This window comes from Agrobacterium sp. D14, assembly GCF_001526505.1.
GTDB classification, from domain to species: Bacteria; Pseudomonadota; Alphaproteobacteria; order Rhizobiales; family Rhizobiaceae; genus Agrobacterium; species Agrobacterium leguminum.
Window position 1 is genome coordinate 115344 of the sequence record NZ_ASXX01000052.1, and the last position, 217283, is coordinate 332626.

The following is a 217283-nucleotide window of genomic DNA, read 5'->3' on the forward strand; positions in this document are numbered from 1 at the left end:
ACCGGTCCCTTGATCCCCTCGCCCTTGGCATTGACCAGCGGGCCATTGTGCTTGACCAGCCCTTCGAGCGTCTCCCAGGTCAGGTTGATGCCGTCATATTCGGCATAACGGCGCTCCAGCTTGGTGACGATGCGCAGCGACTGGGCGTTATGATCGAAGCCGCCATAGGGCAGCAGCACCGCATCCAGCGCATCCTCGCCCGTATGGCCGAAGGGCGTGTGACCGAAATCATGCACCAGCGCCACGCCTTCGGCCAGATCCTCATCGAGCTTCAGCGCGCGGGCGAGCGCCCGGGCGATCTGCGCCACCTCGATGGTGTGGGTGAGACGCGTACGATAATGGTCGCCGTCAGGGCTGATGAACACCTGCGTCTTGTGCTTCAGGCGGCGAAAGGCCGTCGTGTGGACGATGCGGTCGCGGTCGCGCTGAAACTCCGAGCGCGTCAGGCTTCCGGTTTCGGGAAAAAGACGCCCGCGCGTGGTCCATGGATCCGAGGCGAAAACCGCCCTCTCGCCGCTTCCGAAACCCAATGCGCGCTGGTCTATGATCATGCATCCACCTGTTGTCTTCTCCAGCCGGGACTTCCTTTTGGTCTCGGCCATTGACCTTTTCATTCACCCTTCATACCTATCGCAGAGGTCGGCGCAAAGCATCATCGCCGCGTTGACCGTCTTCACACAGGCTATAGACCGGTAATTTGACCGGTTTATAATGGTGACAACGAGATTATTGCTCTCCGGTTCTTGACCCCGGCAGGAGAAACGACATGGAAAACAGCGACATTACCCTTTCTGAAGCTGCGGCGAAGCGAATCGCCCAGATCGTCGCGGCCGAAGCCGGCAAACAGGCGCTGCGCGTCTCGGTGGAAGGCGGCGGCTGCTCGGGCTTCTCCTACAAGTTCGATCTGGCCGAAGACAAAGCCGATGACGACATCGTGATTGCCCGCGGCGACGCCAAGGTGCTGATCGACAGCCTCTCGGTCGTCTATATGGCCGGCTCCGAAATCGACTTCGTCGACAATCTGCTCGGCCAGTCCTTCCAGATCAAGAACCCGAATGCGGTGGCAAGCTGCGGCTGTGGCACCAGCTTTTCTATTTGAGTGGGAAATACCGGCGTGCAATCCGCACGCCAGTCACCAAGCTTTGAAGTAACTCGCATCTCTCTTCTCTCCTCATTCCTGTGCTTGTCACAGGAATCCAGTCGACGCGCGTCTGCGCGGCGGGAAGAGTCCTTTCAGCCCAAAGACTTGGGCTGGCTGGATTCCTGTGACAAGCACAGGAATGAGGGAGGAAAAACGCAGCGACCCTGCCCGTCCGGCGTCTTTCCACCACATCCGCACCATCAATTTCCAAAAACGGTGGCAATCGCTTTTGCATCGGGTAAAAGTACCCTCGCAAAAGGGAAACTCCGATGAAGATTGCCACCTGGAACATCAACGGCGTCAAGGCGCGTATCGAAAACCTCTGCCAGTGGCTGAAGGATTCATCGCCCGATATCGTCTGCCTTCAGGAAATCAAATCGGTCGACGAGGGTTTTCCCCGGCTGGAGCTGGAGGCGCTCGGCTATCATGTCGAGACCCATGGCCAGAAGGGCTTCAACGGTGTCGCCCTGCTCTCGAAGGTCAAGCCCGACGAGGTCAATCGCGGCCTGCCGGGTGACGATGCCGATGAACAGGCGCGTTTCATCGAAGGCGTGTTTTCCGTCGATGGCGGCGCGATCCGCGTCTGCTCGCTTTACCTGCCGAACGGCAATCCGCCTGACGATCCAGTGAAATATCCCTACAAGCTTGCCTGGATGGAACGGCTGCGGCATTTTGCCGAAGATCGCCTCGCGCTCGAGGAGCCGCTGATCCTTGCGGGCGACTATAACGTCATTCCCGAACCCTTCGATTGCCACGACCCCCGTGTCTGGGAGGGCGACGCCCTGTTCCTGCCGAAAACACGCGCAGCCTTCCGCAGGCTGGAGAATCTGGGTTTCACCGATGCCGCGCGTGCGACGACGGATGAAGCAGGACTTTATTCCTTCTGGGATTATCAGGCCGGGGCATGGCCGAAAAACAATGGCATCCGCATCGATCATCTGATGCTGTCGGCCGAAGCTGCCGACAGGCTGCAATCCGTCAGCATCGAAAAACGTGTACGGGCCTGGGAAAAACCGTCCGACCATGTGCCGGTCTGCGGTTATTTCGATTTCAGTCCGATCAGCTGACCGGCTTCGATCAGACGGAAGAAGCCGCCTCGATCGCCATTCTCAATCCGGCCCATTCTTAATCCGGATCGTTGAACTGCATGTTCTGCGCCATGGCGATGGCGGCGCGGCGATCGTTCTCACCGGCGAGCGAAAAAGCCTGTTCCTGCAGGTTCTGTATCCAGGTGCAGTCCGCCGCCGTGCACTTGTCGAGCGCCGCCGTCATGAAGGCCAGCCCCTGCGTCGTCTGGCCTTCCTGGAAGATCAGGTTGCCGAAAATCGACATGGCGCCGGCATGGCCGTGCTTGCGGGCCTGGTTGAGCCACTTCTTGGCCTGCTGCACATCGGCGCGGCCGCCCTCGCCAGCGAGAATCATCTCCGCCAGACGGAACTGCGCCTCGGCGACGCCAAAGGTGGAAGCAACCTGGAAATAAAGCTGGCGGGCCTGCGACAGGTCCATCTTCACCGGGCTGCCGGGAATGCCGTGACGGTAATAATCGGCAAGGGAAAGCAGCGCATTGACGAAAAAGCCGGTATCGTCCGAACCCGGCTCCACGCCCTGACTGGCGATTTCGCTGTAGATCTTGAAAGCTTCGAAGTCGTTCTTGGCGACGCCATCGCCATAGGCATACATATTGGCAAGCGCCCAGCGCGAGCCGGTATGGCCCTTTTCAGCCGCGTAGCGATAGGCCTCTACGGCTTCGCCCTTGTTGCCGTTCTTGTAGGCCTTGAAGCCGAACTTGAACAGGTCGAAGGGGCCGGATTCCTTGGTCACGCCCGCATTGATGTCAAAAGCCGCAGCAGGCATTGCGAGCGACGCAAGCAACATGCCCATGAGGAGCGGCTTTAAAACGTTGGCTTCACATTTCAGCATTTCAGCGAACTTCTCTTAACTCTTCCCGGCATATAGCCAATACTTGCGGAATACTGCAAAGCCGAACCCCGCCGGGTCGCGATTTTTCGAACACACTGCGTCTTTCCGGCAGCACTTTCCAGCGCACCACCGGTGGTCTTTTGCGGCAAATGCCCTAATTTTCCAGTGAGACAGATATAGGCATAATTTCCGGCAATATAACGGCATTTCACCGTCCACCGGTCAGCGCCAAACAAGAAAGCCGGATGAAATTCCCGTATTACTTGCTTAAACCCTGAATCCAAACCCGTTTTCACTTTCCGGCCTTGCGCACCACCACATCAAACGCCTGCATGTTCTTCCATTCCCGCGTCCCTAAACATAAGCCAAGCACCCTGTTTGTGGCGGGAAATGGACAGATATGCTCACATTCCAACGCGACCACACGCTTGCAGAAAAGTGTTGCCAAATCGTCACAAAACTTTCGGGCTAAAAAATTTTATCGAGCAGGAATCATAGTCGCGCATGAAAAAAGGCCCGGTTGGTAAACCGGACCTTTATTTTAGCATCTACGGAAGGATGATGTCAGAACTTGACCTTCACGCCGGTCGAGATCGCCGCCACGACGTCGCTGCCGAAGCTATAGCCAGCCTCGTCGCCGCAGGTCGCGGTGCCGACGTTGCTGCAGCGGCCGCCGCTGATCGAGGATTCACCCGAGGTCAGCAGGCCGACAGCGCCGGCGATCTTGAACTCGACGTTCGGCGTGGGCGAATAAACGAGCTGGGTGCCGACCATCCAGGTATCGGTCTGCGTGCCGATAACCGTCGATGTGCCACGATCCCAAGTCAGGCTGACAGCGCCGCTCCACTGGTCGTTGAACTTGTGGCCGATACCGCCGGTAACCGTCCAGCCGTCACGATAATAAAGATCGAGCGTGGTGAGCGAGGTGACGCCCGCAATACAGGACGGGACACCGACCTGGCAGAAAGGCACGACCTGAATCTGGCTCCAGTCCGTCCACTTGACCGAACCGAAAGCGAGCCAGTTCGGCGCAATACCGGACTGCACCTTGAGTTCCAGGCTGTCAGGCATGGAAACCGAGCCGTAAACCGGGGTAACCTTGCCGCCGTAAGCGATGAGAGCCGGGCTGCCGGCTGCCGGAAGGCTTCTGAGGTCGACCGTACCGTTCAGATCGTGATCGACCGCGCTGTTATAAACGAGGCTCGTGCGGAAAGCGATTTCCGGTATCTCATAGGCGATACCTGCGCGCCATCCCCAGCCGTCGCCTTCCATATCGAGCTTGCCGACACCGGAATAAATGGAAGGATAAGCCGGACCAAGCGCCGTCGGGGAAATCACCTGGCGGTATTTATAACCGCTGACTTCCTGATAGAAGCCGCCGCCGATGATCGAGAAATCGCCCTTGCCGAGATCGAACTTCACGCGGCAGGTGGTGGCGTAGTTATGCGATTTGACCTTGGTTTCGATATTGTAGCTCGACCCCTGCCAGATGCCGGGGTTCAAATCCGCGCCCCAGGGCTGCGAATAGTCGAACATGCAGTCGCCGAAATCGCCGATGGCCGCCTTGGCGCCAACACGCGTCGACCAGTAGTTTTCAGAATCGTCGGCGGTGGTCGACCAGGAACCGGGCAGCGGACCGCCGCTCTTCAGTGGATTGTCGCGCGCATTCTCTACCTTGCGCTGCGGCGCGACGAAAGTGGCGGAACTGTCGAGAACGTAATCGGACGGATCGAACAGCAGATCGATATTATAGCCGCCGCGCTCAAGGCCACTCGCCAGTGAGGGCGTTACCGCCGCGATGCTGACTGCGAAACATACCGCGCCGCGAAAAATTGCAGTTTTTGCCATCTCTCTCCCCAATCAAGGCAATGTGATCATCAAAAGAGTGAAGCGCTTCGCAGCAAATGACAATCTGCCGCACTCTGGCACAGTTCTGCGACACTTCTCCATTTTTTACGTAAGAATTTCATGTCGATCCCCTTGCATAATCATTTTAGGTTATTTTTCTAATCCAATTGAAGCAATCAGACATAAAATGAAACAAATTCCCACTTGAGACAGGAATTGTCGCCAAATAACCACACTCACGAGTTTCCCGAGGAAACGCGCTTATCAGGCCGTTTTTGTTGGATTTTTCGGCTGTTTCAGAGGTTTTTGGCCGGGCATGGCGTGAAATAATCGCTCTTTCGGGCGCACATGATTCGCCATTGCAGTGCAGCAATCAATCGAGACGGATTGTTACGCAGAAACAAAAAACGCCCCGTTTCGAACGGGGCGTTTTTCTTTCCATAAAAGAGCCGGAGGCAGCTATTACCCCGCTTCGCTGACCCGCGTGAGCGCCGTTCTCAGGCTTGCAAGCTGCACTTCCAGCTCCGCCTTGCGCTCGCGCTCGGCGGCGACCACTTCCGGATCGGCATTGGCCAGGAATTTTTCGTTCGACAGCTTCTTGTCGATGCGTTCCATTTCCGCATCCACCTTGCCGATCGCCTTTTCGAGACGGGCTTCCTCGGCGGCCAGATCGATGAGCTTGCCGAGCGGCAGGCAGACCGTGGCCTCACCGACGACGATCTGCGCGGAGCCCTTCGGGGCGACATCGGCGGCGCGGATTTCATCCGCACGCGCCAGGCGCCGGATGGCGGCGGCGTGGCGGTCGAGCCGCGCTTCGGTGGAGGTATTGGCGCCGACAACCACCAGCGAAGCGGTGGCGCCGGGCGGCACGTTCATCTCGGCGCGCGCGGAGCGAATGCCGGAGACGAGATCGATCAGCCAGTTGATTTCGGCCGCCGCGGCATCGTCGCGGAATTCCGGCACCGGCCAGTCGGTCAGGCAAAGCAGATTATCCCGCTCCTCGCCCTCGCCCGCCGTATGCGCCCACAGCTCTTCCGTCATGAAGGGCATGAAGGGATGCAGGAGCTTGTAGATCTCGTCCAGAACATAGGCCGCGCAGGCCTGCGATTCCCGCTTGGCCTTTTCGTCTTCGCCGCTGAAGACGGGCTTCAGCAATTCCAGATACCAGTCGCAGAACTGGTTCCAGACGAAACGGTAAAGAATGCCGGAGGCATCGTTGAAACGGAAGTTCTCGAGCGCCGCCGTCACGTCGCGCGCCGTATTGGCAAGCTCGGTCAGGATCCAGCGGTTGATGGTCAGCGACGCGGTTTCGGCCAGGAAATGCGGATCGCGCTTCACGCCGTTCATCTCGGCAAAACGGGTCGCATTCCAGAGCTTGGTGCCGAAGTTGCGATAACCGGCGATACGCGCCGGATCGAGCTTCACGTCGCGACCCTGCGCCGCCATGATGGCGAGCGTGAAACGCAGCGCATCCGCACCATATTCGTCGATCAGTTCCAGCGGATCGATGACGTTGCCCTTGGACTTCGACATCTTCTGGCCGTTCTTGTCGCGAACCAGCGCGTGGATATAGACCGTGCTGAAAGGCTCGACCGGGTTGCCCGCATCGTCCTTCATGAAATGCAGGCCCATCTGCATCATCCGCACCACCCAGAACGGGATGATGTCGAAACCGGTGACCAGCACGTTGGTCGGATAATAGCGCGCCAGTTCCGGTGTCTGCTCGGGCCAGCCAAGCGTGGAGAACGGCCACAGCGCCGACGAGAACCAGGTGTCGAGCACGTCTTCGTCGCGGGTCAGGATTTCGCCCGGCTTGAAGTTCTCAAGCTTCTCCTCGACCCAGGCCTTCCACGGACCCTCATGGGCGATGTAATGCTGGATGGCCGCCTGAAGCGCCTCTTCTTCGGTCTTCTCGACGAAGACCTGTCCGTCCGGGCCATACCATGCGGGGATCTGGTGACCCCACCACAATTGCCGCGAAATGCACCAGGGCTGGATGTTTTCCATCCACTGGAAGTAGGTGTTTTCCCAGTTCTTCGGCACGAAATTGGTGCGGCCTTCGCGAACCGAGGCAATCGCCGGCTGGGCGAGCGTCTTGTTGTCCACCCACCACTGGTCGGTCAGGCGCGGTTCGATCGGCACGCCGCCACGGTCGCCGTGCGGCACCACATGCTTGTGCGGCTCGATCTTGTCGAGCAGGCCGGCTTCCTCGAAGATTTCGACGATAACCTTGCGGGCGAAGAAGCGATCCTGTCCTTCCAGACGATCCCATGCGCCATGCAGCGCCGCCGGATGGCTGAGACCTTCGAGGAAATCCTCATTTTCCTTGATGGAGATCGTGCCGTCGATATTCATGATGTTGATGGCGCGCAGGCCGCAGCGCTTGCCGACTTCGAAATCGTTGAAGTCATGCGCAGGCGTGATCTTAACCGCGCCCGTGCCGGCCGTCGGATCGGCATAGTCATCGGCGACGATCGGAATCTTGCGGCCGACGATCGGCAGGATGACATGCTTGCCGATGATGCCCTTGTAGCGTTCATCCTTCGGGTTCACCGCAACGCCGGTATCGCCGAGCATGGTTTCGGGCCGCGTCGTGGCGACGACGATATAATCGCGCGTTTCGAACTCGGTGGGCTTACCCTCCTCGTCGAAAGCGACCGGATATTGATAGGTGACACCCTTTTCCAGCGGATAACGGAAGTGCCAAAGGTTGCCCTTCACCTCGATCTGTTCGACTTCCATGTCGGAAATCGCAGTCTGCAGCTTCGGGTCCCAGTTGACGAGGCGCTTGTCCTTGTAAATCAGGTTCTGCTTGTAGAGGGTGACGAAGACCTCGAGAACGGCCTCGGAAAGCCCCTCATCCATGGTGAAGCGCTCACGCGACCAGTCGCAGGAGGCGCCGAGACGTTTCAGCTGGTTGAAGATCAGGCCGCCGGATTCGGCCTTCCATTCCCAGACCTTCTCCACGAAGGCCTCGCGGCCCATCTCGCGACGGCCCGGAAGCTGCTGCTCCATCAGCTTGCGCTCGACGACCATCTGCGTGGCGATGCCGGCATGGTCCATGCCCGGCTGCCACAGCACGTCCTTGCCGCGCATGCGCTCGAAGCGGACCAGAATATCCTGCAGCGTGTTGTTGAGCGCGTGGCCCATATGCAGGGAGCCGGTCACATTCGGCGGCGGGATGACGATGGTGAAGGTTTCCGCGCCCGGCTTGGCGTTGGCGCCGGCACGAAAAGCGTTAGCCTCGTCCCAGGCTTTGGCGATCTTCGGTTCGACGGATGCGGAATCGTAGGTCTTTTCGAGCATTTCCTGACCTGAATTTTAGAGTTCTTGTGTGGATTTTTTTAAATAAGGATGGACGGGAGAGAGTCAACAGAAACCCGCCCACGAGCCAACCATTGAGCGGACCCACGGGTGACTATGACCCCATAACACCTTCATCTTCAACAAAAAAGCCGCCCCGATGCCGGAGCGGCCCCTGTTTCGTCGCATCCGCCGCAATCGCATATGCGGCCGGAGCGGAACTTAGCGGCGCGAACCGCGCGCCACGCGCTCGATTTCCTCGCGCACCAGACGCTCCACGAGCGTCGGCAGATTGTCTTCCAGCCAGTCCTGCAGCATCGGGCGCAGCATTTCGGCGGCCATATCCTCGATCGAGCGCCGCTCGACGCCGTCGAAAACCTGCGCCAGCTCGCTGAACGAACGGGCGATCTGCGCACCGGCAGCGGCGGAAAGAAGATTGAGTGACAGACCGCCCTCGACACCCGCCTCGTCTTTTGCCTGTGGCTCGGCCAGATCGAATGCCGGTTTCTCAACGACAGGTTCCAGCACCGCTATGTCGAAACGCTCCGCTGTCAGCGGCGTTTCGAGGGCGCCGCGCAGCGAAAGCTGGTCGAAGCGGTTTTCGGCCGAAGACGCGCTTTCAATGGCGGCAGCGGCGGCGCGATCCTCAGCGGCAAAAGACACCGGCTGCTCGCTCACGCTCGCGGCGGCCGCAGCCGCCATCAGCGGCCGAACATCCGTCGGGCGCTGCGGTGCGGCGCGTTCGGAAGACGGTACGGACAAAGGCTGCGATACGGTCGGCGCAGCAGCCGACGGCGCGGTCTCGGCCGCACCACGCTGGGCCTGCGCGGCGAAAGCCTGCGGCCCCATGGCGGCGTTACGGTCTGCGGCGGCACGCACACGGGCGGCAACATCGGCAAGGGACATGGTCTTCTCGGCGGAGCTTTCCTGCCCTTCAACCATTGCCTTTTCGGCAACCGGCGAAAAATCCTGCGCAGGCCGTGCGCCGAAAGCCTGGTTTGCGGCGGGGGGAACGCGCGCCGGCGGGCTGATGGGCTCCGCCACGAAGGCCGCTTCGCTCGCAGCTTCGTCTTCATCGTCATAGACCGGCGGCAACTGCCCGGAAAACGCACCGGCAGGTCCGGTCTCGTTGCTTTCGATGATCCGGCGGATAGACGCCAGAATCTCTTCCATGGACGGTTCACGCGCTACGCTTGGCTGAGCCATATCAATCCCCGGTTTCCACTCTGCGAACGCCCTTGCCGCATCCCTCGGACACCGGATGAGCGCTCCTTGACCTGTTCAATTTTCACATCGCGTTTTCGACAACCGAAATCGATCGTCACACCGATGCTCTGAAACATGGCCGGCCAAGCGCTTGAGCATTTCGCCGTCCCTGTCGCAGGATCATGCGGGGCAGAAATACGCACACCCCGAATCACCCTTAGTTTAGGTCAGCATAGCGAGGAACTAAATCACTGATTCGACAAGTTTCGTGATGATGCACAGCTTTGTGAAAACGGCCCGAAAGGATGCGCTCCGCCGGCAAACCGAACATAAAAACGCCGGGGCGGAAACTCCACCCCGGCGTCAAAAAAGAAGATGATCGTTTGCCGATCAGAAAACGAATTCGGCCGCCTTGGCAAAACCCGGCAGCGGCTTGACCGAAGCATTGAAGAAAGTGGCAGCCGATGTGCTGTTGCCATCGCGGCGATAGACGGTGGCCTTCGCGGCGCCGCCATATCCGACGACGACAACCAGACGGCCGCCGTCACGCAGCTGGTCGCTCAGTGCCGCCGGCACTTCCTCCACCGAGCCGTTGATGAAAACGAGGTCATAGGGTGCTTCGCCCGCATAGCCCTTTTCGAGATCGCCGGTCACGACCGCGACATTGTCATATCCGAGCGAAGCGAGCGTCTCGGTCGCCTGTGCGGCCAGCGCCTCATCGCTTTCAAGCGAAACCACCGAACCGGCAAGCTGCGAAAGGATGGCGGCCGCATAACCTGCGCCGCCGCCCACTTCCAGCACCACGTCCTCCTTCGACACGGCCGAAAGCTGCAGCAGCTTCGCCAGCGGCGAGGTCTTCATGACATAACGGGCCGGACGGCCATCGCGGGCGGGACAGATCTGCAGGTCCTCGTCCACATAGGCGATCTGCCGCACGCCCGCCGGCACGAATGCCTCGCGCGGCACGCTCAAAAACGCCTTCAGCACGGAATGCGACGTCACGTCGGTCGTGCGCAACTGGCTGTCGACCATATTGGCGCGTGCGGTTTCGAAATCCATCATATCGTATCGCCTCAATTTCACGGATGCCGGTCGGGAAGCCTCGGCTCCAAAAGCTCAAAACGGCAGGGGCTCACCCTCGCCTTTGGATAATCTCATAATTGCCCAAGCGCACGCTTTCAAGCGTGGTGAGTGGGATGTAGGGGAAAAAGCGATACGCCTCTGAAATAAGGATGCAATTTTGGAGACATTGCAAACGACGCGACATGTTTTTACCTGAGAGGTCATCGTCAGATGAAAAACAGCAGTTTAGTTCGCAAAGTAAGAGCCACCCGTAATGAGGCCAGTTGCCAGATCAATCTCAAACGGAAGCCATCGATCATCCAATGGATCATAAGCTTTGCCAAACAACGTATCGTTTTCAATGGAAACATACTCGATTCCATCCCAAGAAACGCGTTCGCTCCGCCAAAATACTCCGGTTCTATTATACGCTACGACCTCGAGATCGTCACAGACAACCATAATTTCCAAGGGGGCGAAGTATCCCATCCAGACAACATATCTGGAGATTTCTTCAATCAATTCTTTGGTTACGGCATTGATTTTATAGGCGCGCCCATCTGCAAGAACAAAAACCGCTCCTGCTCCCAACTCAGCGTAAACACCGGTTGCGACAGATGACGTTCGATACCCGGGATCGAAATTGCCGACCCAGCTATTGCCGTCTGACGTTGTAAATTCGAAAACAACGCCTTCCCGAAAACTGCCAGGTTTTGGGAAGCTGATTGCCATCTCACCATAGGCAGGCAAACCGCAGAGTCGTTTGAAAGTAACCATACAAACTTACTCAACCGTTTATTTGGAACGAGCTTAGAATAAAGCACAGAAAGGCGTGTAGTATTACACACGATTCTGAGTATCAGGTTGGGAAAATAAATTTTGGAGGCCTCGCCCGGAATTGAACCGGGGTACAAGGATTTGCAGTCCTCTGCGTCACCACTCCGCCACGAGGCCTCACACGCTCATCAATCAAGCGATGGCGGGCATTTAGAACGAATCCATTATGGGCGCAAGAGGGTTCGTTCCGAATGTGGTATTTTTTCGGATCGGACCGGCATACCGCTAAGGCCAGCCTCCTAAGCGCTTAAGATTCCGAAGCTTTTTCTATCTGCCTTATATTTCAGAAGAAACAAAGCCCGCATCCGGCGCGTTTGCGCCGTTGCGGGCAAGACTGCGTTTCCTGTGCCGGCCGGTCAGATCCGCCCAAGCAGAACCAGGATCAGGACGATCACCAGAACCAGTCCGAGACCGCCTGACGGGCCATAGCCATAATTGTGGTAACCCCAGCTTGGCAGTGCGCCGATCAGGAAAAGAATGAGCAGGATGACGAGGATGGTGCCGAGCATGTGTAACCCTCCACTATTGGCATATGTCCTGCCTGTTTGAATGATGAAACGCGCAAAAAGTTCCCTTTCCTGCATAGCCGGCAGCATAATGGTGGAAAGGCATCCTCTTCCGTTTCAACGGGTTACACCGGGAATTCGGAAATGCGGCCTTGCCTGCTCCGTCTCGGGAAATAATTCTCTGGCTAATTATATCGCCGCAAAAAGCCCTGAAGGGCTGCGGCGGGCCGGCCTTCACCGGGATCGACCAAAGCAGCGATTTATTCGAGGTAATTTCTCGGCCTATGTCTATCGGCAGTTGTCCGTCATATTAGCGCCAGTCCCCCGTACCCTGAAACTGGCGGGAGACGGAGAGATCTGGCATCACTGGCAGTGCGCCAGATCTCTCCCGCCCCTCCCCACGCTCCTCGAATTCTCCTTTGCAGGCACACGGATATTTTACCGACTGTGTTCTCGTTCCCCTTGCCTTGCCGGTTTCACTCCGGCTAGACCCCGGATCGGGAGGGAGAAACGAGAATCATATGTCCGGTTTTGCGAACCTCATCCCGCTTTTCATCTTCGGCCTCCTCGTCTACTTTTTCTTTCGCTGGGTCGCGCGCGACATTCAGAATCCGAAGAGCAAATAGTCGGGGAAATCGTCTCCGGCCCCCTGCCCGCCGGGAACCGCCGCGCCTTGACATCGTTTTCCCAGACGCACTTCGGAGGACAGGATGAAAACGCTCGTATCGCCGGCCGCTATCGCGCTTACACTGGCGCTTGCCGGATGCACCACGGCCGGACCGGCCGCCTATGTCGGCCCCGCACCCTATGTCGAACCCATCCCCGGCAGCATCATCTACAGGGGCCAGCCGCGCACCAAACTGACGAAATCGCCGATCGGCAGCACCTTTACCCATGAATTCCGCATCGACGCCAGCACGCGGGCGGTGGAAACCTACCGCATCGCGCCGGACCGCTCGCTGGAACTCATCGACCGCCGCATCATCCGCGAATGGCTGTTCGGGCGCGACGACTGACCGCACCGTAACCGCGAGAACCGGGCCGGGAACGGGATTGCGCATCCCGGCCGCTTGGTTTAGAGCCGGGCGCAACAACCACTATGGATAGGCGATGAATACGCGCTGGCAAAAACCCGTCCTGATCGCGTTCGAAACGCCGGGCGACTATACGAGCATCGACACCACGCAGGCGGCCTCCTGGGCGCTGATCGAGGATTGGCCGATTGAAGACGGCGATGCGCTGGACAAGGCGCTGCTGATCTGCGCCGCCGTCGATGCCGGCAGGAAAAAGCCCGAGGATGCGCGCAAGGCCTTCATCGCAGCAGCAATCGAAGCCGGCCTCGATATCAAGGCCTGACGGCGGAACACCTGCGGGCCGTCGACTAAAAAATGCCGCCTGCGGCGTCAGCTTTTCAGAATAAGACGTTGGATGGATCGCAACAGATGGAAGCTTCCGGAAACATGAAAAAAGCCCTGTTCATTTTTCTCCTCTCCTGCCTGGCGATCGGCCTTCTCGGCCACCTCGTGGTGGCCTTCGTCGTCACCGGCTGAAGCGCGAAAATCCCCTCCGCCGGAAGACGGCGCGAGTGGACATTAGAATTTCCTGAATTTCATTCTTTCGTTATGGAACCGCGATAAACTCTGGCCGTTCTCTTTTCATCCAACAGGAGGAGGATTGGAATGCGTGACGGATTGAACGGTTTTCTCGAAATCTCGATGCTCGGCTTCGTGGTCGCAAGCTGCCTTTTCATGGTCAACCTACCGATCTGACCCACGGGAAAAATTCTTCTTCGACAGGACCGGCGACGTGACGTTCCGGTATTAAAAAATGCGGCCTTGTGGGCCGCATTTCTTTTCAACACACCACCCAATCAGGCGGAAAGCTTGGCGGCGAGTTTGGCGACATGCGCGCCCTGGAAACGGGCGGCTTCCAGTTCGATTGCGGAAGGCTGGCGCGAGCCGTCGCCATCGGTGATGGTGGAGGCGCCATAGGGCGAGCCGCCCTTGATTTCATCGACGCCCATCTGGCCCTGGAAAGCATAGGGCAGACCGACGACCGCCATGCCATGGTGCAGGAAGGTGGGGATGAAACCGAGGATGGTCGATTCCTGACCGCCATGCTGCGTGGCGGAAGAGGTGAAGGCCGAACCGACCTTGCCGACCAGCTTGCCGCCGAACCACAGGCCGCCCGTCTGGTCCCAGAAATTGCGCATCTGCGAGGCGACAGTGCCAAAACGCGTGCCAGCACCGACGATGATCGCGTCATATTCGGCAAGCTCGTCCACCGTTGCGATCGGCGCTGCCTGATCGAGCTTGAAATGCGAGGACTTGGCGACTTCTTCCGGCACCAGCTCGGGAACGCGCTTCACGACGACATCGGCGCCCGTCGATTTTGCGCCTTCGGCGACAGCGTAAGCCATCGTTTCGATATGACCGTAAGAAGAATAATAGAGTACAAGAACTTTCGTCATTCTCTTCGTTTCCTTTGTTGTAACTGTTTCCGGCGTACCGGCGATAAGCTTCTTCAAAAATTCAATGATCATCGGCGTTGACCCGTCAAATGTATGTGAAGAAAACCTAGCCGAGAGGCCCTTATCCCGCCAGCCGGGGATTGGCATACGCACTGTTCACCATGAGTGAACGGAAAACCGGAACGTCAACCATTTACAAAAAGACATTTTTTCAAAACCGCTTTGCATTCCCCGGGAGCGGGGCTAACGTCGGGTGAAACAGATGACGAGTGCAACCATGCCCAATCCCTCCTCCGCCCAATCCGTCGTGACCGCCGCCATGCTTGCCATTGGCGACGAACTGCTTTCGGGCCGCACCAAGGACAAGAATATCGGCCACCTCGCGGATGTCCTCACCATGTCCGGCATCGACCTGAAGGAAGTGCGCATCGTCGCCGACGAGGAGGAAGCGATCGTGGAAGCGCTGAACGCGCTGCGCGGCCGCTATGACTATGTCTTCACGTCAGGCGGCATCGGCCCGACCCATGACGACATCACCGCGGATGCGGTCTCTGCGGCGTTCGGCCTGCCCTGCGAGCACGATGCCGAGGCGCTGCGCCTGCTGGGTGACATGTATCGCGTCCGCGAGATGGAGTTCACCGAGGCGCGCAAGCGCATGGCGCGTATGCCGAGAGGAGCCGCCCACATCGCCAATCCCGTTTCCGTCGCCCCCGGCTTCGTCATCGGCAATGTTTACGTCATGGCCGGCGTGCCGCAGGTGTTTCAGGCCATGCTGGACAATGTCATGCCGACGCTGCGCACCGGCGCGAAAGTCATGTCGCAGGCGGTGCGGTCGCCCTATGGCGAAGGCGATATCGGCACGCCGCTGACGGCCATCCAGAAAGCCCATCCCGAAACCAGCATCGGCTCCTATCCCAAATATGACGGGCAGCGCTTTTCGACGGAGATCGTCGTGCGCGCCCGCGACGCCGGCGTCCTGAAGGCGGCGGCAGACGCGGTTGCCGCCATGATCGAGACTATCGGCCATGAAAAAAGACTGGCAGCCAGCAAGGGCGATGCAACCGCCTAAGGCAGAAAAGGCTTGAGACAGAAGAGGCTTGAGACGAGGAAGCTTTGACCAAAATCAAGGTGGCGGCCTGTAAAGGCGGCCACTCTCCCCCTGAGCATTTCCAGGAAAAGCGGAACAGCTTTTCCGTCCGGACAATGCATAAAACAGAGACTTGGATCGTTCTGGCGATTCGAAGAAAAGCCAGAACGATCTGAAAACGACATGTCACCGAGGAGAGAGAAATGGGTTACAAGACGATATTGGCAGTGGTCGACAATGTTTCGAACACGCAGAAGCTCGGCGAATTCGTGGTAAGCCTTGCCGATCAGTTTTCCTCGCATGTGATCGGCCTCATATGGAAACGCTGGCCGCCGTTCCCCTCGTCGCGCCGATGGAAATTCCCGATCCCGCCACCGTGCAGGCGCTGCAGGACGTGGCGCATAAGGAAACCACCGACGTCGGGACTATTTTCGAGCGTACGCTGTCCGCCAACGGCATCTCGCATGAATGGCGCAGCTTCGTCACATCGGTGGGTTACGCCTCCGCATCCGCCATCGACAGCGCCCGTTGCGCCGATCTCATCGTCGCCCGCCAGAGCAACTCCTCCGCACTTTCCGACAGCCGTTCGGATATTGACGGTTTCCTCTATGAAAGCGGCCGCCCCGTTCTCCTCGTGCCGCATGTGCTGACCGTTGCGAAACCGATCAAGCGCGTCCTGATCGCCTGGAACGGCTCGCGCGAGGCGACCCGCGCCACCTTCGACGCCCTGCCCTTCCTCAAGGCAGCCGATAGCGTCGAGATTTTCTCCGTCGATCAGGCCGAGAGCGAAACGCAGTCTTCCGGCCTCGCCGGTGCGGAACTGGCCGCCACGCTCGCCCGACACGGCGTCAACGTTACCGTGACCTCGCAGGAAAAGATCGCCGGCGTCTCGCCGCAGGCCGCCATCGAAAACCGGCTGTCCGATAACAGCATCGACCTTCTTGTCATGGGCGCTTACGGCCATTCCCGCTGGTGGGAACTGCTGTTCGGCGGTGTCACCCGCACCCTGCTCGATTCCATGACGGCGCTGACGCTGCTGTCGCGTTAAAAATGGATGCGGCGCAAACAGCGCGCCGCAAGCCCCGCCATCTCGGTTAAAATGAGCGTTTGCCCCTTGTTTCTTCTCCCCGCCGGGGAGAAGTCCGCGGCAGCGGGATGAGGGGGCAAGGGCAGTGAGTTACGGCAGCGTTGCCCCCTCATCCGACCCTTCGGGCCACCTTCTCCCCGGCGGGGAGAAGAAACAAGCGGCAATCTCCAGCTCTGTCCTTTAAGCGGAAAGCTTGCCTTTTTGCCGGTCTTGCGGCTATTAGCCAAAGCCATCGACAATTTTGACCAGATGGTAGACGACATGTCCCTTCCCGATAAAGCCTTTCCCGTATCCTGGGACCAGTTCCACCGCGATGCCCGCGCGCTTGCCTGGCGTCTTGCCGGCCTCGACAAAGAGTTCCGCGCGATCGTCTGTATCACCCGCGGCGGCCTCGTGCCGGCGGCGATCATTTCCCGCGAACTGAATATCCGCCTGATCGACACGGTCTGCATCGCCACCCGCCATGATTACGTCAATCAGGGCGAAACGGTTCTGCTGAAGGGTGTCGCCCCGGAACTTTCGGCGGATGGCGGCGAAGGCGTGCTGGTGCTGGACGACCTGACCGATACCGGCAAGACGGCGCTCGAAGTGCGCGAAATGCTGCCCAAGGCGCATTTCGCCTGTGTTTACGCCAAGCCGAAGGGCGTGCCGACCATCGACACCTTCGTCACCGAAGTCAGCCAGGACACCTGGATTTATTTCCCCTGGGACATGGGCTTCACCTATCAGGAGCCGATTGCCAAGGGATCGCGAGGCTGACCAGCCCCGCAGAGAAAAATCACGCTTTGAAACCGCCCCATCGGGGCGGTTTTTTTGTCGGAAAACGCCTTTATGGCGACAGCTAAAAAACACGGAAAAACCGCAGTGTCGCCTTTATGCCGCACCCCGGAAATGCGGGGTTTTGCCTTTCCCTTGCGGAAACCAGCCTCGCGCAAGCTTCAAACTTTCCCGCCAAGTCACTGATTTTTCTAAGAGCTTTTCCTATCCCCGTTTTCCACAGGCACTCCACACAATATCTTGTGGTTAAAAATGGGTTTCAATCTATGGCTTGACGAATCTGTGCCGCGAGAGGAAAGTGACAATTATGTTGCGGCGGCAACGGACCGGAAAGTAACGAGGCCGGTTCCTCTCCATCTTCAGCGCGCATGTCCAAAGCGGCGTCCCGGCCATGAGGGGGCGGTTCGCCGCAGGCTTTTGCGCGCCTTTGGGAACCGCCAAAAACATGACGCGGGGACTGGCGGCAGGAAGCTGTTGATACTATATTTAGTATTCCATGACATGCTTGCAGCCGAATAAGCCACGAGATACAGGGATGACATCCAAGGATGAACATCCCTTTCAGATCGGCAACAACCGGCTGCGCGAAGGCATCGCACGGCTGGACCGGATTTTTGCGCCCTTCACCGGGCGCCCAATGGACGAGGACAGAAACCATGCGCATTGAACGCCGCTTCACGAAGCCCGGCCAATCGCCTTATGCGGAGATCGACTTCCGCAAGGCCGTCAGTGAAATCAAGAACCCGGATGGATCGATCGTGTTCCGTCTGGCGGACATCGACGTTCCCGCGCAGTTCAGCCAGGTTGCCACCGACGTTCTGGCGCAGAAATATTTCCGCAAGGCCGGCGTGCCGAAGTTCCTGAAAAAGGTTGAGGAAAACGACGTTCCTTCATTCCTGTGGCGCTCGGTGCCCGATGAAAAGGCGCTGAAGGATGTGCCCGAAGCCGAGCGTTTCGGCTCCGAGACCGATGCGCGTCAGGTTTTCGACCGTCTGGCCGGCACCTGGGCCTATTGGGGCTGGAAGGGCAAATATTTCTCGTCCGAAGAAGATGCCCTCGCTTTCCGCGACGAGCTTGCCTATATGCTCGCCACCCAGCGCGTTGCGCCGAATTCCCCGCAATGGTTCAACACCGGCCTGCATTGGGCCTATGGCATCGATGGCCCCGGCCAGGGCCACTTCTATGTCGATCCCTTTACCGGCAAGCTGACCAAGTCCAAGTCCGCTTACGAACACCCGCAGCCGCATGCCTGCTTCATCCAGTCCGTTGAGGACGACCTCGTCAATGAAGGCGGCATCATGGATCTGTGGGTGCGTGAAGCGCGCCTGTTCAAATACGGTTCCGGCACCGGCTCCAACTTCTCCTATCTGCGCGGCGAAGGCGAAAAGCTTTCCGGCGGCGGCCGCTCCTCCGGCCTGATGAGCTTCCTCAAGATCGGCGACCGTGCAGCCGGCGCCATCAAGTCCGGCGGCACCACCCGCCGTGCGGCGAAGATGGTCGTTGTCGATGCCGACCATCCGGATATCGAAGCCTATATCGACTGGAAGGTGAACGAGGAGCAGAAGGTTGCCGCTCTCGTGACCGGCTCCAAGATCGTCGCCAAGCACCTGAAGGCGATCATGAAGGCCTGCGTCAATTGCGAGGCTGACAATGGAGACTGCTTCGACCCGGCCAAAAACCCTGCCCTGAAGCGCGAAATTCGCGCCGCCAAGAAGGACATGGTGCCGGAAAACTACGTCAAGCGCGTCATCCAGTTCGCCGAACAGGGTTACAAGGACATCCAGTTCAAGACCTATGACACGGATTGGGATTCGGAAGCCTATCTGACGGTTTCGGGCCAGAACTCCAACAACTCCGTCTCGCTGAAGGACGACTTCCTGCGCGCTGTCGAAAATGACGGCGACTGGAACCTCACCGCCCGCAAGGACGGCAAGGTCATGAAGACGCTGAAGGCCCGCGACCTCTGGGAAAAGATTTCCCACGCCGCCTGGGCATCGGCCGATCCGGGCCTGCACTTCAACACCACCATGAACGACTGGCACACTTCGCCGGCCGCCGGCCCCATCCGCGCCTCCAACCCGTGCTCGGAATACATGTTCCTCGACGACACGGCCTGCAACCTCGCCTCGCTGAACCTTCTGCAGTTCAAGGATCAGGCGACGAAGCGCATCGATATCGCCGATTACGAACATGCCGTTCGCCTGTGGACGGTCGTGCTCGAAGTGTCGGTCATGATGGCGCAGTTCCCGTCGCGCCAGATCGCCGAACTTTCCTATGAATACCGCACGCTCGGCCTCGGTTACGCCAATATCGGCGGCCTCCTGATGTCCTCGGGCATTCCCTATGACAGCGCCGAAGGCCGCGCGATTGCCGGTGCGCTCACCGCCATCATGACCGGTGTGTCCTACGCCACCTCGGCCGAAATGGCCGGCGAGCTTGGCCCCTTCCCGGGCTTTGCGCCGAACCGCGACAACATGCTGCGCGTCATCCGCAACCACCGCCGCGCCGCTCACGGCCAGTCGGAAGGTTATGAAGGCCTGTCGGTCAACCCGGTTGCGCTCATCCATGGCGATTGCCCGGATCAGGACCTGATCGCCCATGCCGTCGCCGCCTGGGACAAGGCGCTGACGCTCGGCGAACAGCACGGCTACCGCAACGCCCAGACGACGGTTATCGCGCCGACCGGCACGATCGGCCTCGTGATGGATTGCGACACGACCGGCATCGAGCCCGACTTCGCGCTGGTGAAGTTCAAGAAGCTCGCCGGCGGCGGTTACTTCAAGATCATCAACCGCGCCGTTCCGGATGCGCTGCGTTCGCTTAGGTATTCCGAAAGCCAGATCGCCGAGATCGAAGCCTACGCCGTCGGCCATGGCAATCTCAACCAGGCGCCCGGCATCAACCCTTCCACGCTGAAGGCCAAGGGCTTCACCGATGAGAAGATCGAGGCCGTCAATGGCGCGCTGAAGAGCGCCTTCGACATCAAGTTCGTCTTCAACCAGTGGACGCTCGGCGCCGATTTCCTCAAGGAAACGCTGAAAGTTTCCGACGAGCAGCTCTCCGACATGAGCTTCAACCTGCTCGAGCACCTCGGCTTCGGCAAGAAGGACATCGAAGCGGCAAACGTTCACGTCTGCGGCGCGATGACGCTGGAAGGCGCACCGTTCCTGAAGGCCGAGCATCTGCCGGTCTTCGATTGCGCCAACCCCTGCGGCAAGATCGGCAAGCGTTATCTCTCGGTCGAATCGCATATCCGCATGATGGCGGCGGCACAGCCCTTCATCTCCGGTGCGATCTCCAAGACGATCAACATGCCGAACGATGCGACCGTCGAGGATTGCGGCAGCGCCTACATGCTCTCCTGGAAGCTGGCGCTGAAGGCGAACGCCCTTTACCGCGATGGTTCCAAGCTTTCCCAGCCGCTCAACGCTTCGCTGGTGGAAGATGAGGACGAAGAAGACCTGATCGAAGAGCTGATCCAGCAGCCGGCTGCACAGCAGGCCGTGACGATCACCGAAAAGATCGTCGAACGCGTCATCGAGCGCGTCTCGCGCGAGCGTGAAAAGCTGCCGAACCGCCGTCAGGGTTACACCCAGAAGGCAACCGTCGGCGGTCATAAGGTCTATCTGCGCACCGGCGAATTCGGCGATGGCCGCATCGGCGAAATCTTCATCGACATGCACAAGGAAGGTGCGGCCTTCCGTGCGATGATGAACAACTTCGCCATCGCCATTTCGCTCGGCCTGCAATATGGCGTGCCGCTGGAAGAATATGTGGAGGCCTTCACCTTCACCAAGTTCGAACCGGCCGGCATGGTGCAGGGCAACGACGCGATCAAGAACGCCACGTCGATCCTCGACTACGTGTTCCGCGAACTCGCCGTCTCCTATCTCGGCCGCCACGATCTCGCCCATGTCGATACGTCGGATTTCTCCAACACGGCGCTCGGCAAGGGTATCCAGGAAGGCAAGACCAACCTCGTTTCCACCGGCTGGACCCGCGGTTACAAGCCGACGCTGGTTTCCAGCAATGGCGGCGAACGGTCGTCTTCCGAGCCGAAGGGCTCGGCAACGGCAGCCCCCGCCCGCGCTTCGGCCAACGTGACCTCCTTTGCCGGCTCCGCCGCCCGCAAGCTGGAACCGACCGTCTCCGTCGCAACCTCCGAAATCGTCTCCTTCAAGCGGGACTATGAAGAGCGCGCCAGGGAACTGGCCGAAGAAATCGCCGAGGAAGTGATCGACGACGTCGCCCAGGAATCCCAGCAGACGGCAACCGCCCTCTTCTCCGACAAGGCCGCCGCAGATGCTGCATCGGCCAAGACGGAAGCCAAGAAGGTGGAAAACGAACGCCGCATGCGCTCGATTGCACAGGGCTACACGGGCAATATGTGCTCGGAATGCCAGAACTTCACGATGGTGCGGAACGGCACTTGTGAGAAGTGCGATACTTGTGGGGCTACGAGCGGGTGCAGCTGATAAATACAGGGATAAGTGGTAACGCCACTTTTAAATTCCTAAAGTTGATATGAACATATCCCCGCAGCGATTGGTTCGCTGCGGGGATTTTTGTTAAGGAACCAAAATGCGTTGTTCGCACTGCTTAGTAAATTTTCATGACAATTGGCTTCCTGGAACTTTCTACAGGCGTAACCAACCAACAGGTTGGACATACCATACCGCTGCATGTCCAGCATGCGAACGACTAACTATCGTAATTGAAAATGATGACGGCGAGCAGCGAATTGTAGAACCGATTTCCACGTCAAGAGGACCAATTTCTAATTTTGTTCCTTCTGAAATATCAATAGACTACACAGAAGCATGTAACGTTCTACCGATTAGCCCCAAGGCTTCAGCGGCGCTAGCGCGCCGTTGCTTACAGAACATTCTAAATACATTTGGATACAAAGCAAAAGATCTGGCGAAACAGGTAGATGCCTTAATTAACGAGACAGATCCCAAAAAAGCGTTGCCAATAGGCTTGCATGAAACAATAGATGCTATCCGCAATTTTGGAAACTTTTCTGCTCATCCGATAGATGAAAAAACGACGCTGCAAGTAATCGATGTCGAGGCGGAAGAGGCCGAATGGTGCCTTGAAATATTAGAAGAATTGTTCGAACATTTTTACGAACGCCCAGCAATTGCAGCTCAGAAAAAGGCCGCGCTAGATGCAAAGCTAGCAGCAGCAGGAAAGCCACCATCGAAATAACTACCAAGACATACAACACGCCGAGAGTGCGAATAATATGGCGACAATGGCTGGTAAAATCGATCAAACCGACTGGGTCCGTCTTCGCGCGATGACTGATGAAGAGGCGGAAACCAATGCGCTGACCGATCCAGACAATCCGCCGCTTTCCGCCAAGCAGCTCGCCTCGGCCCCCAGAATGCCACGCATCAAAATCATCCGCCGGGCGCTAAAGCTGACGCAGGAGGAGTTTTCCGTCCGTTATCATATTCCGCTCGGCACCCTGCGCGATTGGGAACAGGGTCGCAGCGAGCCGGATCAACCGGCCCGCGCTTATCTAAAGGTTATCGCCGTCGATCCGGAGGGAACGGCGGCCGCGCTTCGTAAAGGCGCGGCGTGACCCACCTCACCCCATAAAATCCACCAGCAACTTCACATTCAATCCCGCAATCACCACCGCGATCAGCCAGGCAAAGGCCGAGAGCCAGAGCGGTGAGCGCAGCTCGCCCATCTTGGCCTTATCGGCGGTGAACATCACGAGCGGGAAGACGGCGAAGGAGAGTTGCAGGCTGAGCACCACCTGCGTCAGGATCAGCAGTTCCGCCGTGCCGCTATCGCCGTAGAAGATGGTCACGCCGGCGGCGGGGACAATGGCGATGGCGCGGGTGATGAGACGGCGCAGCCAGGGGGCGAGCCGCATCTTGAGGAAACCTTCCATCACGATCTGGCCGGCAAGCGTTGCCGTGACGGTGGAATTGATGCCGCAGCAGAGGAGCGCCACGCCGAACAGCGTCGGCGCAATGGCAAGGCCGAGCAGCGGTGCCAGCAGATTATGGGCTTCGCCGAGTTCGGCAACGGTCGTCTGCCCCGCCTTGTTGAAGGTCGCCGCCGCCAGAATGAGGATCGAGGCGTTGATGAGGAGCGCGAACATCAGCGCGATGGTGGAATCGAGCGTGGCGAATTTCAGCGCCTCGCGTTTTTCGGCAATCGTCTCACCGATTTCGCGGGTCTGCACGATGCCCGAATGCAGATAGAGATTATGCGGCATGACGGTGGCGCCGAGAATGCCGAGCGCCAGATAGAGCATGTCCGGATTGGTGACGATCTCCGTCGTCGGCGCGAAACCGAGGATCACCTGCCCCCAGTCGGGATCGGCGAGCGCCACCTGAATGGCGAAACACACGGCGATGACGCCAAGCAGCGTGATGACCAGCGCCTCCACCCAGCGGAAGCCGAGCTTCTGCAGATAAAGGATCAGGAATACGTCGAGCGCGGTGATGAGAACGCCGAGTTCCAGCGGAATGCCGAAAATGAGGTTGAGGCCGATGGCCGTACCGATCACCTCGGCGATATCGGTGGCGATGATGGCGATTTCGGCCAGCAGCCACAGCACCATGGCCACCGGTTTCGGATAGGCATCGCGACAGGCCTGGGCGAGATCGCGGCCGGAGGCGATCGCAAGACGGGCGCAGAGCGATTGCAGCACGATCGCCATGATGTTCGAGACCAGCGCGACGGTGAGCAGCGTGTAGCCGAATCTGGAGCCGCCGGCGAGCGACGTCGCCCAGTTTCCGGGATCCATGTAACCGACCGCAACGAGATAGCCGGGGCCGAAAAAGGCCATCGCCCGGCGAAACGTGCCGGCATTCGGTTTGACCCGGATCGAGCTGTGAACGTCGGACAACGAGAGATCGTCGCCGTTCCGTCGCCATCCAAAGACTGGCTTGTCCATTTTCTGCGCTTTCAAATGGGAGATTGAATTGGTGCAATTGCAAATCATTCGCATAAGCGGCAACGGCTGGCAAGGGGAGTTTTGCGGTCGGATATCGGCGCACGATGCCGCAGGCGCGTGCCCGGTTCGGGCGCGAACCGACACACCATCACGCGCTTATGGCTGGCCCTCCTCTCCTTCCCGCCGCGCGCCGGCTGGATTCCGTCTAAGGCAGGGATGATGGCGGTCGGGGGAAAAGGGCGGCGGCGAACCGGAGGCCTCACGGCCTTGTCATCGCCCTGCCCCGTCGATTTCGGAACGGTCGCGTACCCGCCTGCGTTGATCTTTCAGGAAGCAACCTATTACGGGAAAGTTCATGCGACAGGGCCACAAATTCAGCCTGGTGAACCATCCGAGCCGATGGCCGAAATATATAATGGCGCACAGAAAGCCGCGCGACTGGCTGATGACGATCAGCGGCATCGTGCTGCTGTTCATCGTCGCCGCCGCGGTCGCCATGGGTTATCTCGTCACCAGCCATCCCGGCAAGCCGGAGCCCAACCCCGGTATCGTGGAGGAACAGGCGGCGGAAAACAGCGGATGAGCGATGGCGCAGAAAGCGCCGCTCATCAGCTCAGGCCCGCAAGGTGCCCGCTGAACTGCGCCTCGTGCAGCCGGCTGTAATGGCCCTTGGCGGCCAGCAACTCGGCATGGGCGCCGGTTTCGGCAATGCCGGTCTGGTCCACCACCACGATGCGCGAGGCATCGCGGATCGTCGCCAGCCGGTGGGCGATGACGAGCGTGGTGCGGCCTTTGGCAAGCTCGGTCAGCGATTGCTGGATGGCGCGTTCGGTTTCCGTGTCGAGCGCCGAGGTCGCCTCATCGAGAATGAGGATCGGCGGGTTCTTGAGGAACATGCGGGCAATGGCGAGACGCTGTTTCTGGCCGCCGGAAAGCTTGACGCCGCGCTCGCCAATGACGGTGTCGAGCCCGAGCGGCATGGCCTCGATGACACCATCGAGACGGGCGCGCCGCGCCGCATCCATGATGTCCGCGTCCGAAGCGCCGAGCCGGCCATATTCGATATTCTCACGGATCGTGCCGCCGAACAGGAAAACATCCTGCTGTACGATACCGATCTGGTTGCGCAGCGAAGCAAGCTTCATCTTGCGGATATCGATGCCGTCAATGGTGATCGCGCCGCTAGTGACATCGTAAAAACGCGGCAAAAGCGAGCAGAGCGTCGTCTTGCCCGCCCCCGAAGGACCGACAAAGGCCACCGTCTCACCGGCGCTGATCTTCAGGTCGATATTGGTAAGAACCGTCTTGCCCTCGGCATAACCGAAACCGACATGGCGATATTCAATATTGCCGCGCAGCAACGGCGCTTCCACCGCATCCGGCGCATCGACGATATCGGGCGCGGTGTCCAGCAATTCGGTGAAACGGCGGAAACCGGCAATGCCCTTGGGATAGGTCTCGATGACCGAATTGATCTTTTCCACTGGCCGGAAAAACACGCCCACCAGCAGCAGGAAGCCGACGAAGCCGCCTTCCGTCAGGCTGCCCGTCAGCACGAACCAGGCGCCGCAGATCATCACGATCATCTGCGTCAGGCGCATGCTCATATAGCTGAGCGAGGTGCTGGCAGCCATGATCTTGTAGGCGTCGAGCTTGGTGCGGCGGTATTTCTGATTGTCCTTCTCGAACAGCGCGCGCTCGTGATCCTCATTGGCGAAGGCCTGCACGACCCGCATGCCGCCGACATTTTCCTCGATACGGGCGTTGAAATCCCCCACCCGGCCGTAAAGCGCACGAAAATTCTGCGTCATGCGGCCGCCGTAACGGCTGGTCACCCAGGCGGTAACGGGCACGACGGCGGCGGTGATGAGCGCGAGCGGCACATTGACCGAAAGCATCAAGAGGAACGCGCCGATGAAGGTCATGATGGCGATGAACAGGTCTTCGGGGCCGTGGTGGGCCACCTCGCCGATCTCTTCCAGATCCTTGGTCAGCCGCCCGACCAGATGGCCGGTCTTCTGGTTGTCGAAATAACGGAAGGAGAGCTTCTGCAGATGGTCGAAGGCCAGACGCCGCATGTCGGTCTCGATATTGATGCCGAGCATATGTCCCCAATAGGTGACTGTCGCCATCAGCCCGGTATTCAGCACATAGATGACCAGCAGCCCGACCGACGCCGCAAGGATGATGGCCCATTCACCGCCCGGCAGCAGCACATCCACAAAGGCCTTCACCGCCATCGGAAAACCGAGTTCGAGCACGCCCGACAACACCGCGCAGGAAAAATCGAGAATGAACAGACCGCGATAGGGACGGTAATAGGCGAAGAAACGGCGGAGCATGGCATGACCTGGAGATCGGGCGCGGCAACCTTACGCCGCAAGAAAAACGGAGTTCAATTGTCATATTTCGATGCGCGCGCCAAGACCGATGTTCTATTTTTACCAAAATCGTTCAATAGGTTCAGCAATAAACACACAACGGTAATGTGATCCGATTATATTGCACTTATATGTATCGGTGTGACAGAGTGAATGCACCCTTCGGGGAGAATGCGAGAAAGAGCCTGCCGTGAGTAACATTGACAGCCGTAAGCCCAGTGGCGAACCGAGATGGCTTGGTCCCGCCAGCCCGACGCGGATCGCCCTGATCCCGCCCATCTCGGCTGCGCGCTGGCTTCTCGTTCTCGTCGCCCTTGCCGGCATTTATTTCTTCCACGGCTTTCTCGTCCCCGTTCTCGCCGCTCTCGTCATCGGTTTCGCCAGCTGGCCGGTTTATACCCGGCTTCTGCGGCAGGTGGGCGGCAACACCACGCTCGGCGCCACCATCGCCATCATCCTCATCCTCGCCTTCCTCGTGGTGCCGATCTTCATCGCCGCCTCCTATACGGCAAGCGAAATCCGCGAATGGTTCGGCTGGGCGGTGCATGTCAACAAGACGGGCGCCCCCGTGCCGGACTGGATCGCCGCCCTTCCCGCCGTCGGCCCCTGGCTCGGCGAACAATGGGTGAAATATATCGGCACGCCGGGCGCCATCGGCGAGCTCATCCAGCTCGTCAGCGGCGCCAATATCGGCAATATCTACCGGGCGATCCTTGCCGCCGGCAACGGCGCGTTCCACCTTGTGCTGACCCTGCTGTTCATGCTGATCGCGCTGTTCTTCGTCTACCGCAACGGCGCGGGCTTCACCCGGCAGGTCGATCTGGTCGGCGAACGCATCCTGCCGACACGGTGGGAACGCATTTCCCGCGTCGTGCCCGCCACCATCAGCTCCACCGTCACAGGCATGACGCTGATCGCCATCGGCGAAGGCATCATCCTCGGCATCGCCTACTGGATCGCCGGCGTGCCCTCGCCCGTCACGCTCGGCGTACTCACCGGCGTCATGGCGCTCATTCCGGGCGGTGCGCCGCTCTCGTTTACCCTGGTGTCGATCTATCTGGTCGCCAGCGGCTCGCCCGCCCACGGGCTGGCGCTGTTCGTCTGGGGTTCGGTGGAACTCTTCATCGTCGACAAGACCATCCGTCCGAAACTCGTCGGCGGGCCGATCAAACTGCCCTTCCTGCCCACCTTTTTCGGCCTCGTCGGCGGCGTCAAGACCATGGGCTTCCTCGGCCTCTTCATCGGCCCGGTGCTGATGGCGCTCCTGGTCGCAATCTGGCGCGAATGGGTGCGTGAAGTGGAAATCTCCGCCGCCGCCAGTGCCGAGGCTCCGCCCCCGCCGCCCACGCAGGAAGACGCCATCGATGAGGTTGCCGCGCTCGAAGACAATAGCGAGGAAACGACCGCGTTTCGGAAAGCGGCGTTTTGATCGGTGAAGCCTGCAGGCAGACGCCTCGACGCTGGTGCCTATAGTCCTCAAACCGCGCATCCGTCATGCTCGGGCCTGTCCCGAGCATCTGCTACCGATTGATTCTACGATACGTGATTAGATCCTCGGCACGGGGCCGAGGATGGATGTGCAGGATACGGCAAACTCGCGCGGTAGGCTTAAAGCACCTTCTCCATGAACAGGCTGAGCGGATCCGGCTTATAAGGCGCAAAGGCCTCGATCTCCACAAACCCCGCCTTGCGGTAAAGACCGATCGCCTCCGGCTGGCTGATGCCGGTTTCGAGACGGATGACGGAAAGGCCAAGCTCGGCGCCGCGCGCGACAAGCGTATCCATGATCAGCTTGCCAATCCGCAATCCCCGCGCCTCGGGATCGACGAACATGCGCTTGACCTCCGCCGTGCCGTCACCCGCCTCCACCAGCGCGCCGCAGCCGACGACGCGGCCGTCATGCCGGGCCACGAAAAACGAGACATTGTCCTGCTCGAGCGCGCCGATATCGACCAGATGATTGCTCTCGGCGGGGTAAAGCGAGGCCATATAGGCGTTGGAAAGGTCGATGAGGCGCAGAACCGCATCCTGCCGGGGTGTTTCAAGCTTGATTTCGGTGGCCAATGCGATGCCTGCCTTCTCTATAAAATGCGTATTTCGTCGTAATGTCACTGCAATCGGGATAGATGAGTTTCTAGAGCATAAATCCCGACAGAGGCAACACACACCATGAAAACAGCCCTCGTTCTCATGACCTTCCTTGGTTGCGACGACAGCGCCACCGATTGCCATTACCTCGCCACCTCGCAGCAGCGCTGGACGAGCATCGAACTGTGCGACGCCGTGTCGGAAAAGGAGCTGGAGCGATACGCCAACGCACCTTACCCAGTAGTGGTAGCCGTGTGCCAGACACCGGGCGAACAGCCCCCGCAGACGGCCGGCACGCAACCTCCCGCCACGGCACCGGCCACTGCGCCGCAGGCAACGGCGGCTGTTACGCCGAAGGAAGAGGAAAGCCTCACCAAACAGGCGATCAGCCGCGTCAGCCGTATCCTGCCTTCAACCGAAGGCATAAAGCATCTTTTGGGGACACCGGTGAGGATGGTTGAAAACAGCTATTCGTGGATCGCCAAGCGGTTCGATAAGTGAGGCAATTGGGAAAAAGCCGCAGCGGCTTTCTTTGCCGATGCGAGGTGGAGATTTCCTCTGACAGCAAAGCCCCCACTTCCCTCATTCCTGTGCTTGTCACAGGAATGAGGGTGAGAGGATGCACCCGCGGAAACCCGGACGTTACGCCGCCTCGACCGTCAGCGCTTCCGCATAATACCGCGCCTTCTGCCGCTCTTCGGCGATGGCGAGCTTGCGCACGGCATGCAGCAGTTCGTACAGCGTTTCGGAACCGTTGACGTCACGGAAATGGGCCAGCAGTTCCGCCGAGACGGAGGCCGCCACATCAGAGAGCTGCGAGCGGGCGGCACGGCGCCACATCAGCGTCGCCTCGATGAAGACGTCGACAACATCGCCGAAAAGACCGACCGACTGGAACAGCGCCTTCAAGGCATGCGGCCGCCCCGTCGCCAGAATGGCCCGCACCTTGCGGTCATCGAGACCGGAGAGATTGACCATGGCCGCCGTGAAGAATTCCAGCCGGCCCGAACATACGGCATGGATGAGCAGCGCCGGCGTCAGTTCCAGCCGCTGGCGCAGATGCTCCACCAGCGCCGGCAGCTCCGGCGAGGAAACGCTGGCGGCGATAAGGATGGTGGCGGAATCTTCCGCCTCGCGGAAAAGACTGTCGGCGCGGTTGCGCGCGATCATTGCGTGAACCAGCGCGGAGCCCGCGAGAGCTTCGCTGATGCGGCCCATCAACAGGTGACGCGCATCGGCGGGCAGCGCCTCGCGGCGAAGCAGGAGGTCGCGAATATCGGCATCCGAACCATGGCGCTCGGCGATGCGCCTGAGCGAAAACGGCGTGATGAAGGCATCGTCGTTTTCGAGCAGGATGATGGTTTCCGGCAGGTCGCCGACTTCGGCAAGCGCCGCGCAGACACCGCGCGGCAGGCCCGGCCTTGCGGCGATGAGGGATCGCGTCAGGCTTTCGCCGCGCCCGACGAGGTCGACCAGATCGGCTTCGCCGAGAACCGGCGAGCGGGCAATGACGGTGCAGGCGATTTCCGGCTGGTCTTCGGCGAGTGAAACGAGAATGGCGCGCGGAGCGTCATGGGCATCCGCCAGCGCTTCGGCAAGCGCCAGTCGCACACGCGGCGAAGGATCGTCGAGCAGATAGGTCATCGCCATATAGGCGGCATCGCGGTTCTCGCGCGCCATGTCGGACTGAAGATAGGCACGGCCGAGAGCATTGGCGGCTTTCGCCCGCTCGGTCGATCCAGCCTTTTCAGACCAGCGAAGAAATGCCTGTACGATCACCTGAGCCTCGAAAACATTCGCAACAATGGATGGCGGCATCATCGCCGCCACCATGTATAAAACTCTAGGCGCAAATGGTTTACGTTTGGTTCACCATAAAAATTAACCGCCGCCGAAGAAGGACTATATTTATGGCGCAGTAGAGGGGCGCTGCAGCTGGAATACATCGCTGCCGCCATCGCAGTAATCCATATAGCCCATGCGCGCCACGGGTCGCGACAGCTCCATATCGATGCGCCCGTCGCGAATGATCGTTTCATCGATATGGATCGCCATGACCTGTCCGATCACCATCCACGAATCCGCCGGCTGGCCGTCAACGTCCTTAAGCTGCTGTATCTGGGTCACGCGGCACTCCAGAACCGCCAGCGCCTCGCCCACGAAAGGCGCATCCACCACCCGCCCGTCGACGGCAGTGAGACCGGCAAGGGCGAACTCATCGACATCATAACCGACGGGTGCAGAAGACGCATTCATCCGGTCCACCAGATGGCGGCTGACGAGATTGGCGGTGAAGACGCCGGTTTCCTCGACATTGCGCAGGCTGTCCTTCCTGCCGCTGGAGGAGAACATCACAAGCTTTGGCCGGTCCGAAATCGCATTGAAGAAGGAATAGGGCGAGAGGTTGAGGGAACCGTCCCTGCCCTTCGAGCCGATCCAGCCGATCGGACGCGGTGCGACGATGGCCTTGAACGGATCATGCGGCAGGCCATGCTGGTTGGTGTCCGTGGTGTAGAACATCAAACGTCCCCGACCCAGGTGACGACGTCGGCAAGCTCCGGCCGCGGCCGCTCCACCGGCGGGAATGTCGTCGAGCCGATATGAATGAACCCGGCCACCTTCTCTTCCGCGCCGACCTCGATTTCCGCGAGGAATGCGGAATCGAAAGCAAACCATTCGGTCAGCCAGTTCGCCGCAAAACCGCTGGCATTGGCGGCGAAGATGAGGTTGAGGCACACAGCACCGGCGGACATGACCTGTTCCCATTCCGGAATCTTGAAATGCGGCTTTGCGGTGCTGATGACGGCGATAACGACGGGCGCGCGGGTGAAGCGGGTGCGTTCCGCTTCCTGCTGCTGCAGGTCCAGTTCCGGGTTCTTTTCAAGCGCGATCCTCAGCGCCGTCTCACCGAGACGCACGCGCTCCTCGCCGCGATAGACGACGAAACGCCAGGGGGCGAGCTTGCCATGGTCAGGCACGCGCACGGCAAGGCGCAGGATGTCCTCGATTTGCCCCTTCGAAGGCCCCGGCTCGGCAAGTTGCAGGGCGGGCGTGGAACGGCGAACCTTGAGATAATCGAGGAGCTTGATATCATTTGTCATGATCAAAAATCTTCCATTCTGCTGTCATCGCAAAAACATGGGCCTTGAAATAGCCACGGCATTGGTTTTGAAGTGATCCGGGAAAATCAAGAAGTCAATCGGTATCGAAAATGTCGGCAATCAAAATCGCGGCACGTCTGACCATTGCATGTGCCGTGCTTGGCCTTTTATCGCAAGCCGCTTTTTCGCAGGATGCCTTCAAAGACTTCAAGCAGCTCGGCGGCACGCCGAAAATGCCGAAGCTGAACGCTTTCACCGCCCCTTCCGCACCCAACGCCCCGGAAAGCACCGCCCGCGATATCAGCATGGAAGCCAAGCTGACCAGCGAAGGCGAAGCGGTGAAGGAAGGTCTGTCCTGGCGCGTCTTCAGCCCCATTCCCGGCGCGGACGGCAAGTTGCCGATGCTGGCAAGTTCGGAAGGCGGCTCGGCGGAATTCCATCTGGTGCCGGGCGAATATTTCGTCAACGTCGCCTTCGGCCGTGCGGGCGTCACCAAGAAACTCAATGTCCCGACTTCCGGCAATGTGCAGAAACAGGTGCTGATTCTCGATGCCGGCGGCTTCGTGCTGAATGCGGTTGCGGGCTCTGACAAGCAGATTTCCGGCAACCAGCTCAAATTTTCCGTCTATTCGTCAGACGCCCGCCCCGATGGCGAGCGCGGCCTCGTCATGGCCGATATCAAGCCCAACACCATCGTGCGGCTGAATGCCGGCACCTATCACGTGGTTTCCGAATATGGCAACGTCAACGCGGTGGTGCGCGCCGACATCCAGGTGGAAGCCGGCAAGCTGACGGAAGCGACGCTCCAGCATCAGGCCGCTCAGATCACCCTCAAGCTCGTCTCCGAAGAAGGCGGCGAAGCCATTGCCGATACGGCCTGGTCGGTGCTGAACGGCGGCGGCGACGTGGTGAACGAAAGCGTCAGCGCCTTTTCGACCATGGTTCTGGCGGAAGGCGAATATACCGCCATCGCCCGCAACAAGGACAAGGTCTACCAGCGCAACTTCAAAGTGACCTCCGGCCGGGATTCGGACGTGGAAGTGCTGATGAAGGATCAGGCGCCGGAAGATATGACCGGGGATTTCGAGTAGGTTCGATTGAACTAATCGCGAGGCCAGCGGTAAGACCCAAAAACCTCTCATCCGTCATGCCGGACTTGATCCGGCATCCAGCCACGGCGCGTCTGCGCCGTGAGGGACGAGTCTTTCGCGATCAAGGACTTGATCGCACTGGACCCCGGATCTAGTCCGGGGTGACGGAGTGCGGATGCCCCGCCTTCTGCCGCCACATCTTTCACAAACAAAACGGCCCCCGAAGGGGCCGTTGTCATTTCTCACGCAACCTGCTTCTTCGCCGCAAGCTTGCGCTTCACATCCGGCGGTGTCGCCTCGTCCACAAGGCTCGTAATAGCATCTTCCAGCGACATCGGCGTCTGGTTCTGCGAACCGAGACGGCGGATGTTGACGGTGCGCTCTTCCGCTTCCTTGCGGCCGCAGACGATGATGACCGGAACCTTGGTCACCGAATGCTCACGGATCTTGTAGTTGATCTTCTCGTTGCGGAAGTCGGTCTCGACCGCCATGCCCGCCTCGCGCAGCGCTTCGGCAACCTCACGGCCGTAATCATCCGCATCCGAGGTGATCGTCGCGACCACGACCTGAAGCGGCGCGAACCACAGCGGCATATGGCCTGCGAAGTTCTCGATGAGAATGCCGAGGAAGCGCTCCATGGAACCGCAGATGGCGCGATGGATCATCACCGGCTGCGTCTTTTCGGAGTTCTGATCGATATAGAAGGCGCCGAAACGTTCCGGCAGATTGAAGTCCACCTGCGTCGTGCCGCATTGCCATTCACGGCCGATGGCATCCTTCAGCGTATATTCGAACTTCGGCCCGTAGAACGCGCCCTCGCCCGGCAGGATGCCGGTCTTGATGCGGCCGCCGGACTGTTCCTCGATGGTCTTCAGAACATCCATCATCACGCTTTCGGCGCGATCCCAGAGATCGTCGGAACCGACGCGCTTTTCCGGGCGCGTGGAGAGCTTGACGACGACTTCGCTGAAACCGAAATCCTCATAGACGGAGAGGATCAGGTCGTTGATACGCAGGCACTCCGCCGCCATCTGCTCTTCCGTGCAGAAGACATGCGCATCGTCCTGCGTGAAGCCGCGAACGCGCATCAGGCCGTGCAGAGCGCCCGAAGCCTCATAACGATGCACGGTGCCGAATTCCGCAAGGCGGACGGGCATTTCGCGGTAAGACTTCAAGCCATGCTTGAAGATCTGTACGTGACCCGGGCAGTTCATCGGCTTCAGGGCGAAGACGCGCTGATCGGCTTCCTCGTCATCGGGATGGGTGAAGGCATGGGCGGATTTCACCGCGAACATGTTTTCCTGATACCAGCCCCAGTGACCGGAGGTTTCCCACAGCGACTTGTCCAGCACCTGCGGCGCGTTGACTTCCTGATAGGTGTTGGCGAGCCGCCGGCGCATATAGGCCGTCAGCGTCTGGAACATGCGCCAGCCCTTGCCGTGCCAGAACACGACGCCCGGGCCTTCTTCCTGGAAATGGAACAGGTCCATTTCGCGGCCGAGACGGCGGTGGTCGCGCTTTTCGGCTTCGGCCAGCACGTGGAGATAATTGTCCAGCTCTTCCTGCGTCGCCCAGGCGGTGCCGTAGATGCGCGACAGCATCGCATTGTTGCTGTCACCGCGCCAATAGGCCCCGGCCACCTTCATCAGCTTGAAGGCCGTGCCGATCTGCCCCGTGGAAGCCATATGCGGCCCACGGCAGAGATCGAACCAGTCGCCCTGATAATAGATCTTCAGGTCCTGACCTTCCGGAATGGCGTCGACCAGCTCGACCTTGTAGTTCTCGCCCTTGGCGGCGAAAACTTGCCTGGCCTTTTCGCGCGACCAGATTTCGCGGGTAAACGGCTTGTTGCGCAGAATGATTTCCTTCATGCGCTTTTCGATCTTCGGCAGATCTTCCGGCGTGAAGGGTTCGTTCTTGGCGAAGTCGTAATAGAAGCCGTTTTCGATGACAGGGCCGATCGTCACCTGCGTGCCGGGCCAAAGCTCCTGCACGGCTTCAGCCATGACGTGGGCGGCATCGTGGCGGATGAGTTCCAGCGCACGCCCGTCTTCACGCGTGACGATCTCTATTTTGCCATCGGTGATGGTCTCGGACAAATCGCGCACGGTACCGTCAAGCGCAATGGCGACAGCCTTCTTGGCAAGCGATTTGGAAATGGATTCGGCGACGTCGCGGCCGGTCGTACCGGCGGGGTAGCTGCGCACGGATCCATCGGGAAATGTAAGGGAAACAGCTTCAGACATTGTCTAATCTCCTGTCCAGTCCCGCCAACGAATGCGGGTGGTGTTGGAATAATGATTTGCCCGCGACAAGCGGACAGGCAGGCTGATAAAGGCTTTTGCCATTGCAGTCAAAGGCGAAGGATCGCTCAGCGAAGCATTTGCGCGAGACCATTGACCGTATTGGCGTTGCGGGTCGTGCCGATACCGAGCCTTTTGGTGGTCAGCACGGACAGCAGCCTGCTCTCGCTCGGCTTGCCGCAAAAATCGATCCATAGATCGCCGCCGGCAAGCGCGATCTTTTCCCTCCCTCGGTATTTCTCCAGCAATTCGAGGACGCCGTTGTCCAGCGGCGCGCGCATCACCCGAACGCAGACATCCGGCGGATTGCCCTGAGCAAAGGGATTGTCCGCCGCCAGTTTCAGCCAGTCGCTCCCCGAACGAACGAGAATATCGACATGTTTGCCGAAGCGGTCTTCGAAGGCGCGCTCCAGCCTGTCCTCAATCTCACGAACAGGTGCCGCCCCGGCGCGAAAAACCAGATTTCCAGTCGCGACCAGCGTTCTGCATTCGGCAAATCCCAGCTCTTCCGCCATTGCCCGCAGATCGGCCATGATGAGCCGCTTGCCCGCGCCGAGCACGATGCTGTGCAGCAGCGCCACATAGTCATTCATCGATGCAGGCTCCAGTAACGCCACGGCATCCACCAGCGCCTGCGGCCATCGAGCACTTCCGGCACCGGGTCCAGCCCGCTGGTGCCGCCCGGCCCGCAGCGCGCGACGCGAAACAGGGTCATCCACCCGCCGGCCCAGAGCCCGTGTCGGGCAATGGCTTCATAGCCATATTCGGAACAGGTGGGGATATGGCGGCAGGAATTCCCGATGAAGCCGGATAGCGTCAGCTGATAAAACCGGATGAAACCGACGCCCAGAAGCCGCCCCGGCGTTTTGGCAAAGCTGCCCGTCCAGTTGCGGGATCGGCCCGCTTTTTCCGCCGTCTGCTGGTGCCGGCAGCCCGGTTCGCCGCACATCGCCTAACCCGCGGCGTTGAGAGCCGGCCGCCCTTCGATCTGGTCGAGCGCATCGACCACCGCTTCGAAGGTCAGCATGGTGGAAGCGTGGCGCGCTTTGAAATCGCGGACAGGCTGAAGCACCCGCATATCCTCGAAACGGCCCGTCGGCCCCTTACCGTCCTGTTTCAGCATGGCGAGCATGTCTTCCCGCGCCTGCCGGATTTCGCCGCTGGAAGCCCCGATGATGTGGTGCGCCATGATGGAAGCGGAGGCCTGGCCGAGCGCGCAGGCGCGAACCTCATGCGAAAACGCCGTCACGATGCCGCCTTCGACCTTCAGATAGACCTTGAGCTTAGAGCCGCACAGCCTGGAGTGTTTCTCGGCGCTTGCGTCGGCATCCTCAAGAACGCCGATGAGCGGAATATTCCCGGCAAAGTCCAGAATGCGATTATTGTAGATATCGTCCATCGTCGGTGCCCGGCGCGCTCAAGATTGCCCAAAAACAGGACAGGTCAAATTTTTCAAACACAGCGTTTGTCGCAGTGAAGCTTTCCTGCCCTTCATTCTCATTATATGCTAACGAGCTTTCTGGACATCAAGCCGTGATGAAATTAACGGCTCCGATACCGAAATAACAGCATCGGTCTTGCCAAAATGCTGTAAAACAACCAGATAGCAGCAACTGCGAACAAGAGTTCGCGATGAAAAACGAATTCAGGTGCGGCCTTTACCCGCATCGGGAGAGACGGAATGGATGCGATCGTGAAGAATTTCCCCGGCGCTGGCGCAAAACCCGACGTGGCAGAAGCTCGCCCAAGCCAGGCCGAAGCGGAAGAAGCAGTGCGCGTTCTTCTGCGCTGGGCAGGAGAAAATCCCGCCCGCGAAGGACTTCTGGATACGCCGAAGCGCGTCGCCAAGGCCTATCGCGAGCTTTTTGCCGGTTATGAGCTGAACGTTCAGGACGTGCTCGGCACGACCTTCGAGGAAGTCGGCGGTTATGACGATGTGGTGCTGGTGCGCGACATCCCCTTCTTCTCCCATTGCGAACACCATATGGTGCCGATCGTCGGCAAGGCGCATGTCGCCTATCTTCCGGCGGGCCGCGTGCTCGGCCTGTCGAAGATCGCCCGCGTCGTCGAAATCTTCGGCCGCCGCCTGCAGACGCAGGAAAACATGACCGCGCAGATCGCGAGATCCATCGAGGAAACCCTGAAACCGCGCGGCGTGGCCGTCATGATCGACGCCGAACATATGTGCATGTCCATGCGCGGCGTAAACAAGCAGGGGTCGACGACGCTGACCACCAGCTTTACCGGTGTGTTCAAGAACGATCCGGCCGAACAGGTGCGCTTCATGACCATGGTGCGGAACCGCTAAGCGCCGGACCGAAGGCCGTAACGCGGTTTTCGGAAAATCCGATGCGCAAGAAAATTCAGAGTGGCGGAAGCAGATCCGTTTATCCGCCGCTCCCATCGTTCCGCCAGTTGATTTTCCGGGGTTACCATGTCCATTCCCTTTCCATCCGCCCCTGCGGATAAGGAAGTGCTCGAAAACGCAGGTCTTTTTTCGCCGAAATTCGATGCTCACGGCCTCGTCACCGCCGTTGTCACCGATTCGCGTGACGGCGAGTTGCTGATGGTCGCCCATATGAATGCGGAAGCCCTGTCGCTGACGCTGGAGACCGGCATCGCCCACTATTACAGCCGTTCGCGCGACAAGATCTGGAAGAAGGGCGAAACGTCGGGCAATCTGCAGACGGTGAAGGAATTCCGCACCGATTGCGATCAGGACGCCGTGTGGCTGAAGGTCTCCGTCGCCGGCCATGACGCCACCTGCCACACCGGTCGCCGCTCCTGTTTTTATCGCACGGTCGAACTCTCCGACGGCCAGGCGGTGACGAAGATCACCGACGATACCCGCCATTTCGATCCGGCGACCACCTATTCCGCAACTTGAACGGCCACCTTCCATCGGCCGCACCAATTTGCTACCAATATAGCGGGTTCCGGGGATAGGACGGAGCCTGAAGGAACTGGCAGGGAGTGCGGTCATGTTGGGATGGGGAAATCGTCACAATCAACTTTCGGCTGGCAATCCCGAAGCCTTCGGCAACGAACCGCCGGTCACCCAGATCGTCGATACGCGCAGGATAGCGCTCGCCCTTGGCGGCGGGGCTGCACGCGGCTGGGCCCATATCGGCGTCCTGCGGGCGCTGGATGAGGCCGGGGTGAAGATCGGCATGATCGCCGGCACCTCTATCGGCGCGCTGGTCGGCGGTTGTTATCTCGCCGGCAAGCTCGATGAGCTGGAAGAATTCGCCCGCTCGCTGACGATGCGCCGCATTGCCGGCCTGCTCGATCTCACCATCGGCGGCGGCGGGCTCTTCGGCGGCATGCGGCTGACCAAGCGCATGCAGGAACATCTGGAAGGCCTGCGCGTCGAAAACCTCGACCATCCCTTCATCGCCGTCGCGACGGAACTGCGCACCGGCCACGAGGTCTGGATTCACCAGGGCGATCTCGTCACCGCGCTGCGCTCTTCCTACGCGCTGCCGGGCATTTTCGAACCCGTGCAGTGCAACGGCCGCACCCTGATAGACGGTGCGCTCGTCAACCCCGTGCCGGTTTCGGTCTGCCGGGCCTATGAGCAAGCGCTGGTCGTCGCGGTCAATCTGAATTACGACCTCTTCGGCCGCTCCGCCGTGGTCAAGCACGCCGCCTCGCCATCGCATGGGGGCGTCGCACCGGCGGTGGAAAGCCCGCCGCGTCCCGGCCTGCCGGGCGTCATGGTGCAGGCTTTCAACATCATTCAGGACAGGATTTCACGCTCGCGCCTGGCGGGCGACCCGCCCGACCTCATGCTTCACCCCCGCATCAACGATATCGGCCTCTCGGAATTCCATCGCGCCAGCGAAGCCATCGACCGGGGATATGAGGAAACGCGCTCCCGCATTCCGGAGCTCGAGCGCATGCAGCAGGCTTTCCGGCGCTAGCGCCCTGCTTTAAGCACGAAACGAATAGATGAAACGCCCAGCCGTGGTGAGACCATGTATTGGTATATCTCAGTCCTGCCCCCGACCGACGAAAACACACTGTGCGACACGAATCGATTGGTCGGGTTTCTGGAAGAACAACCTGAACTCAAACGGACTAACGATGTCAGCTTTGCGTCGGCGGAGGGTCAGCCCTGGATCGACATCACCATTGTGAAAGGAACGGCCGATGGCAACTGGTCAAGCAGCGGCAAATTCATTTCACAGTTCAATCGGGTTGAAATTGTCTGCGCCGATTGTCCTCAGCGAGACTTCTACGTGGACATATCCACGAAAATAGCCGACTTTCTTCAATGGCGATACGTGACGGAAGGCGATATATGAGTCCCGGCCCGAGACTGAAGCTTTTCCAGCTGTCTTACGCCGGGACGCAAGATCATCCGGCAATATAGGCCTTGATGTGCTCCGCTTCGGCTTCGATCTCGCCAATCCGCGCCTTCACCACGTCACCGATGGAGATGATGCCGGCAAGGCGGCCGTTCTCTTCAACCGGCACATGCCTGAAGCGTCCGCCCGTCATGATTTCCATCAGCTCATCGGTGGTGGAATTGTGATGACAGCGGATGACATTCTTGGTCATGGCCACCGACACGGATTGCTGGAGGGAAGCGGCACCCTGGCCCGCCACGGCCTTTACCAGATCGCGCTCCGTGAAGATGCCGAGAACGACGCCATCGGCGTCGGTCACGACGACGGAACCGATCTTATGCGCGTGCAGCGTTCCCGCCGCCTCGCCGATGCTGACCTCCGGACCGACAGTCACGACGTCCCGGCCCTTGCGGTCGAGAAGATCCTTTACGAATGTTGGCATGCCTTCCTCCTCTTTTCAGCGATACGCAGCGCCGCAGTCTCCCCCGGCGGTTGCAAATCATGGGATATGGTGCGCTGAGGTCCGCATGAATGCAATCCCGGATGGGACGCGCGAAAGCAAATTTGCGCCACGGCCGACAAGGAGCGTGATCGGCTCAGGCCAGTCGTCGATCGAAAAGCCCGAAGAACAGGAAGCCGAGCAGAAAGCCGAAGACATGGGCATCCCAGGCGATTTCACCACCGACATTGCCGAACAGCGGCACGCCGACCGCAATCAGCACATTGCCGAACAGCCACATCAGCGTGAAGATCAGCACGGTGCGGTTGGAAAGCGCCCCAAGAATGCTCTGCCGCGGCATCAGATGGCCGAAGGAGGCGCTATATCCGCCACGTGCCGGGAAAGCGAAGCGGCAGGCCGCCCCCATCAGCGCCGAAACGACACCGGACGCCCCGATCAGCACCGTCACATCGCCCCAGTTCAGCGCCGCATGACCGAAGGCGGAAACGGCGGCGGAAATGCACCATAACAGCACGAAGCGCACTGTTCCGATCCGGCGCAGAACCGGCGCGCCGAAGGCCATCAGCCACAATCCGTTAAAGAGAATGTGCTCGATGCCGCCATGCAGGAAAGAATAGGTCACCGGCGTCCAGAGCCATTCCAGCCCCTGCTGGGAAAACGGCACCGCATAACGCAGCGGAATGAAGCCGAAGGTGAAGATGAACCAGCCATTGCCTTCCTCCGACAGAAGATAGGCGGGAACCACATAAGCGACGATCAGCGCGGCCAGGATGCCGACCAGCAGCGATGGCAGGTTGAAGACGGGATTGTTCGTGTCGTCTTTCGGCTCCGGCGTTTCCGAAACCGGCGGCTGTTCGCCGTCCCCGTAGGACATGATCCCATCCCTGTCTTGGTCGAATTTTGCGTTCCCCGAGCAATATAGGAAGCCCGAACGAAAAAAAAGCCGTCCCGCCCTTGAAGCGCTCGACGCCCAAACCGCTATCGGCAAGGACGCCGGGCCGCGGGCGGTCCGGCTTGCGGGCCCGCCTTAAAATAACAGGCGACGCCATCGAATTGTGCTGACGGAGCTTTCCCCGACATGGCCGCTCCGATGCCACGACTATCGCCATCGGGCAATATCAACCCTTTGTTAACCTTAACAAATCCAACTGGCACGAAAATCGCTACACCTCCAGATACAGACGTTCGGATGGACATGATGTCCCAAAAACGAACATGGAGAGATGCTATGAAGAGCATGGCCGGACTGGACATATATGCCTATTGGGATGAACTGCGCGGCAAACGATCGGCCCCGCGACGCGAGGACATCGATCCCGCAAAGCTGAAACATCACCTTGGCGATCTTTTTATCCTCACGGACAAGGGAGAGAACACCCCGTTCTTCCGCCTTGCCGGTACTCGTCTTTGCGATCTGTTCGGCCGGGAATTGCGGGATCGCCCATTTTCGGAATTGTGGCAGCCGGCAAATGCCGTCTTCCCCTGCCGTGTCGCGCGCGGCATCCTGCACCACCAGTTGCCCGTGGTCTTCGATGTCGAGGCGGAGGACAGCTATGGCGCGGCACCGCTGGCATTCGAAATGCTGCTCCTGCCGCTGCGCACCGATCCCGACGCCGCCCCAAGGCTGCTCGGAGCGCTGCTTGCGGAGCGGCCGCGACACGAATTCGCCGCGCCCATCCAGTGCCTGTCCATGCAAAGCAGCCGCCTGCTGCGCCTGGACATCGCACCGGCAGGGTATCCGCTGAACAAGGGGGCCGAGGATACACCGCGCGCCGAAAGCTGCTGACGGACCTGTTCCAACGCTCCCCGCCCCTCCGGGAGAGGTCCGGCAGCACCGGAATCTCAAAAAAATACGTCAGAACTGTAACGATATTGCCGATCAGAAAAATTGTAGAGATTAAACAATACAGTCTGTTAACTCGCGCAGGGTAGAAACTTACCGTCATCATTCATTACAATTGCGCTGCCCATGTTTTCGTCCCGCTCGGTCAACACCGCCCAAATCCTGCGTCCGGTTGAGGAAGCTCATCTCGACGACGCCGTCCGTGTGTCCTTCACCGGCCGCCTGATGTTGCCCGATCATGAAGAATATGATTGCACCGCGACCGAGATGACCGCCGAAAGGGCGCAGTTCACCTGCTCGGGCATTGCCCGCCACGGTGACCGCGTCATCGCCTATCTCCAGCATATCGGCCGGATCGAAGGCACGGTGACATCGCTCACCGCATCGGGCTTCCTCATCGCCATCAACGCGCCGGAGCGCAAGCGGGAAAAACTCGCCGCGCAGCTCGCCTGGATCGCCAAGCGTCAATTGCTCGGCCTGCCGGAAGACCGCCGCCACGACCGCCTGACGCCGCGCAATGCGAGAGCACAGCTCGTTCTGGAAGACGGTGTGCTCGTCGCCTGCCGGCTGATCGACCTTTCCCTGTCGGGTGCGGCAATCGAGATCGAAAACCGGCCGCCGCTCGGAAGCCGGGTCCAGCTCGGCAAGAACATGAGCGGCAAGATCGTGCGCCACTTCATGGAAGGCGTCGCCGTCGAATTCGACCGCGTCCAGTCGCCCGACGCACTGATCGAATTTCTCTAACTAGTTCCGCCCGGACACGGCAGGTTTTACGCCCGTAAGAATGCGTGCGGCATTTTCGGCGCGTTTTGCGCTCGCCCCAATCGCATAATTGCGAAGATTCCCGGACGGCGCCTTGGCAGTCAATGCTCCGTCTTCGGCCATATCGGGTTCATCAGCCGCTCCTGGCGTCAGAGGTGCTTATTCTCACTTCTCGCTACCGAACTTCAATTTTCATGCCCTGACGCCTACGGCACGCAGCAGACCGACCCGGATCCACCATAGTCAGTAAAAAGGATGAGCGCGGCGGAACCTGTTGCGCCCTTGGCCAGATCATCAACGGCACGAAAATCGCTCCGCAAAACTTTTTCCCAGAAAAAATGCAGTTTTTTTGAAGTTTTTTTGTCGCTTTTTCCGGCCTGTCCCAGCCTGAAACAGCCATCCCAAAACGGGAAATCCACCTCTTCGCCACGCACCACAAGCCGGCCGCGCGCGACCACGGAAATCGCAGGACGCGGAAAACCGCTGTCAATACAGCGATCTAGATGGCTACCGAAAGCCTAAAGCCAGGATGCGTAAAATTGTAATAAAATTTGCTTCAAACACGCATAAAAACTAGTTCGAATACAGTTCAAAACAACGGCTAATTTGCTGAAATTTAAGCTCAAATTGCTCTTCGCAAATTTCCGCCGGGTCAAAATATACCTGCGAATGTCTCCTCACCACGGGGAGACAAGCAATGAACAAGAACAACCGTTTCGTTTTCACTCTGATCGCATTCATCGTCAGCGCCTTCGCGCATCAGGCAAGCGCCTCGCCGGCCGCCGTCATGCGCGTCATCGGCAAGGCCAATCCGCCGATCGGCCACTATGAATTCTGCCAGACCTATCAGAGCGAATGCCAGCCGACCTCGCTGGACAACGGCCCGATGAAGCTGACCGAAGAGCGCTGGAAGACGATGCTCGACGTCAACTACACCGTCAACACCACCATCACGCCGATGACCGACATGGAAATCTATGGCGTCGAAGAACGCTGGGCCTATCCCACCACGGTCGGCGATTGCGAAGACTTCGTGCTCCTGAAGCGCAAGATGCTGATGAACAAAGGCTTCTCCGCCTCCAACCTGTTGATCACCGTGGTTCTGCAGCCGAATGGCGAAGGCCACGCCGTTCTGACCGTCCGCACCGATCGTGGCGATTTCGTTCTCGACAACATGCGCAACAAGGTCATGAACTGGTCTGAAACCGAATATACCTACCTGAAGCGCCAGGACACCGCCAATCCCGGCCGCTGGGTCAAAATTCAGGATGGCCGCGCCACCAATGCGGTCGGCGGCATCAACTGACCGCACGACCGACCCGTCTCCCCAAATGAAAAAGCCGGCTCCACAAGGATGCCGGCTTTTTCATTTTCAAATCCGTTAAGCGTCAGAGCAGCCCAAGCTCCGCCAGTTCCCGCCTGAGATCGGAAGGCATGTCCTCGCCGCCCGTGCCGCCGCCGAGATCGCGGGGCGCCTCGTCGTCCTTCAGGTAACGCCAGCCCTGAAACGGGCGCTTCGGCGCAGGTGAGGTTTCGATAACCTCCGGGCCGAGAATGAGATCGCAGCGGGAAATGCCGTCTTCGCCCTTGAAGGAGCGGATATCGAGAAGTTTCTGCCGCGCCTGCACCTGCCCCTTGATGACCCAGTAGAGCGAACCGCCCTCGAGCAATTCCTCGACACGTTTCGGGATCATCCGGGTGGTGTGGACGCTGTGCGGCTCAAGGCCTGCGGCAATTGCGGTCAGAGCACGATGCGCGACCCAGTCTCTCAAGTCCTGGATTGAATCCGCGCCGACGCAAAGTTTGATGAGATGTAGAGGCATGGTTCTATCAATGCCTTTTTGCGGCGGGCGTCAAGCATGGCAACCATGCCTGACGCCCTGCCCGCTCAGCACTCCACAACGTTCACGGCAAGGCCGCCCGTGGAAGTTTCCTTGTATTTCTCGCTCATGTCGTTGCCGGTCTGGCGCATGGTCTCGATACAGGCATCGAGCGGCACGAAATGCTGGCCGTCGCCCTTCAGCGCCAGCGAGGCCGCCGTCACCGCTTTCACCGCGCCCATGGCATTACGTTCGATGCACGGCACCTGCACAAGCCCGGCAATCGGATCGCAGGTCATGCCGAGATGATGCTCGAGCGCGATCTCGGCGGCATTTTCCACCTGTTCCGGCGATCCGCCCATGACCGCGGCAAGGCCCGCCGCCGCCATGGCGGAAGCCGAGCCCACTTCGCCCTGACAGCCCACTTCCGCGCCTGAAATCGAGGCATTGTGCTTGATGATGCCGCCGATGGCGGCCGCCGTCAGCAAAAAGTCGCGCACGTCATCGACGCTCGCATCCTCATGGAAATGCCGGAAATATCTGACGGTCGCCGGAACGACGCCTGCCGCACCGTTGGTCGGCGCGGTCACCACGCGGCCGCCGGCGGCATTTTCCTCGTTCACCGCCATGGCGTAAACGCTCAGCCAGTCATTGGCCATGACCGGGTTCAGCCGGTTGCTGCGCCATTCCGCATTCAGCTTCTCGTAAATCGAACGGGCGCGGCGGCGCACCTTCAGGCCGCCCGGCATGATGCCGTCCACTTTCAGCCCGCGCTCGATGCAGCCGTTCATCGCCTCCCAGATCTGGTCGAGACGCTCGTTCAGCTCCTCGCGGGAAACCACCGTCTCCTCGTTGGCGCGCTTCATCTGGGCGATGGTGCGGCCGGAACGGGCCGCCATATCCAGCATTTCCCGCGCGGTGGCGAAGGGATAGGGCACGCGCGGACCGTTATCGATGGTCTTGCCGCGCTGCTTGATCGCCTCCAGCTCCGTATCGGTTACGACGAAACCGCCGCCGACGGAATAATAGATGCGCTTGATGAGCAGCCTGCCCTGATTGTCGAAGGCGGAAAAGGTCATGCCGTTGGCGTGGCCGGGCAGCGGGTTCTTCTTGTCGAAGACCAGATCTTCGGCCGGGCGGAACACATAGGACGGATGGCCGGGTGGCGTCACGGCGCCGGCCTTTTCCACCGTCTCGATAATGGCGTCCATCGCATCGGGATCGACAATATCCGGCCGCTCGCCGGTGAGGCCGAGAATGACGGCACGCCCGGTACCGTGGCCGATGCCGGTAAAGGCGAGCGAGCCATGCAGGCTGACCTTCAGCTGCGCAACGGCCGCGCCTGCCGGCCGCGGCCACTCATCGCTGAGGATCAGCGCCAGAAAGCGGTTGGCTGCCGTCATCGGCCCCATCGTATGGGAGCTCGAAGGACCGATACCGATCTTGAAGACGTCAAAGACCGAAAGAAACATGAAGTTCGCCTTGAATAAGAATGGATTCCACCACCATCATATCCAAAGCCGAAACGGATCGCCACAAAAGAGCGTCAGCGGTTTGCGCAGCTGCGACATAATTGCCTTCAAACGAAAACAGCACGGTTTCCAAAGGAAAACCGCGCCGTTTCAAAACCCGTCATTCAGGAGAGATGCTTATGGGCTGCCAAAAATGTACGTCAATGCGAGAAAAGCGGCAAAGCCTGCAAGTGCGCGCAAGGTGACGCCCCAGCAGGATTTCTGAGCGGTTTCTTCCATGATTACTCCAGCTATTCACTCTCCGGGGGATCTTCAAGACCCGGCCCGTTGAGGCAAGCATTTATTAAAATCCGGCGGCGAAGGCAAATGCAAAAAGCGGCTAAATGAAGGCGTTTTTGACAGGCTGCCATTCGCCACGTGCATAGGTATGTGAAAAAACAAGGTGTTAGCGTGAGGCCCGCATAAGCGCCATTTTGGCGATCGCCGCAATTTGGACTAAAGTGTAACCGTTATTTAAAGCTTATGCACAAACACCTGTTGAAAACCTTGGCCGCCGACACGGCAAAGTCGAATTTATTCCACAGTCGCCGCGCCTTGAAAGCACAACACCTCTGCTTTATCGACGACGGATAACGACAACGGGACTCATTTCATGCAGCAGGCATCCTCTTTTCCCGATCGCGAAACGGTCGCTTCGAAACTGACTTCGCTTGCAAGCGAGGACAAGGCATGGGTGTCGTTGCTGATGGAAAACGCCTTGCAGGATGAAAACCTGCTGGCCAGCCTCAATCTATATCTCGACCGGCATGCCAGTGCCCGCTTCCTCAACAGCCTGAAACTGGAAGCCGCTGGTGAATGGCTCGGCACCAACGCCCCTGCCCGCCTGCAGATTCGCCTCGCGGAAACAGCCAAAACCAGCCAGCACCCCGCTTATCTGGCCTTCCGCAAAGGGTTGACGGCATCCGCGGGTCTCGAAAAAGCCTATCCCAAAGCGCCGATCTGATCTTCCGGCTGGAGCATGGGAGCGGGATTTCGGGCGAAAACCTGCTCTAGCTGTTAGCTTTCAGAAGGTTGTCCATTGGCAACGGGTCAAGGGTGTGTGGGGCTTTACCCCCCTCTGTCCTGCCGGACATCTCCCCCTCAAGGGGGGAGATCGGCAAGCGGCATTGTCACCGCTTCATTCGCCGACGTTGAGATGGGCGAGACCTTGCCGCAGATCGATCTCCCCCCTTGAGGGGGAGATGTCCGGCAGGACAGAGGGGGGTAAAGCCCCACACACCCTTGACCCGTTGCCAATGGACAACTTCCTGAAAGCGAACACCTAATCCGGCACCCTGTCGACAACGGCGATGATCGGCCCCATCAGGAACAGCGAGTCCCGCCTTTTCATTGCGGGAATATCGACACTGGATATGGTGCCGTCGAGATAGAGCGCATTCGGCGCGTCCAGCACATCCCTGAACAGCGTGGCGAAATCGTAAAAGCGCACTGTATTTTCCGAAATGGCGAAATGCACCATGCCATCGCGGGAAACGCCGACGCCGTTGCGTCGCTTCAGGCTGTCGCTATCGGGCAGAAAGCGCGGATGCAGCTTGCCATCGATGACGAGCATCGGCCCGGATTGCGTGGCGAAGTCCGGCTTGGGATCCGCTCCCAGATAGGCCTGCGTTTCCAGCACGCCGGCCGCGGCCCCCTTCAGATAAAACACGCCATTTGGCAGAAGATGAAAATTGCCCCAGCCGCCGCCGGTGCTGATCGGCGAGCGTTCGATGCCATTTTCGATAAAGAGCCCGACGGGGGAATAGTCCGAATGATACATGCCGCCATTCATGGCAAAGACGCTGAACATGTGCTGCCGCCACAGCGCAGACGAGAGAGCGGCGAATGAACCATATCCCTCGCCGGAGACATGATCGCGGTCGTAAATCCGGATGGTGCTTTTTGCCGGGTCGAAACTGCAGACGGTATAACGACCGCCCGCATGGTCCATGACCCTGCAGAAATCCGCCTGCCCGCCGGCCTCAGCCGAAAATGGCAACAGCAAAGGCAACAGCAGCTTCGCCAGTCTTTTCATCGATCCGTTCATGCCCGCCCCGTGATTCTCGTCGGGGCACATTCGCAGGAAAATTCGGTCAAAGAAAAGGCGTCACCCGTGTTTCAGGATGACGCCGGACCTTTAAGGGGAGATGTCGTCAGCGACGTGCGGCGCGGTCCACATTGCGGCCGGCATCCTGCGTCGCGTCGACGGCGTTCGCCGTGTCACGACCCATGCCGCGAATGGTGTTACCGCAGGAGCTCAGGGTGACAACGGTCAACAAAGCCACGAAAACGGTCGAAAGAATGCGTGTGATCATGTGAAACTACTCCCCTATGACTTGCCGTCCAAAGGCAAGTACCGATGTGATATGCGTCACAATAACGTGAGTCCCAAAAATCCGTTCCAGCGGCATTTCAAAAAATCCTGTCGATGAAAATTAACATGGTTTTGAAGTTCACGCGTGAAACTCGGCGTCTGGATCATGGCTTAGGAAAATCCCGTGGGTGATATGACTGACATCAACAATCGGCTTCTGGTGATGACGGCGGGCGGGGTGAACCCCAATGTCATGATCATGCGCTGGCGGCCCGATTTCCCGACATCCATGTTTTCATGGAGCAGCCGGAAAGCAAATCGGTCATTCTCAGGCGACGTGCACGACGGCTCGGCTGGATAGTCGCTGCGGGCCAGATGGCGACGATGATCGCCTCGCGGCTCGGCAAACGCTTCACCGTTAGCAGAAGCGATGCGATCATCGCCGAACACGGCCTTTCTCCCGATCTTCACCACAGCCTTTCCGTCACCCAATTCGCCTCGCTCAACGATGAGGAATGTCGCAAGGCCGCCAATCTGCTGAAACCGGCGGCGATCTTCACCATTTCCTGCCGCCTGCTGACGCCGACCACGCTTCAGGCCCTGCAATGCCCGGTCATCAACTTCCATGCCGGCATCAATCCTGCCTATCGCGGGCAGATGGGCGGTTACTGGGCGCTGGTGGAAAAAGACCGCGGCAATTTCGGCGCGACCGTGCATCTGGTCGACAAGGGCGTGGATACCGGCGCCACGCTCTACGAGAAGCGGCTGAAACCATCCCCTTCCGACACAATTGCCACCTATCCGCTGCTTCTGACCGCCGCTTCGGTGGATATCGCCGTCAGCGCCATCGAGGACGCCCTTTCCGGTAGCCTTGCGCCGCAGCCGCCCTCACCCGGCAAATCGGTACTGCGCTTCCCGCCGACCATCTGGACATGGCTTTGGAACGGCCTGACGAAGCGGATCTGGTGAAGCCGCGCGTCAGGGTTTAGGGCCGAGCTTCGTCGCAGATGCAAGCCTGTCTTGCCGCAACAGGCACAGACTTCGCCGCAAAATAGGTGCATGATAATAAAAAGGATCACGCACAAATTGCCCGATATTTCCGCCGCTTCCATCATTCCCGCCTCCATCGAAGCCTCGCCCGCGCAGGTGCTTGGTTCGACCGACCTTGCCGATCTCTTTCCGCAGGGTGTGCGCGTCTATCTCACCGACACTGGAGCGGCCTCGCAGGAAAGGCTCGTTGAAGCCGCAGGACATTTGCGCGACCTCGGTTACGAGCCGGTGCCGCATCTTGCAGCACGGCGCATCCCCTCCCGCGCAGCGTTTGAGGAACAGGTAAAACGGCTTGCCGGAGAAGCGGGCGTAACCGATGTTCTGGTTGTCGGCGGCGGCGTCGACCGCCCGGCCGGTCCCTTCGCATCCAGCATGGACATGCTGTCGTCAGGCATTTTCGACCGTTGCGGCATAAGGCAGATCGCCATCGCCGGCCACCCCGAAGGCAGCCCCGATTTCAACGAGGAGACGGCGATGGCCGCACTCAGGCTGAAACGCGATTTTGCCGAAAGAAGCGATGCAGTCATGCGCATCGTCACCCAGTTCGGTTTCGATCCCGCGCGTTTCATCGCCTGGGCGGAAGGACTTGCGGCGTCAGGCATCGAGCTTCCGGTGCATATCGGCGTTTCCGGCCCGGCCAAGATCACGACGCTCTTGAAATATGCCGCGCTTTGCGGCGTCGGCAATTCCATCGCCTATCTCAAGAAAAATGCGCTTTCGCTGACAACGCTTGCCAAGGGCCATTCGCCGGAAAGCATCGTCGGACCCATCGAGCGGCACTGGCAGACCAACCCGCAAGGGCCGATCCGGCAAATTCACGTCTTCCCCTTCGGCGGATTGCAGAATTCGGCCGACTGGCTGGTCAAACGCGGAAGCTGGCAAACCGGCGCAGCGGACCGTTCGGCATCGCCGGATTCGATGGCGGGCTAGAGCATTTCCAGGAAAAGTGGAACCCGGTTTTCCGTCCGGAAATGCGCCAAAACAAAGAGTTAGAGTGTTTTCGCGATTCGAAGAAAAGCGAAAAAACTCTAAAAACCGCCATTCTGGAGGCGCGACGGGCCACGGCCGCCGCGCACCTCCAAGACCTCAGGCCGCCTTGGCGACTTCGACAAAAGCGTTTCTAATGCTTTCAGCCACGGCAAGAACAGGGCGGGACGCCTTGTCACCCATGATCAGGCGGATATCGAAACAGCCGAGTTCCGGCAGGCCTTCCTTGTCGCCCAGAATGACCATGTCGTTCTGCACATAGGATCGCGGCAGCGGCGCGATGGCGAGATCGGCGGCAATCGCCGCGCGCTGCGCCATGGTATGGCCGCTGAGATAGGCGACGCGGAAATTGCGGCCGCGCTTTTCCAGCGAATGGATCGCTTCCGAGCGCCAGATGCAGCCCTCCTCCCAGATGGAGATTGGCAGCGGATCGCGCAGATAGGCGGTGCCGCATTTTGCGCCCGCCCAGACCAGACGCTCGCGCATCAGCACCTCGCCCGTATCCCGAAGGGGATGGGAGGCACAGTTGACGAGGGCGAGATCGAGCCTCTGCTCATCCATGCGCTTATAAAGATTGGAGCTGGAATCGATGGTGACGTCGATCATGATGCCGGGGAAAGCCTCAGCAAAACGCTTGAGAATGCCCGGCAGCAGACCACGCTCGCCAATATCCTCGGGTGCACCGAGCCGGACGACGCCGGAAAGCTCGGGCATGACGAAACGCGACACCGCCTCGTTGGACAGCGCGATCATGCGCCGCGCATAGGTCAAAAGCGTCTCCCCATGCGCCGTCAATGTCACCGAGCGGGCATCGCGCAGGAAAAGCGTCGTTTTCAGCTGCTCTTCAAGCTTCTTGATCTGCATGGAAACAGCAGAGGGCGTTCTGAACACCACTTCTGCGGCGGTGGAGAAATTTCCCGTTTCTGCGATGGCGACGAAGGTTCTCAATATGTCGTTATCCAGCAACGGCAGCGGTTGGCGGAAAGTCACGGTCATGGCACGCACCTTCAAATATTTTGATTTATAGATGGATATCATTTCGTTTGATTGAATGTCAACAAGCGCGCACCATCCGGGACATCGATTGACGGGGCGGATTTAGCCTCGTCGGCAAGCGCATACCGAAGTCGCAAACAGGATCGTGGTTCAGGAAAGGATCAAGACATGACCATGATACATTATCTCCCCGTGGCGAACCGTTCCTCGCACCGTCCGTCATCCAGCGGCTGGCTCCATCGCCTGTCCGACCATGTTGCCGCCCGTTACGCCGCATGGCGTCGCGAAAAAATGCTTCGCGCACTGGAAGCATTGCCGCCTGAAACATTGAAGGATATCGGATGGCCGACGACGGACAACAGCCGCATAAACGTCATCCGCAGATGACATTCAACCGGTGGCTCGCAACGTTTCCAGACGTGCGAGCCATCCCTGCCCGTCCTTCGAACGGAAGGACAAGGGCGCAAAATAGCCTGCCTGTTTTACATGCGACACACCGCCTTTTTTAAAGGCTTGTCGCAAAATTTGCATATTTCAAAAGCTATTTTTTGACAGCCCCGATTCCACGGCGTATTTTTCGTTAAAGATGTCGTAAACAGGACATCCAGAAGACCAATTCCAAGGGAGGAATTGCGTATTCGCAACGGAGCACGGGCAAATGAGCAGAAACTCCCAGAAGAAGCGCTCAATCGTCTTTTTTCTCATTCCGCAATTTACCATGCTGCCATTCGCCGCAGCGGTTGAAACGCTTCGCATCGCCAACCGAATGTTGGGCTATCAGGCCTATGAGTGGCGCCTCTCCTCGCTCGATGGCCAGAAGGTCATGTCGTCAAGCGGCATCTGTCTTGAGCCCGATACCTGTCTTGCCGATGAGCGGCGCTACGTCAGCGGCGAAAACCGCCCGGAAATGGCGATCATCTGTTCGGGCATCGATGTGGATCAACACATCAACAAATCCGTCAACGCCTGGCTGCGCGAAGCCTATAATCGCGGCATCGCCATCGGCAGCCTCTGTACCGCCGCCCATATTCTCGCACAGGCGGGCCTTTTGAACGGCAAGCGCTGCGCGATCCACTGGGAAAACCTACCCGGTTTTTCCGAAGCCTTCCCTCAGGTGGAAGTCTATGCCGATCTCTTCGAAGTCGACAGCAACATCTATACCTGCGCCGGCGGCACGGCCTCGCTCGACATGATGCTGAGCCTGATCGGCCAGGATTTCGGCGAAAACCTCGTCAACCGCGTCTGCGAACAGCAATTGACCGACCGGGTGCGCAGCCCCAACGACCGCCAGCGCCTGCCGCTACGCGCCCGCCTCGGCGTGCAGAACAGCAAGGTTCTGTCGATCATCGAATTGATGGAAGGCAATCTTGCCGAACCGTTGTCGCTGCTCGATATCGCCGACGCCGCCGATCTGTCGCGCCGGCAGGTGGAGCGTCTCTTCCGCCAGGAAATGGGCCGCTCGCCCGCCCGCTATTATCTCGAAATCCGCCTCGACCGCGCCCGCCACCTGCTGGTGCAATCGGCCATGCCGGTGGTCGAAGTCGCCGTCGCCTGCGGTTTCGTCTCCGCCTCGCATTTTTCCAAGTGTTATCGCGAAATCTACAATCGCACGCCGCAGCAGGAGCGCGCCGAACGCAAGCTGCTAATCAGTGCCTCACGGATGGCGATGGCGAGCCAGGCAGGCAAGGCCGCACATTGAGAAGGCGGCTTTAATATATTCAGGCGCAGCAGTGCGTATCTAAGGAATGCAAACCTCTCCTTCGTCATGCCGGACTTGATCCGGCATCCAGCCACGGCGCGTCTGCGCCGTGAGAAGAGTCTATTGCGATCAAGTCCTTGATCGCGCTGGCCCCCGAAGCCCGGGGTGACGAAGTGCGGATGATAAAACTGTGGTAAGATCGTAGGTTCAGCGAGCGGCCAGCAAAGACCAGGTTCACAGGCCTGCCCCAACACAATCAGACCACTTCACCCAAACGGCCGAACCGCATGGGCGAGGTCTTCCGCCGTCAAGCCGTCTCCCGCCCGGTGGCCGGCCTCACCATGCAGCCAAACACCGGCCGCGGCCGCTTCGAAGGTGGGAGCTCCCTGCGCCAGCAGCGCGCCGATGATGCCGGCCAGCACATCACCTGATCCAGCCGTCGCAAGGCTCGCGGGAGCATTGGTGTTGACCAGCGCCCGGCCATCCGGCGCGGCAATCACCGTATCCGCGCCCTTGTAGACCAGTACAGCACCACTGCGCGCCGAGGCGACCTGCGCCTTCTCGACCTTGCTCAGCATCTTGTCGGCGGCAAGATCGGGAAACAGTCGCGCAAATTCGCCCTCATGCGGCGTCAGCACGAATTTGCCCGTGCCCGACGTGACACGCGCAAACAGGTCCTCCTTGTGATCCCTGAAAGCCGTGATCGCATCGGCATCCAGCACCACCGCCCTGTCTCCAAGCAGGGACACGAATTGCCGCGCCTTTTCGAGATCGCCGAAACCCGGTCCGAGAACGAAAGTGCCATGACGCCCATCGTCCAGCCACAACCGCAGATCGTCGGCATCGTCCACCGGTGCGTTCATCACCGCCGTCAGCGTGACGGAGAGCACGTCGAGCGCTTGCCTCGGCGCGGCGATGGTGACGATCCCCGCCCCCGCCTTCAGTGCCGAAAGCGCGGTCATGCGGCTTGCGCCCGTCGCATGGGCCGGACCGGAAAAGACGGTCAGATGCCCGCGACGGAATTTATGGGTTTCCATATCGGCATGAGGCAAGGCATCCCGCCAGATCAGCGGATCATTTTCCGCCACCGATCCCGCATGGGCGTCAAGGATGCGGGACGGAATGCCGATATCGAACACCTCGAGCGTTCCACAAAGCTCCCGCCCCGGCATCAGCAGATGACCCGGCTTGCGCGCCATGAAAGTCACCGTCCGCTCGGCCCTGAACGATGCGCCGAGAGGTACGCCCCGCCTGCCGCAGAGGCCCGAGGGGAGGTCGACGGCGAGAAGCGGCACCTTCGCCCGCGTGACCGTCTCGATCACCCGAATAAGCTCCTGCGGAACATCGCGGGACAATCCGGCCCCGAACACCGCATCGATCACCACGTCGCCGGCAAGAGGCGCATAGCCGTCAAGCGGCAGCGGCGTCACGCCGCTCCGCTCGAACGCCGTCCGCGCATCGCCGCTGAGCGCGCCGACATCGCCGAGATGATGAACCGCGACGACCGCCCCACTCTGCAAAAGCGCCCGCGCCGCCACATAACCATCGCCGCCATTGTTGCCGCCGCCGCAGAGTACGACAAAACGCTGCGCCTGCGGATAGTGACGCAGCACTGAGGCGGCAACCGCCTGCCCCGCCCGCTCCATCAGGTCATAAAGAGGAATTCCGGATTGCCCGGCCGCCACATCGATGCGGGCCATGGCAACAGGATCGATCAGGAAGAGGCGCGGAAGGGATTTCATGTCCCGATCATCCCTTCAAAACGCCGGAAAGGCAATCGATACAAAAATAAGCAAATAGCCATGTCTAAATAATAGACAAATGCATAAAATATAAACAAACAGCTACTGCCCTGCTCACACCTTTCCAAATATTCAAAAAAACTAAAATAATACAAATTCACAGAAATGCTGATGGATTTTTCGGGTTTCCGCGAGAAATTGGCTGGAAAAGCGCAAAAAGCGAATGCATTTTGTGTCGGAAAGCCGGGGGATCGAAGTTTTTTCTTCAAGCCCGCTTCCGATCTGGCACAATACGTGCATTCTTGTGGCAGAGCGGGAGTTACCTGCTTTAACGGGAGAAGCGGAGAGATATTTTCTCATGAAAAAGATCGAAGCGATCATTAAGCCTTTCAAGCTCGATGAAGTGAAGGAAGCCCTTCAGGAAGTCGGACTTCAGGGAATCACGGTCACGGAAGCAAAAGGCTTTGGTCGTCAGAAGGGCCACACGGAACTCTACCGCGGAGCAGAGTACGTCGTGGACTTTTTGCCGAAAGTGAAAGTCGAAGTCGTATTGGCGGATGAGAATGCGGAAGCCGTCATCGAGGCGATCCGCAATGCGGCGCAGACAGGACGTATCGGCGACGGAAAGATTTTCGTTTCCAATGTCGAGGAAGTCATCCGCATCCGTACCGGTGAAACAGGCGTGGACGCCATATAATCAAAAACGTCCCGAGCCGGGGAGGCTTGGGTTTTCACCTCGTCATCATCACACTCAAGGAAAACGTTTAAATGACGACCGCAAACGATATCTTGAAGCAGATCAAGGATAACGACATCAAGTTCGTGGACCTGCGCTTTACCGACCCCAAGGGCAAGCTGCAGCACGTCACCATGGATGTTGTCTGTGTGGACGAAGACATGTTCGCCGATGGCGTCATGTTCGACGGCTCCTCGATCGCCGGCTGGAAGGCCATCAACGAGTCCGACATGGTGCTGATGCCCGATCCGGCCACCGCCCATATCGACCCGTTCTTCGCCCAGTCCACCCTGGTCGTCTTTTGCGACATCCTCGACCCGGTCTCTGGCGAAGCCTATAACCGCGACCCGCGCGGCACCGCCAAGAAGGCCGAAGCCTACCTCAAGGCGTCGGGTATCGGCGACACCGTTTTCGTTGGCCCGGAGCCGGAATTCTTCGTCTTCGACGACGTGAAGTACAAGGCTGATCCCTACAACACCGGCTTCAAGCTGGATTCGTCCGAACTGCCGTCCAACGACGACACGGATTACGAGACCGGCAACCTCGGCCACCGTCCGCGCGTCAAGGGCGGTTATTTCCCGGTTCCGCCGATCGACAGCCTCCAGGACATGCGCTCCGAAATGCTGACGGTTCTGGCCGAAATGGGCGTGGTCGTCGAAAAGCACCACCACGAAGTGGCTGCCGCACAGCACGAGTTGGGCGTGAAGTTCGACACGCTCGTCTCCAGCGCCGACAAGATGCAGATCTACAAGTACGTCGTGCACCAGGTCGCCAATGCCTATGGCAAGACGGCAACCTTCATGCCGAAGCCGATCTTCGGCGATAACGGCTCGGGCATGCACGTTCACCAGTCGATCTGGAAGGGCGGCAAGCCGACCTTCGCAGGTGACGAATATGCCGGCCTCTCCGAGACCTGCCTCTATTACATCGGCGGCATCATCAAGCACGCCAAGGCCATCAACGCCTTCACCAACCCCACCACCAACTCCTACAAGCGTCTAGTTCCGGGTTATGAAGCGCCGGTTCTGCTCGCCTATTCCGCGCGCAACCGCTCCGCATCGTGCCGTATTCCCTTCGGCTCCAACCCGAAGGCAAAGCGCGTCGAAGTCCGCTTCCCGGATCCGACCCAGAACCCCTATCTCGGTTTTGCGGCCATGCTGATGGCCGGCCTCGACGGCATCAAGAACAAGATCCATCCCGGCAAGCCGATGGACAAGGACCTTTACGACCTTCCTGCGAAGGAACTGAAGAAGATCCCGACCGTCTGCGGCTCGCTGCGCGAAGCGCTGGAAAGCCTCGACAAGGACCGCAAGTTCCTGACCGCCGGCGGCGTGTTCGACGACGACCAGATCGACTCGTTCATCGAGCTGAAGATGCAGGAAGTCATGCGTTTCGAAATGACCCCGCATCCGGTCGAATTCGACATGTACTACTCGGCCTGATCGGCATTCGGGACGCTCTCAGGGCGTCCCTTTCCATCGCGGCGGCTTCCCAGGAGGCCGCCGTTTTCTTTTGAAGCCCAGCCATATCGCGAACAATGTCGAACAAGCCAGCCTCTCAGCAAACCCGCCTTTCGGACTGGCTCATCTTTCTGGCTGTGCCGTTCTTTTTCTCCAGCAATGTCATTTTCGGCCGTGGCGTCGTCGGCGAAGTCTCGCCTTTCATCGCCGCCTTCATCCGCTGGATCGGCTCGACCCTCATCATCGCCCCCTTCATGATCGCCGACTGGCGCAACTGCCTTGCCTTCGTGCGGCGGAAAACGCTGCTCTGGCTCGTCCTCGGCATTCTCGGCATGGGCATCTGCGGCGGCGTGGTCTATTGGGGGCTGACCATGACGACGGCCGCCAACGGCACGCTGATCTACACCACGTCCTCGCTGTTCATCATCCTGTTCCAGCGCGTCTTCCAGGGCCGCCCGATCCGCAAGCTGGAAGTGGCGGGCATGGTCATCGCCTTTGCCGGCGTGGCGGCCATCGTGCTCAAGGGCGATATGTCCGCCCTCTGGCACCTGAATTTCAACATTGGCGATTTCGCGATCCTGACTGCGGCCATCGCCTTTGCGGTCTATTCGCTGCTGCTGCGCGATCCCGCCGCACGGCAGATGGCCTCTTTCAGCCTTTTCGGCCTGATCGCCTTTTCCGGCGCGCTCGTGCTTCTGCCGCCGGCGGCGCTGGAACTGGCGCAGGGCGGCATGTTGCCCGCCACGCCAATGGCCTGGGCCAAGATCGGCGGCATCATCCTGTTCGCCTCACTATTGGCCTTTTATTGCTTCACCCATACGGTGCGCGTCTTCGGTCCCGCCACCGCTGGCATCACGCTTTACATGATGCCGCCGGTCTCGATCCTCATGGCCACGCTGTTCCTTGGGGAAACTTTCGAGACCTATCACGCCATCGGCATCGTGCTGGTCACCGGTGGCGTCATCATCGCCACCGCGCCCATCGGCAGAAGGCGCTGAACGCGGACGGCAGACCGGCGCCAAAACCGCTAGGTCTTGATATTTCGCATTCCGATACCAACTAGTATTGGGAAAGGAAGTACATGCCATGAAACAAAGAAACGCAAAATTCACGCTTGGCGAAATCGTCCGCCACAAGGTGTTTCCGTTCCGCGGTGTGGTGATCGACGTGGACCCGGAATATGCCAATACCGAGGAATGGTGGAACGCCATCCCTGCGGAAATCAGGCCGGATCGCGACCAGCCCTTCTATCATCTTCTGGCCGAAAACGAGGAGACGGAATATGTCGCCTATGTTTCCGAACAGAACCTCGTCCACGACGAAAACGAGACGCCGCTCCGAAATCCCAATATCGGCCGCATCTTCGACAAGGCGCCGAACGGCGAATGGCGCCCGAAAATGTCGACGGCGCATTGACGCCCGTCAAATTTCTCCCCTCCCTCCCAGGGGCATAAAAAAACCGGTCTGTCGCCAGACCGGTTTTCCTGTTTTGGGAGCTTACGCTGCAATCAGGGCTTCGGCGCGCCCTTGGCAGCGTCCTGTGCGGCTTCCAGCTTCTTGCGGGCCTCTTCAGCCTTCTTCTGCATGCCTTCCTGCAGGCTGCGCTGGCTTTCGGCAAGCTGCGACTGGGTGATCGCCGGGCCGTCATAGGCGCCGGTGAAGCCGGAGAGCGCGATCTTGATGGGGTTCGGCGCGCGGCGGAAGTTTATGGAAGTGAAGACCACCTCGCTACCCTTCTTCAGGGAAGCGATCATGGCGTCCGTCAGCGGAACTTCGGCCGTGCACTTGTCGGGAAGGCAAACGGCGTAGTCGAGCTTCTGGCCCTTGCCGCCGTCGATCTGCATCATCACGCCCGGAGGAACGAGACGCGCGGTCGGAACGGAAACCTGCAGCAGCTTGCGGTTGACCTTGCCTTCAACGGTGATGAGACCGACGGCGGTGATCATCTGGCCGTTCTGGGCAAGAACCACGTTCTGCACGACGCAGACATCGTTGTCTTCCTGCTTGGAGCAGGTCTTGAACCAGCCGAGCGGCGGAGCGCCGGCGCCCTGAGCGGCGGGCGCGGCATCCTGCGCCTGCGAGATGGCCGGAGCGGACATTGCGCCGAGAGAAAGGACCAGAGCGGACAGAGCCGTCCGGGTGAATGTGTTTGCCTTGTGCATCATAAGAGTTCCGTCTCCTGAATGTCTGCCAGAACAGAACCGCAAGATCCTGTTCGCCGATGGCGGTATCCTTCTGCCCGTTCAACTGTCGTTTAAATGAGGCAAATGCGTGACCCGTCTCTTCCGGTCCCCCTGTTACATGCCGATCGCGGCGATATCCAGCACTTCTTTAACTTTTTCTTGAGCTGACCCAAGATTTCCCGCCGTTGCATGGGTCATGCAATGTCCGTGTGCTACATATCTGCCAGAATCATGACGATAAACCGGTCAGGTCCACATATCGGACTGACCGTTGAGACAGGATAGTGACATGCGCAACCTTGCGGCCCTCATCCCCGCATTGTTCCTTCTGGGATCATCCCTGCTTCCCGCCGGAACCGCCCTGGCACAGCCGCTTCACGGCATTTCCATGCATGGCACGCCCGCCCTGCCGGCAGATTTCCGCCACCTCCCTTACGTCAATCCGGACGTGAAGAAAGGCGGCCGCATCTCCTATGGCGTCGTCGGCACCTTCGACAGCCTCAATCCCTTCGTTCTCAAGGGAATGCGCACCACCGCACGCGGCGTCTGGGACCCGGAATTCGGCAATCTTCTTTACGAACCGCTGATGCTGCGCTCCAGCGACGAGCCTTTCAGCCTTTACGGCCTGCTCGCCGAAACCGCAGAGTGGGATGAGGAGCGCAGCTTCGTCCAGTTCAACCTCAACCCGAAGGCAAAATGGTCCGACGGCGAGCCGGTGACCGCGGATGACGTCATCTTCACCTTCAATCTCCTGAAGGAAAAAGGCCGCCCGCCCTTCAACACCCGTCTGGACGGCGTGGCGAAGCTGGAAAAAATCGGCGATCGCAGCGTGCGTTTCACCTTCAATGACAAGGCGAACCGCGAAACGCCGCTCATTCTCGCCTCCTCCACCCCGATCCTGCCGAAACATGCGATCGATCCGGAAAAATTCGAGCAGGCGGGCCTCGGCCCGGTCGTCGGCTCGGGTCCATACCGAATCAAAACCCTGCGGCCGGGCGAACGAATCATCTGGGAGCGGAACCCGGACTATTGGGGCAAGGATATTCCCGGCAAGGTCGGCTTCGACAATTACGACGAGATCAGCGTCACCTATTTCCTTCAGGTCACCACCATGTTCGAGGCCTTCAAGAAGGGCGATATCGACATTTATCCTGAAGGCGACGCCATCAACGGCACTTCCGATACCTCGCACTGGGGACAGGCTTACAATTTCCCGGCCGTCCATCGCGGCGATATCGTCAAGGACGTCTTCCAGCCGCGCCTGCCCACCGGCATGTTCGGCCTCGTTTTCAACACCCGCCGCGCCGTCTTCGCCGACGAAAAGGTGCGCGAGGGCCTGTCCTATGCGCTCGATTTCGAATGGATGAACAAGAACATCCTCGGCGGCTCCTTCAAGCGCACGCAGAGTTACTGGCAGAACTCCCCGCTCGGCGCCTATGGCAATGCCGCAGACGAGCGCGAGCTTGCCCTGCTTGGCGACGCGGCGAAAACCATGCCGCCGGAACTGCTGGCGGGAACCTATGCCATGCCGACCACCGATAGCACCGGCGCGGACCGCAAAGTTCTGAAAATGGCCGTCGACAAGCTGAAAGAGGCTGGCTACAGCATCAAGAACGGCAGGATGTCCGACGCCAACGGTCGTCAGCTTGCCTTCGAAATCATGACCCAGAACCCGGCGCAGGAGCGCATCGCGCTTGCCTATCAGCGTTCGCTCAACCTGATCGGCGTCGCCATGGGCATCCGCTCGGTCGATGACGGGCAATATCAGGCCCGCTCGAACAGCTTCGACTATGATATGATCATCCGCTCCCTGCCCTCCTCGCTCTCACCGGGGATGGAACAGCTCAACCGCTGGAGTTCGCTCTCGCGGGATGCGCAGGGCAGCTTCAACTATGCGGGCGCTGCAAATCCCGATATAGACCGCATGATCGAGGCCCTGCTGCAGGCGCGGTCGACGGAGGATTTTCAGGCGGCGGTGCGCGGTTACGACCGCCTTCTCGTTGCCGGCCACTATGTCATTCCGCTCTATTATATCGGCGCGCAATGGGTGGCCCGCTGGAAATATATCGACCGCCCGGATATGACGCCGATATCCGGCAATCAGAAACAGACCTGGTGGGATGCGCGGGCGCAATAAACCGCACCGCACCCATCCCCGGCAGAGAAAAGGGAAGATAAAACCATGGAACGCATCGTTGTCGACGTCGTATCGGATATGGTCTGCCCGTGGTGTTATCTCGGCAAGGCAAGGCTCGATCTCGCCATTGCTGAGGTGCAGGACGAAATCAGTGTCGACGTGAACTGGCGTCCTTACCGCCTCAACCCGGATTATCCGCCTGAAGGCGTCGACCAGAAAGCCGCTCTCGAGGAAAAGCTCGGCAAGGAACGCCTGGAACAGGCGCATGCCACGCTGGTGCAGCTCGGCAGGGAAGTCGGCCTCAATTACGATTTCGATGCGATCAAGATCGGCCCGAACACGCTCGACGCCCATCGGCTGTCGCTCTGGGCGCATTCCGAAGGCCGCGACGTTCAGGAAAAGGTCGTCACCGCCCTGTTCAAGGCCAATTTCGAGGAAGGGCGCAACATCGGCGATCACGCGGTGCTGACCGATGTGGCCGAAAAATCCGGCATGGACGCCAAGGTCGTAGCGCGGCTTCTGGCCTCGGACGCCGACAAGGATACCGTCATCGCCGAAATTGATGCCGCGCAGCAAATGGGCGTCGCCGGCGTGCCCTTCTTCATCATCGACCAGAAATACGCCATAAGCGGTGCACAAACGCCGGATGTATTGATTGCTGCACTGCGGGATATTGCAAAAATCAAGGCGGACGAGCATAGATCGATGAACTGACGGTCAAACCACCGGCGGTTTTCATCAACTCGATTTTTCGCCGGTGTTTCCGTGTCCGACCAGACCCTGAAAGGCATTCTGCTCGCCTTTGCCGCCTTCGCTGCCTACGCCTGGAGCGATGCAAGCGTTAAACTCATAGAAGGCCAGATTTCGCCGATCGAATCGGCCTTCTTCGGCGCCCTTTTCGGCTTTGCCGCCCTGCCCTTCATCCGCAAACGCAACGACCGCTGGGTGGATATCGCCAGAACGACGAACCGCCCTTTGTGGATCATCCGCTTTTTTGCCGCCGGCACCGGCGCAGTCGGCAGCGTGACCGCCTTTACCCATCTTTCCATGGCGGAAGCCTTCGCGCTGATCTTCCTGCTCCCCTCGTTCGTCACCGTCATGTCGGTGGTGTTCCTGAAGGAACAGGTTGGCATCAAGCGCTGGTCAGCCGTCATCATCGGTTTCCTCGGCGTGCTGGTCATCCTGCGGCCGGGCTTCCGCGAACTCGGCGTCGGCCACCTCGGCGCCATCATCGGTGGCTTCAGCGGTGCGCTCAGCATCGTCATCTTCCGCGCCATGGGACCGTCGGAAAAGAATGTGTCGCTTTATGGTGCCGGTGTGCTCGGCTGTCTCACCATAAGCGGCATCGCCATGCTCCCAACCTTCATCATGCCGGCCGGCGAGCAATGGCTGCTGCTGGCGGGATATGGTCTGCTCGGCGCGCTTGGCAACGTACTGGTCATGTATGCCGCCCAATATGCGCCCGCCGCCATGATCGGTCCGACCCAATATAGCCAGATGCTCTGGGCCATCCTGTTCGGTTACCTGATTTTCGGCGACCGTATCGACGGATGGATGCTGGTCGGCATCGCCCTCATCGTCGGCTCCGGCCTGCTCACGCTGATCCGCGAGAAACAGAGAAAAGTGCCGCTGCCCGCTTCGATTGCCGCCACCGACCAGAACGTGGCCGTCGGCATCACGCCGGAAAACCCCTCATAAGGTTGCCCCTCATAAGGTTGAAAGACGAGACCTGGCGGCTTGCACCATAAATATGGCGTGTTCCGCCACTGCGATGGCACGATGCGCGACCTATGTTGGCCCTATCCAAGAGCAAGAGGTGCCGACATGAACATACGAACCCAACCGACCGCCCTCGTTACCGGCGCGTCATCCGGCATGGGCAAAAGCATCGCCAAACGCCTGATCGCCGATGGCTATCTCGTCTATGTCGCCGCGCGCAGCATCGACAGGATGGCGGACCTGGAAAAGCTGGGCGCGGTTGCGCTGCGCATGGACATCTCAAGCGACGAGGACATCGTCGCCACCGTTGCCGCGATTACCGCACGATCCGGTGGCGTCGACGTGCTGGTGAACAACGCCGGCTACGGGCTCTACGGCCCGGTCGAGGAGATTTCGCTCGACGAGGCGCGCTACCAGTTCGAGGTCAACGTTTTCGGCACCGCCCGCCTGACCCAACTCCTTATGCCGGCCATGCGCGCAAGGGGCAAAGGCACCATCGTCAACATCACCTCGATGGGCGGCAAGATCTACACCGTTCTGGGTGCCTGGTATCACGCGACCAAACACGCGCTGGAAGGCTGGTCGGACAGTCTGCGGCTGGAAGCCGAGCCATTCGGCATCCGCGTCGTGGTGATCGAACCGGGCCTGATCGAGACCGGTTTCGGCGCGGCCGCAGCGCAGGGTCTCCTCGAACGCTCGGCAAACGGCCCTTATGCGAAGATGGCGCAGAGCGTTGCGGCTTCCATGGACCGAAGCTACGGTAAGGGTATGGGCACCGATCCCGAGGTCATTGCCGACGTGGTAAGTAATGCGGTCAGGTCCGCCCGCCCGAAGACACGTTATGCGGCCGGAAAATACGCCCGGCTGATGATCGGCGTGCGCAAGTGGTTCGGCGACCGGGCCTTCGACAGGCTGATCAGAAGCCAGATGTAAAAAAAGGGCCGGAGGTCGGATCATGAGCAGGGATTTAAGCGACAGGTGCCGGCTGCCTCAGGCTTTCTGGCGGGCGGCGGAGCGTATGGGGCTGCCCGCCCCGGCCCTGCTGCGGCAGGCGAAGCTTCCCGCAACGCTGCACATCGCCCCGGACGCATGGTTGACCACGGCGCAATATTTCGACCTGTGGCGGGCGGTCGAGGACCTGTCGCAGGATCCGGCCATCGGCCTCCGGATGACGGTCGAGACAGACACGGCGATGCATCCACCCGCCACCATGTCAGCCTTCTTTGCCCGCGACTATCGCGACGGGTTGCACCGGCTGGCCCGCTTCAAGCGGCTATGCACCCCGGAAGAGCTTTCGGTAACGGAAAGCGGCGGCGAAGCCCGGATCGCCGTAAGATGGTTACATACTGGCGAGGCCGAGCCGGATGCTGTGGCCGACGTCACTTTCGCCGCCCTTCTCGAACTGGGGCGGCGGGGCACCGGCAGACATGTCACCCCGGCTCGGGTGGAGATGATTCGCCGTGAACCTGTTTCCGACGTCCATCGGAGTTATTTCAACGCACCCATCCGCACCGGCTGTCCACAGAATGCCATGGTGCTGAAACGCGACGATCTCGATCTTCCCTTTGCCGGGCATAATCCCGAACTGCTGGCTATTCTGGAGCCCGCGCTTGCGGCCTCCCTTGGGGAGATCGAGGCGCAATCCTCGCTGCCGGAGCAGGTCAAGATTCTGATCAAACGCCGCATCGCAAGCGGCAAGCCGGAGATTTCCGAGGTGGCGCGCGAGCTCGGCATGAGCGAAAGAACCCTGCAGCGTCGTATCACCGAACAGGGGTCGAACTATCGAGCACTGATTGAGCAGGCGCGGCAGGAACTCGGCCGCGACCTGCTTTCAGACAAACGCAATGGAATTGAAGAGATAGCCTTCCTGCTGGGTTTCCAGGACACCGGCTCGTTCTATCGGGCGTTTCGAACCTGGGAAGGCGTGACACCAGCCCAGTGGCGAGGGAGACACTGACATTGGACAGAGCGCCGCCAGCGACCGGCCAAAGGCCGGAAGCTGCGTTTTGCTTTCCGCGTCGGTGTTGGCTTTGGGGAGGTTGTCCATTGACAGCGGACTGAGGCGCGTGGGGCTTCACCCCCCTCTGCCCTGCCGGGCATCTCCCCCTCAAGGGGGAGATCGGCAAGAGGCCCTCTTGTCGCTTCATCCTCGAGCTTCAAGATGGACGAGACATCGCCGCAGATCGATCTCCCCCTTGAGGGGGAGATGCCCGGCAGGGCAGAGGGGGTAAAGCCCCATGCGCATCGGTCCGCTATGGATCGGCAACCTCCCGAAGCGTTAGGAACGCGCCAGCTCCGCCAGCTGTGTCATGACCATCGCCGCACCCGCCAGCCGCTTTTCCGGCGTCGGCAGGTCGCGGGTCAGGAACAGGCTGTGATCCGGGCGGATTTTCGCCATCGTGCCCTGCTTGCCGATATAGGCGACCAACGCCGCCGGGTTCGGGAATTCCTTGTTGCGGAACTGCACGACCACACCCTTCGGCCCGGCATCCACCTTCTCGACATTGGCGGTGCGGCAGAGCGACTTGATGTAGACGATCTTGAGGAGGTGCTGCACCTCTTTCGGCAACGGGCCGAAACGGTCGATCATTTCCGCACCGAAACCATCGATCTCGCTTATATCCGCAAGCTCGCCGAGACGGCGGTAAAGGCCCATGCGCAGATGCAGATCGGGAACATAATCCTCCGGAATCATGACAGAGGTGCCGACCGAGATTTGCGGCGACCAGCCGCTATCCTGCACCTGCTCGTCACCCTTCACTTCGGCCACCGCCTCTTCCAGCATCTGCTGGTAAAGCTCGAAACCGACTTCCTTGATATGGCCGGACTGTTCCTCGCCGAGCAAATTGCCCGCACCGCGAATATCGAGGTCGTGGCTCGCCAGCTGGAAGCCGGCGCCCAGCGTATCGAGCGATTGCAGCACCTTCAGCCGCCGCTCCGCCATGGTCGTCAGCACCTTGTTGACCGGCAGGGTGAAGAGCGCGAAGGCGCGCACCTTGGAGCGTCCGACACGGCCGCGCAGCTGGTAAAGCTGGGCAAGGCCGAACATATCGGCGCGGTGCACGATCAGCGTATTGGCGGTCGGCACATCGAGGCCGGATTCGACAATGGTGGTCGACAGCAGCACATCATATTTGCCGTCATAAAAGGCGTTCATGATGTCTTCCAGTTCGCCCGCCGGCATCTGCCCATGCGCCACCGCCACCTTCAGTTCCGGCACATCCGATTGCAGGAACGCGTGAATGTCGGCAAGATCGGCAAGACGGGGGCAGACGTAAAAACTCTGGCCGCCGCGATAATGCTCGCGCATCAGCGTCTCGCGGATCACCAGCGGATCGAAGGGCGAAATGAAGGTGCGCACCGCCATGCGGTCCACCGGCGGCGTGGTGATGAGCGACAACTCGCGAACCCCGGTCATGGCCAGCTGCAAGGTGCGCGGAATGGGCGTTGCAGAGAGCGTCAGCACATGCACGTCGCTCTTCAGCTCCTTCAGCCGTTCCTTGTGCTTCACCCCGAAATGCTGCTCTTCGTCGATGATGAGCAGGCCGAGATTGGCGAAACTGATGCCCGCGCCGAGCAGCGCATGGGTGCCGACAACAATATCCGTCTTGCCATCAGCCACTTCCTTTTTCGTCAGCGTCAGTTCCTTGGAGCCGACAAGGCGCGAAGCCTGCTGCACCCGGATCGGCAACCCACGGAAACGTTCCGAGAAGGTGCGGAAATGCTGGCGGGAAAGCAGCGTGGTCGGCACCACCACCGCCACCTGCACGCCGTTCATGGCGGCGAGGAACGCCGCGCGGAGCGCCACTTCCGTCTTGCCGAAACCGACATCGCCGCAGATGAGCCGATCCATCGGCCGGCCGGCCCCCAGATCCTCGCGGATGGACTCAATCGCGTTCAGCTGGTCTTCCGTCTCGTCATAGGGGAAACGGGCGGCGAATTCGTCGTAAAGCCCATCCGGCGCAGTCAGCACCGGCGCATGACGCACCAGGCGCGCGGCCGCGATGCGGATAAGCTCGTCTGCCATGTCCAGCAGGCGCTTCTTGAGCTTGGCCTTGCGCATCTGCCATGCGCCGCCGCCGAGCTTGTCCAGCTGCGCTTCCGCCGCATCCGAACCGTAACGCGACAGAAGATCGATGTTTTCAACCGGCAGGAACAGCTTGGCGTCATCGGCATAATGCAGTTCCAGACAAGCGCGCGGCGCGCCCGCCGCCTCGATTGTTCGCAGGCCGACGAAACGGCCGATGCCATGTTCGGCATGGACGACCAGCGAGCCCTCATCCAGCCCCGCCACTTCCGAGATGAAATCCGCACCGCGCTTGCGGCGTTTGGAGCGGCGCACCATGCGGTCGCCGAGAATATCCTGCTCGCCGATAACGGCCAGCGTCCCGGTTTCGAAACCCGCCTCAAGGCTCAGAACCGCCGAAGCCGCCTCGCCCTTGCCGAGCTTCTCCACCTCTTTCAGCGAGGTGACCGGCTTGATCTTTTCAAGCCCGTGCTCGTTCAGCACCTGCAACAACCGGTCGAGCGAACCTTCCGACCAGCCTGTTATCAGCACCTTCCAGCCCTTGGCGCGGCGTTCGGCAATGTGCTTCACCGCCAGATCGAAAACGTTGACCCGTTCTTCGCTCTCGCCTTCGGTCGGCGGGCGTGCCCAGCGCGGACCGACATGGGCATCGAGCGTCGCGACCGGGCGGCCTTCGCTGTCCTGCTCGTTGAAGGGTGTCAGGCGTACCGCATTGACGGCAGCGAGTGCCGCATCGAAGCTCTTTCCATCGAGATAAAGCTGGCCGGGCGAAACCGGCTTGTAAGGCGCGCCCTGCGTCGAGCCCTTGGTTTCGCCGGAACTGCGGCGCGCATCGTAATAATCGAGCACCAGCTTGGAGCGTTCTTTCGCCGCCTCCCGCGCCGTGTGATCGGTGACGATGCGGAAATCCTTCAGATAATCGAAGGCGGTCTCCAGCTGCTCGTAAAACAGCGGCAGCCAGTGCTCCATGCCGGCATAACGGCGGCCTTCGGAGACGGCCTGATAAAGCGCATCGTCTCGCGTCGCCGCGCCGAACAGCGACAGGTAATTCTTGCGGAAACGGCTGATCGTATCCGGCGTCAGCGTCACTTCGCTCATCGGGTTCAAATCGAGCGAGCGCGCCTGACCGATGGTGCGCTGGCTGGCCGGATCGAAGGTGCGGATGCTTTCCAGCGTATCGCCGAAGAAATCGAGCCGCACCGGCTCTTCCGTGCCCGGCACGAAAACATCGAGAATACCGCCGCGCACGGCGAATTCACCCACTTCACGCACCGTCGCCACCCGGTCGAAACCGTTGCGCTCCAGCCGCGCGGCAATCTCCTCCATGCGGATCTGGTTGCCGGGGCGGGCCGAAAAGCCGAGGCTCTCGATAATCTCGCGCGGCGCCATCTTCTGCAGCATGGCGTTAACGGTGACCAGCACGATGGCCGGATGCGATTTCTTCGCATGGGCGATCAGACCCGAGAGCGCCGCCAGCCGGCGCGCCGAGGTATCGGCACTCGGTGACACGCGATCATAGGGCAGGCAGTCCCAGGCCGGCAGCGTCATCACCGGAATATCAGGTGCGACGAAACCGAGGATCTGTTCGAGATCGGCGACCCGCTGGCCATCCGACATCACATAGGCGACCGACGTGCCCGCCCGCGCCATATCGGCAAGCAAAAGGGCTTCCATGCCGGAAGGCACGTTTCCGATGGTCAGCGGCGTATCGGCCGACGACACCAGCTTTGCATCGAATCCGGCTATCATATTCTCACGCTTTCAGGGTGTCAGTGGTGACGAGATCGAAATCGGGACGGTAGGAGGCGATCTTCTCGAACAGCGGGGTCTGGAATTTTTCCGGTATGGCAAGGGCGCCCGTCACCATCTTGACGAGGTCGTTATCCTCTTCCGCCATGATGATCTCAAGCTCGTCGAGCTGCTCATCGGAAAGCCCGGCAATATTGTCTTCCGCGAATTGCCCGAGCACCAGATCCATCTCGCGAATGCCCCGGTGCCAGCAGCGGTAAAGAATCCGCCGGCGTCTCGGATCGAGGTCGGCACTCGTGCGCACCAGTCCAGTCATCGCATTCACCTTTCGGTTGGCTATTCAACAGGATGTTGACTGCGACCTCCTATAGAACAGGAGGCGAACGCTTGGGAACCGGTTTTTATCGAAATAATGCCACGGCGGTGAAAATCTGCCGGTGATAACCCGCCTTTGTGACCATCGAAGTCTTGCATAAGCCGCCCCCTTCCCCGATTTTGCTGACCCATGCGCCCGGCCATTCTCGATCCGCTGTTTGCCTCCGTCTCCACCCTTGCCGGTGTGGGGCCGAAGCTTGCCGATCTTCTGGCTAAGCTGCTCAGCCGGGAAAGCGCCGACGACACCCGCGTGATCGATCTCCTGTTCCACGCGCCATCCAACGTCATCGACCGCCGCAACCGCCCCGGCATTGCGCTGGCCAGCCCCGGCGCCATTGTCACCATTCAGGGACGCGTCGACCGCCACCAGCCGCCGCCGCCGGGAAACCGCAACGCGCCCTATCGCGTCTTCCTGCATGACGAGACCGGCGAACTGGCGCTGACCTTCTTCCGCGCCAAGGGCGACTGGCTGTCCAAGGCCCTGCCCGTCGATGAAGAGGTTCTCGTCAGCGGCAAGGTGGACTGGTTCAACGGCCGCGCTTCCATGGTGCATCCGGATTTCATGGTGAAGCTTTCCGAGGCGGAAAACCTGCCTTTGGTGGAAGCGGTCTATCCCATGACCGCCGGACTGTCGCCCAAGGTGCTGCGGCGGGCAATTGAAGGCGGGCTTTCAAAGCTGCCGGTCTTTCCGGAATGGATCGATGAGACGCTCAAGACCCGCCAAGGTTTCGGCGACGTCGCTTCAAGCTTCCGCGAATTGCACGACCCGCGCGACAGCGCCGATATCGAGCCGCAGGCCCCGGCGCGCAGACGGCTCGCCTATGACGAATTCCTCGCCGGGCAGCTGTCACTGGCGCTGGTGCGCCAGCGGCTGCGCAAGGTGGCGGGCCAGCCGATCCGCGCCAAGGGTGATGTCGCCGCCAAAATCCTGTCGCAGCTGCCCTTCTCGCTGACGGCGAGCCAAAGCGCTGCGGTCAAGGATATCCTGACAGATATGGCCGGCGAAGACCGCATGTTGCGGCTGCTGCAGGGCGATGTCGGTGCGGGCAAGACACTGGTGGCGCTGATGGCCATGGCAACGGCGGTGGAGGCCGGCGGACAGGCGGTGCTGATGGCCCCGACCGAAATCCTTGCCCGGCAACACTACGCCACCATATCCAAACTCGCTCAGGCAGCCGGCATTACCGTCGAAGTGCTCACAGGCCGCACCAAGGGCAAGGAGCGCCGCGAGATCGAGGAGCGCGTCGCCTCCGGCGAAGCGCAGATCGTCATCGGCACCCATGCGCTGTTTCAGGACAGCGTGAGTTACAGGAACCTCGTGCTTGCCGTGGTGGACGAACAGCACCGTTTCGGCGTGCACCAGCGCCTGCGCCTCACCGCCAAGGGCATCACGCCGCATATGCTGGTCATGACCGCCACACCCATTCCGCGCACACTGGTTCTGGCCGCCTTTGGCGACATGGATGTCTCCAAGCTCACCGAAAAACCCGCCGGCCGCAAACCCATCCAGACCGTGACGATCCCGACTGAGCGGATCGGCGACATCGTCGAGCGACTGCGCGCCGCGTTGAAGGATGGCAAGAAGGCCTACTGGATTTGCCCGCTGGTGGAGGAAACGGAAGAATCCGACCTGATGTCGGCAGAGGAGCGGCATGCGGTTCTCTCGCAGATGCTCGGCGCCAATATCGGCCTCATCCACGGCCGCATGAGCGGCCCGGAGAAGGATGCGGCCATGCTTGCCTTCAAGAACGGCGAAACCCGGCTTCTGGTGGCGACGACCGTAGTGGAAGTCGGCGTCGACGTGCCGGATGCGACGATCATGGTCATCGAACACGCCGAACGTTTCGGCCTCGCCCAGCTTCACCAGCTGCGCGGCCGTGTGGGCCGCGGCGACGAGGCCTCCACCTGCATCCTGCTCTATAAAGGCCCGCTCAGCGAAAACGGTCGCGCCCGGCTCTCCATCCTGCGCGACAGCGAGGACGGCTTCCTGATCGCCGAGGAGGATTTGAAGCTGCGCGGCGAAGGCGAACTCCTCGGCACCCGGCAATCAGGCACGCCGGGCTTCCGCATCGCCAGCCTCGAGGCCCATGCCGATCTTCTCGAAATCGCCCGCAAGGACGCAGCCTACGTCATCGAGCGCGACCCCGAACTCACAGGCCCGCGCGGCAATGCGCTGCGCACCCTGCTCTACCTGCACCGCCGCGACGAAGCGATCCGCTTCCTGCACGCTGGCTGAAAGTGAACGCCCATGAACATGATCGATCCCCGCCGCCCGCCACCCGCCTTCCGCAAGGGCTACGCGCTCTGTTCGCCGCAGAATATCCTGCAACCCGAGACATTTGCGAAGAGCGAAAAAAAGGCCATCGGCAAGGCGTTCAAAAAGCCCGGCCGCAAGAAGGCCTGGAGCCAGGCGCTGGAAGAAGGCTGGAGCGTGCGGCTGGTCTATATGCGGCTTTTCGTTCCCGTATTCCACGCCACGACCACCGGTACGGAAGTGGATGATCTGGATGACGAGGATTGATATGGTCCATTGAATGGACTAATCTAATGCTAACTTTAACACTTGAGGTTAGCCGTGCAGATATCCGTGACGGATGCAAAAAGTCAGCTTACCGAACTGGTGCGCCGCGCCGAAGCCGGTGATGAGGTCATTCTCACCCGTCATGGCCACGCAGCCGTGCGGCTGGTTCCGGTCACCGCCGTGGCGGATAAGACATCCCGCAGGGCCGCGCTTACAAAAGTGCGCGCGATTGTCGCCAACAAAGCCGATGATGGCCCGGATGCCGCGCATAGTCAGGATTTTCTCTATGACGCGCACGGCCTTCCGAAATGATCGTTATCGATACTTCGGCTCTGATGGCGATCCTGCTTAATGAACCCAAAGCGGATACCTGCGCCGCAGCTCTCGAAACGGATGAACCTCTGCTCATTTCCGCCGGTACGCTTGCGGAAACCATGATCGTGGCGCAGCGGCGCGACCGCAGCCGGGAACTAGAGATGCTGATTGAAGGTCTGAGCGCCGAAATCAGACCCGTTACCCCCAAATCGGCGCGTGGCGTTTCCGAAGCTTACCGCATCTGGGGCAAGGGCATTCATCCCGCCGGACTGAATTTCGGCGACTGCTTTGCCTACGAGTTGGCGAAAACCGAGGGCTGCCCCCTGCTTTATGTCGGCAACGACTTCTCGCAGACGGACATCCTCGGCGTTCTCTAACCGTCAAACCGGCGCGATCATCTTCGGCGGCTTGAAATCCGGGGCCACCAGACCGCCGGATATCAGCAGTTTCGCCGCATCTTCCGGCGTCATGTCCAGCATCACGATCTTGTCTTTCGGCACGAACAGCAGGAAGCCGGCCGTCGGCACCGGTGTCGGCGGCAGGAAGACGGCGACCATCTGCTGGCCCATTTCGTTGAAACGATGGGCAAGCTCGCCCTTGGCCTCGGAGGCGACGAAGACCATCGCCCAGGTGCCGGATGACGGAAACTCGATCAGGCCGACCTTCTTGAAGGAGTTCGAATGCTCCTTCAGAACGGATTCGAACAGCTGCTTGATGCTCTTGTAGATCGGCCGCACCAGCGGCATGCGGTTGAGGATGGATTCGCCGACGCCGAAAATCCATTTGCCGATGAGGTTATTGCCGAGAAAACCGATGAGGGTGATGCCGATGACAGCGATCAGCAGGCCGAAACCGGGAATAGCCACATCGAAATATTGCTCGGGATCGTAACGGGCCGGAATATAGGGCTTCACCCAGCTATCGGCCCATTGCAGGAAGCTCCACACCAGCCACATGGTGATGGTGACGGGCGCAAGGATCAGAACGCCCGTGAGGAAACTATTGCGCAGCCGGGCTGCGAATGAAATTTTGACTGGAATATCGGTCATTTACCGTTCGGAATTAAGCGTTGTCGCCATCGAAACCCGGATGAAAACCGACAATGCCGGATGGAGTTCCACCATGCAAGCGAAGAACTGTGAAATATTCGTCAGGAATCCCTTCCGCATTCACCCCATCGACATGGCGAAAACCGAAGCGGCCATAGTAGTCCGGATCGCCCGCGACGACCACGCCGGAAGCATTCAGACGCTCCAGAACGGCAAGCCCGTCCCGCACCAGCTTTGAACCGACGCCCTGCCCCTGCCGTTCCGGTGTCACGGAAAGCGGCGCGAGGCAGAACCAGCCGGTCTCGCCGCTGGTAAGCGTCACCGGCGAAAAACCGACATGGCCGATGATGCCTTCGCTATCCTCGGCAACCATTGAAACGGTGAGCGCACCCGCCCTGCGCAACCGCTCGACGATCAGATGTTCCGTCTTGTCGCTATAATCGACGTTACGGAAAGCATCTTCCGTAACGCGAGTGATCGCCTCTTCATCGCCCTGACGCTCCGGCCGGATGATCATTCCACCGTTACCGATTTCGCCAGATTGCGCGGCTGGTCCACGTCCGTGCCCATGAAGACGGCGGTGTGGTAGGCAAGCAGTTGGATCGGCAGCGAAAAGACCATCGGCGCAATAAGCTCATCGACATTGGGCAGCGTGATCGTCGCCATGGTGTCGAGCTTGGAAGCGGCGGCCCCCTTCTCATCGGTGATGAAGATGATGCGGCCGCCGCGCGCGGCGACCTCCTGCATGTTCGAAACGGTCTTTTCGAAGAAGCGATCATGCGGCGCGATGACGATGACCGGCATGTTCTCGTCGATCAGCGCGATAGGTCCATGCTTCAGCTCGCCGGCGGCATAACCCTCGGCGTGGATATAGGAGATTTCCTTGAGCTTCAGCGCGCCTTCCAGCGCCAGCGGGAAGCTGGTGCCGCGGCCGAGATAAAGCACGTCCTTGAAACGCGACAGATCGCGCGACAGCGCTTCGATCTGTGGCTGGATGCTGTTGAGAACCTTGCTCATGATGCGCGGCATCTCGGTCAGATGGCGAACCAGTTCGGTTTCCTGCTGGGGCGTGACCGTACCGCGTGCTTTTCCGGCGGCAACGGCAAGCGAAGCGAGCACGGCAAGCTGGCAGGTGAAGGCCTTGGTGGAGGCGACGCCGATTTCCGGACCGGCAAGGATCGGGAAGATCGCATCGGATTCGCGCGCCATGGTGGATTCACGCGTGTTGACCACCGCGCCGATCTTCAGCCCCTCCTGCTGGCAATAGCGCAGGGCCGCCAGCGTATCGGCGGTTTCGCCCGATTGCGAAATGAACAGCGCAGCCTGCGTGGGAACGAGCGGGATTTCGCGGTAACGGAATTCCGAGGCGACATCGATTTCCACCGGCAGACGGGCATAACGCTCGAACCAGTATTTGCCGATCAGGCCCGACAGATAGGCCGTGCCGCAGGCGGAAATGGCAAGGCCGGAAAGCTTGGCGAAATCGATGGCCGTGTCGGCCTGCTTCACGGTCTTGGAGGCGAAATCCACATAGTGGCTGAGCGCATGAGAGATGACTTCCGGCTGCTCGTAGATTTCCTTTTCCATGAAGTGGCGGTGGTTGCCCTTGTCGACCACATAGGCCGTCGCCTGCGAAATCTGCCGCTCGCGCTTCACCGGTTTGCCGGAAAAATCGATGATTTCCGCACCCTGCCGGGTCACGATGGCGCAGTCGCCATCCACCAGATAGGTGATCTCGTTGGTGAAGGGCGACAGCGCGATGGCGTCGGACCCGAGGAACATTTCGCCTCGACCGTAACCGACGGCAAGCGGCGGGCCGGAGCGCGCCGAAAGCAGCGTGCCGGGATCGTCCTTGAACATGACGACCAGCGCATAGGCGCCCGTCACGCGGTTCAGCATCTTCAACATCGCTTCACGATGGCCGAGACCCTCGCGGGTATATCTCGCCAGAAGCTGCGCCACCACTTCGGTATCGGTCTGGGTGGTGAAGCTCGCGCCCCCGGCGGTCAGCTCTTCACGCAGTTCGGCGAAGTTTTCGATGATGCCATTGTGGACGACGGCGACGCCGTCGACGAAATGCGGATGGGCATTGGTTTCGTTCGGAACGCCATGGGTCGCCCAGCGGGTGTGAGCGATGCCGACCACGCCCGGCAGCGGCTCTTCCGAAAGTCTCTTCTCCAGGTTGAAAAGCTTTCCTTCCGCCCGGCGGCGGTCCATCGCGCCATTGTCGATGGTGGCGACACCAGCCGAATCGTAACCGCGATATTCGAGACGCTTCAGCGCATCGACAAGCCGTTCAGCAACGGGCTGGGTTCCGACAATTCCGACAATTCCGCACATATATTTCTCCAGACGGCGATCTCTTCGCCGAAACTTCCAGAGTATTTTCGCATTTCCCTGAAATGCAAAAATACTCCACCTTTTTGTTCTGACGCATTTCCGGACGTAAAACCGCTGCACACTTTTACTGGAAATGCTTTAACCGTTTCCCTGAAATCGGCAATTACGCCGCCGGTCACTTTCGGTATCGTTTGGTAACGTCCGTCAGGACGACTTTTTCTTCGCTTCCTTCAGCGCCTTCGCCCGCTCGCGCACAACGGTCGCCCGGCCCGGCTTCATCTCCTGCCGCGCGCGCCCGAACGCTAGGGCATCATCAGGCACGTCATCGGTAATCACGCTGCCGGAGGCGATATAGGCCCCCTCTCCAATGGTGACAGGAGCGACCAGCGACGAGTTCGAACCAATAAAACTGTTCGCACCGATCCGCGTTTCGGCCTTGTTGTAGCCGTCGTAATTGCAGGTGATGGTGCCCGCACCGATATTGCTGCCCGCACCGATGAATGCATCGCCGATATAGGTCAGATGGTTGACCTTGGCACCCTCGCCGATCTCCGCCTTCTTGACCTCGCAGAAATTGCCCACCTTGGCGTTAGCGTGCAGGTTCGCGCCCGGACGCAGCCGCGCATAGGGACCGACGGCCGCACCTTCGGCGACATGCGCCCCTTCCAGATGCGAAAACGCATGGATGACGGCGCCCGGCTCGATGGTGACGCCGGGACCGATGACGACATTCGGCTCGATCAAAACGTCCTGACCGATCTTCGTGTCATAGGAGAGAAAGACGGTTTCCGGCGCAATCATCGAAACGCCGTCCACCATCAGTTCGTGGCGGCGGCGTTCCTGCCAGAGCTTCTCAATAAAGGCCAGTTCGGCGCGGTTGTTGCAGCCGACCAGTTCCGTTTCGGGCGCATCGATGGCGACGGCGCGGCGGCCGAGGGAACGGGCGATCTCGACCACATCGGTCAGATAATATTCGCCCTTCACATTGCTGTTGCCGATCCGGTCGAGCAGGTCCAGCGCGTTACGGCCGTTGATGGCCATCAATCCGCTATTGCACCAGGTAACCTTACGCTCCGCATCGGTCGCGTCCTTCTCCTCGCGGATAGCGACAAGTTCGCCATCCTTGACCAGAAGCCGGCCGTAACCGGTCGGGCGGTCGGTATGGAAACCGATGACGGCGACATCGGCACCGGCGGCAATCGCCTCACGCGCCCGGTCGAGCGTTGCGGAAGTGATGAGCGGGACATCGCCATAGGCAACGATGAGATCGTCGAAACCGCGCTCGATGGCTGCGCGTGCGGCAAGAACCGCATGGCCGGTGCCCTTGCGTTCCGTCTGCAGGAAAGCTTCGACCTGAAGGCCCTTCATACTTGCGGCAGCAGCGACATTGTCAGCATCGCGCCCGACCACCAGCGCCACCGTGCCGACGCCAGATCCAGCCACCGCCTCGACCACATGGCTGATCATCGGACGCCCGGCGACCGGATGCAACACCTTGGATTTCGACGATTTCATGCGCGTGCTGTCGCCCGCTGCGAGAATAACGGCTAGAGAGCTGCGCTCCATAAGACCTCCAACACCCAGTCACCGGCCGCGAGGCGGCCAGGACGGCGGCATATGTTTGACTTCACGCCGTCCGGCAAAACGAACGGGCGCATCGGTAATTTCATTCCGGAATTGCTATAACGGCGGCCCACTTAAGAAACCATGCAAATCTGCACCAAATTTCCGCACCGATTTTCATCAAACGTGATTGGAACGGGATCGCATCCCGCTCCCGCGGTGTGATTTATCGCCGGGGGTTGCGGGCAGTGAATTCCAGCACCTGCTGGCGGCCGTTTTCGATCAGCCTTTCCATCTCGCGGCGCGCTGCGGCCTCATCGCGCAGGCGAAACGCCTCCACGAGCCGCAGGTGGGAGGCGGACACGTCGGAAATCTCATTGGGATCGGTTTCCGGGTTACTCATCCGGAAAATGCCCACCAGAGCCGCCTTTATCAGCGAACCGACGGTGCGCATGAACGGATTGCCGGACATTTCGGTGATGAGGACATGGAAATTCATATCCGCAAGCGCGCGCTTTTCCTTGGAATAGGCGGTATTGCCCATCTCGTTGGCATAAGCGGCGAGCTTGGCGATATCGGCGTCCTTTGCCCTGATGGCGGCAAGCCCTGCGCCATAGGGCTCGAAAGCCTGACGGATATCGTAAAGATGCAGCAGGAATTCATCGCTGACGCCCGCCTCGAAATGCCAGAGCAGCACTTCGCTGTCGAACATGTTCCAGCTTTCGCGCTCCGTCACCCGGGTGCCGATACGCGCCTTGGGGGAAATCATGCCCTTGGCGGTCAGCGTCTTCATCGCTTCGCGCAGCACTGTGCGCGACACTTTCAGCCGCTCCATCAGCTCGGCATCGCCCGGCAGGATATCGCCCGTCTTGAAGGTGCCGGACACGATATCGAGACCGAGTTTGTGAACGACCTGTGCATGATTTGTCCGCAGCTTTCGAAAACCGATCGCCGCATCGAGCATTCCGCGCTGCAAGTGCCATGTCCTTCCGTTCGGTTGGCGATCTTAAAAATCGCGCCAGACGTGTATATCTCAAGTCAGAATATAGTGAAAAACATCAAGTCGCCTGAAAAGCAAAGGCAAACTTCGTCCACGGCGTAAAACATATGAAAATAACAAAGGCCGCACATGAATTTCATGCGCGGCCTGTTATCGGCGGGAATGGAAAGTCCCGTTATTGCGGCAGCTTGTCGTCCACGCCGGCGACGTAGAAGTTGAGGCCGAGCAGAACGCCGTCCTCGGCCTTTTCACCCGCCTTCAGCCATTCCGAACCGTCCTGCTTCTTCACCGGGCCGGTGAAGGGGTGCAACTCGCCCGACTTGATCTTGGCTTCGGTATCCTCGGCCATCTTCTTCACGTCGTCAGGCATGTTGGTGTAGGGCGCCATGGTCAGGATGCCGTCCTTCAGGCCGTCCCAGACGGATTCGGACTTCCAGGTGCCATCGAGAAGAGCCTGCGTGCGCTTGATGTAATAAGCGCCCCAGGTGTCCTTGATGGCGGTAAGCTGCGTCTTCGGACCGGCCGCGATCATGTCGGAAGCCTGACCGAAGGCCTTGATGCCGCGTTCGGCCGCAACCTGCATCGGCGCGGTGGTGTCGGTGTGCTGGGTCAGAATGTCGACGCCCTGGTCGATCAGCGCCTTGGCGGCATCGGCTTCCTTGCCGGGGTCGAACCAGGTGTTGGCCCAGACGACCTTCACCTTGAAGTCGGGATTGACGGACTGCGCGCCGAGCACGAAGGCGTCGATGCCCATCACCACTTCCGGGATCGGGAAGGAGGCGATGTAGCCGGCGAGACCCTTCTGCGACATCTTCGCGGCGATCTGGCCCTGAATGTAGCGGCCTTCATAGAAGCGCGAATTGTAGGTCGCGACGTTTTCGGCGGTCTTGAAGCCGGTGGCGTGTTCGAACTTCACCTTGGGGAACTTCTGGGCCACCTTCACGGTCGCATCCATGAAGCCGAAGGAGGTGGTGAACACCAGTTCGCAACCCGAGCGGGCCATGCGCTCGATGGCGCGTTCGGCATCCGGACCTTCCGGAACGCTTTCGAGGAACGGCGTTTCGATCTTGTCGCCGAAATGCGCCTGCAGTTCCTGACGGCCGATATCATGCGCCTGCGTCCAGCCGCCGTCGGTCTTTGAACCGACATAGATGAAGCAGACCTTCTTGGCGTCGGCGGCTTCCGCCGAGGAAACGATGCCGCCGAGAGCCGCAACCGAAGCGGCGAGTGCGATGACCAGTTTTTTCATTTTTACCCCTGTTGGTTTGGAGACGTGAGAATGCTTCACCTGTCCGGCACGAAGGATTTGCCAAGCGACGCCGGAGTATTGATCAAGGTCGTGCGGCGATTATGCGAGATGATGACCAGCACGACAATAGTTGCGAGATAGGGCAGCGCCGAAAGCAATTGCGACGGCACCCCGATGCCGAAGGCCTGCGCGTGCAATTGGCCGATGGTGACGGCGCCGAACAGGTAACCGCCCGCCAGCACCCGCCATGGGCGCCACGAAGCGAAGACGACGAGCGCCAGCGCAATCCAGCCGCGCCCGGCCGACATGTTTTCCACCCATTGCGGCGTATAGACCAGCGACAGCTGCGCACCGGCAAGCCCCGCGCAGGCACCGCCGAACATGACGGCGAGATAACGGGTGCGGATGACATTGATGCCGAGCGCATGGGCCGAGGCGTGACTGTCGCCGATGGCGCGGATTTTCAGGCCCGTGCGGCTCTTGAACAGAAACCAGCCGATACCGGCGACAAGCGCGATGGAGAGGTAGAAGATCAAATCCTGCCGGAACAGCAACGGACCGAAGAAAGGAATGTCCGACAGCAGCGGAAAGACGATGGGCTGCAGTTTCACACCCGGCAGGCCGACGAAACTTTCACCCAGCATGCCCGAGACGCCGAGGCCGAGAATGGTGAGCGCAAGGCCCGTCGCCACCTGATTGGCAACGAGCGTCAGCGTCAGGAAACCGAAGAGCAGCGAGAAAATCGCACCCGAGGCAATGCCGGCCAGAATGCCGAGATAGGGAGACCCGGTCATATGCGCGGCCGCGAAAGCGCAGACCGCACCCATGATCATCATGCCCTCGACACCGAGATTGAGGACGCCGGAGCGCTCCGTCACCAGCTCGCCGGAAGCGGCGATGACGAGCGGCGTGGCGGCGGTGATGACGGTGAGGAGAATGGCCTGAAGCATATCCATCATGCCGCTCCTTCTTTACGATGCGCCTTGCCGGAAAAGATCACCCTGATGCGATAGAAGATCAGCGTATCGCAGGAGAGCACGAAGAACAGCATCAGCCCCTGAAACACGCGCGTCACCTTGTCCGAGACGCCGATGGAAAGCTGGGCCGCCTCGCCGCCGAGATAGGTCAGCGCCAGCACCAGCCCGGAAAGGATGATGCCGAGCGGATTGAGACGACCGAGAAAGGCGACGATGATGGCGGTAAAGCCGTAACCCGGCGAAATGCTGGGCTGGAGATGGCCGATGGAGCCGGAAGCTTCCGATATGCCCGCAAGCCCCGCCAGCGCGCCGGAAAGCAGCAGCGAAAACCACACCATGCGGCTGGAGGAAAAACCGGCGAAGCGCCCTGCCCGCGCCGATTGGCCGAGCACGGTGACCTCGAAGCCCTTCAGCATGTAGCGCATCATGAACCACAGCGCGATGGCCGCGACGATGGCGAAAACGAAACCCCAATGCGCCCGGCCCGAAGCCAGCATTTCCGGCAGAACGGCGCTGTCGTTGAAGGGCTTTGTCTGCGGGAAGTTGTAGCCGCCCGGATCGCGCCAGATGCCGCGCGTCAGCCAGTCGAGGAAAAGCTGCGCGACATAGACCAGCATCAGGCTGACGAGGATTTCGTTGGTGTTGAACTTCGTCTTCAAAAGTGCGGGAATACCCGCATAAAGCGCGCCGCCCACGGCGCCCATCACCAGCATCAAAGGCAAAAGCAGCGGCGAATGCCAGTCGGGATAAAGCACCGGCAGAATGGAGCCGGTGATCGCGCCGATGGTGAATTGCCCCTCCGCGCCGATGTTCCAGTTATTGGAGCGATAACAGATCGACAGGCCGACGCCGATCAGGATCAGCGGTGCGGCCTTGATCGCCAGCTCGTGCAGCGACCAGACTTCCAAAAGCGGCTCGACGAAAAAGGCGTAAAGCGCGTCCAGCGGGTTCTTGCCGAGCATGGCGAACATGATGGCGCCGACGAGCAGCGTCAGCGTGAGCGCCAGAAGCGGCGAAAGCAGCGTGAAAAGCCTCGAGACCCCTGCCCGTTTTTCAAGCTCAATGCGCATGCTGGGCGGCTCCCGAATGTGTGTGGATGCCGCCCATCAGCAGGCCGATCTTTTCAAGCGTCATGTCTTCCACGGATGGGTCTCTGACAGCTTGCCGTCGGAGATGACAGCGATATTGGTGGCGACTTCGAATATTTCATCGAGATCCTGGCTGATGACGATGACCGCCGAGCCCGCTTTGGCAAGGTCGACAAGCGCTTGGCGAATGCGGCTCGCAGCGCCGGCATCCACGCCCCAGGTCGGCTGATTGACCACCAGCACGGCAGGCTGGCGGTCAAGCTCGCGCCCGACGATGAATTTCTGCAGGTTGCCGCCGGACAGCGACCCGGCCAGCGGATCGGCCCCGCTTTTGCGCACATCCATGGTTTCCGAAATACGCCGCGCCGCCGCCTTAATGACTGAGCCACGCACGATGCGCAGGAAACCGCCGGTCAGAAACGCCTTGCGGTCGGAGCGCGCCCGCGCCAGCAGCAGATTGTCGGAAAGGCTCAAGCCGGGAACCGCGGCGTGGCCGTGGCGCTCTTCCGGTACGAAACCCGCGCCCATCAGCCGGCGGCCATTGATGCCGATACGGCCGACCGGCTTGCCGCGCAGATGGATTGCATCGTTATTATAGACCGGATATTCGCCCGAAAGCGCATCGAACAGCTCGCCCTGCCCGTTTCCGGCAACGCCGGCAATCGCCAGCACCTCGCCGGCGCGCACGGTCATGGAAATCGATTTCAACGCCACGGCAAAAGGCGTTCGCGGCGCGACCGAAAGCCCCATGACCTCGATCTGCGGCGCACCCAGCGCCTCGCCCGTGGCCCGCGAAACGCTTGCGACATCGCTGCCGACCATCATGCGCGCCAGCGATGCCGGCGTTTCCCTGCGCGGATCGCAGGTGCCCGTCACCTTGCCGTGGCGCAGAACGGTGGCGCGGTCGCAGATACGCTGCACCTCTTCGAGACGATGGCTGATATAAAGCACGGAGCGGCCTTCGGCCTTCAGCTTCTCCAGCGTCTCGAACAGCTTATCGGCCTCCTGCGGCGTCAGCACCGAGGTCGGCTCGTCGAGAATGATGAGGCGCGGATTCTGTAGCAAAGCGCGGACGATCTCGATGCGCTGGCGCTCGCCGACCGAAAGATCGGCCACATGCGCATTGGGATCGAGCGGCAGACCGTAGGCGCGCGACAGCGTTTCCGCTTGCCCGGCGATTTCCTTCAATGAAATTTTCGGATCGAGCGACAGGGCGATGTTTTCAGCAACGGTCAGCGCCTCGAACAGCGAGAAATGCTGGAAGACCATGCCGATGCCGAGCCGGCGGGCCTCACTGGGTGAGCCGACGGAAACCGGCTGGCCCTGCCAGATAATATCGCCCTCGGTCGGTGCGAGAACGCCGAACAGCATCTTGACGAGCGTGGATTTGCCCGCGCCGTTTTCCCCCAGAAGCGCGTGGATTTCGCCCGGCGCAATATCGAGATCGATGCCGTTGCAGGCGGCGAAATTGCCGAACAGCTTGGTCAGCTTGCGAACGGACAGGAGAGGCACGGCCTCCGGCGCCAAAGTTCCAGTCACGAGTTCCCTCTCTCACCAACCGTCATGCCTTCTTCGAGGCGTTTCAAACGGTTGCGGTAATTGTTCCCAATCCCGCACCAAAAAGTATGCAATGATACGCGATCAGAACTTATTGATAACGGTTTTGCTGCTGCGCACAACTGAAAAAGAAGCCGCTTAAATGCAATTTGCACAAGCAATAAACGGCTTTACCCTTTTCTTATTTCGCGCCGAGCGAGGGGAAAAACTGCAATATTCCACCGATGCAATAAAGATAGATGCCGCTCGCCACAAAGCCGATCACGGCCCAGGTCGGGGTTTCGAAATGCATCAGCAGCGAATAACCGCCAAGCGCGCACCAGATGAAGACCACGGCGAGATTGAGCGGCCGCAATCGCTTCACCCGCACCGGATGCAGGAAGTTGATCGGCAGGAATGTCAAAAACACCGAAACGGTAACGACGATCATCGCCGTGGTGGCGCTGGCGTCCATGACGAACAGGGTGAACACCACCATGTTCCACACCACCGGAAAGCCGGAGAAGAAATATTCGTCCGTCTTCATGCCCATATCGGCGTAATAAATGGCGCTCGACACCACGATCATGCCGGCGGCCACGAAGGACAACGGCTCGCCGATCATGCCCTTCTGATAAAGCGCAAAGGCGGGCAGCAGCACATAGGTAACATAGTCGATGATATTATCGAGCGTATCGCCGGACCAGTTGGGCAGCACTTCCTTCACCCTGACCTTGCGGGCGATGGGACCGTCGATGCCATCCACCAGAAGCGCAAGCCCCAGCCACCAGAACATGTCGACGAAACGGTGTTCGGCTGCGGCGACCACGCCGAGAAAAGCCAGGAACGAACCGGAAGCCGTGAGCATATGGACGGAAAAGGCGCGGATTTCCGCGTAGGGAACACGCTTATAGTTGAAAATTTTCATAGTCAGCGTCTGTGCCCCATTTTTTCATCCGCCTGTTCATTCCGGTATGCGGCCATTCACCACGCTTTGCAACCGGCTCAATCCGCTTATCCTAAGACTAATATCGCGGCACAACCAACGAATCTTCACAACCGGATGTTCCGGGACCGAAGTGGATTTACCCGACCAAAGCCTTTATGATGCTTTGGAAATAACAACGGATCAGGACCATGAGACACTTCGATATCGCCATCACCGGAGCGGGACTTGCGGGCCAGATCGCGGCCATCGCGCTGGCGCGGGCGGGCCGCCACGTGGCGCTCATTGCGCCTTCCAGCGACAGGAAGGACCAGCGCACCACGGCGCTGATGGACCAGTCCATCCGCTTCATGGACCGTCTCGGCCTGTGGTCGCGCATCGCGCCTTCGGCCGCACGCCTTTCCACCATGCAGATCATCGACGGCACCGACCGCCTGCTGCGTGCACCCACCGTGCAGTTCCGTTCGTCCGAAATCGGGCTGGACGCCTTTGGCTGGAACATCCCCAACGAGGCTTTGCTCGGCGTTCTGGGCGAAGCGGTCGGGCAGGAACACAATATTACCCGCCTCGACACGTCCGCCGAGACAATCGACATCGGCAACGACCGCGTGACGGTGACGCTTGCGAATGGCGAAACGCTCTCCGCCGATTTCCTTATCGGTGCGGATGGCCGCAAATCGATGGTGCGGGATGCAGCCGGCATCGGCGTCAAATCCTGGTCCTATCCGCAGACAGCCATTGTTTTGAACTTCGGCCATAGCCGGTCGCATGGCAATGTCTCGACGGAATTCCACACCCCCACCGGCCCTTTCACCCAGGTTCCCCTGCCCGGCAACCGCTCCAGCCTCGTCTGGGTCGTCACCCCGCAACAGGCGGAGGAATTGACGGCGCTGCCGCTGGAAGCGCTTAGCCTCCGGGTCGAGGAGCGCATGCAATCCATGCTGGGAGCCGTCATCGTCGAGGACAGCGTGCAGGCATGGCCGCTCTCTTCCATGACGGCGCATCGTTTCGGCAAGGGCCGCATCGCCCTGATCGGCGAGGCCGCACATGGTTTTCCGCCCATCGGCGCGCAGGGGCTGAACCTCAGCCTGCGCGACATCATCGCGCTGACGGAATTGCTGAGCGCCGTCTCCGACCGGCCGATTGCGGCCGATGCCGGCAGCAGCTTCGACCGCAGGCGGCGGGCGGATGTCTATAGCCGCACGCTGAGCGTCGATCTCCTGAACCGCTCTCTGCTTTCCGACCTCCTGCCGGTGCAGATGGCGCGCGCGGCGGGCCTGCACGTGCTTTCCGGCATCGGCACGCTTAGAAGCATGGTCATGCGCGAAGGCATCGAACCGGGCCGCGGGCTGAAGGCCCTGCCCTCGCTGCTGTTCGGCAGCTTTAAAAAGGCTGGATAAAATAAACCACGCCGGTCAGCGTGAGGACCGACAGCACCGTCGAGATCAGGATCGTTGCCGACGCCCGCTCCTGCCAGACGTGATATTGCTGGCCGATGACGAAAACATTCGTCGCGGTCGGCAGCGCGGCCAAAAGCACGGCCGAATAGATCCACACCGGCTCGAACCGCCCGAGCGACGAGAGCACGAGATAAGCGGCGAGCGGATGCAGGATCAGCTTTGCCGGCACGATATAGCTGATTTCCACCGGCACCCGTTTCATCGGCCGAAGCGCCAGCGTCACGCCCATGGCAAACAATGCGCAGGGCGCCGCCGATTGCGCCAGATAGTCCACCAGCCGCTGCACCGCTTCCGGCGGCTGCCATGACAGCGAGGCGGCGAGAAAGCCGGCGATGACGGAGACGATGAAGGGATGGGTGATGACCTTGCGCGCCACGTCCAGCGCAAGCTTTGACGGAGAGCGCTTGTCGCCGCCCGCAACCGCCATCATCGCCGGCGCGACGATGAAATGGGCGGCGTTTTCCAGACAGACGATCAGCGCCACCGGCACCGCCGCCTTTTCGCCAAGCGCCAGAAGTGCAAGCCCCGGTCCCATATAGCCGATATTGCCGTAGCTTGCCGCGAAACTCTGGATCGTGGTTTCGGCAAGGCTGTTTTTCCGCACGAACCGGCCGATCAGGAACACAGCCAAGAAAATACCATAGGTGCAGGCGAGACTGGCCGCGACGAAATCCATCCGCGCCAGTTCTTCCACCGGCGTTTTCGACACCAGCTTGAAAAACAGCGCCGGAAGCGCCGCATAGATGATGAAGGTGTTCAGCCAGCCCATCGCCTCGACCGGCTGCTTCGTGATGCGCGCCGCCCCGTAGCCGATGAATATCAGGCCGAAAAACGGTAACAGCAATCCGACGATATCCGTCACTATGTTTCCCCCGCAAGCAACTCCAGCGGGAGGCTTAGCCGATTTGCATCAGGATCGGAAAGGTCTCCTGGAACCAGATCGCCACATTGGTGATAAAACCGGACATGAAAGCGAGACCGGTCAGCACCAGCAATACGCCGAGCAGCTTTTCCACGAGGCCGAGATGGCGGCGGAAGCGGACGAGGAAACGCATGAAGGAGCCGGAAAACGCCGCCGCGATCCAGAACGGCACCGCAAGGCCAAGAGAATAGACCGCAAGCAGCGCCGCACCGTCGCCAACCGTATCGCGCGCGGCGGCGACGCCTAGAATCGCGCCCAGAACCGGGCCAATGCAGGGCGTCCAGCCGAAGGCGAAGGCAAGACCCATGACATAGGCCCCGGACAGCGTCGCCGGCTTGCCCGCCCCCTGAAACCGCGCCTCGCGCGAAAACAGGCCGATGCGGAACACGCCGAGGAAATTCAGGCCCATCAGAATGATGATGAAACCGCCGATCTTGGCGAGAATGTCGAGATTCTGGCGCAGAAGCGTGCCGATCGTCGAGGCGCCTGCCCCCAGCGCCACGAAGACCGTGGCGAAACCGAGCGTGAAGAAGAAGGCCGAAAACAGCACGGCCCTGCGAATCTCCGGCCGCGGCGCGGTATCTTCCGTCCTGAACTGCTCGACCGAAACACCCGCCATATAACAGAGATAAGGCGGCACCAGCGGCAGAACGCAGGGCGACAGAAACGAAAGAGCGCCGGCCAGAAGCGCGCTGAACAGGGAAATATCGGCAATCGACAAGAAAGAACTCCGCATTCCGCAAAGCCGCCGCGATTCTCGAGCTTCGCCGGCACTTCACGCTTCATTTTCGTGCATGTCATTGCTGCAAAAGGATTTCACCCGTCCGGCCGACATGTCTGAAGCCGGTTTTATCCCCAGCCGCCCCCTCTCTCCAATCACCTTTTCGGGGGTGCGACAAAAAAAACCGGATTGATTGTCGAAACCGCTTTTTTTGGGTTGACCGAACGGATCGCTCTACCTATGTTCCGCGCACTTCCGAAGGGCAGCCAAGCCCCGACACGGGAGAGCGTAGCTCAGCCGGTAGAGCAACTGACTTTTAATCAGTAGGTCCAGGGTTCGAATCCCTGCGCTCTCACCACCTTCAAATACAATTTTCTGATATTTCACAAAGAGTTAGCGCCGAAGGTGACCGAACTCCGGCGGGAATGGAAAAGATTCGCCCGCAGTCTCCGGGCGTAAAATAACGATATCCACCGCAAGCCCGGATTTCAGAACAGCCGCTGCGATTAGGGCCACCGGCTCATGTGCCAGCGTCCCGGCATGACCGGGCAGTCGCTTTCAATCGCTTGGAATAGTTCCTCAGGTCGAAAGTCTCAGCCCCGGAAATCATGGGATTTGATATTCCCGCAAATCCAATCAGGAGATCATTTGCGCGCGGCAGTACGCCGGCAGCGCCAGTTCCAGTCTCTTGGCTCACCCGTGTCCATATGGACCGATTCGGTGTGGCAATAGGTGCCGACGCCACCGCGTTCCGGCAGGGAACGCAGATAAGTGGCAAGCTCCCATTTGGAGACGCCCTTGATCTGGATATCGGCGGCATCGCAGGTATAGTGCTTTGAGCCCTGCCTTATGCCCTTCGGCGGACGATAGCCCGAGGTAACGATCGCCGGGCTGTTGTAGTGGCGCTCCACATCCTTGATCATCCGCACCAGTTCCGGCTTGAAACAGCCGACTTCGACACGGTCCGTCTGCAGGAAAAGCCCGTTCGGGGCGACGCGGGTGAGACCGGAGAGCGAGGCTAGCTTCATCAGGCCGGTCGGCTGGTCATCCTCCTCATCGAGATGGGCGTCGTCGAATTCGTCGGACATCATCGAACGGCCGGAAAGGGCGATGCCCATCGTCCCGTCCGAAACTCCGGGCAATGCGGCGACCTGCGTATTGCCGGCCGTGCCGCTTTCAATCATTTTAGGCAGGCGCTTTTTGGCCGCACCGGCGAAAAATGCCGCAAGCGTCACGCCCTTACCCTCGCTTTCCTGCCCCTCGCCCCCCGCCCTGGCGTCCACGGCTGGTTGCGCGGCAACGGCCGCGAGCTGTTCCGATGCCGACTGCGGCACGGGTACGGGAACCGGCTGACGATTTTCACTGTGCTGTTCCGCCGGCGCCTGTGCGGCTGGCGGGACCTGAGCCGGCGCCGCCACCGGTTGCGGCTGCGCCGCCTGCACCGGCGCCGAATAGACGCTGCTGACGGCAGGAACGATTCTCTGGGAAGAAGCGCCCGCAGCAGTGGCTATGCCCGGCGCCCCTGCGGCACCGGCAGGCGCTGCTGCTGCAGATGCGGTGGAATAAATGCTTGTCGTCCCTGCGGAGATCGCCGTTGGCTGCGTCGTCAATCCGCCGATATCGGGGGCGGCGCCATAGGCCTGCGCCGGGCCGCCCGATGCCTGCGGCTGGGCTGGCGCGGCCGCTCCGGTCGCCGATGCAACGGCCGGATCCACATAATGTCCCTGTTGCGCGCCGGCCGCGGCAGTTGAAGCGGCGGTCTGCGGCTTCTGTTGTGCGGAAATTTCCGGCTTTTTGGTCGCCGCCGCCATCTCGTCGTCGGTCACCGCCGAAACGCATCCGGAAAGCCCGAGCAGCGAAACCGCGATGACGAGACGCTGACGGACCAGGCGTCCTTTCGCGCTCTCGACAGTTGTCATGGGTGGCCTCCGTATCTTGCATTTCCAACAGCAGCACGGGAACGGGCGCGTGTGCTTCCCCAAAACGGGACTGGCCGTTTCGATTCGCGGACTATGCCTCATCCCCTCGGGACAAGGCAAGAGCACCCGAAAACGCCGCTGCTCACCGGAAAATCCCTACCAGGAACCGGTATTCTGCATAGATATCCACGGTTCGGCTGGTGCGAGGCTTTCGCCCTTCTGCAGAATTTCGAAGGAAATACCATCCGGCGAGCGCACGAAGGCCATGTGTCCGTCGCGCGGCGGCCGGTTGATGACGATGCCGTTCTGCTGAAGCCGGGCGCAGAAATCGTAGATATTGTCGACCTCGTAAGCCAGATGGCCGAAGTTGCGGCCGCCGGTATAATCCTCGGTATCCCAGTTATAGGTGAGTTCGAGACACGGCGCCTTGTTTTCCTTCGCCGCAGCAATGTCGTCGCGCGCCGCAAGAAACACCAGAGTGAATCGGCCTTTTTCGTTCTCGATTCGGCGTATTTCCTCAAGACCCAGCAGGTCGCCATAGAATTTCAGTGATTCGCCAAGATCTTTGACGCGAACCATTGTGTGCAGATACCGCATTTTCTTCCTCTCCATTACACGGGTCCGGAGCCGTTAAACGCATGATGGCAAGCCCCGGACAAGGACGGCGACATAAAAGCAGCTGCGTAAATCAAAAACTAGGGCTTGCGTGAAACCGTTACCAAGATGTTAATCTGGCGCACAGGAATCAGTTGACCGGTGTATGGCGCGTAATCGAGGGGTTGGCAGGATATGGCTGATAGGATGTCATCGAAAACGATAGTCGATGTCGAGGACCTTTCGGGCGATGCCGTGGACCTGACCGAAATTACCGGTGTCGTGAAGTGGTTCGATGTCGCCAAGGGTTTCGGCTTCATCGTCCCCGACAACGGCACACAGGATGTGCTGCTGCACGTCTCCTGCCTGCGCCGCGACGGTTACCAGACAATTCTTGAAGGAACGCGCATCGTCGCCCTCATCCAGCGGCGCGACCGCGGTTTCCAGGCGTTCCGCATCCTGTCCATGGACCAGTCGACCGCCGTTCACCCCTCGCAGCTGCCGCCGGTGCGCACCCATGTGCAGGTAACGCCTTCGAGCGGACTTGAGCGCGCCATCGTCAAGTGGTTCAACCGCACCAAGGGTTTCGGCTTCCTGACGCGCGGCGAAGGAACGGAAGATATTTTCGTGCATATGGAAACCCTGCGCCGTTTCGGCCTGACGGAGCTTCGCCCCGGCCAGGTGGTTCTGGTGCGTTACGGCGATGGCGACAAGGGCCTGATGGCGGCGGAAATCCACCCCGACAACCCGGTTTCCGTCGGGATGTCGCATTGATGTCCGCCCTGCCCCATATGGTGAAAAGCGCCGTTATGGCGCTTCTTTTTTTCACGCTGGCCGCCGCCGCCCAGGCTCAGCAACAGCAGACATTCACCTCCGAACCGCTGCAGATTGAAACCGCCGGGGGAAAGAGCCACGATTTCACTGCCGAACTGGCGCTGAACAATGCCCAGCGCGAACAGGGCCTTATGTTCCGCAAGAGCATGCCGCTTGAAAACGGCATGCTGTTCGATTTCGGTGAGCCGCGTGACGTCGCCATGTGGATGCGGAACACGCTTATTCCGCTCGACATGCTTTTCATTGGCCGTGACGGCCGCATTACCCATATTCACGAAAACGCGGTTCCGCATTCGGAAGCGATCATCAGCTCCCGCGGGCCAGTAAAATTTGTGCTTGAACTGAATGGCGGCACTGCGAAGCGCTATGGCATCAAGCCGGGCGATATGGTTCGCAGCGCGCAAATCGGCAACCGGAAATGACGTTGCCGCGTTATTGCGTCTGAATGAGCCGGACGAGGTTTCGCCCGGCTGGCGCAATATTCAGTAGACCGGCTCGATATGGCTCAGAATCCGGCAATTGGAAATGGAAGCGGCAAGGTTGATGGCGATGTCGATCGCCTCGACCGAATCGGCCGTGCCTTCCAGATAGATCACATCATTTTCGACGGTTGCGGAAATGCGCGACTTCTCGAGACCCGATTCGAAGGCCAGAGCCGACGTGATTGCCTGGCATACGCCGGCCATGCGGTCTCCGAAGAAGCTTTCCTGAATGCCTGACAAATTGAACATATGCGTTCTCCTTCTTATGGACATAACAACGCCCTGAGGGCGGTTTTGTTCATCTCCGGTTCATCTATTTGTTCATCTTCCATTCATCTTGGAAAATTGGAACCCCCTGATCGATCACATTTTAGGTGATCGGGAACCATTTCGTGAGGCGGGCATTTCGCGCATGGGAGAATGAAAGACCTTCAAGGCAGGTAAAACAGGGAGGAGAATGACATGCTGATTAACAGAACGGAGCCGTGTCACCACGCCTCGTGGATGAAGCCGGTGGCGATCCATCTGCCGCTGTGCGTCGCCGTGGAAATCTACAGCCCGCTGGTGGCGCTGGACATGCTGATGTACCGTTGGCCCGAGGAACACGGGCCGGAATATGAAGAGGCGCGCAGGAACTGCCTCGATGCCATCGCTGGCAGATGCGACATCGAGAAAGCACGGGAATCGTTTCTCATCGCAAGCAGTCATGCCCATATCCTGAACGTCCACTAAAATTCATCGACCGTCATGACGATTGGGCCCTTCTATGCGGAGGGCTTTTCTTTTGCGCGCGGCTTCTGCGACACTTCCATACACGGCGCAGCCTGCACACCGGCCGATGATGACATGTAACTGTCACGCAAACGTTATAATCGGCAGAGACGAATTCCATGGAATCGATTGGCGCGCAGACCGCCAAAAGCTTGGGAGTGGAACTGGCCAGCATGGAAACTGTCTTTGCCCTTTGCGCAATTCTGCTCCTCGGCTTCAATCTTCTCGGCATCGTTCTGGCCGGCTGGCGACTGACGAGACGGGACGCGGAAAACGATCTTGTCCGGCAAAAGCCGCCTGTCTCGCTTGTGGTGCCGCTGCGCGGCGTGGAGAACTTCACGCCCCTGACGCTGTCGCGCGCCTTCGAACTCAACTGGCCCGATTATGAGCTGCTGTTCTGCGTCGCCGATGAATTCGATCCGGTGATCGAAGAAGTTCGCAAAGCGCAAGCCGCCTTCCCCTCGGTTTCCATGCAATTGCTCATTGGCGATGACCGCATCAGCGCCAATCCGAAACTGAACAATTGCGTCAAGGGCTGGCGGGCCGCCCGGCATGAATGGGTGATTCTGGCCGATTCGAACGTGCTGATGCCGAAATCCTATATTGCGACCATGATGTCGGCCTGGCGGCAGGATAGCGGGCTCGTCTGCTCGCCGCCGCTCGGGTCAAGGCCTGCGGGTTTCTGGGCGCATGTGGAATGCGCCTTCCTCAACGGCTCGCAGGGCCGCTGGCAATATGCGGCGGAAGCCATCGGCATGGGTTTCGCACAGGGCAAGTCGATGTTGTGGAACAAGCCGTTTCTGGAAGACAATGGCGGCATTCGCGCGCTGGCTGCTGAAATCGCAGAAGACGCAGCCTCGACGAAGCTGGTGCGAAGCGCCGGCCGCAAGGTGCATCTGGTCTGCGCCCCCTTCGAACAACCTCTCGGCCAGCGCCATGCCAGCGAGATCTGGTCGCGCCAGACCCGCTGGGCGCGGTTGCGACGCGTGACCTTCCCGCAATATTTCGCGCCTGAAATCCTCACCGGCGCACTTCCCCCGCTCCTCTTCGCGCTCGCCGCCGCCGCCATGATGGATGTAAACCTCGCCGCAACCGCCTTTGCCATCCTCGCCCTCATGTATGTGCCGGAACTTGCACTTGCGGCCCTCAACCGCTGGCCGGTATCGCTCCATACGCTGCCGGCGATGATCGCCCGCGACATGATCATGCCTGTCGTCTGGGCGCGAAGCTGGATCGGCAGCGCGGTGGCATGGCGCGGCAATGTCATGACGATCGGCACGGCGGAGAGCACTCTGGCCGGTCCGTCCGCGGAATAAATCACTGCTATTTGGAATAAGTTACGCCGGAAAGCTGATGTTTTGCTTTAAAATGGTCGGAGTGGAGAGATTCGAACTCCCGACCCTCTGGTCCCAAACCAGATGCGCTACCAGACTGCGCTACACTCCGCCGAGGCGATGGCTGGGGAATACACGGTTCACCCGCAGTCCGCAACAGGGAAATTCATCTTTGTTCGGCAACGACCCCGATGAGCAAAACGTAACCTCGAAACGGCGGCGCAGGATCGGACGGCAAGGGGATAATCGTCTTGACTCTCACCTGAAGTCAGTCCATTTCAAATTCAACGTTCCTGACACGATTTGGTTATTCTATTCAGGTACGTGATGAATAATTCGGGGTGTTTCGCCCCGCTGTCCAACCGGAGCAGTTTCGACATGTCTGCGAAGATTTACCGCCCTGCAAAAACCGCCATGCAATCCGGCAAGGCGAAGATCAATGTCTGGGTTCTGGAATTCGACGCCGAGGTTCCGCGCAAGATCGATCCGATCATGGGCTACACCTCCAGTTCCGACATGAAGCAGCAGCTCAAGCTGACATTCGAGACGCAGGAACAGGCCGAAGCCTATGCCCAGCGCAAGGGCATCGAATACCGCGTCATCCAGCCGAAGGAAGCGACCCGCAAGGTGGTTTCCTACACCGACAATTTCCGTTTCAACCGCACCCAGCCCTGGACGCACTGAAACACGACGATCAAAGTTTTTGCCGGAGTATCGATTGCCCGGCATGACGGCCCCTTAGCTCAACTGGATAGAGCAACTGCCTTCTAAGCAGTAGGTCGCAGGTTCGAGTCCTGCAGGGGTCGCCATCTTTTCTGCAACGCCAGATACGTCCGGATTATCTCAAGGACTCCGAAACTCAGCGTCTGGCACCTCTGGACTCATTCGGTTTGCAATAAGCCCCTCATGAGGGGGGCCGACACCTGTCGCAAGGGTGAGGATCAGCTACGCTTCGCTAACAGATTTGGCGCGGCTGCCACAGCCAGTCCCAATGCGGCGGAGATGAAGCCGATAAAGTCGGAGATCGTTTTCAACTCACCTTCGAAACCCATCCCCTGCAGCAATAGGCTTGTTCCGTAAAATAGGGGCAAGACGAACCCAAAGACAGTTATCAGGAATAACGCAACTCTCTGGACAGCCAGCGTCGTCGGACGCGTTGGTTCCCACCGAAGCAGCAGGATGATGACGGCCAGAGCAGAAATGCTCAAGAAAACGTCGATCACCAACTGAGCGTTCACGTTTATCAGGCTGTCATTCGACCAGAAGTTTATTCCGGAGACAGATACGAGAAGAAAAAACACGATCGAAACCACGATCGCCTCTGTCTTGCTAGACATACCTGGGTCAAAGACGAGAGCTCCGCAGACGATGCCCACGGTCATGGACAACGGCAAGAGAAGCATTCGCCCCCATTCTCCCGTATTCGTGTTTTTGGTCACACCGGATACGGTTGGGGCAATTGCGTCTAAGAACCACCAGCCAACCCCAACGCCTAACAGGCTAAGCACCATAAACGCGCCGAGACTTACCAAAACTCCCACTGCGATAGCCCAAACCGCCCGCCCCATTTTGTCCCCCCGACCGTGGCGCTACTGCTATGCCGAACAATACCGTGGAATCGATCAAGATTAAATGACCGTACTGAGGCGGCTCTATTCAATGACCGAAGATAACTGGCGGCATCAATTGTCGCAAAGCGCCCAGATGCAGGAGGTGACTGCGCTTCCGGTCGTGCAGATTCGCGGTTCATGTACCCTCGAAAGACGCGCCTACCCCTGCCCCATCAATGTGAAATACCCCCACACCGCCACAAAAAACGCGATGACAGCCGCAATCGTCAAAGCCTTCCTGGCTTTCGGTCCCAGCGGTTCGCGTGGCTTTTTCGGCGGCACCGGTTTGCGGAACTTCACCACATTGTCGTTCATTCTATCTTCGTCCTGACTATCGCTGCTGAAAGCTCAGCCGCGTTTATGGCATCGATCTTCCCGGATTTATCTCTAACAGACCAGAACTATCATAAATATTACCAAGTTTTCACTTCACCCTTGGGGCAAGCTATGTCACTTCCCACAATCAGAGGAATACAACAGCGACAGATGGACGGACAAACCGGAGAGCGGCGACAACCCTCTGTAGTATTTTGAACTTTGCGGGTGACGAGAATGAATGACGCCAATACGAGTGGCAGCGATACCGAAAACAGCCAGCCCGATCTGCGCGAGATTCTGGGAACGAACAGAAACGGCCGCAAGAAAAAGTCGCGTCGCTATCTCTATGCCGCAGCAGCCATTGTGCTGATTGGCGGGGGCCTCGGTTATTATTATCAGTCACGTGCGGCAGGTGTCGCCTATAGCTACACCACCGAAACGGCGCGTCAGGGCGATCTCTCGGTCATCGTCACCTCCACCGGCTCGGTTCAGCCGACGGATCAGGTCGATATATCGAGCGAACTCTCCGGCACCGTGCGCAAGGTCAACGTCACCTATAACAGCCCGGTGAAGGCCGGGGACGTATTGGCGGAACTGGATACCAACAAGCTCGAAGCCGATGTCCAGAGCGCCCGCGCCAAGCTTGCCTCCGCCAAGGCCAATGTGCTGAAGGCGCACGCCGATCTCGGTTCGGCCAAAACCTCCATGGAGCGCCTGAAATCGCTGGTGCAGAACCGGGTCTCCAGCCAGCAGGATCTGGACGCCGCACAGTTCACCCATGATGCGGCTGCCGCGACGCTCGAAGTCAACGAGGCGACCGTGCTTTCGGCGGAAGCGGATCTGAGGCTTGCCGAAGTCAATCTCGGCAAGGCCAAGATCGTCTCGCCCATCGATGGCGTCATCCTCACCCGCAGCGTCGATCCCGGCGCCACCGTCGCCTCCTCGCTCAATGCCCCGGTGCTGTTCACCATCGCCGGCGATCTGCGCCACATGGAATTGCAGGTCTCGGTGGATGAGGCCGATGTCGGCAAGGTCGAGACCGGTCAGAAGGCCAATTTTAACGTCGACGCCTATCCCGACCGCAGCTTTCCGGCCGAGATCGAGACCGTGCGCTTCGCCTCGGAAACCGTATCCAACGTCGTGACCTACAAGGGCATATTGACGGTCGATAATGAGGAACTGCTGCTGCGCCCCGGCATGACGGCGACCGCCAATATCATCGTCGAGGAAATCAAGGATACGCTGCTGGTGCCGAATTCCGCGCTTCGTTATACGCCGCCGCGCGAATCCGCCTCCCGTGGCGGCGGGTTGATGAGCCTGTTCCGCCCGCCGCGCATGGGCCGCTCGCAGAACCGCGATGCCGGCCAGGCGGCTGCGGCCGGCAAAAGGACGGTCTGGGTGCTGCGCAACAACACGCCAGTCTCCGTCGCCATCGAAACCGGTTCCACCGACGGCCAGCATACCGTGGTAAAATCGGGCGAGTTGAAAGCCGATGACCAGGTGATTACCGACGCCACGGCCCGCAACGCCGGCTGACGGAGGACAAGCCCATGCAACAGCCGCCGCTCATCGAATTCCGCGATGTCGTCAAGCAATATGGCCGCGGCGAAGCGACCATCCGCGCGCTCGATGGCGTCAGCCTCTCCATTCATGAGAAGGAATTCGTCGCCATCATGGGGCCGTCCGGCTCCGGCAAATCCACCTCGATGAATATCATCGGCTGTCTGGATGTGCCGACATCAGGCGAATATCTGTTCCAGGGCGTGCCGACCAGCGGCTTCGACAACGAACATCTGACGCTGCTGCGCCGGCATATGCTGGGTTTCGTGTTTCAGGGCTTCAACCTTCTCTCGCGCACCTCGGCGGTGGAGAATGTCGAGCTGCCACTGATCTATCGCGGCATGAAGGCCTCGGAGCGGCGTGCGCGCGCCATGGAGGCGCTGGCGCAGGTGGGCCTGAAAGGCCGCGAGGACCACACCACGCAGGAGCTTTCCGGCGGCCAGCAGCAGCGCGTGGCCATTGCCCGCGCCATCGTCACCCGCCCCGCTTTGCTTCTGGCCGACGAGCCGACCGGCAATCTCGATACGAAAACCAGTGTCGAAATCATGGAACTGATCACCGCACTCAACCGCGACAGGGGCATAACGGTGGTCATGGTCACCCATGAAGAAGATATCGCCGCCCATGCCGGACGCCTCCTGCGTTTCGTCGACGGCCATCTCGCTTCAGACAGCGCGACGGACAAAAAGGAGACCGCCGATGTTCTTTGAAACGTCGCGTCTTGCGCTGCGCGCCATCAGCCGCAACCTCCTGCGCTCCTTCCTCACCGTGCTCGGCGTCGTCATCGGCGTCGCCGCCGTCATCGCCATGGTCACCATCGGCAACGGCACGACCGAACAGGTGAAATCGGAGCTTTCGCGGCTCGGCACCAACATGCTGTTCGTTCGCCCCGGCCAGTTCGGCCCCGGAAGGGCCAGCACCGAAGCCAAGCGCTTCGATGACCGCGATGTCGAGGCCATCCGCAACCAGATATCGGGCATCCGTGCCGTCGCACCGCAGAACCGCAGCTCCGCCGCAACCGTCATTTTCGGCGGCAAGAACCACCAGACAAGCGTTATCGGCACCACCAACGACTATCTGATCGCGCAGGACTGGACCATCGCGCTCGGCCGCGATTTCCAGCCCGCCGAAGATCGCGGCGGCCAGATCGGCTGCATCATCGGCGAAACGGTGCGGCAGGAACTGTTCGGCGCGGAAAACCCGGTGGGGCAGACGATCCGCGTCAGCAATATCTCCTGCCCCGTCATCGGTGTGCTGGGCAGAAAAGGCCAGTCAGGCCTCGGCGACGATCAGGACGACACGATCATCATGCCGCTGAAAATCCATCAGCGGCGCATCGGCGGCACCACCACCATTTCCTCGATCATGGTTTCGGCGCAGGATGGCGTTTCGACTGCCAAGGTGCAGAGCGACCTGCAGAGCCTGCTGCGCGAGCGCCGCCGCATCGGCATCGGCCGCGAGGATGATTTCACCGTCAACGACATGACGCAGATCGCCTCGGCCATGACCGGCACGACGACGCTGCTGACCGGGCTTCTCGGCGCGGTCGCGGCCGTCAGCCTTCTGGTCGGCGGTATAGGGATCATGAACATTATGCTGGTTTCGGTGACGGAACGCACCCGCGAGATCGGCATCCGCCTTGCCATCGGCGCACTGGAAAAACAGGTACTGACGCAGTTTCTGGTGGAAGCCGTCATGCTGTCGGCCTTCGGCGGCCTTGTCGGCATCCTCACCGGCCTCGGCCTTGCTTATGCCGTCGTCGGTTATCTCAACGTGCCTTTCGTCACCAGCCCGTCGATCATCTTCCTCGCCTTCGCCTTTTCGGCGGCCATCGGGGTGATTTTCGGCTACTTCCCGGCACGGCGGGCGGCGAGCCTGAGCCCGATAGAAGCCTTACGGCATGAATGAAAGCCGGCGTTCAAACCGCAACCGGCTTTGTGTGAGAAGAAACGGCAACCTCTTCCCGGGGATTGACCCGATCCGCTTCAGTCGCTCACCGGGGAGCGTGCACTATCCACCCACTCTTCGAGCGCGCGCTCTATGTCGTCCTGACAGGACGGCAGGTTTTCCTTCTCGCTGATGGCGCGTAGATACATTTCCACGGCATTCCGTTGCAAAGGGGTCAGTAAGGAAAACGTCTCCTGGCGTCCGCGCAAATAGGGTGCGAATTCGTGCCTGTAGTCGCCATCGAGATCGGCGATCATATAGGCGGGCAGATGAAATCGCATTCCTTCAGCATCAAGGAAAGCGGGGCTGCCGGAATGTCTGTTGAGATCCTTCAGCGGGATCGCGGCCCAATCATTCTTCTCATCGCCAGCACGACATGCGGCGCGGACGTCATGGCTCGCATAATCGTCAAGCGCCTGCGCCTCGGCGAGGCCGACGCCCCCACCCAGGGTAACACCCGCGAATGCGTCTCGCACCGCGGCTTTCGCATTCGCGATATTATCGGGTTGCGACCTCATCAAATCGTCTGCCTGTTCAATGATGCGCTCCCCCACTCCCGTCACCATGCACTGTCGGCCAGTCTCCACCCTCGGTCCGTTCGAGCGCGGGACTATTCAACGCGTCACCCTTGGATGCCGCAGATCCCTTTATCTCCTCCCGGTAAAACGCAAGGCAAACAATACCGGCAATCAGCGTCAGGCCAGCCACGACGCTGGCGACGATCAGCCCTATCGTCCAGATATCAATCGAGGCGCTACTGATGTCCATCCCGGTTCACTCCCCACGATCAATCCTGCCAGCGGTCCGAAACGCCTTCCAGCATGGTCGGCAGGCGGTTCCGCACCTCCCGCCAAACCTCGCAGAATATCCGATATCCTTGCTGATCTTGCGTCAGGGCGTCAATCGGATAGGCTCGCCCTCAAGTTTACCGGATGGAGTTTGGATGTTCAAATCGGTATCGGACAGCGCCGCTGCCGCAGACGGCGGTTCGCTCGCCCTCTTCGTCGAACGGATTGACGGACAGACGGAGGTGCTTGTGATCAATCGCTCCCTCGCGTCACGCGGAACGCCCGACTATAACAAGATCACTTCGAGCCTTAGGCCGCTTGCCGAGGAGGATTGCGCAATGATCGCGGCGGCTCTCGAGCCGCTGTTGATAACGACACCATCGATTCATCCGCTGGCGGATTTTATCGATACGCTGAAACAGCAATCATAATCCTTCGAAAGCTGATTTGCGCGGGGCGCAGTCTGCGGAAAAAGAATCTGAAACCTCTCATCCGTCATCCTCGGGCTTGACCCGGGGATCTACAAAGGTCTCAAGGGATTTGACGGGGATGGATCCTCGGGTCAAGCCCGAGGATGACGTCGCGTTTGTGGAAGCGCTGTGTGCATAAGAAAGGTCTGTCTCTCCATCGCAGAGATAGCGTAAACAATCAAACGCTAGCTTCAGCCTCACGCTGCTTTGCCAGCGCCGCCAGATCGGCCGGCTTCAGCTCAACCGATTCACCGCAGCCGCAGGCGGATGTCTGGTTCGGATTGTTGAAGGTGAAACCGGAGCGCATCTTGGTCACTTCGAAATCCATCTGGGTGCCGAGCAGATAAAGCACGGCGGAAGGCTGAACCCACACCTTTGCCCCTTCGAATTCAACCAGATCGTCCTTCGCATCCGGCTCGGTCACGAGATCGATGGTATATTCCATGCCCGCGCAACCGCCCTTCTTGATGCCGACGCGCACGCCCCTGGCATCCGGTCCGGAATTTTCGACGATTGCTTTAACGCGCGAGGCGGCAGCCCCGGTCATGGTCATGATCGCAAAGCCCATGGGCTTAATTCTCCTTCGACAATCGAGTTCAAGGCTCGATGCTTATGGATTTCAATTTAGTAGCGCCTGAGAGTGTCATCAAGGGATGACATCAGTCAAATCACGTCAATACCAGCCGACAGCGACCTGTGCTTCTTCCGACATGCGGTCCGGCGTCCATGGCGGGTCGAAGGTCATTTCGACCACGACACCGGAAACACCCTCGACGGCGCCAACAGCATTTTCCACCCAGCCCGGCATTTCACCGGCCACCGGGCAACCGGGCGCCGTCAGCGTCATGACGATCTTGACCATCCGGTCGTCCTCGATGTCGATCTTGTAGACGAGACCGAGTTCGAAGATATCGGCCGGAATTTCCGGGTCGTAGACGGTCTTCAGCGCCGCAATCACGTCGTCGCTGAGGCGTGCCAGCTCATCCGGCGGAATGGTCGAAACCTTTTCCTGAGCTTCGGTCGCATCCTGGGTCTTTGCAGTGGCTTCGGCAGTCATGGTCTTAAACCTCAATCCTGATCTCTTATCCCGATATCAGGCGAAAAATTTGCGCGCATATTCCAGCGCCTCAACAAGAGAGTCTACTTCGGCGCGGGTATTGTAAAGGCCGAACGATGCCCGGCATGTGGAGGTGACGCCGAAGCGTTTCAAGAGCGGCATGGCGCAATGGGTGCCCGCACGTACCGCAACGCCGCGCCGGTCGATCACCATCGAAACATCATGGGCGTGAATGCCCTCAAGCTCGAAGGAGAAGATGCCGCCCTTGTCAGGCGCATTGCCGATGATGCGCAGCGAATTGATCTCTCGCAACCGCTCCGCGGCGTAAGCCGCAAGATCGGCCTCATGCGCGGCAATCGCGGCACGGCCGAGATTGTCCATGTAATCCAGCGCATAACCGAGACCGATGGCCTGCACGATGGGCGGCGTGCCGGCTTCGAAACGGTGCGGCGGCTCGTTATAGGTCACATTGTCTTCGGTAACGTCGAGGATCATCTCGCCGCCGCCCTGAAACGGCCGCATCTCGCGCAAGCGGTCAGCCTTGCCATAAAGCACGCCGATGCCCGAGGGACCGTAAAGCTTGTGACCGGTCATCACATACCAGTCGCAATCGATATCGCGCACATCGACCGGCATGTGAACCGCGCCCTGCGAACCATCGACCAACACCGGAATGCCGCGCTCATGGGCGATGCGGCAGATTTCCTTCACCGGCACGATGGTGCCGAGAGCATTGGACATATGGGTAATGGCAACGAGCTTGGTGCGCTCCGTCAGGCTTTTTTCGAAAGCCTCGATATGAAACGCGCCGTCATCGTCCACAGGCACCCAGACGAGCTTCGCCCCCTGCCGCTCGCGAATGAAGTGCCACGGCACGATGTTGGAATGATGCTCCATGATCGAAATGACGATCTCGTCGCCCTCGCCGATCTTCGGCATGCCATAACCGTAAGCGACCGTATTGATCGCCTCGGTAGAGGATTTGGTGAAGACGATCTCGTCCACCGAACCGGCATTCAGGAAACGACGCACCTTTTCGCGCGCCGCCTCATAGGCATCGGTTGCGGCATTGGAGAGGAAATGCAGGCCGCGATGCACATTCGCATACTCATTTGCATAGGCATGCGAAACGGCGTCGATCACCACCTGCGGTTTTTGAGCGGACGCGCCGTTGTCGAGATAGACCAGCGGCTTGCCATAGACCTCGCGCGACAGGATCGGGAAATCCTTCCGCACGGCTTCGATGTCATAAGGGGCCGCCAATGCGGCGCGTTCGCTCTCAGGCATGATGTTCCAGCCAGCCGGAGATGATCGTCTCCAGCGCCTCTACCAGATTTTCTTCTTCCAGTTCCTCGACGATCTCGGCGACGAAGGCGTTGACGAGCATCGCCCGTGCCTTCGCCCGCGGCACGCCGCGCGCCATCAGGTAATAGAGATGATTGTCGCTGATATCGGCAACCGTCGCGCCATGGCCGCACTGAACGTCATCGGCGAAGATTTCCAGTTCAGGCTTTGCCGAGAACTCGCCATCGTCGGACATCAGCAGCGTATTGCACGCCATTTTCGCATCGGTCTTCTGGGCATCGGGCGCCACCCGGATCATGCCCTGGAAAATGCCCTTTGCACGGTCGAACACCACGTTGCGGAATACTTCCGTCGAGGTCGTGTTCGGCACGTTGTGACCGAGAACCATCGTCACGTCGGTATGGGTTTCGCCGCCCAGAAGGTTGACGCCGCGAACGATGAGGTCAGTGCCCTCACCTTCCACGTCCATGCGCAGTTCCTGACGCACCAGCTTGCCGCCGGCATTGACAATGAACAGGCGAATCTTGGCATCCGCGCCGATTTTCATGCGCAGCTGACCGAGATGGATATCGGCCGCACCCTGTTGCTGCAGGATGATCCAGGTCACTTCCGCGCCATCCTCGACAACGATGTCGCTGACGGAGGAAACGAAAGCCGCATCCGAAGTCACCGAAAGGTGACGCTCGATGACGGTCGCCTTGGAGCCCTTGCCGAAACGGGCCGGGAAGCGGCTGTGAACCTGGCCTGCGCCATGGACCGCCTGCAACTCGATCGGCTTCTCGATCTCGGCATCGGCCGGGATCTCGAGCACCAGGCCATCGCGCACGAAGCTGCCATTGATGCGGCCAATCGCGTCATCCTTGCTGGCTTCAGCGAGGCCGGCGGCGGCGGAACCATCGAGCAGGCTTTCGGCAAAACGCGACACGCGGACGTCTTCAATCTTGCCAATATCGGCCGTGCCATGCTGCAGATAGGCAACCAGCGAGCCGGCAACCGTTGGCGCCAGCTTCTCGATAACAGGCGCGGGTCGGTCTTCCGGAACGGCGCGCAGCAGGCTCTTCAGATCGGTATAGTGCCACGCCTCGATGCGGCGGGTCGGAAGACCGCCGGTCTTCAGATCGTCGAACAGCACGTCACGCGCGGCAACAACAGCACCGTCGCCCGGCAATTCGCTGAACTTGGCGGTGTAAGCGTCGACCAGCGCGGTTTCCGCTGGCGTCAGCCGGTTGGTAGCTTGAATGTTCATGGACATCACCTCCTGGCCTTTGACTTAGGCCGCTTCACCGATGATGTCGGCGTAACCGTTGTTTTCCAGTTCCAGCGCCAGAGCCTTGTCACCCGAGCGGATGATCTTGCCCTTGTAGAGAACGTGAACGCTGTCAGGCACGATGTAATCGAGCAGGCGCTGATAGTGGGTGATGACGACGGTGGCGCGATCCGGCGACTTCAGCGCATTGACGCCGTCAGCCACGATCTTCAGCGCGTCGATGTCGAGACCGCTATCGGTTTCGTCGAGAACGCAGAGCTTCGGCTCCAAGAGCGCCATCTGCAGGATTTCGGCGCGCTTCTTCTCACCGCCGGAGAAGCCGACGTTCAGCGGACGCTTCAGCATTTCCATGTCGATCTTCAGATCGCCGGCAGCTTCCTTGACGCGGCGGATGAAGTCCGGCGTCGTCAGCTCGGACTCGCCGCGCGCCTTGCGCTGCTCGTTCATCGCAACCTTCAGGAACTGCATGGTGGCGACGCCGGGAATTTCGACCGGGTACTGGAAGGCAAGGAAGATACCCTTGGCCGCACGCTCGGCGGCATCCAGTTCCAGAATGCTTTCGCCGTTATAGAGAATGTCACCGGAGGTGACTTCATAATCTTCGCGGCCCGACAGGATGTAGGACAGCGTCGACTTGCCGGAACCGTTCGGGCCCATGATGGCGGCGACTTCACCAGCGGCAACCTTCAGGTTGAGGCCCTTGATGATCTCGGTTTCGGTATCGGCGATCTTTGCGTGCAGGTCGATGATTTCAAGCATGGATGTATCCTAAGAATTGTGTGAGCGAAGGTGCGCGAACATCGCGCACTCAAATGCATGTTTGGGTGACGATCAGCCGACCGAGCCTTCCAGCGAAATGCCGATCAGCTTCTGCGCTTCCACGGCAAATTCCATCGGCAGCTCCTGAATGACTTCCTTGACGAAACCGTTGACGATCAGTGCGATCGCCGCTTCTTCGGGAATGCCGCGCTGCAGGCAATAGAACAGCTGGTCTTCGGAAATCTTCGACGTCGTCGCCTCGTGCTCGAAATGCGCGGAGGAGTTCTTCGCCTCGATATAGGGCACCGTATGCGCGCCGCACTTGTCGCCGATCAGGAGCGAGTCGCACTGCGTGAAGTTACGCGTGTTGGTCGCCTTGCGGTGGGCCGAAACCTGGCCGCGATAGACGTTTTCCGAGAAACCGGCGGCGATGCCCTTGGCGATGATGCGGCTCGACGTGTTCTTGCCGAGATGGATCATCTTGGTGCCGCTGTCGATCTGCTGGTGGCCGTTGGAGACCGCGATCGAATAGAACTCGCCACGGCTGTCATCACCGCGCAGAATGCAGGACGGGTATTTCCAGGTAATGGCCGAGCCGGTTTCCACCTGCGTCCACGAAATCTTCGAACGGTCGCCACGGCAATCGCCACGCTTGGTCACGAAGTTGTAGATACCGCCCTTGCCTTCCTTGTCGCCCGGATACCAGTTCTGGACGGTGGAATATTTGATTTCGGCATCATCAAGCGCCACCAGTTCGACCACGGCAGCGTGAAGCTGGTTCTCGTCGCGCTGCGGTGCGGTGCAGCCTTCCAGATAGGAGACGTAAGCACCCTCTTCGGCGATGATCAGCGTGCGCTCGAACTGGCCGGTGTTCTTCTCGTTGATGCGGAAATAGGTGGAAAGCTCCATCGGGCACCGCACACCCTTCGGCACGAAGACGAAGGAACCGTCGGTGAAGACGGCCGAGTTCAGCGTCGCGTAGAAATTGTCCGTCGTCGGAACGACCGAACCGAGATATTTCTTCACCAGTTCCGGATGCTCGCGCACGGCTTCCGAAATCGACATGAAGATGACGCCGGCTTTCGCCAGTTCCGCCTTGAAGGTGGTGACGACCGAGACGCTGTCGAACACGGCATCCACGGCGACCGGGCGCTTTTCGACGCCGGCGAGGATTTCCTGTTCCTTCAGCGGAATGCCGAGCTTCTCATAGACCTTCAAAAGCTCCGGGTCGACTTCATCCAGCGACTTCGGGCCGGGCGCGGTCTTCGGCGCGGCATAATAATAGAGATCGTTGAAATCGATCTTGGGGTAGCTGACGCGCGCCCAGGTCGGCTCTTCCATCGTCAGCCAGCGCTTGTAAGCCTCAAGACGCCATTCCAGCATCCATTCCGGCTCCTGCTTCTTGGCCGAGATGAAACGGATCACCTCTTCCGAAAGGCCCTTCGGGGCCTTGTCGACTTCGATATTGGTTTCGAAGCCGTATTTATACTGGTCCACATCGATCTGGCGGACCTGATCGATCGTTTCCTGAACCGCTGCCATGTCGTTCTCCAATCTCGCCGGAGCCAAGGTCCGGTGGCTTGTCAACGTATCAAGGCGGAAAGCCGCCTTATCCATCTTCGGGCAATGTCACCGCGCCGTTAAGCGGGCGGAGCTTATACCCATGTAAGTGCGGGATGGCGCTTTTCACACATCCCGGCAAGCGGAAAATTGCTATTCCGCAATTCTTTGCCGCATTTTAAGCGGCCTGACCGGAAAGCCTGCGCCGCCCCGCAATTTTCGTGAACGCCGCAAGCGTCCGTTCTATATCGGCCTCATCAGTCGCATGGCCAAGGGAAATCCGGAGTGCGCCAAGCTTGGGATCGCGCCCCATAGCCGTCAGCACATGGCTTTCCCCCACCTTGCCGGATGAGCAGGCCGAACCGGCCGACAGCGCAATGCCTTCGATATCGAAAGCGATCTGCCCCGTTTCCGCCTTCAGGCCCGGCAAGGTGAAAAACGTGGTATTACCGACGCGGGCAACGTCCTGCCCGTGGATGATCACGTCAGGCGCACTCACCCGCATGCCGTCTTCCAGCCGCGCCCGCAGAGCGGCAAGACGCGCCGCTTCAATCTCGAGATTCCGGGCAGCAACAGCGGCAGCGGCACCAAAACCGATGACCGACAGGGTATTTTCCGTGCCGGAACGATGCCCCTTCTCCTGCCCGCCGCCATGGATAAGCGGCTTCGGCATCATTACCTCGCCGCGCGAGACCAGCGCGCCAGCACCCTTGGGGCCACCGAGCTTGTGGGACGAGATGACCAGGAAATCGGCATCCAGAGTATTGATATCGAGAGGGACACGACCTGCCGCCTGCACGGCGTCGACGACCATCAATCCGCCCGCCGCATGCACCAGCCGCGCCGCTTCCGCCACCGGCTGGAGGATGCCGGTCTCATTGTTCACCAGCATGCAGGCAACCATCGGCAGGCCGGCGGAAGCATCATGCGAAGACAGCAGTGTCTGAAGTGCAGCAAGATCGATGACACCCGCTGACGTAACGGGAATTTCCGTAACGTCAGCCTTATCGAACCGGCCGCCTTCGCGAAAGGCGGGGTGTTCGATAGCGGAGACGTAAAGACGGCCATAGCGCACAGGAGCGCGCCCCATCTTGAATTCAGGCGTCATCACCAGATTGGCGGCTTCCGTCGCACCGCTGGTGAAGGTTACGTGGGCAGCCTGCGCGCTAACAAGTGCCGCAACCTCGCGGCGGGCGCCCTCAACGGCGGCGCGGGCGGCACGCCCTTCCCGGTGGACGGAAGACGGATTGCCGGCAAGATCGAGCGCGGAGACGAGAACATCGCGCACGGCGGGCAAAAGCGGCGCCGTGGCATTCCAGTCCATATATGTCCGCGTCAAAACCGTCATGACGATGAGGCTTCATCCAATCTTCAATGCGCCAAAACGCATTTTTCTTGAAATTACAGTTGCGCTTGCCTTATGACACCACCCGAGTGCTTTAGCACACGCAAAGTTTCGAATTATTCTAAACTGCGTTCTAGAAAAGATGACAGAGTTCGTCAAGTCTTCTCATCGGAAGAATGCGGTTGGAGAATGAAAAAACACGACCGGAGTACCAATGCCCGAAGTCATCTTTAACGGCCCTGCGGGTCGCCTCGAAGGCCGTTATCAACCCTCCAAGGAAAAGAGCGCGCCGATAGCGATCATCCTTCATCCGCACCCGCAGTTTGGCGGCACGATGAACAACCAGATCGTCTATCAGCTCTTCTATCTTTTCCAGAAGCGCGGCTTCACGACGCTCCGGTTCAATTTCCGCTCCATCGGCCGCAGCCAGGGCGAATTCGACCACGGCGCCGGCGAGCTTTCCGATGCCGCTTCCGCGCTCGACTGGGTGCAGAGCCTGCATCCCGATTCGAAAAGCTGCTGGGTCGCCGGTTACTCCTTCGGCGCCTGGATCGGCATGCAGCTTCTGATGCGCCGTCCGGAAATCGAAGGCTTCATGTCGATTGCGCCGCAGCCCAATACCTACGACTTTTCCTTCCTCGCCCCCTGCCCGTCGTCGGGCCTCATCATCAACGGCGATAGCGACAAGGTTGCACCTGAAAAGGACGTCAACGGCCTGGTGGAAAAGCTGAAGACCCAGAAGGGCATCCTCATCACCCACCGCACCGTTCCCGGCGCCAACCACTTCTTCAACGGCAAGGTGGACGACCTGATGGGCGAATGCGAGGACTATCTCGACCGTCGCCTCAATGGCGAACTGGTGCCGGAACCGGCGGCCAAGCGCATTCGGTGATTTTCGGCACCTATTGGCAGGGGTCTCGATTTTTCTACAATAATCGCCAGCAGGTGTGGCTTACCCCCCTCTGCCCTGCCGGGCATCTCCCCCTCAAGGGGGGAGATCAGCTAGACGCCTGCTCCTCGCCTAAGCTTCTGCGTTAAAGATGACCGGAAGGTCGCCGCGATTCGATCTCCCCCCTTGAGGGGGAGATGCCCGGCAGGGCAGAGGGGGGTAAACCCAGCCCGCCGTCGCCAATTACCCCCGCACCAAAACCCCACCCGTCACCGGCTCCTTCACCCCCGTCGTACCGGGATAGGTCAGCGGCAAACCCTTCAGCGATCGCACGGCCAGATAGGCCCAGGCCTCCGCCTCCATCGCCCCGCCATCGAAACCCGCCTCTTCCGCCGCGATTACCCGCGCTCCGGACTTCGCGGCAAGGTCTGCAAACTCCGCCATGATCACCGGATTGAGCCGCCCGCCGCCACAGACCACATAGGTTTTCGCCGCTTCGGGCAGATAGCTCGCCGATTTCAGAATGGCGGCCCCCGTCAGATGCGCCAGCGTCCGCGCCCCATCCGCCAGCGAGACCTCCCCCTTTTTCGGCGGCACGAAATCGCTACGGTCCAGCGACCGACGGATATTGGCTGAAAAAAACGGGCTTTCCATATAACGCGCCACCAGCGACGCAACGACGCTGCCGCCCGCCGCCGTCTTGCCGCCCTTGTCGAAGGCCTTGCCCGTATGCGCCTCGATCCACTGGTCGATCAGCATATTGCCGGGGCCGCTGTCGAAAGCGGCAAGCCGCCCCGCCTCACCTATATAGGTGAGATTGGAAATGCCGCCGATATTGACGAAGACGGCCGGTGTTTCGAACCCATCAGGCAGATTGGCGGAAAGCGCCATGTGATAGGCCGGGATCAGCGGTGCACCCTGCCCGCCATGGACCATATCGTTGGCCCGCATGTCGTAAACCACATCGATGCCGGTTTCCTCAGCCAGCAGAGGCCCATCACCGATCTGCACGGTTAGCGCCTCGTCCGGCCGGTGCAGCACCGTCTGACCGTGAAAGCCGATCACATCGATATCGCCGGGCTGGAGCCGGTGACGATGGAGGAAGGATTTCACCGCCACAGCATGGGCAAGCGTCAGCTTGCGCTCGGCCTCACCCAGATCGCCGGGACGTTCGCGCCGTTCACGAATGGCTTTGGCCGTGACCAATGCCTTCTGCCAGATGGCGCGCAGGCCCGGATCGTAGGGGAAATAACCGCTCGGCCCATGCCGCACCACGCTCTCGCCATCCGTGCGCAAAAGGGCGATATCGATGCCGTCCATCGATGTGCCGCTCATCAGCCCGATTGCCGTTTTGACCTCGCCCACCTGCCGCTCCCCTGCAATCACGAATCATCATGGAGTGAATCCCGACATTCATGGCCGAAACGGGTGCACATTTCAAAAAACAATGATAAAGCCGCGACGGTCATTGGTTTTCGATGGCCGCAAAGATCAAACCAGAAAGTAAAAGGTTATGTCCAGGTTCAAGTCCGATTTCCTCCGCACGCTCGATGAGCGCGGCTTCATTCACCAGATCTCCGATGAGGCAGGTCTCGACGAACTGTTCGCCAAGGAAACCGTGACCGCCTATATCGGCTATGACCCGACGGCTTCGAGTTTGCATGTCGGCCACCTCACCCAGATCATGATGCTGCACTGGATGCAGAAGACCGGCCACCAGCCGATCTCGCTGATGGGTGGCGGCACCGGCATGGTCGGCGATCCCTCCTTCAAGGAAGAGGCCCGCAAGCTGATGACGATCGACATGATCGAGGACAACATCACCTCGCTCAAGCATGTCTTCGCCAATTACCTCGATTACGACCGCGCCAACAATCCGGCGCTGATGATCAACAATGCCGACTGGCTGCGCGGCCTCAACTACCTCGAATTCCTGCGCGATGTCGGCCGCCATTTCTCGGTCAACCGCATGCTGTCTTTCGACAGCGTGAAAACGCGCCTCGACCGCGAGCAGTCACTGTCCTTCCTCGAATTCAACTACATGATCCTGCAGGCCTACGATTTCGTGGAGCTGAACCAGCGCACCGGCTGCCGCCTGCAGATGGGCGGTTCGGACCAGTGGGGCAACATCATCAACGGCATCGATCTCGGTCACCGCATGGGGACACCGCAGCTTTACGCGCTGACCTCGCCGCTTCTGACCACCTCTTCCGGTGCGAAAATGGGCAAGTCGGCTTCCGGCGCCGTGTGGCTGAACAAGGACCTGCTGCCGGTCTATGATTTCTGGCAATACTGGCGCAACACGGAAGATGCGGACGTGGTTCGCTTTGCGAAACTCTTCACCACGCTGCCGATGGATGAGATCGCCCGTATCGCCGCCCTTGGCGGATCGGAGATCAACGAGGCGAAGAAAATCCTCGCGACCGAAGTGACCGCGATCCTGCATGGCCGTGCCGCTGCCGAAGAAGCTGCCGAGACGGCGCGCAAGACCTTCGAGGAAGGTGCGCTCGCCGAAAACCTGCCCTCCATCGAGGTTCCGACATCCGAACTCGACGCCGGCCTCGGCGTCCTGTCGCTCATCGTCCGTGCCGGTCTCGCCGGCTCGAACGGCGAGGCCCGCCGCCACGTTCAGGGCGGTGCGGTGAAGATCAACGACATTGGCGTTTCGGATGAGCGCCAGACGGTCGGTTCCGGTGAAATCACCGGCGACGGCGTCATCAAGCTGTCGGTCGGCAAGAAGAAGCACGTTCTGGTTCGCCCGGCGTAAGACTTACAAAAACATCGTGTCGAGGACTGCGAAAGCGGTCCTCGATGCGCCGATACCTCCCACTTCCGTCATGCCGGACTAGATCCGGCATCCAGCCACGGCGCGTCTGCGCCGTGAAAGGGCTCTCGCGCGATCAAGGACTTGATCGCACTGGACCCCGGATCAGGTCCGGGGTGACGGAGTGCGGGTGCACCCGTTCTCGCCAAACAGCCGCTTGCGCCAAGCTTTGCGACGCTCCATTCACTGAAATTCGAAAATCTGCCGGAAGACGCCCGGCGCGATCAGCGACAGCGGATTGATCGTCAGCTTCGGCTGGTCCGTCTGGCCGGAGAGCTTGAAGGTGATGCCGAGCAACCCCCGGTCGCGGCCATTGCCGAGGAAGATGCCGATGAAGGGCAACTCGCCGAACAGCCGGTTCAACCCATAGGCGGGCATGAAGGTGCCGGTCATGTCCATACGGCCGCTCTGGTCCTTCAGCAGCCCCTGGAAGGTCGCGCCGATCTGCTCGCCGCGCACGACGCCGTTTTCCACCGCCACCGAACCATTGACATAAACCAGCCGGGCAAAACCGCGCTGGAATTTTTCCGAACTGACATCGATATTGCGGCGCACCGCATTGTTGAGGCTCCTGCCATCCTCACCCGTCGGCGTGGCGACGATGTCCTGCAGCTTGGCTTCGTTGACGACGGCAAAATTGCGCAGGTCGAGCGATCCGCTCCAGTCGCTGCCATTGGAGGTCGTCAGCGCAAGGTTGAGAAGGCCGCCGCGAATACGGCTGTAGATATTGGCGAAACGGGCAAGCGACCCCGCATCGCTGCTGGTCAGCGTCACGGTTCCCGTCGCCCCGCGATTGACGGTCTGCGCCACCACCGCCTGGCCGTTGCCGGTAACGCCACGGAAATCGATGGAGCGGACCTTGCCGTCCCGCACGCTGACATCGGAACTGACATTGGCAAGGATTTCGTCGTTGAACCCATAGACCTTGTCGAATTGCGTCTTGATGGCAAGGGATGGCTGCGAACGCGACGTCCCGTCGCCGCTGCCGGAAGAGCTGCGAAGCTTCGAGAGGAAAGGCCTGACATCGGCGGATTTCCCCGATGCGTTGATGATATAGCCGTTCTTCGAAGCGGCGACCGAAACGGCGTAATTATCGGAGGGCGAGAGCTGCACGCGGCTGAGATCGGCTGAAATCAGCCCGTTCTTGCTGAAGGCGATATCGCCGGCCGCGCCGAAGCCGTCGCCGTCGAGCGAGAAGTCGCTGATCGTCGTGCGCCCGTCTCCCATTTCCATGGTGAAGGTGGCGCTGGCGGGAATGCCGATACCCTTGCTCCAGCCGAGCCCTGGCAGAATGATCGACGCTTTGGTCAGATCGAGCCGGATATCCTGGCGTTTCGGGTCGGCGCCGTCGATTTCAATCGCCGTCGTGCCGCCGAGGACCGTGGAGAGTTCCGGAGCGAGCTTGGCAACCTGCGTTTCGTTCAGGCTTGCCTTCAGCGACAGCGTCGGCGCGATATCGCTGTTCTTGCGCACCGGCTCCGTCATCACGATGTCCATCGGCACGTCGTCCACGCGGCCCCTGCCCTCCAGTTTGAGCTGGCGGTCGTCCAGCGTCATGAAACCGTCGAGCGCAGTCACCTTGTGGCCCGCAAAGGGTTTGGTCAGCGACAGGTTCTTCAGATCGAGATCGGCCGTCCACACCGGCGGAGGCGGATTGTGGCTGGAAAGCAGGCCAACGGTCAGGTTGGCATGGGCCTTGACATCGCCGGTGAAATCCTCGGGCTTGAACTGCGTATCCTTGAGCGCATTGATGGGTTTGAGCGCCGCAAGTTCGGCCACGGCATCGGCCGAGCCCGAAACGTTCAGTTCGAGATTTCCAAGCAGCGGCTTGTCGTAAACAGCGGAAATGAGAAAACGGCTGTTTTCCAGCGCAAGCGACCGGTTCGACGGGAAATAGGATGTCCCCCGCTTGATATCGACGGCCATCTTGCCGCCGACGAGGTCGAAATGCGCGTCGACATCGCGCAACGGCGGAATGTCGCCGGTGGTATTGAGACGCGTATCGTCGATATCGAAACGGATCTGCATTTCGCTTTCGCCGAGCACCAGCGGGCAGCCGGGACCGCACATCCGTCCCTGCGGGATGAAGATCGCGATTGAACCATTGGTGACGGTGCCGCCGTAGAGATTGGACACCACCCAGTCGCGCGGTTTGTGCGCCATCCAAAACGGCCAGAGCTGCTTGACCGCCGTGGCCTCCATCTTCGGAATCTGCCCGCCGAAACTGATTTCCGGCGACCCCTGGCCGAAGCGGATTTTCAGCGATCCCGCCATATCTCCAAGCGGGCCTGTCACATAGAGCGAGGGAACGTCGAGCTGCTTCGTCGCCGCCGTAAAATGCCCGTCCGCCTTCAGGCTGAAAGGAACCGGGGCCTCGCCCGAAGCTTCGGACGAAGCAACGGCGTTGTCGATCCGCAGCGAAAGGCCGAAGCCGTCTTCGGTATCGCTGATTTCACCGGCGACCGGAAGAATTGTCCGCCCGAGCTCCAGCCGCGAATTGTCGATGACAAGGGTGCTTTTGGCAAAGTCATAACGCGCATGGACATTGCCAGCCGTAAAGGTCTGGGACTCGCCGCCAATCATCAGCGTTCCATTGCCGAGGCCGAGCGAAATCTCCAGCCGTGGCTCCTGCCCTTCCATGGCGCGCCGAGCGACAATATTGATACCCGTCTTGACGTTCAGGCCTTCATGGAGATTTCCGTCGGGATCGTATTTCTCAAGAAACGGGCCGATATCGAAACCGTCGATGCGGGCTTCAAAACCGTCTATCCGGCCACCCGATCCCGAAGTCTGCAGCGACACGCTGGCAATTTCACCGTTAAACAGCGTTTCTCCATCGAGCGAATATCCGCCCTGCTGATCGGGCGTCAGCGACAATTCGCGCACTTCGACGGTGCGCGGCTTGCCCAACTCTCCGGGCGGCAGGTGAACCGAAACGCTGGAAATATCGATTTCCTCGGTTCCGCTGCTCAGAAAAGCCTGAGCGAGCTTGTCGAGCTGCCCGAAGGCCTCCTGCAATTGCTGCGGCACGGCGTCGAGCTTGACGCTGGCGAGATCGAACCCGTTACCCTTGGGCAAAAGCGCCGTATCGAGCTCCATCCCGTCGGCCTCGAGGCTCTCCACCGAGACGCGGCCGGTCAGAAGCGCAAGCGGATCGAGCGCCATGCCGATTGCCCGGGCCCGGCTCATATGCTGGCCGGATTCCTTCTCGATGATATCCACGTCCTCCGCCACCAGTGCAAGGCGCAGCCCGGTGGAAAACCTGATCGCCGAAGAACCGATCCGCGCGCTGTAATGGGGGCCGAGCGCCCTTTCCAGCGCCTGCTGCGCCTGGCTGGAAAGCGTCGCATCGATCGATCCCGTTTCGACGGAAAGAATGATGCCGCCAATGGACAGGAAGGCCAGCACGAAAAGCGCTGCGAAAATCTTGATGAAGGCGCGCACCATGGAGCGCGGCGCCGGGCAATGCACGATGATGGGATCTTCGGCCTGCGCCGAAGGAAGATCGTGCAGCGCAATGATATCGCGTCTGCCGAACTTGACCTTTTCACCCCTTACTTCAGCCATACGCCCGTGTTTGCCCTTGAATAGCTTTGTTCGCCGCAACACCGAAGCGGGATGGCGAAAAGTGTAAGCGGTTTTCGTCCGGAATCCCGCTTTAATTCTTTAGCCCAGATAACGATTGAGATTTAAGATCGTTTCGACCTGAAATCTAAATAGTGATCTGGACGACGCGCGGTTTCGCTATATATCGAATGTGGCGACTTTCCCTCAACATCCCGGCGAAAGAAAGGTAGATTATGACAGACTTGACGATTGGCGGCCCGGCTCCCGATTTTACTTTGCCCCGCAACGGTGAAGGGACGGTGACATTGTCCAAACTGCAAGGCAAGGCCGTCATCCTCTATTTCTACCCGAAGGACGATACTTCCGGCTGCACCGCAGAAGCCATCGACTTCAGCGCGCTGGGCGGCGAATTCGAGGCAGCCAAGGCCGTCGTCATCGGCATTTCGCCCGACAGCGTCAAAAGCCACGACAAGTTTGCTGCAAAACATTCCCTTTCCGTCATGCTCGCCTCCGACGAGGAGAGGAAGGTTCTGGAGGCCTATGGCGTCTGGAAGGAAAAAAGCATGTATGGGAAAAAATACATGGGCGTCGAACGCACGACCGTCCTCGTTGCCCCGGATGGAAAAATCGCGGAAATCTGGAACAAGGTGAAGGTCGCGGGCCACGCCCAGGCCGTTCTCGAGGCTGTGAAGAAGCTCTGAGGGACCAACCCGTCGTGACGCCCCCGTTCAAAATCATCTCGCTGCGAGGCGGCGCGACGGATGCCATCGTGAGCGCCGATCTCGACAGAAAGACCGCACTCGCGCAAGAAACGGCGACACGCTGGTTCGAGCGCCGCCTGTCGCTGCGCTCGCCTCTCGACCCGCCGCTGCCTGAGCGGCCGGGCAGGCCCGAGAAGCCGGAACTCGTGCCGCCAACCGCCGTGGAACGCCGCTCCCTTCACAGCATCAAGGGCCGCATCGCGCTGCTGCACGCCATAGCCCATATCGAACTCAACGCCGTCGATCTCGCGCTCGATATCGTCGCCCGTTATGCCAGCGAGCCGGTGCCGCATTCCTTTTTCGACGGTTGGATGCAGGTCGCCTTCGAGGAGGCGAAACATTTCCGGCTGGTGCGGGACAGGCTGAGAAGCCTCGGCGCCGACTATGGCGATCTGCCGGCCCATGACGGGCTCTGGCAGGCCGCGCATTCCACTCGCAACGATCTCACCGCACGGCTCGCCGTCGTGCCGCTCATCCTGGAAGCGCGCGGGCTGGACGTCACCCCTTCCCTGCAGGCGAAGATGCGCGAGACCGGCGATCTTGAAAGCGCTGCCGTTCTCGATGTCATCTATAATGACGAAAAGGGCCATGTCGCCATCGGCGCGAAATGGTTCCGGTTCCTGTGCGCGCGTGAAAAGAAGGACCCGGCCGCAACCTTCAGGCAGCTGGTGCGCGCCAATTTCCGCGGCCCTTTGAAACCGCCCTTCAACGACATTGCCCGCGCCGAGGCCGGCCTGACGCCTTCCTTTTATCGCTCGCTCACATCCGTCAGCCAATAGCCGACACCGCTGAAAGGCCTCTCCGGCAAAACTTCGTTAACCTTAACGAATTATGATTTCCCTTAAGAAATCGGCCAGTCCGGAGAGAGATTGTGACTGATACGGCGGAAAACCGGGTATTCGGCAAAAAGCGTGAGCCGCACGTGCTCATTCTCGCGCGCGGCGACAGGGTGCGGCATATGACCATCCGTCCGTGGATGGCGGCGCTTGCCGGCTGCACGATCGGCCTGTTTTCGCTCGGTTATCTCGGAGCCACAGGCTATCTCATTTTGCGTGACGACCTGATCGGCGCGACCATGGCCCGCCAGACCCGCATGCAGAACGACTATGAAGACCGCATCGCAGCGCTGAGAGCCCAGGTGGACCGCGTCACTTCCCGGCAATTGCTCGATCAGCAGGTCGTTGAAAAGAAAGTGGAAAAGCTGCTGGAGCAGCAGGCGGCGCTGACCTCGCGGCACGGCCGTATGAGCGAATTGCTGGAGCGCGCCGAAAATTCCGGCATCGCCGCCCCCCCGGCCGCGCCCTCGTCTCTTTCGAACGCCATGGCGCCGGAAAAACGCGCCGACCTCTCCGGCGGCCTTTCGGCCATTGAAAAGCTGATGACGCCACGCAAGCCGCAGGCGGAAAAGCCCGCCACATCGGACAGACGCGCCGCCTATGCACCCGAAGCCGGCGAAACGCCGTCCGACCGGGCCGACCGGGTGTTTTCCAAGGTGACACTGTCGCTGAAGGATATCGAACGCCAGCAGATATCGCGCATCGCCAGGCTGACCAGCGACGCCGAGGACAAGGCTAATGCGATGCAGGACATCATCCGGCAGGCGGGCCTGAAAATCGAAGAGAACGGCAATGACGACATAGGCGGCCCCTATGCCGATCCCGAGCGCGGTGACACCGATCCTTTCAACCTGTCGCTCACCAATCTCGACAATGCGCTGAACCGGCTCGACATCGTCAAGGAAACCGCGACCAACCTGCCCTTCGGCAACCCGGCCCCCGGCCGGGCGATCACCAGCCGATTCGGCAACCGGATGGATCCGTTTCTCGGCCGCCCGGCCCTTCATACCGGCATCGATTTTCGCGCCGAAACCGGCGCCGACGTCAAATCCACCGGCGCGGGCAAGGTGACGGTGGCGGAAAATTCCGGCGGCTACGGCAATATGGTCGAGATCGATCACGGCCAGGGCGTCTCGACGCGATTCGGCCATCTCTCCGCCATTCTGGTGAAAGCCGGCGACAGGGTCGAGGCCGGCGACGTCATCGGCCGCGCCGGCAGCACCGGTCGCTCCACCGGTCCGCATGTGCATTACGAGGTGCGCCGCAACGATACGCCGGTCGATCCCATGCGGTTCCTGATCGCCGGAACGGAACTCAAAACCTATTTAAAATAGCAGCCCGATTTTAATGCTTTTTTTGCGCTTTTTACGATAAATCGCTGAAATTTGCACCAAAGGCCCAGAAGCCCCGCCCGAACCCCGCTGTTTCGCGCGCTTTTCCCGTTGTTTCCTTGACTTTCCGGCAATTTGGGCATATCCCCGCGCCAAGTCTTTGCAAGTGCCGTCGCGGCACACAGGTGTTCTTACCGAACCAGAACGGAAAAAGTTCTTCCTTTGACAACATTCTCTGATCTTGGCCTGAGCCAAAAAGTTCTTTCCGCTATTGCAGATGCCGGCTACACGACGCCGACACCCATTCAGGCTGGCGCCATTCCGCCGGCGCTGGAAAAGCGTGATATCTGCGGTATCGCACAGACCGGCACGGGCAAAACCGCGTCCTTCGTTCTGCCGATGCTCACCCTGCTCGAAAAGGGCCGTGCGCGCGCCAGAATGCCGCGCACGCTGATCCTCGAGCCGACCCGTGAGCTGGCAGCACAGGTGGCGGAGAACTTCGAGAAATACGGCAAGAATCACAAGCTGAACGTCGCCCTTCTCATCGGCGGCGTTTCCTTCGAAGACCAGGACCGCAAGCTTGAGCGCGGCGCCGATGTGCTGATCTGCACCCCCGGCCGCCTTCTCGACCATTGCGAGCGCGGCAAGCTTTTGATGACCGGCGTGGAAATCCTCGTCATCGACGAAGCCGACCGTATGCTGGATATGGGCTTCATTCCCGATATCGAGCGCATCGCCAAGATGATCCCGTTTACCCGGCAGACGCTGTTCTTCTCGGCCACCATGCCGCCGGAAATCCAGAAGCTGGCCGACCGGTTCCTGCAGAACCCCGTCCGTGTCGAGGTCGCCAAGCCCTCCTCCACGGCAAAGACCGTTGCCCAGCGCATCGTCGCCGCGCACAACAAGGACTATGAAAAGCGCGCGGTACTGCGCGATCTCGTCCGCGCCGAAGAAGCCGAACTGAAGAACGCCATCATCTTCTGCAACCGCAAGAAGGATGTGGCCGACCTGTTCCGCTCGCTCGACCGTCACGGTTTTTCCGTCGGCGCGCTGCATGGCGACATGGACCAGCGTTCGCGCACCACGATGCTGCAGAACTTCAAGGACGGCAATCTGAAGCTGCTCGTCGCCTCCGACGTTGCCGCACGCGGCCTGGACATCCCCGATGTCAGCCACGTCTTCAACTTCGATATTCCCATTCATTCGGAAGACTATGTCCACCGCATCGGCCGTACCGGTCGTGCCGGCCGCTCGGGCAAGGCCTTCACCATCGTCACCAGGAGCGACACCAAATATCTCGACGCGATCGAAAAGCTGATCGGCGAAAAGATCGAGTGGCAGAACGGTGACCTCTCCACCCTTCCCGCTCCGATGGAAAGCTTTGAAAGCAATTCCGGCCGCCGGGGCAAGGAACGGGTCGGCAGGGGCCGCGACCGCAACCGTCGCGACGCAGCGCCGGTCGAAAACATCAATCAGGGTGCACAATCCGCTGCGGATACGGACATCGCGGCTCATGGAGACGACAAGGTGAAAGCAGAACGCAAGCAGGAAAAGACCCCGCGCAATTCCGACCGCAACAGCCGCAATCCGCTGCACGCCAATGACGACAACCGCGACCGCCGCCGCCATTATCGCGACCACGACGATGGCCCGACACCGGTTGGTTTCGGCGACGACATCCCCGCTTTCATGCTGATCGTGGCCAACGCCAAGGCCTGACCCCGGGAATGGACAGCGTGACGCCGACCGCCAGGCCAGGTCTCGATTTTCCGGGTGTCGGTGTCGGCCTTGCCATCATGCGTGACGGCCGCGTGCTTTTATGCCGGCGCCTGAAGGCGCCGGAAGCCGGATACTGGAGCATTCCGGGCGGCAAGGTCGATCACCTTGAAACCTCCCTCGCCGCAGCACGCCGCGAGGCCGAAGAGGAAACCGGGCTCAAGATCGGCACCGTCGAATTCCTCTGCCATAGCGAATTCATCGATACGGAAGATCGCCACCACTGGGTTTCGCTGATCTTCGTCACCCGCGATGCGCAGGGTGAGCCGGCACTGACCGAACCCGACAAGCTTTCCGCCATCGGCTGGTTCGATCCGGATAAGCTTCCCGAACCCATCTCCGCCTTTGCCAGGGACGCTCTGGCCGCCCTGAAATAAAGCCGCACGGCGGCCGGACGAACTCGCTCGCGGGCGATAATGGCCGTCAACGGGCATTTTCAAGCAGTTATGGTGATCTGTACGTCGGAGCCGGGTTCACCCCCTCCGCGCGATATCTTTTCCATAAATTCGAAAATGAAAGAACGTCTTTGCGCAGGACTTTTCTAATTCAATTTTAAATTGCTTAAATTAGCTTCATGTAAAAAACCGCCCCAGTTTCCCGAAGCGGTTTATACGTAATGAAAAAAATAGAATATGAAATGCAATATAGTCTGGCAGTGCTTATAACCGGAACACTTTCCGAGGCCTGTTACAGCCAATTTCAGTCGTCCCCTGAAACAGTTACATCTAAGCTAATCATTTACTTTCCGTCAAGCAAATCTTCTCGCAAATGCGAAAAAAACATGGCGGAAAAGAGGTGAATGATGGGAAGGTTTATATATTTACGTTATATATCAATAAATTACAAATATGAAAATAAAATGTGCATCTTTTTGTGCTGCACTTTAAAAAGCAGAATCGCGGACCGGCTTTTTCTAAACTGTGCTTATACGCGCCACATGTAATGGATTTATGAAGTAACGCCCGCCGCGACAATGATGTGAAATACTTCCTCGCCCATCCGGCGCGGGAGCGAATTGCTCGTCGGCAAAAATAATCCTTCAATAAAAACATAGTGCGCAATTATATCGAACAGCAACAACTACAAGCTGCGACGACGACCCGCCCTCTCGAATCGGACAACTTCAGAGCAAATCCGCCGTCCCGCGGATGGCGATATGCGAATATGATGGAACATCGGCGATTTTTCCTTTGGAAAACCGGTTGTTGCCGATAAACATCAAGCCGGGACAACAGGATTTCTATCACGTCATGCTTTCACTTCGCCTGCTAACGATCATCGCCGGTTTTGCCCTTGCGGGCTCAGCAAGCGCGGCATCGATTGGCATCGTTGCGCCCCAGAGCGGCCCTTACGAACTTCTGGGGCAGCAGGTACGGCAGGGTGCGAAGGCGGCGGCGGCGAAGCTCGGGCTGGATGTCGTCGAAATCCATGAAAGCTGCGAAGATGGCAGCGGCGGCGCGATAGCCGATGGCCTCGTGGCCGCCAAGGTCAGCGCCGCAATCGGTTTCTTGTGCACCGAAACGCTTCAGGATGTTCTGCCGCCGCTGAAAGCGGCCGCCATTCCCGCCATCACGCTTTCCAGCCGCGCGCCGATCCTGATGGAAGACGCCCTGAAATATGGCTGGCCGCTCTTTCGCCTCGCCCCGTCAGACAGGGCCGAATCGGACAGGATCGCGGAGATCATACTGCGCGACTGGAAGGGACATTCCATCGGACTTGTGGATGACGGCACGATCTACAGCCGCGAACTGGTCGACCGCATCCGCTCGTCGCTCGAGGAAAACGGCCTGAAGCCAACCCTTGCCGATACGATGCGTCCCAACCAGGAACAGCAGGTGGCGCTGGTGCGCCGGCTGGCGCGCACCGGCATTTCCCATGTTTTCGTCGGCGCGGAGCGCAATGACGTCGCCATCATCGCCAGAGACGCCGGGTCGGAGAACATCCCCCTCACCGTCATGGGCGGCGATGCCATGAATGCGGCCAACAATCCGGTCCCTTTGGCCGCAAATGTGCTGGCGGTCACCCGCCCGGCCTATGATACCCTGCCATCGGCCCAGGCGGTTGCCGGCGAACTGCGCGGCGCAGGCATCGAGCCGGAAGGTTACGTCCTGCCGGCCTATGCGGCTGCGGAACTTACCGCCGCCCTTGCGGAAGCCACGCAGGCGCAGTCGAAACCCGCGCCGGAGATACTGGCGGGCGGCACCCTTTTCAAAACCGTGCTCGGCGATCTCGGCTTCAGCCCGTCGCATGACCTTTCGGACAATCCCTATCGCCTGCAGCGATGGAACGGCCAGCGCTTCGAACCGGCGGACAAGGCTGAAAGACAATAGGCGAAACCCGCGCCGCCGAAAATTCGAGGAAACGCTGCTGAAAACCGCCGGCAACCGCGCCGCCAGCCGTTTCAAACCCCGATACTTGGTGTTAAAGGCAGCTTACGCAACGCGTCGAGAGGAGTTTGCCCCATGTCCCTGCCCATCCGCATAGCCCCGTCCATTTTGGCTGCCGATTTCGCCAAGCTCGGACAGGAAGTCGCCGATGTCACGGAAGCGGGCGCGGACTGGATTCATCTCGATGTGATGGATGGCCATTTCGTCCCCAACATCTCCTTCGGGCCGGATGTCATCAAGGCGCTGCGGCCGCACAGCATGGCCTTCTTCGACTGCCATCTGATGATCGCACCCGTCGATCCCTATCTCGAAGCCTTCGCCAAGGCCGGCTGTGACAGCATCACCGTGCATGCCGAAGCCGGGCCTCACCTGCACCGCTCGCTGCAGACGATCCGCGGGCTCGGCAGAAAGGCCGGCGTAACGCTCAACCCCGCAACACCGCTTTCGGTCATCGAAAACGTGCTTAACGATGTCGATCTGGTCCTGATCATGAGCGTCAATCCCGGTTTCGGCGGGCAGAAGTTCATTCCGGCCATGCTGGACAAGATCCGCGCGGCAAAGGCCATGATCGGCGACCGGCCGATCGAACTCGAAGTGGATGGCGGCGTGACGGCAGAAACCGCAGGCGCGATCGTTGCCGCCGGTGCGAATGCGCTGGTGGCCGGCTCGGCCATCTTCAAGGGCGACGGCGTTGCCGACTACCGCAAGACGGTCGCGCAACTGCGCCACGCAGCGGAAGCCGCGCGGACATAATCGCCGCCGCCGAAGGGGGCACGGCAAGGCGTTGGGGGATCGGCATGGAAAGCGACAGGCGGGGTTTCCGTGACACGGCTTCGGCAGCGCTGTTTCCGCTGCTCGGCGCGCTTGTCTGGGCCGTCTGTTCCAGCGCCGCCGCCGCCATCGGCCTCTATGTCAGGAACCGGCTGGAAACCGACCATGCCACCGACATCATCATGCTTTTCTTCGCGGGCGGCCTTTTCGGCTGGCTGCTGGCCATGGCGGCGCTGCACTTCCTCCCTGCTTCCGCCGCCCTGCCGCTGCGTTTTGCGGCGGCCTGTCTTGCCATCGCTTTTTTCACGCTGGCAGTTGCGGCGGCGTTTTTCGCTTTCGAGTACCGTATTTTCTATGCGCAATGGCACGCGCCGGCATTCTCCCGCATCTGGTTTTTCCAGCAGCTCTTCACATCGCTCGGCGCGATTTACCAGTTCTGCATTCTCGGCCCTGGCTTATATTTCCCCTTTGCCATCGTTCCGCTCCTGCCTGCGGGCGCAATCCTCTGCCGACGTGCACAATGAGCAACAGAGGCATGTAGCTTGATAGATTGAGATTACCGGAACACTTTGCTAAACGGGCAGCAAATTCCTCCACAAAGAAAGTCATTGCCATGATCCCTCGTTACTCCCGGCCGGAAATGGTCGCCATCTGGTCGCCGGAAACAAAGTTCCGCATCTGGTTCGAGATCGAGGCATATGCCTGTGACGCACTTGCCGAACTTGGCGTTATCCCGAAGTCCGCTGCCCAGACGATCTGGGAAAAGGGCGGCAGCGCCACCTTCGACGTCGCCCGCATCGATGAGATCGAGGCCGTCACCAAGCATGACGTTATCGCCTTCCTCACTCATCTTGCCGAATTTGTCGGTCCCGACAGCCGTTTCGTGCATCAGGGCATGACCTCGTCGGACGTGCTCGATACCACGCTCAACATCCAGCTCGTGCGCGCCGCCGATCTGCTGCTCGCCGATATGGACCGGGTGCTGGCGGCGCTGAAGACCCGCGCCTTCGAACACAAGAACACGGTGCGCATCGGCCGCAGCCACGGCATCCATGCCGAGCCGACCACCATGGGCCTGACCTTCGCCCGCTTCTATGCCGAGATGCACCGCAACCGCGAGCGCCTCGTCAATGCCCGTGCGGAAATCGCCACGGGCGCGATCTCCGGCGCCGTCGGCACCTTCGCCAATATCGACCCGCGCGTTGAAGAACATGTCTGTGCCAAGCTCGGCCTCATCCCCGAGCCGGTCTCCACGCAGGTCATCCCGCGCGACCGCCACGCCATGTTCTTCGCGACGCTCGGCGTCATCGCTTCGTCGATCGAAAACGTCGCCATCGAAATCCGCCACATGCAGCGCACCGAGGTTCTGGAAGCGGAAGAGTTCTTCTCGCCGGGCCAGAAGGGCTCGTCCGCCATGCCGCACAAACGCAACCCGGTTCTGACTGAAAACCTGACCGGCCTTGCCCGTCTCGTGCGCATGTCGGTGGTTCCGGCCATGGAAAACGTTGCGCTCTGGCACGAGCGCGATATCAGCCACTCCTCCGTCGAGCGCGCCATCGGCCCCGACACCACTGTCACTCTCGATTTCGCGCTGAACCGTTTGGCCGGCGTCATCGAGAAGCTGGTGATCTATCCGGACAACATGCTGAAGAACATGAACAAGTTCCGCGGCCTCGTGCATTCGCAGCGCGTTCTCCTGGCGCTGACGCAGGCCGGCGTATCGCGTGAAGACGCCTACCGTCTGGTACAGCGCAACGCCATGAAGGTCTGGGAACAGGGCGCAGATTTCCTTGAGGAACTGCTGGGCGACGAGGAAGTGCGTGCCGCCCTTCCCGAAGAGGTGATCCGCGAAAAGTTCGACCTCGGTTACCACACCAAGCATGTCGACACGATCTTCACCCGCGTCTTCGGCAACGCCTGAGACTTGAGCTGAGTTTGAGACCTTGAAGTTAATGCCGCCGCGACCTTGATCGCGGCGGCATCACAACACAGATATGGGCGCATGAAAGTTTCAGAAGCAGATATCCTGATCGTCCCCGGTTATACCAATTCCGGCCCCGACCACTGGCAGAGCCGCTGGGAGCGCAAGCTTTCCACCGCCCGCCGCGTCGAGCAGGCCGAATGGTCCAAACCCGTGAAGGAAGACTGGGTCGCCCGGCTGGTGGAAGAGGTCAATGCCTCCACCAGACCCATCGTCCTCGTCGCCCATTCGCTTGGCGTGCCGACCGTCATCCATGCCCTGCCGGAAATCGGCAGGAAGGTGTCCGGCGCGCTGTTCGTCGCGCCGCCCGATGTCGCCAATCCCGATATCCGGCCGAAACACCTGATGACCTTCGGGCCTTACCCGCGCGACCCGCTGCCTTTCCCGGCGATCACCATCGCCAGCCGCAACGATCCTTTCGGCTCCTATGAACATGCCGATGACATCGCCGCCGCCTGGGGTTCGCTTTTGATCGACGCCGGCATGTCCGGCCATATCAACACCGAGTCGGGCCATGGTCCGTGGCCGGAAGGCGGTATGGTCTTCGCGCAGTTTTTGAGCCGGCTGAAGGCTGTCGAGCCCTGACGGCGCCGGCCGTGCGGACCGCCTCCCCTTCGATCAGCCCCGGAAGCCTAATTTCCGGGCGCGGCGGTTTCGCCAGCCTGTCACAAGAATTGAAGGGAAATATGCGAGCCGCATTGTAGAATGCACTCTTTTCCTTTATGGGACCGCTTCAAAGACCAAACGCAACGCCACCAGAATCGGCGTCAACCAAGAGACCTGCAATTATGAACCGTCGCCGCCGTATTTACGAAGGCAAGGCCAAGATCCTCTACGAGGGTCCGGAGCCAGGCACGCTTATCCAGTTCTTCAAGGACGATGCGACCGCCTTCAACAAGAAGAAGCATGAAGTCATTGACGGCAAGGGCGTGCTGAACAACCGTATCTGCGAATACGTCTTCACGCATCTGAACAAGATCGGCATTCCCACGCACTTCATCCGCCGCCTCAACATGCGCGAGCAGTTGATCAAGGAAGTGGAGATGATCCCGCTCGAAGTCGTCGTGCGCAATGTCGCTGCCGGCTCGCTGTCGAAGCGCCTCGGCATCGAGGAAGGCGTGGTTCTGCCGCGCTCCATCATCGAGTTCTATTACAAGTCGGATGAGCTCGAAGACCCGATGGTCTCCGAAGAGCACATCACGGCTTTCGGCTGGGCCAACCCCGCCGAACTCGATGACATCATGGCGCTCGCCATCCGCGTCAACGACTTCCTGTCCGGCCTGTTCCTCGGCGTCGGCATCCAGCTCGTCGATTTCAAGATCGAATGCGGCCGGCTGTTTGAAGGCGACATGATGCGCATCATCCTCGCCGACGAGATTTCGCCAGACAGCTGCCGCCTGTGGGACATCGAGACCCAGAAAAAGATGGACAAGGACCTGTTCCGCCGCGACATGGGCGGGCTTCTCGAAGCCTATTCCGAAGTGGCGCGCCGTCTCGGCATCATCAATGAAAACGAACCGATCCGCGGCACCGGTCCTGTCCTGGTAAAGTAATATCGGCCTCGTGAAGTAATATTGGCCTAACAAGGTAAAATCAGGAGAAGATCAGGTGATCAAGGCACGGGTGACTGTTACGCTGAAGAACGGCGTTCTCGATCCGCAGGGCAAGGCAATCGAAGGCGCGCTCGGCAGCCTCGGTTTCGGTGGCGTCGGCCATGTCCGTCAGGGCAAGGTCTTCGATCTGGAGCTGGAAGGCGCCGACAAGGCCAAGGCCGAGACCGACCTGAAGGCGATGTGCGAAAAGCTCCTGGCCAACACGGTCATCGAAAACTACGCTATCGCCATCCTCTGAAGCCGCAGGAGCCGCCGTCCATGAAATCCGCTGTCGTCCAACTTCCCGGCCTCAACCGCGACCGCGACATGATCGCGGCGCTGACGAAAATCTCCGGAAGCGCGCCCGTCACCATCTGGCAGACGGAAACGGATATTCCCGATGTCGACCTGATCGTCATTCCGGGCGGCTTCTCCTATGGTGACTACCTGCGTTGCGGCGCCATCGCCGCGCGCATGCCGGTCATGCAGGCCATTCGCGAAAAGGCCGAAAAGGGCGTCAAGGTTCTCGGCGTCTGCAACGGCTTCCAGATATTGGTCGAGGCGGGCATGCTGCCGGGCGCGCTGATGCGCAACGCCTCGCTGAAATTCGTCTGCCGTGAAGTGAAGCTCGAAGTCGCCAACAACGACACGGATTTCACCCGCGCTTACGACAAGGGCCAGATCCTGCGCTGCCCCGTCGCCCATCACGACGGCAACTACTTCGTCGAAGCCGACGAGCTGAAGGCGATGGAAGACAACGGTCAGGTGGTGTTCCGTTACGCCGACGGCACCAACCCCAACGGTTCGCTGAACGACATCGCCGGCGTCATCAACGCCAGGGGCAATGTCCTCGGCATGATGCCGCATCCGGAAAACCTGATCGAAGCCGCCCATGGCGGCAATGACGGTCGCGGCCTCTTCGCTTCGGCGCTCGGCGTCGTCGCAGCCTGATAGACCGGGCGGGCTTCAGGCCCGCCTTTTTTGATGCCGGCTTTCGGCGCCGTTTCGGCCTTTCTTCTGGATGACCTGATGCCCCGTCTTCTTCGACACAATGCCTACAAGGCCGCCGGACTGATCCTTGCGGCAGCGGCGCTTGCCGCCTGCCAGCCGAAACCGCAGCCTTCCTCCTCCGTCTCCCGCGCGGCCCTGCCGACCATGGAACGGATCGCGCTTGGCGCGAATGCCTGCTGGTTCAAATCGGGCGACGCGGCGTTCAAGGCCTATCGTCTGGCGCCGGAACTCAACTCCTTCTCCGGCCGTCCGCGCATCCTGCTCGTGCCGCGCAACAGCCCGGAATCGCGCCCTATGCTGGTGGTTCAGGCCGAAGGCAACCCGGCAAAGCTCGACGCTTTCGGACCCGTGATGAACGAAGCCCTTTCCGGCCGCATCGCCACCGACGTCAAGCGCTGGGCGAATGGCGGCAAGGGCTGCTGATCGACAGGCACCTGCACCCCGTGAGAACGCGGTCGGCATAAAAAAACCCGCCAGCGCCGGTTGGGATTGGCGTGGCGGGTTGCCGAATGGCTGCTTGGCGCCGGGGAAAGAAGGCGCCGCTCTCCGACAAAAAATCAAAGCGGCCGCGGCGGCCAGGAAAACAGCCGGGATTTCGCCGCCTCCTTCAAGGCTTCATCCCGCGTAACGCCGATATCGTCCAGCAGATCGTCCGAAAGTTCCCGCAGGGCGAAACGTCCCTGACGTTTCCGCTGCCATGAGGATACGCCCGCAATCAGGCGACCAATAAGCGTGCGGGCGATCTTGGCCGGAAAGGGCGCCGGTGCGACCATGTCGCCGGCATCGCGGAACACGCGTTCCCGTTCGTAGCCATCAGGATAGAGTGAATCCGCTGTCGAAAGGTATTGATCCATCTTGCGCATATTGCACCTATTGTCTCCGTGCGTTTAGCCTCATTCAATGCAGACAATAAATACAATTGACTTGGGGATAGATACAATGCATAAATTGTCACCATGACAAATTGGCTTCCCGACATTACCGAGGGCGACGGCCCGATTTACCTGCGCCTTGCCGACAGTATCGAAGGCGCGATTTCCGACGGCATCCTGCAGGCCGGCTCGAAATTGCCGCCGCAGCGCAATCTTGCTTACGATCTCGGTGTGACAATCGGCACAATCAGCCGGGCCTATGCGCTGATCCATGAGCGCGGCCTCGTCAGCGGTGAGGTCGGACGCGGCACCTATGTCAATGAGCGCAAGACCCCTGCCCCATCATTGCCCATGGAGCCGGCAACCGCCGCCTTCGGCAGCACGCGCCATGCCGTCGACACCAGCGCCGAATTCCGGTTGAACACCACTGCTGCGCCGGATGTCGGCCAGAGCGTACTGATCGCCAGACACATCGAGGCGGTGACCAGAGAGCATCCGCAGGACATTACCAATTATGCCCGCTCTTTTCCCGACAACTGGTGCATGGCGGGCGTTCGCTGGCTTTCCCAGAACGGCTGGTCGCCGAAGCCGGAAAACATCGTTTCGACGCTTGGCGCCCATGCGGCGGTGATGAGCGTGATGTCGGCGATGACGGCGCCGGGCGACCGCATCGTCTTCGAACCCGTCACCTATTCCCACATCAGCCGCAGCGCCGCCCTTGCCGGCCGACGGGTGACGCTGGTGGAGGCGGATGAGAACGGCATTGTCCCTGACGATTTCGAACGCGTCTGCGCCCAGCAGCATCCCAAGATGATCTTCCTGATGTCGGCCGGCCAGAACCCGACCTGCGCCACCCTGCCGGAAGAGCGCCGCCGCGCGATTGCCGATATCGCCCGTCGTTATGGCGTGTGGATCGTCGAAGACAATCTTTATGGCGCGATGACGCGCGATGCGATCCCGCTGATCGCCGAATTCGCGCCCGACATTACCTTCGTCGTCGGCGGCCTGTCGAAATCCGTCGCCGCCGGCGTGCGCGGCGGCTGGGTCGCCTGTCCCGCGCAATATTCCTCGCGCATCCGTATTTCCCACTCGATGATGACGGGCGGCCTGCCCTTCATGCTGGCCGAACTGAATGCGCGTCTCGTCAATAGCGGCGACGCCCACGATATCCGCAAGGATTGCATCGCCGAACTGAATGAGCGCGAGGCGATTGCCCGGCGCGTCTTTACCGGGCTGGACTTCAATTCGCTGCCCGATATCGCCTTCCTGTGGCTGAGACTGCCCGAACCATGGCTTTCCGGCACCTTCCGCAATGCGGCGATGAAGGAAGGCGTGTTGATCGACGACGAGGACGAGTTCAAGGCCGGCCGGACGGACAAGGTTTTCCACCGCGTCCGCATCAGCTTTTCCGGGCCTTCCACCCGCGAGGAGCTGACCCATGCCTTCGGCATCCTCCGCCACCTGCTGGATAACGGCTCCGCTGGCTATGAAAGCGTGGCGTGATACGGGTCGCAGCGTTGCGGGCACCGCCCGCAACGGGTGAATAACCGCATAAACCGCCAATTAGCCGGCAAAGCGGCGCATTTTCCTGTCGCGCCATGGAGCCTCTTGCGCTAAAGAACCGGAAACTTTCCTCGGCTCGAACCGCGTGAGACCTATGTCGATTCCAAACTCCATCAAGATCACCCCGGAACTCGTTGCATCCCACGGGCTGAAGCCCGACGAATACCAGCGTATCCTCGACCTGATCGGACGGGAGCCGAGCTTTACCGAGCTTGGCATCTTCTCGGCCATGTGGAACGAACACTGCTCCTACAAGTCCTCCAAAAAGTGGCTGAAGACGCTGCCGACCAAGGGTCCGCGCGTCATTCAGGGCCCCGGCGAGAACGCCGGCGTGGTCGATATCGACGATGGCGACTGCGTCGTCTTCAAGATGGAAAGCCACAACCACCCGTCCTATATCGAGCCCTATCAGGGCGCAGCAACAGGCGTCGGCGGCATTCTGCGTGACGTCTTCACCATGGGCGCTCGTCCCATCGCCGCCATGAACGCCCTGCGTTTCGGTGCGCCGGATCATCCGAAGACCCGCCATCTCGTGGCCGGCGTCGTCGCCGGTGTCGGCGGTTACGGCAATTCCTTCGGCGTGCCGACCGTTGGCGGCGAAGTGGAGTTCGATCCGCGTTATAACGGCAATATCCTCGTCAACGCCTTTGCCGCCGGACTTGCCAAGTCCAACGCGATCTTCCTTTCGGAAGCCAAGGGCGTCGGCCTGCCGGTCGTTTATCTCGGTGCGAAGACCGGCCGTGATGGCGTCGGCGGCGCGACCATGGCGTCTGCCGAATTCGACGAATCCATCGAGGAAAAGCGCCCGACCGTTCAGGTCGGCGACCCCTTCACCGAAAAGTGCCTGTTGGAAGCCTGCCTTGAGCTGATGAAGACCGGTGCGGTCATCGCCATTCAGGACATGGGTGCGGCCGGCCTCACCTGCTCGGCTGTCGAAATGGGCGCCAAGGGCGATCTCGGCATCGAGCTTGACCTGAACGCCGTACCGGTGCGCGAAGAGCGCATGACGGCTTACGAAATGATGCTGTCGGAAAGCCAGGAGCGCATGCTTATGGTTCTAGAGCCCTCCAAGGAAGAAGTCGCCAAGGCGATCTTCGTCAAGTGGGGTCTGGACTTCGCCATCGTCGGCAAGACCACCGATGATCTGCGTTTCCGCGTGCTGCACAATGGCGAGGAAGTCGCCAACCTGCCGATCAAGGAACTGGGCGATCAGGCGCCGGAATATGACCGCCCGTGGACGCCCGCCAAGGTGCCCGTGCCGCTTTCGGAAAACGACGTCCCCGCCGCCGATATCGCCGATGCGCTGGTGTCGCTGGTCGGTTCGGCCAACAATTCCTCGCGCCGCTGGGTCTACGAACAGTATGACACGCTGATCCAGGGCAATTCGCTGCAGCTTCCCGGCGGCGATGCCGGCGTGGTGCGCGTCGAAGGCCATGACAAGAAGGCGCTCGCCTTCTCTTCCGACGTGACGCCGCGTTATGTCGAGGCCGATCCCTTCGAAGGCGGCAAGCAGGCCGTGGCCGAATGCTGGCGCAACATCACCGCCACCGGCGCTCTGCCGCTGGCGGCCACCGACAACCTCAATTTCGGCAATCCGGAAAAGCCCGAGATCATGAGCCAGCTGGTCCATGCCATCAAGGGCATCGGCGAAGCCTGCCGCGTGCTGGAATTCCCGATCGTTTCCGGCAACGTCTCGCTCTATAACGAGACCAACGGTCAGGCGATCCTGCCCACCCCCACCATCGGCGGCGTTGGCCTGCTGAAGGATTGGGGCCGCATGGCGCGCATCCGTTTCGCCGCCGCTGACGAAGTGGTGCTGCTCGTCGGCGCACCTGCCGGCCTCGGCACGCATATCGCCCAGTCGGTTTACATGCGTGACATTCATGGCCGCATCGATGGCCCGGCGCCGCATGTCGATCTGGCCGCTGAAAAGAACAACGGCGATTTCGTCCGCAGCCTCATCACCGACGGTCTTGCCACCGCCGTTCACGATTGCTCCTCGGGCGGTCTGGCACTCGCAGTTGCCGAAATGGCGATTTCGTCGGGCATCGGCGCGACCATCGACGCGGTCGAAGGCCATAACCCGGTCCTCACCTTCTACGGCGAAGATCAGGGCCGTTACGTTCTGACGGTCAAAAAGGCCGATCTCGATGAGGTGCAGACAGCGGCGAAGGCGGCGGGCGTTTCCTGCCCGGTCATCGGCGTTACCGGCGGTTCCACCGTAAAGCTGGGCACGGCGCGGGCTGTCGAGATTAAAGAATTGCACTTGGCCTATGAATCGTGGTTCCCTCAATTCATGGACGGCGAAACTTTGCTCGCCGCAGAATGAATTAAGGAGAAACACCATGCCCATGAAACCCGGCGACATTGAAGACATGATTAAGGCGGGAATTCCCGGGGCAAAGGTCACGATCCGCGATCTGGCCGGTGATGGCGATCATTACGCGGCGGAAGTCGTTGCGGAAGCATTCAAGGGCAAGACCCGCGTGCAGCAGCACCAGATGGTCTATGACGCGCTGAAGGGCAATATGGGCGGCGTTCTGCATGCCCTTGCCCTGCAGACCTCGGCTCCCGAATGATTGCGCCCGTGAAAGCGGTTCCGGCAACAGACCGTCTCTGTCCCGCCTGCGGCAGAGCGTGAAACCTGCGGAATAAATCAAGGCCCGCGTGATACTCTCACGCGGGCCTTTTTCATGTCCGGCCGAATGGGTCGTCGCCGCTTACAAGGCGGGCGGCGTCTGCGAATCCAGAGCAGCGAAGGAGGCGGCAGGCAAAGGCCCCGCCGTCAGCAGGGTAAAATCGTAACCGGATCTGCGATCCGGCCCCAGCACATATTGCCGGTGCATGCGCAGGAAGTTGCGCTTGTTCTTCTTATAACGGTCCGGCGAGAGCGAATGCTTGAAACGGATCGGTACGATCTTCGGCTGCGGCGCATCCCTGTGACCGGTCAGGCCCACGGTATTGCACCGGTAGAGATGAATCGGATCGGTCAGGCACTGGATATCGAACCATGTCACCTCCGGGTGACGAGCGATCGTGCCGACGCTTTGGCGAAGCCTGTCCGCACTCGACAGGAACGCACATTGCAGCGCCGCCCCGCCCAAGGTCGCAAAGGACAGTTTCCGGCCATCCAGCGCATCCGGCTTCAGTTCCAGCACACGGCCGATCACGGCGAGCGCAAGGCTGGCGCCCATGCTGTGGGACACCACCAGAACCTCGTCCGAAGGCTGCTCCAGCGCCGTCAGAACAAGTGCTGCCCTCTCCTCGATCCAGTCACGGGCAATCGGCTCATCGCGGCCGACTGCGAGCGCGAACCGCCAGTCCGCATAAAGATGCAGGGTGTGAAACCGCTCCGCAAACGGCAGGAAAGCCTTCACGAAAAACAGCGCGGCGGCGGGAAGGCTGATCGCCAAGAGCCAGAGAGGTAAAGCGAAAATTAAGGGCGACAGGGCAATAGCCGCCGCAAGGGCACCGCCGACAAGCATCAGCAGGAACGGAAAGATGAAGAACAGCCCAAAACGCCAGGCGTGGCGGAAGTAACGCGCTGCACCGCCCTCGGCGATGATGCCGGCTCCGGCCTTGAAACCGAGCCAGATCTGCCGCCAGACGGGCGCATCGCGCAATTGCGATATCACCGCATTATGGTCGTAAACGAAAATGTCGGAGCGCGTCCGCCAGTCGCCCGCCGAGGCCTCCACCGTGAATGTTTCGCCCCCGGGCGCATTCTCCAGCGGCCCCACGGCATAATCGACATCCCATGTCTTGCCGGCCAACGCCGCCGCCCGCTGATAACGCAGATGATGGGCGGCCGCATCGAGCGGATCGAAACCGGGGAAATAAAGAACAAGTCGTGACTTGACGGCTGGCATGCATGAACCTTCGGCCGGAGCATTTCCAGTAAAAGCGCAATCGCTTTTACGTTAAGACAATGCGTAAAAACAAAGAGATAGTGCGCTTTTGCGTTTCGGAGAAAAGCAAAACCGCGCTAGAGACACCCGAAAGGATCGCTTGATACAGCGGGCGATGCACGTATAGTAAAAATCGCGACGGAAATGTGATTTATTTATCGGTGAGGGAAATTTGTCTGGCATCGTCGATCAAGTACTCAACGGCGTCGTCAAGGGCGCACTGTCTGAAATCCTCACCAAGACCGGTATCCGCAAGACCCGCCGCGCGCGCCGGACGAAAAGCACCGGCTCGCTTGCCGGCGGCATTGTCGGATCCGTCCTCGAAGCCGCACTCAACGCCGCCGTCAAACCCAAGCCAGCCAAGAAGCAGGTGAGCAAAAGGCGCACAGCCGCCGCCCGCAGCAGACAACGATATCGATGATGTATCGCCTCCCCCTGCTTCCCGCCTTTTTACTACTGGCGATTTCGGGGCCGTTACAAGGTGCCGCAGAGGTTAAGAGCAGAAAAGAGATCAAGATCGGCTTCGTCGTGGAGCTTGATGGTGCTGATCGGATATCCGGCACAGCCTTCTGCAAAACCGGCAACACCTGCCGCCTGGTAGACCAGAAAAGTCCAAAGTTAATTCTCGATATTGAAGTGAACAGTTTCTATAGCGAAATGGAGATTGACTGTGAGGACGATTGCTCGTTGCCGAGCGGCATGCGAGCCATAACGTTCGATAACACTCGCGAATTCGATATTTGGGAAGGCGAAACAGGTGTATTGATACGATCAGTCTTCAGACGGTGGGAGCGGATAGGAAAAATAGTTCTCGACTTTTCTTACCCGAAGAGAACGACGCGCTGGTAGCCGGAGTTTCGACCCGCAATCAGCGATGCCACACCCGCAGTTTTTTACGCTTTCCGGGTGGAAATCGCGCCACGACATGTTATCTAGGAACAAACAGAAAGCAGCGGCCTTGAACCGCATGTGAAAGGAATAGGCCTATGAGCGGCATTCACGACATGATCGACAGCGAAGTGAAGAGCAACGACATCGTTCTTTTCATGAAGGGCACCCCGCAATTTCCGCAGTGCGGTTTTTCCGGCCAGGTGGTACAGATCCTCGATTATCTCGGCGTCGACTACAAGGGCATCAACGTGCTTGCCGATGCAGATATCCGCCAGGGCATCAAGGACTACTCCAACTGGCCGACCATCCCGCAGCTCTACGTCAAGGGCGAATTCGTCGGCGGCTGTGACATCGTAAGAGAGATGTTCCAGTCCGGCGAACTTCAAAACCACTTCCAAGAACAGGGTATCAGCGTCCGCGGCGCGGCCTGATTTCGGCCGGTTCATCCGGCCCACCCTGATTGTCAGAAATTTATGCCAGGCGTTGCTTCATGCAACGCCTTTGCCGTTCTTTTTGGGGCAATCCTGTGACAAATCTTTCACAATCCACCGCTTCGCGCGCAGGCTCGATGGGGCGCACGGAATTCATCGCGCTTGCCGCGATGCTGATGGCGCTGAACGCGCTCGCCATCGACATCATGCTGCCCGGTCTTCAGGAAATCGGTGCCTCGCTCGGCGTCGAGAACGAAAACCACCGCCAATATGTGATTTCCGCCTATCTTCTCGGCTTCGGCATCGCCCAGCTTCTGTACGGACCGATTTCGGACCGTTTCGGACGCCGCAAGCCGATGTTCGTCGGGCTTGCCATCTACATCGTTTCAGCCATCGCCGTGGTCTTCGTACCGTCCTTCTCAGGGCTGCTGATGCTGCGCTTCATTCAGGGCATCGGTTCGGCGGCAACGCGTGTCATCACGGTCTCCATCGTGCGTGACATCTATGGTGGACGGCAGATGGCGGAAGTCATGTCGCTGATCATGATGGTCTTCATGGTCGTACCGGTCATTGCGCCCGGCACCGGCCAGATCGTGCTGTTTTTCGGTGACTGGCACCTGATCTTCGCTTTCATGGCCGCCATTGCCGCCGTGGTGACGGCCTGGATGTATTTCCGCCTGCCGGAAACCCTGCATCCGGACGATGTCCGCCCCTTGACCGTAAGCTCCATCCTCGGCGGTTTCAAGATCGTGCTCACCAACCGTATCGCGCTCTGCTATACGCTCTCCAGCACCTTCATCTTCGGGGCGCTGTTCGGCTTCATCAACTCGGTCGAACAGGTCTATAAGGGCATTTACGGGCTCGGCGCATGGTTTGCGGCGGCCTTTGCGGGCGTGGCGCTGTTCATGGCCTTCTCGTCCTTCGTCAATGCAAGGCTGGTCGGCCGGTTCGGCATGCGCAAGCTGTCACACGGCTCACTGCTCGGCTTCATCGCCATCACCTTCGTCTGGCTGCTGGTGCAGGTGCTGGGGCCGGAACCGATGCCCTTCGCCATCTTCATCGTGTTCTTTGCGCTCGCCATGTTCCAGTTCGGCTGGATCGGTTCGAACTTCAACTCGCTCGCCATGGAGCCGCTCGGCCACGTCGCCGGCACCGCATCCTCCGTCATGGGCTTCATGGGAACCGTCGGCGGCTCGCTGATCGGCGCGGCCATCGGCCAGTCTTTCGACGGAACGGCGCTGCCCATGGTGGCGGGCTTCTTCGCCGTCTCCATCGTCGGCCTCATCTTCGTGCTGATCGGTGAAAAGGGCGTGCTGTTTCAGGCGCATAACAAGCCGACCCGCTGAGGGACGATGGAAAAATGAAAGGGCGCGGAATTCTGTTCCGCGCCCTTTTTATTGATTGACGGTTCAATTCATCCAATGTCACTCCGGACTCAAACCGTAAAAATCTTCTCCCGCAGCAGTTCCCACGTCTCCTGATCCGGCGCGAGCAGCAGCCCGCCATCCAAATGGCTCGGCAGATAGGGCGAGCCGTCGAGGCGCGCCGCATAGGCGCCCGCTTCCTGCGACAGCAGCGTGCCGGCCAGATGGTCCCAGGGCATCAGCTTGTTATACATCAGGAAATGCATGTGGCCGCCGCAGAACAGGCGGTATTCATGCGCCGCGCAGCGATAGCTGGTGAAGAGCCGCACATCGGCGAGGTTCGTCAGGATCTTGCGCCGTGTCTCCACGTCGAAATAGCCGGTATTGGCGATACCGACCATCTGCGACAATTCCGGGGCCGGCACGACCGACATCTCGGTCTGCGAACCGTCGGCGCTGCAAAGCCACGCGCCGGAACCCTTTTCGGCAATCGCCCAGTCATTGCCCATCGGATCGAAGATCAGGCCGGCAACGGTCTCGCCCTTGGAGATGACGCTCATCATCACGCCGAAAAGCGGCAGGCCGGAAGCGAAATTATAGGTGCCGTCGATGGGATCGACCACCACGGCAAGATCGGCATCGGCAAGCTTGCCGAGCAGCGAGGCATCCGCCGCCACCGCCTCTTCGCCGATGAACAGTGCATCCGGCATAATGTCCTGCACACGCGCACGGATCAGCCGTTCGGCGGCCTCGTCGGCTTCGGTGACGAGGTCTATCGCCTCGGTCTTGATCCGCACATCGCCTTCGCCCAGATTGCGGAACCGCGGCAGGATTTCCACTGCCGCCGCCTCCTGAAGCGCATTGGCAAGAGAGGCGATGTCGAGTTCGAGAGCCATGGGCGATATCCTTCTATTTGAGCGCGATGTTATAAGGCGACGATTTCCCGTCGCAGCATCTTCCAACTTTCCTTGTCGGGAGCGGACAGAATGCCGCCCTCCGTTTGCCCCGGCCGATAGGGCGTATTGTCGAAACGGGCCGTGTAACCGCCCGCCTCCTGATGAATGAGCACGCCGGCGAGATGATCCCACGGCATCAGCTTTTCATGGCCGATGAAATGCAGCTTGCCGGCCGAGGCGAGCCAATATTCATGTGCCGAGCAGTTGAGCGACAGCGCCATCTTGATCTTGGCCATATTGGCGGCAATCACCGGCCGGCGATCCTGATGGCTGTGGCCCCAGGAAAAGATGCCGACCATATCGGACAATGGCGCGGGATCGGCAACCCTTAGCTTCGCCTGCGAACCGTTCCTGCGGTTGAGAAACGCGCCCTCGCCTTTCAGGGCAACGATAGTATCGCCCATCACCGGATCGTGGATGATGCCCGCCACCGTCTCGCCCCTGACGGTGACCGCAAGCAGCGTGCCGAAAGCGGGAAAACCGGAAGCGTAATTGAACGTGCCGTCGATGGGGTCGATCACGAAGGCAAGCGGCGCATCGGCAAGTGCCGGAATGACGGATTGGTCCGCCTCATAGGCCTCTTCGCCGACGATATGGGCCTTCGGAAATCGCTGAAGGAGAGCAGCGGTGATCGCCTTTTCCGCCAGAACATCGGCCTCGGTGACCAGATCGACGGCGGAGGTCTTTTCGGAGATCGCACCGGCGCTCAGGTTTCGGAAGCGGGGAAGAATTTCATTCGCGCCGGCAGCGGCAACGGTGGAAACGAGGAAGTCGATATCTTTGTCGGAAAGGGTCATCGGGCGGGGCACTTCTTCATAAGGGGGAGTTGGCCTCCCTACGCTCTTCAGGTGACGCCCCGGTGACAGAAAGCGCCGAAAAATCAAAAAGCTTGGGATCGAGCAGATGCGACGGATTGACATGGGCAAGCGCCCTCAGCATCACGTCCTTGCGGCCGGGCATACGCCGTTCGATGTCGGCCAGCATCTCCTTCATGGCATTGCGCTGAAGCCCGTCCTGCGAGCCGCAGAGGTCGCAGGGAATGATCGGGAATTCCATCGCCGCCGCAAATTTCGCCATATCCTCTTCGGCGCAATAGGCAAGCGGGCGCATGACCATCAGGTCACCCTCGTCATTCAAAAGCTTCGCCGGCATTCCGGCCAGCCGGCCGCCGTGGAAGAAGTTCATGAAGAAGGTTTCGAGAATATCCTCGCGATGATGGCCAAGCAGCAGCGCGTCACAACCCTCCTCCCGCGCAATGCGGTAGAGATTGCCGCGCCGGAGCCGCGAACAGAGCGAACAGTAAGTGCCACCGGACGGCACCTTTTCCTTCACCACGGAATAGGTGTCGCGATATTCGATGCGATGGGGCACACCGATCTTCGCCAGATACTCCGGCAACACGTGTTTGGGAAAATTCGGCTGGCCCTGATCGAGATTGCAGGCCACCAGTTCAACCGGCAAAAGGCCGCGCCACTTCAGATCGAGCAGCAGCGCCAGCAGCCCATAGCTGTCCTTGCCGCCGGAAAGGCCGACAAGCCAGCGCTTCTGGCCCTTTAACATGCCGAAATCTTCAAAGGCTTGGCGCACATTGCGCAACAGGCGCTTGCGCAGCTTGTTGAAGGAAACCGACCGCGGTGCATTGTCGAACAGGGGATGCGAGCTGCCGTTCTCTTCGGACGGATCCTGATCTGCGCCGATGTGGTCGGCCCCGGCCTGATCTACAAAGTCATCGATCTTGGTGAGAATGTTCATCATCAGCTCGCTCCGGCACGACTGCCGTTCTTAGAGTTTTTTCGCTTTTCTTCGAATCGCGAAAACACTCTAACTCTTTGTTTTTGCGCATTTCCGGACGGAAAACCGGGTTCCACTTTTCCTGGAAATGCTCTAATGCAGGCAATGCCCCCATCCGCCGGCAATATCAAGCCCCGAATACCGACCAGCCGGTTTTCGTCGCCAGCATTTCCAGCGCCTGTGACCCGAGCGCCGAGTTGCCGACCTTGTTGAGACCCGGCGACCAGACCGCAATCGACGCGTTGCCTGGCGCCACCGCCAGGATGCCGCCGCCCACACCGCTCTTGCCCGGCAGGCCGACATGATAGGCGAAATCACCCGATCCGTCATAATGGCCGCAGGTCAGCATCAGCGCATTGATGCGCCGCGCTCGCCTGTCCGACACAACCGTATGCCCCGTCAGCGGATTGCGGCCGCGATTGGCGAGAAAAAGGCCAGCGCGGGAAAGCTGAGCACAGGTCATGGACAGCGCGCACTGATGGAAATAAACGCCGAGCGTATATTCCACGGGATGGTGCAGATTGCCGAATGAGCGCATGAAATTGGCGAGCGCGAAATTGCGGAACCCCGTCGCCTGCTCGGATTTCGCCACCGTGTCATCAATGCTGATCGTATCGTCATCGGCGAGGTAACGTACGAAACGCAGAAGTTCCCCGATAGCCTCACGCGGCTGATGGCCGGCAAGCACGATATCGGTGACCACGATAGCGCCGGCATTGACGAAGGGATTGCGTGGGATGCCGTGCTCATGCTCCAGCTGGACGATGGAATTGAAGGAAGAGCCCGAAGGTTCGCGCCCTACCCGGTTCCACACCGTTTCACCCGCCTTGCCGAGCGCCAGCGTCAGCATGAAGACCTTGGAGATGCTCTGGATCGAAAATGGCGTCAGCGCATTGCCGGCCGTATAGGTGGTTCCGTCGACGGTGGTGATGGCGATGCCGAACTGGTTGGGATCGACCTTGGCAAGTTCGGGAATGTAATCCGCAACCTTCCCCTCGCCGAGCCTCGGCGCCATGCTGTCATAGATGGAATCGACGATCGCCTGAATATCCTGCATGCAAAGCCTTCCCCGCAAACAAAAAAGCCGCCCCGAAGGGCGGCTTCCTGAATACTGAAACGCGTCGATTAACGCGAGTAGAATTCGACGACCAGATGCGGTTCCATGACGACCGGGTACGGCACGTCGGAGAGAGCCGGAACGCGGGCGTAGGTCGCAACCATCTTGTTGTGGTCAACTTCGATGTAGTCCGGAACGTCGCGCTCAGCGAGCTGAACGGCTTCCAGAACGGTTACGAGCTGCTTGGACTTCTGGCGAACTTCGATAACGTCGCCCGGCTTGCAGCGGTAAGAACCGATGTTGACGCGAACGCCGTTAACCGTGACGTGGCCATGGTTGATGAACTGACGCGATGCGAAAACGGTCGGAACGAACTTGGCGCGGTAGACGATGGCGTCCAGACGCGACTCGAGCAGGCCGATGAGGTTTTCGGAGGTGTCACCCTTGCGACGGTTTGCTTCGTCGAAGGTGGCGCGGAACTGCTTTTCGCGCAGTTCGCCGTAGTAGCCCTTGAGCTTCTGCTTGGCGCGCAGCTGCGTGCCGAAGTCGCTCATCTTGCCCTTGCGGCGCTGGCCGTGCTGGCCCGGGCCGTATTCGCGGCGGTTAACCGGGGACTTCGGACGGCCCCAGATGTTTTCGCCCATGCGGCGGTCGATTTTGTACTTAGCCGATTCGCGCTTGCTCATCGTATTTCCTTCTCAAAAGGTTATGCCGGTTTGTTGCCAAACCGGTTCAAGGAAACACGCCCTCCTCTGAAGCCCGTTTCAGGGCCTCTGACAGGCTTCTCACATGCAAATGGAGAAACCACGGGACATGTCGGTGATATTGACCGCCGAACGTCAGCTATTACACTGCAAGGCAGTCAACAAAACACACCGGACATCACTGCCCGGCGTTGGGGCGGCTTCTAAACACGTTTTACAAATTTGTCAAACAACGCCTGCCGCTTTTTTTCTCGATCCTGCCCTTGAAAAGCCTGAGCGCCCACCCATCTCTCCATCGTGATCAGAACTCGGGCCCCTCTGGCGTGTTACCGGACAACACGTGATGTCGAGTTTCTTTAGGTTGGGGCCCACGTATATTCTTCACGCACGTTCCCCATCCGCAAAGCCAACCTCGTCCGGCTAAAGGTTGACTGATGGAATTTCTCCTGACGGATTTTCTCGGCACCCCCACATGGATGTGGGCTGTCTTCATTTCTCTCGTACTCGGCCTGCTCGCGCTCGATCTCGGCGTGCTGCACAAAAACTCCAAGGAAATCGGCGTTCGTGAAAGCCTGCTGATGTCGGGCTTTTATATCGCCATCGGCTTAGCCTTCGGCGGCTGGATCTGGTACCAGTCCGGCGAACAGTCGGCGATGGAATATGTCACCGGCTTCGTGGTCGAAAAAAGCCTGGCGATGGATAATATCTTCATCATCGCCATGATCTTCTCCTATTTCGCCATTCCCCGCCAATATCAGCACCGCGTGCTGCTCTGGGGCATCCTCGGCGTCATCGTCCTGCGCGGCATCATGATCGCCGGTGGCGCGGCCATCGTCGAAAACTTCCACTGGGTGCTTTATCTCTTCGCGGCCTTCCTCGTCTTCACCGGCCTCAAGATGCTGTTCTCGTCCGACCATGACGAATCGGATATCGGCAATAACCGCATCCTGAAGTTCCTGCGCAGTCACCTTCCGGTGACAAACAGGCTGCATGGCGAGAAATTCTTCGTCAAGGAAACCGATGAGACCACCGGCAAACTCAAGACCTTCGTGACGCCGCTCTTCCTGGCGCTCATCATGGTCGAAATCGCCGACCTGATCTTCGCAGTCGATTCGATCCCGGCAATCTTCGCGATCACCACCGATCCGTTTATCGTCTACACCTCGAACATCTTCGCGATCCTCGGCCTGCGCGCCCTTTACTTTGCGCTCGCCGCCCTAATCCACCGCTTCACTTATCTGAAATATGCGCTGGCTGCGGTTCTGGTCTTCGTCGGTTCGAAGATTTTCGTCGCCGACATGCTCGGCATCGCCAAGATCCCGCCCGCCGTCTCTCTCGGCGTCACCGTCGCCATCCTCGCAACCGGCATCATCGGTTCGCTGATCGCGACGCGCAAGGAAGCAAAGGCCATCGAATAAGGCCTTGATCGAGGAGGCGGAAACGCCTCCTCAGCCTCTTTCAGAATTCCGCTGACGAATGAGGTTGCCACCGCCACATAATATACACGCCGTCACCCCGGACCTGATCCGGGGTCCAGCGCGATCAAGTCCTTGATCGCAATAGACTCGTCTCACGGCGCAGACGCGCCGTGGCTGGATGCCGGATCAAGTCCGGCATGACGGGAGGTATGTCCAACAGGCAGCTTGCCAACCTCACTCCGCCGCCAGTCTGGCATCGTCCTCTGCCGCATCCGCGTCACCCGGCGCGGTCTTCGCGTCGAGATCGGGAAACGCCACGATGCGCTTGCCGGAGAAATCGGCATGCACCACCACAAGCTCCTTCTCCTCGAAATAACCGAGCAGCCGCCGCGCGCGGCGGGCGGAATGGGTGCCGTAGGCGCGGGCGATGCGGGCATCCGACGGACAAGGCTCCTCGCCGAGAGCGGCCTTGACCAGCAGCAGGAAAACGCCCTGCAGGTCGTCGGAAACCGACGTCGACAGTTCCAGCGCCTTTTCCCAGCCTTCGCTGGCCGCCATCGCCGCATCCACGCCGGAGCGGGCAATTGCCACCTGCCGGCGGAATTCCGGCAGCGTCATCGGCGTGCCGGGAATACGGCGCATGCGGGCGCGCACCAGAAAATCCTGATAAAGCACGGCATCGGTCCGATAGGCCGATTGCGGATCGTCGAGAATTTCGACGAGAACCGCAGCGATTTTCTCTTCACGCTCCTCCGGCGTCATCTCCGGCTGGCCGCTTCGCGGCTGCTCGGGTGAAGGACCGACGGCAGCAGGCGTGGAACGGGAGAGTTCGGCCAGAATATCCGTGGTCGGGCGTGGTGCTGGCGGTGTGCGGCGCACGGCAGGCCGGGTAAACTCTTCCGGATCCGGCGTGAAAATCAGGTCCTCGACATCTTGAGGCGCATCCGGCAGCGGCATCAGCTTCGGCGAGGAGGAACGCGCCGAGGTTTCCACCGGGCCGATGACGATGGGCAGCGGCCGGCGCGACAGCGCCGGGCCGAGCGCCACGAAATTGCCGCGCTGCAAATCGCGGAACATTTCCGCCTGCCGCCGGTCCATGCCGAGCAGGTCGGCCGCGCGCGCCATGTCGATATCGAGGAAGGTGCGGCCCATCAGGAAGTTGGAGGCTTCCGCCGCCACATTCTTGGCAAGCTTGGCAAGACGCTGCGTGGCGATGACGCCGGCGAGGCCGCGTTTACGGCCACGGCACATGAGATTGGTCATGGCGCCGAGCGACGCCTTGCGCGCATCCTCGGTCACCTCACCGCCGACGGAGGGCGCAAACATCTGCGCCTCATCCACCACGACAAGCACCGGATACCAGAATTCACGATCCGCATCGAACATGCCGTTGAGGAAGGCGGCGGCGGCCCGCATCTGCTGTTCGATATCGAGGCCTTCCAGCGTCAGCACACAGGAGACGCGGTGCTGGCGAATGCGGTTGGCAATGCCGGCAAGCTCCGCTTCGGTACGCTCGCCATCCACCACCACATGACCGAACTTGTCGGAAAGCGTGACGAAATCGCCTTCGGGATCGATGATGACCTGCTGCACCCATTGCGCCGATTGCTCGAGCAGCCGGCGCAGAAGATGCGACTTGCCGGAACCGGAATTGCCCTGCACCAGCAAACGCGTCGCAAGCAATTCCTCGATATCGAGCTTGGCCTGCTGCCCGCCCGATAGGGTTCCCATGTCGATGCCGACCTGCAATGTTCCATTCCTCGTGCTGCATGTCATCCGGCCGATTCCCCTGGCGGCGGCCGAACATGCTCTTTACCAAAAAATCGCCGGTTGCGTCTGCCGCATGCGGGTAATGCACAGGCAATTACGCCGCATCTATGCAGCCCCGGACGATACCCGCAAAAATGAAAGCCGCCTGCCGAACACATTCAGCATCAGTCCGATGATGACCAATGCGGCACCGACCACCTCGAAGACGGTGATGTGCTCCGCAAAAGCAAAATAGGCGCTGACGAAACCGACCACCGGCACCAGCAGCGAAAAGGGCGCCACGGTTCCGGCCGGATAACGCAGAAGCAAATAACTCCAGATGCCCGCGCCCACAATGGTAGCGCCATAGGCCATATAGACCACCACGAAAGCCGTCATTGCCGTTGCGTTGGCAAGTCCCTCGGCAATCGCACCCGGCCCTTCCACCACCAGCGAAAGCGCCGCCAGCGGCAGGACCGGCACAAGGCTCGTCCAGGCAACAAAAGAAACGGCGTTCACCTGGCCGATACGCCGGTTAACGATATTGCCGCAGGCCCAGGCAATCGCCGAACCGATGCCCATCAGAAGCGGCACGAGAGCCGCAGCCGTCATGCGCTCCACGCCGATCACCGCAAGCCCGCTGAAAGCGATGACCGCACCGACGACTTGCGAAGGCAAAGGCCGCTCGCCGAGAAACAGCACGGCAAGCGCCAGCGTGAAAAAAGCCTGAGACTGCATGACCAGCGACGCAAGCCCGGCAGGCAGACCGAGCTTGATGGCCGGATAAAGCAGGCCGAACTGAACGAAACCCATGGCCATGCCGTATACGATCATGTGCCGCCACGGCACATTCGGTTTCGGCAGAAAGAATACCAGAGGCACGGCCGCACAGAGATAACGCAGCGCCGTCAGGAACAGGGGCGGCATGTCCGCGACCCCGATCTTGATGGCAACGAAGTTGAAGCCCCACAAAAACACGGTGATCAGGGCGAGAAATATATGCGGCAATGCCATTTTGTTATGTCCGAATTTCAGGCGATCGACACCTCAGATGTTTGAGGGGCTTTACGCCGAAACCGCCCTCTTCCAGCCGAAGGCAACGAGACCGGCGCCGATCAGGAGACCGCCGCCCGTGCGGTTGACGATGCGCTGAACCTTCGGTTTGCGGATCGTATTGCGGGCAGCGCTTGCCAGAAGTCCATAAAGCGCCGCATTCAGCGTGGCAAGCACCAGGAATGTGACTTCAAAAATCAGCACCTGCGGCCAGAAGGGCAATGTCGGCACCAGAAACTGCGGCAGGAAGGCCACGAAGAACACGATGCTCTTCGGGTTCAGCGCGGTGACGATATAGGCATGCAGGAAGATTTTGAGCGGCCTTTCGCGGCCGGTCACGCCCGTCCCTTCCGCACCCTCGCCGCTGACCGGCGAACGCCACAGCTTGATGCCGAGATAGATGAGGTAAGCCGCACCGATCCATTTCAGCCCGGTGAAAAGCGCCGCCGATGTGGCAAGCAGCGCGCCGAGACCGAGCATGGAAGCCGTCATCGCGGTGAAATCACCGAGCGCCACGCCCGTCACCGTCGCCGTGCTGGCCTTGCGGCCATGGCCCAGCGCATAAGAAATCACCAGCAGGATCGTCGGTCCCGGAATGGCAAGCATGATGGCGGATGCGGCCACGAAGGCCAGCCAGTTCTCCAGCGGCATGATGAATCTCCTTTGTCCCTAGTCTCGAGCAAGCCACGGAAAACGCTCCGCATCAAGCCGGATTTTTCGCAGATCGCGCCGCGGCCGCTTGCATTTCGTGGTTTGTCAGAGGTCGTAATTCGACGACGAAGCCTCCCCGACATTTTTTTGCCGGAGAGGCCTTTGCCAATCAAAACCGGGGCGCCCAGTGAGGGACCTCCCAATCCCGCCGCCGCTTCACCCGCGACGGGTCAAGGCCGATATCGACCAGAAGGCGCTCTGGCAGATCGGCAGGATCGGTCGGCGGTGCACGCGGCACCAGTGCGGCAATGAGAACCGCTTTGAGGGTTTTCCAGACACCGAATGTGACGAACAAGCGATCGACCGCATCCGGCAGCGCATATGCTACCAATGGTTGATTTTTCTGCATGGGAAATCCATCCCGGCGCGGCAAAGCGGCCAGGTCCTTTATCGATGGAAAACGACATGCCGGAAGCGCGGACGCAGCAGCAAGGGCCACGCGGACGCACGATCACATGTCGAACGAAGTGAAAATGCCAAACGGCAAGGAAATCAGGCCATAAGCCTTATCGGAGGGAGATGCCTCGGGTCACATAACCGCCGATAATCATGCCGGAAAGGCCTGACATGCCGTTAAGGCGCATATTGATGTCATTGGTCATTCCACGCCTCCATTTATAGCGGTTACAGACAAGATGCATCTTACACAAGAAATCCGGCGCGACAAGTGGTCGCAATCTCGAATTGCAAAAGACGGATAAAACAGATGCAAAAATACAACAGGCGTTCAGGCCGCCGAAACGCTGAGACCGAAACCCTGCATCAGCCGCCGGGTGGCGAAATCCGGCTTGCCGGAGGTGAAGACCGCAAAATCGAAACCATCCGGATGCTCCGCATCCTGCGGCAGCGGCACGAGGTGGCGCGCGCGCCGCGCAATCGCCTCGGCGGGGTCGAGCCAATCCACCGGCCATGGCGCCAGCCTGCGAAACAGATTGGCCATGAAGGGGTAATGGGTGCAGGCAAGAACGACGATATCCGTGCGTTTTCCCTCGCTGTCGATGAAGCAGGGTTCGATTTCGGCAAGCACAGCCTCATCCGAAACCGGCTCGCCCCTGATCCAGCTTTCCGCCATGCGCGCCAGGTTTTCCGAGCCGACGAGGCGGACATGGCATTGGCTGGCGAAGGACTGGATGAGATCGCGCGTATAGGCGCGCTTGACGGTGCCCGGTGTCGCCAGCACGGAAACGAGGCCCGAGCGGGTGCGCTCCGCCGCCGGCTTGATGGCGGGCACAGTGCCAACGAAGGTCATATCCGGAAATCGGGCGCGAAGATCTGCGCCAGCGAGCGTGAAGGCGGTGTTGCAGGCGATGATGCAGACTTCCGGGCTATAGTCGTCCAGCAGCTTGTCGAAGAGCGAGAGAATGCGCGCCTTCAGCGCTTCCTCCTCCCAGCCGCCATAGGGAAAACCCGCATCGTCGGCCACATAGATAAAGCCGCGCTCGGGCATCAGCACGCGCGCCTCGCGCAGCACGGTCAGCCCGCCAATGCCGGAATCGAATACCAGCACCGGTTTCAGCACATCGGCCGCCGCCTCACTCGTCTTCAGCATTCTCCCCTGCTCCCTCGGCCGACGGCCCCGCTGCCCTTCCCGCCTGCTTCGGCCATTGCCGTGGAAAGCGGTCGAGCGAATTGATCACGCCACGGAAAACGCTGATTTCCTGCTCGGAAAACCCGCGTCGCGACAGCACGGCGCGCAGATTGTCGACCATTTTCGGCTTTTTTTCAGCGGGATGAAAATAACCCCGCGCATCCAGCGCTTCCTCGATATGTTCGAACAGGCCGAAAACCTGTTCCTTGGTCGAAGGACGCTGCTCGACGGACTGGAAAAGCGTCTCTCCCAGATCGTCCATGCCGGATTTCATCCATTCATAGGACACAAAAGCACGGCCTGCGCGATATTGAGCGAGGCAAAAGCGGGATTAACCGGAAATGTCACGATCTCGTCGGCCAGCGCCACTTCCTCATTGGTCAGCCCCCAGCGCTCACGGCCGAAGAGGATACCGGTCTTTTCGCCAGCCTTGAATTTTGCCCTGAGCGTATCGGCGGCGGTGACGGGCGCACGCACCGGCTTGAAACCGTAACGCTCGCGCGCGGTCGTGGCGTAGACGAAGTTCAGGTCCTTGATCGCCTCTTCCAGCGTCTCGAATACCTTCGTGGCGTCAATGACGTGATCGGCCTTGGAGGCTGCGGCGCGCGCCTTCTCGCTCGGCCAGCCGTCACGCGGATTGACCAGACGCAATTCGGCCAGGCCGAAATTGGCCATGGCCCGCGCCACCATGCCGATATTTTCACCGAGCTGCGGTTCGACGAGAATGATCGCCGGGCCTTCCGCCACAAGTTCGAGATCGCTGTTTGTGCCTGCCATCGTCTTTTGTCCGTTTTCTTGAAAGCGCCGCATCGACTTTCACGCCGATACTGTAAAGCGCGTCTCACTGGCACAGATCGGCGCTAAAATCAAAGTTGGAGCGAGGCAATGGCGACCTTCGAGTGGATGCAGGGCCGTCACCTCAAATTCGACGTCATCCTCGGGCCTGTCCCGAGGATCCGCGCACGTCTCGTAACATCAATCCGTTGCAGATGCTCGGGACAAGCCCGAGCATGACGAACGAGAGGCTTCAACGGCCACCAACAGCCACCCTGCCCTCACTCCCCCTTGATGATCGTCGCCATTTCTTCGCGCAGCGAATCCCTGCCCTCATCGCCGACCCGGTGAATATCGCTGATGACCGGGCGGCCGTCTTCCTCGACGACGTCGAAATGCACTTCGTCAACCGTCGCCTTCATCTCCGCCTCGTCCATGCAGGCCCAGAGCTTGAACTTTGCGGTCACGTCCGTCACGCCGTCCTTCACCGCGCCCGGCGTTACGGAAACATCGGCCAGCGGGCAGCCATCCTGCGAGTTCGTCACGACATCGTAACCGAAGGGATCGCCGGTCTCGCCGCTTTCGGCCTCATAAGCCGGCTTCTTGGAGGCTTCGCGATATTGCGCGACGAAATCCTTGCTGAACAGGCTGGTCAGCATGTCCTCGTCGAAAACGTATTTCCAGTTTTCCGCCTCGCCCGACCAGTTCTTGACGGTGATATCCATCACCTTCTGGACGGGATCGGCAGGCCCGGCGGCGAGCGCGCTATGCGAAAAGAGGACGGCGGCAGTCAGAAGCAGAATATTCCGCATGATGTGATCCCGGGATAGGCCCGACAGGCGGGCGAAGCGATTCGCCTGACTGTATTCCGGCATTATGGTTTGGCAATGCGCAAAGCGTTATTGCGCTGCGCCAAAAAAGCGCCCCCCATGGCTTTGCCTCAGGCGCGCGCGATGCTATAGCCGCACCGGATATTTTTCCGGATACCGGCGCCATCCGGCGCCACAGCTTCGAAGGTGAGGAATTCATGGCAAAGATCAAGGTAGCCAATCCGGTCGTCGATCTCGACGGCGACGAAATGACCCGTATCATCTGGCAGCTCATCAAGGACAAGCTGATCCTGCCATACCTCGATCTCGACATCGAATATTACGACCTCTCGGTTGAAAACCGCGACGCCACCAACGACCAGGTTACGGTCGATGCGGCGCACGCCATCAAGAAGCATGGCGTCGGCATCAAGTGCGCGACCATCACCCCGGATGAAGCCCGCGTCGAGGAATTCGGCCTGAAGCAGATGTGGAAGAGCCCGAACGGCACGATCCGCAACATTCTGGGCGGCGTCATCTTCCGCGAGCCGATCATCTGCAAGAACGTTCCGCGCCTCGTTCCCGGCTGGACCAAGCCGATCGTCGTCGGCCGTCACGCTTTCGGCGACCAGTATAAGGCAACCGATTTCAAGTTCCCCGGCAAGGGCAAGCTGACCATCAAGTTCGTCGGTGAAGACGGCCAAGTCATCGAGAAGGACGTCTTCGACGCCCCGAGCGCCGGCGTGGCGCTTGCCATGTACAACCTCGACGAATCCATCCGCGAATTCGCCCGCGCCTCCATGAATTACGGCCTGATGCGCAAGTGGCCGGTTTACCTCTCCACGAAGAACACCATCCTCAAGGCCTATGACGGCCGCTTCAAGGATATCTTCGAAGAAGTCTACCAGACCGAATTCAAGAAGCAGTTCGACGAAATCGGCATCACCTATGAGCACCGCCTGATCGACGACATGGTTGCTTCCGCGCTGAAGTGGTCCGGCGGCTACATCTGGGCCTGCAAGAACTACGACGGCGACGTGCAGTCCGACACGGTCGCACAGGGCTTCGGCTCGCTCGGCCTGATGACCTCCGTTCTCCTGTCTCCCGATGGCCGCACGGTCGAAGCCGAAGCCGCACACGGTACGGTCACGCGCCACTACCGCCAGCACCAGAAGGGTCAGGAAACCTCGACCAACTCGATCGCTTCGATCTTCGCCTGGACCCGTGGCCTCGCCCACCGCGCCAAGCTGGACGACAATGCGGAACTGGCAAAGTTCGCGGCAACGCTCGAAACCGTCTGCGTCGACACCGTCGAAAGCGGCTACATGACCAAGGATCTGGCGCTCCTCATCGGACCGGACCAGCCCTGGCTCTCCACCACCGCCTTCCTCGACAAGATCGACGAAAACCTCAAGAAGGCAATGGCGGCTTAAGCCGGCCCACTCAGCGACTTCAAAACCCGGCCTCAGCGCCGGGTTTTCTTTTTTGTTCACAGTATCTTGATTAGCCGTTGTACTAGGCGCAGACTTCGATTCCGCGTGCTGCGGCCAGTACAACAATAAGACAAAGCTTAAACAGCATCTACTTGCACATAACTTGCCCGGCACAGTCAAACGTTCATCGGAGCATCGGCGCGATCTTAGGGAACACGCGAAGGATGTTGCGAACTTTAAAAATGCGAAGCGCAGGCGCGAAATCCGCATCGGTTTTCCCATGATGCTTCAACGATTTTGCTTGGGGAGGCAAAAGCATGAGTGAATTGATCTTCTACACCAACCCCATGTCGCGCGGACGCATCGCGCGATGGATGCTTGAGGAAGTGGGCGTTCCATACCGAACGGAAATACTGGGCTTCGAGACCTCGATGAAATCGCCCGCCTACCGGCTGATAAATCCGATGGCGAAGGTGCCCGCCATCAAGCACGGCGATACCATCGTCACCGAGGCGGCGGCGATCTGCGCCTATCTCGCCGATGCCTTTCCCGGCGCGAACCTTGCGCCCACACCCAAGGCGCGCGGGCTTTATTATCGCTGGATGTTCTTTGCCGCAGGCCCGCTGGAAATGGCGGCGAGCATGAAGGCGATGGGTTTCGAAGTGCCCAAGGAGAAGCTGCGCATGGCCGGCTGCGGCAGCTATGCGGATGTGATGAATACGCTTGAGCGGGCCGTCAGCGAAAACCGCTTCATCGCCGGCGATCTCTTCACGGCGGCGGATGTCTATGTCGGCGCCCATATCGGCTGGGGCCTGCATTTCGGCACCATCGAAAAACGCCCGGCCTTTCTCGATTACATGGCCCACCTCACCGACCGCCCGGCCTACAAGCGGGCCGCCCAGCTCGACGAGGAAGCGGCGAAGGACTTGCAGGCAACCGGATAGTACGGACCAACCGTGCCGCTACCGATAAACGATAGCCCGCCCGAAAATCGAATATCCGATCGATCGTCGCGGCGGGTTATGTACCGGACTGGCCGAGCGGCTCCCCGACCTCTATCGCGTGCCCGTCCGGATCGTAAAAACGAAACACCCTCTGCCCCCAGTCCTGTCGCTCGAGAGGATGGATAAGCTCCACATGCGGCGCGATATTTCGAAAAGCCGCATCGACATCCGCATGTTCGAAATAAAGCAGCATATTCCGTCTGCCATAGGGTTCTTCGGCGCCCGACGATGTGCCCCAGACCGTCTCCGCGAGCGACCGCCCCTCATGGATTGCAAAACCACTTTCAAAGAGGACGAAGTTTCCGAAATCCTCGACAATCTTCAGGCCGAGCCTGTCACGATAAAACGCCTTCGAACGGCCGATATCGCGCACAAAAGGAATAGGATTTACAAAGCGCATCGCTTCCCTCCGTCGCGTCCTTGGCGCGCAACCATCTTGTCTTTGAAGGCGGAAACAAAAAAGCGGGGTAAAACCCCGCCCTCTTCAATTCACGCCGATCAGGCAGCCAACGCCGCCGCCACCGCTTCGATGGCATCCTGCGCCCTGGCGCCATCCGGGCCGCCGGCCTGCGCCATATCCGGTCGGCCGCCGCCGCCCTTGCCGCCAAGTGCGGCGGAAGCGGTGCGGACGATATCGACAGCGCTGAAACGGGCCGTCAGATCTTCGGTTACCGCTGCGACAGCGCTCGCCTTGCCGTCTTCGGAAACGGCGATCAGCAGCACGACGCCCGAGCCGAGATTGGCCTTGGCCTCATCGGCAAGACCCTTGAGATCCTTGGCATCGATGCCGGACATGGATTTTGCCAGGAAGTTGACGCCGGCAACCTGCTTGACGTCGCTTGCGCCGGCATCCGCCGAACCGCCGCCCATGGCAAGCTTCCGGCGGGCATCGGCAAGTTCGCGTTCCAGCTTCTTGCGCTCATCGAGCAGACCTTCGACACGCGACAGCACATCGCCCGGCTGAACCTTCAGCGAAGAAGCGAGCGCCTTAACCCGCTCATCCTGTTCGGCCAGATAGGCAAGCGCGCCTTGCCCGGTCACGGCTTCGAGACGACGCACGCCCGCACCGACGGCGCTTTCGCCGAGAATGCGGATGAGGCCGATCTGGCCGGTGGCCGCCACATGCGTGCCGCCGCAAAGCTCGACGGAATAGGGACGGTTGGCTTTTGCGCCATGCAGGCCGGTGCCCATGGAGACAACACGAACTTCGTCACCGTATTTTTCACCGAACAGCGCCATGGCGCCCTCGGCAATGGCGTCATCGACGCTCATCAGGCGGGTCACGACCGGCGAGTTCTGCAACACGATTTCGTTCGCCATTTCTTCGACGACCTTCAGCTCCTCGGCCGACATCGGCTTCGGATGCGAAACGTCGAAACGCAGGCGCTCGGGCGCAACCAGCGAACCCTTCTGGGCGACATGGGTGCCGAGCACTTCGCGCAGCGCCTCGTGCAACAGGTGGGTGGCGGAATGGTTGGCGCGCAGGCGCGAGCGGCGGTCATGATCGACCGTCAGCTGAACGGCGTCGCCAACTTTCAGACCGCCCTTGGAGACCGTGCCCAAATGCACGAAGAGGCCTTCGCCCTTCTTCTGGGTATCGGAAACGGCAAAGGCACCATTGTCACCGGAGATCACGCCGGTATCGCCCATCTGGCCGCCGGATTCGCCATAAAACGGCGTCTGGTTGACGACGACCTGCACGGTCTCACCATCCGCAGCGCTTTCCACAGCCTTGCCATCCTTGACGATTGCCTGGATGACGCCTTCGGCGGTTTCGGTGTCGTAACCGAGGAATTCGCTCGCGCCGAGCTTTTCCTTGAGCTCGAACCAGACGGTCTCGGTCGCCTTGTCGCCGGAACCGGCCCAGTGCGAGCGGGCTTCGGCCTTCTGGCGCTCCATCGCATCGGTGAAGCCGGAAATATCGACGCCGATTTCGCGGGCGCGCAGCGCATCCTGCGTCAGGTCGAGCGGGAAACCATAGGTGTCGTAGAGCTTGAAGGCGGTTTCGCCATCCAGCATGTCGCCCTTGTGCAGGGTCGAGGTCGCGTCGGACAGAAGCGAAAGGCCACGCTCCAGCGTCTTGCGGAAACGGGTTTCCTCGAGCTTCAGCGTCTCGGAAATCAGCGCCTCGGCGCGCACCAGCTCCGGATAGGCGCGGCCCATCTGCTGCACCAGCGCCGGCAAAAGCTTGTAGATCAGCGGCTCGCGCGCGCCGAGAAGCTCGGCATGGCGCATGGCGCGGCGCATGATGCGGCGCAGAACATAACCGCGACCTTCGTTCGACGGCAGGACGCCATCGGCGATCAGGAAGGCGGATGAACGCAGATGGTCGGCGATGACGCGATGGCTGGCGCGCTTTTCACCTTCGGCCGGAACGCCGGTCGCTTCCACGGAAGCGGCAATCAACGCGCGGAACAGGTCCGTATCGTAATTGTCGTGCTTGCCCTGCAGCAACGCCGAAATACGCTCAAGGCCCATGCCGGTATCGATCGACGGGCGCGGCAGGTCGATGCGCTCTTCCTTCGTCAGCTGCTCATATTGCATGAAGACGAGGTTCCAGATTTCGATGAAACGGTCGCCATCTTCTTCCGGCGAGCCGGGCGGGCCGCCCCAGATATGATCGCCATGATCGTAGAAGATTTCCGAACAGGGGCCGCAGGGGCCGGTATCGCCCATCGCCCAGAAATTGTCGCTGGTCGGAATGCGGATGATACGGTCGTCGGAGAAACCGGCGATCTTCTTCCAGAGGTTAAAGGCCTCGTCGTCGGTGTGGTAGACGGTGACCAGCAGACGGTTGCGGTCGATGCCGAATTCCTTGGTGATCAGGTTCCAGGCATGGGTGATCGCTTCTTCCTTGAAATAATCGCCGAAGGAGAAATTGCCGAGCATTTCGAAAAAGGTGTGGTGACGGGCGGTATAACCGACATTGTCGAGGTCGTTATGTTTGCCGCCCGCGCGCACGCATTTCTGCGCCGAAGCGGCCGTGGAATAGGGACGGCTTTCAAGACCGGTGAAGACGTTCTTGAACTGCACCATGCCGGCATTGGTGAACATCAGTGTCGGATCGTTGCGCGGCACCAGCGGGCTGGAGGGCACGATCTCGTGTCCGTTCTTCTTGAAGTAGTCGAGAAAGGTCGACCGAATTTCATTCACACCGCTCATGCCCACACACCGCTCACAGCTGGAGTCCATCACTTCCACCCCGAAGGATGGCTATATTGCAAAATCACTGGCTTTTATCGTCCGCACCCGGCCCTGTCCAGCCATGGAGGCGAAGCAAGACATATAGGCAAATAAAAAGGGCCACGCGAAGAAAAATCGCACGACCCTTTTTGATCTATACCAGTTCGGCAAAGTCTGCGGGCGGCAATGCCCGAGCCTTCACGGAAGGTGTCAGCCTTCGTCGGAGCCGTCGTCGCCTTCGCCAGCGTCCGGCCCGCCATTCTGCAGGAAGCGGTCGGCGATCAGGCCGGCATTCTGGCGCAGCGCCAGTTCGATCTCATTGGCCGTTTCCGGATTGTCGCGCAGGAAAATCTTGGCGTTTTCACGCCCCTGCCCCAGACGCTGGCTGTTATAGGAGAACCATGCACCGGACTTCTCGACGATACCGGCCTTCACGCCGAGATCGACAAGCTCACCGGTCTTGGAAACGCCTTCGCCATACATGATGTCGAATTCCACCTGCTTGAAGGGCGGCGCCATCTTGTTCTTGACGACCTTGACGCGCGTCTGGTTGCCGACAACCTCTTCGCGCTCCTTGACGGCACCGATGCGGCGAATGTCGAGGCGGACGGACGCATAGAACTTCAGAGCGTTACCGCCCGTCGTCGTTTCCGGCGAACCGAACATGACGCCGATCTTCATACGGATCTGGTTGATGAAGATCACCATGCACTTCGACTTGGAGATCGACGCCGTCAGCTTGCGCAGCGCCTGACTCATCAAACGCGCTTGAAGACCCGGCAGGCTGTCGCCCATCTCGCCTTCGATTTCCGCCCGCGGCGTCAGCGCCGCAACGGAGTCGACGACCAGCACGTCAACCGCGCCGGAGCGCACCAGCGTATCGGTGATTTCCAGCGCCTGCTCGCCCGTGTCGGGCTGCGAGATCAGAAGGCCCTGCAAATCCACACCGAGCTTGCGGGCATAGACCGGATCGAGCGCATGTTCGGCGTCGACGAAGGCGCAGATGCCGCCCTTCTTCTGGGCTTCGGCAATGGTCTGCAATGCCAGCGTCGTCTTGCCCGAGCTTTCCGGGCCATAAATTTCAATGATGCGCCCCTTCGGCAGACCGCCGATGCCGAGCGCGATATCCAGGCTGAGCGAACCCGTCGAAACGGTCTCCACTTCAACCACATTTTCATTGGAACCGAGCTTCATGATCGATCCCTTGCCGAACGACCGTTCGATCTGGGAGAGCGCCGCTTCCAGTGCCTTGCTTTTATCCACCGATTTATCCTCTACGAGACGCAAAGAATTTTGTGCCATCCGAACCACCTTTAGGTTATTGAAGCCGCACAGGCAATGAAGCAGTATGGAAACGGTATGTACTCTATTTGTTCTCATTTCGCAAGACTGAGCCAGCATATTGAAAACAAATAGCGATAAGTCGTTTGTTCTGCTTTCGTTTTTCCGTGCCCGGCCTATGGCCGCAAACCGGTTGCGAGGTCAGGAAGACGTCAGTTTAGGCCGAATCGTCCGGTCTTTCCATCCGCCAAAGAGGGAAACGCAAGCGTGAAGAAAATACTCGTTCTGGGCGGCGCGCATATCGACAGGCGCGGCATGATCGAGACTGAGACGGCGTCCGGCGCGAGCAACCCCGGCTCCTGGATGGAAGAGGCCGGCGGCGGCGGTTTCAACGCCGCGCGCAATCTTTCCCGCCTCGGTTTTCAGGTCCGCATCATCGCCCCACGCGGCGGCGACGTCACCGGTGAGGCGGTGGCGGAGGCCGCACGGCAGGCGGGCGTGGAAGACACGCCCTTCACCTTCCTGGACCGCCGAACGCCGAGCTACACCGCCATTCTGGAGCGTGACGGCAATCTAGTCATCGCGCTTGCCGATATGGACCTCTACAAGCTCTTCACCCCGCGCCGCCTCAAGATACGCGCCGTGCGCGAGGCGATCACGGCGAGCGATATCCTGCTCTGCGATGCCAATCTGCCGGAAGATACGCTGACGGCGCTCGGCCTCGTCGCCCGCGCCTGCGAGAAACCGCTGGCGGCCATCGCCATATCCCCCGCCAAGGCGGTGAAGCTGAAAGCGGCGCTCGGCGATATCGACATCCTCTTCATGAACGAGGCGGAAGCCCGCGCGCTCACCGGCGAGACGGCGGCCAATGTTCGCGACTGGCCCGACATCCTGCGCAAGGCCGGGCTTGCCGGCGGCGTCGTTACCCGCGGCGCAAGCGAGGTGGTGGCCTTCAGCAAGACGGAGACGGCGATCCTCCACCCGCCCCTCATCCGCGAGGTGAAGGACGTGACCGGCGCGGGCGACGCCATGGCGTCGGGTTATCTCGCCGCCATCGCCGAGGGAAAGACGATTGCGGAAGCGTTGAGGCAAGGCGCGGCGGCGGCCGCCATCACCGTGCAATCGCCCTTCGCCACCTCCCAGGACCTATCAAAAGACAGTGTCGAAGCCATGTTGGGGCTTGTTCCCCAGGCTGAAATGCTGGCATGAACCCGCTTTTAAAAACTGGAACAGATGAAATGACCCGCCCTATCTCCCCGCTCCTGCCCATCGTCTATTCTCAGGAAGTCGCCGCCGCCAAGCAGCGCGGTGCGCCGATCGTGGCGCTTGAATCGACCATCATCACCCACGGCATGCCCTATCCCGGCAATATCGAGATGGCGGAAAGCGTCGAACAGATCATCCGCGATCAGGGTGCGGTTCCGGCCACCATCGCGGTCATTCACGGCACCCTGCATATCGGCCTTGAGAAGGACCAGCTCGAGGCGCTGGCCCAGACCACCGACGCCATGAAGGTCTCGCGCGCCGATATCGCCTTTGCGATCGCCGAGCGCCGCACGGGTGCTACCACGGTGGCCGCCACCATGATCGCCGCCGCCCGCGCCGGCATCCGCGTTTTCGCCACCGGCGGCATCGGCGGCGTGCACAAGGGCGCGGAAGAGACCTTCGACATCTCCGCCGATCTGACCGAGCTTGCGAAGACCGGCGTGATCGTCGTCTGCGCCGGCGCCAAGGCCATTCTCGATATTCCAAAGACGCTCGAGGTTCTCGAAACCAATGGCGTACCGGTCGTCACTTTCGGCTCGGAAGAATTCCCGGCTTTCTGGTCGCGCTCCTCCGGCCTGCCGAGCCCGCTCTCGCTCAACAGCCCGGCGGCAATCGCCAATTTCCAGACAACCCGCGAACAGCTGGGTATCGAGGGCGGTATGCTGGTGGCCAATCCCGTGCCGGAAGAGGACGAAATTCCGCGCGAGGAGATGGAAATCTACATCAACCGCGCCATCTCCCACGCCGAGCGCGACGATATCACCGGCAAGGAAGTCACCCCCTACCTGCTCGGCGACATCTTCCGCCTGACGGATGGCCGCAGCCTGGAAACCAATATCGCGCTGGTGCGCAACAATGCGCAGCTGGCTGCGGAAATCGCGGTGGCTCTGAACTGAGGGCACACATCTCCTCTTCGGGCGGTTCCCAAAGTGAGTGCTGCGGGGTTTTGGAGGCTGGAACAAACACTTCCTCCGTCATGCTCGGGCCTGTCCCGAGCATCTGCTACGTCTCGACCGGAGGAAACGTGATTAGATCCTCGCCTCAAGGGCGAGGATGACGTCGCGTATTTGGAAAGCCTGTCCCAATGAAAAAGGCCCGGAGAGCTTGCGCTTTCCGGGCCTTTGTTTTTCATCAGAACCTAGTCACTTCTGGGCGACCGGCTTCACCAGCGGCGTCACGCGGCGGATGGTGACGCGGCGGTTCTGCTGTTCCGGGCCGAGCGTCTGGACCTTCAGATAACGCTCGCCATAGCCTTGGGTCGCGAGGTTTTCCGGCGGAATGCCGTAAACATCGGTCAGCACATTGGCGACGGAAGCGGCGCGTTCGTCGGAAAGCACGAGGTTGCTTTCATCCGAACCGACGGCATCGGTATGGCCTTCGATCAGGAAGGTTTCACCGGGGTTCTTGTCCAGCGCCTTGTTGATCGCATCCGCCACCTTGCGCAGCGAACGGGCCTGCGTCATCGGGATTTCGGCGCTGCCGGTGGCGAAGGTTATGGTATCGAGGTCGATACGGCGCACCTTGTCGCGGATACGGGCCGAATAACGCACTTCATCCAGCGAATAGACACGTTCCACCGGCTCGACGGGCGGCTGTTCCAGGAAGCGGTAATAATCGCGGTCCGGATCGCTCGAGGTGTCGATGATGTAGTCCGTCACGGGAATGCGCAGGCGCATCGGCGGCAGGTCCAGGCCCGGATCGCGATAGACGTAGTCGCGGTCGGGATCTTCCATCAGCTCCGGTGCATAGAACAGCACATATTCGCGGCCGCGATCGTCGATGCGCGAGCGCTGGATCACGTCGCCATAACGGTTGCGGATCGTCACCACCTGCGTTCCGTCACGACGCTCCACGGTTTCGCGGACACGGCCGCCGGGCAGACGCTCGTAATAGGGCTCGCCGCCATCGCGGATGAAGCGCTGGTTGTCGTCGCCGCGCACCACGACACGGTCGCCGAACTGCAGGATGATCGGCGCATCGCGGTCGCGATCACGCGGACGGCCTTCGCGCGGCTGCCATTCGCGCACGCCTTCCGGCCGCTCATATTGCGGGCGGCGGTCGACACGCTCGCCCTGCTGCGAGGTGATGGCTTCCATCTTGACGGGCGGCGACGGGGCCTTGCCTTCGGCGGCGCCGGCGCGCTGCGCTTCGGCGTCGGAGGTCGGAACCTTCACGTCACCGGCCTGTTCGCGTTCACGACGGCGCTCTTCGCGGGTCTGGCGGTTGCCGGAACGTTCCACCTCCTTGTCGCTGTCTAGAACGGCGGCGCCCTTGTCGACCGGCAGAATGACGGTATCGGCGGTCTTGGACGGGTCCTTGGCGATTGCCTTGGCCTTGTCCAGTTCCTCCTTCGTCATCGGCGGCGCTTCCGTCTGCGGAACAGCAACCTGATTGGGAACGGGTTCACCGGCCGGCGCCTGTCCGGTTGTCGTACCGCTCGGCGGCGGCGTCGGCGCGCCTGGCAGCGGGGCTGCGGGTTCGGTTCTGCCCTGACCCTCTACCGGCGGCTGTTCCGAAGGCTGACGGCCCGGTGCGGGGTTTGGCTGGGCTTCAGGTGCCGGCGGACGCGCAGGCGTCGGCGCTTCGGTCGGAACCGGTGCTTCCTTCGCGGCGGGCTCGGGGGCGGCCGGCTTTTTCTCCGGAACGGCTTTTTCGGCCGGTTCGGCTTTCTGTTCCGGGGCCTTTTCCTCTACCGGTGGCTTTTTGGCGGGTGCCGGTTCGCGGGGCTTGGCCGGCTCGCCGGCATTTTCAGGGCGTGCTGCGGGCTCCTGTTCGGCAGCAGGTTCCTTCGCGCGCTCCTTGCGGGGACGCTGCTCGCCCTCACCCGCGGGCTGCTCGGCCCGTTCCGGCTTGCGCGGACGTTCCTTCGGCTGCTCTTCGGCAGGTGCGGCTTCGGGTGCGGCCTCGCGCTGGCGTGCGGGGCGCTGTTCGCCCTCGCCCTGCGGCTCCTGTGCGCGTTCGGGTTTGCGGGGACGCTCCTGCGGCTGCTCGGCCGGCGCGGGCTCAGGGCGAGCCTCACGCTGCTGCTGCGGCTCCCGCTGGGGTTCGGGCTGCGGCTCCCGTTGCGGCTCAGGGCGCGGTTCGGCAGGCGCGGCTTCGCGCTTGGGCTCCGGTTCGCGCTGCGGCTCCGGCGCACGCTCCTGTCGTTGCGGCTCGGCCTGCGGCTGCGCCTCTTCGGCCTGCTTGCGACGCTTGCGCAGTTCCTCTTCCGGGTTCGGTTCTTCCGGCTGCGCCTGCGCCAAAATCACCCGGCCGGTCGCAGCATCGCCGGGAAGCGCCTGCGACACGGGCGTCTGCGCCCGCGCAGCACCGGCAAAACCGGCCGCGGCCGGCTCGACCGCAATCGCCAGCGACATGAGGGGGAAAACCACCCCCGTCAGCAATGTGTTCTTCTTCAGCATCGGTGTTTCCTCATCTGCCATTATTGGTCGCCAGTCTTGCGACATCTTGATTCCGGCTGCGCGTGCAGGCGCTGGTCAACGCCTCGCACAGGCTTCGGTTCCCATGATGGACAAAGCCTTCTGTACCGGAAATGAACAGATCAAGGCGTTTTCGTGGAAGCTCTGCGGCACAATCGCGGTCACTAATATTGCAGTTGCATTTTTTGACCAACCGGATGAATAATCGCATCCGCGCTGAAGGCTACAGGCGGCATCATCCGCTGCGCCCTGCGCCCATGGCGTCCGCACTGAAAACAACAACAGACCGCGGATGAACGACCAAAAGAGAGGATCGAAATGCCTATTTCCACCCGTCTGCTCGCAGCCGTATCGATTGCCGCCATCTCGCTGTTTTCCGGCGCAGCCCTCGCGCAGGACAAGATCGTCATCGGCACCGAAGGCGCCTATCCGCCCTTCAACAATCTCGAAGCCGACGGCACGCTGACCGGCTTCGACATCGACATCGCCAAGGCGCTGTGCGAACAAATGAAGGCCGAGTGCACCTTCGTCACCAATGACTGGGACGGCATCATTCCCGCCCTTCAGGCCAAGAAGTTCGACGCCATCATCGCGTCCATGTCGATCACGCCCGAGCGTCTCGAGAAGGTCGACTTCTCCAAGAAATATTACAACACCCCGCCGGCCATCGCCGTGCCGAAGGATTCGCCGATCAAGTCCGTCGACGATCTGAAGGGCAAGTCGCTCGGCGCGCAGGGTTCCACCACCCACTCCAACTATGCCGAAAAGCATTTCCCGGATGCCGACGTGAAGATGTATCCGACCGCCGACGAATATAAGCTCGACATCGCCAATGGCCGTATCGACGCCGTCATCGACGATATCGTCGTTCTGTCGGAATGGCTGAAGACGGATGCGGGCGCCTGCTGCAAGATCCTGACGCCGCTTCCGGTCGATGTCGAGATCAACGGCAATGGCGCGGGCGTCGCCGTCCGCAAGGGTGACACGGCGCTTGCCGACAAGTTCACCGCCGCCATCGCCGGCATTCGCGCCAGCGGCAAGTATCAGGAGATCAACAAAAAATACTTCGATTTCGACGTTTACGGCGAGTAAGCCCGTTCGATCTGTTGAAATCTCGTGGCGGAAGGCTTGCCCTTCCGCCATTTTTGTTTGAAAACGTCACGATAACAATCACGGCGGCTTAAGACCGCAGGGGAAAATTGGCATGAGCGGAGCATTTTCCGCCATAGGTGCGTTCTGGACCTATGTCTCGACACTTCTCGATCCCTTTTGCGGGCCGGTCGGTCTCTTCTCGCTTTTCGGAAACGGCACCCTGGTCGCCTGCGGCGATGCGGGCTGGGGCGATGAAATCGCCTTCGGCGTCAAGGTCACCATCTCGCTGGCGCTCGCCACCCTGCCCGTCGGGCTGCTGATCGGCTTCCTCATCGCGCTCGCCGCACAATCGGAAGAAAAATCGCTGCGGCTGGCGACCGGTATCTACACCACCATCTTTCGCGGCCTGCCGGAACTGCTGACGCTTTTCATCGTCTATTACGGCATCCAGATGCTGCTGCAATCGGTGGCCGGTTATGTCGGCATCACCGGTCCGGTCGAGATCAACGCCTTCGTGGCGGGCATGGTGGCGCTGTCCGTGGTGTTTTCGTCCTATGCGTCCGAAGTGCTGCTCTCCGCCTTCAAGGCCATACCGAAGGGGCAATATGAAGCGGGTGCGGCACTGGGGCTTTCGCGGGGCCGCACCATGGTGCTCATCATCATTCCGCAGCTGGTCAGGATCGCCCTTCCCGGCATGACCAATCTCTGGGTCATCCTGCTCAAAGACACGTCCTACGTATCGATCATCGGCCTTGCCGATATCGTTCGCCAGACCGGCATCGCCGCCCGCGTCAGCAAGGAAGCCTTCTTCTTCTACAGCATCGCCTGCCTGCTTTACCTCATCCTCGCGCTGCTTTCCTCCATCGGCATCGGCTTCATCGATCGCTGGTCGCGCAAGTCGGAGGTGAGCCGATGAGCCATATTCAGGAACTCATTCCCCCCCGCCCCGCCCCGGCCGTCGCGGAAAAGCCGATCAATATTTCGCGCATCGTCGGCATCGCCGTCATCACGCTCTGGCTGCTGCTCGCCGCCGGGCTGATCTTCGCCATGATCGAGGGCTGGGACTGGGACAAATTCCAGCGTTACGGGCCGCGCTATATCGACGGTCTCATCACCACCATTACCCTCGTCGGCAGTTCGATCATTCTCGGCGCCATTCTTTCCGTGCCGATCGCCTTCGGCCGCATGTCGGAAAACCGCATCGTCGGCGCGCTGGCCTATGCCTATGTCTACGTCTTCCGCAGCACGCCGCTTTTGGCGCAGCTTTTCCTGATCTATTACGGCCTCGGCAGTTTCCGCCAGGGGCTGGAAACCGTCGGCCTGTGGTGGTTCTTCCGCGAGGCCTGGTATTGCGGCCTGTTGTCGCTCACCCTCAACACCGCCGCCTATCAGGCCGAAATCCTGCGCGGCGCGATCCGCAGCGTGCCGCGCGGCCAGCATGAGGGCGCCGCCTCGCTCGGCCTGTCGAAACTCGTCACTTTCCGCAAGATCATCCTGCCGCAGGCGCTCATTGTGGCGTTGCGTCCCTATGGCAACGAAATCATCCTGATGATCAAGGGTTCGGCGGTGGTCTCCATCGTCACGGTCTTCGACCTGATGGGCCAGACCCGCTACGCCTTTTCCCGCACCTTCGATTATCAGGCCTATCTCTGGGCCGCGATCTTCTACCTGACGATCGTGGAAACGCTGCGGCATGTCTGGGCATGGCTGGAAGCCCGCCTGACCCGGCATCTCAAGCGCTAGTCTCAACGTTGGCAGCACTCATCAATGAAGGCTGCCAACATTTTGAAAAATATAAATATTTTGTGACGACCCATGTCTTTGGCAAGCTTGGATTAACCATGACGTGTTCCCATATTCGATACAGCGGTAACGCTGTGATCGGCAATCATGGAAACGGGAACCGCCGTCATGAACAAGGACATGGAAATGATGCTGAGAGGCTACGGCCTCACCACCGCCCAGATATTTTATCGCCTGCCGGATCATCCGCTGGTTCTCCAGACCTATGTCTGGCAGGACTATGATCTTGCCCCGGACTTCCCTGAGATGCATGGCTTCCTCAAATTCTGGAAGGAAAAGCTCGACGGACCGCTGCATTCCGTCCGCTACGTGCACCGGCAGGTAATCTCGGCGCAGGAATGGCGCGCGCTCAAGGGGGAGTTCATCATCCACTGAGCCGTCGCACCACATAAACATTGCGCCCGTCCCCGATGCGGCTTACAGCAAACCTCAACTGAAGATGCTGACGGATAAGGCACGATGACGAAGAACCAGAAAATCGACGAAGAGGCGCTTGCCGAGGCCTATAACCGCGCGCTCGCGTTTGAAAAAGCCGGCGATGTGGACGCGGCGGTGAAGGCCTATGAAGAGGTTCTGGCCATCGATCCGGACGATCACGGCGGAGCGGCCGTTCGCATCGCCGCCATGGGCCGGGGCGAAACCCCGCCAAAAGCGCCCGACGCCTATGTCGAAACCCTGTTCGACCAGCATGCCGAAGCTTTCGAGGATATTCTTGTCGAACAGCTCGGTTACGCCGTGCCGATGATGGTGCGCCAGCGGTTGCAGACGCTGAACCTCGGCCCCTTCAAGCGCCTGCTCGATCTCGGCTGCGGCACCGGCCTCACCGGCGAGGCGCTGCGCGACATGGCCGACGATATCACCGGCATCGACATTTCCGAAAACATGGTCGAGATCGCCCATGAGAAGGACCTCTACGAGACGCTCTACGTCGCCGAAGCCGAGGATTTTCTCGAGGATAATGACGACGAGCCTTTCGACATCATCACCGCCACCGATGTGCTGCCCTATCTCGGCGCGCTGGAGCCGCTGTTTTTCGGCGCCGCCGAAAACCTCAACGCCGGCGGCCTGCTGATCTTCTCGTCGGAAACCCTGCCCGAAGAAACCCTGGCCGGACGTCCCTATATGGTCGGCCCGCACCAGCGTTTCGCCCATGCGGAAACCTATGTCCGCGAAAGATTGGCGGCGACCGGTTTCGAGGTTCTCGAGGTGACCGACATCAACGTGCGCATGCAGGACGGCAATCCGACGCCCGGCCATCTGGTGATTGCCAAGCTCAAGGGCTGATGCCCTAACATAGCGGCAATTTTCTTCTCCCCGCCGGGGAGAAGGTGGCCCGAAGGGTCGGATGAGGGGGTAAGCTCTCGGTCTATCTTTACCCTTGCCTCCTCATCCCGCTGCCGCGGACTTCTCCCCGGCGGGGAGAAGAAACAAGCGGGACATGCTCGCCCTACGTTTAAGGAACATTGCTGAATCAACCTCTCAGCAACACCCGCCAGCGGGTTGAAGAGACTCACCTTTTCCGGCCCGCTCAGCTCGCCTTCGGTCGCCAGACGATATCCGCCACGTTGAGTTTCTTCGGCACGATCTTCAGATCATAGAACTCATCCGCAAGCGCCTGCTGATAGGCGATGGCCTCATCCGGAACCAGCGAAACCCGCCCGAGATCGGCGCCCGGGCGTGTCAGCGAGACCTTGGTGACATCCTCGGGAACGCCGGTGATCGACGCCAGCGACTTTGCCGTTGCATCGATATTGGCCTGCGCTTTCGCACCCACATTCGCCAGCTCCTTGAGGATCAGCGGCACGAGATCGGGGTTGGTCTCCACGAAATCGCCGTTGGCAAGGAAATAGCTCCACGGATCGACGATGCCTTCGGCGGTCGAGAGAACCCGTGTCGTCGGCTCTTTTTCCGCCACGGCGAAATAAGGATCCCAGATCGACCAGGCATCGATGCTGCCGCTGCGGAAGGCGGCGGCCGCATCCGGCGGGGCAAGATCGACCGGCGTAATGTCGTTCAACGTCAACCCTGCCTTTCGCAACGCCTTGACGGTGACATTATGCGCGCTGGAGCCGCGCTTGAAGGCGACCTTCCTGCCTTTCAGGTCTTCCAGCGTCTTCAGCGGCGAATCCTTCTGCACAAGGATGGCCGATCCGCCGGCCGCCGCTTTGTAAGTGCCCACATAACGCAGATTACCGCCCGCAGCCTGCGCGAAAAGCGGCGGCACATCGCCGGTCGGCCCTATATCCAGCGCGCCGGCACCCAGCGCTTCGAGAAGCGGCGGCCCGGAGGAGAATTCCGACCATTTGACCTCGATACCGCGATCCTTCAGCAACGCTTCGAGCGCGCCCTGGCTTTTCGCGAGCGCTATCACGCCATTCTTCTGCCAGCCAATCCGCAATGTGGCGGTTGCGGCACTTGCCCGCCGGATATGCGGCAGAAACACCGCCCCGGTCGCACCTGCAATCAGTCCCAATGTTCCGCGTCGTGTAAGCATATGGATATCCCTCGCTATTCCATCCTTCGACAGTAAAAGCGTAGATATTCGAGAGATTTTATCAAAATCGCAGTTTGCGCGGAGACAGCGCCGGGAGAATTGAATGTGCGAATTTGCCACGATGGGCGGAATAGAATTGTCGTGCCCCGGCGGGGGCTACCGGATGGACCTTCCGGTTGGATCAGCCCTTGGCGGGCCAGATCGACGGGGAAAAACGACCCGCAAATGAAAATGCCCTCCCCGGCAATCGGAAAGGGCATTGGTCAAAAAACTGGCCGGCGGCGGATTACTCCTCGCCGGATTTCGGATTGTCCAGCAGCATATAGTCGAGCGGCAGCTCGGTCGTATATTTGATCTGCTCCATCGCGAAGGCGGAGGACACGTCGCGAATTTCGATCTTGGCGATCATGCGCTTGTAGAAGGCGTCATAGGCCGCAATATCGGGCACGACGACGCGCAGCAAATAATCGACATCGCCGCTCATACGGTAAAATTCGACGACTTCCGGAAACTCGGAAACCACCTCGGAGAAACGCTTCAGCCATTCGATGGAATGGGAGGCGGTGCGGATGGAGACGAAAACCGTGACCTTGGTGTTGACCTTGACCGGATCGAGCAGCGCCACGCGCCGGCGAATTACGCCGTCTTCCTCCATCTTCTGGATACGCCGCCAACAGGGCGTCGTGGAAAGGCCGACCTTTTTCGCCAGATCGGCAACGGCCAGCGTGGAATCCTCTTGCAGAATGCGCAAAATCTTACGGTCTAGGCGATCCAATGCGTCTACCCTCCTGAATTAATTTCCTTTCAATACACTAATTTTTGCAGAAAAACAGAAAATTGTTTCACTAAAGCCGCATTTCCACATGTTGTCGCAGAACCGGCAGCAGTTCCTCCGTGAACCATGGGTTCTTTTTCAGCCAGCCGGTATTGCGCCAGCTTGGATGCGGCAGGGGAAAAATGCCGGGGCCGGAATTGGCATGGAGAAAGCCGCGCCAGTCCTGCACCGTTTCCGTCATGGTTTTGCGCCGCCTTTCACCCAGGTGAAAGGCCTGTGCATATTGGCCGATGGCGAGGATCAGCTCCACCTGCGGCATCGCCATTATTACCCGCTCACGCCATTGCGGCGCACATTCGCGCCGGGGCGGCAGATCGCTGCCTTTGTCGTCATAACCGGGGAAACAGAAGCCCATGGGCACGATGGCGAAACGATCCGGATCGTAGAATGTCTGCCGGTCGACGTTCAGCCATTGGCGCAGCCTGTCGCCCGAGGCATCGTTGAACGGCAGCCCTGTTTCATGCACGCGAAGCCCCGGCGCCTGCCCGGCAATCAGGACGCGCGCCTTGGTCGACATGACGACCACCGGCCGGGGTTCGTGCGGCAGGCGATCGGCCATTCCCCTGAGCGGCTTGTCGCGACAGAGACGACAACGGGCGATTTCGCCGCGCAATACGTCCAGCCCGTCATCACGCACCGGTGCTAGCTCAACCATGATCCCACCCCAGAAGATGACGGACAATGGTGAGGAAACCCGCCGCCGGCGTTTCCAGATCCGCGGCACGGTGTTCCCGCCGCCACTGCGACGGTTTCTCGAATTCTCCCGCCCAGATGCCGCGTGCCTGCCTGCGCGCCGCCGCCTGCTCGCTGGAGAACTGGAAATAACCGGATGCGACGGCGAAACCCGCCGACACCATTTCCGATGAGACATCCCTGCCGCCGGCGGAACAATAAACCAGCACCCGCCCGTAACGGTCCCTGGAACTGCCGGAACAGGAGAAATCCTCAGCCCCGGCCAGCCTTTGCAGGACACGGCGTGCCTCCTCACCGCACGGCCAGCTTTCGCTGCCGCGCAGGCATGTCTGCGCAAGCTCCGGCGCATCGATGCCAAGCAGCCGGAAACGTTCCTCACCCTTCGACAGCGTATCGCCATCGATCACGAAGAAGCGGCCGCTATAGGTTTCGCTGTTGATCTGGTCGAGCTTGGCCGCGATCAGAATGCCGAGAAAAACCGTGGCGAGAAAAAGCCCGCCATCGCGAAATGCCGAAAACCGCCTGCCCTTGCCTCCATTTCGTCTCATGTAACAACAAACCCTTGTCAGAAATGGCAAACAAATCCTTTCACGGCAGCATCTTCTTAAGATTTTGCGCGTAGTCTGCAAGGGTTCATGTCACCCTGCGTTGTAACAATGAGTAAAAGCGTCAGCACGTCCACCGACAAGATCATCGTCGACCGGTCGAAAAAGCACCGCAACAAGGCGGTCTTCGACACGGTGAAGACGACGCGTGAACGCCTGCAGCAGGGGGCCGGCGCAAGCGACGCCTATGAACGCGAAATGCTGACCATGCACATCGCCGAAACCCTGCAGGGCGCGATGATCATGCCGCTTTTCATCCTGCTCGCCTCCATCATCGGCCTTTATATAACCCGCGACATCAGCCTGATCATCTGGTCGCTGATTGCGCTGAGCTTCCACGCCTTTTCTCTGCTCTTGGCCAAGCGGGCGGCAAAACAGGAAATCACGGCCGACAATCTTCAGCACTGGAAAAGTCTCTTCCTCGGCATGCAGATCCTCATCGGCTGCGCCTGGGCGATGTTTGCGCTGGCCGAACCGGTGCGCAACGACCCGACGCTCGTTCTTTTCTTCAAGGGCTCGACGCTGCTGATCGCGCTTTCGCTCACCGCCATGGCCAATTTCATGCTGCGGCGGGCGACCTTCATGACCTTTTTGCCGGTGCTGGCGGCTCTCTGCATGACCTCGGCCATTTCGCGCAATCCTTTCGATGTCGGTCTCGCGCTGATGTTCGGCATGGCCATCCTCTTCTGTCATCGCATCACCAGCCGCCTTTACCAGACCAGCATCAAGCTCCTCTCCTCGCAGACGGAAAAGGACGACCTGATCGCCGAACTCGAAGTCGCCAATTCGGTGTCCGACGAGGCGCGGCGGCGCGCGGAAGAAGCCAATCTGGCGAAATCGCGCTTTCTCGCCTCCATGTCCCACGAGCTGCGCACCCCGCTCAACGCCATTCTCGGTTTCTCCGAGGTCATGTCATCAGAGGTGCTCGGCCCGCTCAACAATCCGCTCTACAAGGAATATTCCGGCGATATCCATCGCTCCGGCCAGCATCTGCTCGACCTCATCAACGAAATCCTCGACCTGTCGCGCATCGAGGCCGGCCGCTACGACCTGAACGAAGAAGCGATCTCGATGCTGGAAATCGCCGAGGATTGCATCGGCATGATCCAGCTTCGCGCCCGCGCCAAGAACATCAAAATTTCCCAGCAGTTCGAAAACAGCCTGCCGCAGGTCTGGGCCGATGAGAAATCCATCCGCCAGGTCATCCTCAACCTGCTGTCCAACGCCGTGAAATTCACGCCGCAGGGCGGTGAAATCCTCGTGAAAGCCGGCTGGACGGCAGGCGGCGGCCAATATGTCTCGATCAGGGATAACGGCCCCGGCATTCCCGAAGATGAAATTCCCGTGGTGCTGTCCGCCTTCGGTCAGGGATCGATCGCGATCAAGAGCGCCGAACAGGGAACCGGCCTTGGCCTGCCCATCGTTCAGGCCATTCTCGCCAAGCATGACGGTCAGTTCATCCTGAAATCGAAACTGCGCGAGGGCACCGAAGGCATCGCCATCCTGCCGGCCAAACGCGTGCTGCAAAGCCTGCCGGCCGTGGAAGAAACCCACGCCATCCAGCCGCGCCGCCGGTCCTTCGCTTAGGGCATTTCCAGGAAAAGTGGCCCCCGGTTTTCCGTCCGGAAATGCCTTAAGGCTAACAACTTCAGAAGAACAGCGTCGTTACCAGCGAATACAGCACGAAAAATCCGTTCGCCATCAACAGGCAGAAGACGGCAAAGGAGCCGAGGTCCTTGGCGTGCCGCCCGACCGAGGAGATTTCCGGCGAAATACGGTCCACCAGTTCTTCGATGGCCGTATTCAACGCCTCCACCGAAAACAGCAACAGCATCAGCACCGTAAAGACGAGAAGATGGGCAAAGGGTGCGCCGACGACCAGAAGCAGGGCAAGCCCGACGCCGAAGGCGAGAACCTCATGCCGGAACGCCGCTTCCTGCCACAGTCGGCCAAGCCCCTGCACGGAATAGCGCGCCGCGGCAAAAAGATGCCGCCAGCCTTTTTCCTTGCGAAAGGCGGGTTCCGGTTGCTTCTTTTGCGGCGTCACGTCCATCTTCGGCCTCAATGGTCGGTGCGGGAGCTGATGCGGGTGTCCACACCCGCCGCTTCGAATGTCGCCATGCCGGAATGGCAGGCGGCGGCGGCCTTGACGATGCCGGCGGCAAGCGCTGCCCCCGTGCCTTCGCCCAGCCGCATGCCAAGCGCCAGAAGCGGCGTCTTGCCGAGCTTTTCGATGGCGGCCAGATGGCCCGGCTCACCCGAGACATGGCCGATCAGGCAATGGTCGAGCGCCGCAGGATTGGCAGCCTTGAGGAGAGCGGCAGCGGCCGTCGCCACATAACCGTCGATCAGCACGGGAATGCGTTGCACGCGGGCGGCAAGGATGGCGCCGGCAATCGCTGCGATCTCGCGTCCGCCGAGACGGCGCATGATCTCCAGCGGATCGGACAGATGATCCTTGTGGAACTCCACCGCTGCCTTCACCGCCGCGATCTTGCGGGCCATGACTTCGCCTTCCGAACCGGTGCCCGGACCGGTCCATTCTTCCGCCGTGCCGCCATAAAGCGCGAGATTGATCGCCGCCGCAATGGTGGTGTTGCCGATGCCCATTTCGCCGACGCAGAGAAGATCGGTGCCGCCGGCAATCGCTTCCATGCCGAAGGCCATGGTGGCGGCGCAGTCGCGCTCGGAAAGCGCGGGCTCGCAGGTGATGTCGCCGGTCGGGTAATCGAGCGCCAGATCGAAAATCTTCAGGCCAAGATCGTTTGCAACGCAGATCTGGTTGATCGCCGCGCCGCCTGCCGCGAAATTTTCCACCATCTGCTGGGTCACGGATGTCGGATAGGGCGTAACGCCGTGCCGGGTAACGCCATGATTGCCGGCGAAGATCGCCACCAGCGGACGGGTGACGGCCGGAGAACGGCCGGACCAGGCAGCCAGCCACATGGCGATTTCTTCGAGACGTCCGAGCGAACCGGCAGGTTTGGTCAGCTGCGCATTACGCTCCTTGGCCGCCACAAGCGCGTGCGTATCCGGGCCGGGAAGCTCGCGCAGCAGCGCGCGGAAATCGTCGAAGGGCAATCCGCTCATGCTCATGATATCTGTCTTTCTCGTCGTCGGGTTGGCTGTCGCATCGGCTCATGCGTCCGGAACTTGTGTTTTCCGGCAAATCGGTCTTTGTTGCGCCTCTCATAATCGCGGATGCGCCGCGGAACAACCGGAAATGCAGCGACTGCAACGGAGAGAGCATGAAGGCCGGGGATTTTATAACAGATGTCATGCATTCCCTCGCCTTTCTGAGCCGCCTGCCCGTTCCCTCGCGGTTTTTCGATGATGCCGACGGCGTGTCGATGCGCCGCACCGCCCGCGCCTTTCCCGCCGCCGGCCTGCTGATCGCCCTGCCCGCCGCTTTCCTTATTGTGGTTTTCGCAGCCTTCGACGCCTCTCCGCAGCTCACCGGCTGGCTCGTTATCGGCCTGACGGCGCTCATCACGGGGGCTCTGCACGAAGACGGCCTCGCCGACATGGCCGACGGTTTCGGCAGCGGCAAGGAGAAGACGCGCATGCTTGAGATCATGAAGGACAGCCGCATCGGCAGCTATGGCACGATTGCCATGATCCTTTCCTTTGCGCTTCGCGCCACCGCACTCGCCTCGCTCATTGAGACGCTGCCGGCAAAAACCGCCGCCGCCGCCCTGATCGCCGCGCTTGTCCTGAGCCGCACCCTGATGGTGTGGCACTGGCAATCCCTGCCCGCCGCAAAAACCTCCGGCATCGCCGCCGGCGCCGGTCAGCCGGGCTCAAGCGAGCGCAACATCGCGCTGGTGATCGGGCTACTGCTTTTCACACTCTTCACATTGCACGCCCTGCCGCTTCTGTCGATTGCCCTTGTGCTGGCGGCAGCCTTTCTGGCAGCCGTCCTTTTCGGCAGGCTCTGCGACAGCAAGATCGGCGGCCATACCGGCGACACCATCGGTGCCTGCCAGCAGATCACGGAGATCGTGATTCTCATCGCCCTTGCCCTTGCGGCGTGACAGCCTGATATAAATCATCATGGAAACACCCTGCATCCATATCTGCCGCCTCGATGAAACCAGCAGCCTCTGCATCGGCTGCGGGCGGACGCTGGATGAAATCGGTGGCTGGGCGAGGTATAGCGACGAGAAGCGCCGCGAAATCATGCGGTTGCTGCCGCAACGACTGGCAAACCTGCCCGAGACCGCCAAGGAGACCCATACCGCATGAACAGGCTGACCATCGTTCTCCTCCTGCTGGCCGTCGGCCTTGGCCTGCTTCTCATCAATCACGACGGCGGCCGAACGCTCGGCATCGATAACGATCAATTCGCCCACGTGCTTTATCTTCTGCCCATTGCCGGTCTATTATCCGCCGGCATTCTGGCGGGAAGACGCGGTAGTTTCGGCACAGTCATCCGCCAGCTCGCCGTCTGGCTCGTCATCATTCTCGGCCTCGTCTCGCTCTATCTCTATCGCTACGACCTGCAATCCTTCGGCGACCGGCTGCTGGGCGGCCTGATGCCCGGCCGCGCCGTGGTGGTGACGACGGCTGGCGGCGAACAGGAAATCGTCCTGCATAAATCGATGAGCGGCCATTTCGAAGCGAATGTCGGGGTCGAGGGCAAGACGATCCACATGCTGGTCGATACCGGTGCAAGTTCCGTGGTGCTCGCCAATGCGGATGCGACCGCAATCGGCATCGACACCGCAAATCTCCGCTATACCGTACCGGTGATGACCGCGAATGGCCGCACGGCAGCAGCCCCCGTCACCCTTTCGGAAATCAGCATTGGCCCGATCATGCGACGCAACATCCCCGCCCTCGTCGCGCAGGATGGCCAATTGGGCCAGAGCCTGCTCGGCATGAGCTTCCTGTCGACGCTCGGTTCGCTGCAGATGCAGACCGATGAATTGCGGTTACGGGACCGATAAGCTGCTCTCGGAGAAGGCGTCTTATCTTGCGATCAAACGCCCGCATCACAATATATGTGAAGTAACGAGGAAAGGGTTGGTCGACGTTGACCCGCTGAAGCAGTGGCTTATCCCGAAAAATACCGTCAATTCGGCAAATCATTGACAGGCCGCACTGACCATGAGACAAGATTACATATTCAACGCAGGAGTTCTCAACATGATCGGTCCAGATCCTATCCTACTTTGATCTAAACGTCTTTCCGCTGTGAGAAGCGAAGCGTCGAACTATGGTTTCGGCGCTTTTTGGTTTTTTGAGATGCCCGGCGAACGGATTTTTCGCTTTAGTTTGTATCCCCTGTATTTTCCTTCCATTGTCTGCAAAAGCTTCTCGCCGGTTTTCTTTGCCTCTTCCGCGTGCTCGTAGAGGCTACGAATGGCGCTCTCCCGACCCTCGAGTGAAATATTGGTGAAACTCTTACGGTATATTCCATCTATCTTGGCGCGGATTTTATCCAAAACACCATAGAAATAGACCACATCTCCAATATACTCTCTTCCAGTGGCCGATATGGAATCGATATTCTTCAGATAGAAATGGGTGTGACGTGCATCTGTAATATGCGGAACGAAATCTTTGTTTTCCTTGATGCGCTCCCTGAACGTCACATAGGAAATAGGCGCGGCAAGGAAGATCGCCATATCGGCTGTATTAAAGTCGATTTCCGCATACAGGGATCGAATAAATTTCTCTTTTTCTCGCGATTTTTTCCAGAATCCTACGCCCACCGCTACAAATTGTCCCAGTATCCACAGCGTGAAGGCTGTGGAAGCCGCCACCAACGCGGCGAGCAATTGCGGGCTTTCAGATATTTGCTGCGTCGCTGACATGCAACAATTCCCTTAAATATAAGAAAATACATATTGTAATAACGACAATATAAAAATCATAAGATTCCAATATTAACAACATAAATACGATACTTCAGATGGTGAGCGAGCCACGATTTGCGCCGCCAATATCAAATCGGTCTCGATGGAAAAACACGGTAGGAACTCGACCTAAAACGGGCGGAACTAAAATGCTCGTAGAAACGCCTTTCCGAGAGATTTCTTTCTGCCCGGCCCTCGTCCAACGAACCATTGCCCCTTGATTCCTTCCCATTTGATAATTTATGTTGGTTCCGTTCTCAGGGCGGGGTGCAATTCCCCACCGGCGGTATCGGGATTTTTCCCGGAGCCCGCGAGCGCTTCCGGTCTCCAAAGCCGGAAGGTCAGCAGATCCGGTGAGAGGCCGGAGCCGACGGTATAGTCCGGATGGAAGAGGACAAGGCATAGGACGCCCGCGCGTGAGCGGGCTTCGCATTGCATTGTTCGCCCAAGGGATATTTGGCGCTTCTCGAAGCGCGAAAATGCCGCAAAACGGCATAACCCTTGAAAGGCTTGAAAGAAAATGACCATTGCTAAAATTGAAGACGCCATCGAAGCCATTTCCCGTGGCGAGATGGTGATTGTGGTTGACGACGAAGACCGCGAAAATGAAGGCGATATCATCGCCGCCTCCGACAGCATCACCCCACAGCAGATCGCCTTCATGATGAACCATGCGCGCGGGCTGATCTGCGTCGCCATGCCGGGCGAGCGTCTCGATGCGCTCGACATTCCGCTGATGGTGTCACGCAATACCGAATCCCTCAAGACGGCCTTCACCGTCTCGGTGGACTATATTCCGGGCACCACAACAGGTATTTCCGCCGCCGACCGCGCGAAGACCGTGCGCGCGCTGGTATCGGAAGAATCGCGCCCGGAAGATTTCGCCCGCCCCGGCCACATCTTCCCGCTGCGCGCCAACCCGCAGGGCGTTCTCGGCCGCACCGGCCACACCGAAGCAGCCGTGGACCTCTGCCGCCTCGCCGGCAAATATCCCTGCGGCACCATCTGCGAAGTCGCCAATGACGACGGCACCATGGCCCGCCTGCCCCAGCTCGAAGTCTTCGCCGAACGCCACGGCCTGCTGGTCGTGACGATCAAGGACCTTGTTTCTTATCTCAAGGGCGAGGTTGTCGAGGAAGTGGCGCAGAAGCAGGTCGCTTGATCTACTGATCGTGGTGTGAATACGAAAACGCCCGGCGCAAGCCGGGCGTGATGCTTGTGAAACCGTCTGGCTTCTCCTCTTCCGTCATGCCGGTCCCCGGAACAAGCCCGAGGATGATCCGGCATCCAGCCACGGCGCGTCTGCGCCGTGAGAAGAGTCTTTTGCGATCAAAGACTTGATCGCACTGGACCCCGGATCAAGTCCGGGGTGACGGAGGGAAAAAGCCGCGTCAACCTGGCCCATAGGTCTGGCGCGCCCTATCGTCCACCTCAGCGCTACCGCGTTGAAAACCCTACCAGCAGCAGAAACCACCATCCACCAGCAAGTCCACGCCCGTCACGAAGCTCGCCGCATCTGACAGCAGGAAGATCGCCGGACCAACCATCTCATCAACGCCTGCCATGCGCTGCATCGGCGTCTGTTCTTCGAAGATCTTGGTCTGGTGCACCATTTCCGGCCGCGTATTCATCGGTGTTGCCGTGTAACCCGGCGAGATGGTGTTGACGCGAATGCCGCGCGCCACCCACTCCATCGCCATGGATTTCGACATGTGGATGACGCCGGCCTTCGAGGCGTTGTAGTGGCACTGCATCAGCCCGCGATTGACGATGATGCCGGACATGGAGGCGATGTTGACGATTGCGCCGCGTCCGTTCTTCAGCATGGCATTGGCCTCCGCCTGGCAGGAGAGGAAAACGCCCTTCAGGTTGATATCCATCATCGTCTGGAACTGGCTTTCCTCCATCTCCTCGGCCGGATTGGCATTGGCGATACCGGCGGCATTGACGGCGAGCGACAGCGCGCCAAGCTCGGCTTCAGTACGCGCAACCGCATCGGTCAACGCCTCTTTGCTGGTCACATCAGCGGCGATCTGGATCGACTTGCGCCCGGCTTTGGCGATGAAATCCGCCGTCTGCGTCAGACCGTCATCGGTGCGGCGGTCGAGCAGCGCGACATTGGCACCGGACTGGGCAAGCCCCATGGCGATCCGCTGGCCGATGCCGGAACCGGCGCCGGTGACGAGCGCCACCTGGCCGGAAAGATCGAACAGTTTCGGCGCGTTGAGCGTGATGGTGGACATCGGTATTTCCTTCTTCAGATGGTTGCCAGTTCCATGACCGAGACGTCGTTTGCTTCGTCGCGGTTGAGGATGCCGGCCTGTTTTCCCTGCGCGAGCACGAGGATGCGGTTCGAAACGCCCAGCACCTCCTCGAGATCGGAGCTGACGACGATGACGGCCACGCCGCTTTTCGCCAGATCGACAATGATATCGTAAATGCCCGCCCGCGCGCCGACATCGATGCCGCGGGTCGGCTCGTCCAGCACCACCACGCGCGGATTGCGGGCAAGCCATTTGGCAATGACCACCTTCTGCTGGTTGCCGCCGGAAAGATCCGATGCCGGCTGTTCGCTGCGGCCCTTCACCCCGAATTTGGCAATGGCCTCCCTGGTAAAGGCGCGCTTGATGCGCGGCGTGATCCAGCCGGTGCCGACGCGGTCGAGATTGGCATAGATCAGGTTTTCGCCGATCTCATGCTCCACCACCAGCCCCTGCAATTTGCGGTCTTCCGGCACCATGACGATGCCCTTGGCAATCGCATCCGCCGGGCTTTTCAACGTCAGCACCTTGCCATCCAGAAGCACCTCACCCGAACTCGTCGGATCGGCGCCAGAAATGGCCCGCACCAGTTCGGTGCGTCCCGCCCCGATCAGACCGGCGATACCAAGAATTTCACCGGCGCGGACGCCGAAGCTGATGTCGCGGAAAGCATTGTCCGCGCCGGTCAGCCCTTTCACTTCCAACACCATCTTGTCCTGCGGCTCCGGCAGCGTCGGAAACAGGCGTTCCAGCGAGCGGCCGACCATGCTTTCGACGATGGTGCGCACCGGCGTCGCGCTATCGGCGAATTCATGCACCCGCTCGCCATCGCGCAATACGACGATGCGATCGGTGATCTGTTTGATCTCTTCCATGCGGTGGGAAATATAGATGATGCCCACGCCCTCGGCGCGCAGCTTGCGCACCTGCTCGAACAGCGCCTGCGTTTCCGCGCCGCCAAGTGCCGCCGTCGGCTCGTCGAGGATCAGAAGTTTGGCGTCCAGCGCCAGCGCCTTGGCGATTTCGATCAGCTGCTGATTGGCGGTCGAAAGGCCGGCCACCTTGCGGGTTGCGGGAATGTGAAGGTTGAGGCGCGCCAATTGCTGCTGGGCTCTCCGCACCATCTCGGCACGGTCGACAACGCCGTTCTTCATCGGCCAGCGGCCAATGAACACGTTTTCGGCAATGGAAAGCTCCGGCAGAAGCTTCAATTCCTGATGGATGAGGACGATGCCCTTGTCGATCGCCTCTCGCGGCGAAGACGGCGCATAGGGCTGCCCGAGCCATGTCATCGAGCCTTCGGACGGTTCACGCGAACCGGCGATGATGCCTGACAGCGTGGATTTGCCCGCGCCGTTTTCACCCAGCAGGGCCACCACTTCGCCGGGATAAACGTCGAGATCGACGTTTTTCAGGACCTCGAGCGGACCGTAACGTTTGCTGATGCCACGGAGCGAAAGAACCGGCTCGCGCATGACGGGACCTCCCAGGACACGACCGCGGCGGAGATACGCCACAGCCTTGTGTCCAAATTGCATAGAGACAAACCAATGAGAGCCCCGCGCATCTCATCGGAGGCGCGGGGCGGATGCATCAGGGATGGTTGGCGATGAAGCCTTCGACATTTTCCTTGGTGGTCAGCGTCGCATCGGAAAGCTGCACGGCCGGAACCTTTTCACCACCGACGATCTTGACGGCCATCTCGACAGCCGTGCGGCCCATCTTCTGGGTCTGCTGTGTTGCGGTCACGTCGAAGACGCCGTTCTTCAGCGCCTCAAGCGCCGCCGTATCGCCATCGAAGCCGCCGACGACAATCTTCTGCGAGGGATTGGCGACCTTGATCGCCTGCGCCGCGCCAAGCGCCAGACCGTCGGCCTGTGCAAAGACGATGGAAACATCCGGATTGGCCTGCAGCATGTTCTGCATGATCTGGAAGCCTTCATCCTGGCTCCACATGTTGGACCACTGTTCGGCAACAATCTTCACGCCGGAATTGGCGTTTACCGATTCCATGCAGCCCTTGGTGCGGTCCACTTCCGGCGTCGTGCCCTTCTGGCCGTGGATGATGACCATCTTGCCCGAACCGCCGGCCTGCTTGATGATGTAATCGCAAACCGCCTTGGCGGAAGCGACGGAATCGGTGGCGAGGAAGGTATCGCCCGGCGCGCCATCGGCATTGCGGTCGATGTTGATGACCGGAACGCCGGCGGCCTTGGCAAGCTTCACCGGAACGGTCGCCGCAGCGGCACCGGCCGGAATATAGATCAGCGCATCGATATTCTGGGTCAGCAGATCCTGGATCTGGTTGACCTGCGTCGGACCGTCGCCCTTGGCGTCGACGGTGACGACGGCAATGCCGCGCGTCTTGGCTTCGGCTTCGACGGCCTGCTTGATCTGGTTGAAGAAGTTCGCCTGCAGATTGGCGACGGCAAGGCCGATCTTCTTGACTTCGGCGGCGTTGGCAGAGCCGAGCGACAGGGCGAGAAGGGCGGCGGATGTCAGCAGAATGCGTGAAAATTTCATGATTATTCCTCCATTTGTTGATTGTTGACCTTCGGGCAGATCGAACCTCCTCCCCTCCGGCCGTTTATTTCACGCCTCCCCAATAAGGAGGGTCGTTTATTGCGCGGACGGCTCAGCACCGACCGCAGGCAAATTCAGCTTCTGCGGCGGCGCAATGTTTCAGCGCCAACGGCCAGCACGATGACGACACCGATGATGACCTGCTGGAGAAAGGGAGAGACGTTGAGCAGGTTGAGGCCGTTGCGCAGCACGCCGATGATCAGCACGCCGATCAGCGTTCCGCCGATGCCGCCCGCACCGCCCGAAAGCGAGGTTCCGCCGATGACGACGGCCGCAATCGTATCCAGCTCGTAACCGAAGCCGCTGGAGGGCTGCACCGAGTCGAGACGCGCCGCAAGAACGATGCCGGCGAGACCGGCAAGAACCGCGCAGGCGACATAAACGCAGATCGTCACCAGCGGCACATTGATACCGGCAAGGCGCGCCACTTCCGGGTTACCGCCAACCGCATAGACCGTGCGGCCTTCCGAACGGAAGCGCAGGAACAGCCAGGAAATCAGAACGACGACAAGCATCAGAAGCACGGTCGCTGTCAGCACGCCGAAATGGCGGTCGATTGCCAGCATCATGAACCAGTCAGGGAAACCGACGATCTGCTGTCCATCGGTGATCATGTTGGCGAGACCGCGCGCCACCGACATCATGGCCAGCGTGGCGATGAAGGCCGGCACCCGAAAAGCCGTAACCAGAATACCGACCACGAGGCCGCAGGCGGCGGACGCGATCAGCGCCAGCACGATGGCCATGCCCATCGGCATGCCCGCCACATTGGCCGTCCAGCCCATGATCATCATCGACAGCGCCAGAACCGAGCCGACAGACAGATCGATGCCGCCGAGCAGGATCACGAAAGTCATGCCAACGGCCATGATGCCGAGCACGGTGATCTGGTCGAGGATGTTGAGCCCATTGCGCAGCGACAGGAAATTCTCGCTGGCGAAGGTCAGAAACACGCAGAGCAGCAGCAGGCCCAAAAGAGGTCCGGTCGCACCGCTCAACCAGGCAAGCGGGCTCCTGGTGTGCGTGACCCCCTCATTGCGTTCAATCGCGGACATGGCTCCTCCCGGTGACTGTCTTGCATTTTTTAAACCGATTAGAATAATTATTCATCATCGGTGAAACATGCATAAGCCAGTTTCGAGAAGCTTGTCAATAGGGTGTTAGTGGCGGGACGGACCCTGCGGAGGATGGGATGGCTGGCGACTTACGTTCCCACCCTCATTCCTGTGCTCGTCACAGGAATCCAGCAGACGCGCGTCTGCGCGGCGGAAAGAATCCTTTCAGCCCAAGGACTTGGGCTGGCTGGATCCCTGTGACAAGCACAGGGATGAGGACGCCGCGAATACCCTTCCCCATGAAAAATTCAGCGACACCGGAACGGAGCGGCTTGGGCCGAAACAACACAATTCACAATTCCGGCTTGACAGAAACGCCATCTCTGCAATTATATAAATAGCTGTATAAATATTCACACGCATGTTTTGAAGAGGATTCCATGCAGTCCCAGGAGCTAGAGCGCATTGCGCGCCAGATTCGCCTTCGCGACGTACAAGCCGTTTTCGAAGCGGGTGCGGGCCATGTCGGCGGCGAAATGTCCGCTATCGACATCATGACGGCCCTTTATTTCCGCGTCCTGCGCATCTGGCCGGATATCCGAAGAACCCTGCCCGAGACCGTTTCGTGCTTTCCAAGGGCCATACGGCCTGCGCGCTTTATGTGACGCTGGCCAAGCGCGGCTTCATTCCGGAAGAGGAAATCTCGACCTTTCTGCAGCCGAATTCGCGCCTCAACGGCCATCCGAACTGTAACAAGGTGCCGGGCGTCGAAACCAATACCGGCCCGCTCGGCCATGGATTGCCCGTCGCCGTCGGCATGGCCAAGGCGGCCAAGCTTTCCGGTGCGGATTACCACACCTATGTGATGACCGGTGACGGCGAGATGCAGGAAGGCTCCAACTGGGAAGCCATCATGTCCGCCGCACAGTTCGGCCTGAACAACCTGACGCTGATCGTCGATCATAACCGCTTCCAGCAGGGTGCGGCGCTTTCGGAAACCAACGATGTCGCGCCGCTTCGCCCGAAGCTGGAGGCTTTCGGCTGGGAAGTCAGCGAAATCAACGGCAACGCCATGGCGGAAGTGGTTCCGGCGCTGGAGCATCGCGGCGACCGCCCGCATTGCATCGTCGCCCACACCAACAAGGGTCATGGCATTTCCTTCATGCAGGACCGCGTCGACTGGCACCACAAGGTTCCGAGCAGGGAACAGTACGAAATTGCCGTCAAAGAACTTTCGGAGACATTGTAATGAACGCGCCCGTAACCGCCGCCAAGCTTTATGACTGCCGCGACGCCTTCGCCGAAACGCTGGAGGCGCTGGCCGCCGGCAATGACAGGGTCGTCGCCGTCTGCAACGATTCGGTCGGCTCCTCGAAGCTCGGCGGCTTCAAGTCGAAATTCCCCGAGCGCCTCGTCAATGTCGGCATTGCCGAACAGAATATGGTCGGCGTTGGCGCCGGCCTTGCCAATGGCGGCCAACTGCCCTTCGTCTGCGGCGCATCCTGCTTCCTCACCGGCCGCGCGCTGGAGCAGATCAAGGCCGACCTCGCTTACTCCAACGCCAATGTGAAGCTGATCGGCATATCCTCGGGCATGGCCTATGGCGAACTCGGCCCGACACACCATTCCATCGAGGATTTCGCCTGGACCCGCGTTCTGCCGAACCTGCCGGTCATCGCCCCCTGCGACCGCATCGAGACGGCCGCCGCCGTCAAATGGGCGGCGGACTATGCCGGCCCCTGCTTCCTGCGGCTGTCACGCGTCGGCGTGCCGGATCTGCTGCCGGAAGGCCATGTCTTCGAACTCGGCCGCGCCAATCTTTTGCGCGAGGGCTCCGATGTGACGCTGATCGCCAACGGCACGCTGACGCATCGCATCGTCAAGGCCGCCGATATTCTGGCCAGCCGTGGCGTCAGGGCGCGTGTGCTGAACATGGCGACCGTGCGCCCCATCGACGAGGCGGCTATCGTCGCAGCAGCGAAGGAAACCGGCGCGATCCTGACGGCCGAGGAACATTCGATCTTCGGCGGCCTCGGCTCCGCCATTGCCGAAGTCGTGGTCGAACAGGCCCCCGTGCCGATGAAGCGCCTCGGCGTCCCCGGCGTCTTCGCCCATACGGGTTCGGCCGAGTGGCTGCTGGATGAATTCGGCATGGCGCCTGCCGCCATTGCGGATGCGGCCGAAGCGCTGATCAAGAGAAAATAAGGTCTCCTCCCAGAGTCGTCGCGTGTCTTCGGATGCGCGGCGACACCCTTTCTGCAATATCGTCGTTTAATCGCCGCAAGGCCGAAACGAAAAACTGCCGACGAAAGACTCCCATGATGCGCGCCATTCTGTCCATCGATCAGGGCACCACCAATTCCAAGGCCATACTCGTCTCGGAAAGCGGAGAGTTGCTGGCGCGCGGCTCGTCACCCGTCGGCATCGCCTATCCGCAGCCCGGCTGGGTGGAACAGGAGCCGCAGCGCATCTGGGCCTCGGTCTGCGAAGCGATCTCCGCCTGCCTTGCCGCCGCGCCCTCTAACGTCGATGTCGCAGCAATCGCCATCTCCAACCAGCGCGAATCCGTGACCATCTGGGATGGCGAAACCGGCGAGCCGCTCGGCCCGGTGCTCAGCTGGCAGTGCCGAAGAACGGCGCAAGACTGCGCTGAGCTGATCGAGAAAGGCCATTCCGAGCGCGTCATGGCGCTGACCGGCCTGCCGATCGACCCAATGTTTCCCGGCGCAAAAATGCGCTGGCTTCTGGAGCGTGCCCCGAAGGGGCGCAGGCTCCGCATCGGCACCATCGATAGCTGGCTCATCCATTGCTTCACCGGCGGCAAGGTTCATGCCTGCGACGCCTCCAACGCCGCCCGCAGCCAGGTGCTCGATCTCAACCGGCAGGTCTGGAGCGATGAGCTTTGCGAGCTCTTCGGCATCGATATCAACGCCCTGCCCGATCTGCGCGACAGCAGCGGCGATTTTGGCGTCACATCAGGCATTCCCGGCATCAAGGATGGCACGCCGATCCTCGCCGCCATCGGCGACAGCCACGCCGCTCTCTTCGGCCATGGCGCCTTCAATCCGGGTGATGGCAAGGTAACCTTCGGCACCGGCTCCTCTGTCATGACGACCCTGCCGCATTTCATCGCGCCCGAACGCGGCATCACCACCACCGTTGCATGGCGGCTCGGCGGCAAACCCACCTTCGCCTTCGAGGGCAATATTCTCGTTTCCGCCGCCTCCCTGCCCTGGATGACGGAGATTCTCGGCCTGCCGGATGTCGCCGCCCTCGTAGAGCTGGCCGCCACCGCCGAGCCAAACGGCCCCGGCTTCGTGCCGGCCTTCGTCGGTCTCGGCGCGCCCTATTGGGATACGAATGCGCGTGCGCTTTTCTCCCAGATCAATTTCAGCACCAGCCGTGCCCAGATGGCCCGCGCTGTCACCGATTCCATCGCCTTTCAGGTCCATGACGTCTTTGCCGCCATGCGCGCGCAGTCGCCTTCCGGTTTCGGGCGGCTGTTCGTGGATGGCGGGCCGAGCCAGAACCGTTTCCTCATGCAATGCGTCGCCGATATGCTGGAACATCCCGTCATTCAGCGCGATGCGCCGGAAGCCTCCGCGCTGGGTGCTGCCTATCTCGCCGGCCTCGCCCTCGGTTTCTGGAGCGATCTTACGGCCATCGCCGCCCTTGCAAGCCAGGGCAACACCATCGCGCCCGCCAACAGCGAAAGCCGGCAGCGGCTCGGCATCTGGCGCGACGCGATTGCCCGCTCGACCTTGTCTGTAACCTCGGGTAATGGTGAATAAAAATTCACCCTGGAGGGCTTATGGGCAGGCTAAACGAACTTCGAATGATTTCCCGCGTGGCGCAGATGTATTTCAGCGAGCACAAGCGTCAGGCGGAAATCGCCCAGCATCTCAATCTCTCGCAAGCCACCGTCTCGCGCATGTTGAAACGCGCCGAGGCGGAAGGCATCGTCCGCACCAGCATCATTCCGCCGCCCGGCACCTATAGCGATCTGGAAGCGCAGCTGCGCGAACGCTTCGATCTGCCGGAAGCCATCGTTGTCGATTGCAGCGAGGATCGCGATGGCGCGATCATGGCCCGCATCGGCGAAGCGGCGGCGCATTTTCTGGAAGTGACACTGTCGCAGAACGAGATCATCGGCGTTTCCAGCTGGAGCCAGACGATCTTCAAGATGGTGGAAAACATCCACCCGCTTAAAGGCGCCAAGGCGCGCTATATCGTCCAGACGCTGGGCGGCATGGGCGACCCATCGGTACAGACGCACGCCACCCAGATCACCACGCGCCTGGCGCGGCTGACGGAGGCGGAACCGAAACTGCTGCCGGTGCCGGGCGTCGCCACATCCCGCGAGGCGAAGCTTTTGATGCTCGCCGATCCCTTCGTGCGCGAAACCATCGATCTCTTCGGGTCGATCACGCTCGCCGTCGTCGGCATCGGTGCGGTCGAGCCGTCGGAGCTTCTCGCCCGCTCCGGCAACATCTTTTCCGCCAAGGAACTCGCCGATCTCGCGCAGGCGGGTGCGGTGGGCGACATATCGCTGCGGTTCTTCGACAGGCAAGGCAAGCCGGTCAAAACGCCGCTCGACGACCGGGTCATCGGCCTGCCGCTGGAAAACCTCTCCAATGTCGACCGTGTCATTGCGCTCGCCGGCGGTTCGAAAAAGACCGAGGCGATTGCCGGCGCGCTCAGAACCGGGGTGATCGACGTGCTCGTCACCGACAAATTCACCGCCGAACGACTGGTCGGCCAGGAAACATAGCCAAAATCCCATAAAGGAGGAGACATGAGGCGCTTTGAAGGTCAATCCGTATTCGTGACCGGAGGCAACAAGGGCATCGGTTACGGCATCGCCCGCCGTTTTGCCGAGGAAGGTGCGAAAGTCGCCATCGCCTCTGTCGACAAAGACACGCAGGATGCCGCCAAAAAACTCGCGGACGAAACCGGCGCCGTCACCCATGGACTCATCCTCGACGTTCGGGATGCGGCAGCGGTGCGCGAGGCCTATGGCGCCGCCGAAGAGGCGATCGGCCCGCTTTCTATCTCCGTCCAGAATGCCGGCGTCATCACCATTTCGAAGATCGAAGAGCTGACGCAGGAACAGTGGGATTTCAACCTCGACGTCAATACCAAGGGCGCGTTCCTCTGCTGCCAGGAGGCGATCCGCCGCTTCCGCGAAAGCGGCACCAAAGGTCGCCTCGTCAACACCGCCTCCGGTCAGGCGCGGCAGGGTTTCATCTATACCCCGCATTACGCCGCCTCGAAGTTCGGCGTCGTCGGGCTGACGCAAAGCCTTGCCAAGGAACTCGCGCCGGAAGGCATTACCGTCAACGCCATTTGCCCCGGCATCATCCACACCGAAATGTGGGATTATAACGACCGCGTCTGGGGCCAGATGCTGGGTGAGTACAAGCCCGGCGAACTGATGGCCGAATGGGTGCGCAACATCCCCATGCGCCGCGCCGGAACGCCCGCCGAAGTGGCCGCACTGGTGGCGTTTCTGGCTTCCGACGACGCGGCCTATATCACCGGCCAGACGATCAATGTCGATGGTGGGTTGATCATGTCTTGAGGGGCCTTGCGCAAGCCTCGCCTCCGTCATCCTCGGCCCTGTGCCGAGGATCTATTCACGTCCAATAAAATCAAACGGTTGCAGATCCTCGGGACAAGCCCGAGGATGACGTTGCGTATGGAGAAAGCTCACTGTCTTCTGATGGCCTGCGCCGTCAGTTGCGCAGCCTATACCCTGTCTTGAACATCCAGCCGACAACACCGAGGCACAGCGCCAGAAACAGCGTGATCATCGCAAGGCTGATGGCAGGATTGACGTCGGCGATCTCATAGAAACTCCAGCGGAAACCGCTGATGAGATAAAGCACCGGGTTGAAGTGGCTGACCGTCTGCCAGAAGGGCGGCAGCATGTCGATGGAATAGAAGCTGCCGCCAAGGAAGGTCAGCGGCGGCACCACCAGCATGGGAATGAGGTTCAGTTGCTCGAAATTCGTCGCCCAGATGCCGATGATGAAGCCGAAAAGACTGAAGCTCACCGCCGTCAACACGAAGAACAGGATCATCATGAACGGATGGGCGATGGTGATATCCACGAAGAAGGAGGCCGTTATCAGGATGATCGTGCCGATCATCAGCCCCTTGGTCGCCGCCGCCCCGACATAACCGGCCAGAATTTCCGTCATCGCCACCGGAGCGGAGAGGATTTCATAGACCGTGCCGGTGAATTTCGGGAAATAGATGCCAAAAGAGCCGTTGCCGATACATTGCGTCAGAAGCGTCAGCATGATGAGGCCAGGCGTTATGAACGCGCCGTAGGAAACACCGCCAACCTCCTGAATCCGCGAACCGATCGCGGTTCCAAATACGATGAAATAAAGCGAGGTGGAAATGACCGGAGAGACCACGCTCTGCAGCAGGGTGCGACGCGTGCGCGCCATTTCGAACAGATAGATGGCCTTGATGGCTTCGAAATTCATTTCTGGCCTCCCACCAGCGAAACGAAGATATCCTCAAGCGAACTCTGCCGCGTTGAAATATCCTTGAAATGGATGTTGGCGGCGAAAAGAGCGCTCAGAACATCGGCAATGCGACCCTGTTCGCCATTGTCCTCGATTTCATAGGTGACGGTGCAGCGGTCATCGGAAAGCGTCAGACCGAAGGGCGCAAGACTGTCGGGCAATTGCTCCACGGGTTGGGCAAGCTCCAGGAAAAGCTGCTTGCGGCCGAGTTTCTTCATCAACACCGTTTTTTCTTCCACCAGCAGCAATTCGCCGCCATTGATGACACCCACACGGTCGGCGATTTCTTCCGCCTCTTCGATGTAATGCGTGGTGAGGATGATGGTGACGCCCTTGGCGCGCAGCTCGGAAACCACATTCCACATGTCGCGGCGCAACGCCACATCCACGCCGGCTGTCGGCTCGTCAAGGAACAGAACCTTCGGCTCATGCGCGAGCGCCTTGGCGATCAGCACACGCCGCTTCATGCCGCCGGAAAGTTCCCGCAGCATGTTGTCCTTCTTGTTCCAGAGCGACAGGGATTTCAGGATGCGCTCGATCAGTTCCGGGTTCTTCTTTTGCCCGTGCAGGCCGCGCGAGAAGCTGACGGTGTTCCACACCGTCTCGAACTGGTCGGTGGTCAATTCCTGCGGCACGAGGCCGATCAGGGCGCGGGTCTGGCGAAAATCCTTCACCACATCGTGCCCGCCGACAAGCACCGAGCCTTCACCGGGATTGACGAGGCCGCAGACGATGGAGATCAGCGTCGTCTTGCCAGCACCATTCGGACCGAGAAGAGCGAGGATTTCCCCCTCTTTGATATCGAGGCTGACACCTTTGAGCGCCTGAAAGCCGTTTGCGTAGGATTTTGTCAGATTCCGTATCGAAACAATGGCATTCATGGCGAATCTTTCGAAAAACCGAGTAAGATGCACGCCATATAGGCCGGGAAAGGCGCAAATGCCAGTCCGACGGGCTGAACACTGCGTTCGACGGAGAGGGAAAATCAGCCGTAAACGCTATAGAAAAACTGCGCCGCAACGAAGACCAGAAACAGTCCGAAGGCGCGCTCCAGTTGCTTCTTGCTGAGCGCATGCGCCAGCCGCGCGCCATAGGGCGCAACGACAAGCGTGATGGGAATCAGCAGCACCACGGCGATCCAGTTGATGAAGCCGGTGGAAAACGGCGGCAGGCCCGCATCGCCCCAGCCGGCCCAGATGTAACCCAGCAGCCCCGGTAGCGAAATTAGCACGCCGACGCCGGAAGACGTGGCGACCGCCTGGTGGATGGTGCGTCCGTAAAGCGTCATGAAGGTGTTGTTCATCACCCCGCCGCCCACGCCCATCAGGCCGGAAAAGAGCCCGATGCCGGTGCCCACCAGAAAACGGCCCGGGTTTTGCGGCAGGTCGGAACCGAGATGCCAGCTTGCCCGGTTGAAGATCATCCGGAAGGCAAGCGCCAGCGCGATGAAGGCGAAGATCAGCCGCAGCGCAACGCTCGAGGCATGGGCGGCAACAACGGATGCGAGGATGGTGCCGAGCGGCACGGCGACGATCCAGCCCTTCAGCAGATCGATATCGACCGCGCCCTTCTGACGATGCGTCAGGAACGAGCGGATGGAAGTGGGCACGATAATGGCGAGCGACGTGCCGAGCGAAAGATGCATGCGCACCGCCTCCGGCACATCCAGCAGCCCGAAGACCTGATAGAAGACAGGCACCAGCACCGCACCGCCGCCGATGCCGAACAGCCCCGCCAGAAGACCGGCGACCACACCCGCTGCCGCAAGCGCCGCAGCAAAGACCATCAGCTCTGAAACAGGGGGCATAAAGGCAGGCTCCCGAGGGCCGTTGTCACAAACATGTGACCCTCATAGCGTATCAGAAGAACGCGGCAAGCCATGTTGGCCGCAGGTCAGTACGGCGCGATGTCTTTTGCCGCACATCCGCGCCGGATGGACCACTCCATGGGATCGTTTCCCATTGCATGCCCTTGCAAAGACGCCGATATCCCCCCGATAAGGCTGTCTTCTTCAACCGGCCTTCGGGCCGGTCTTTTTTTGTGGGAATGTGACGGGCGGCTATCGAGCTAGCGGCAGAGAAGCATCCCCAACCTTCGTCATTCCGGCCTGACCCAAAAATCCACCGCCTATGTCATCGGCGGCAGCCCGATGACAAGCCGCACTCCGTATTCGACGTCATCCTCGGCCTTGTGCCGAGGATCTGCCGACGTATCGCCAATCGCGACGTTGCAGATGCTCGGGACAGGCCCGAGCATGACGGAGGAGACGCTTTCAAACTCAGCCGTCAACCTCCACCGGCGCGACTTAATCGCAATGCCTGTAACCTGACTTGCGGGTGCGCAGGTCGAAGTGGAAATGGTTCCAGTGATTGGGGTCGCTGCCCGGTCCGAGAACGGTGGAGAAATATTTACAGCTATCGGACCTCACCGCCTTCAGCAGCGCTTTTTCGCGGAAGGCGAAGAAGCTCTTGCTGCGTACGTCGATTTCCTTGCCGTTCTTCAGCGTGATGGTACCGATATCGATGGCGTTGCCGCGTGCATGTTCGGACCACGGATTGCTGGAGCGCGAATTCATCTTGCGGCAGGAATAACCGCCCATCGGCGTAATGCGGCCGACGCCGGAAAGATAACGGAAGCGCGAGGATGGCACGAGCTCGAACTTCACCCATTTGGCGAAGGCAAGCGTGACCTGGCAATTGAGCTTCACCGCCGGCCGGATGGCGACGCCGCTGGCGAGACCGCTGAGCTCGATCGGATAGTCGATACCGCAGGTCGGACCGTCGGCAATGCGCGCAACATCCCGGAAAGCGACGCCGAGGCGGCGAAGTTCGGAGCGGCAGGCAACTTCGGAGGATGGCATGACGCCGGGCGGCATCGAGCGGTTGCTTTGCAACCCGCCACCCGCCATCGGATCGTTCGGCATCACCATCGCCACCTCTTCCACCGGCTGGCGACGGGAGGAGGCGCCGAGCGGCGGCGGTGGGATGAGCCGCGATTGGCTGGCCCGTTGCGGCTGGCGGGCCGGAGGAACGGCCACGGGATTGTCCGTGCCGATACCATCCACCACCGGCTGCGCAGACGCGCCTTCGGCAATATCCGCGTCCTGTTCTTCGGCAAGTCCGCGGACCGGCTCCACGCCCAGCATGGAATCCATGTTCACGCCGCCTTCGCCTTCGGCGATCTGGTTGCTGGTCATCTGCTGCGCGGGCATGGTCTGCCCCTGCATTGTCTGCGCCGGCATATTGCCATGGCCGCTGGCCGCCATGCGCGCCTGATGCTGGGAATCGAGCGTTGAATACCCCTGCCCGCCCTGCGGCGATTGCAGCAGCGGATCCTGCGAGGCGTAAGGCTCCGGCATCGGCTGTGAAACGGCTGCCGGATAATCGGTGCCCTGCCCGGCCTGCTCGGCCTGATACACCGCACCCGCCGGCGCGCTGTAACCCTGCTGCCGCGAGGAGCGGATGGCGCTGACGCGTGTGGTGCCGTCCACCTCCGCCGGTGGCACGAGGCCCTCCGCCGAACACGACACCATGACCGTGGAAATCATCAGCAACGTCACAAGACGACGCGGAAGGGAAACATACGCCATACGAGAACCTGTACCTTCAGCGGCCGCTATTCGCGGCAATACAGGATAAATTTTAAAGAAATGAGGTAAACGAAACCTTATTGGTTGCGGGAAATAACGAATGATGTGTTTGGCGCAGTCCCATCCACACAAGACCGCGACAATCGCGTCCGATGACGACGCCGTCGGATAAAGTCCTGCCCATAACAAAAGGGCGCGGCCAAAGCCGCGCCCTTTAACTTTCCTGAAACACCTGAAATCAAGCAGCCCGCGAAACCTCTCGCCCGGCACCATGTCCAAGCTCGAAACGCGACAGCAGCGAGCGCAGCTGGCGGCTTTCCTCGGCGAGCGTCTGGCTTGCCGCCGTCGTTTCTTCCACCATGGCGGCGTTCTGCTGTGTCATCTGGTCCATGTGGTTGACGGAGGTGTTGATCTCCTGCAGGCCGGTCGCCTGCTCGCGCGCCGCCGTGGCGATGGAGTTGACATGGCCATCGACACGATTGACCAGCGCCACGATCTCCTCCAGCGCATCGCCCGTCGAACGCACCAGTGCGACGCCGCCGCCAACCTCTTCGGCCGAACGGTTGATGAGGGTCTTGATTTCCTTGGCCGCATTGGCGGAGCGTTGGGCCAGTTCGCGAACCTCCTGCGCCACCACGGCAAAACCACGCCCGGCTTCGCCCGCACGCGCCGCCTCAACACCGGCATTCAGCGCCAGAAGATTGGTCTGGAAGGCGATTTCGTCGATGACCGAGATGATCTGGCCGATGCGCTTCGAAGACTCCTCGATGCGGCCCATGGCGTCGACGGCATTGCGCACGATCTCGCCCGAGCGACCGGCGCTGGTTTTCGTGTCCTGCACCATCTGCCGGGCCTCGTTGGCACGCTCGGAAGCGGTGCGCACCGTGGCGGTGATCTCGTCCAGAGCAGCCGCCGTCTCCTCCAGCGCCGCTGCCTGCTGTTCGGTCCGGCGGGAAAGATTGCCGGTCGCACCGCTGATATCGGAGGCGCTGTCATTGACCACGTGGCCGGTTCTGGCAATCGCCTCGATCGCGCCGTGCAAGGCGCCGACGGCACGGTTGAAGTCCATGCGCAGCTTTTCATAATCCGCGCCGATATCCGCAAGCGAAACGGTCAGATCGCCATTGGCAAGCGCCTCAAGCGCATTGCCAAGTCGCTCCATGGCATGGGCCTGCCGCTCGGAAGCGGAGCGCAGAACCATCTCGTTACCGTGCCGCTCCTGCTCCAGTGCACGCTGCTGGTCGGCCTCGCGGGCCTGCAGCGCGCTGCGCTCATTGACGCTGTCGCGCAGTACCAACAGCGTCTTGGCAATCGCGCCGATTTCATTGCGACGGTCGGCGAACTGTATATCTGCTGCGCCGTCACCGTCGGCAATCCGCCGCATGCTCTGGCGGATGAGATCGATCGGCCGCGTCACGCTGCGCACGACGGCTGCGGCCACGCCAACGACCAGAAGACCGGCGGCGATGCAAAGACCGCCATTAAAATAGACGTCGCGCCAGAATACCGCTTCAAGATCGTCAACATAGACACCGGTGCCGACGATCCAGCCCCAGGGAGCGAAACCGGCGACATGGGAAAATTTCTCGACCGGCTCCGGCGCGCCGGGCTTCGGCCAGTAATAGTCGACAAAGCCCTTGCCGCCTGCCTTGACCGTATTCACGAACTCGACGAACAGCGCCTTGCCGTTCGGGTCCTTGTTGGCGGTAAGGTCCGTGCCGTTCATTTCGGGTTTGATCGGATGCATCACCATTTTGGGATGCATGTCGTTGATCCAGAAATAGCCGCTGCCATTGCCATAGCGCATTGCTGCAATGGTCGTCTTGGCCTGCTGTTGCGCCGCCTCCCGCGTCAGGCTTCCGCCCTGCTCCAGCCGGTAATATTGATCGAGAATGGCAACAGCGGTTTCGTTCATTGCCGCAAGCCCGGCTTTCCGTTCGCGCTCCATTTCGTGGTAGCTTTCAAACAGGCTGAATGTCAGGGCCGCGGCCAGTATTGCCAGAAACAATGCGACGAGCGCATAAAGGCGCGTAGATATTGTTACGTTTTTCATGTTCCCCCTCAACGTCGCTGATGCACTTCGACCAGCCGATGTTAAAGGCAAAAAATTTATTATTATTAAATACACATATTATACGTTGGTATTATTCTTATATGCTCATACTCCTTGGCGCCACCATGCCAGACAGGCACAGCAAGCGTGAATTTTCAAACCGGCCGGCGGCATTTAAAGACACCGTTAACCGTGCGGCCCCTATCCTCTTTGACCGAAATTACTTTACAGGGAGGGCGCGATGGCCCGGCCGAATTTTCGCTATACGCATTATGACCTGAAGGAATTGCGGGCAGGAACTACCCTTGAAATATCCCTGTCAGCCGTCAACAATGTCCGGCTGATGACAGGCGCGAATTTCCAGCGTTTCACAGAATTGCTCGATTTCAAATATCTCGGCGGCGTCGCGAAAAAATCGCCGATCCGCATTGCCATCCCAGAGACATTGCACTGGCATCTGGTGATCGATGCCGAAGGCCATAGCGGCCTGGCGGAATCCTCGGTCAAGATGCTGCCCGCGCAGCCGCAGGCGGCGCCACATCGCAAGGCATCCTGATCTTCCTTAAAAAACAGCGAGTTGTCGCGGTTTCGCGACTCTTTTTGCCAGCGGCCTGAATCTTTTTCTTAAGATCGACCGCGATATGGCTTTCGGCGCAACCGCGTAAAATCCTAGCGCGATCCACGCTCGCGACGCAGCTTCGCCCACCAGTCCAGACGCTTGCGGATTTCCCTTTCGAACCCCCGATCAGGCGGATCGTAAAAGGTCGTGCGCCCCATTTTTTCCGGGAAATAATCCTGTCCGGAAAAGGCATCCGGCTCGTCATGGTCGTAGCGGTAACCGTCGCCATAACCCTCGCCCTTCATGAGCTTGGTCGGCGCGTTCAGAATATGTTTCGGCGGCACCAGCGAGCCGTTTTCCTTGGCCGCCCGCATCGCCGATTTAAAGGCGGTATAAACGGCGTTCGATTTCGGCGCGGTGGCGAGATAGACGCAGGCCTGCGCCAGCGCCAGCTCACCCTCGGGTGAGCCGAGATAATCATAGGCATCCTTGGCAGCATTGCAGACGGTCAAGGCCTGCGGATCGGCAAGGCCGATATCCTCCACCGCCATGCGCACCAGCCGCCGGCCGATATAGAGCGGATCTTCGCCGGCATCGAACATGCGGGCGAGATAATAAAGCGCGGCATCCGGGTCCGAGCCGCGCACGGATTTATGCAGCGCGGAAATGAGATTGTAATGGCCGTCCTGGCTCTTGTCGTAGACGGGCGCACGGCGCTGCACGATGCGCGTCAGCCCTTCGGTATCGAAGGTCTCATCCTTCCTCGCCGCACGCCAGACTTCCTCGGCAAGGGTCAGCACGGCGCGGCCATCGCCATCGGCCATGCGGATCAGGCTGGCCCGCGCCTCTTCCGTCAGCGGCAGGGGCTTGCCCTCCGCCTCCTCGGCGCGCTTCAGAAGTTCGCTGAGACTGTCCTCGTCATGCGAGCCGAACGTCAGGACACGCGCGCGTGACAACAGAGCGGCATTGAGTTCGAAAGACGGATTTTCGGTGGTGGCGCCCACCAGAATAATGGTGCCGTCTTCCATCACCGGCAGGAAGCTGTCCTGCTGGGCGCGATTGAAGCGGTGAATCTCGTCCACGAAAAGCAGCGTCTGCCGGCCATTCATCCGCCGTGTGCGCGCCGCTTCGAAAACCTTCTTGAGATCGGCGACACCAGAAAAGATCGCCGATATCTGCTCGAAAGCCAGCCCCGCCTCGCCGGAAAGCAACCGGGCAACCGTGGTCTTGCCGGTGCCGGGCGGCCCCCAGAAGATCATCGATCCCAGCGAGCCGCTATCGATCATGCGGCGCAGCACGCCCTCCTCGCCCGTCAGATGCGGCTGCCCGCTCACCTCCGCCAGCGTCTTCGGACGCAGACGATCGGCAAGAGGCCGCCGGTTGGCGACCTCGACAGGCACTTGCGGGGCGAAGAGATCGTCGCTCATCGCAGGAACTGCCGGATGCGCTGCCCGTCACGCAGGATTTCCACCCGCCAGAAGCCGGGATTGTCGTCCAGCGCCTTCTCGACAGCGGCGGTGGTGCCGATATCCGCGCCGTTCAGCGACAGGATCACGTCCTTCGGCTGGAAACCGACACGATAGGCCGGCGAGCCGCGCTTCACATCGGTAATGACAACGCCCGTCACCTGCGAGGGCATGCGCAATTCATCGGCAAGCTTCGGCGAAAGATTGGCAACAGTCGCACCGGCGAAGGGATTGCGTCCTTCGATCAGCCGTTCATCGCGCGGTGCGGTTTCCGGCGCGGTATCGAGCGCGATGGTCACCTTTTTCTCTTTCCCCTTGTCCATGACGGTCAGTTCGGCGGATTTGCCGATGCCGGCGGTCGTCAGGCGATAACCCAGCGCATCCGGATGCTCCACCTCGAAGCCATTGACGGCGGTAACCACCTGTCCGGGTTCGATGCCCGCCTTTTCGGCCGGCCCACCCTTGACGACGCTGACGACCAGAGCGCCGCGGGCGCGATGCAGGCCAAGCGCCTCGGCGACATCCGATGTCACCGGATCGAAGGTCGCACCGATATAGGGCCGCTCGAAGCTTGCATCCCCACGCTCGGCGGCAGCGACGAAAACCCGGACCAGATTGGCGGGAATGGCGAAACCGATACCGTTCGAGCCGCCGCCCTTGGAGAAGATGGCCGTATTGATGCCGATCAGTTCACCCGCCATATTCATCAAGGCGCCGCCGGAATTGCCGGGATTGATGGAAGCGTCGGTCTGGATGAAGAAGCCGAAATCGCCCTGCGTCACCTGGTTGCGCGCCAGACCCGAGACGATGCCGCTCGTCACCGTCTGGCCGACACCGAAGGGATTGCCGATGGCCAGCACCAGATCACCCACTTCAATCGCATCGGAATTGCCGAGCGACAGCACCGGGAACTGCTCCTTCGCATCGATCTGCAGAATGGCGAGGTCGACGCGGTCATCCTTCAGCAGCACCTTGGAGGAAAATTCACGCCCATCCGCCAGCGCCACCTTGATGTCATCAGCACCGTCGATGACGTGATTGTTGGTCACCACGAGGCCGCCGGCGGTCACGATCACGCCGGAACCGAGCGACGACTGCTTTTCCGTGCGGTTCGGCATCTGCTGGCCGAAGAACTGTTCGAAGAAAGGATCACCGGCAAAGGGCGACAGACGCCGCTGCACGACGCGTTCGGCATAGACATTCACCACCGCGCCCGCGGTGCGCTTGACCAGCGGCGCGAAGGAAAGCTGCATTTCCGTGTGGCTCGACGGCACGGTCCTGTTATCCTGCGCCGCAGCACCCACAGGCAGGAGAATGAGCGCGGCGAGAAAGCCGGTGGACAGATACTTCAACACGCTTCGCATGTGATTCCTCATCGTCATCAGTATGATGGAGTTATAACGCCAAAGCCTGTAAAGCAAAGAGCGGCAAGATGATGGCCGTCCTTTTCCAGGCATGGATCGGCGGGCGACATTGGAACCAACAGCGCCCCTTTTCGGTTTCACCGGCACCTGACTGTCCTTAAAAAGAGACGACCATGCATCTGAAACCGATCCTCCTTGCCTGCGGCATCCTGCTTGCCCCCTCCTTCATTTCTCTGGCCAGCGCAGCGAGCTTCGATTGCGCAAAGACCGATCTGGCCGCGGATGAAAAGGCGATCTGCGACAACCGCACGCTGAACGATCAGGATGTGAAGATGGCCACCACCTTCGACATCCTCACCCAGCTGATGGCCATGGGCGCACGCGACACGCTGCGCGACGAGCAGAGCCAATGGCTGAAGAAACGCCAGGAATGCGCGGCGGATGTCGCCTGCCTTACCAGCGCTTACGAGGAACGCATGAAACGTCTCGGAGAGGCGTTCCAGAGCATCAACCGGCCGCTGTAACGCAAATCCGATATTGACAACATATTGTCAAAATGGCAATGTGTTGTCATGAAAACGGACAACGCACACATTCTTTCCGCCCTGGCGGTGGCCATCTTTCGAACCAATGGCGCGTTGATCGCCGCGGGCGACGCCCTGTCTGCACCCTTCGGCCTGTCCAGTGCACGCTGGCAGGTTCTGGGAGCGGTGGCGCTTGCCGGCCAGCCTTTGACCGTGGCGCAGATCGCACGGAACATGGGCCAGACCCGGCAGGGTGTACAACGCCTCATCGATGAGATGGAACGACAGGACATTGTCTGCTTCGAAAACAATCCGCACCACAAGCGGGCCAAGCTCATTCGCCTTACCGAAAAAGGCGAGAATGCCTATGCCGCCACCATGCAGCAATGGAATGAACTCGCCGGCCGTTTAGCCACGGATATGCAGGCGGAGCAACTGAGTAACGCCATAGACTGCCTGAACCAGCTTTTCGCCGGGCTGGATGCCGATCCGCCGCAAGGCTGAACCGATCTTCTAAAGGACTATATCGATGAGAACCCTTCATCCCGTCGCCGGCACGCTGGCGCTGGCGATCATACTCGCCTTTTGGTTATCCACCGCGCTCACCGAAATCTCCGGTTCCAGCGAAGCGATCCGTACCGTCAAACTCGCCATTCCCTGGGGGTTTCTGGTGCTTGCGCCCGCGCTTGCGGTCACGGGTTTCAGCGGCTTTCGCATGGGCGCGAAATGGAAACATCCGCTGGTCGCAGCCAAGAAGAAACGTATGCCGCTCATCGCACTGAACGGGTTGCTGATCCTTGTCCCCTGCGCGCTTGTGCTTCGGCATTTCGCCCTCTCAAACGATTACGGCGGGGTCTTCTACGCCGTTCAGGCGCTGGAGCTTTGCGCCGGGGCGCTCAATATCACCCTTCTCGCAAAAAGCTTCCGCAATGGCCTTCAGCTAAAACGCCGTCTGGCCGCCTAGTTCGGCGTTTTGCGCTTGAGGTTATACCGCCCGGATGATGGTCTCCATAAGGCCATGCAACTGGTCGCGATAACCGGTTCGGGCGGAAGGCGCGTCCTCGCGAGAGGTCATCACGACCGATAGCCGTCTGGCGGGTACGATATAGAGCATCTGCCCGCCATAACCCCAGGCGTAATAGACCGTCTCTCCTGCCATCTCCTTGATGAACCAGCAATAGCCGTAACCGTCGCCGTTAAAGACGGAATTGGTGCGCTGCCGCCACGATTGCTCGATCCAGCCCTGCGAAATCAACCGCTCGCCGCCAGGTGTCACACCACCCAGGCGATAAAGCTCTCCGAAGGCCAGCAAAGACCGCGCCGTCATCGCCATCTGGTTGCCACCGAGATAGATGCCCTGCGGATCGCGCTCCCAGCCGCCGATGGAAAATCCTTCGAGCGGACGGAGCCAGTCGCGCGCAAGCGACAGCGTCGAACGGCCGGAAGCTTTTGTCAGGATAGCTGAGAGCAGATGGGTGGAGCCGGTGGAATAAAGCATGCCGCCGCCCGGTTCCCCGGCGAAACCGGAACCCAGCGCCATCCGCACCCAGTTGCGGCTGGCAACCCAGCGGCCGTAATTGGGGCCGGACATGCGCTCCAGGCCGGATTGCATCGACAGCAGGTTGCCGACGGTGATCCGTTCCAGCCGGGGATCGGGATTTTGCGGAAAATCGCCGCGCAGAACAGTCGCGATCGGCTGGTCGGCGCCTTCGAGAATCTTGCGATCGATGGCCATGCCCACCAGCGCCGAGATGATCGATTTCGAGGCCGACTTGATATTGGTGGAGCCGTTCAAACCGGCCCCGTGATAGGCGCGGCTCGCGACCTCTTCGCCATCGATGCTGACGATGACCGCCTTGAGGCTGGAAAGCGCATCCGCCTCCCGCAGCAACGGATCGAAACGGATGCCGTTGCCGGTGCTTTGCGCGCGGGCAAGCGGGGCGAAAGGCAGGGAAGCGATAAGGGCGAGTGCGGTTCGTCTTTTCATGTCACTGAGCTAGGAAGCCATACGGCGATGAAAAGAGGAAACGCCGCCAATCACTCCAATGTGACCTTATTTCTTTCCACACCCCAATTCGATGGTCTCGCGAAATCTGTATGAAAACAGGGCGTTGGCCTGCATTCCGGAATCGAGATGCAAAGCGCTTGAATCAGGTTCTGATCTTGAGGACTATTGCCCTGCCGCAAATGCAAAGACGGGAAACGATGCCGCAACTGAAATCATCGCGCCTTCTCCTCCGGCCTTTTAAAATGACGGACTCGCCGCCACTCGCCCGGCTGACGAACGACCCGCTCATTTTGCGCAATCTGCTGCGCACGGCCTATCCTTTCGAACCCGATGATGCACGGCGTCTGATCAGGCGCATTGCTGAGCGTCGGCTACCGGTATGGGCTGTGGATGATGGCAGTCTGGTCGGTCTCATCGGGCTTTCAGGCGAATTCGGCCTTTGGCTTGATCGCCGTGTTTGGGGAAAGGGCTATGGAGAAGAAGCCGGACGCCTCGTCATCGATTATGCCTTTCAGCACCTGAACATCAGAACCCTGCATGCCAATCCCCTGTTCGACAACAGGGCGTCGCACCGTCTGATGGACAAGCTGGGCTTTGTTGCGACCGGCCGTGCAAATGCCTTTTGCCGGCAACGGGGAAAAATCGTGCCGCTTCGACCTTATCGGCTCGATAAAGAGTGATCGGCACAAAAAAGCCGCCGTCTATCAACGGCGGCTTTATCATCACGGAAATCCGGAACTTACTCCGGCAAAATCCGCACTGCGCCCTTGTCAGCGCTCGAGGCAAAGGCCGCATAGGCCTTCAGCGCCGTCGTAACATTGCGCTTGCGTGGTGCTTCCGGCTTCCAGCCAAGCTCTTCCTGCTCGGCGCGGCGCGAAGCCAGCTCCGCATCGGTGACCTTCAGGTTGATCGTACGGTTCGGAATATCAATCTCGATGAGATCGCCCTGGCGCACGAGGCCGATGGCGCCGCCCTGCGCCGCTTCCGGCGAGGCGTGACCGATGGAAAGGCCGGAGGTGCCGCCGGAGAAACGGCCGTCGGTAATCAGCGCGCAGGCTTTGCCGAGGCCCTTGGATTTCAGGTAACTGGTCGGATAGAGCATTTCCTGCATGCCCGGCCCGCCCTTCGGCCCTTCGTAACGGATGACGACGACGTCGCCCGCCTTGACCTCGTTGCCGAGAATGCCCTTCACCGCCGCATCCTGACTTTCGTAAACCACTGCCGGGCCGGTGAATTTCAGGATGGATTCATCGACGCCCGCCGTCTTCACGATGCAGCCGTCGAGTGCGATGTTGCCGTAAAGCACGGCCAGACCGCCATCCTTGGAGAAAGGCTTCTCGACCGAGCGGATGACGCCGTTTTCGCCGTCCGTATCCAGATCGTCCCAGCGCGAGGACTGGCTGAAGGCCACCTGCGTCGGCACGCCGCCGGGGGCGGCCTTGAAGAACTGGCGCACCGTCTCGCTGTTGGTGCGGGTGATGTCCCAGCGGTCGATGGCGTCGCCCAGCGTCGCCTCATGAACGGTATAGGTATCGCGATTGATGAGCCCACCGCGTTCCAGCTCGCCGAGAATGCGCATGATGCCGCCGGCGCGGTGAACGTCTTCCATGTGCACGTCCTGCTTGGCCGGCGCGACCTTGGAAAGGCAGGGAACCTTGCGGGAAAGACGGTCGATGTCTTCCATGCCGAAATCGACGCCTCCCTCATGCGCCGCCGCCAGAATATGCAGCACCGTGTTGGTGGAACCGCCCATGGCGATATCCAGCGACATGGCGTTTTCAAACGCCGCCTTGTTGGCGATGGTGCGCGGCAGGACGGTTTCGTCCTCCTGCTCGTAATAACGGCGCGCCAGATCGACGATCAGGTGACCGGCTTCGACGAACAGCCGCTTGCGATCGGAATGGGTGGCGAGCGTCGAACCGTTGCCGGGCAGCGAGAGACCCAGCGCCTCGGTCAGACAGTTCATGGAATTGGCCGTGAACATGCCGGAACAGGAACCGCAGGTCGGGCAGGCCGAACGCTCGATAACCTTCACATCCTCGTCGGAAATCTTGTCGTCTGCAGCTGCAACCATGGCGTCGACCAGATCGAGCGCAACCGTCTTGCCGTGCAGGACGACCTTGCCGGCCTCCATCGGACCGCCGGAAACGAAGACTGCGGGGATGTTGAGGCGCATCGCCGCATTCAGCATGCCGGGGGTGATCTTGTCGCAGTTGGAAATGCACACCATCGCATCGGCGCAATGGGCGTTGACCATATATTCCACCGAATCCGCGATGATCTCGCGCGACGGCAGCGAATAGAGCATGCCGTCATGGCCCATGGCGATACCGTCATCGACCGCGATGGTGTTGAATTCCTTGGCCACACCGCCGGCTGCCTCGATTTCGCGGGCAACGAGCTGGCCGAGATCCTTCAGATGCACATGGCCCGGCACGAACTGCGTGAAGGAATTGACCACCGCGATGATCGGCTTGCCGAAATCGCTGTCCTTCATGCCGGTGGCGCGCCAAAGGCCGCGCGCGCCCGCCATGTTGCGGCCGTGGGTTGTCGTTCTGGAGCGATAGGCTGGCATGGTGTTTTCCTCAATCTCTTGGGCTAAGACGCGTCTTCCGCAGCGCGGTCAAAACGGCCTCTGCCCTATTTTGCGGTTTTTCTAGCGCAAACCGCAAGCCCTGTCACTGTCACCTTGGGGCAAAACAGTACGGTTCGGTACGGTACGCTTTCTCTTCATCGTGCTATCCGGCCGCGCCTTCATCACAAATGCGCGATTTCCGCCGCCCCACCGTTGTTTTTCCGCAGAGCGCTGAAACATATCTGTGCAGCGGCCGTATTGGCTATCATAATCGATTTATCGCCGATGTACCCGGCTTTTGTGGAGGTTCCAATGCCCGCCTATCGCCCGCCCCTCATCTCGGCAAATGAAATCACGCCGAAGAATATCTACCTGTCCAGACGTGGCTTCCTCGGCACGGCGGCGGGGCTGGCGGCAATCGGACTGGCCGGACGCGAGGCTGTTGCCGCGCCGCTTTCCGCAAAACCCGGCGCCTACAAGCTGGACGAGAAGCTCACCCCGCTCGATGCTGTCACCAGCTATAATAATTTCTACGAATTCGGTGTTGGAAAATCCGACCCGAAGGAAAACTCCGGCAAGTTCAAGCCTACCCCATGGACGGTGAAGGTGGATGGCCTCGTCTCCAAACCGCAGGAATTTGGCATTGAAGAGCTGATGAAATATCCTCTCGAAGAGCGCACTTACCGCATGCGCTGCGTCGAGGGCTGGTCGATGGTCATTCCGTGGATCGGCTTCCCGCTCGCCACCCTTCTCGACAAGGTGGAGCCGCTTGGCAGCGCGAAATATGTCGCTTTCGAAACCGTGGTGCGGCCGGACGAAATGCCGGGGCAAAGCGGCCTCTTCCAGCCTCTCTCCTGGCCCTATGTCGAGGGGCTTCGCCTCGATGAAGCACGCCATCCGCTCACCATTCTCGCCGTTGGCCTTTATGGAGAGACGCTGCCGAACCAGAACGGTGCGCCGATCCGCCTCGTCGTGCCCTGGAAATACGGTTTCAAGGGCATCAAATCCATCGTCCGCATCTCGCTGGTCGAGAAACAGCCGGAAACGACGTGGAAAAATTCCAACGCCCGCGAATATGGCTTCTATTCCAACGTCAACCCGAATGTCGACCATCCGCGCTGGAGCCAGGCGACGGAACAGCGCATCGGCGAAGGCGCCTTCTTTGGCACCCAGAACCGCCCTACCCTGATGTTCAACGGTTATGACGAGGTGGCGAGCCTCTATGCCGGCATGGACCTGAAAGCGAATTATTGACCATGGCCTTCGCCCTGCCTCTTCCCTCGCTGCCGAAGCGTTACCAGCCGGCGGCCATCTGGTCGCTTTATGTGATCGGCCTCTGTCCGGGCCTCTGGTATTTCTATCTCGCCGCAACCGGCGGCCTCGGCTTCAACCCGGTCAAGGATTTCGAGCACCTGCTCGGCATCTGGGCGCTGCGCTTCCTGTGCCTCGGGCTTCTGGTGACGCCGCTGCGCGATCTCTTCAACATCAACCTCATCGCCTATCGCCGCGCGCTGGGGCTGATCGCCTTTTATTACGTGCTGGCGCATTTCACCGTCTATCTGGTGCTGGATCGCGGCCTGATCCTCGGTTCCATCGCCGGCGATATTCTGAAGCGCCCCTATATCATGCTCGGCATGGCCGGCCTTCTCATGCTCATACCGCTGGCGCTCACCTCCAACCGCTGGTCGATCCGCAAACTCGGCAGCCGCTGGAACACGCTGCACAAACTCGTCTATCTCGTGCTCATCGTCGGCGTGCTGCATTTCGTGCTGGCGCGGAAGTCGATCACGCTGGAGCCGGTGTTTTATATCAGCACGATGGTGGTATTGCTCGGCTATCGGCTGGTGCGGCCCTCGATCATGGCAAGGAAGCGGGGGAGACGCGCTGACAGGAACTCTCTGCAACGCCCATCACGATCATGAAGCCGACCGATCAAAACCTCCGAACTGCCCACCGCCCTGAAATCTCCATTTCCGGTCAAACGGCTCTCTCCGAAATATTCAACACAATGGCAACTGGCGCGGCTTTCGACCCTGCTCGAATTGGCCGCGCCTTAAACAGTGCTCATCGGCAGGCGTTGTCAGGGCTTGTTGAACGCATTGAGAACGACGACGTTAAAGAAGAAGACCTGCAAAGGCTCTGGCTCGCGCATCATGTTTCGGACCGCATTGTTCTGATGGCCACACTTGTTGACCTTATTCGTCAAATCAGCCGCTACTTGCCGGGTCGACAGCCTTAAATCCGGAAAGTGAAGCAACAAAAAAAGCCGGGCGATCTCTCGCCCGGCTTTTTAAACTCATGACGCCTGAACGGCGTCAAACCTTATGCAGCTTCGGCAGCAGCAGCTTCAGCGGCAACGCGAGCCTTGTCGGCTGCGCCCTTGGCGTCAACGTCGCGCTCGACGAATTCGATGACGGCGAGAGCGGCATTGTCGCCCTGGCGGAAGCCGGCCTTCATGATACGCAGGTAGCCGCCGTTGCGGTTTGCGTAGCGGGCTGCGATCGCGTCGAACAGCTTGCGAACGGCGTCCTGATCCTTGATCTGCGAGATCGCCTGACGACGAGCGTGCAGGTCGCCGCGCTTGCCGAGGGTGACGAGCTTCTCAACGATCGGGCGAATTTCCTTCGCCTTCGGAAGCGTGGTTACGATCTGCTCATGGGTGATGAGCGAAGCAGCCATGTTGGCAAACATTGCCTTGCGGTGGCTGGCGGTTCTATTGAGCTTGCGGCCTGAATTACCGTGGCGCATTGCTATTCTCCTTCTACGCAGGTTCCTTCTCTAAGGCCTGCCGTTTCCTGGCACATGCAGGTGACTTACCTGCTGTTTGACGGGGAAAGGCAGTCTTTAAAGGGTCTGCCTTTTTGATTGTTAGTACTGGTCTTCGTAACGCTTTGCGAGATCTTCGATGTTCTCAGGCGGCCATGCCGGCACTTCCATGCCGAGGTGCAGACCCATGGAAGCGAGAACTTCCTTGATTTCGTTCAGCGACTTGCGACCGAAGTTCGGCGTGCGAAGCATTTCGGCTTCGGTCTTCTGGATCAGGTCGCCGATATAAACGATGTTGTCGTTCTTCAGGCAGTTTGCCGAACGAACGGACAGTTCGAGCTCGTCGACCTTCTTGAGAAGCGCCGGGTTGAACGCGAGTTCGGTAACCGATTCTTCTTCTGCTTCCTTCTGCGGCTCGTCGAAGTTGACGAAGACGCCGAGCTGGTCCTGAAGAATGCGAGCGGCGAAGGCAACGGCGTCTTCGCCGGAAACCGAACCGTTGGTCTCGATCGTCATGATCAGCTTGTCATAGTCGAGAACCTGGCCTTCACGGGTGTTTTCCACCTTGTAGGACACTTTCTTGACCGGAGAATAGAGGCTGTCCACCGGAATGAGGCCAATCGGGGCATCTTCCGCGCGGTTGCGCTCAGCCGGTACGTAACCCTTGCCGTTGTTGACGGTGAATTCCATGCGGATTTCAGCGCCATCGTCCAGCGTGCAGATCACGTGGTCGGGGTTCAGGATCTCGATATCGCCAACCGTCTGGATGTCACCAGCGGTCACGGCGCCCGGACCCTGCTTGCGCACGACCATGCGCTTGGAATCATCGCCGTCCATCTTGATGGCGATTTCCTTGATGTTGAGCACGATATCCGTCACATCTTCCCGAACGCCGGGGATGGAGGAGAATTCGTGCAGGACACCGTCGATCTGCACGGCCGTCACAGCGGCGCCACGCAGAGAAGACAACAGAACGCGACGCAGCGCGTTGCCGAGGGTAAGACCAAAACCACGCTCCAGCGGCTCGGCAACCAGCGTTGCCTTGGTGCGGCTGGACGAGGTGAACTCGACCTTGTTCGGCTTGATAAGTTCCTGCCAGTTCTTCTGAATCATCTTTAAACCTTCCGTTCGCCGCCACCATCCAATCGTGACGGACCGAGCATGAAAACACCGAGAGGAACCTAATTCAGCGGTTCATCGGTGGGTTCTTGAGCGCAAGTCCGCCGATCGAAATCGACGCGCACACGCCAGATACACGAAAATTCCGCCAGACCTGAGGTAAGGCGGAATTTCCGAACCACGGTCGCGTCAGACGCGGCGCTTCTTGCGCGGACGGCAGCCGTTGTGCGGGATCGGCGTCACGTCGCGAATGGAAGTGATCATGAAACCGGCAGCCTGCAGAGCGCGAAGTGCCGATTCACGGCCGGAACCCGGACCGCAAACTTCAACTTCAAGCGACTTCATGCCGTGTTCCTGAGCCTTCTTCGCGCAATCTTCAGCAGCGATCTGGGCAGCGAACGGGGTCGACTTGCGCGAACCCTTGAAGCCCTTGGCACCAGCGGACGACCAGGCAATAGCATTGCCCTGTGCGTCGGTGATGGTGATCATCGTGTTGTTGAAGGTCGAGTTGACGTGCGCGACGCCCGACGTGATGTTCTTACGTTCGCGACGGCGAATACGTGCGGCTTCCTTGGCCATTTTATACCTTTCATTGATCTCTTCACCGCCGTAACACCAGCGGCTACACCGGCGATCGGCCCCATCGGAGCTTCACGCCAAACTCAGAAAGGCTGGCGCGGACTGCACCAGCCTCCCCTTTCCGGAGAACCGGAAAATTACTTCTTCTTACCAGCGATAGCCTTCGCCGGACCCTTGCGGGTGCGGGCGTTGGTGTGCGTGCGCTGACCGCGGACCGGAAGGCCACGACGGTGACGCAGGCCGCGGTAGCAACCGAGGTCCATCAGACGCTTGATGTTCATCGAGGTCTCACGACGCAGGTCGCCTTCGACCTGATAGTCGCGGTCGATGGCTTCGCGGATCTGAAGAACTTCAGCATCCGTCAGCTGATGAACGCGCTTCTCAGCCGGAAGACCGACCTTGTCCATGATTTCCTGCGCGAATTTCGGACCGATCCCGTGAATGTAGGTCAGCGCAATAACAACGCGCTTCGCGGTCGGGATGTTGACGCCAGCGATACGTGCCACGTCTCTTCTCCTTGGTTCCAGTTGCCATCCGGCAAGTGGTGATTCCATTCGAGCGGCCGACAAGACCGCCAGTTCAAATTGGTGTCCGTGACAAGTCAAAACGACCGAACCCGGATCTCCCTTCCCTTAGGGAAATCCGCGCCAGTCGCTTGGGATGTCGCGAGTTGGCGCGGTGTTTAACGGAATCAGCGCAAAAAAGCAACCGGCTCCGCCAAGATTCTTTTACGATCCAAAGGATCTGCCGCCATGCGCAAGCGAGATATGGGCAAGAGCGCAACAGCCTCGCCCATCCGCTCCGTCGATCAGGCGGAGGCTTTCTCGAGAACGCGCTCGATAGCCTCGGTGACGGCATCGACGTCAGCCATGCCATCCAGCGTCACGAGCTCGCCCTGTTCGCTGTAATAAGCGGACAGCGGCGCGGTCTTCTCGCGATATTCCGTCAGGCGCTTGCGGAACGCTTCCGGATTGTCATCCGAGCGAACCGTACCGCCGGCGGCAATGGTTTCAGCCACGCGGTTTTCGATTCGGCGAATCAGCGCCTCTTCGTCCACCTTGAGTTCGATGACGGCATCAAGGACCAGATTCTTCTTGCGCATGTTCTCTGCAAGCGCCTTGGCCTGCGGAACGGTGCGCGGATAGCCGTCGAGAATAAAGCCCTTGGCACAGTCCGGTGCTTCGATGCGTTCGGAAACGATCTGATTGACGATATCGTCGGAAACAAGCCCGCCGGCGTCCATGACGGCCTTGGCGCGTTTGCCGATTTCGGTGCCCGCGCTAACCGCAGCGCGAAGCATGTCACCGGTGGAAAGCTGCGGGATCCCGTACTTGTCCGTCAGCCGCTTGGCCTGGGTTCCCTTGCCCGCACCCGGCGGACCCAAAAATATCAGTCTCATCGTCCCCTCTTTCCTCCACGCAACTTCGACTTCTTGATCAGCCCTTCATACTGCTGCGCGATCAGGTGGCCCTGAATTTGCGCAACCGTATCCAGAGTTACACTGACAACGATCAAAAGCGAAGTACCACCAAGGGCTAATGGAATGCCCGTGCGTGCGATAAGTGTCTCAGGAAGGATACAGACGAAGACAAGATAAATCGCGCCGACCACGGTGATGCGGGTCAGGACATAATCGATGTACTCCGCGGTGCGCTCGCCCGGACGGATGCCCGGAATGAAGCCACCATGCTTCTTGAGATTATCTGCGGTGTCCTTCGGATTGAAGACGATCGCCGTATAGAAAAACGCGAAGAACGCGATCAGCAGGCCGTAGAGCGCCATGAACAGCGGCTGTCCGTGCTGCAGCGACGCGATGATCGAGGTTGCCCAGCCCGGCAGGTTGGTGTTTCCGGCAAAACCCGCAGCCGTTGCCGGCAGCAGCAGCAGCGACGATGCGAAGATCGCGGGAATGACTCCAGCCGTGTTGAGCTTCAGCGGCAGATGCGAGGTATCGCCCTGGAACATGCGATTGCCGACCTGTCGCTTCGGATATTGGATCAACAGGCGGCGCTGCGCGCGCTCCACGAAGACGATGAGCGCGATGACGCCGATGGCGACCACAACGACCGTCAGGATGAGCGGGGTGGAAAGCGCACCGGTACGGCCGAGTTCCAGCGTGCCGGCCAGCGCCTTGGGCAGGCCTGCGGCGATGCCCGCGAAGATGATGAGCGAAATACCGTTGCCGATACCGCGCGAGGTGATCTGCTCACCCAGCCACATCAGGAACATCGTGCCGCCGAGCAGCGTGATGACGGTGGAAATGCGGAAGAACCAGCCTGGATCGACCACGAGGCCGTTGCCGCTTTCGAGGCCGACCGCAATGCCATAGGCCTGCAGCGTGCCGAGCAGCACCGTGCCGTAGCGCGTATACTGGTTGATGATCTTGCGGCCGGCTTCGCCTTCCTTCTTCAACGCTTCGAGCGAAGGCACGACCGAGGTCATGAGCTGCACGATGATCGAAGCGGAGATGTAAGGCATGATGCCGAGCGCGAAGATCGCCATGCGCTCGACGGCGCCACCCGCAAACATGTTGAAAAGACCGAGAATACCGTTGGCCTGGCCACGGAAGGCCTGCGCATAGGCTTCGGGGTTCAGGCCCGGAAGCGGAATGTGGGTGCCGAGACGGTAGACGAGAAGTGCGGCAAGAGTAAACCAGAGACGCTTTTTCAGATCCTCCGCCTTAGCGAAGGTCGAAAAATTCAGGTTCGAAGCCAGTTGTTCCGCTGCTGAAGCCATAAATTTCTCCGAATGACCCTTGCCAGCCAGCGCAACCGGCCGATGCGGAAAGGTCTAAAAGATACTGGTCAAAACCGGGCTTCGGACAAATGCGGCTCTGAGCCGCCATCATGCCTCACCCTGTTTTTTATGTCCTATCCCCTCCCCTACGGAAGTTCAAGAACTGTGAGGCTCTCCCTGCAGCACTTTCTGCCGCAAGCGGGGCCGTGGAAGCACACCGCGAAGAGATTGCCCTGATGCTCTATAAATCGATTTAGATCGAAAGCACCATAGGCCAGGGAGCGCAAACGCCCGGAGCGACGAGCCCCGGGCGTCTGAAGTCTATATATTACTCGGCGGCTTCTGCTGCAACTGCGAGAAGCTTGATCGAACCGCCAGCCTTTTCGATCTTTTCGATTGCGGGCTTGGAAGCGCCGGCAACTTCGAAAGCGACCTTGGCCTTCAGCTCGCCGTCGGCGAGAATGCGTACGCCGTCCTTGGCGCGGCGGATAACGCCGGCAGCCTTGAGAGCAGCGGCATCGATCGTTGCGGAAGCGTCAAGCTTCTTGGCGTCGATGGCGGTCTGAATGCGGCCGAGCGATACGACAACATATTCGGAAGCGAAGATGTTGTTGAAACCGCGCTTCGGCAGACGACGGTAGATGGGCATCTGACCGCCTTCGAAACCGTTGATGGCGACGCCCGAACGAGCCTTCTGGCCCTTCACACCGCGACCACCGGTCTTGCCCTTGCCGGAACCGATACCGCGACCTACGCGGATACGGTCCTTGGAGGCGCCTTCGTTGTCTCTGATTTCATTGAGTTTCATGATAGGTTACTCCGTCTCACTTCTCGTCAACGACGCGAACGAGATGCTGGACCGCACGGATCATGCCGCGAACCGCCGGAGTGTCTTCCAGGGTGCGCTGACGATGCATCTTGTTGAGACCCAGGCCGATCAGCGTCTGGCGCTGGATTGCCGGGCGGCGAATGGGGCTGCCGATCTGTTCGACCGTAACAGTCTTCTTGGCTTCAGTAGTCTTCTTGGCCATGATCCAGCTCCTTATTCTTCAGAAGCGTTGCCGGAAGCGGCACGACGAGCCTGAAGGGTCGCATACTTCAGACCGCGCTGTGCAGCGATGTCCTTCGGATGAACCTGATGCTTCAGAGCGTCGAACGTAGCGCGAACCATGTTGTACGGGTTCGAAGAACCGGTCGACTTGGCAACAACGTCATGAACGCCGAGCGTTTCGAAAACGGCGCGCATCGGACCACCGGCGATGATACCGGTACCGGCCTTGGCCGAACGCAGCAGAACCTTGCCTGCGCCGTGACGGCCATTGACGTCGTGGTGCAGCGTGCGGCCATCGCGCAGCGGAACGAAGATCAGATCGCGTTTTGCGCTTTCGGTTGCCTTGCGGATGGCTTCCGGAACTTCACGAGCCTTGCCGTGACCGAAGCCGACGCGGCCCTTCTGGTCGCCAACGACGACGAGAGCGGCGAAGCCGAAGCGACGGCCACCCTTAACAACCTTTGCAACGCGGTTGATCGCGACCAGCTTGTCAACGAATTCGCTATCGCGCTCTTCGCGGTTCTGACGCTCTTCGCGGGAACCTCTTTTATCCTGTGCCATTGTCCTTGTCCTTTTTCTTTTGCGGGTGGAACGGCAAACGAAAAGACCAGCGGCCCCGATGAAGAGATCCGCATGGTCCGGTGAAATTCCGCCCGGATCGTTGTCCGGGCGGAAAAAAATCAGAAGTTCAGGCCGCCTTCGCGGGCAGCGTCTGCCAGGGCCTTGATGCGGCCGTGGTAGATGAACGCGCCACGGTCGAATACGACATCCTTGACGCCAGCCTTGACGCCACGCTCGGCAACCAGCTTGCCTACGACAGTTGCTGCTGCAACGTCGGCGCCGGTCTTGAGCGAGCCGCGCAGATCGGCTTCGAGCGTGGAGGCAGACGCAAGCGTCTTGCCAGCAACGTCATCGATGATCTGGGCGTAGATGTTCTTCGACGAGCGATGAACCGACAGGCGCGGGCGGCCGTTGGCAACCGCCTTGATCTGGCGGCGCACACGGCTCGCGCGACGTGCAAGTGCTTCTTTCCTGCTAGCCATTTCGCGTGATCCTTACTTCTTCTTGCCTTCTTTGCGGACAATACGCTCTTCAGCGTACTTCACGCCCTTGCCCTTGTAGGGCTCGGGACCGCGGTATTCGCGGATTTCCGCGGCTACCTGGCCAACCTGCTGCTTGTTGATGCCGGAAACGATAATTTCCGTGGGCTTCGGAACGGCAATGGTGATGCCGACCGGCGGCTCGTAAACAACGTCGTGGGAGAAGCCGAGAGCCAGCTGCAGGTTCTTGCCCTGCATGGCGGCACGGTAACCGACGCCGTTGATTTCGAGCTTGCGCTCATAGCCGTCCTTAACACCCTTGAAGATGTTCTCGATCATCGTGCGGGACATGCCCCACTTCGAACGAGCTTCCTTGGTGCCGTTAGCCGGCGTTACGGAAACGCCGTTATCTTCGAGCTTCAGCTGAATGTCGTCGTTAGCGACGAAAAACAGTTCACCCTTCGGGCCCTTAGCAGTAACCTTCTGGCCGTCGACATTGGCCGTCACACCTGCTGGAACCGGAACGGGCTTTTTACCGATACGAGACATTATTCAATCCTGTCTGTTCGTTATGGAGATCCTTGCTCGGGTCTTAGAAGACCGAGCAAAGAACCTCGCCACCAACGTTCTGTTCGCGAGCCTGGTGATCGGCCATCACGCCCTTCGGGGTCGAAAGGATGGTGATGCCGAGGCCGTTCGCGACCTGCGGAATGGACTTTACCGAGACATAAACCCGGCGGCCCGGCTTGGAAACGCGGCCGATCTCACGGATCACGGACGCGCCTTCGTAGTACTTCAGCTCGATCGTGAATTCGGACTTGCCGTTTTCGAAATCGACCTTGGAATAACCGCGAATGTAGCCTTCAGCCTGCAGCACGTCGAGAACGCGTGCGCGGAGGCTGGAAGCCGGCGTGCTTACCGAAGACTTGCGGCGAGCAGCACCATTGCGGATGCGGGTGAGCATATCACCCAAAGGATCAGTCATGGTCATGTGCCCGTCTCCTTACCAGCTCGACTTGACAATGCCCGGCACCTTGCCGGAATTGCCCAGCTCACGAAGCGCGATACGCGACATCTTGAGCTTGCGATAGAACGCGCGCGGACGGCCCGTTACTTCGCAGCGGTTGCGGATACGCGTCTTCGAGCCGTCACGCGGCAGCGAAGCGAGCTTCAGAGTGGCCTTGAACCGGTCTTCGATCGGAAGGGACTGGTTCATCACGATCGCCTTCAGTGCGGCGCGCTTGGCGGCCTGCTGGGCGACCGACTTGCGGCGGCGCTTGTTCTTTTCAACTGCGCTTGTTTTCGCCATATCGGAGTTCCTTTTCTACGCTCGTCGTTACGGTTAGTGACGGAACGGGAAGTTGAACTCTGTCAGCAGAGCCCGAGCTTCGTCGTCCGACGTCGCCGTCGTGCAAACGATGATGTCCATGCCCCACATCTGATCAACCTTATCGTAGTTGATCTCAGGGAACACAATGTGTTCCTTGATGCCCATGGCGAAGTTGCCACGGCCGTCAAAGCTCTTCGGGTTCAGGCCCCGGAAGTCGCGAACGCGCGGAAGCGCGATGTTGACCAGACGATCAAGGAATTCGTACATGCGGGCGCCACGAAGGGTAACCTTCGCACCGATCGGCATGCCTTCGCGAACCTTGAAACCTGCGATCGAGTTGCGAGCGCGGGTAACCACCGGCTTCTGACCGGCAATCGCAGCCAGGTCACCGGCAGCGATGGTGGGCTTCTTGGAGTCGGCAGTCGCCTCGCCAACACCCATGTTGATCACGATCTTTTCAAGCTTCGGGATCATCATCACGTTGGCGTAGGAGAACTTCTCCTGCATGGCGCCACGGATACGGGAAACGTATTCCGTCTTGAGACGCGGCTCGTACTTATCAGCCATCGATCACTTCTCCCGAACGCTTGGCCACGCGGACCTTCTTGCCATCCACAACCGAGAAGCCAACGCGGGTCGGCTTGCCATCCTTGTCGACGATGGCGATGTTGGAGATGTGCAAGGATGCTTCCTTGTTGATGATGCCGGCTTCCTGGGCCTGGGTCTGGCGCTGGTGACGCTTCACCATGTTGACGCCACGCACAACGGCCCGATCTTCCTTCGGCAAAACCTGGATTACTTCGCCGGTACGGCCCTTGTCCTTACCGGTCAATACGACAACCTTGTCGCCTTTACGAATCTTCTGCATCGCATTCGCTCCTTACAGTACTTCCGGAGCCAGCGAGATGATCTTCATGTGGTTCTTGGCGCGAAGTTCGCGCGGAACCGGTCCGAAGATACGGGTGCCGATGGGCTCTTTCTTGTTGTCGATAAGAACGGCTGCGTTGTTATCGAAACGGATGACGCTGCCGTCAGCGCGACGGATGTCCTTGGCGGTGCGCACGACAACCGCCTTCATCACGTCGCCCTTCTTGACGCGGCCGCGCGGAATAGCTTCCTTGATGGAAACGACAATAATGTCGCCAACAGAAGCATATTTGCGCTTCGAGCCGCCCAGCACCTTGATGCACATGACACGACGTGCGCCGGAATTATCCGCCACGTCGAGGTTTGTTTGCATCTGAATCATGTCAGGTCGCCTTCTTGTTGTTACCGGAACGGTTGGGCAAACTCTCCCGAGCGAGCCCCCTGCCCCAGCTTATGAATATCTCTTTTTTTGCGCGGAAATGTCGTGACAGGGTGGTTTCCCAAGGGACCTTCCGTGCGCATCAAAGCAAAAGACGCTCGATTCACGAGCGTCCTTGCGGTGCTTCATACAGGATTTCGCGCCAAGTACAAGAGACCTGGCGCGATTCTGATGAAATTAAGCCTGGGCGGATACAACCGTCCAGCGCTTGTCCTTGGAGATCGGTGCGCATTCCTCGATGGAAACGACATCGCCGACCTTATACTGATTGTTTTCGTCGTGTGCCTTGTACTTCTTCGAACGACGAACGGTCTTCTGAAGCAGCGGGTGAGCGAATCGGCGCTCAACCCGGACTACGACAGTCTTCTCGTTCTTGTCGGACACTACGACGCCCTGCAGAATGCGTTTCGGCATATTATTCTTCCTTAGGCCTTGGCTTCTGCCGCCTTCTGGCGGGCAATGGTTTTAACGCGGGCGATATCCTTGCGGACTTCGTTGATGCGCGAGGACTTCTCCAGCTGACCAGTTGCCTTCTGGAAGCGCAGGTTGAACTGCTCCTTCTTCAGATCGGCGAGCTTGTCCTTGAGCTGGTCGGCGCTGAGGCCGCGAACTTCATCGGCTTTCATGTGCCTTGCTCCTTACTCTGCGATGCGCTGTACGAAGCGCGTCTTGACCGAGAGCTTGGCAGCGCCGAGACGAAGCGCCTCACGGGCGATCTCCTCGGACACACCGTCGATCTCGAACATCATACACCGGGCTTGACCTTGCATGCCCAGTAATCGACCGAACCCTTGCCCTTACCCATACGAACTTCGGTCGGCTTTGCCGTTACCGGAACGTCGGGGAATACGCGGATCCACACGCGACCTGCGCGCTTCATGTAACGCGTGATCGCGCGGCGGGCCGCTTCGATCTCGCGTGCATTCACGCGGTTCGGTTCCTGCGACTTCAAGCCGAATTCACCGAATGCCAGGTCAAAGCCGCCCTTGGCGACGCCCTTGATGCGTCCCTTGAACTGCTTACGGTACTTAGTACGCTTTGGCTGCAACATTTTCTTACTTCTCCGAGCTTATCTTTCGCCAGCGTCAATCAAGCGTTTTCGCGACGACGATCGGGACGATCGCCACGCTCACGGCTTGCAGGGCCCTGTGCGTCGCCTTCGAGACCGCGACGCTCAGAAGCCATCGGATCGTGCTCAAGGATTTCGCCCTTGAAGATCCAGACCTTGATGCCGCAAATGCCGAATGCGGTTTCAGCTTCAGCCGTGCCGTAGTCGATGTCCGCACGCAGCGTGTGCAGCGGAACGCGACCTTCGCGGTACCATTCGGTACGAGCGATTTCTGCACCGCCGAGACGGCCGCCGCAGGTGATCTTGATGCCTTCGGCGCCAAGACGCATTGCGGACTGAACAGCACGCTTCATCGCACGGCGGAAAGCCACGCGGCGCTCGAGCTGCTGAGCGATCGACTGGGCAACCAGCGTCGCGTCGATTTCCGGCTTGCGCACTTCAACGATGTTGAGGTGCGTTTCGGAGTTGGTCATCTCGGAAAGCTTCTTGCGAAGCTTCTCGATGTCCGCACCCTTCTTGCCGATGATCAGACCCGGACGAGCCGAGTGGATCGTGACGCGGCACTTCTTGTGCGGACGCTCGATGACGACCTTGGCGATACCGGCCTGCTTGAGTTCCTTGATCAGGTAAGCCCGGATCTTCAGGTCTTCATGCAGCAGCTTGCCGTATTCTGCGGTGTCAGCGTACCAGCGGCTATCCCAGGTACGGTTGATGCCGAGGCGGAAGCCGATCGGATTGATTTTCTGACCCATTATGCGGCCTCCCCTTTTTCCTCGACTTCACGAACAACGATCGTGAGGTGAGCGAACGGCTTTTCGATGCGGGAAGCACGACCACGGCCACGAGCGTGGAAACGCTTCATGGTGATGGACTTGCCAACATAGGCCTCGGCGACGACGAGAGCGTCAACGTCGAGGTCGTGGTTGTTTTCCGCATTCGCAATTGCAGATTCCAGCGTCTTCTTGACGGTGCCTGCAATGCGCTTGCGGGAGAATTCGAGCTCGGCGAGAGCGCGATCAACCTTCTTGCCACGGATAAGAGCGGCAACCAGGTTCAGTTTCTGGGGGCTGACGCGGAGCGTACGGGCAACGGCCTGAGCCTCGTTGTCCTTCAGCCGGCGTTCGGTCTTAGCCTTCGCCATGATTACTTCCTCTTTGCCTTCTTGTCCGCGCCGTGACCGTAATAGGTACGGGTCGGAGAGAATTCACCGAACTTGTGTCCGACCATGTCTTCGTTGACGGAGACGGGCACATGCTTGCTGCCGTTGTAGACGCCGAAGGTCAGACCAACGAACTGCGGCAGGATCGTGGAGCGACGGCTCCAGATCTTGATTACTTCGTTACGTCCGCTCTCGCGCACCTTCTCAGCCTTGGTGAGAAGATAGCCGTCAACAAACGGACCTTTCCATACTGAACGAGCCATTAGTGACTACCTCTCTTACTTCTTACGCTGATGGCGCGAGCGCATGATGAACTTGTCGGTCGACTTGTTCGAACGGGTGCGCTTGCCCTTCGTGGGCTTGCCCCACGGAGTAACCGGGTGGCGACCACCCGACGTGCGACCTTCACCACCACCGTGCGGGTGGTCGACCGGGTTCATAACGACGCCGCGAACGTGCGGACGCTTGCCGCGCCAACGGGAACGACCGGCCTTGCCGTCGTTGATGTTGGCGTGGTCCGAGTTCGAAACAGCACCGATCGATGCGAGGCAGGAGCCGTGCACCAGACGCTGTTCGCCCGAGTTGAGACGCAGGATGGCCATGCCGGCATCGCGGCCGACGAGCTGGACATACGTACCGGCGGAGCGAGCGATCTGACCGCCCTTGCCCGGCTTCATCTCGACGTTGTGGATGATCGAACCGACCGGAATGTACTGAAGCGGCATGGTGTTGCCGGGCTTCACGTCCACAGCCTTGTCGGAGGCGATCACCTTGTCACCGGCAGCGAGACGCTGTGGCGCGAGAATGTAAGCCTGTTCGCCGTCGGTATACGTAACCAGCGCGATGAACGCGGTGCGGTTGGGGTCGTATTCCAGACGCTCAACGGTGCCTTCTACGTCGAACTTGCGACGCTTGAAGTCAACCAGACGGTAGGTCCGCTTGTGACCGCCACCCTGGAAACGGACGGTGATCCGGCCCTGGTTGTTACGGCCACCCTTGGAGCTGAGGCCCTGGGTGAGAGCCTTTACCGGCTTGCCCTTGTAGAGCGAAGCGCGGTCCACGATAACCAGCTGGCGCTGGCTCGGCGTGGTCGGATTGAAACTTTTCAATGCCATTTTCTTGTTCCCTTTTGGGTCTTTGCCCGCTTGGGCCTAACCTTTAGAGTCCGGTGGACACGTCGATGGATTGACCTTCGGCGAGCGTGACGACGGCTTTCTTGACGTCCTTCAGCTTACCGGCGAATCCACGGAAACGACGGGTCTTACCCTTGCGGATAAGCGTGTTCACAGCCGTGACTTTGACGCCGAAGAGAGCTTCCACGGCAGCCTTGATTTCAGGCTTGGAAGCATTCTTGGCGACGTTGAATACGACCTGGTTCTGTTCGGATACCAGCGTCGACTTTTCCGTGATCGAAGGAGATACGATCACATCGTAGTGGCGAAGATCCGTCATTTGAACCGCTCCTCCAGAGCCTCTACAGCAGCCTTGGAAAGCACCAGCTTGCCACGGCGCAGGATGTCGTAAACATTGATGCCCTGAACCGGCAGAACGTCCACGTTCGGGATGTTCTGAGCAGCGAGCTTGAAGTTGCCATCAAGTTCGGCGCCGCCGATAACGAGAGCGTTGGTCAGGCCAAGCGAAGCGAAGCTGCCCAGCAGAGCCTTGGTCTTTGCTTCGGACGCAACGAGCTGATCGACGATGATCAGTTCTTCAGCCTTCAGCTTTGCAGACAAAGCGTGACGCAGAGCGAGCGCGCGAACCTTCTTCGGAAGGTCGTGTGCATGGCTGCGAACGACCGGGCCGTGGGCCTTGCCGCCGCCGCGGAACTGCGGTGCGCGAGCCGAATGGTGACGAGCGCGGCCCGTACCCTTCTGCTTGTACATCTTCGCGCCGGTGCGGGAAACTTCCGACCGGTTCTTGGACTTGTGGGTTCCCTGCTGCTTCTTTGCAAGCTGCCAGCGAACCATGCGGGCCAGGATGTCCTGGCGGGGGTCGAGGCCGAAGATCTCATCCGACAGAGAAACCTTGCCGGCGTCTTTTCCCTCGAGGGTCTTGACGTTCAATTCCATGATAAGGCTCCCTTACTTCGCAGCCGACTTGACGGCGTCGCGGACGATGATCCAGGAACCCTTCGAGCCGGGAACTGCACCCTTCACGAGGATGAGGCCACGGTCTTCATCGGTCGAAACGACTTCGAGGTTCTGGGTCGTAACGCGCGTCTGGCCCATATGACCAGCCATGCGTTTGCCCTTCCAGACGCGGCCCGGATCCTGGTTGTTACCGGTCGAACCGTGTGCACGGTGCGATACGGAGTTACCGTGCGAAGCGCGGCCACCACCGAAGTTGTGACGCTTCATAGCACCGGCAAAACCTTTACCGATCGTGGTTCCAGTGACGTCGACCAGCTGGCCGGACTGAAAATGATTTGCGGTCAGTGTTGCACCGATGTCGATCAGGTTCTCGGGGGAAACCCGGAACTCGACGAGCTTGGCTTTCGGTTCGACATTGGCAGCGGCAAAATGACCGCGAAGCGCCTTCGTCGTGTTCTTGACCTTGGACTGGCCGGCACCGAGCTGAACTGCGGTATAGCCATTCTTGTCTTCCGTGCGCTGGGCAACGACTTGTACGTTATCCAGTCGCAATACTGTTACGGGGATATGTTCACCTGCGTCGTTATAGACGCGTGTCATACCCACTTTCTGTGCAATCACACCTGAACGCATTGGTTCATCCTCTTGCGAGCCTTGAAGGGAAAACCCTCTCTGGCCTTTGTTAAGGAGTGCCCTTCGACATCTCACGATGTTTCCGGTCTCCGGTTTGGAAGTCGTTGGATTACTCCACGTACCTTCCTTGTTATTTCAGCCCTCACCTTGGATGGATCGGGCCGGGTCTTAGAGCTTGATTTCCACGTCAACGCCAGCAGCGAGGTCGAGCTTCATCAGAGCATCGACAGTCTGCGGGGTGGGGTCAACGATATCGAGAAGACGCTTGTGCGTCCGCATTTCGAACTGTTCACGGCTCTTCTTATCAACGTGAGGAGAGCGGTTGACGGTAAACTTTTCGATGCGGGTGGGGAGCGGAACCGGGCCGCGAACGCTGGCGCCGGTGCGCTTTGCGGTCGACACGATTTCACGGGTAGAGGCATCGAGGATCCGGTGATCGAACGCCTTGAGGCGGATACGGATATTCTGGCCGTTCATTCGTCTTGTCCTTGTTCTTTGTTATTCGTTTCCGCACGCGGAAACACATGAACTTCTATTGATCGTGGCGCCGCAGATTTTCAAAAATCGAGAGAAATGCGCTGTCGCATCCCAATCATTTCAGTTGTCTGTATTGCTAAAACACCGCGTTTCGCAATCGCTTGCGAATCCAGCGGTGAGTGTGAGTGCGCGTTTACGCGCTTTCACCGAATTTTTCAAGCACTAAAAATGCAACGCCGCCAGGCTTTTTACCAAAAGTCCGGCGGCGGTGTTGTTCACACCGCCGCCAGTCAGAATTTCAAAGGTCGAAATTACTCGACGATCGAGGCCACGATGCCGGCGCCGACGGTACGGCCGCC

The 217283-nt window shown here is 60.0% G+C and carries 223 protein-coding genes, 4 tRNA genes, 6 pseudogenes and 1 riboswitch (1 of these 234 only partly in view); of the genes and pseudogenes, 106 read left to right on the forward strand and 127 right to left on the reverse strand.

The annotated features are described in order from the left end of the window. A protein-coding gene (locus L901_RS21730; protein WP_059760463.1) for a deoxyguanosinetriphosphate triphosphohydrolase crosses the window boundary here: on the reverse strand, positions 1 to 551 show its beginning. It extends 667 nt beyond the left edge of the window; 551 of the gene's 1218 nt are visible here — the first part of the coding sequence; it begins with the start codon at positions 549 to 551; its stop codon lies beyond the left edge, outside the window. Positions 552 to 766: 215 nt separating this feature from the next. Between L901_RS21730 and erpA the strand changes: the two genes are divergently transcribed. Further along, on the forward strand, positions 767 to 1099 hold the full coding sequence (gene erpA, locus L901_RS21735) for an iron-sulfur cluster insertion protein ErpA (RefSeq protein ID WP_020811519.1): 333 nt from the start codon (positions 767 to 769) through the stop codon (positions 1097 to 1099). A gap of 311 nt (positions 1100 to 1410) precedes the next feature. After that, positions 1411 to 2208 (forward strand): exodeoxyribonuclease III, encoded by a 798-nt coding sequence (gene xth, locus L901_RS21740; protein WP_059760207.1) that lies wholly within the window; start codon positions 1411 to 1413, stop codon positions 2206 to 2208. Between the two features lie 58 nt (positions 2209 to 2266). Here xth and exoR read toward each other — a convergent pair whose 3' ends face one another. The 8 genes from exoR to L901_RS26650 form a co-directional block, all read right to left on the reverse strand. Next, positions 2267 to 3061: an exopolysaccharide production regulator ExoR gene (gene exoR, locus L901_RS21745; protein WP_059760209.1), complete on the reverse strand. Its 795-nt coding sequence runs from the start codon at positions 3059 to 3061 to the stop codon at positions 2267 to 2269. 564 nt (positions 3062 to 3625) lie between these two features. After that, the gene (locus L901_RS21750; protein WP_059760211.1) at positions 3626 to 4909 is read right to left on the reverse strand and encodes an outer membrane protein transport protein; all 1284 of its coding nucleotides are present in this window, start codon (positions 4907 to 4909) and stop codon (positions 3626 to 3628) included. Positions 4910 to 5371: 462 nt separating this feature from the next. Next, entirely contained in the window at positions 5372 to 8215 is a 2844-nt protein-coding gene (locus L901_RS21755) for a valine--tRNA ligase (RefSeq protein WP_059760213.1), read from the reverse strand. 219 nt (positions 8216 to 8434) lie between these two features. After that, positions 8435 to 9418, reverse strand: coding sequence for a cell division protein PopZ (popZ, locus tag L901_RS21760; protein ID WP_059760215.1), 984 nt, complete (start codon positions 9416 to 9418; stop codon positions 8435 to 8437). 390 nt (positions 9419 to 9808) lie between these two features. After that, complete coding sequence (locus L901_RS21765; RefSeq protein ID WP_059760217.1) at positions 9809 to 10480, reverse strand: protein-L-isoaspartate O-methyltransferase; 672 nt, start codon at positions 10478 to 10480, stop codon at positions 9809 to 9811. A gap of 246 nt (positions 10481 to 10726) precedes the next feature. Beyond that, positions 10727 to 11257 carry a hypothetical protein gene (locus L901_RS21770; protein WP_059760219.1) on the reverse strand — a complete coding sequence of 177 codons (531 nt, stop codon included), beginning with the start codon at positions 11255 to 11257 and terminating at the stop codon, positions 10727 to 10729. 103 nt (positions 11258 to 11360) lie between these two features. Continuing rightward, a tRNA-Cys gene (locus L901_RS21775) sits at positions 11361 to 11434 on the reverse strand. A 239-nt stretch (positions 11435 to 11673) separates the two neighbouring features. Beyond that, positions 11674 to 11826: a DUF3309 family protein gene (locus L901_RS26650; RefSeq protein ID WP_003495626.1), complete on the reverse strand. Its 153-nt coding sequence runs from the start codon at positions 11824 to 11826 to the stop codon at positions 11674 to 11676. 707 nt (positions 11827 to 12533) lie between these two features. On the opposite strand from L901_RS26650, the gene L901_RS21780 reads away from it, so the two are divergent. Both L901_RS21780 and L901_RS21785 read left to right on the forward strand, forming a co-directional pair. Then, entirely contained in the window at positions 12534 to 12839 is a 306-nt protein-coding gene (locus L901_RS21780; RefSeq protein ID WP_059760221.1) for a hypothetical protein, read from the forward strand. A 94-nt stretch (positions 12840 to 12933) separates the two neighbouring features. After that, the gene (locus tag L901_RS21785) at positions 12934 to 13179 is read left to right on the forward strand and encodes a DUF982 domain-containing protein (protein WP_003523370.1); all 246 of its coding nucleotides are present in this window, start codon (positions 12934 to 12936) and stop codon (positions 13177 to 13179) included. Between the two features lie 514 nt (positions 13180 to 13693). On the opposite strand, the gene wrbA is transcribed toward L901_RS21785, so the two are convergent. Continuing rightward, positions 13694 to 14293, reverse strand: coding sequence for an NAD(P)H:quinone oxidoreductase type IV (wrbA, locus tag L901_RS21790; RefSeq protein ID WP_059760465.1), 600 nt, complete (start codon positions 14291 to 14293; stop codon positions 13694 to 13696). A 277-nt stretch (positions 14294 to 14570) separates the two neighbouring features. Here wrbA and L901_RS21795 point away from each other — a divergent pair, with 277 nt between their 5' ends. After that, positions 14571 to 15362, forward strand: a complete 792-nt coding sequence (locus L901_RS21795) for a competence/damage-inducible protein A (protein ID WP_059760467.1) — start codon at positions 14571 to 14573, stop codon at positions 15360 to 15362. Here the strand turns inward: L901_RS21795 and L901_RS27525 are convergent. Next, positions 15359 to 15682, reverse strand: coding sequence for a hypothetical protein (locus L901_RS27525; protein WP_197419717.1), 324 nt, complete (start codon positions 15680 to 15682; stop codon positions 15359 to 15361). The two genes, L901_RS21795 and L901_RS27525, sit on opposite strands and share 4 nt — an antisense overlap. Here L901_RS27525 and L901_RS21800 point away from each other — a divergent pair. Further along, a pseudogene (locus L901_RS21800) lies at positions 15584 to 16428 on the forward strand (universal stress protein). The gene L901_RS27525 and the pseudogene L901_RS21800 overlap by 99 nt on opposite strands. On the opposite strand, the gene L901_RS27235 reads toward L901_RS21800, so the two are convergent. Next, on the reverse strand, positions 16425 to 16730 hold the full coding sequence (locus L901_RS27235) for a hypothetical protein (RefSeq protein ID WP_137396232.1): 306 nt from the start codon (positions 16728 to 16730) through the stop codon (positions 16425 to 16427). The pseudogene L901_RS21800 and the gene L901_RS27235 sit on opposite strands and share 4 nt — an antisense overlap. Between L901_RS27235 and gpt the strand changes: the two genes are divergently transcribed. From gpt to L901_RS21815, 5 genes are all read left to right on the forward strand, one after another. Next, a complete protein-coding gene (gene gpt / locus L901_RS21805) occupies positions 16729 to 17226 on the forward strand; it encodes a xanthine phosphoribosyltransferase (RefSeq protein WP_035263984.1) in 498 nt (165 codons plus the stop codon). The genes L901_RS27235 and gpt overlap by 2 nt on opposite strands. Positions 17227 to 17779: 553 nt before the next feature. Next, a complete protein-coding gene (locus L901_RS27860; RefSeq protein ID WP_256364474.1) occupies positions 17780 to 17911 on the forward strand; it encodes a hypothetical protein in 132 nt (43 codons plus the stop codon). Continuing rightward, entirely contained in the window at positions 17901 to 21719 is a 3819-nt protein-coding gene (locus tag L901_RS21810; protein WP_059760223.1) for a vitamin B12-dependent ribonucleotide reductase, read from the forward strand. Before L901_RS27860 ends, L901_RS21810 begins: the two co-directional genes overlap by 11 nt. Before the next feature lie 106 nt (positions 21720 to 21825). Beyond that, positions 21826 to 22455, forward strand: coding sequence for a DUF4145 domain-containing protein (locus tag L901_RS26670; protein WP_082710775.1), 630 nt, complete (start codon positions 21826 to 21828; stop codon positions 22453 to 22455). Between the two features lie 46 nt (positions 22456 to 22501). Beyond that, on the forward strand, positions 22502 to 22834 hold the full coding sequence (locus tag L901_RS21815) for a DNA-binding transcriptional regulator (RefSeq protein ID WP_059760469.1): 333 nt from the start codon (positions 22502 to 22504) through the stop codon (positions 22832 to 22834). A gap of 6 nt (positions 22835 to 22840) precedes the next feature. On the opposite strand, the gene L901_RS21820 is transcribed toward L901_RS21815, so the two are convergent. Then, entirely contained in the window at positions 22841 to 24166 is a 1326-nt protein-coding gene (locus tag L901_RS21820; protein ID WP_059760225.1) for an Nramp family divalent metal transporter, read from the reverse strand. A 355-nt stretch (positions 24167 to 24521) separates the two neighbouring features. Between L901_RS21820 and L901_RS21825 the strand changes: the two genes are divergently transcribed. Beyond that, positions 24522 to 24749, forward strand: coding sequence for a hypothetical protein (locus L901_RS21825; protein ID WP_059760227.1), 228 nt, complete (start codon positions 24522 to 24524; stop codon positions 24747 to 24749). 25 nt (positions 24750 to 24774) lie between these two features. On the opposite strand, the gene L901_RS21830 is transcribed toward L901_RS21825, so the two are convergent. After that, entirely contained in the window at positions 24775 to 26508 is a 1734-nt protein-coding gene (locus tag L901_RS21830) for an ABC transporter ATP-binding protein (protein ID WP_059760228.1), read from the reverse strand. A 229-nt stretch (positions 26509 to 26737) separates the two neighbouring features. Here L901_RS21830 and L901_RS21835 point away from each other — a divergent pair, with 229 nt between their 5' ends. Beyond that, positions 26738 to 27976 (forward strand): AI-2E family transporter, encoded by a 1239-nt coding sequence (locus L901_RS21835; protein ID WP_020808949.1) that lies wholly within the window; start codon positions 26738 to 26740, stop codon positions 27974 to 27976. 179 nt (positions 27977 to 28155) lie between these two features. Here the strand turns inward: L901_RS21835 and L901_RS21840 are convergent, their stop codons facing one another. Beyond that, positions 28156 to 28611, reverse strand: a complete 456-nt coding sequence (locus tag L901_RS21840; RefSeq protein ID WP_059760230.1) for a GNAT family N-acetyltransferase — start codon at positions 28609 to 28611, stop codon at positions 28156 to 28158. A 105-nt stretch (positions 28612 to 28716) separates the two neighbouring features. Here L901_RS21840 and L901_RS21845 point away from each other — a divergent pair, with 105 nt between their 5' ends. Next, on the forward strand, positions 28717 to 29136 hold the full coding sequence (locus tag L901_RS21845; protein ID WP_020808947.1) for a hypothetical protein: 420 nt from the start codon (positions 28717 to 28719) through the stop codon (positions 29134 to 29136). 141 nt (positions 29137 to 29277) lie between these two features. Here the strand turns inward: L901_RS21845 and L901_RS21850 are convergent, their stop codons facing one another. The 3 genes from L901_RS21850 to L901_RS21860 all read right to left on the reverse strand — a co-directional run bounded on the left by L901_RS21850 (position 29278) and on the right by L901_RS21860 (position 31736). Further along, positions 29278 to 30468, reverse strand: a complete 1191-nt coding sequence (locus L901_RS21850) for a DUF2336 domain-containing protein (protein ID WP_059760232.1) — start codon at positions 30466 to 30468, stop codon at positions 29278 to 29280. Positions 30469 to 30543: 75 nt separating this feature from the next. Next, complete coding sequence (locus tag L901_RS21855; RefSeq protein ID WP_059760234.1) at positions 30544 to 31155, reverse strand: flavin reductase family protein; 612 nt, start codon at positions 31153 to 31155, stop codon at positions 30544 to 30546. Then, a complete protein-coding gene (locus L901_RS21860) occupies positions 31155 to 31736 on the reverse strand; it encodes a nitroreductase (protein WP_059760236.1) in 582 nt (193 codons plus the stop codon). Before L901_RS21860 ends, L901_RS21855 begins: the two co-directional genes overlap by 1 nt. 110 nt (positions 31737 to 31846) lie before the next feature. Here L901_RS21860 and L901_RS21865 point away from each other — a divergent pair, with 110 nt between their 5' ends. Further along, positions 31847 to 32827: a hypothetical protein gene (locus L901_RS21865; protein ID WP_059760238.1), complete on the forward strand. Its 981-nt coding sequence runs from the start codon at positions 31847 to 31849 to the stop codon at positions 32825 to 32827. Positions 32828 to 33069: 242 nt separating this feature from the next. Here L901_RS21865 and thrS read toward each other — a convergent pair whose 3' ends face one another. The 4 genes from thrS to L901_RS21885 all read right to left on the reverse strand — a co-directional run bounded on the left by thrS (position 33070) and on the right by L901_RS21885 (position 36529). Further along, complete coding sequence (gene thrS / locus L901_RS21870; protein WP_059760240.1) at positions 33070 to 35073, reverse strand: threonine--tRNA ligase; 2004 nt, start codon at positions 35071 to 35073, stop codon at positions 33070 to 33072. Between the two features lie 125 nt (positions 35074 to 35198). Next, positions 35199 to 35723 carry a DUF1697 domain-containing protein gene (locus L901_RS21875; protein ID WP_059760242.1) on the reverse strand — a complete coding sequence of 175 codons (525 nt, stop codon included), beginning with the start codon at positions 35721 to 35723 and terminating at the stop codon, positions 35199 to 35201. Beyond that, complete coding sequence (yidD, locus tag L901_RS21880) at positions 35720 to 36079, reverse strand: membrane protein insertion efficiency factor YidD (protein ID WP_059760244.1); 360 nt, start codon at positions 36077 to 36079, stop codon at positions 35720 to 35722. Before yidD ends, L901_RS21875 begins: the two co-directional genes overlap by 4 nt. A gap of 3 nt (positions 36080 to 36082) precedes the next feature. After that, positions 36083 to 36529 carry an iron-sulfur cluster assembly scaffold protein gene (locus L901_RS21885; protein ID WP_020808939.1) on the reverse strand — a complete coding sequence of 149 codons (447 nt, stop codon included), beginning with the start codon at positions 36527 to 36529 and terminating at the stop codon, positions 36083 to 36085. A 282-nt stretch (positions 36530 to 36811) separates the two neighbouring features. Here L901_RS21885 and folE point away from each other — a divergent pair, with 282 nt between their 5' ends. From folE to L901_RS21905, 4 genes are all read left to right on the forward strand, one after another. Beyond that, entirely contained in the window at positions 36812 to 37438 is a 627-nt protein-coding gene (gene folE, locus L901_RS21890) for a GTP cyclohydrolase I FolE (protein ID WP_003523394.1), read from the forward strand. Positions 37439 to 37564: 126 nt separating this feature from the next. Continuing rightward, the gene (hisI, locus tag L901_RS21895) at positions 37565 to 38017 is read left to right on the forward strand and encodes a phosphoribosyl-AMP cyclohydrolase (RefSeq protein ID WP_020811306.1); all 453 of its coding nucleotides are present in this window, start codon (positions 37565 to 37567) and stop codon (positions 38015 to 38017) included. A gap of 94 nt (positions 38018 to 38111) precedes the next feature. Then, positions 38112 to 39053 carry a patatin-like phospholipase family protein gene (locus L901_RS21900; protein WP_020811307.1) on the forward strand — a complete coding sequence of 314 codons (942 nt, stop codon included), beginning with the start codon at positions 38112 to 38114 and terminating at the stop codon, positions 39051 to 39053. A gap of 54 nt (positions 39054 to 39107) precedes the next feature. Beyond that, on the forward strand, positions 39108 to 39437 hold the full coding sequence (locus L901_RS21905; protein WP_059760246.1) for a hypothetical protein: 330 nt from the start codon (positions 39108 to 39110) through the stop codon (positions 39435 to 39437). A gap of 52 nt (positions 39438 to 39489) precedes the next feature. Here the strand turns inward: L901_RS21905 and L901_RS21910 are convergent, their stop codons facing one another. Together L901_RS21910 and L901_RS21915 are read right to left on the reverse strand one after the other, a co-directional pair. Next, positions 39490 to 39924, reverse strand: a complete 435-nt coding sequence (locus tag L901_RS21910) for a CBS domain-containing protein (protein WP_003523399.1) — start codon at positions 39922 to 39924, stop codon at positions 39490 to 39492. Positions 39925 to 40078: 154 nt separating this feature from the next. Continuing rightward, positions 40079 to 40816 carry a rhomboid family intramembrane serine protease gene (locus L901_RS21915; RefSeq protein ID WP_059760248.1) on the reverse strand — a complete coding sequence of 246 codons (738 nt, stop codon included), beginning with the start codon at positions 40814 to 40816 and terminating at the stop codon, positions 40079 to 40081. 354 nt (positions 40817 to 41170) lie between these two features. Here L901_RS21915 and L901_RS21920 point away from each other — a divergent pair, with 354 nt between their 5' ends. After that, entirely contained in the window at positions 41171 to 41728 is a 558-nt protein-coding gene (locus tag L901_RS21920; RefSeq protein ID WP_059760250.1) for a PAS domain-containing protein, read from the forward strand. Between the two features lie 183 nt (positions 41729 to 41911). Then, entirely contained in the window at positions 41912 to 42529 is a 618-nt protein-coding gene (locus tag L901_RS21925) for a PilZ domain-containing protein (RefSeq protein ID WP_003508056.1), read from the forward strand. Between the two features lie 224 nt (positions 42530 to 42753). On the opposite strand, the gene L901_RS21930 is transcribed toward L901_RS21925, so the two are convergent. After that, entirely contained in the window at positions 42754 to 43005 is a 252-nt protein-coding gene (locus L901_RS21930) for a hypothetical protein (RefSeq protein ID WP_059760252.1), read from the reverse strand. A gap of 239 nt (positions 43006 to 43244) precedes the next feature. Here L901_RS21930 and L901_RS21935 point away from each other — a divergent pair, with 239 nt between their 5' ends. Beyond that, positions 43245 to 43853: a transglutaminase-like cysteine peptidase gene (locus tag L901_RS21935; RefSeq protein ID WP_035260634.1), complete on the forward strand. Its 609-nt coding sequence runs from the start codon at positions 43245 to 43247 to the stop codon at positions 43851 to 43853. An 82-nt stretch (positions 43854 to 43935) separates the two neighbouring features. On the opposite strand, the gene L901_RS21940 is transcribed toward L901_RS21935, so the two are convergent. Both L901_RS21940 and L901_RS21945 read right to left on the reverse strand, forming a co-directional pair. Then, on the reverse strand, positions 43936 to 44370 hold the full coding sequence (locus tag L901_RS21940; protein ID WP_035260632.1) for a DUF1489 family protein: 435 nt from the start codon (positions 44368 to 44370) through the stop codon (positions 43936 to 43938). A gap of 65 nt (positions 44371 to 44435) precedes the next feature. Beyond that, complete coding sequence (locus L901_RS21945; protein WP_059760254.1) at positions 44436 to 45839, reverse strand: L-serine ammonia-lyase; 1404 nt, start codon at positions 45837 to 45839, stop codon at positions 44436 to 44438. On the opposite strand from L901_RS21945, the gene L901_RS27530 reads away from it, so the two are divergent. Then, the gene (locus tag L901_RS27530) at positions 45838 to 46104 is read left to right on the forward strand and encodes a hypothetical protein (RefSeq protein WP_162935857.1); all 267 of its coding nucleotides are present in this window, start codon (positions 45838 to 45840) and stop codon (positions 46102 to 46104) included. The two genes, L901_RS21945 and L901_RS27530, sit on opposite strands and share 2 nt — an antisense overlap. Positions 46105 to 46491: 387 nt before the next feature. Next, a complete protein-coding gene (locus L901_RS21950) occupies positions 46492 to 46842 on the forward strand; it encodes a hypothetical protein (RefSeq protein WP_059760256.1) in 351 nt (116 codons plus the stop codon). A 318-nt stretch (positions 46843 to 47160) separates the two neighbouring features. Here L901_RS21950 and L901_RS21955 read toward each other — a convergent pair whose 3' ends face one another. Both L901_RS21955 and L901_RS21960 read right to left on the reverse strand, forming a co-directional pair. Then, entirely contained in the window at positions 47161 to 47925 is a 765-nt protein-coding gene (locus L901_RS21955) for a phosphodiester glycosidase family protein (RefSeq protein ID WP_059760258.1), read from the reverse strand. A 106-nt stretch (positions 47926 to 48031) separates the two neighbouring features. Beyond that, positions 48032 to 48193 (reverse strand): entericidin A/B family lipoprotein, encoded by a 162-nt coding sequence (locus L901_RS21960; RefSeq protein ID WP_003495552.1) that lies wholly within the window; start codon positions 48191 to 48193, stop codon positions 48032 to 48034. Between the two features lie 192 nt (positions 48194 to 48385). On the opposite strand from L901_RS21960, the pseudogene L901_RS21965 reads away from it, so the two are divergent. Together L901_RS21965 and L901_RS21970 are read left to right on the forward strand one after the other, a co-directional pair. Next, a pseudogene (locus L901_RS21965) lies at positions 48386 to 49161 on the forward strand (formyl transferase). A 90-nt stretch (positions 49162 to 49251) separates the two neighbouring features. Further along, positions 49252 to 50172 (forward strand): methylenetetrahydrofolate reductase, encoded by a 921-nt coding sequence (locus L901_RS21970; RefSeq protein WP_059760260.1) that lies wholly within the window; start codon positions 49252 to 49254, stop codon positions 50170 to 50172. A 156-nt stretch (positions 50173 to 50328) separates the two neighbouring features. On the opposite strand, the gene L901_RS21975 is transcribed toward L901_RS21970, so the two are convergent. Further along, the gene (locus L901_RS21975; RefSeq protein ID WP_020810641.1) at positions 50329 to 51267 is read right to left on the reverse strand and encodes a LysR family transcriptional regulator; all 939 of its coding nucleotides are present in this window, start codon (positions 51265 to 51267) and stop codon (positions 50329 to 50331) included. 126 nt (positions 51268 to 51393) lie between these two features. Between L901_RS21975 and L901_RS21980 the strand changes: the two genes are divergently transcribed. Continuing rightward, positions 51394 to 51612, forward strand: a complete 219-nt coding sequence (locus L901_RS21980; RefSeq protein WP_059760262.1) for a hypothetical protein — start codon at positions 51394 to 51396, stop codon at positions 51610 to 51612. Positions 51613 to 51883: 271 nt separating this feature from the next. Next, complete coding sequence (locus L901_RS21985; RefSeq protein ID WP_020810639.1) at positions 51884 to 52924, forward strand: GlxA family transcriptional regulator; 1041 nt, start codon at positions 51884 to 51886, stop codon at positions 52922 to 52924. A gap of 266 nt (positions 52925 to 53190) precedes the next feature. Here L901_RS21985 and L901_RS21990 read toward each other — a convergent pair whose 3' ends face one another. After that, entirely contained in the window at positions 53191 to 54666 is a 1476-nt protein-coding gene (locus L901_RS21990) for an NAD(P)H-hydrate dehydratase (protein ID WP_059760264.1), read from the reverse strand. Positions 54667 to 55024: 358 nt separating this feature from the next. Between L901_RS21990 and L901_RS21995 the strand changes: the two genes are divergently transcribed. The 4 genes from L901_RS21995 (at position 55025) to hspQ (ending at position 58278) form a co-directional block, all read left to right on the forward strand. Beyond that, positions 55025 to 55363, forward strand: a complete 339-nt coding sequence (locus L901_RS21995; protein ID WP_003515720.1) for a P-II family nitrogen regulator — start codon at positions 55025 to 55027, stop codon at positions 55361 to 55363. 71 nt (positions 55364 to 55434) lie between these two features. Next, on the forward strand, positions 55435 to 56844 hold the full coding sequence (gene glnA, locus L901_RS22000) for a type I glutamate--ammonia ligase (protein WP_059760266.1): 1410 nt from the start codon (positions 55435 to 55437) through the stop codon (positions 56842 to 56844). Positions 56845 to 56939: 95 nt separating this feature from the next. Beyond that, the gene (locus L901_RS22005) at positions 56940 to 57860 is read left to right on the forward strand and encodes a DMT family transporter (RefSeq protein ID WP_059760268.1); all 921 of its coding nucleotides are present in this window, start codon (positions 56940 to 56942) and stop codon (positions 57858 to 57860) included. A gap of 88 nt (positions 57861 to 57948) precedes the next feature. Further along, positions 57949 to 58278, forward strand: a complete 330-nt coding sequence (gene hspQ / locus L901_RS22010) for a heat shock protein HspQ (protein ID WP_003523419.1) — start codon at positions 57949 to 57951, stop codon at positions 58276 to 58278. Between the two features lie 92 nt (positions 58279 to 58370). On the opposite strand, the gene L901_RS22015 is transcribed toward hspQ, so the two are convergent. Continuing rightward, complete coding sequence (locus L901_RS22015; RefSeq protein ID WP_003523420.1) at positions 58371 to 59027, reverse strand: invasion associated locus B family protein; 657 nt, start codon at positions 59025 to 59027, stop codon at positions 58371 to 58373. Between the two features lie 307 nt (positions 59028 to 59334). Here L901_RS22015 and L901_RS22020 point away from each other — a divergent pair, with 307 nt between their 5' ends. From L901_RS22020 to L901_RS22040, 5 genes are all read left to right on the forward strand, one after another. Then, positions 59335 to 61182: an extracellular solute-binding protein gene (locus L901_RS22020; protein WP_059760270.1), complete on the forward strand. Its 1848-nt coding sequence runs from the start codon at positions 59335 to 59337 to the stop codon at positions 61180 to 61182. Positions 61183 to 61227: 45 nt separating this feature from the next. Beyond that, positions 61228 to 61896: a DsbA family oxidoreductase gene (locus tag L901_RS22025; protein ID WP_059760272.1), complete on the forward strand. Its 669-nt coding sequence runs from the start codon at positions 61228 to 61230 to the stop codon at positions 61894 to 61896. 51 nt (positions 61897 to 61947) lie between these two features. Then, on the forward strand, positions 61948 to 62880 hold the full coding sequence (locus L901_RS22030) for a DMT family transporter (protein WP_059760274.1): 933 nt from the start codon (positions 61948 to 61950) through the stop codon (positions 62878 to 62880). Positions 62881 to 63006: 126 nt separating this feature from the next. After that, positions 63007 to 63834 carry an oxidoreductase gene (locus L901_RS22035; RefSeq protein WP_059760275.1) on the forward strand — a complete coding sequence of 276 codons (828 nt, stop codon included), beginning with the start codon at positions 63007 to 63009 and terminating at the stop codon, positions 63832 to 63834. A gap of 85 nt (positions 63835 to 63919) precedes the next feature. Further along, positions 63920 to 64858, forward strand: a complete 939-nt coding sequence (locus tag L901_RS22040; protein WP_059760277.1) for an AraC family transcriptional regulator — start codon at positions 63920 to 63922, stop codon at positions 64856 to 64858. 321 nt (positions 64859 to 65179) lie between these two features. On the opposite strand, the gene mfd is transcribed toward L901_RS22040, so the two are convergent. Beyond that, positions 65180 to 68677: a transcription-repair coupling factor gene (mfd, locus tag L901_RS22045; protein ID WP_059760279.1), complete on the reverse strand. Its 3498-nt coding sequence runs from the start codon at positions 68675 to 68677 to the stop codon at positions 65180 to 65182. Between the two features lie 4 nt (positions 68678 to 68681). Beyond that, complete coding sequence (locus L901_RS22050) at positions 68682 to 68993, reverse strand: succinate dehydrogenase assembly factor 2 (RefSeq protein WP_059760281.1); 312 nt, start codon at positions 68991 to 68993, stop codon at positions 68682 to 68684. 189 nt (positions 68994 to 69182) lie between these two features. Here L901_RS22050 and recG point away from each other — a divergent pair, with 189 nt between their 5' ends. Genes recG through L901_RS22070 form a run of 4 tightly spaced genes read left to right on the forward strand, consistent with a single transcriptional unit; the run spans position 69183 to position 72265 of the window. Next, entirely contained in the window at positions 69183 to 71288 is a 2106-nt protein-coding gene (gene recG / locus L901_RS22055; protein WP_059760283.1) for an ATP-dependent DNA helicase RecG, read from the forward strand. Positions 71289 to 71300: 12 nt separating this feature from the next. Further along, on the forward strand, positions 71301 to 71573 hold the full coding sequence (locus L901_RS22060; RefSeq protein ID WP_046798274.1) for a hypothetical protein: 273 nt from the start codon (positions 71301 to 71303) through the stop codon (positions 71571 to 71573). 54 nt (positions 71574 to 71627) lie between these two features. Next, positions 71628 to 71885, forward strand: a complete 258-nt coding sequence (locus L901_RS22065; protein WP_059760284.1) for a type II toxin-antitoxin system Phd/YefM family antitoxin — start codon at positions 71628 to 71630, stop codon at positions 71883 to 71885. Further along, positions 71882 to 72265 (forward strand): type II toxin-antitoxin system VapC family toxin, encoded by a 384-nt coding sequence (locus L901_RS22070; protein ID WP_059760286.1) that lies wholly within the window; start codon positions 71882 to 71884, stop codon positions 72263 to 72265. The genes L901_RS22065 and L901_RS22070 overlap by 4 nt, the downstream gene beginning before the upstream one ends. 3 nt (positions 72266 to 72268) lie before the next feature. Here the strand turns inward: L901_RS22070 and L901_RS22075 are convergent, their stop codons facing one another. The 10 genes and pseudogenes from L901_RS22075 to pcsA form a co-directional block, all read right to left on the reverse strand. Continuing rightward, positions 72269 to 72937, reverse strand: a complete 669-nt coding sequence (locus tag L901_RS22075) for a DUF502 domain-containing protein (protein WP_059760288.1) — start codon at positions 72935 to 72937, stop codon at positions 72269 to 72271. Between the two features lie 13 nt (positions 72938 to 72950). Continuing rightward, the gene (locus tag L901_RS22080) at positions 72951 to 73454 is read right to left on the reverse strand and encodes a GNAT family N-acetyltransferase (protein WP_059760290.1); all 504 of its coding nucleotides are present in this window, start codon (positions 73452 to 73454) and stop codon (positions 72951 to 72953) included. Further along, on the reverse strand, positions 73451 to 75277 hold the full coding sequence (gene glmS / locus L901_RS22085) for a glutamine--fructose-6-phosphate transaminase (isomerizing) (RefSeq protein ID WP_059760292.1): 1827 nt from the start codon (positions 75275 to 75277) through the stop codon (positions 73451 to 73453). The genes L901_RS22080 and glmS overlap by 4 nt, the downstream gene beginning before the upstream one ends. 204 nt (positions 75278 to 75481) lie before the next feature. Next, positions 75482 to 76843 (reverse strand): bifunctional UDP-N-acetylglucosamine diphosphorylase/glucosamine-1-phosphate N-acetyltransferase GlmU, encoded by a 1362-nt coding sequence (glmU, locus tag L901_RS22090; RefSeq protein ID WP_059760294.1) that lies wholly within the window; start codon positions 76841 to 76843, stop codon positions 75482 to 75484. Between the two features lie 223 nt (positions 76844 to 77066). Further along, positions 77067 to 77804: a FadR/GntR family transcriptional regulator gene (locus tag L901_RS22095; RefSeq protein ID WP_059760295.1), complete on the reverse strand. Its 738-nt coding sequence runs from the start codon at positions 77802 to 77804 to the stop codon at positions 77067 to 77069. A gap of 211 nt (positions 77805 to 78015) precedes the next feature. Next, positions 78016 to 79089, reverse strand: coding sequence for a BMP family ABC transporter substrate-binding protein (locus L901_RS22100; protein WP_059760297.1), 1074 nt, complete (start codon positions 79087 to 79089; stop codon positions 78016 to 78018). 35 nt (positions 79090 to 79124) lie between these two features. Next, positions 79125 to 80045: an ABC transporter permease gene (locus L901_RS22105; RefSeq protein ID WP_059760300.1), complete on the reverse strand. Its 921-nt coding sequence runs from the start codon at positions 80043 to 80045 to the stop codon at positions 79125 to 79127. Beyond that, positions 80045 to 81136, reverse strand: a complete 1092-nt coding sequence (locus L901_RS22110) for an ABC transporter permease (protein ID WP_059760302.1) — start codon at positions 81134 to 81136, stop codon at positions 80045 to 80047. The genes L901_RS22105 and L901_RS22110 overlap by 1 nt, the downstream gene beginning before the upstream one ends. Beyond that, positions 81126 to 82681 (reverse strand): annotated as a pseudogene (locus L901_RS22115) (ABC transporter ATP-binding protein). The gene L901_RS22110 and the pseudogene L901_RS22115 overlap by 11 nt, the downstream one beginning before the upstream one ends. Positions 82682 to 82892: 211 nt before the next feature. Next, a complete protein-coding gene (gene pcsA, locus L901_RS22120) occupies positions 82893 to 83618 on the reverse strand; it encodes a phosphatidylcholine synthase (RefSeq protein WP_035263562.1) in 726 nt (241 codons plus the stop codon). A 209-nt stretch (positions 83619 to 83827) separates the two neighbouring features. On the opposite strand from pcsA, the gene L901_RS22125 reads away from it, so the two are divergent. After that, positions 83828 to 85036 carry a UbiH/UbiF family hydroxylase gene (locus L901_RS22125; RefSeq protein WP_059760304.1) on the forward strand — a complete coding sequence of 403 codons (1209 nt, stop codon included), beginning with the start codon at positions 83828 to 83830 and terminating at the stop codon, positions 85034 to 85036. On the opposite strand, the gene L901_RS22130 is transcribed toward L901_RS22125, so the two are convergent. Both L901_RS22130 and L901_RS22135 read right to left on the reverse strand, forming a co-directional pair. Next, a complete protein-coding gene (locus tag L901_RS22130; RefSeq protein WP_059760306.1) occupies positions 85020 to 85958 on the reverse strand; it encodes an AEC family transporter in 939 nt (312 codons plus the stop codon). The two genes, L901_RS22125 and L901_RS22130, sit on opposite strands and share 17 nt — an antisense overlap. Before the next feature lie 34 nt (positions 85959 to 85992). After that, positions 85993 to 86739 carry a cytochrome c biogenesis CcdA family protein gene (locus L901_RS22135; protein WP_003523449.1) on the reverse strand — a complete coding sequence of 249 codons (747 nt, stop codon included), beginning with the start codon at positions 86737 to 86739 and terminating at the stop codon, positions 85993 to 85995. Positions 86740 to 87021: 282 nt separating this feature from the next. Here L901_RS22135 and L901_RS22140 point away from each other — a divergent pair. Next, positions 87022 to 87097: transfer RNA gene (locus tag L901_RS22140), tRNA-Lys, on the forward strand. Between the two features lie 286 nt (positions 87098 to 87383). Here L901_RS22140 and L901_RS22145 read toward each other — a convergent pair. Together L901_RS22145 and L901_RS22150 are read right to left on the reverse strand one after the other, a co-directional pair. After that, complete coding sequence (locus L901_RS22145; RefSeq protein WP_059760308.1) at positions 87384 to 88658, reverse strand: YcbK family protein; 1275 nt, start codon at positions 88656 to 88658, stop codon at positions 87384 to 87386. Between the two features lie 156 nt (positions 88659 to 88814). Then, positions 88815 to 89255, reverse strand: a complete 441-nt coding sequence (locus L901_RS22150) for a VOC family protein (RefSeq protein ID WP_059760310.1) — start codon at positions 89253 to 89255, stop codon at positions 88815 to 88817. A gap of 192 nt (positions 89256 to 89447) precedes the next feature. Here L901_RS22150 and L901_RS22155 point away from each other — a divergent pair, with 192 nt between their 5' ends. Then, the gene (locus L901_RS22155) at positions 89448 to 90026 is read left to right on the forward strand and encodes a cold-shock protein (RefSeq protein WP_059760312.1); all 579 of its coding nucleotides are present in this window, start codon (positions 89448 to 89450) and stop codon (positions 90024 to 90026) included. Further along, entirely contained in the window at positions 90026 to 90508 is a 483-nt protein-coding gene (locus L901_RS22160; protein WP_059760314.1) for a DUF192 domain-containing protein, read from the forward strand. Before L901_RS22155 ends, L901_RS22160 begins: the two co-directional genes overlap by 1 nt. A 60-nt stretch (positions 90509 to 90568) precedes the next feature. On the opposite strand, the gene L901_RS22165 is transcribed toward L901_RS22160, so the two are convergent. Next, on the reverse strand, positions 90569 to 90817 hold the full coding sequence (locus tag L901_RS22165) for a BON domain-containing protein (RefSeq protein WP_003522642.1): 249 nt from the start codon (positions 90815 to 90817) through the stop codon (positions 90569 to 90571). A 213-nt stretch (positions 90818 to 91030) separates the two neighbouring features. Between L901_RS22165 and L901_RS22170 the strand changes: the two genes are divergently transcribed. Beyond that, positions 91031 to 91300 (forward strand): DUF982 domain-containing protein, encoded by a 270-nt coding sequence (locus L901_RS22170; RefSeq protein ID WP_003522644.1) that lies wholly within the window; start codon positions 91031 to 91033, stop codon positions 91298 to 91300. A gap of 212 nt (positions 91301 to 91512) precedes the next feature. Further along, on the forward strand, positions 91513 to 92655 hold the full coding sequence (locus L901_RS22175; protein ID WP_059760471.1) for a ceramide glucosyltransferase: 1143 nt from the start codon (positions 91513 to 91515) through the stop codon (positions 92653 to 92655). Positions 92656 to 92708: 53 nt separating this feature from the next. On the opposite strand, the gene L901_RS22180 is transcribed toward L901_RS22175, so the two are convergent. Further along, a tRNA-Pro gene (locus L901_RS22180) sits at positions 92709 to 92785 on the reverse strand. Positions 92786 to 93051: 266 nt separating this feature from the next. Between L901_RS22180 and L901_RS22185 the strand changes: the two genes are divergently transcribed. After that, on the forward strand, positions 93052 to 93357 hold the full coding sequence (locus L901_RS22185; protein WP_059760316.1) for an ETC complex I subunit: 306 nt from the start codon (positions 93052 to 93054) through the stop codon (positions 93355 to 93357). A 48-nt stretch (positions 93358 to 93405) separates the two neighbouring features. After that, positions 93406 to 93482 (forward strand) — tRNA-Arg (locus tag L901_RS22190). A 132-nt stretch (positions 93483 to 93614) separates the two neighbouring features. On the opposite strand, the gene L901_RS22195 is transcribed toward L901_RS22190, so the two are convergent. Then, positions 93615 to 94076 (reverse strand): hypothetical protein, encoded by a 462-nt coding sequence (locus tag L901_RS22195; RefSeq protein ID WP_245289684.1) that lies wholly within the window; start codon positions 94074 to 94076, stop codon positions 93615 to 93617. A 256-nt stretch (positions 94077 to 94332) separates the two neighbouring features. On the opposite strand from L901_RS22195, the gene L901_RS27535 reads away from it, so the two are divergent. From L901_RS27535 to L901_RS22215, 4 genes are all read left to right on the forward strand, one after another. Continuing rightward, complete coding sequence (locus L901_RS27535; RefSeq protein ID WP_183044089.1) at positions 94333 to 94614, forward strand: hypothetical protein; 282 nt, start codon at positions 94333 to 94335, stop codon at positions 94612 to 94614. Positions 94615 to 94835: 221 nt separating this feature from the next. Continuing rightward, entirely contained in the window at positions 94836 to 96137 is a 1302-nt protein-coding gene (locus tag L901_RS22205; protein ID WP_059760322.1) for an efflux RND transporter periplasmic adaptor subunit, read from the forward strand. 14 nt (positions 96138 to 96151) lie between these two features. Next, positions 96152 to 96871 carry an ABC transporter ATP-binding protein gene (locus L901_RS22210; protein WP_059760324.1) on the forward strand — a complete coding sequence of 240 codons (720 nt, stop codon included), beginning with the start codon at positions 96152 to 96154 and terminating at the stop codon, positions 96869 to 96871. Next, entirely contained in the window at positions 96861 to 98069 is a 1209-nt protein-coding gene (locus tag L901_RS22215) for an ABC transporter permease (RefSeq protein WP_059760326.1), read from the forward strand. Before L901_RS22210 ends, L901_RS22215 begins: the two co-directional genes overlap by 11 nt. A 77-nt stretch (positions 98070 to 98146) precedes the next feature. On the opposite strand, the gene L901_RS22220 is transcribed toward L901_RS22215, so the two are convergent. Both L901_RS22220 and L901_RS22225 read right to left on the reverse strand, forming a co-directional pair. Then, positions 98147 to 98674 carry a DUF6714 family protein gene (locus L901_RS22220; protein WP_059760328.1) on the reverse strand — a complete coding sequence of 176 codons (528 nt, stop codon included), beginning with the start codon at positions 98672 to 98674 and terminating at the stop codon, positions 98147 to 98149. Then, positions 98643 to 98876, reverse strand: a complete 234-nt coding sequence (locus tag L901_RS22225; RefSeq protein WP_059760330.1) for a hypothetical protein — start codon at positions 98874 to 98876, stop codon at positions 98643 to 98645. The genes L901_RS22220 and L901_RS22225 overlap by 32 nt, the downstream gene beginning before the upstream one ends. Before the next feature lie 175 nt (positions 98877 to 99051). Here L901_RS22225 and L901_RS22230 point away from each other — a divergent pair, with 175 nt between their 5' ends. Further along, on the forward strand, positions 99052 to 99327 hold the full coding sequence (locus tag L901_RS22230; RefSeq protein WP_059760332.1) for a hypothetical protein: 276 nt from the start codon (positions 99052 to 99054) through the stop codon (positions 99325 to 99327). A gap of 217 nt (positions 99328 to 99544) precedes the next feature. Here L901_RS22230 and sufA read toward each other — a convergent pair whose 3' ends face one another. The 7 genes from sufA to L901_RS22265 all read right to left on the reverse strand — a co-directional run bounded on the left by sufA (position 99545) and on the right by L901_RS22265 (position 106662). Further along, positions 99545 to 99934: a Fe-S cluster assembly scaffold SufA gene (gene sufA, locus L901_RS22235; RefSeq protein ID WP_059760334.1), complete on the reverse strand. Its 390-nt coding sequence runs from the start codon at positions 99932 to 99934 to the stop codon at positions 99545 to 99547. A gap of 105 nt (positions 99935 to 100039) precedes the next feature. Further along, entirely contained in the window at positions 100040 to 100423 is a 384-nt protein-coding gene (locus L901_RS22240; protein WP_003522655.1) for an SUF system Fe-S cluster assembly protein, read from the reverse strand. Between the two features lie 36 nt (positions 100424 to 100459). Beyond that, entirely contained in the window at positions 100460 to 101710 is a 1251-nt protein-coding gene (locus tag L901_RS22245; protein WP_059760336.1) for a cysteine desulfurase, read from the reverse strand. Beyond that, positions 101703 to 102974: a Fe-S cluster assembly protein SufD gene (gene sufD, locus L901_RS22250; protein ID WP_059760473.1), complete on the reverse strand. Its 1272-nt coding sequence runs from the start codon at positions 102972 to 102974 to the stop codon at positions 101703 to 101705. The genes L901_RS22245 and sufD overlap by 8 nt, the downstream gene beginning before the upstream one ends. Before the next feature lie 24 nt (positions 102975 to 102998). Continuing rightward, the gene (gene sufC, locus L901_RS22255; protein ID WP_003522658.1) at positions 102999 to 103754 is read right to left on the reverse strand and encodes a Fe-S cluster assembly ATPase SufC; all 756 of its coding nucleotides are present in this window, start codon (positions 103752 to 103754) and stop codon (positions 102999 to 103001) included. Between the two features lie 72 nt (positions 103755 to 103826). Further along, entirely contained in the window at positions 103827 to 105296 is a 1470-nt protein-coding gene (gene sufB / locus L901_RS22260) for a Fe-S cluster assembly protein SufB (protein ID WP_020809911.1), read from the reverse strand. A 196-nt stretch (positions 105297 to 105492) separates the two neighbouring features. Further along, positions 105493 to 106662 (reverse strand): cysteine desulfurase family protein, encoded by a 1170-nt coding sequence (locus tag L901_RS22265; protein ID WP_059760338.1) that lies wholly within the window; start codon positions 106660 to 106662, stop codon positions 105493 to 105495. 211 nt (positions 106663 to 106873) lie between these two features. Here L901_RS22265 and L901_RS22270 point away from each other — a divergent pair, with 211 nt between their 5' ends. Further along, positions 106874 to 107551, forward strand: coding sequence for an alpha/beta hydrolase (locus L901_RS22270; RefSeq protein WP_035263309.1), 678 nt, complete (start codon positions 106874 to 106876; stop codon positions 107549 to 107551). Between the two features lie 240 nt (positions 107552 to 107791). Here the strand turns inward: L901_RS22270 and L901_RS22275 are convergent, their stop codons facing one another. After that, the gene (locus tag L901_RS22275; protein ID WP_059760341.1) at positions 107792 to 108913 is read right to left on the reverse strand and encodes an anhydro-N-acetylmuramic acid kinase; all 1122 of its coding nucleotides are present in this window, start codon (positions 108911 to 108913) and stop codon (positions 107792 to 107794) included. Between the two features lie 148 nt (positions 108914 to 109061). Between L901_RS22275 and tyrS the strand changes: the two genes are divergently transcribed. Then, positions 109062 to 110315 carry a tyrosine--tRNA ligase gene (tyrS, locus tag L901_RS22280; RefSeq protein ID WP_059760342.1) on the forward strand — a complete coding sequence of 418 codons (1254 nt, stop codon included), beginning with the start codon at positions 109062 to 109064 and terminating at the stop codon, positions 110313 to 110315. 240 nt (positions 110316 to 110555) lie between these two features. Here the strand turns inward: tyrS and L901_RS22285 are convergent, their stop codons facing one another. Beyond that, positions 110556 to 113939, reverse strand: a complete 3384-nt coding sequence (locus tag L901_RS22285; RefSeq protein ID WP_020810869.1) for a DUF3971 domain-containing protein — start codon at positions 113937 to 113939, stop codon at positions 110556 to 110558. A gap of 233 nt (positions 113940 to 114172) precedes the next feature. Here L901_RS22285 and L901_RS22290 point away from each other — a divergent pair, with 233 nt between their 5' ends. From L901_RS22290 to L901_RS22355, 14 genes are all read left to right on the forward strand, one after another. Then, positions 114173 to 114640, forward strand: coding sequence for a peroxiredoxin (locus L901_RS22290; protein ID WP_059760344.1), 468 nt, complete (start codon positions 114173 to 114175; stop codon positions 114638 to 114640). Between the two features lie 14 nt (positions 114641 to 114654). Continuing rightward, a complete protein-coding gene (locus L901_RS22295; protein ID WP_003522668.1) occupies positions 114655 to 115479 on the forward strand; it encodes a ferritin-like domain-containing protein in 825 nt (274 codons plus the stop codon). A gap of 92 nt (positions 115480 to 115571) precedes the next feature. Next, on the forward strand, positions 115572 to 116870 hold the full coding sequence (locus L901_RS22300) for a M23 family metallopeptidase (protein ID WP_059760346.1): 1299 nt from the start codon (positions 115572 to 115574) through the stop codon (positions 116868 to 116870). Between the two features lie 219 nt (positions 116871 to 117089). After that, positions 117090 to 118586: a DEAD/DEAH box helicase gene (locus tag L901_RS22305; protein ID WP_059760347.1), complete on the forward strand. Its 1497-nt coding sequence runs from the start codon at positions 117090 to 117092 to the stop codon at positions 118584 to 118586. A gap of 8 nt (positions 118587 to 118594) precedes the next feature. Next, complete coding sequence (locus L901_RS22310; RefSeq protein ID WP_059760349.1) at positions 118595 to 119020, forward strand: NUDIX domain-containing protein; 426 nt, start codon at positions 118595 to 118597, stop codon at positions 119018 to 119020. Between the two features lie 771 nt (positions 119021 to 119791). Further along, entirely contained in the window at positions 119792 to 120973 is a 1182-nt protein-coding gene (locus L901_RS22315; RefSeq protein WP_059760351.1) for an ABC transporter substrate-binding protein, read from the forward strand. Between the two features lie 132 nt (positions 120974 to 121105). Beyond that, complete coding sequence (gene rpe, locus L901_RS22320; RefSeq protein WP_059760353.1) at positions 121106 to 121783, forward strand: ribulose-phosphate 3-epimerase; 678 nt, start codon at positions 121106 to 121108, stop codon at positions 121781 to 121783. Positions 121784 to 121827: 44 nt separating this feature from the next. Next, a complete protein-coding gene (locus L901_RS22325; protein ID WP_059760355.1) occupies positions 121828 to 122325 on the forward strand; it encodes a hypothetical protein in 498 nt (165 codons plus the stop codon). Positions 122326 to 122414: 89 nt separating this feature from the next. Then, complete coding sequence (purB, locus tag L901_RS22330; RefSeq protein WP_020810926.1) at positions 122415 to 123722, forward strand: adenylosuccinate lyase; 1308 nt, start codon at positions 122415 to 122417, stop codon at positions 123720 to 123722. An 81-nt stretch (positions 123723 to 123803) separates the two neighbouring features. Next, positions 123804 to 124367, forward strand: coding sequence for an alpha/beta hydrolase (locus tag L901_RS22335; protein WP_059760357.1), 564 nt, complete (start codon positions 123804 to 123806; stop codon positions 124365 to 124367). Between the two features lie 203 nt (positions 124368 to 124570). Further along, complete coding sequence (purC, locus tag L901_RS22340) at positions 124571 to 125335, forward strand: phosphoribosylaminoimidazolesuccinocarboxamide synthase (RefSeq protein ID WP_003520440.1); 765 nt, start codon at positions 124571 to 124573, stop codon at positions 125333 to 125335. Between the two features lie 55 nt (positions 125336 to 125390). Further along, positions 125391 to 125633, forward strand: a complete 243-nt coding sequence (gene purS, locus L901_RS22345; protein WP_003507918.1) for a phosphoribosylformylglycinamidine synthase subunit PurS — start codon at positions 125391 to 125393, stop codon at positions 125631 to 125633. Positions 125634 to 125653: 20 nt separating this feature from the next. Then, positions 125654 to 126325 (forward strand): phosphoribosylformylglycinamidine synthase subunit PurQ, encoded by a 672-nt coding sequence (purQ, locus tag L901_RS22350; protein WP_003520438.1) that lies wholly within the window; start codon positions 125654 to 125656, stop codon positions 126323 to 126325. 33 nt (positions 126326 to 126358) lie between these two features. Next, the gene (locus tag L901_RS22355) at positions 126359 to 126808 is read left to right on the forward strand and encodes a hypothetical protein (protein WP_371259724.1); all 450 of its coding nucleotides are present in this window, start codon (positions 126359 to 126361) and stop codon (positions 126806 to 126808) included. 134 nt (positions 126809 to 126942) lie between these two features. Here the strand turns inward: L901_RS22355 and L901_RS22360 are convergent, their stop codons facing one another. Next, positions 126943 to 127248, reverse strand: a complete 306-nt coding sequence (locus tag L901_RS22360) for a DUF1127 domain-containing protein (protein ID WP_003520435.1) — start codon at positions 127246 to 127248, stop codon at positions 126943 to 126945. Positions 127249 to 127341: 93 nt separating this feature from the next. On the opposite strand from L901_RS22360, the gene L901_RS22365 reads away from it, so the two are divergent. From L901_RS22365 to L901_RS22375, 3 genes are all read left to right on the forward strand, one after another. After that, positions 127342 to 128760 (forward strand): PLP-dependent aminotransferase family protein, encoded by a 1419-nt coding sequence (locus tag L901_RS22365; RefSeq protein ID WP_020810370.1) that lies wholly within the window; start codon positions 127342 to 127344, stop codon positions 128758 to 128760. Positions 128761 to 128914: 154 nt separating this feature from the next. Next, positions 128915 to 131149 (forward strand): phosphoribosylformylglycinamidine synthase subunit PurL, encoded by a 2235-nt coding sequence (gene purL / locus L901_RS22370; RefSeq protein WP_059760359.1) that lies wholly within the window; start codon positions 128915 to 128917, stop codon positions 131147 to 131149. A 16-nt stretch (positions 131150 to 131165) separates the two neighbouring features. After that, a complete protein-coding gene (locus L901_RS22375) occupies positions 131166 to 131399 on the forward strand; it encodes a BolA/IbaG family iron-sulfur metabolism protein (protein WP_003507909.1) in 234 nt (77 codons plus the stop codon). A 141-nt stretch (positions 131400 to 131540) separates the two neighbouring features. Here L901_RS22375 and L901_RS22380 read toward each other — a convergent pair whose 3' ends face one another. Next, complete coding sequence (locus L901_RS22380; RefSeq protein WP_059760361.1) at positions 131541 to 132689, reverse strand: hypothetical protein; 1149 nt, start codon at positions 132687 to 132689, stop codon at positions 131541 to 131543. A 211-nt stretch (positions 132690 to 132900) separates the two neighbouring features. Here L901_RS22380 and L901_RS22385 point away from each other — a divergent pair, with 211 nt between their 5' ends. From L901_RS22385 to L901_RS22400, 4 genes are all read left to right on the forward strand, one after another. After that, positions 132901 to 133149 (forward strand): hypothetical protein, encoded by a 249-nt coding sequence (locus tag L901_RS22385; RefSeq protein WP_059760363.1) that lies wholly within the window; start codon positions 132901 to 132903, stop codon positions 133147 to 133149. After that, positions 133146 to 133577 (forward strand): hypothetical protein, encoded by a 432-nt coding sequence (locus tag L901_RS22390; RefSeq protein WP_059760365.1) that lies wholly within the window; start codon positions 133146 to 133148, stop codon positions 133575 to 133577. The genes L901_RS22385 and L901_RS22390 overlap by 4 nt, the downstream gene beginning before the upstream one ends. Positions 133578 to 133714: 137 nt before the next feature. Then, positions 133715 to 134050 (forward strand): Grx4 family monothiol glutaredoxin, encoded by a 336-nt coding sequence (gene grxD, locus L901_RS22395; protein ID WP_003520429.1) that lies wholly within the window; start codon positions 133715 to 133717, stop codon positions 134048 to 134050. 137 nt (positions 134051 to 134187) lie between these two features. Next, the gene (locus L901_RS22400) at positions 134188 to 135396 is read left to right on the forward strand and encodes a multidrug effflux MFS transporter (RefSeq protein ID WP_059760367.1); all 1209 of its coding nucleotides are present in this window, start codon (positions 134188 to 134190) and stop codon (positions 135394 to 135396) included. Positions 135397 to 135485: 89 nt separating this feature from the next. Here the strand turns inward: L901_RS22400 and L901_RS22405 are convergent, their stop codons facing one another. From L901_RS22405 to rpsD, 5 genes are all read right to left on the reverse strand, one after another. Next, entirely contained in the window at positions 135486 to 136310 is an 825-nt protein-coding gene (locus L901_RS22405; protein WP_059760369.1) for an inositol monophosphatase family protein, read from the reverse strand. Positions 136311 to 136339: 29 nt separating this feature from the next. Further along, positions 136340 to 137167, reverse strand: coding sequence for an inositol monophosphatase family protein (locus tag L901_RS22410; RefSeq protein ID WP_059760371.1), 828 nt, complete (start codon positions 137165 to 137167; stop codon positions 136340 to 136342). A gap of 16 nt (positions 137168 to 137183) precedes the next feature. Continuing rightward, positions 137184 to 138125: a tRNA 2-thiocytidine(32) synthetase TtcA gene (gene ttcA / locus L901_RS22415; protein WP_059760373.1), complete on the reverse strand. Its 942-nt coding sequence runs from the start codon at positions 138123 to 138125 to the stop codon at positions 137184 to 137186. Between the two features lie 163 nt (positions 138126 to 138288). Beyond that, on the reverse strand, positions 138289 to 139218 hold the full coding sequence (locus L901_RS22420; protein ID WP_059760375.1) for a glutaminase: 930 nt from the start codon (positions 139216 to 139218) through the stop codon (positions 138289 to 138291). 68 nt (positions 139219 to 139286) lie between these two features. Continuing rightward, positions 139287 to 139904 carry a 30S ribosomal protein S4 gene (gene rpsD / locus L901_RS22425; protein WP_003520423.1) on the reverse strand — a complete coding sequence of 206 codons (618 nt, stop codon included), beginning with the start codon at positions 139902 to 139904 and terminating at the stop codon, positions 139287 to 139289. A gap of 452 nt (positions 139905 to 140356) precedes the next feature. On the opposite strand from rpsD, the gene L901_RS22430 reads away from it, so the two are divergent. Beyond that, positions 140357 to 141340 carry a TerC family protein gene (locus L901_RS22430; protein WP_059760377.1) on the forward strand — a complete coding sequence of 328 codons (984 nt, stop codon included), beginning with the start codon at positions 140357 to 140359 and terminating at the stop codon, positions 141338 to 141340. A gap of 234 nt (positions 141341 to 141574) precedes the next feature. Here L901_RS22430 and L901_RS22435 read toward each other — a convergent pair whose 3' ends face one another. The 7 genes and pseudogenes from L901_RS22435 to L901_RS22465 all read right to left on the reverse strand — a co-directional run bounded on the left by L901_RS22435 (position 141575) and on the right by L901_RS22465 (position 148027). After that, on the reverse strand, positions 141575 to 143089 hold the full coding sequence (locus L901_RS22435) for an ATP-binding protein (RefSeq protein ID WP_059760379.1): 1515 nt from the start codon (positions 143087 to 143089) through the stop codon (positions 141575 to 141577). A gap of 126 nt (positions 143090 to 143215) precedes the next feature. Beyond that, complete coding sequence (locus tag L901_RS22440; protein ID WP_059760381.1) at positions 143216 to 144103, reverse strand: EamA family transporter; 888 nt, start codon at positions 144101 to 144103, stop codon at positions 143216 to 143218. Positions 144104 to 144154: 51 nt separating this feature from the next. Then, positions 144155 to 144793: a LysE family translocator gene (locus L901_RS22445; RefSeq protein WP_059760383.1), complete on the reverse strand. Its 639-nt coding sequence runs from the start codon at positions 144791 to 144793 to the stop codon at positions 144155 to 144157. A gap of 169 nt (positions 144794 to 144962) precedes the next feature. Next, a complete protein-coding gene (locus L901_RS22450; RefSeq protein ID WP_059760384.1) occupies positions 144963 to 145202 on the reverse strand; it encodes a hypothetical protein in 240 nt (79 codons plus the stop codon). Between the two features lie 378 nt (positions 145203 to 145580). Beyond that, positions 145581 to 146402 (reverse strand): glutamate racemase, encoded by an 822-nt coding sequence (murI, locus tag L901_RS22455; RefSeq protein WP_059760388.1) that lies wholly within the window; start codon positions 146400 to 146402, stop codon positions 145581 to 145583. Next, positions 146386 to 147218 (reverse strand): annotated as a pseudogene (locus L901_RS22460) (RNA methyltransferase). The gene murI and the pseudogene L901_RS22460 overlap by 17 nt, the downstream one beginning before the upstream one ends. 278 nt (positions 147219 to 147496) lie before the next feature. Then, positions 147497 to 148027, reverse strand: coding sequence for a hypothetical protein (locus tag L901_RS22465; protein ID WP_059760477.1), 531 nt, complete (start codon positions 148025 to 148027; stop codon positions 147497 to 147499). 215 nt (positions 148028 to 148242) lie between these two features. Here L901_RS22465 and L901_RS22470 point away from each other — a divergent pair, with 215 nt between their 5' ends. Together L901_RS22470 and L901_RS22475 are read left to right on the forward strand one after the other, a co-directional pair. Next, on the forward strand, positions 148243 to 149457 hold the full coding sequence (locus L901_RS22470; RefSeq protein ID WP_059760390.1) for an NADP-dependent isocitrate dehydrogenase: 1215 nt from the start codon (positions 148243 to 148245) through the stop codon (positions 149455 to 149457). 317 nt (positions 149458 to 149774) lie between these two features. Continuing rightward, positions 149775 to 150401, forward strand: coding sequence for a glutathione S-transferase family protein (locus L901_RS22475; protein WP_059760392.1), 627 nt, complete (start codon positions 149775 to 149777; stop codon positions 150399 to 150401). A 76-nt stretch (positions 150402 to 150477) separates the two neighbouring features. On the opposite strand, the gene L901_RS22480 is transcribed toward L901_RS22475, so the two are convergent. From L901_RS22480 to recA, 3 genes are all read right to left on the reverse strand, one after another. Further along, a complete protein-coding gene (locus L901_RS22480; RefSeq protein ID WP_059760394.1) occupies positions 150478 to 150861 on the reverse strand; it encodes a VOC family protein in 384 nt (127 codons plus the stop codon). A 98-nt stretch (positions 150862 to 150959) separates the two neighbouring features. Beyond that, positions 150960 to 153623, reverse strand: a complete 2664-nt coding sequence (gene alaS / locus L901_RS22485) for an alanine--tRNA ligase (protein WP_059760396.1) — start codon at positions 153621 to 153623, stop codon at positions 150960 to 150962. A gap of 231 nt (positions 153624 to 153854) precedes the next feature. Then, positions 153855 to 154946 (reverse strand): recombinase RecA, encoded by a 1092-nt coding sequence (gene recA, locus L901_RS22490; protein ID WP_059760399.1) that lies wholly within the window; start codon positions 154944 to 154946, stop codon positions 153855 to 153857. A gap of 246 nt (positions 154947 to 155192) precedes the next feature. Here recA and L901_RS22495 point away from each other — a divergent pair, with 246 nt between their 5' ends. Then, positions 155193 to 156134, forward strand: a complete 942-nt coding sequence (locus L901_RS22495; protein ID WP_082710782.1) for a carbohydrate kinase family protein — start codon at positions 155193 to 155195, stop codon at positions 156132 to 156134. Between the two features lie 29 nt (positions 156135 to 156163). After that, positions 156164 to 157087 carry a pseudouridine-5'-phosphate glycosidase gene (locus tag L901_RS22500; protein ID WP_003525163.1) on the forward strand — a complete coding sequence of 308 codons (924 nt, stop codon included), beginning with the start codon at positions 156164 to 156166 and terminating at the stop codon, positions 157085 to 157087. Between the two features lie 246 nt (positions 157088 to 157333). Here the strand turns inward: L901_RS22500 and L901_RS22505 are convergent, their stop codons facing one another. After that, complete coding sequence (locus L901_RS22505) at positions 157334 to 159592, reverse strand: OmpA family protein (RefSeq protein ID WP_059760401.1); 2259 nt, start codon at positions 159590 to 159592, stop codon at positions 157334 to 157336. Between L901_RS22505 and L901_RS27540 the strand changes: the two genes are divergently transcribed. The 6 genes from L901_RS27540 (at position 159576) to L901_RS22535 (ending at position 163789) form a co-directional block, all read left to right on the forward strand. Further along, on the forward strand, positions 159576 to 159815 hold the full coding sequence (locus L901_RS27540; RefSeq protein ID WP_059760403.1) for a hypothetical protein: 240 nt from the start codon (positions 159576 to 159578) through the stop codon (positions 159813 to 159815). The two genes, L901_RS22505 and L901_RS27540, sit on opposite strands and share 17 nt — an antisense overlap. 113 nt (positions 159816 to 159928) lie before the next feature. Then, positions 159929 to 160702 (forward strand): ABC transporter substrate-binding protein, encoded by a 774-nt coding sequence (locus L901_RS22515; protein WP_003525132.1) that lies wholly within the window; start codon positions 159929 to 159931, stop codon positions 160700 to 160702. A 112-nt stretch (positions 160703 to 160814) separates the two neighbouring features. Next, a complete protein-coding gene (locus L901_RS22520) occupies positions 160815 to 161618 on the forward strand; it encodes an ABC transporter permease (protein ID WP_059760406.1) in 804 nt (267 codons plus the stop codon). After that, complete coding sequence (locus L901_RS22525) at positions 161615 to 162445, forward strand: ABC transporter permease (protein WP_059760408.1); 831 nt, start codon at positions 161615 to 161617, stop codon at positions 162443 to 162445. Before L901_RS22520 ends, L901_RS22525 begins: the two co-directional genes overlap by 4 nt. A 168-nt stretch (positions 162446 to 162613) precedes the next feature. Next, positions 162614 to 162880: an usg protein gene (locus tag L901_RS22530; RefSeq protein WP_003522173.1), complete on the forward strand. Its 267-nt coding sequence runs from the start codon at positions 162614 to 162616 to the stop codon at positions 162878 to 162880. An 84-nt stretch (positions 162881 to 162964) separates the two neighbouring features. Beyond that, entirely contained in the window at positions 162965 to 163789 is an 825-nt protein-coding gene (locus L901_RS22535; protein WP_059760410.1) for a class I SAM-dependent methyltransferase, read from the forward strand. 244 nt (positions 163790 to 164033) lie between these two features. On the opposite strand, the gene L901_RS22540 is transcribed toward L901_RS22535, so the two are convergent. The 4 genes from L901_RS22540 to L901_RS22555 all read right to left on the reverse strand — a co-directional run bounded on the left by L901_RS22540 (position 164034) and on the right by L901_RS22555 (position 167075). Further along, the gene (locus L901_RS22540) at positions 164034 to 164999 is read right to left on the reverse strand and encodes an aliphatic sulfonate ABC transporter substrate-binding protein (RefSeq protein ID WP_059760411.1); all 966 of its coding nucleotides are present in this window, start codon (positions 164997 to 164999) and stop codon (positions 164034 to 164036) included. 286 nt (positions 165000 to 165285) lie between these two features. Then, positions 165286 to 165774 carry an Lrp/AsnC family transcriptional regulator gene (locus L901_RS22545; protein ID WP_003507846.1) on the reverse strand — a complete coding sequence of 163 codons (489 nt, stop codon included), beginning with the start codon at positions 165772 to 165774 and terminating at the stop codon, positions 165286 to 165288. Between the two features lie 70 nt (positions 165775 to 165844). Then, positions 165845 to 166489, reverse strand: a complete 645-nt coding sequence (locus tag L901_RS22550) for a uracil-DNA glycosylase family protein (protein WP_183044090.1) — start codon at positions 166487 to 166489, stop codon at positions 165845 to 165847. Then, positions 166482 to 167075 (reverse strand): thermonuclease family protein, encoded by a 594-nt coding sequence (locus tag L901_RS22555; RefSeq protein WP_059760414.1) that lies wholly within the window; start codon positions 167073 to 167075, stop codon positions 166482 to 166484. The genes L901_RS22550 and L901_RS22555 overlap by 8 nt, the downstream gene beginning before the upstream one ends. A 108-nt stretch (positions 167076 to 167183) precedes the next feature. On the opposite strand from L901_RS22555, the gene pdhS2 reads away from it, so the two are divergent. Continuing rightward, positions 167184 to 168719: a two-component system sensor histidine kinase PdhS2 gene (gene pdhS2 / locus L901_RS22560; RefSeq protein ID WP_035262217.1), complete on the forward strand. Its 1536-nt coding sequence runs from the start codon at positions 167184 to 167186 to the stop codon at positions 168717 to 168719. Between the two features lie 61 nt (positions 168720 to 168780). On the opposite strand, the gene L901_RS22565 is transcribed toward pdhS2, so the two are convergent. Beyond that, on the reverse strand, positions 168781 to 169185 hold the full coding sequence (locus tag L901_RS22565) for a diacylglycerol kinase (RefSeq protein WP_020012886.1): 405 nt from the start codon (positions 169183 to 169185) through the stop codon (positions 168781 to 168783). A gap of 8 nt (positions 169186 to 169193) precedes the next feature. Continuing rightward, entirely contained in the window at positions 169194 to 170228 is a 1035-nt protein-coding gene (gene cobT, locus L901_RS22570; protein ID WP_003522166.1) for a nicotinate-nucleotide--dimethylbenzimidazole phosphoribosyltransferase, read from the reverse strand. Between the two features lie 152 nt (positions 170229 to 170380). Here cobT and L901_RS22575 point away from each other — a divergent pair, with 152 nt between their 5' ends. Genes L901_RS22575 through L901_RS22585 form a run of 3 tightly spaced genes read left to right on the forward strand, consistent with a single transcriptional unit; the run spans position 170381 to position 172081 of the window. Continuing rightward, positions 170381 to 171166, forward strand: a complete 786-nt coding sequence (locus L901_RS22575; RefSeq protein WP_059760483.1) for an adenosylcobinamide-GDP ribazoletransferase — start codon at positions 170381 to 170383, stop codon at positions 171164 to 171166. A gap of 19 nt (positions 171167 to 171185) precedes the next feature. Then, positions 171186 to 171377 carry a DUF1289 domain-containing protein gene (locus L901_RS22580; protein WP_059760416.1) on the forward strand — a complete coding sequence of 64 codons (192 nt, stop codon included), beginning with the start codon at positions 171186 to 171188 and terminating at the stop codon, positions 171375 to 171377. Beyond that, on the forward strand, positions 171374 to 172081 hold the full coding sequence (locus L901_RS22585; protein ID WP_059760417.1) for a TIGR02281 family clan AA aspartic protease: 708 nt from the start codon (positions 171374 to 171376) through the stop codon (positions 172079 to 172081). The genes L901_RS22580 and L901_RS22585 overlap by 4 nt, the downstream gene beginning before the upstream one ends. Positions 172082 to 172348: 267 nt before the next feature. Here the strand turns inward: L901_RS22585 and L901_RS22590 are convergent, their stop codons facing one another. Then, a complete protein-coding gene (locus L901_RS22590) occupies positions 172349 to 172951 on the reverse strand; it encodes a hypothetical protein (RefSeq protein ID WP_125146930.1) in 603 nt (200 codons plus the stop codon). Positions 172952 to 173242: 291 nt separating this feature from the next. After that, positions 173243 to 173393: riboswitch (FMN riboswitch) on the forward strand. 120 nt (positions 173394 to 173513) lie between these two features. Between L901_RS22590 and ribB the strand changes: the two genes are divergently transcribed. Beyond that, positions 173514 to 174155: a 3,4-dihydroxy-2-butanone-4-phosphate synthase gene (ribB, locus tag L901_RS22595; protein WP_059760419.1), complete on the forward strand. Its 642-nt coding sequence runs from the start codon at positions 173514 to 173516 to the stop codon at positions 174153 to 174155. A gap of 292 nt (positions 174156 to 174447) precedes the next feature. Here ribB and L901_RS22600 read toward each other — a convergent pair whose 3' ends face one another. The 4 genes from L901_RS22600 to L901_RS22615 all read right to left on the reverse strand — a co-directional run bounded on the left by L901_RS22600 (position 174448) and on the right by L901_RS22615 (position 178892). Further along, a complete protein-coding gene (locus L901_RS22600) occupies positions 174448 to 175236 on the reverse strand; it encodes an SDR family oxidoreductase (RefSeq protein WP_059760421.1) in 789 nt (262 codons plus the stop codon). Between the two features lie 14 nt (positions 175237 to 175250). After that, a complete protein-coding gene (locus tag L901_RS22605; protein ID WP_059760422.1) occupies positions 175251 to 176729 on the reverse strand; it encodes a sugar ABC transporter ATP-binding protein in 1479 nt (492 codons plus the stop codon). Positions 176730 to 176847: 118 nt separating this feature from the next. Then, complete coding sequence (locus L901_RS22610) at positions 176848 to 177777, reverse strand: sugar ABC transporter substrate-binding protein (RefSeq protein WP_059760424.1); 930 nt, start codon at positions 177775 to 177777, stop codon at positions 176848 to 176850. Positions 177778 to 177911: 134 nt separating this feature from the next. Then, complete coding sequence (locus tag L901_RS22615; RefSeq protein ID WP_059760426.1) at positions 177912 to 178892, reverse strand: ABC transporter permease; 981 nt, start codon at positions 178890 to 178892, stop codon at positions 177912 to 177914. A 440-nt stretch (positions 178893 to 179332) separates the two neighbouring features. Here L901_RS22615 and L901_RS22620 point away from each other — a divergent pair. The 5 genes and pseudogenes from L901_RS22620 to L901_RS22640 all read left to right on the forward strand — a co-directional run bounded on the left by L901_RS22620 (position 179333) and on the right by L901_RS22640 (position 184473). Next, positions 179333 to 180141: pseudogene (locus L901_RS22620) on the forward strand (transketolase). Then, entirely contained in the window at positions 180141 to 181097 is a 957-nt protein-coding gene (locus L901_RS22625; protein WP_059760428.1) for a transketolase family protein, read from the forward strand. Before L901_RS22620 ends, L901_RS22625 begins: the two are co-directional and overlap by 1 nt. Positions 181098 to 181213: 116 nt before the next feature. Continuing rightward, on the forward strand, positions 181214 to 182683 hold the full coding sequence (locus L901_RS22630; protein ID WP_059760485.1) for an FGGY family carbohydrate kinase: 1470 nt from the start codon (positions 181214 to 181216) through the stop codon (positions 182681 to 182683). Between the two features lie 20 nt (positions 182684 to 182703). Further along, entirely contained in the window at positions 182704 to 183663 is a 960-nt protein-coding gene (locus L901_RS22635; protein ID WP_059760430.1) for a sugar-binding transcriptional regulator, read from the forward strand. A 24-nt stretch (positions 183664 to 183687) separates the two neighbouring features. Next, entirely contained in the window at positions 183688 to 184473 is a 786-nt protein-coding gene (locus tag L901_RS22640) for an SDR family oxidoreductase (protein ID WP_059760432.1), read from the forward strand. A gap of 154 nt (positions 184474 to 184627) precedes the next feature. Here L901_RS22640 and L901_RS22645 read toward each other — a convergent pair whose 3' ends face one another. From L901_RS22645 to L901_RS22665, 5 genes are all read right to left on the reverse strand, one after another. Next, positions 184628 to 185389 carry an ABC transporter permease gene (locus L901_RS22645; protein WP_003520396.1) on the reverse strand — a complete coding sequence of 254 codons (762 nt, stop codon included), beginning with the start codon at positions 185387 to 185389 and terminating at the stop codon, positions 184628 to 184630. Next, positions 185386 to 186312, reverse strand: coding sequence for an ABC transporter ATP-binding protein (locus L901_RS22650; RefSeq protein WP_059760433.1), 927 nt, complete (start codon positions 186310 to 186312; stop codon positions 185386 to 185388). The genes L901_RS22645 and L901_RS22650 overlap by 4 nt, the downstream gene beginning before the upstream one ends. A gap of 104 nt (positions 186313 to 186416) precedes the next feature. Then, positions 186417 to 187238: a sulfite exporter TauE/SafE family protein gene (locus L901_RS22655; RefSeq protein ID WP_035261319.1), complete on the reverse strand. Its 822-nt coding sequence runs from the start codon at positions 187236 to 187238 to the stop codon at positions 186417 to 186419. Positions 187239 to 187736: 498 nt separating this feature from the next. After that, entirely contained in the window at positions 187737 to 189020 is a 1284-nt protein-coding gene (locus tag L901_RS22660; protein WP_059760435.1) for an extensin family protein, read from the reverse strand. A gap of 238 nt (positions 189021 to 189258) precedes the next feature. Then, a complete protein-coding gene (locus tag L901_RS22665; protein ID WP_059760437.1) occupies positions 189259 to 191073 on the reverse strand; it encodes a methyl-accepting chemotaxis protein in 1815 nt (604 codons plus the stop codon). Between the two features lie 241 nt (positions 191074 to 191314). Here L901_RS22665 and L901_RS22670 point away from each other — a divergent pair, with 241 nt between their 5' ends. Continuing rightward, complete coding sequence (locus L901_RS22670) at positions 191315 to 191629, forward strand: DUF1883 domain-containing protein (protein ID WP_003520391.1); 315 nt, start codon at positions 191315 to 191317, stop codon at positions 191627 to 191629. A 113-nt stretch (positions 191630 to 191742) separates the two neighbouring features. Here the strand turns inward: L901_RS22670 and L901_RS22675 are convergent, their stop codons facing one another. Both L901_RS22675 and L901_RS22680 read right to left on the reverse strand, forming a co-directional pair. Continuing rightward, positions 191743 to 193059 (reverse strand): replication-associated recombination protein A, encoded by a 1317-nt coding sequence (locus L901_RS22675; RefSeq protein WP_059760440.1) that lies wholly within the window; start codon positions 193057 to 193059, stop codon positions 191743 to 191745. Beyond that, the gene (locus L901_RS22680) at positions 193056 to 194462 is read right to left on the reverse strand and encodes a DegQ family serine endoprotease (RefSeq protein ID WP_003520388.1); all 1407 of its coding nucleotides are present in this window, start codon (positions 194460 to 194462) and stop codon (positions 193056 to 193058) included. Before L901_RS22680 ends, L901_RS22675 begins: the two co-directional genes overlap by 4 nt. A 173-nt stretch (positions 194463 to 194635) precedes the next feature. Between L901_RS22680 and L901_RS22685 the strand changes: the two genes are divergently transcribed. Genes L901_RS22685 through L901_RS22695 form a run of 3 tightly spaced genes read left to right on the forward strand, consistent with a single transcriptional unit; the run spans position 194636 to position 195950 of the window. Further along, on the forward strand, positions 194636 to 194986 hold the full coding sequence (locus L901_RS22685) for a lysozyme inhibitor LprI family protein (protein WP_003520387.1): 351 nt from the start codon (positions 194636 to 194638) through the stop codon (positions 194984 to 194986). A gap of 48 nt (positions 194987 to 195034) precedes the next feature. Then, on the forward strand, positions 195035 to 195490 hold the full coding sequence (locus tag L901_RS22690) for a MarR family winged helix-turn-helix transcriptional regulator (protein WP_020809717.1): 456 nt from the start codon (positions 195035 to 195037) through the stop codon (positions 195488 to 195490). Between the two features lie 25 nt (positions 195491 to 195515). Then, positions 195516 to 195950 carry a hypothetical protein gene (locus L901_RS22695; protein WP_020809718.1) on the forward strand — a complete coding sequence of 145 codons (435 nt, stop codon included), beginning with the start codon at positions 195516 to 195518 and terminating at the stop codon, positions 195948 to 195950. 21 nt (positions 195951 to 195971) lie between these two features. Here L901_RS22695 and L901_RS22700 read toward each other — a convergent pair whose 3' ends face one another. Next, on the reverse strand, positions 195972 to 196973 hold the full coding sequence (locus L901_RS22700; protein WP_059760442.1) for a serine hydrolase: 1002 nt from the start codon (positions 196971 to 196973) through the stop codon (positions 195972 to 195974). A 158-nt stretch (positions 196974 to 197131) separates the two neighbouring features. Between L901_RS22700 and L901_RS22705 the strand changes: the two genes are divergently transcribed. Beyond that, positions 197132 to 197674, forward strand: a complete 543-nt coding sequence (locus L901_RS22705; RefSeq protein ID WP_183044092.1) for a GNAT family N-acetyltransferase — start codon at positions 197132 to 197134, stop codon at positions 197672 to 197674. 59 nt (positions 197675 to 197733) lie between these two features. Here the strand turns inward: L901_RS22705 and ilvD are convergent, their stop codons facing one another. After that, positions 197734 to 199569, reverse strand: coding sequence for a dihydroxy-acid dehydratase (ilvD, locus tag L901_RS22710; RefSeq protein ID WP_003521018.1), 1836 nt, complete (start codon positions 199567 to 199569; stop codon positions 197734 to 197736). Between the two features lie 312 nt (positions 199570 to 199881). On the opposite strand from ilvD, the gene msrP reads away from it, so the two are divergent. From msrP to L901_RS22725, 3 genes are read left to right on the forward strand one after another with little or no spacing between them, the layout of a single operon-like run. Continuing rightward, positions 199882 to 200823, forward strand: coding sequence for a protein-methionine-sulfoxide reductase catalytic subunit MsrP (gene msrP, locus L901_RS22715; protein WP_059760444.1), 942 nt, complete (start codon positions 199882 to 199884; stop codon positions 200821 to 200823). 2 nt (positions 200824 to 200825) lie between these two features. Continuing rightward, on the forward strand, positions 200826 to 201491 hold the full coding sequence (gene msrQ, locus L901_RS22720) for a protein-methionine-sulfoxide reductase heme-binding subunit MsrQ (RefSeq protein WP_059760445.1): 666 nt from the start codon (positions 200826 to 200828) through the stop codon (positions 201489 to 201491). Then, on the forward strand, positions 201488 to 201808 hold the full coding sequence (locus L901_RS22725; protein WP_059760446.1) for a hypothetical protein: 321 nt from the start codon (positions 201488 to 201490) through the stop codon (positions 201806 to 201808). The genes msrQ and L901_RS22725 overlap by 4 nt, the downstream gene beginning before the upstream one ends. Before the next feature lie 83 nt (positions 201809 to 201891). On the opposite strand, the gene rplQ is transcribed toward L901_RS22725, so the two are convergent. The 27 genes and pseudogenes from rplQ to rpsJ all read right to left on the reverse strand — a co-directional run bounded on the left by rplQ (position 201892) and on the right by rpsJ (position 216924). Continuing rightward, a complete protein-coding gene (rplQ, locus tag L901_RS22730) occupies positions 201892 to 202317 on the reverse strand; it encodes a 50S ribosomal protein L17 (RefSeq protein WP_003521014.1) in 426 nt (141 codons plus the stop codon). 120 nt (positions 202318 to 202437) lie between these two features. After that, positions 202438 to 203448: a DNA-directed RNA polymerase subunit alpha gene (locus tag L901_RS22735; protein ID WP_003495228.1), complete on the reverse strand. Its 1011-nt coding sequence runs from the start codon at positions 203446 to 203448 to the stop codon at positions 202438 to 202440. Between the two features lie 195 nt (positions 203449 to 203643). After that, positions 203644 to 204033, reverse strand: coding sequence for a 30S ribosomal protein S11 (gene rpsK, locus L901_RS22740; protein WP_003521013.1), 390 nt, complete (start codon positions 204031 to 204033; stop codon positions 203644 to 203646). 137 nt (positions 204034 to 204170) lie between these two features. Beyond that, positions 204171 to 204539, reverse strand: coding sequence for a 30S ribosomal protein S13 (gene rpsM / locus L901_RS22745; RefSeq protein WP_035263425.1), 369 nt, complete (start codon positions 204537 to 204539; stop codon positions 204171 to 204173). 302 nt (positions 204540 to 204841) lie between these two features. Next, the gene (locus L901_RS22750; protein WP_003521011.1) at positions 204842 to 205432 is read right to left on the reverse strand and encodes an adenylate kinase; all 591 of its coding nucleotides are present in this window, start codon (positions 205430 to 205432) and stop codon (positions 204842 to 204844) included. Then, entirely contained in the window at positions 205429 to 206769 is a 1341-nt protein-coding gene (gene secY, locus L901_RS22755; protein WP_003521010.1) for a preprotein translocase subunit SecY, read from the reverse strand. The genes L901_RS22750 and secY overlap by 4 nt, the downstream gene beginning before the upstream one ends. Positions 206770 to 207097: 328 nt before the next feature. Continuing rightward, a complete protein-coding gene (gene rplO / locus L901_RS22760; RefSeq protein WP_003521009.1) occupies positions 207098 to 207577 on the reverse strand; it encodes a 50S ribosomal protein L15 in 480 nt (159 codons plus the stop codon). A gap of 16 nt (positions 207578 to 207593) precedes the next feature. Beyond that, the gene (rpmD, locus tag L901_RS22765; RefSeq protein WP_020812287.1) at positions 207594 to 207800 is read right to left on the reverse strand and encodes a 50S ribosomal protein L30; all 207 of its coding nucleotides are present in this window, start codon (positions 207798 to 207800) and stop codon (positions 207594 to 207596) included. Positions 207801 to 207811: 11 nt separating this feature from the next. Then, a complete protein-coding gene (rpsE, locus tag L901_RS22770; RefSeq protein ID WP_004442585.1) occupies positions 207812 to 208381 on the reverse strand; it encodes a 30S ribosomal protein S5 in 570 nt (189 codons plus the stop codon). A gap of 119 nt (positions 208382 to 208500) precedes the next feature. Then, positions 208501 to 208863: a 50S ribosomal protein L18 gene (gene rplR, locus L901_RS22775; protein WP_003521008.1), complete on the reverse strand. Its 363-nt coding sequence runs from the start codon at positions 208861 to 208863 to the stop codon at positions 208501 to 208503. A 12-nt stretch (positions 208864 to 208875) separates the two neighbouring features. After that, positions 208876 to 209409: a 50S ribosomal protein L6 gene (gene rplF, locus L901_RS22780; RefSeq protein WP_003495204.1), complete on the reverse strand. Its 534-nt coding sequence runs from the start codon at positions 209407 to 209409 to the stop codon at positions 208876 to 208878. Between the two features lie 43 nt (positions 209410 to 209452). Next, complete coding sequence (rpsH, locus tag L901_RS22785; protein ID WP_003521007.1) at positions 209453 to 209851, reverse strand: 30S ribosomal protein S8; 399 nt, start codon at positions 209849 to 209851, stop codon at positions 209453 to 209455. A 12-nt stretch (positions 209852 to 209863) separates the two neighbouring features. Continuing rightward, positions 209864 to 210169, reverse strand: coding sequence for a 30S ribosomal protein S14 (gene rpsN, locus L901_RS22790; RefSeq protein ID WP_003507785.1), 306 nt, complete (start codon positions 210167 to 210169; stop codon positions 209864 to 209866). A 33-nt stretch (positions 210170 to 210202) separates the two neighbouring features. Continuing rightward, a complete protein-coding gene (gene rplE / locus L901_RS22795) occupies positions 210203 to 210757 on the reverse strand; it encodes a 50S ribosomal protein L5 (RefSeq protein ID WP_003495201.1) in 555 nt (184 codons plus the stop codon). Next, positions 210750 to 211058, reverse strand: coding sequence for a 50S ribosomal protein L24 (rplX, locus tag L901_RS22800; RefSeq protein ID WP_003521006.1), 309 nt, complete (start codon positions 211056 to 211058; stop codon positions 210750 to 210752). Before rplX ends, rplE begins: the two co-directional genes overlap by 8 nt. A gap of 12 nt (positions 211059 to 211070) precedes the next feature. Beyond that, a complete protein-coding gene (rplN, locus tag L901_RS22805) occupies positions 211071 to 211439 on the reverse strand; it encodes a 50S ribosomal protein L14 (RefSeq protein WP_003495199.1) in 369 nt (122 codons plus the stop codon). 234 nt (positions 211440 to 211673) lie between these two features. After that, a complete protein-coding gene (gene rpsQ / locus L901_RS22810; protein ID WP_003495195.1) occupies positions 211674 to 211910 on the reverse strand; it encodes a 30S ribosomal protein S17 in 237 nt (78 codons plus the stop codon). Positions 211911 to 211921: 11 nt separating this feature from the next. After that, positions 211922 to 212122 carry a 50S ribosomal protein L29 gene (gene rpmC, locus L901_RS22815; protein ID WP_003495193.1) on the reverse strand — a complete coding sequence of 67 codons (201 nt, stop codon included), beginning with the start codon at positions 212120 to 212122 and terminating at the stop codon, positions 211922 to 211924. A gap of 12 nt (positions 212123 to 212134) precedes the next feature. Then, positions 212135 to 212547, reverse strand: a pseudogene (gene rplP / locus L901_RS22820) (50S ribosomal protein L16). A gap of 38 nt (positions 212548 to 212585) precedes the next feature. Then, complete coding sequence (gene rpsC / locus L901_RS22825; RefSeq protein ID WP_003495188.1) at positions 212586 to 213317, reverse strand: 30S ribosomal protein S3; 732 nt, start codon at positions 213315 to 213317, stop codon at positions 212586 to 212588. Further along, complete coding sequence (gene rplV, locus L901_RS22830) at positions 213317 to 213706, reverse strand: 50S ribosomal protein L22 (RefSeq protein WP_003521005.1); 390 nt, start codon at positions 213704 to 213706, stop codon at positions 213317 to 213319. The genes rpsC and rplV overlap by 1 nt, the downstream gene beginning before the upstream one ends. Positions 213707 to 213708: 2 nt before the next feature. Then, positions 213709 to 213987, reverse strand: a complete 279-nt coding sequence (gene rpsS, locus L901_RS22835) for a 30S ribosomal protein S19 (RefSeq protein ID WP_003507772.1) — start codon at positions 213985 to 213987, stop codon at positions 213709 to 213711. A gap of 15 nt (positions 213988 to 214002) precedes the next feature. Continuing rightward, positions 214003 to 214839, reverse strand: coding sequence for a 50S ribosomal protein L2 (rplB, locus tag L901_RS22840; protein ID WP_003521004.1), 837 nt, complete (start codon positions 214837 to 214839; stop codon positions 214003 to 214005). Positions 214840 to 214882: 43 nt separating this feature from the next. After that, positions 214883 to 215176 (reverse strand): 50S ribosomal protein L23, encoded by a 294-nt coding sequence (locus L901_RS22845; RefSeq protein WP_003521003.1) that lies wholly within the window; start codon positions 215174 to 215176, stop codon positions 214883 to 214885. After that, complete coding sequence (rplD, locus tag L901_RS22850) at positions 215173 to 215793, reverse strand: 50S ribosomal protein L4 (RefSeq protein WP_003495173.1); 621 nt, start codon at positions 215791 to 215793, stop codon at positions 215173 to 215175. Before rplD ends, L901_RS22845 begins: the two co-directional genes overlap by 4 nt. A gap of 12 nt (positions 215794 to 215805) precedes the next feature. After that, positions 215806 to 216447 carry a 50S ribosomal protein L3 gene (gene rplC / locus L901_RS22855; protein WP_003507769.1) on the reverse strand — a complete coding sequence of 214 codons (642 nt, stop codon included), beginning with the start codon at positions 216445 to 216447 and terminating at the stop codon, positions 215806 to 215808. Positions 216448 to 216615: 168 nt separating this feature from the next. After that, entirely contained in the window at positions 216616 to 216924 is a 309-nt protein-coding gene (gene rpsJ, locus L901_RS22860) for a 30S ribosomal protein S10 (protein ID WP_003507767.1), read from the reverse strand. Between the last annotated feature and the right edge of the window lie 359 nt (positions 216925 to 217283).

What these genes read in the sequence shown, in the direction of transcription:
- erpA (WP_020811519.1), top strand. Translation starts at nt 767, where the DNA reads ATGGAAAACAGCGACATTACCCTTTCTGAAGCTGCGGCGAAGCGAATC.
- xth (WP_059760207.1), top strand. Translation starts at nt 1,411, where the DNA reads ATGAAGATTGCCACCTGGAACATCAACGGCGTCAAGGCGCGTATCGAA.
- exoR (WP_059760209.1), bottom strand. Translation starts at nt 3,061, where the DNA reads ATGCTGAAATGTGAAGCCAACGTTTTAAAGCCGCTCCTCATGGGCATG.
- L901_RS21750 (WP_059760211.1), bottom strand. Translation starts at nt 4,909, where the DNA reads ATGGCAAAAACTGCAATTTTTCGCGGCGCGGTATGTTTCGCAGTCAGC.
- L901_RS21755 (WP_059760213.1), bottom strand. Translation starts at nt 8,215, where the DNA reads ATGCTCGAAAAGACCTACGATTCCGCATCCGTCGAACCGAAGATCGCC.
- popZ (WP_059760215.1), bottom strand. Translation starts at nt 9,418, where the DNA reads ATGGCTCAGCCAAGCGTAGCGCGTGAACCGTCCATGGAAGAGATTCTG.
- L901_RS21765 (WP_059760217.1), bottom strand. Translation starts at nt 10,480, where the DNA reads ATGATGGATTTCGAAACCGCACGCGCCAATATGGTCGACAGCCAGTTG.
- L901_RS21770 (WP_059760219.1), bottom strand. Translation starts at nt 11,257, where the DNA reads ATGGTTACTTTCAAACGACTCTGCGGTTTGCCTGCCTATGGTGAGATG.
- L901_RS26650 (WP_003495626.1), bottom strand. Translation starts at nt 11,826, where the DNA reads ATGCTCGGCACCATCCTCGTCATCCTGCTCATTCTTTTCCTGATCGGC.
- L901_RS21780 (WP_059760221.1), top strand. Translation starts at nt 12,534, where the DNA reads ATGAAAACGCTCGTATCGCCGGCCGCTATCGCGCTTACACTGGCGCTT.
- L901_RS21785 (WP_003523370.1), top strand. Translation starts at nt 12,934, where the DNA reads ATGAATACGCGCTGGCAAAAACCCGTCCTGATCGCGTTCGAAACGCCG.
- wrbA (WP_059760465.1), bottom strand. Translation starts at nt 14,293, where the DNA reads ATGACGAAAGTTCTTGTACTCTATTATTCTTCTTACGGTCATATCGAA.
- L901_RS21795 (WP_059760467.1), top strand. Translation starts at nt 14,571, where the DNA reads ATGCCCAATCCCTCCTCCGCCCAATCCGTCGTGACCGCCGCCATGCTT.
- L901_RS27525 (WP_197419717.1), bottom strand. Translation starts at nt 15,682, where the DNA reads ATGCGAGGAAAACTGATCGGCAAGGCTTACCACGAATTCGCCGAGCTT.
- gpt (WP_035263984.1), top strand. Translation starts at nt 16,729, where the DNA reads ATGTCCCTTCCCGATAAAGCCTTTCCCGTATCCTGGGACCAGTTCCAC.
- L901_RS27235 (WP_137396232.1), bottom strand. Translation starts at nt 16,730, where the DNA reads ATGTCGTCTACCATCTGGTCAAAATTGTCGATGGCTTTGGCTAATAGC.
- L901_RS27860 (WP_256364474.1), top strand. Translation starts at nt 17,780, where the DNA reads ATGACATCCAAGGATGAACATCCCTTTCAGATCGGCAACAACCGGCTG.
- L901_RS21810 (WP_059760223.1), top strand. Translation starts at nt 17,901, where the DNA reads ATGCGCATTGAACGCCGCTTCACGAAGCCCGGCCAATCGCCTTATGCG.
- L901_RS26670 (WP_082710775.1), top strand. Translation starts at nt 21,826, where the DNA reads ATGCGTTGTTCGCACTGCTTAGTAAATTTTCATGACAATTGGCTTCCT.
- L901_RS21815 (WP_059760469.1), top strand. Translation starts at nt 22,502, where the DNA reads ATGGCTGGTAAAATCGATCAAACCGACTGGGTCCGTCTTCGCGCGATG.
- L901_RS21820 (WP_059760225.1), bottom strand. Translation starts at nt 24,166, where the DNA reads ATGGACAAGCCAGTCTTTGGATGGCGACGGAACGGCGACGATCTCTCG.
- L901_RS21825 (WP_059760227.1), top strand. Translation starts at nt 24,522, where the DNA reads ATGCGACAGGGCCACAAATTCAGCCTGGTGAACCATCCGAGCCGATGG.
- L901_RS21830 (WP_059760228.1), bottom strand. Translation starts at nt 26,508, where the DNA reads ATGCTCCGCCGTTTCTTCGCCTATTACCGTCCCTATCGCGGTCTGTTC.
- L901_RS21845 (WP_020808947.1), top strand. Translation starts at nt 28,717, where the DNA reads ATGAAAACAGCCCTCGTTCTCATGACCTTCCTTGGTTGCGACGACAGC.
- L901_RS21850 (WP_059760232.1), bottom strand. Translation starts at nt 30,468, where the DNA reads ATGGTGGCGGCGATGATGCCGCCATCCATTGTTGCGAATGTTTTCGAG.
- L901_RS21855 (WP_059760234.1), bottom strand. Translation starts at nt 31,155, where the DNA reads ATGTTCTACACCACGGACACCAACCAGCATGGCCTGCCGCATGATCCG.
- L901_RS21860 (WP_059760236.1), bottom strand. Translation starts at nt 31,736, where the DNA reads ATGACAAATGATATCAAGCTCCTCGATTATCTCAAGGTTCGCCGTTCC.
- L901_RS21865 (WP_059760238.1), top strand. Translation starts at nt 31,847, where the DNA reads ATGTCGGCAATCAAAATCGCGGCACGTCTGACCATTGCATGTGCCGTG.
- thrS (WP_059760240.1), bottom strand. Translation starts at nt 35,073, where the DNA reads ATGTCTGAAGCTGTTTCCCTTACATTTCCCGATGGATCCGTGCGCAGC.
- L901_RS21875 (WP_059760242.1), bottom strand. Translation starts at nt 35,723, where the DNA reads ATGAATGACTATGTGGCGCTGCTGCACAGCATCGTGCTCGGCGCGGGC.
- yidD (WP_059760244.1), bottom strand. Translation starts at nt 36,079, where the DNA reads ATGTGCGGCGAACCGGGCTGCCGGCACCAGCAGACGGCGGAAAAAGCG.
- L901_RS21885 (WP_020808939.1), bottom strand. Translation starts at nt 36,529, where the DNA reads ATGGACGATATCTACAATAATCGCATTCTGGACTTTGCCGGGAATATT.
- folE (WP_003523394.1), top strand. Translation starts at nt 36,812, where the DNA reads ATGGATGCGATCGTGAAGAATTTCCCCGGCGCTGGCGCAAAACCCGAC.
- hisI (WP_020811306.1), top strand. Translation starts at nt 37,565, where the DNA reads ATGTCCATTCCCTTTCCATCCGCCCCTGCGGATAAGGAAGTGCTCGAA.
- L901_RS21900 (WP_020811307.1), top strand. Translation starts at nt 38,112, where the DNA reads ATGTTGGGATGGGGAAATCGTCACAATCAACTTTCGGCTGGCAATCCC.
- L901_RS21905 (WP_059760246.1), top strand. Translation starts at nt 39,108, where the DNA reads ATGTATTGGTATATCTCAGTCCTGCCCCCGACCGACGAAAACACACTG.
- L901_RS21910 (WP_003523399.1), bottom strand. Translation starts at nt 39,924, where the DNA reads ATGCCAACATTCGTAAAGGATCTTCTCGACCGCAAGGGCCGGGACGTC.
- L901_RS21915 (WP_059760248.1), bottom strand. Translation starts at nt 40,816, where the DNA reads ATGTCCTACGGGGACGGCGAACAGCCGCCGGTTTCGGAAACGCCGGAG.
- L901_RS21920 (WP_059760250.1), top strand. Translation starts at nt 41,171, where the DNA reads ATGAAGAGCATGGCCGGACTGGACATATATGCCTATTGGGATGAACTG.
- L901_RS21925 (WP_003508056.1), top strand. Translation starts at nt 41,912, where the DNA reads ATGTTTTCGTCCCGCTCGGTCAACACCGCCCAAATCCTGCGTCCGGTT.
- L901_RS21935 (WP_035260634.1), top strand. Translation starts at nt 43,245, where the DNA reads ATGAACAAGAACAACCGTTTCGTTTTCACTCTGATCGCATTCATCGTC.
- L901_RS21940 (WP_035260632.1), bottom strand. Translation starts at nt 44,370, where the DNA reads ATGCCTCTACATCTCATCAAACTTTGCGTCGGCGCGGATTCAATCCAG.
- L901_RS27530 (WP_162935857.1), top strand. Translation starts at nt 45,838, where the DNA reads ATGAAGTTCGCCTTGAATAAGAATGGATTCCACCACCATCATATCCAA.
- L901_RS21945 (WP_059760254.1), bottom strand. Translation starts at nt 45,839, where the DNA reads ATGTTTCTTTCGGTCTTTGACGTCTTCAAGATCGGTATCGGTCCTTCG.
- L901_RS21950 (WP_059760256.1), top strand. Translation starts at nt 46,492, where the DNA reads ATGCAGCAGGCATCCTCTTTTCCCGATCGCGAAACGGTCGCTTCGAAA.
- L901_RS21955 (WP_059760258.1), bottom strand. Translation starts at nt 47,925, where the DNA reads ATGAACGGATCGATGAAAAGACTGGCGAAGCTGCTGTTGCCTTTGCTG.
- L901_RS21960 (WP_003495552.1), bottom strand. Translation starts at nt 48,193, where the DNA reads ATGATCACACGCATTCTTTCGACCGTTTTCGTGGCTTTGTTGACCGTT.
- L901_RS21970 (WP_059760260.1), top strand. Translation starts at nt 49,252, where the DNA reads ATGATAATAAAAAGGATCACGCACAAATTGCCCGATATTTCCGCCGCT.
- L901_RS21975 (WP_020810641.1), bottom strand. Translation starts at nt 51,267, where the DNA reads ATGATATCCATCTATAAATCAAAATATTTGAAGGTGCGTGCCATGACC.
- L901_RS21980 (WP_059760262.1), top strand. Translation starts at nt 51,394, where the DNA reads ATGACCATGATACATTATCTCCCCGTGGCGAACCGTTCCTCGCACCGT.
- L901_RS21985 (WP_020810639.1), top strand. Translation starts at nt 51,884, where the DNA reads ATGAGCAGAAACTCCCAGAAGAAGCGCTCAATCGTCTTTTTTCTCATT.
- L901_RS21990 (WP_059760264.1), bottom strand. Translation starts at nt 54,666, where the DNA reads ATGAAATCCCTTCCGCGCCTCTTCCTGATCGATCCTGTTGCCATGGCC.
- L901_RS21995 (WP_003515720.1), top strand. Translation starts at nt 55,025, where the DNA reads ATGAAAAAGATCGAAGCGATCATTAAGCCTTTCAAGCTCGATGAAGTG.
- glnA (WP_059760266.1), top strand. Translation starts at nt 55,435, where the DNA reads ATGACGACCGCAAACGATATCTTGAAGCAGATCAAGGATAACGACATC.
- L901_RS22005 (WP_059760268.1), top strand. Translation starts at nt 56,940, where the DNA reads ATGTCGAACAAGCCAGCCTCTCAGCAAACCCGCCTTTCGGACTGGCTC.
- hspQ (WP_003523419.1), top strand. Translation starts at nt 57,949, where the DNA reads ATGAAACAAAGAAACGCAAAATTCACGCTTGGCGAAATCGTCCGCCAC.
- L901_RS22015 (WP_003523420.1), bottom strand. Translation starts at nt 59,027, where the DNA reads ATGATGCACAAGGCAAACACATTCACCCGGACGGCTCTGTCCGCTCTG.
- L901_RS22020 (WP_059760270.1), top strand. Translation starts at nt 59,335, where the DNA reads ATGCGCAACCTTGCGGCCCTCATCCCCGCATTGTTCCTTCTGGGATCA.
- L901_RS22025 (WP_059760272.1), top strand. Translation starts at nt 61,228, where the DNA reads ATGGAACGCATCGTTGTCGACGTCGTATCGGATATGGTCTGCCCGTGG.
- L901_RS22035 (WP_059760275.1), top strand. Translation starts at nt 63,007, where the DNA reads ATGAACATACGAACCCAACCGACCGCCCTCGTTACCGGCGCGTCATCC.
- L901_RS22040 (WP_059760277.1), top strand. Translation starts at nt 63,920, where the DNA reads ATGGGGCTGCCCGCCCCGGCCCTGCTGCGGCAGGCGAAGCTTCCCGCA.
- mfd (WP_059760279.1), bottom strand. Translation starts at nt 68,677, where the DNA reads ATGATAGCCGGATTCGATGCAAAGCTGGTGTCGTCGGCCGATACGCCG.
- L901_RS22050 (WP_059760281.1), bottom strand. Translation starts at nt 68,993, where the DNA reads ATGACTGGACTGGTGCGCACGAGTGCCGACCTCGATCCGAGACGCCGG.
- recG (WP_059760283.1), top strand. Translation starts at nt 69,183, where the DNA reads ATGCGCCCGGCCATTCTCGATCCGCTGTTTGCCTCCGTCTCCACCCTT.
- L901_RS22060 (WP_046798274.1), top strand. Translation starts at nt 71,301, where the DNA reads ATGAACATGATCGATCCCCGCCGCCCGCCACCCGCCTTCCGCAAGGGC.
- L901_RS22070 (WP_059760286.1), top strand. Translation starts at nt 71,882, where the DNA reads ATGATCGTTATCGATACTTCGGCTCTGATGGCGATCCTGCTTAATGAA.
- L901_RS22075 (WP_059760288.1), bottom strand. Translation starts at nt 72,937, where the DNA reads ATGACCGATATTCCAGTCAAAATTTCATTCGCAGCCCGGCTGCGCAAT.
- L901_RS22080 (WP_059760290.1), bottom strand. Translation starts at nt 73,454, where the DNA reads ATGATCATCCGGCCGGAGCGTCAGGGCGATGAAGAGGCGATCACTCGC.
- glmS (WP_059760292.1), bottom strand. Translation starts at nt 75,277, where the DNA reads ATGTGCGGAATTGTCGGAATTGTCGGAACCCAGCCCGTTGCTGAACGG.
- glmU (WP_059760294.1), bottom strand. Translation starts at nt 76,843, where the DNA reads ATGGAGCGCAGCTCTCTAGCCGTTATTCTCGCAGCGGGCGACAGCACG.
- L901_RS22095 (WP_059760295.1), bottom strand. Translation starts at nt 77,804, where the DNA reads ATGCTCGATGCGGCGATCGGTTTTCGAAAGCTGCGGACAAATCATGCA.
- L901_RS22100 (WP_059760297.1), bottom strand. Translation starts at nt 79,089, where the DNA reads ATGAAAAAACTGGTCATCGCACTCGCCGCTTCGGTTGCGGCTCTCGGC.
- L901_RS22105 (WP_059760300.1), bottom strand. Translation starts at nt 80,045, where the DNA reads ATGGATATGCTTCAGGCCATTCTCCTCACCGTCATCACCGCCGCCACG.
- L901_RS22110 (WP_059760302.1), bottom strand. Translation starts at nt 81,136, where the DNA reads ATGCGCATTGAGCTTGAAAAACGGGCAGGGGTCTCGAGGCTTTTCACG.
- pcsA (WP_035263562.1), bottom strand. Translation starts at nt 83,618, where the DNA reads ATGAAAATTTTCAACTATAAGCGTGTTCCCTACGCGGAAATCCGCGCC.
- L901_RS22125 (WP_059760304.1), top strand. Translation starts at nt 83,828, where the DNA reads ATGAGACACTTCGATATCGCCATCACCGGAGCGGGACTTGCGGGCCAG.
- L901_RS22145 (WP_059760308.1), bottom strand. Translation starts at nt 88,658, where the DNA reads ATGACAACTGTCGAGAGCGCGAAAGGACGCCTGGTCCGTCAGCGTCTC.
- L901_RS22150 (WP_059760310.1), bottom strand. Translation starts at nt 89,255, where the DNA reads ATGCGGTATCTGCACACAATGGTTCGCGTCAAAGATCTTGGCGAATCA.
- L901_RS22155 (WP_059760312.1), top strand. Translation starts at nt 89,448, where the DNA reads ATGGCTGATAGGATGTCATCGAAAACGATAGTCGATGTCGAGGACCTT.
- L901_RS22160 (WP_059760314.1), top strand. Translation starts at nt 90,026, where the DNA reads ATGTCCGCCCTGCCCCATATGGTGAAAAGCGCCGTTATGGCGCTTCTT.
- L901_RS22165 (WP_003522642.1), bottom strand. Translation starts at nt 90,817, where the DNA reads ATGTTCAATTTGTCAGGCATTCAGGAAAGCTTCTTCGGAGACCGCATG.
- L901_RS22170 (WP_003522644.1), top strand. Translation starts at nt 91,031, where the DNA reads ATGCTGATTAACAGAACGGAGCCGTGTCACCACGCCTCGTGGATGAAG.
- L901_RS22175 (WP_059760471.1), top strand. Translation starts at nt 91,513, where the DNA reads ATGGAAACTGTCTTTGCCCTTTGCGCAATTCTGCTCCTCGGCTTCAAT.
- L901_RS22185 (WP_059760316.1), top strand. Translation starts at nt 93,052, where the DNA reads ATGTCTGCGAAGATTTACCGCCCTGCAAAAACCGCCATGCAATCCGGC.
- L901_RS22195 (WP_245289684.1), bottom strand. Translation starts at nt 94,076, where the DNA reads ATGCTTCTCTTGCCGTTGTCCATGACCGTGGGCATCGTCTGCGGAGCT.
- L901_RS27535 (WP_183044089.1), top strand. Translation starts at nt 94,333, where the DNA reads ATGACCGAAGATAACTGGCGGCATCAATTGTCGCAAAGCGCCCAGATG.
- L901_RS22205 (WP_059760322.1), top strand. Translation starts at nt 94,836, where the DNA reads ATGAATGACGCCAATACGAGTGGCAGCGATACCGAAAACAGCCAGCCC.
- L901_RS22210 (WP_059760324.1), top strand. Translation starts at nt 96,152, where the DNA reads ATGCAACAGCCGCCGCTCATCGAATTCCGCGATGTCGTCAAGCAATAT.
- L901_RS22215 (WP_059760326.1), top strand. Translation starts at nt 96,861, where the DNA reads ATGTTCTTTGAAACGTCGCGTCTTGCGCTGCGCGCCATCAGCCGCAAC.
- L901_RS22220 (WP_059760328.1), bottom strand. Translation starts at nt 98,674, where the DNA reads ATGGTGACGGGAGTGGGGGAGCGCATCATTGAACAGGCAGACGATTTG.
- L901_RS22225 (WP_059760330.1), bottom strand. Translation starts at nt 98,876, where the DNA reads ATGGACATCAGTAGCGCCTCGATTGATATCTGGACGATAGGGCTGATC.
- L901_RS22230 (WP_059760332.1), top strand. Translation starts at nt 99,052, where the DNA reads ATGTTCAAATCGGTATCGGACAGCGCCGCTGCCGCAGACGGCGGTTCG.
- sufA (WP_059760334.1), bottom strand. Translation starts at nt 99,934, where the DNA reads ATGGGCTTTGCGATCATGACCATGACCGGGGCTGCCGCCTCGCGCGTT.
- L901_RS22240 (WP_003522655.1), bottom strand. Translation starts at nt 100,423, where the DNA reads ATGACTGCCGAAGCCACTGCAAAGACCCAGGATGCGACCGAAGCTCAG.
- L901_RS22245 (WP_059760336.1), bottom strand. Translation starts at nt 101,710, where the DNA reads ATGCCTGAGAGCGAACGCGCCGCATTGGCGGCCCCTTATGACATCGAA.
- sufD (WP_059760473.1), bottom strand. Translation starts at nt 102,974, where the DNA reads ATGAACATTCAAGCTACCAACCGGCTGACGCCAGCGGAAACCGCGCTG.
- sufC (WP_003522658.1), bottom strand. Translation starts at nt 103,754, where the DNA reads ATGCTTGAAATCATCGACCTGCACGCAAAGATCGCCGATACCGAAACC.
- sufB (WP_020809911.1), bottom strand. Translation starts at nt 105,296, where the DNA reads ATGGCAGCGGTTCAGGAAACGATCGATCAGGTCCGCCAGATCGATGTG.
- L901_RS22265 (WP_059760338.1), bottom strand. Translation starts at nt 106,662, where the DNA reads ATGACGGTTTTGACGCGGACATATATGGACTGGAATGCCACGGCGCCG.
- L901_RS22270 (WP_035263309.1), top strand. Translation starts at nt 106,874, where the DNA reads ATGCCCGAAGTCATCTTTAACGGCCCTGCGGGTCGCCTCGAAGGCCGT.
- tyrS (WP_059760342.1), top strand. Translation starts at nt 109,062, where the DNA reads ATGTCCAGGTTCAAGTCCGATTTCCTCCGCACGCTCGATGAGCGCGGC.
- L901_RS22285 (WP_020810869.1), bottom strand. Translation starts at nt 113,939, where the DNA reads ATGGCTGAAGTAAGGGGTGAAAAGGTCAAGTTCGGCAGACGCGATATC.
- L901_RS22290 (WP_059760344.1), top strand. Translation starts at nt 114,173, where the DNA reads ATGACAGACTTGACGATTGGCGGCCCGGCTCCCGATTTTACTTTGCCC.
- L901_RS22310 (WP_059760349.1), top strand. Translation starts at nt 118,595, where the DNA reads ATGGACAGCGTGACGCCGACCGCCAGGCCAGGTCTCGATTTTCCGGGT.
- L901_RS22315 (WP_059760351.1), top strand. Translation starts at nt 119,792, where the DNA reads ATGGCGATATGCGAATATGATGGAACATCGGCGATTTTTCCTTTGGAA.
- rpe (WP_059760353.1), top strand. Translation starts at nt 121,106, where the DNA reads ATGTCCCTGCCCATCCGCATAGCCCCGTCCATTTTGGCTGCCGATTTC.
- L901_RS22325 (WP_059760355.1), top strand. Translation starts at nt 121,828, where the DNA reads ATGGAAAGCGACAGGCGGGGTTTCCGTGACACGGCTTCGGCAGCGCTG.
- purB (WP_020810926.1), top strand. Translation starts at nt 122,415, where the DNA reads ATGATCCCTCGTTACTCCCGGCCGGAAATGGTCGCCATCTGGTCGCCG.
- L901_RS22335 (WP_059760357.1), top strand. Translation starts at nt 123,804, where the DNA reads ATGAAAGTTTCAGAAGCAGATATCCTGATCGTCCCCGGTTATACCAAT.
- purC (WP_003520440.1), top strand. Translation starts at nt 124,571, where the DNA reads ATGAACCGTCGCCGCCGTATTTACGAAGGCAAGGCCAAGATCCTCTAC.
- purQ (WP_003520438.1), top strand. Translation starts at nt 125,654, where the DNA reads ATGAAATCCGCTGTCGTCCAACTTCCCGGCCTCAACCGCGACCGCGAC.
- L901_RS22355 (WP_371259724.1), top strand. Translation starts at nt 126,359, where the DNA reads ATGCCGGCTTTCGGCGCCGTTTCGGCCTTTCTTCTGGATGACCTGATG.
- L901_RS22360 (WP_003520435.1), bottom strand. Translation starts at nt 127,248, where the DNA reads ATGCGCAAGATGGATCAATACCTTTCGACAGCGGATTCACTCTATCCT.
- L901_RS22365 (WP_020810370.1), top strand. Translation starts at nt 127,342, where the DNA reads ATGACAAATTGGCTTCCCGACATTACCGAGGGCGACGGCCCGATTTAC.
- purL (WP_059760359.1), top strand. Translation starts at nt 128,915, where the DNA reads ATGTCGATTCCAAACTCCATCAAGATCACCCCGGAACTCGTTGCATCC.
- L901_RS22375 (WP_003507909.1), top strand. Translation starts at nt 131,166, where the DNA reads ATGCCCATGAAACCCGGCGACATTGAAGACATGATTAAGGCGGGAATT.
- L901_RS22380 (WP_059760361.1), bottom strand. Translation starts at nt 132,689, where the DNA reads ATGCCAGCCGTCAAGTCACGACTTGTTCTTTATTTCCCCGGTTTCGAT.
- L901_RS22390 (WP_059760365.1), top strand. Translation starts at nt 133,146, where the DNA reads ATGATGTATCGCCTCCCCCTGCTTCCCGCCTTTTTACTACTGGCGATT.
- grxD (WP_003520429.1), top strand. Translation starts at nt 133,715, where the DNA reads ATGAGCGGCATTCACGACATGATCGACAGCGAAGTGAAGAGCAACGAC.
- L901_RS22400 (WP_059760367.1), top strand. Translation starts at nt 134,188, where the DNA reads ATGGGGCGCACGGAATTCATCGCGCTTGCCGCGATGCTGATGGCGCTG.
- L901_RS22405 (WP_059760369.1), bottom strand. Translation starts at nt 136,310, where the DNA reads ATGGCTCTCGAACTCGACATCGCCTCTCTTGCCAATGCGCTTCAGGAG.
- L901_RS22410 (WP_059760371.1), bottom strand. Translation starts at nt 137,167, where the DNA reads ATGACCCTTTCCGACAAAGATATCGACTTCCTCGTTTCCACCGTTGCC.
- ttcA (WP_059760373.1), bottom strand. Translation starts at nt 138,125, where the DNA reads ATGATGAACATTCTCACCAAGATCGATGACTTTGTAGATCAGGCCGGG.
- L901_RS22420 (WP_059760375.1), bottom strand. Translation starts at nt 139,218, where the DNA reads ATGCAGGATATTCAGGCGATCGTCGATTCCATCTATGACAGCATGGCG.
- rpsD (WP_003520423.1), bottom strand. Translation starts at nt 139,904, where the DNA reads ATGAGCAAGCGCGAATCGGCTAAGTACAAAATCGACCGCCGCATGGGC.
- L901_RS22430 (WP_059760377.1), top strand. Translation starts at nt 140,357, where the DNA reads ATGGAATTTCTCCTGACGGATTTTCTCGGCACCCCCACATGGATGTGG.
- L901_RS22440 (WP_059760381.1), bottom strand. Translation starts at nt 144,103, where the DNA reads ATGGCATTGCCGCATATATTTCTCGCCCTGATCACCGTGTTTTTGTGG.
- L901_RS22445 (WP_059760383.1), bottom strand. Translation starts at nt 144,793, where the DNA reads ATGCCGCTGGAGAACTGGCTGGCCTTCGTGGCCGCATCCGCCATCATG.
- L901_RS22450 (WP_059760384.1), bottom strand. Translation starts at nt 145,202, where the DNA reads ATGCAGAAAAATCAACCATTGGTAGCATATGCGCTGCCGGATGCGGTC.
- murI (WP_059760388.1), bottom strand. Translation starts at nt 146,402, where the DNA reads ATGCTGAAGACGAGTGAGGCGGCGGCCGATGTGCTGAAACCGGTGCTG.
- L901_RS22465 (WP_059760477.1), bottom strand. Translation starts at nt 148,027, where the DNA reads ATGCGGAATATTCTGCTTCTGACTGCCGCCGTCCTCTTTTCGCATAGC.
- L901_RS22470 (WP_059760390.1), top strand. Translation starts at nt 148,243, where the DNA reads ATGGCAAAGATCAAGGTAGCCAATCCGGTCGTCGATCTCGACGGCGAC.
- L901_RS22475 (WP_059760392.1), top strand. Translation starts at nt 149,775, where the DNA reads ATGAGTGAATTGATCTTCTACACCAACCCCATGTCGCGCGGACGCATC.
- L901_RS22480 (WP_059760394.1), bottom strand. Translation starts at nt 150,861, where the DNA reads ATGCGCTTTGTAAATCCTATTCCTTTTGTGCGCGATATCGGCCGTTCG.
- alaS (WP_059760396.1), bottom strand. Translation starts at nt 153,623, where the DNA reads ATGAGCGGTGTGAATGAAATTCGGTCGACCTTTCTCGACTACTTCAAG.
- recA (WP_059760399.1), bottom strand. Translation starts at nt 154,946, where the DNA reads ATGGCACAAAATTCTTTGCGTCTCGTAGAGGATAAATCGGTGGATAAA.
- L901_RS22500 (WP_003525163.1), top strand. Translation starts at nt 156,164, where the DNA reads ATGACCCGCCCTATCTCCCCGCTCCTGCCCATCGTCTATTCTCAGGAA.
- L901_RS22505 (WP_059760401.1), bottom strand. Translation starts at nt 159,592, where the DNA reads ATGCTGAAGAAGAACACATTGCTGACGGGGGTGGTTTTCCCCCTCATG.
- L901_RS22515 (WP_003525132.1), top strand. Translation starts at nt 159,929, where the DNA reads ATGCCTATTTCCACCCGTCTGCTCGCAGCCGTATCGATTGCCGCCATC.
- L901_RS22520 (WP_059760406.1), top strand. Translation starts at nt 160,815, where the DNA reads ATGAGCGGAGCATTTTCCGCCATAGGTGCGTTCTGGACCTATGTCTCG.
- L901_RS22525 (WP_059760408.1), top strand. Translation starts at nt 161,615, where the DNA reads ATGAGCCATATTCAGGAACTCATTCCCCCCCGCCCCGCCCCGGCCGTC.
- L901_RS22530 (WP_003522173.1), top strand. Translation starts at nt 162,614, where the DNA reads ATGAACAAGGACATGGAAATGATGCTGAGAGGCTACGGCCTCACCACC.
- L901_RS22535 (WP_059760410.1), top strand. Translation starts at nt 162,965, where the DNA reads ATGACGAAGAACCAGAAAATCGACGAAGAGGCGCTTGCCGAGGCCTAT.
- L901_RS22540 (WP_059760411.1), bottom strand. Translation starts at nt 164,999, where the DNA reads ATGCTTACACGACGCGGAACATTGGGACTGATTGCAGGTGCGACCGGG.
- L901_RS22550 (WP_183044090.1), bottom strand. Translation starts at nt 166,489, where the DNA reads ATGGTTGAGCTAGCACCGGTGCGTGATGACGGGCTGGACGTATTGCGC.
- L901_RS22555 (WP_059760414.1), bottom strand. Translation starts at nt 167,075, where the DNA reads ATGAGACGAAATGGAGGCAAGGGCAGGCGGTTTTCGGCATTTCGCGAT.
- pdhS2 (WP_035262217.1), top strand. Translation starts at nt 167,184, where the DNA reads ATGAGTAAAAGCGTCAGCACGTCCACCGACAAGATCATCGTCGACCGG.
- L901_RS22565 (WP_020012886.1), bottom strand. Translation starts at nt 169,185, where the DNA reads ATGGACGTGACGCCGCAAAAGAAGCAACCGGAACCCGCCTTTCGCAAG.
- cobT (WP_003522166.1), bottom strand. Translation starts at nt 170,228, where the DNA reads ATGAGCATGAGCGGATTGCCCTTCGACGATTTCCGCGCGCTGCTGCGC.
- L901_RS22575 (WP_059760483.1), top strand. Translation starts at nt 170,381, where the DNA reads ATGAAGGCCGGGGATTTTATAACAGATGTCATGCATTCCCTCGCCTTT.
- L901_RS22580 (WP_059760416.1), top strand. Translation starts at nt 171,186, where the DNA reads ATGGAAACACCCTGCATCCATATCTGCCGCCTCGATGAAACCAGCAGC.
- L901_RS22585 (WP_059760417.1), top strand. Translation starts at nt 171,374, where the DNA reads ATGAACAGGCTGACCATCGTTCTCCTCCTGCTGGCCGTCGGCCTTGGC.
- L901_RS22590 (WP_125146930.1), bottom strand. Translation starts at nt 172,951, where the DNA reads ATGTCAGCGACGCAGCAAATATCTGAAAGCCCGCAATTGCTCGCCGCG.
- ribB (WP_059760419.1), top strand. Translation starts at nt 173,514, where the DNA reads ATGACCATTGCTAAAATTGAAGACGCCATCGAAGCCATTTCCCGTGGC.
- L901_RS22600 (WP_059760421.1), bottom strand. Translation starts at nt 175,236, where the DNA reads ATGTCCACCATCACGCTCAACGCGCCGAAACTGTTCGATCTTTCCGGC.
- L901_RS22605 (WP_059760422.1), bottom strand. Translation starts at nt 176,729, where the DNA reads ATGCGCGAGCCGGTTCTTTCGCTCCGTGGCATCAGCAAACGTTACGGT.
- L901_RS22610 (WP_059760424.1), bottom strand. Translation starts at nt 177,777, where the DNA reads ATGAAATTTTCACGCATTCTGCTGACATCCGCCGCCCTTCTCGCCCTG.
- L901_RS22615 (WP_059760426.1), bottom strand. Translation starts at nt 178,892, where the DNA reads ATGTCCGCGATTGAACGCAATGAGGGGGTCACGCACACCAGGAGCCCG.
- L901_RS22625 (WP_059760428.1), top strand. Translation starts at nt 180,141, where the DNA reads ATGAACGCGCCCGTAACCGCCGCCAAGCTTTATGACTGCCGCGACGCC.
- L901_RS22630 (WP_059760485.1), top strand. Translation starts at nt 181,214, where the DNA reads ATGCGCGCCATTCTGTCCATCGATCAGGGCACCACCAATTCCAAGGCC.
- L901_RS22635 (WP_059760430.1), top strand. Translation starts at nt 182,704, where the DNA reads ATGGGCAGGCTAAACGAACTTCGAATGATTTCCCGCGTGGCGCAGATG.
- L901_RS22640 (WP_059760432.1), top strand. Translation starts at nt 183,688, where the DNA reads ATGAGGCGCTTTGAAGGTCAATCCGTATTCGTGACCGGAGGCAACAAG.
- L901_RS22645 (WP_003520396.1), bottom strand. Translation starts at nt 185,389, where the DNA reads ATGAATTTCGAAGCCATCAAGGCCATCTATCTGTTCGAAATGGCGCGC.
- L901_RS22650 (WP_059760433.1), bottom strand. Translation starts at nt 186,312, where the DNA reads ATGAATGCCATTGTTTCGATACGGAATCTGACAAAATCCTACGCAAAC.
- L901_RS22655 (WP_035261319.1), bottom strand. Translation starts at nt 187,238, where the DNA reads ATGCCCCCTGTTTCAGAGCTGATGGTCTTTGCTGCGGCGCTTGCGGCA.
- L901_RS22660 (WP_059760435.1), bottom strand. Translation starts at nt 189,020, where the DNA reads ATGGCGTATGTTTCCCTTCCGCGTCGTCTTGTGACGTTGCTGATGATT.
- L901_RS22665 (WP_059760437.1), bottom strand. Translation starts at nt 191,073, where the DNA reads ATGAAAAACGTAACAATATCTACGCGCCTTTATGCGCTCGTCGCATTG.
- L901_RS22670 (WP_003520391.1), top strand. Translation starts at nt 191,315, where the DNA reads ATGGCCCGGCCGAATTTTCGCTATACGCATTATGACCTGAAGGAATTG.
- L901_RS22675 (WP_059760440.1), bottom strand. Translation starts at nt 193,059, where the DNA reads ATGAGCGACGATCTCTTCGCCCCGCAAGTGCCTGTCGAGGTCGCCAAC.
- L901_RS22680 (WP_003520388.1), bottom strand. Translation starts at nt 194,462, where the DNA reads ATGCGAAGCGTGTTGAAGTATCTGTCCACCGGCTTTCTCGCCGCGCTC.
- L901_RS22685 (WP_003520387.1), top strand. Translation starts at nt 194,636, where the DNA reads ATGCATCTGAAACCGATCCTCCTTGCCTGCGGCATCCTGCTTGCCCCC.
- L901_RS22690 (WP_020809717.1), top strand. Translation starts at nt 195,035, where the DNA reads ATGAAAACGGACAACGCACACATTCTTTCCGCCCTGGCGGTGGCCATC.
- L901_RS22695 (WP_020809718.1), top strand. Translation starts at nt 195,516, where the DNA reads ATGAGAACCCTTCATCCCGTCGCCGGCACGCTGGCGCTGGCGATCATA.
- L901_RS22700 (WP_059760442.1), bottom strand. Translation starts at nt 196,973, where the DNA reads ATGAAAAGACGAACCGCACTCGCCCTTATCGCTTCCCTGCCTTTCGCC.
- ilvD (WP_003521018.1), bottom strand. Translation starts at nt 199,569, where the DNA reads ATGCCAGCCTATCGCTCCAGAACGACAACCCACGGCCGCAACATGGCG.
- msrP (WP_059760444.1), top strand. Translation starts at nt 199,882, where the DNA reads ATGCCCGCCTATCGCCCGCCCCTCATCTCGGCAAATGAAATCACGCCG.
- msrQ (WP_059760445.1), top strand. Translation starts at nt 200,826, where the DNA reads ATGGCCTTCGCCCTGCCTCTTCCCTCGCTGCCGAAGCGTTACCAGCCG.
- L901_RS22725 (WP_059760446.1), top strand. Translation starts at nt 201,488, where the DNA reads ATGAAGCCGACCGATCAAAACCTCCGAACTGCCCACCGCCCTGAAATC.
- rplQ (WP_003521014.1), bottom strand. Translation starts at nt 202,317, where the DNA reads ATGCGCCACGGTAATTCAGGCCGCAAGCTCAATAGAACCGCCAGCCAC.
- L901_RS22735 (WP_003495228.1), bottom strand. Translation starts at nt 203,448, where the DNA reads ATGATTCAGAAGAACTGGCAGGAACTTATCAAGCCGAACAAGGTCGAG.
- rpsK (WP_003521013.1), bottom strand. Translation starts at nt 204,033, where the DNA reads ATGGCCAAGGAAGCCGCACGTATTCGCCGTCGCGAACGTAAGAACATC.
- L901_RS22750 (WP_003521011.1), bottom strand. Translation starts at nt 205,432, where the DNA reads ATGAGACTGATATTTTTGGGTCCGCCGGGTGCGGGCAAGGGAACCCAG.
- secY (WP_003521010.1), bottom strand. Translation starts at nt 206,769, where the DNA reads ATGGCTTCAGCAGCGGAACAACTGGCTTCGAACCTGAATTTTTCGACC.
- rplO (WP_003521009.1), bottom strand. Translation starts at nt 207,577, where the DNA reads ATGAAACTCAATGAAATCAGAGACAACGAAGGCGCCTCCAAGGACCGT.
- rpmD (WP_020812287.1), bottom strand. Translation starts at nt 207,800, where the DNA reads ATGGCCAAGAAGACTACTGAAGCCAAGAAGACTGTTACGGTCGAACAG.
- rpsE (WP_004442585.1), bottom strand. Translation starts at nt 208,381, where the DNA reads ATGGCACAGGATAAAAGAGGTTCCCGCGAAGAGCGTCAGAACCGCGAA.
- rplR (WP_003521008.1), bottom strand. Translation starts at nt 208,863, where the DNA reads ATGGCTAGCAGGAAAGAAGCACTTGCACGTCGCGCGAGCCGTGTGCGC.
- rplF (WP_003495204.1), bottom strand. Translation starts at nt 209,409, where the DNA reads ATGTCTCGTATCGGTAAAAAGCCCGTTCCGGTTCCAGCAGGTGTGACG.
- rpsH (WP_003521007.1), bottom strand. Translation starts at nt 209,851, where the DNA reads ATGACCATGACTGATCCTTTGGGTGATATGCTCACCCGCATCCGCAAT.
- rpsN (WP_003507785.1), bottom strand. Translation starts at nt 210,169, where the DNA reads ATGGCGAAAACAAGCGCAGTTGAAAAGAACAAGCGCCGCCGCAAGTCG.
- rplE (WP_003495201.1), bottom strand. Translation starts at nt 210,757, where the DNA reads ATGGCTGATAAGTACGAGCCGCGTCTCAAGACGGAATACGTTTCCCGT.
- rplX (WP_003521006.1), bottom strand. Translation starts at nt 211,058, where the DNA reads ATGCAGAAGATTCGTAAAGGCGACAAGGTTGTCGTATTGACCGGTAAG.
- rplN (WP_003495199.1), bottom strand. Translation starts at nt 211,439, where the DNA reads ATGATTCAGATGCAAACAAACCTCGACGTGGCGGATAATTCCGGCGCA.
- rpsQ (WP_003495195.1), bottom strand. Translation starts at nt 211,910, where the DNA reads ATGCCGAAACGCATTCTGCAGGGCGTCGTAGTGTCCGACAAGAACGAG.
- rpmC (WP_003495193.1), bottom strand. Translation starts at nt 212,122, where the DNA reads ATGAAAGCCGATGAAGTTCGCGGCCTCAGCGCCGACCAGCTCAAGGAC.
- rpsC (WP_003495188.1), bottom strand. Translation starts at nt 213,317, where the DNA reads ATGGGTCAGAAAATCAATCCGATCGGCTTCCGCCTCGGCATCAACCGT.
- rplV (WP_003521005.1), bottom strand. Translation starts at nt 213,706, where the DNA reads ATGGCGAAGGCTAAGACCGAACGCCGGCTGAAGGACAACGAGGCTCAG.
- rpsS (WP_003507772.1), bottom strand. Translation starts at nt 213,987, where the DNA reads ATGGCTCGTTCAGTATGGAAAGGTCCGTTTGTTGACGGCTATCTTCTC.
- rplB (WP_003521004.1), bottom strand. Translation starts at nt 214,839, where the DNA reads ATGGCATTGAAAAGTTTCAATCCGACCACGCCGAGCCAGCGCCAGCTG.
- L901_RS22845 (WP_003521003.1), bottom strand. Translation starts at nt 215,176, where the DNA reads ATGACGGATCTTCGCCACTACGATGTGATCGTATCTCCTTCGATCACG.
- rplD (WP_003495173.1), bottom strand. Translation starts at nt 215,793, where the DNA reads ATGGAATTGAACGTCAAGACCCTCGAGGGAAAAGACGCCGGCAAGGTT.
- rplC (WP_003507769.1), bottom strand. Translation starts at nt 216,447, where the DNA reads ATGCGTTCAGGTGTGATTGCACAGAAAGTGGGTATGACACGCGTCTAT.
- rpsJ (WP_003507767.1), bottom strand. Translation starts at nt 216,924, where the DNA reads ATGAACGGCCAGAATATCCGTATCCGCCTCAAGGCGTTCGATCACCGG.